This window comes from Exiguobacterium sp. s122 (genome assembly GCF_018618475.1).
GTDB lineage: Bacteria > Bacillota > Bacilli > Exiguobacteriales > Exiguobacteriaceae > Exiguobacterium > Exiguobacterium himgiriensis.
Genome location: NZ_JACSMD010000001.1, coordinates 857,334 through 1,088,019 on the forward strand (window position 1 = coordinate 857,334; position 230,686 = coordinate 1,088,019).

Sequence of the window (230,686 nt, forward strand, 5' to 3'; positions counted from 1 at the left end):
AAACGCATTGCGGCGTTGCCCGTCCTGATCGACGCGCAACCGGTCTTCTTGTCCGACGACATGGAGCTGCTCTTCGACCGCCTTGGAAACGATCGTGTCGACAACGCGTATCGTTTTAAATCGATGGTGGCAACGGGTGCGTTGTTCCTCGGCGGGAGCGATGCCCCGATTTCAGACGTCGACGTTCGAAAAGGGTTGTACGCCGCTGTGACACGTCAATCGTTCGCTGGCTCGCGTACGCTCGCTCCGAATGAGCGGCTATCGATGTACGAGGCGATGCGGAGCTTCACGTACTCGCCCCGCGTCGCGACGAATACGCACGGACGTGACGGATTGCTCATCCAAAGCTATAATGCAACGTTCACCGTTTGGGAGAATGATTTCTTCGAACTCCAAGGAACAGACATCTTGAACAACCGACTCGTCATGACCGTCGTCGAAGGGGCGCCCGTGTATGAAGCGGATGTCATCACGACGTAACGAAAAATGAGCCTCCGGCATGGAGGCTCATTTTTTTAGGTTAGAAGAACGAACGTTGCACTTTATGCCAGAACGAGTTGTTGCGGAGCTTCACTGTCTTAACAACCTTGTCCGACAGTTCGATATCGATGCGATCCGTATATTTCAGGCTGAGCGCCTCGTTGTCCATGCCGATGATCGGGTAGTCGTTGCCGTCCTCGACGATGCGAAGCGATAGTTTACGTGACTCGTGAACGATGAACGACGAACCGAGTGTCCGGTAACGGTTATTGTTCACCGAAGCAATCTCACTCACTTGCATACACGGAATGAGCGGGTCGACGACAGAGCCGTTAAGCGATTTGTTGTAGGCAGTCGAGCCGGTCGGTGTCGACACGACCATTCCATCGCCGCGGAACGTCTCGAAATGAAGGTCGTCGATGTACACCTCGATGGCGAGCGACTTGATGATACTCGACTTGATAGACGCCTCGTTCAAGCATAGAAGCGGCGTCGATTTGTTGATCGTGGCCGATAGGAGCGGATATTTACGCACTTCGAGTCCGGCTTCGATTCGAGCCGTGTTATCTGAGAAGAGCCGGTCGACTTCATCGAGTTTATGTATGTCGAAATCACAATAAAACTCGTTCAAGCCGCGGCCGAACCCAACGTAAATCGCGTCTTGGCGGAACCCGGTATACCGGACAGCTTGTAGAAACGCGCCATCTCCCCCGATGGCGACGATGATGTTAGCATCCTCAGGACGCTCGACGACGTTGAAACCGTGTTTTTCCCCGATTTCCCGTAGCTTTTTCACTTCTTTCGTGAAGTCGTTGACGTTTCGGTGATACAAATAAACATTGTTTCTCATTTGAGTCATCCCCTTTGTCGTATGTGTCTTTACCAGTATACCGTGTTTTGACGATTCGATATAGGGAAAAACAGAAACAGCATCGAAGCAGGATGCTTGTCATGACGCGTCTGCCCTCGATATGATGGGGACGTACAACTACGCTAAAGGGGATGGAACAATGCCGACATTTAAAGGGAACAACATTACGTTGCAAGGGAATCCGGTAAAAGTAGGCGATCAGGCGCCGGACTTCGCCGCTCTGACGACTTCACTCGAGGAAGTGACGCTCGCATCTTACCCGGGGAAGAAACTAATTAGTGTCATTCCGTCAATCGACACAGGCGTGTGCGATGCGCAGACGCGTGAATTTAACGAGAAGGCGTCATCGCTCGGTGGGACGGTGCTCACGGTCTCGAACGACTTGCCGTTCGCCCAACGTCGCTGGTGCTCGGCAGCTGGAATTGACAATGTCGTCACGCTTTCCGATCACCGTGATTTATCGTTCGCGAAATCGTTTGGCGTCTTGATCGAGGAACTTCGTCTTTTGGCCCGTTCTGTCTTTGTCGTCGATTCGAAAGGCACTGTGCAGTACGTGCAATACATGGACGAGATGACGGACGAAGTTGACTTCGATTCGGCGCTCGCGGCGTTTGCGGCAGCGAACTGATTCGCTTGGCGAATCCAGCAGAATCGTCTACACTAACAAATAGAAGTGAAACGACCGGCTCTCAGTTAGAGGGCCGGTTTTGTATGGAAAGGATGAACGAAGATGGAACGATTCGAACAGTTGTACCGAGATTGGAAACAAGATGTGAAAAAAGTAGTGGCGGACCTCGATCTCCTGCCGCTTGAAGCGTTGATTGAAGTGTTAGAGCGAGTAAACATCGAAGGGGAACAGAAAGATGACGTAAGGAAAGCGGTCAGTCTGCTCGTACTCGAAGAGACGACAACCCTTCCCCCGAACCATCAGCCGACACCGGACGCGGTTAGCTTGTTTATCGGGTATTTAGCGACGAAGCTCGTCAAAGAGGACGCGACGATACTCGAACTAGGCAGCGGGACGGGTACGCTCGTTCATGCCGTCTTGTCCCAATTAAAAGAAGCGACGGCGCAAGCGGTCGAAGTGGATGAGACGATGCTTCGGCTATCGTATGCCATCAGCAACTTGCTCGAGAAGCCGGTCTCTTATTTCCATCAAGACGCGCTCGAACCGCTATTCGTCGAACCGGCTAACTTGGCGCTCGTCGACTTGCCGATTGGCTATTACCCGAATGACGAAGTCGCGAAGACATACGACCTGCATCGGACCGACGGCCATTCGTACGCTCATTTCCTCATGATCGAACAGGCGATGCGGCACACGTCGCCGGGCGGTCATGGCCTCTTCGTCATCCCGAACAATTTGTTTGAACAAGATGATGAAGGGAAATTAAAACAATGGATGGACCGCGAGGCGATTGTCAAAGGCGTTTTACAATTGCCGACGACGATGTTCAAAGACGAGCGCTACGCCAAGAGTTTACTCCTGCTTCAAAAGCTAGGGGAAGGCGTCAAACGACCGAAACAAGCGCTCCTCGTAGAGTTGCCTTCCTTCACGGACGTCCGCGCTGTTGCCAATATTGTGAAACAGATTGACGATTGGTTTAAAACAACATAATTTTATTAGGCAAAAGACTTGAAAAACATATGTCATATCAAGTATCTTCATTATGATACAGTTATCGGTTTTCTAAAGAACAGATAAAGATACCCGTTTAAATCGAAAGGTAAGAGGTGTATGACATGACAAAAATTATGGCAGTCAACGCAGGGAGCTCGTCGCTCAAATTCCAACTTCTCGAGATGCCGTCTGAACACATGCTCGCGGTTGGTCTCGTCGAGCGCGTCGGAAAAGACGATGCAATCTTCACAATCAAGTACGGCGAAGGACAAAAGTTCAACGTCGTGACACCGCTCCATACGCATAAAGAAGCGGTCGAGCTCGCGCTTGAAAAATTGATTGACCTCGGAATCATCGCATCGTTCGATGAGATTTCAGGTGTCGGTCACCGTGTCCTTCACGGAAAAGAGTTGTACGCAGACTCGGTCGTCATCGACGAAGAAGTCATGAAGAACATCGAATCGTTCGTCGAACTCGGACCACTTCACATCCCACCGAACTTGACGGGGATTCGTGCGTTCCAAGCAATCTTGCCGAACGTCCCGCAAGTCGCGGTGTTCGATACGGCGTTCCACCAATCGATGCCGGAAGAGAACTTCTTGTATAGCCTCCCGTATGAGTATTACACAGAGCATGGCGTGCGGAAGTACGGTTTCCATGGAACGAGCCACAAGTACGTTACACAACGTGCTGCTGAGCTGCTCGGTCGTCCCCTTGAAGACCTTCGTTTGATCTCGTGCCACCTCGGTAGCGGAGCGTCAATCGCAGCGGTCGCCGGCGGCCGTTCAATCGACACGACGATGGGCTTCACGCCACTTGAAGGAATCACAATGGGAACGCGTTCGGGCTCACTTGACCCCGCCCTCATCCCGTTCCTCATGCAAAAGACAGGTAAGTCGGCTGAAGACGTCTTGAACGTCATGAACAAAGAGTCGGGTGTCTACGGGCTCTCGGGTATCTCGAGTGACTTGCGTGACATCGAGCAGGCGGCGGCAGAAGGCAACCACCGTGCCGAAGTATCACTTAAAATCTTCTCGAACCGCATCCATGGCTATATCGGCCAATACGCGGCAGAGATGAACGGGGTCGATGCGATCATCTTCACAGCGGGTGTCGGCGAGAACTCGGATGTCATCCGTGAGCGTATCCTTCGTGGACTCGAGTTCATGGGCGTCTACTGGGATCCTTCACTCAACAACGGAGCGCGCGGCAAAGAGTTGTTCATCAACTACCCGCACTCACCGGTTAAAGTCATCATCATCCCAACGAACGAAGAGTTGGTCATCGCTCGCGACACGGTCCGCATCGCGAACCTCGTCGAAACACACGCATAATTTGGTTAAAACCCTCTTGTTCCACGAGAACAAGAGGGTTTTTTTAGTGCCAACAGACTATTTGGCATGCAATTCGTATAGGACAATCGATTCAACAATCGAAGCGTCTTGTAACATTCGAGACGAAAAAGCGAAACTTTGTAACACCCAAGTCATAATAAACCCATTAAATGGAAGATTATATTACGAAAGACAACCCTCTTCTGTAAAATCGTCATCATTCTTTAAAATCAACCTATTTTGTAACAGAACCGTAACTTTCGTGTCACTCAAATGAAGTTTAGTTGTAAACGCACGTTGGCATGATTCGTCATATAGTTATCTGGACGAAACATACTCGTCTGGACTCATCGGATTCATGAATATGATCGAACACCTTAGAAACTGACAACATGAAACACGACAAACAAACCGACTAGGAAAGGACGAACCACATGCTAAAGAAAATTGGAACGGTCTTCTTATTAACGGTCATGACATTCGCCATGCTATTACCACAACAACAAGTCGAGGCAGCGTCTAAAACGTACGTTCAAAGCCAAGTGAACGGATTGAACGTTCGGACGGCGGCACACGTCGACGGGAAAGTACTCGGGAAAATTAATAAAGGACACCAGCTCGAGCGCACCGGTTCAAAGGGCGCTTGGATTCGGGTCAATTATAAAGGGAAGACAGGCTGGGTCGCTACGAAATACTTACGGACGGTCAAACCAGTCGCTAAGGCAAACGTGAAGTCGTATACGATGAACGCATCCGCTTACACACCGTATTGCAAAGGCTGCTCAGGCAAGACCGCACTCGGATGGAACGTTCGCACACAAAAACATAACGTCGTCGCGGTCGACCCGCGCGTCATCCCGCTCGGTTCGAAAGTACAAGTGTACGTCGGCTCGAAGTTAATGGGGACGTACACGGCGGCAGACACAGGTGGCGCAATCAAAGGACACAAAATTGATATTTTGATGTACTCACAAAGCGCAGCGCTCAAGTTTGGACGCAAAACGGTCACCGTGAAAGTATTATAAGAAAAAGACGATCGCCGAGGCGACCGTCTTTTTCTTATTGACGGACGATGAGGACGTCGCATTTCGCATAGCGAACGATGCTTTCCGAGACGCTACCGATAAAGAAGCGTTCAACGGCGTTCAAGCCGGTCGCGCCACAGATGATAAGGTCAATATCGTTATTCGGTGCAATCTTCTTGGCGATCGTCACTTTCGGTGAGCCGTACTCGATGACCGTCTCGACTTCTTTGACGCCGCGTTCGCGGGCGCGATTGACATAGTCGTCGAGCAACTCTTTCGCATACGTTTCGGCGCGCTCGGTAATCGTCCGGTCATACGCCTCAACCGTGGCAAACGTCCGCGTATCGATCACGTGGCCGATGAACAGCTTTCCTTCGTTACGAAGTGCGACATCGATGGCGGTTTCGAAGGCGCGTTCCGCCTCCTTCGAGCCGTCGACAGCAGAGAGGATATGTTTGTAGACAATTGCCATGTAAATCCCAACCTTTCGCTTGAAATGTACGTGCGGCTTACATGTATAGTATACCACTTCTATCTAAATTCACGCCCGCTTCTCATGAGAATGTGTGAAATTTTCACAACTTTCTGTTTGAACAGGTTGAAGTTTGGAAATGAAGATCGGGAACGGGTAAGATGATACAGAGGAGGGATGTTGATGAAACACGTAGTCATTACAGCCGGGGCGAAAGGAATCGGCCGGGTCGTGACAGAACGGTTGTTAGAGGAAGGGTGGCACGTCAGCGTGTTGCAACGAAGTCCGATTGAGTGGACCCATGAACGACTACATATGATTGAGGCGCCGCTGACGGACCGGGAGGCGGTACTTGACGGGTACGAACAAGCGGTCGCGAAGTTTGGTGAGCCGGATGCGCTCATCTTGAACGCAGGTCCATATATTTTCGATCGCAAATGTCTCGTCGACTTGTCCGATGAAGAATGGGACGAAGTCATCACCGGGAACTTGTCCGCGTCGTTTTGGCTCATGCGTCGGGCCATCCCTTCGATGCGGGCCAATCAGTTCGGGCGGATCGTCACGTACGGCTTCCCGGAGAGCGCGACGGCTCCGGGCTGGGTCCATCGCTCGGCTTTCGCCGCCGCGAAGAGCGGGCTCGTCAGCTTGACGAAGACGGTGGCACTCGAAGAAGCGGCCCACGGGATTACGGTGAATATGATCAACCCGGGGAATATCATTGGTGCGCAAAAAGAGATGCGCATAGACGACGCCGAGGCCGATGACCAGACGCCAGTCGGTCGACACGGGACAGGTGAAGATATCGCCCGGACGATCTTATTCCTACTCGCCAAGGAGTCGGATTTAATCACCGGCGCGGTCATCGATGTGACCGGTGGCGTGAACGTCGTCCATCAATATCGGAAGTGAGGGGATTCGGATGAAATTGGCCATCTTAACGGATATCCATGGGAACGCTCAGGCGCTCGATGCCGTCTTCAAGCAGTTGGACGTGGAACGCGTCACAGACGTGTGGAGCCTCGGCGACATGATCGCGATGGGCCCAGACTCGAACGAGGTGATGGCCCGACTGCTTGACCGTGGCGTCCGAATGATCACTGGGAATCACGATGAAGCTGTATTATCCCTTCTAGAAGGGAAGGGGCATCCGGCGAGTTATGCGCATACGCGACCCCACCATGAGTGGGTGGCCCGCACGTTACGGCCGGAATACGCGGACGTCTTATTTCAGTTACCACGTACGATGCATCAAAAGTTAGGAAAAGAGCGCGTCTATGGCATCCACTATCATATTCCCGTAACGAAGCGAGAGGCATCGATCGTCGAAGACCCGTTCCATGAGATTGTCGAGGCGACGCTTCCGAATATGCAACACCTATATGGCGACTATGAGGCGGACATCATTTGTTTCGGTCACCATCACCCTGTCCATTCGTTTGAGGACGAGACGAAGCGTTACCTCAATCCGGGTGCGCTCGGCGTCGCCAAGGATGACCTAGCCCGATACGGTATCCTTTCACTCGATGAGAGCGGGTTATCTATTGCGCTCAAAGCCGTTCCGTACGACAAACGTGCGTTTCTCGAACGGATGGAGCGGTATGATGTGCCGCAACGGGACGTTATGTATCGCCTGTTTTATTAAGTCCATAAGAAAAACCAGCCCGCGCGGGCTGGTTTTTTATTTGATCTCTTGAAGTGCTTTCGGGTAACTCGTCAATAAGATTGGACCACTCTCGGTCATGATGACATCGTCTTCGATTCGGACGCCACCAACACCTGGGAGGTAGATGCCGGGTTCAACCGTGAAGGCCATACCGGCTTGGGCGGTCATGTCATTGTTTGCTGCCATCGATGGGAACTCGTGGACTTCGATGCCAATCCCATGCCCGACTCGATGTGTGAAGTACTCGCCGTATCCGGCCGTTGTGATCACTTGGCGTGCCGCGATGTCGATCGAGCCGAGCGTCGCGCCGAGGTTCGCCGCGTCGATGGCAGCGAGTTCTGCCTGCAAGACCGTCTCGTAGATTTCCCGTTGCTTCGTGCTCGCTTCGCCGTATACGACCGTTCGCGTGATGTCCGAACAATAGCCTTGCCAGACGACGCCGAGGTCAAACAACGCGAAGTCGCCTTGTTTTAATCGGTTTTTACCCGGTACGCCGTGTGGGTCGGCACTATTCTCGCCGAACAGGACGAGCGTATCGAAGGACATCTCACGGACGCCTTGTTTCTTCATCGCGTATTCGATTTCAGCGATGACCTCGAGCTCGGTCACACCTTCGCGTAGCGCGCGAATTCCTGCCTCGACGGCCATGTCCGCAAGTTCGGCGGCACGTTTCATGACGCGAATCTCGTCTTGCGACTTAATCATGCGCAGCGCTTGCAACTCTTCAGTCAAGTCGATGATGGAAAGTCCGGCAAAACCGGCCCGGAGTTGTTCGACGCGGTTATACGTCAAATGCTCGCCTTCAATCCCGATGCGTTCCGGGATGATTTGTTGGTCGAGGAACAGTTTGACAACTTTATCCCATGGATTTTCGTGGTCCATATATGTGACGATATCGCCGTTCCATTCACTCGCCTCGACAATGCCTTTCTCGAGCGCCGGACAGACGATGGCCGTCGTCCCGTTCTTTAAGACGAGGATGGCGATGAGGCGTTCGTGAGCCTCCGCGTAGACGCCAGAGAAATAAAAGACAGACGCTTTCGATGTGATGAACGCGGCGTCTAACCCTTTAGTCGCCAGCGTTTGTGCGATTTGATTCGTTCGTTGATTCAAGTCGATTCCCTTCCTTCTCGTTCGATAATCTTCGACCTCATTATATCGTTTTCGAAATTAGAAAGGAAATGTAACCATTTCATTAGTACAGTTTGAACAAGTTTGACTGATACAGTATACTGAAAGTGACAGAAAATGTATTAAGGAAAGGGACTCGTGACATGACAACAAAACATGAACAGATCATTGCACATATCGAGTCGCTCGATGTGGGAGCCAAAATTTCTGTTCGCCAAATCGCGAAAGAGTTGGCGGTCTCAGAAGGAACGGCTTACCGGGCCATCAAAGAAGCCGAGAACTTAGGGTTCGTTTCGACAATTGAACGGGTCGGCACGATTCGCATCAAGCGAAAGCATAAAGAGAATATTGAAAAGCTGACGTTCGCCGAAGTCGTCAATATCGTCGACGGGCAAGTGCTCGGCGGGCGGGACGGTCTTCATAAGACCCTCTCGAAATTCGTCATCGGTGCGATGAAGCTCGAGGCGATGATGCGTTATATCGACGTCGATTCGCTCGTCATCATCGGGAACCGCGAGAAAGCGCACGAGCTCGTCTTACAGTCCGGCGGTGCCGTCCTCATCACAGGGGGATTCGATACGACCGATGAGGTGAAACGGATGGCTGATAAATACAGCATGCCGGTTATCTCGACGTCATATGACAGTTTCACCGTGGCGACGATGATCAACCGGGCCATCTATGACCGCTTGATCAAAAAGGAAATTTTACTCGTCTCTGACATTGTCATCCCGTTACACGACACGTTTTATTTGAAGGCCGATGACACGGTGAAACGTTGGCATGAGTTGAACGAGCGGACAAAACATAACCGTTATCCTGTCATCGACGATCAAATGAAAGTCGTCGGCGTCATTACGGCCAAGGACATCATCGACCGGTCACATGACACCGAAATCGAGAAAGTGATGACAAGAAGCCCGATCACGGTCGGCGTCCAGACGAGCGTGACGAACGCGGCCCACCAAATGGTGTGGGAAGGCATCGAGATGTTGCCGGTCGTCGATAACTATGGACGACTGCTCGGTATCATCAGCCGCCAAGACGTGTTAAAAGCGCTTCAACTCGCCAATCGACAGCCACAAGTCGGCGAGACGTTCGACAATATGATCACGAACCAACTGAAAGAAGACCCGACCTCGAACGGAACGGCGTTCACGGTCGAAGTCGCGCCACAGATGACGAGCCATATGGGGACGGCGTCGTCAGGCGTATTGACGACACTGCTCGTTGAAGGGGCGACGCGTAGCTTGCGTCACATGAAAAAAGGTGACCTCGTTGTCGAGAACATCACCGTCTATTTCATGAAGCCGATTCAAATCGAAAGTCAAATTCGCGTCTCGGCCAACGTCTTCGACCTCGGACGAAAGTTCGGAAAAGTCGACGTCGAGATGACGCAAGGGACACAACTCGTCGCCAAAGCACTCGTCACGGCACAATTGATTGACCGCTAATAAAAAATGAGCTGATGCGATTCATCAGCTCATTTTTATATCGTCATGATTGGTTGATTGGCTCTTCGGCAGCGAGCGGATAGATTTTACGGTAACGAACGAACCCGACAATCGCGTTGCCGACTCCGAGGACGAGCATGACGATACTGACAATCCAGCCGACGGTCGAATCAAGGCCGAGCCCGCCGATCATCTGGTTGATGGCGAACAAAGCAAGGAACATGCTGAGCCAAATGAGAGCCTGCGTGTTGAACAAAGCTTTCCGGTACGGCGTTTTCGTGAGGTAGGCGCGCCGCTTATAGACGAAGTAGGCGCCGAGCGCGAATAGGATGAGCCCGATAATAACGAGTTGAGCCAAGTGAAGAAACCCCTTTCAGACAAGTAATCTGTTATCATCATACCATAGAATAACGTTCAAGAAAGCGAGGAATAGCTATGGCACATTGGCCAGAAGCAGCAAGCATCAAACAAGCAATCGAAGAGGCGAAGACGATCTTGATTCATCGTCACGTCCGACCAGACCCGGATGCCCTCGGCAGTCAATTGGGCCTAAAGCGCATCATTGAACGCGCATACCCGGAGAAGAACGTGTATGTCGTCGGCGGAATCGTGCGCGACTTAGAGTTTTTAGGAAAGATGGAACACGTCGAACCGGAGATGTATGACGAAGCGCTCGTCCTCGTGCTCGACACGGCCAATCAGGAACGAATCGACGGACCCCATGCGTTGAAAGGGAAGACGGTCGTTAAAATCGATCATCACCCGGACGAAGACCCATACGCGATGCATCAAATCGTCGACACGTCAGTCAGTTCGACGTCTGAGATGATTGCTGAGCTTGCTGAGGCGTGGGGCTATTCGCTCGATCAGGAATCGGCATTCCTGTTGTTCGCTGGGATTGTCGGGGACACGGGCCGTTTCCAGTTCCGAAACGCGACGTCTCGGACGTTCGAAGTGGCGGCAAACCTGCTCTCGTACGACATCGACACGAATCGACTCTATCGTCAAATGTATAAAACCGATTTGGCGACGTTACAACTTCAAGGCTACGTGCTACAAAACGTCCAAGTGACCGATGCCGGGGTCGGCTACGTGAAAATCGATGCCGACGTGCTTCGGACGTTCCATGCGACGCCTGAGGCGGCGTCTCAACTCGTCAACAGCTTTGCAGGACTCGAAGGCTTGAAGTGTTGGGTCATGTTCGTTGAGAACAAGGAAGAGATTCGCGTCCGCATCCGCTCGAAAGGACCGGTCATCAACGAGGTGGCGAAACGGTATCGGGGCGGCGGACACCAAATGGCCGCTGGTGCGACGATTGATCGGTGGGAAGAGATGGAGGATGTCATCGCGGCGCTCGATGAAGTGGCGCGTCCCTATACGTTCGAAAATGAAGAGAGCTGACCGCGGTCAGCTCTCTTCATTCTGTCTCGTCGGCTTTTGGGATGAACCAGGTGCCGCGATCGGTCACGTCCTCGACGACATCGAGTTGGTATTCGGTAATGTACTTGCGGAGCCGTTCAATGATCTCTGGACTATCGGCAAACACGGTCTGTCCATTTTGCAAATGTGAAAGTTTGTCGCGCGCGATTTGTCCCCGATTAATAATCATACGCTTTTACCCCCTTTTACGATGACTTTTGTCTATAATTATTGTATCAGAGAAGTGATGACAGGAGTTTGACAATTATGAAAAAAGAGAGGAGGGGTCAGATGCTTCATTTAAATGTCCGATCGGCCTATAGCTTGATGCAAAGTACGATTCGTTTGGAGGCCTATGTCGCACAGATGGCTGAACGGGGCAGTCGTGCCGTTGCCCTAGCCGATGACGCGTATTATGGCGTCCCCCAGTTCTTTCGGCTATGCGCACGCTATGAGGTCAAACCGGTAGTCGGGTTACGCACGATTTTAAAAGTCGACGGGATGGACGTGACCGTTCTCGCTTATGCGGTCGAAGCGAGCCACATCGAGCAGTTGTATCGGTACGTCGGTATAGGTGCGATTACCGAGGCGACCGATCTCGCCGTGATCGTCTTACCTGACAATTGGAAGACGAGCGACCCGATGCATCGACGTCGCCTCTACCATCAACTGCTCAATTACGTAACGGAGGATCGGCTATGGCTCGGGTTACCGGCCCCACAGACGACGGAACATCTTTTAGTGTTGAAGCAGCTTCGCGCGATGCGTGAGGAACTCGGGGTCCGTCTGATCCCGGCCCCTGAGACGAGTTATATGCGTCCGGACGATTTCGAGGCGTATCGGGCCTTGCTCGCGATCGGGGAAGGGGACGTTATCTCGGAAGAAGATTTTCAACATCGGGGGAGTCACGTCCGTTTGCCGAGTGAGATGAACGATTGGTTCGATTCGCAAGAGCTCGCCGAATTGGACCGTTTCGAAACAAGCGTCGAGCCGGCCACGTTGCCTCAAGCGGCTGCTGCCATCCCTGCGTTGCCGGACGCGGATCCGCGTTTGAAGCGACTCGTCGCAGAACGGTTAAAACAGAAAGAGTTACTTCATGAACCGTATATCGAACGCGCGCGGCATGAGCTCGAGGTCATCGAGCGGACCGGTTTCGCTTCGTATTTTCTAATCGTCGAAGAGATTGTCCGATTCGCTAAAGAGGAATCGATTGAAGTCGGCCCAGGGCGCGGTTCTGCTGCCGGTTCGCTCGTCAGTTTTGCGCTCGGCATCACCGAGGTCGACCCGGTGAAGTTTGACTTGTTATTCGAGCGGTTCTTGAACCCGGAACGTGTGTCGATGCCTGATATCGATTTGGACTTTGAGGACGAGCGCCGCGAAGAAGTCGTCCGTCACGTGCTCGAGAAGTACGGGGCGCATCATGCCGCGCAGATTGGGACGCTCGCCACGTTCGGAGCGAAAGCGGCGCTACGAGACGTCGCCCGTGCACTCGGGATGACACTCGAGGAAGGGCAAGCCGCCAGCAAGCAAGTGCGCGATGACGGTCTTCAAGGCATTCAATTCAATCCGTCGAAAATGAAATGGTTTGCCGGTAGTAAAAAACGGTCTCAATTATTGAAAATTGCTGCCCAACTCGAAGGCTTGCCGCGTCAGGCGTCCATCCATGCCGCCGGGTTAGTGCTTAGCCGCGAGGCGTTGGAGAAGGTCACGCCGCTTCAACCGTCAGATGGCGAGCAAGTGACGCAGTATAATATGAAGGATCTTGAGGCGCTCGGCCTTTTGAAAATCGACTTGCTCGGATTACGAAACTTGACCCGGTTACGGCAAATGGAAACGCTCATCCGTGAGTCTGACGCCATGTTCTCCTTGAAGACGATTCCGCTCAACGATGCGAAGACGCTCCGGTTATTGGCCCGTGGCGACACCGATGGAATTTTCCAGTTCGAGTCCGAGGGGATGAAGCAGGCACTCCGTCAAGTGAAGCCGACCGAGTTTGAAGACATCGTCGTGACGATGTCACTCTATCGTCCGGGTCCGATGCAATTTATCGAGACGTACGCGAAACGTAAGCACGGGATGCCGTATCAACCGGTCCATCCGGTCGTCGGCGAGCTGATGGCGACGACGCACGGCGTCCTCGTCTATCAGGAGCAAGTGATGCGGCTGTTACGCGAATTAGCCGGTTACTCGTATGCCGAGGCGGATTTAGTCCGACGGGCCATCGCTAAAAAAGATGTGACGATGATTGAGGTCGAAAAGACGCGCTTCCTTGAACGAGCAAGTCAGTCATACGGAGCAGACTCGATGCAACAAGTGTTCTCGTGGATCGAGAAGTTTGCTGGGTACGGGTTCAACCGTTCGCACGCGGTCGCCTACAGTTTGATCAGTTATCGTCTCGCCTATGTGAAGGCTCACTTTGAACGGGTTTTTTATGTCTCGACCTACGAGAAGACGAGTCAGCTCGTGCGCATGTTACGGAAAGATAAAATCCCGGTCTATCCACCTGACGTATTACATGGACAAGCCGGACCGTTCCTTGAAGGACCAGGCGTGCGCCTTGGGTTAAGAGCAATCCTTGGACTGACGAAACGAGACGTCGAGCGGTTAATTGCGCATCATGACACGTTTAAAGATGTGGAACAGTTGCGAGAACGAATGGAGTGGGGCGCAAAAGACGAGTTAAAGTTGCGGCGCCTACTCGGGGCCGGTGCACTCGATCGACTTTACCATGGGGAACGTCGACAAGCGTTCCTCGCCGTGGAACGGTTACGCGAACAGGGCGATAGCCATCTCTTGCCGGACGAACTGTCCGCCCTCGGTTTGAAGCGGTCTGAACCGGTCGAACCGAATTGGTCTGAAGAAGAGCGAGAAGCGCTTGGGACATGGATCGTCCATTCGCCACTGTCAGCGATCGCACCGCTCAATGTGACGACCGTGACGCTAGACGATGTGTCGATTGGAGAGACGGGCTTTGTCGTTGTCTACGTCGATGCGATTCGCACATTTAAAACGAAAAAACATGAGGATATGGGTGTGATGATGGTCGATGACGGCGTCACCCAAGACGAGGTCGTCATCTTCCCTCGCGTCTTTCAAGCGTTCGTCCGATCTCTTTATAGCGGTAACGTCTTATTGCTTGAAGTGCATTCGAACGAACGGGACGGTCGTCGCCAGTTGATTGTCGAGCGGGTTCGACCATTGCACGGTCAGGCGTTGTTTGTCCGACTCCGACTTGATTCGTTCGCAGAGCTCGAGGAATTGTTGCATACATCACCGGGCGATGTGCCGGTCGTCTGTCGCTTTTCCGACTCAAAAGAAGTCAAACAGCTCGCTTCAGCATATTCGGTCAATCCAACGGAATCGTTGTTGCAAGCGTTGAAAAAGCGATTTGGTGATCCTGACGTCATCCTGAAACGAGTGGACTCAAAAATGACTGGGACGAGAACTAGTACCAAGTCATAAAAAGTGGTATAATCTGTTTAATTGGTCTGACCACTTTAGAGAAAATGCCATGTTAAATAAGGGAGTTGAACGGTCAGATGCATGGAAAACACGCATCCTCATTTCACGAAAACATTTCAAAAATACGTTCGTTAATCGTCAAGGCGTCATTGAAACCAGGCGATCGTCTCCCGTCCGAGCGAGAGCTGGCGGAGACGTTATCGATAAGCCGGCCCTCGGTCCGTGAAGCGTTGCGCGCCCTTAGTTTCTTGGGGATTGTGGAGACGCGACATGGCGGTGGCACGTTCTTGTGTGAACAAGACCGCCATCGTTATATCGAGATCTTGTCCGAATTCATTGTGACGAAGCAGACGAAAGCGACCGACATTGTCGAGATGCTCCGTTTGCTCGAGCGGTTGGCGTTCTCGGAAATCGAACCGACAAAAGAGCGCGTGCAGGCGCTCGAGGCGGTCTTGCCATCGGATCGCTTATTCCGCCAGCAACTCATCTTCAGTTTAAAGAATGAGTTGTTCATCCGCATTTGGAGCGAGGTCAACCGTTTTTATGACGGGACGGATGCTGGTGACTTATATAGTTTAGACGAACGGACGGAACTGTTTGAAATGTGGCGTAAAGTGAGGTTGCCGGAATGAACGAGGGGGAAGCGATGACTGCTTTTTTCAAAAAACCAAAACGATACATGCCGTTGCGCCAACGTGAACCAAAGATTGACGTGCCGCAAGGGCTCATGACAAAATGTCCAGCTTGTAAATATATGCATTATACAAAACAGTTAAATGAGAATCATAAAGTATGCGACTGCGGCTATCATTTCCCGCTCAGTGCTGATGAACGTATCACAATGCTCGTCGACAACGGCTCGTTTGAACGGTTCGCCGGACCGAACGTGAAGCGAAATCCACTCGATTTTCCTGAATATGAAGAAAAGTTGGCGAAAGACAAAGCGCGTACCGGGATTGAAGAAGCCATCGTCTGCGGACGGGCCACGATTTCGGGTCAACCGGTCGTCGTCTGTGTCATGGACGCACGGTTCCGGATGGGTTCAATGGGTGCTTATGTCGGTGAAGCGATTGCTTCAGCTGTCCGTCAAGCGACCGCCGAACGATTACCCGTCGTCTTGTTCACCGCCTCGGGTGGTGCGCGCATGCAAGAAGGGATGGTTAGCCTCATGCAGATGGCGAACACGTCCATCGCGCTGAAGCAACATGACGAAGCCGGTCTACTTTATATCGCTTACTTGACGCATCCGACAACAGGTGGGGTCTCAGCGAGCTTCGCGATGCTCGGAGATTTGAACGTGGCCGAACCGGGCGCATTAATCGGGTTCGCCGGTCGCCGAATCATCGAACAGACGATCCGTGAAAAGCTTCCGGAAAACTTCCAAACCGCTGAATTTTTATTAGAGGCGGGTCAGCTTGACGCCGTCGTTCATCGTGAACAGATGCGTACGTTTTTACACAATATGATCACGTTACATGGCGGAGGTGTGAACCGTGTTTGATCCAATCAAAGAAGTCAACGAACAACTTGGAAAACTTCGTGAGACGGCTGAAACGAAAGGGATTGATTTGTCCCGTGAGATTCGTCACCTTGAAGCGAAGTTGCACCGATTAGAAAAAGATATTTATGGGAATATGAAACCGTGGGACCGCGTACAATTGGCGCGGAACCCGAAACGTCCGACGACGCTCGATTATATCGATTGGTTATTCCCAGATTTCATTGAGCTACACGGCGATCGCCACGGTTATGACGATGCTGCCATCGTAGCAGGGATTGCGACACTTGACGGTGTCCCGGTCACGATTATTGGGCACCAACGCGGTCGTAATACGAAAGAAAACATGGCGCGCAATTTCGGGATGCCCCATCCTGAAGGGTATCGAAAAGCGCTCCGCTTTATGAAGCAAGCGGAAAAGTTTAACCGTCCTATCATTACATTCATTGATACGAAAGGGGCGTATCCGGGAAAAGCGGCTGAAGAACGTGGACAAAGTGAAGCGATTGCGCGGAACTTGTTCGAAATGGCCACATTGAAGACCCCGATTGTCTCCGTCGTTATCGGTGAAGGGGGTTCGGGTGGTGCACTTGGAATTGGAGTGTGCGACCGCCTTCTTATGCTTGAAAATAGTACGTACTCGGTCATTTCTCCAGAAGGGGCCGCTGCCCTACTTTGGAAAGATGCAAAACTTGCTGAACGTGCAGCCGAAACAATGAAGATTACAGCACAAGACTTGTACGGACTTGGGATTGTCGACGAGGTCGTCACAGAAGTGTTCGGAGGAGCGCATGTCGATGTGTCACTACAGTCTTCACTATTGAAGCCTGTATTAACACAACACATCACAGAGTTGATGCAACACGATCAATTTGAGCTGTTGAGTGGTCGTGCCACTAAATATCATCAAATTGGCACAATTGGTTCGTGAAAACGGTAACAACCGCATAACGAATACATCCAACCGCTCACCGATTGACCGTTTTCGAACCGACCCCATGTTTTTTTTTCACATACTTGTGTTGTAAAACAAAGGTCAGACATGGTATTTTATTTTCAGATTTCGTTAAAACACATAAGAGGTGAGTGACGTGAATTTAAAACGTATTGCGGTATTAACAAGTGGGGGAGACGCTCCCGGAATGAACGCTGCAGTCCGTGCCGTGACCCGAAAAGCGATTTTCGAAGGTCTAGAAGTGTACGGTGTGTATAACGGTTATCAAGGTTTGATTGCCGGCGATCTCGTTCAATTGAATCTCGGTTCGGTTGGTGACATCATTCAACGTGGAGGAACATTCCTACGTTCAGCTCGCTGCCCTGAGTTCAGAACAGAAGAAGGACGCGCTAAAGCGGTCGAACAATTGAAGAAATTCAACATCGATGCCCTCGTAGTCGTAGGTGGAGACGGATCATACCGTGGTGCCCAAAAGTTGACGGAACTCGGTTTCCCAACGATTGGACTCCCAGGTACGATTGACAATGACATCCCGGGTACAGATGCGACGATCGGTTTCGATACGGCGCTTAACACGGCGCTCGACGCCATTGACAAAATTCGTGACACGGCTTCTTCGCACGAACGCACATATGTCATCGAAGTCATGGGTCGTGATGCCGGTGATATCGCGCTTTACGCTGGTCTCGCTGGCGGTGCGGAATCGATTCTCGTACCGGAACGCCCAGAAGACTTGAGTGCGATCGTCGAGCGGATCAACCATGGTGTTGCTCGTGGGAAGAAACATTCGATCGTCGTCGTTGCGGAAGGTGCCGGTAGTGCTGAAGAGATCGGTAAGCTTATCGCGGAGAAGACAAACTCGGAAACACGCGTGACGATTCTCGGTCATATTCAACGCGGTGGTTCCCCGACTGCTGCTGACCGTGTCCTTGCGAGCCGCATGGGCGCATACGCCGTTGAAATCTTGCTTGAAGGCAAGGCAGGACGTGTCGTTGGCATTCGTGCCGGTCAAATGATGGACCTCGATATTGATGAAGCGCTCGATCATAACAAGCATACGATTGATATGCGATTGATTGATCTTTCGAACCAATTGTCGATTTAAGAACAGTGAAGTTCACAGAGACGGGACGCAGGCTTGGCCTCCCGTTTTCTGTGTGCCATAGCCATACATCCCCTAGGAGGTTTTTATTTATGCGTAGAACGAAAATTGTATGTACGATTGGACCAGCTTCAGAGAAGCGACTCCCAGAAATGATTGAAGCGGGTATGAACGTCGCTCGCCTTAACTTCTCACACGGTGACTATGAAGAGCACGGTGCCCGCATCCGTGACATTCGTGAAGCGTCACGTGCCGCTGGCAAAGTTGTGACAGTCCTTCTCGACACGAAAGGTCCTGAAATTCGTACACATACGTTCGAAGACGGGAAAGCACTCCTTGAAAAAGGTAAAGAAGTAACGATCGTTTCTTCAGAAGAAATCGTCGGGACGAAAGATCGTTTCTCAGTCACGTACGAAGGCCTTTACGAAGACGTTGAAGTCGGTTCACGCATCATGCTCGATGACGGATTAATCGGTCTCCTTGTCGTTGAGAAACTTGCAAACCGCGATCTCCGTTGCTTGATCGAGAACGAAGGCGTCATCAAGACGAAGAAAGGTGTTAACTTGCCGAACGTCAAGGTCAACCTTCCTGCGTTGACAGACAAAGACATCGCCGACATCGAGTTCGGAATTTCGCAAGACATCGATGTCATCGCGGCTTCATTCGTCCGCCGTGCGTCTGACGTTGTCGAGATCCGTCAATTGCTCGAGAAAAACAACGCGTCACACATTAAAATCTATCCGAAAATCGAGAACCAAGAAGGTGTCGACAACATCGACGAAATCTTGGCAATTTCGGACGGCTTGATGGTTGCACGTGGTGACCTCGGGATTGAGATTCCGACGGAAGAAGTAACACCAGTCCAAAAAGAATTGATCAAGAAGTGTAACGACCTCGGGAAGCCGGTCATCACGGCGACACAGATGCTTGACTCGATGCAACGTAACCCACGCCCGACACGTGCGGAAGCGTCTGACGTAGCCAACGCCATCCTCGACGGTACGGATGCGGTCATGCTCTCTGGTGAGACGGCTGCTGGGGACTACCCGATCGAGTCAGTTCAAATGCAAGCAGCAATCGCTGTTCGTACAGAGCGCATGCTCGATTACAAAAACTTGCTCAAAGATCGTCAGAAGCGCAGTGAGCATACGGTAACGGATGCCATCTCACAAGCGGTTGCCCATACGGCAATCAACTTGAACGCGAAAGCAATCTTGACACCGACACAATCAGGTTACACGGCTGCGCGTACAGCGAAGTATCGCCCAGAGGCGAACATCATCGCGGTAACAGAATCAGAGCGTGTGGCCCGTCAATTGAACCTCGTTTGGGGCGTCTATCCAATCGTGGCTGAGACGATGCCGAACAACACAGATGAGATGTTGGTTCAAGCGTCTGAAGCGGCACGCCACGCTGGATTCGTCACGGACGGCGACCTCGTCGTCATCTCGGCAGGAATCCCTGCTGCGACAGCGGGCACGACGAACATGATGAAAGTTCATATCGTCGGTCACGCCCTCGCGAACGGTCGCGGCATCGGTGAGCGCGGTCTCGTCGGCGAAGTCGTCGTTGCGAACAATGCAGAAGAAGCGAACGCGAAAGCGAAAGAGGGCATGATCCTCGTCGCCCCGTTCACAGACAAAGAAATGATGCCAGCTATCGAGAAAGCGGCTGGAATCATCACAGAAGATGGTGGATTGACGAGCCATGCCGGTATCGTTGGACCATCGCTTCGTAAACCAGTCATCGTCGGTGTCGAAACAGCGACATCAACGTTCCGTGACGGCCAGATGATTTCAATCGACCCACTCACTGGTAAAATCTACAACGCGTAATCGAATGCCAATCGAACCGACCTTAGCAATGAGGTCGGTTCTTTTCCATTCAGAAAGAAGGAGTCATATGAGTGCGTATTTATTCTTGTTGTTGCTCGTGGTGATCGGGATTCTCTCACATAATCAATCGGTCATCATCGCGAGTAGCGTCTTGTTGATCATTAAAGCGGTCGGGTTCGGCGATCAACTCTTCCCCACGCTCGCCTCAAAAGGCATTCATTGGGGCGTGACCATTATCACCATCGCTGTGCTCGTTCCGATTGCAACAGGAGACATTGGATTTCGAGAATTGTGGAATAGTATTAAAGGACCGGTCGGAGTCGTCGCGTTCGCGTCTGGCATTTTTGTCGCCGTCGCTGCCGGTCAAGGCGTTCAGCTTATGCGTGTCGATCCGGTCGTGACGACGGCGCTTCTCGCCGGGACGATTTTAGCGGTCGGGTTTATGAAGGGGGTACCGGTCGGTCCGCTCGTTGGTGCCGGTATTGCGGCCCTCATTTTAGGTGGTTATCAACTGCTTGAAAAATGGTTCTGACAAATATTGACGACTGGATACGCTTACATTTCTTTTTTTCAGTAAATTGTTTATACTGAATGGAGGACAGGACGGATTGAAGTCGAAACACGATCGTGGGGAGAGCGTTCGACGACCGTCCTTATTCCCTACACATAGACTGGTTTCATACGGTCGACCACTTTTAAAGACTGAGGGGGAGTTATGGATGTCAACAACAAAAGGGTTAGAAGGGATTGTGGCAGCAGCCTCGAAAGTAAGTTCGATTATCGACGGACAATTGACTTACGGAGGGTACACAATCGACGATTTGGCGGACCACGCCACGTTTGAAGAAGTCGTCTTCTTATTATGGAACGATCGTCTTCCTAAAGCGGACGAATTAAATACACTTTCAGCAGCACTCGTGAATGAAGCGAAGTTACCAGAGGACGTCATTGCGACGCTCGAGCGGGCACCGAAGTCGGCCAACGCAATGGCGACGATTCGCACGGCGCTCTCACAACTCGCTCTATATGATGACGAGTCAGAAGATATGAGTGATGAGGCGAACATGCGTAAAGCGATTCGTCTTCAAGCGCAAATCGCGTCCATCGTGACGGCATATGCGCGCATTAAAAAAGGGGAGCAACCGGTCGCGCCGAAGCAAGGGTTGTCGTATGCGGCTAACTTCCTCTATATGTTGAATGGGGAGGAGCCGAGCGACGTCGCGGAGAAGACAATCGACAAGGCGCTCATTTTGCACGCCGACCATGAATTAAACGCGTCGACGTTTACGGCCCGCGTCTGTGTTGCAACGCTCTCAGATATGTATTCGGGTGTGACGGCGGCAATGGGTGCATTGAAAGGCCCGCTCCACGGCGGAGCCAACGAAGCGGTCATGAAGATGTTACATGAGATTGGATCGGTTGATAAAGTCGAAGAGTACGTTCGCGGCAAGTTCGAACGTCGTGAAAAAATTATGGGCTTCGGACACCGCGTCTATAAGGACGGCGATCCACGGGCAAAACACTTGAAAGAGATGAGCCGTCAATTGACTGCCCAAATCGGTGAGCCAGAATGGTATGAGATGTCTGAGAAAATCGACCACCTCGTCGAGACAGAGAAAGGACTAAAGCCGAACGTCGACTTTTATTCGGCTTCAACATACTACGCACTCGGACTCGACGAAGAGCTCTTCACACCAATCTTTGCCGTCTCACGCATGTCAGGTTGGATTGCCCATATCCTGGAGCAATACGCTGACAACCGTCTGATTCGCCCGCGTGCGGAATATGTCGGTGAAGCACACCGTTCATACGTATCGGTCAACGAACGGTAAGGCATTCAAAAGATCAGGTCACAATTTCGACATAAACTTTGGTAAACTAACAAGTGACGTAGGTCGGCGCAAGCGTCGGCCTACAATAATGTACTTAGGGGGATTCATATGTTGACACAAGGTCAGAAAATTACTGTAGAAAACGGTGCGCTCAACGTACCAAACGTACCAACAATTCCATTCATCATCGGGGACGGAACAGGTCCTGATATTTGGAATGCAGCAGTTCGTGTCTTCGACGCAGCGGTCGAGAAGGCATATGGCGGCGACAAGAAAATCGAATGGATGGAAGTGTACGCTGGGGAGAAAGCGTTCAACCAAAAAGGCGAATGGCTCCCGAACGAGACGCTTGATGAAATCCGTGAATATTTGATCGCCATCAAAGGCCCGCTCACGACACCGGTCGGCGGCGGGATCCGTTCATTGAACGTCGCGCTCCGTCAAGAACTCGACTTGTATACATGCTTACGCCCGGTCCGTTACTTCACTGGCGTCCCATCACCGGTCAAACGCCCGGAAGATACAGACATGGTCATCTTCCGAGAGAACACGGAAGACATCTACGCGGGCATCGAGTACGCATCAGGTAGCGATGAAGTGAAGAAGTTGATCTCGTTCTTGAAAGAAGAGATGAACGTCAATAAGATTCGTTTCCCAGAAACGTCAGGGATCGGCATCAAACCAATCTCGTCTGAAGGGACGAAACGTCTTGTCCGTGCGGCGCTTGAGTATGCGATCGCGAACAACCGTAAATCGCTCACGCTCGTCCACAAAGGGAACATCATGAAGTTCACAGAAGGCGCCTTCAAAAACTGGGGGTATGAGCTCGCAGAAGAAGAGTACGGCGACAAAGTGTTCACATGGGCTCAGTATGACCGCATCAAAGAAGAGTCAGGCGAAGCGGCTGCAAACGATGCGCAAGCAAAAGCGGAAGCAGAAGGCAAAATCATCGTAAAAGACTCGATTGCCGATATCTTCTTGCAACAAATCTTGACACGTCCACGTGAATTCGACGTCGTCGCGACGATGAACTTGAACGGGGACTACATCTCGGATGCGCTCGCTGCCCAAGTCGGTGGGATCGGGATTGCGCCTGGCGCGAACATCAACTACGTGACAGGACACGCGATCTTCGAAGCGACACACGGGACGGCGCCGAAATACGCAGGTCTCGACAAGGTCAACCCATCGTCGGTCATCTTGTCAGGTGAGATGATGCTCCGTCACATGAACTGGAACGAAGCGGCTGACCTCATCATCAACTCGATGGAGAAGACAATCGCCTCGAAAGTTGTCACATACGATTTCGCCCGCCTCATGGACGGTGCGACAGAAGTGAAGTGTTCAGAGTTTGCGGATGAATTGATTAAAAACATGTAAGACATCAGCCAAACCAAGGGGGAGAGCACAATGATTCGTCGCAATAAGATCTCGGTTATCGGTAGCGGATTCACGGGGGCCACGACGGCACTCTATTTGGCTCAAAAAGAGCTCGGTAACGTCGTGCTGCTCGATATTAAAGAGAACGAGAGCCCGACGAAAGGCAAAGCGCTCGACATGCAAGAAGCGGCGCCGATTCAAGGGTTTGATGCGTGGATCACAGGGTCGTCAGATTATGCAGATACGGCCGGGTCAGACATCGTCGTCATCACAGCGGGAATCGCACGCAAGCCAGGCATGAGTCGAGACGACCTCGTCTCGACGAACGCCCGGGTGATACGAGCGGTCACGAAAGAAGTGGCGCGGTACTCACCGGATGCGATTTTAATCGTCTTGACGAACCCGGTCGATGCGATGACGTACGCCGCGTTCAAAGAGTCGGGTTTCCCGAAGGAACGCGTCATCGGACAATCCGGTGTCCTCGATACGGCCCGGTTCCGGACGTTTGTCGCTGAAGCACTAAACGTCTCGGTGAAAGACGTGTCCGGCTTCGTACTCGGTGGGCACGGGGACGACATGGTCCCGCTCATCCGTTACTCGTATGCAGGCGGCATCCCGCTCGAGAAACTGTTACCGCATGACCAAATCGAAGCGATTGTGAATCGGACCCGTAAAGGAGGCGGCGAGATCGTGCAACTGCTTGGCAACGGCTCGGCCTACTATGCGCCGGCTGCCGCGATTGTCGAGATGGTCGAAGCGATTTTAAAAGACCAACGTCGAATCTTGCCGGCCATCGCCTATTTAGAGGGCGAATACGGGTTCCGCGACCTCTACCTCGGTGTCCCAACGATTCTTGGGGCGAACGGGATTGAACGTGTGCTCGAACTTGAATTGACAGAAGACGAGACGGCTGCGCTCAAGCGTTCAGCCGAATCTGTTCGATCTGTCTTGGACGTCCTTACATGACAACATTGTCCTGCCCGCTCTGCGGGTAGGACTTTTTTGTTGCGATCAAACACGAGCGGCCATGCTACACTTGGGAGAGAACGTGGATTTGTTTTGTTTTTGTAAAGATTTGCTTTGAAGTTGGTGTCGAGCGCGATTGCTTTGTAAAATGGAACATGAAGATGAGATTAGAGGAGGAACACGTGTGGCCGATAAAGTAATTGTTGTCGATGACGAGGTGTCGATTGCGACATTGTTAAAATTTAATCTGGAACAAGCGGGGTTTGAGGTGGAGACTGCCCATGACGGGAAGAGCGGACTCGAACTTGCTGAGAGACAAGACGCGGTGCTCATCGTCCTCGACTTGATGTTGCCGGAGATGGACGGGCTCGAAGTGTGCAAACGACTGCGTCAACAAAAAGTGAACACGCCGATCTTAATGTTGACGGCAAAAGACGATGAATTCGATAAAGTGCTCGGGCTCGAGCTCGGAGCAGACGACTATTTGACGAAACCGTTTAGCCCGCGAGAAGTCGTCGCCCGCGTAAAGGCGATTCTTCGACGCTCGGCCCCGGCTGAGGTCACGGCAGTCGATGAGGACATCATTCAGATTGGCGACGTGAAGATTGTGACGTCGAACTATGAAGTGTTCAAAAAAGGGGAGCGCCTCGAATTGACCCCAAAAGAGTTTGAACTTCTCGCCTACTTGGCGAAAAACAAAGGGCGCGTCTTGACGCGAGATCAACTCTTGTCTGCGATTTGGAACTATGATTTCGTCGGGGACACGCGGATTGTCGACGTTCATATTAGCCATTTGCGCGAAAAGATTGAACCGGTGACGAAAAAGCCGTCCTATATCAAAACGATTCGAGGTCTCGGCTATAAAATGGAAGAGCCGATGGCCGAATGAAGACGTACCGCTCGCGCTTTTTAACGACGCTCATCTTGCTCGTCACGGGTGTATTGCTGACGCTCGGGATCGTGCTCGGTCAGCTGTTCAAAGATTTCTATTTGGACTCAGAGCGCGATCGACTGAAGGAAGACACGACACTCGCTGCCCTGTATCTTGATGGGGGCGAACTAGATGAAATTCAAGAATACGTCGGTCAAATCGATGATGAGAGCAGCTTCGACATTCTGTTGCTCAATCGAAATATGCGCGTCATTGCCGGCACGCCGTTCCGCGTCGGGTCATTCGAATATCGGATCGACCCCGATACAATCTCGGCTGACGGCGAGTTCGGCAACGCGACTCGCGATGATTTGATTCAATTTACGAAACCGATCGCCTTATCATCGGGGGAGACGGTGTACCTCAGCTTCATCCGATACGTCTCAGACTTAGAGAGTGTCTATAATCGGATTTGGCTAACGATTGCGTTCGCCTTGTTCTTCTCCTTTTTCATCATTCTATTCGTGCTCCATAATTTGACGAACCAGTTTATCCGGCCGATTGACGAGGCGACGATTGTGTTGCGCGAACTCGCGGATGGGAATTACCGTGCGCGCGTCTATGAGTTGCGAAACGACGCCGAGACGGGAAGTTTGGCCGGGTCGATTAACGTCCTCGCCCGGAATCTCGAGACGATTTCACTCGGAGAGGCGGTCCAGCGGGCACGGCTCGAATCACTGATTGAATATATGGGGGCCGGACTTCTCCTCGTCGACGAGCGTGGAATCGTCACGCTCGTGAACCGGTCGTATCGAGATATGTTCCAATACGATGAGTTGATGATTGGCCAATTTTATCACGGTATTTTGCCGAGCCCGGACGTTGAGACGTTAATTGAAGACGTCTACTTGACAGAAGAGCCCCATCGACGTCAACTGTCGATTCGGACCGGCTTCAACCAGCGCACGTATATGGTGTCGGCAGCGCCGATTTTCAGCGACACGGGGATGCTCCGCGGCACGACGTTACTGTTCAACGACATTAGTGAATTGAAGCGTCTTGAGAAGATGCGAAAAGACTTTGTCGCCAACGTCAGCCACGAGTTGAAGACGCCACTCACTTCCATTCGCGGGTTCAGTGAAACCCTTCTTGATGGGGCGAAAGAAGTGCCGGAGCTTCGAGACCAGTTCCTCGATATCATTCAAAAAGAAGCAACCCGGATGCAGATGCTCGTCGAGGACTTGTTGGAGTTGTCCCGACTCGAACGAGAAGATTTCCATTTGGAGTTCGTACCCGTGGAATTAAATCAGCTCGTCGAGGAAGTGACTCTCGTCTTGAGCCAAGAAGCTGAACAGAAGTCGATTCAGCTTGAGACGCACCATGACGGCGAAGTGATGTTACAAGCCGACTTGAACCGGATCAAGCAAGTGATTTTGAATTTGGTGGCGAACGCCATCAATTACTCGCCAGAAGGCAGCCGGGTCGAAATTACGGTTGAGCGACATGATAAGACGGGCAGGCTGATCGTCAAAGATAATGGCATCGGGATCGCTGAAAAAGAAATCAGTCGCATCTTTGAACGGTTCTACCGCGTTGATAAAGCGAGAAGTCGAAATTCTGGCGGGACGGGGCTTGGACTCGCAATTGTCAAACATATCGTCGACCTTCATCACGCCACGATTCAAGTCGATAGTACAGAAGGCGAGGGGACGACGTTCATAATCGAATTCCCGCTCCCTTAACGAGGAGTTCACGATTCATTCATATTTGCTTAACAAAGTGTTGGTATTCTATGAATGAGACCTCTTCATCATCTCGTGTCGCGTCCGGTGCTCATCTCCACATGGACGTGAAGATTGACCCTTTTCTAGTCACTAGAAAAGGGTCTTTTTTTTCGAACGCATGTGCCCGTATGATATGATGGTTGTAGAAGCGAATGGAGGTTAACATGATGAATAAACTGCTACTCCTGGATGGGAACTCTTTGACGTATCGTGCGTTTTTTGCCTTGCCTCCGATGACGGATGCCTCAGGTCGGAACACGAATGCCGTGTACGGGTTCACGATGATGCTCTTGAAACTGATGGAAGACGAACAGCCGACGCATTTCGCTGTCGCCTTTGATGCCTCAAAAAAGACGTTCCGCCACGATACATATGCGGACTACAAAGGAGGACGTCAAAAGACGCCGGGCGAATTGCGAGAGCAGTTCCCAATCGTACGTGAGATTTGTGAGGCGTTTGGGATTCAAGTGCTCGAACTCGATCAATATGAGGCCGATGACATTATCGGCACGCTCGCGAAACAAGAAGCGTTCGACGATGTGACGATTGTGACCGGGGATAAAGACTTACTACAATTGATTGACGAACGGGTCACCGTCTATTTGACGAAACGGGGGATCACGGATGTCGAGACGATGAATGAAGCCGCCTTCAAAGAACGCTATGAAGGGCTCACGCCACGCCAAATGATTGACTTAAAAGGACTCATGGGCGATAAGTCCGATAACATTCCGGGTATTCCTGGGGTCGGTGAAAAGACGGCCTTGAAGTTATTGAACGCTTACGGTTCAGTCGAAGGTGTGTATGCGCATACGGATGAATTAAAAGGGAAGCAGAAAGAGAAAATCGAGGCAAACGAACGCGAAGCCAAGTTGTCAAAACAACTTGCGACCATTCATACAGACGTGCCTATCGACATCGATTTAGAACAACTCGCGTTTCACCCGTATGATGTCGCAAAAGTGAAACCGCTTTTCATGAGCCTACAGTTCAAATCGCTCCTCGGAAAGTTGCAAGACAACACGACAGAAACTGTTTCCGACACACCGAAGCAAGCCGTGTCATCTGTCGACCTGGAAGCGCAAGATTTAACTCACGCCGTCCTGTTTATCGAACAATTACGTGACGACTATTTTGAAGAGCCGATTATCGGTGTGGCGATTGCGACTGATGCCGGTGTGACGGTCGGTGATGCTTCCCTCCTTGAAGAAGCGACCGTCCGTGACTGGCTACGCGATCCAGAACGTAAGACGATTTGTCTCGATGCGAAACAGACGATCATTCAATTGAAACGAAACGGTTTAACACTCGACGGATACGAGGACTTACTCGTCGCCGGTTACTTGCTCAACTTGTCTGGCGGCACGACGCTTGATTCAATTGCAGCGCATTTTGAACTCACCGTTCCTGAAGACGATGCGATTTACGGGAAAGGGGCAAAACGTCACGTGCCAGAACACGACGTGCTCGCGCAACATCTCGGTGAGAAAGCGATGGCGGTTTTGACGCTCTTCGGTCATGTGTCCGAAGCGCTCGTACAAAACGAGCAGACTTCGCTTTACGAAGATTTAGAACGCCCGCTCGTGTCGGTGCTAGCTGAGATGGAATGGGCCGGCATCCATGTCGATGTCGAAACGCTTCAGGCGATGGAAGAAGACCTAGGGGGGCGAATCGCGCAACTCGAACAAGAGATTCATGAACTCGCCGGAGAGGCGTTTAACATTAACTCGCCGAAGCAACTTGGCGTCATCTTATTTGAGAAATTGGCGCTTCCTCCGGTCAAGAAAACGAAGACGGGCTACTCCACTGCGGCCGATGTGCTTGAAAAGTTAGCGCCGCTTCATCCGATTGTCGAACGGATCATGCATTACCGTGAGCTCGGGAAATTGCAATCGACATATGTCGAAGGGTTGCAAAAAGTGATTAAAGAGGATGGGAAGATTCATACCCGTTACACGCAGACGTTGACGCAAACCGGACGTTTATCGTCCATCAATCCAAACTTACAAAACATCCCGATTCGCCTTGAGGAAGGACGTCGGATTCGTAAAGCGTTCACCGCGAGTGAACCGGGTTGGATGTTGTATGCGGTCGACTATTCACAAATCGAGCTGCGCATCATGTCACATATGTCGCAAGATGAGAAGATGCTTCAGGCGTTTCTTGAAGATGAGGACATTCACACCTCGACGGCCGCGAACGTCTTCCGCGTCGCCAAAGAAGATGTGACGTCACTCATGCGACGCCAAGCGAAAGCCGTGAACTTCGGCATCATCTACGGCATCAGTGATTATGGATTGTCGCAAAACCTTGGCATTAGCCGAAAAGAGGCCCAAACGTTTATCGACACGTATTTTGAACAGTTCCCGGGCGTGAAGCGGTTCATGGATGCCGCGATTGAACGAGCGCGTGAACACGGCTATGTCGAGACGATGCTGAAGCGTCGGCGGAACATCCCGGACATCCATTCGCGGAACTTCAATTTAAGAGGGTTCGCGGAGCGGACGGCGATCAATACGCCGATTCAAGGGACAGCCGCTGATATTATTAAAAAGGCGATGATCGATGTCGATGCCGCCCTTCGTGCCTCGACGTTACAATCGAAGCTGTTGCTTCAAGTACACGATGAACTCATCTTCGAAGGTCCGAAAGAGGAGATGCCGGCACTTGAGACGCTCGTCAAGCAAGCGATGGAGCATACGATTACGTTAGATGTGCCGCTTCGCGCCGACGGATCGTTCGGCGAGACGTGGTTTGATACGAAATAAGTGTTAGAAAGGAAGCCGTTATGCCTGAATTACCTGAAGTGGAGACCGTGTGTCGACGACTACGGCCATTCGTCTCCGGAAAAACAATCGAAACCGTCGACGTGCTCGACGCGAAAATCATCCGTGGCCACGAGCCGGAGCAGTTTGTGGCACATTTGCTCGGTGAGACGATCATCGATGTGGAACGGCGAGGAAAGTTTATCTTATTTAAGTTGACGCATGGGTATCTCGTCTCCCACTTGCGAATGGAAGGAAAATTCTTCCCTCATGACGAAAGAGTCAATCCGGTCAAACATTCCCATGTCATCTTCTCGTTCACGGACGGGTCGACCTTACATTATAACGACGTCCGGAAATTCGGGACGATGGAGTTAAAGACGAATGAAGAGTTATTCGTCACACCGCCGTTGTCGCTACTCGCACTCGAACCGTTCGACCCGAATGTCACGGCCGAAGCGTTGCACAAACGGCTCAGCCGGATGAACGTGCGGGCCATCAAGACGGCGCTACTCGACCAATCCATTTTTGTCGGGCTCGGAAACATTTATGTCGATGAGACACTTTTCAGAGCCGGGATCCATCCGACCCGACCGGCTGCTAGCCTATCGACGGTTGAAGTGGAAGCGGTACGCCAAGAAGCGATCGCTGTGTTGACCGAGGCGATTGAGCGGGGCGGAAGCACGATTCGAAGTTATACGAACCCGGACGGAGCGACCGGCACGTTCCAAGAGACGCTTTACGTGTATGGACAGACCGGCAACCCGTGCCGCAAGTGCGGCCGACCGATTGAGAAGATGAAACTAGGTGGACGCGGCACGCATTACTGTCCACACTGCCAACAGTAAGAGGTGGAGAAGATGCTGAAGATTGGATTGACAGGTGGGATTGCGACCGGGAAGTCGACCGTCTCACGCTTGTTTCGAGAACGTAAGATCCCGATTATCGATGCCGATTTGATTGCCCGTGTGGTAATTGAACCGAACGGAAAAGCGTTCGCCGCAGTCCGTGAGGCATTCCCGAACTGTTTCAATGGAGATCAGTTGAATCGTCCCGCGCTCGGACGAGAGATCTTTCATGATGATGCGAAGCGGCAACGGCTTAATCAACTGATGCACCCAGCCATCCGTGAAGAAATGGTCGAAGAATTGAAACGGTATGAGGAAGCGGGAGAGATGGTCGTCATCTTTGATATCCCGCTCTTGTTCGAAGGGACGATGCGTGACCTGGTCGACTACACGGTCGTCGTCTACTGTCGGGAAGAGATTCAGTTGATGCGACTTATGGAACGGAACGGCTTGACGAAAGAAGAGGCGCTCGCAAGGATTCATGCCCAAATGCCAATTGAAGAGAAGAAGCAACAGGCTGATTTTTTAATCAATAACAACGGTGCGTTAGGCGATTTGTCAGCCCAAGTGACCCGCCTCGTCAAACAATTTGAAGACATGAAAAAAGAAGGCGACTGACGCCTCCTGATTGTGAAGACGCATCCTCACTGAGGATGCGTCTTTTTAATTAAGTGGGTCCGACTCGGGTTTGCCTTTCCGCCACGTGTCGTAAATGGCGCGCCCGTCACTCGGATGCCCGTTCGAATAGTAAATCGGGTAAAGCGAGAAGAACACATAGTAAAACGAGAAGTAAGCGAACTGATACGTGTAAATACTCGGTTCGATTTCTCGAGTCAGAATGAAGCCGTTGACGAGCAGGATGCTCGACAAGTTAAAAATCGAACCTCCTGCGTAGACGAGACTTCGTGTCAGCCGATTGCTCACTTTCAAATCGGTGAATTGACACCAGGCATCATAGAAGTAGACGCGATTAAATTGCAATCGGCCGACTTTAAATAATCTTTTTCCAGTTCCGATTTCCATATCAAGCGATCCGCCGAACAATTTCGCAAAAAAGAAATGTCCGAACTGATGGATCAATGTCACGATTGGCAAGATGACGAAAAACGAGATGACAAATTTGTCTAAGTCGCCCCAACTAAACATAGAACATTGCTCCTTTCCAAGCTCTAGAACGCATTTCCCTCTTTTCTGAAACTAAAACTGTAAAAAAGTGAAAGAAATGTGACGATTGATAGTGAAAACGCTTCCAAATATCCGTTATAATGGTGTCGTAACGCAGAAAAAAGGGGGAACTAGAATGGGGACGAAAGTGGCGATCAATGGATTTGGACGAATCGGGAGAATGGTATTTCGGAAATTGATGCTCGAAGGGCGGCACGATGTCGTGGCCATTAACGCGAGCTACCCGGCTGAGACGCTGGCACACTTAATTAAACATGATACGGTTCACGGTCCGTTCGGCTTGACGGTACGCGCGCATGGGGATGCGCTCATCGTCGATGGAAAGCGAATCGAGCTCGTGTCTGAACGTGATCCAGAGAAGTTGCCGTGGGGGGACCTTGGTATCGAAATCGTCATTGAAGCGACTGGAAAATTCAATTCAGACGTCGGCGCGTCGAAGCATTTGACGGCCGGCGCGAAAAAAGTCATTTTGACGGCACCAGGGAAAGGGGACGTCCGGACGATCGTGATGGGTGTCAATGACCGGGAGTACACGCCGGAGCATGACCATATCATCTCAAACGCATCATGTACGACGAACTGTCTCGGGCCGGTCGTCAAAGTCCTCGATTCGACGTTTGGAATCGAGACGGGGCTCGTGACGACGGTACATGCGTACACGAACGACCAAAACAATATCGACAATCCACATAAAGATTTACGCCGGGCCCGTGCTTGTGGTACTTCCATTATACCGACGTCGACCGGGGCCGCGAAAGCGATTGGGCTCGTGTTACCTGAACTTCAAGGCAAACTGAACGGGATGGCGCTCCGAGTGCCGACGCCGAACGTCTCGCTCGTCGACCTTGTCGTCGAATTGCGTCGGGACGTAACGGTCGACGAAGTGAACGAAGCGTTCGGACGTGCAGCCCATGGAGAGATGACCGGGATCCTCGGTGTCTCGACTGAACCGCTTGTCTCGATTGACTTCAATGGCGATGAGCGCTCGTCCATCATCGATGCGGATTCGACGATGGTAATTGGAGGGAACCACGTCAAAGTACTCGCATGGTACGACAACGAATGGGGCTATTCATGCCGTGTCGTCGATTTATTGGACATGGTCGCGAGCTACCTTCAAATCGGTCAACAAGAAACCCACGCTTGAAAAAATATATTTAACGAAAAATATTTTTAAAGAAATGAAACAAATGTCTTGTAACGACGTCCCAAACACGATACACTCTAACTCGTGAACTTCAATTGGTCTGACAAACGCAACTTAAAGGGTTAGGACCTCTCTGGACTAACTTGCCCCCGTGGTTGTGGGCGATTCAGGCACAAAGTGAGTGAACATCAACTACTTTGAGACCATTGATGTAAAGGGGGATCCACTAATATGGATACTATGGGACGTCACATTATTACAGAACTTTGGGAGTGCAATCCCGACAAATTGAACGATATCGACTACATCGAGCGCTTGTTCGTCGATGCAGCACTTCGCTCGGGCGCTGAAGTCCGTGAAGTTGCTTTCCACAAATTCGCGCCACACGGTGTGAGTGGAGTCGTGATCATCTCAGAATCGCATTTGACGATTCACAGCTTCCCGGAACATGGCTACGCATCAGTCGATGTGTTCACATGTGGGGACCGCATTGATCCTGCTACAGCGTCACAGTACATCGCTGAAGGTTTGGACGCAAAAGTGCGTGAAGACGTCAAACTTGATCGTGGAATGGGACCGATCCGTGTTCCTGAAGCACAAGTTGCAATCAGCAAATAATTCGATTGACTCTTTGAGGCTGGCCGATTTTCGGTCAGCCCTTTTATTTGTTTTGTTAACGCCTTAATTTTGATATGCTTAACGTATATAAATGAGTTGTTGAGGTGGAAAATGGGAGTATTCGATAAGTTTCAAACACATATCCAAACAGATGATTCGCATAAACAAGAAGCGTTGCGCACCCGTTACTATGCCGCGTCTCCGAACGCCGTATTGAAGTGGCTCGATGAGAGAATTCAGTCAGAAGGGCAGACGGTCCGTCGCGTCGACTCGGAACGTGGAGAACTTGCCTTCACAGGTGACGGATGGGATGCCCTCGCGACCGTCATTCAAGTCGATGGCGGACGGACGGCGGTCGACTTTACGCTAAACCGTGACAGCCGCTTCGGTTCAGACCTTCACCAAATCGTTGTGACGTATTATGAAGCGTTGCGACAAAAGTTCCCGCTCCGAGCTATCGGAAACCAAACTGTTGAATGATAAGGAGGCTTGAGCATGCGTTGTCCTAAATGTGATCATAACGGAACGAGGGTGCTCGACTCCCGTCCTGTTCAGGATTTTTATTCGATTCGCCGCCGTCGAGAATGTGAAGCGTGTGGTTATCGATTTACGACGTTTGAGACGGTCGAGCAAACACCGCTCATCATCGTCAAGAAAGACGGCAACCGAGAAGAGTTCAGTCGCGAGAAAGTGCTTCGCGGCATCATTCGTGCCTGTGAGAAACGCCCGGTCACGCTCGAACAGCTCGAAGGCGTTGTCACGAAAGTCGAACAACAGCTACGTGCCCTCGGTCAGTCCGAGATTCCGAGTGAACAAGTCGGCGAACTCGTTATGAACGAACTGGCCCGCGTCGACGAAGTGGCGTACGTCCGTTTCGCCTCGGTGTATCGTCAATTCAAAGACATTTCCGTGTTCTTTAAAGAGCTAGAAGATTTAATGAAGCAAGAAAAATCGACCAACTAAGGGCGGCCTTCTGGTCGTCCTTTTTCAGGGGAGAATCGTTATGGAAAAAGAACGGACCATCTTTGGGACCGATGAACTGCTCATCATGAGCACAGGGCTCGTGGATCGCGAGTCCTATCAATCGCTCTATCATTTGTATCAACCGGTCATTGGGGTCAAAGCGCTCGCGCTCTATCAGACATTTTGGAGCGAATTGAAGCCTGGTAAAATGAAATCGAATTATATGTCACATAGCGCGCTGTGTGAAATGCTCGAGTATTCGATTAACGAGCTGACGGACAGCCTGTTCCGACTCGAAGCCATTGGACTCGTCCGGACGTATAAGACGAAAGACGCCCGCGTCACACAATACGTCTATCAGTTGCGGGTCCCGCTCGCACCGCACACCTTCTTAAATGACGGCCTATTGTCGAGTTTCCTCTTCTATAAAGTAGGAGAGGTCCGCTTCAAACAGTTGCAAGGCCGGTTCACGATCGACCCGCTCCCGGCGGGCATCGTCGAAGTGACGAAGGACTTTAATGAAGTGTTCGACGTCAAAGGCGTCAACCATATGGCGTTCACGCAAAAGAACTACGAGAAGCCCGATCGCGCGAAAATCGAAATCAACTATACGTTCGATATGGATATCGTCAAAAAATTGACGAACTTCCCGGTCGGCTTCTTCACGAAAAAGCTGGACGAGACGATCACGAAACTCGCCTATGTATCTCAAATCGATGAAGAGTTGATGGCCGAGATGCTTAAGGAGTATTTCGTCCATGAAGCGTACTTGCCGCTCAGTGAACAAGAGAAGCGAGACGGCTGTCGCCAAATGGTGCTACAGTTGAAGAAGAAACAGACGCGGCATCGAAAAGCGAAGGCGAACGAGTTGACGAAGACAGACATCGGGGACTTGCACGACCCAGACGTGATGGAGACGGCACATCCACATCAATACGTGTCGACCCTCCGGAAGACACCGCAGTTATCGAAGAGCGACGAACAACTCGTCATCGAGATGGTCGATACGCTCGGACTCGCCCCAGGTGTCATTAATGCACTGTTCTATTACTGTATCGAAGTGAAGAAGCAGACGCGTTTGAGCGAGAATTACGTGATGCGCATCGCCACGAGCTGGAAGACGGCCGGCTATGTCCATGCGAAAGACGCACTCGATCAGGAAGCGACACAGGACGCCTTGATCGAGAAAAAACAACAAAAGCGGGAGAGCGTGCAACGGACGACGGTCGGCTCGCGGCGAAAAACGCAACAGACCGAACTGCCGAAATGGCTTGAAGAGGATGCAAAAGAACAACGATCATACGATCAGAAACGAAAACAAGAGCTCGAGGCGTCGGTGCCAGATGATGCCGAACTCGTCAAGTTGCTCAATGAATTGAAAGAGAAAGGATGAGGGACATGGAACGTATCAATCAGACGCTCGCCCAGATGATGAATCGAAAAGAAGTCCGGGAAGCGTACGAGTCGATTCGTCGACGCACCCTCGACCATCCCGGGGTCATAGCCTTTTTGAAGGCGCACCCAGAACTAGATGAGGCGGCAATTCAGCTCGGCTTCACGAAACTGAGTGAATTTGCCGAACAGATGGACGGCAACGTGCTCATCGAAGCGAATGCCGTCATTCCCGGCCATCAGCCTGTCCTCTATGTCGATCTCGGACAAGTCGCGATCCGTTACGAAGAGACGGTCAAACATCGTCAAGCCCGCCGGCAAAAAGAGATGGACCGGAAATTCAAGAGTCTCTTCTTGCCGGAAGAAGTGCGGGAAGCGAGCTTCGAATCGTTCGATTGGTCGGATGACGCACGAAAGATCGCACTTCGTGAGGCGATGCGGTTCGTCTCCGGGATGAAGACGAGACAAAAAGTGAACGGGCTATATTTACATGGCAGCTTCGGCGTCGGGAAGACGTATTTGCTCGCGGCCATCGCCAACGAGTTGAAAGTGGCGGACATCGAGACGATTCTCGTTCATGCCCCAGGTTTCGTTTCAGAGGCGAAACGGAAAATTCGGACCGATTCCTTCGACTCGTTTTTGACTTCGTTCCAACATGTGCCCGTACTGTTGATTGATGACATCGGAGCCGAGGCGATCAGCCCGTGGGTACGAGACGAGCTATTCGGCATCATCTTGCAGTACCGAATGATGCACCGATTGCCGACGCTCTATAGCTCGAACTTTAGTGGTGAAGAGCTCGAGACCCATTTCTCGATTGATGGTTCACCACAGAACAAGATGAAAGCACAACGGCTCATGCAACGCATCTCGACGACAACGACGCAAATCGAGTTAAAAGGTGAAAATCGTCGTCGGTAAAGGATTGTATTTCTCGAACGGGTTGACTATACTAATAGCATATATTGGATGCAATGACAGAGGACATGAGACGTCGTCACGGGTTTCAAAGCGAGGGAAGGTTGGTGAGAGCTTCCTAGACACGCCGAACGCCTTACTCCCTCCGAGCACCGCACGGGTCAATCGTGCGGCGAGTCACACTCGTTATCGTGTGTTCGAGCCAAGTGAAAGCTTGGGAACGAGGGTGGTACCACGAGAATCAAAGCTCGTCCCTTTCATAGGGATGGGCTTTTTTTATTTTTTTATGAAAAGAGAGGGGAAGTTACATGATTCATTTGACATTTCCAGACGGTGCCGTCAAGGAGTTTGAAGCCGGCATCACAGCAGAAGACGTCGCAGGCTCGATTAGCCCGGGGCTCCGTAAAAAAGCAATCGCCGCAAAAATTGACGGGGAATTGATCGATTATCGTCGACCAATCGAACGGGACGGTCGCATCGAACTCGTCATGCCGGACTCAGAGGACGGCCTCGACTTGATGCGCCACTCGACGGCTCACCTGATGGCACAAGCAATCAAGCGCCTTTACGGCGAAGAAGGCTCGATTTACCTCGGGATTGGACCGACGATCGAGAACGGCTTCTATTACGACATCGAGATGGACCGTCGTATCAACGAAGAGGATCTGCCTGAAATCGAGAAGATGATGAAACGCATCGTCGATGAGAACCTCGACATCACACGTGAGGTCGTCTCGCGTGACGAGGCGCTCGCGCGTTACCAGGAACTCGGAGACCCGCTCAAAATCGAATTGCTCGAAGACATCCCGGCCGACCAGACGCTCACGATGTATCATCAAGGCGAATTTTTCGACTTGTGCCGTGGACCGCACGTCGCCTCGACATCGAAATTAAAAGTGTTCAAATTGATGAGCGTCGCCGGCGCTTACTGGCGTGGCGATTCAGATAATAAAATGCTCCAACGCATTTACGGGACAGCGTGGGCGACGAAAGAACAACTTGCGGAACACTTGCGTCTCCTCGAAGAAGCGAAAGAGCGCGACCATCGGAAACTCGGAAAAGAGCTCGACCTCTTCTTCGTGTCGCAAGAAGTCGGTCAAGGCTTACCGATGTGGCTCCCGAAAGGTGCCTCGATCCGTCGTACGGTCGAACGCTATATCGTCGATAAAGAACTCGAACTCGGCTACCAGCACGTCTATACACCGGTGCTCGGTTCGGTCGACCTGTATAAGACGTCAGGTCACTGGGATCACTATCAAGACGACATGTTCCCGAAAATGGAGATGGACAACGAAGAACTCGTCCTCCGTCCGATGAACTGTCCGCACCACATGACGATTTACAAACACGAGCCACGCTCATACCGGGAACTCCCACTCCGGATCGCCGAACTCGGTGGCATGCACCGTTACGAGATGTCGGGTGCGCTCACAGGCTTACAGCGCGTCCGCTACATGGTGCTGAATGACGGGCATACGTTCGTCACACCGGAACAGATGAAGCAAGAGTTCAAAGATATCGTCCACTTGATTCAAGAAGTGTATGCGGACTTTGGGATTAAAGACTACCGCTTCCGTCTGTCGTATCGTGACCCGGCTGATAAAGAGAAATACTTCGATAATGATGCGATTTGGGAGACAGCCCAACGTCAATTGAAAGAGACGATGGATGAGCTCGGCCTCCCATATTTTGAGGCTGAAGGCGAAGCGGCGTTTTACGGACCGAAGCTCGACGTCCAAGTCCGGACGGCACTCGGGAAAGAAGAGACGCTTTCAACAGTTCAACTCGACTTCTTGCTCCCAGAGCGGTTCGATTTGACGTACACAGGCCCAGACGGGAAAGACCATCGCCCAATCGTCCTTCACCGCGGTGTCGTCTCGACGATGGAACGTTTCGTCGCATACTTGATTGAAGAGTACAAAGGGGCGTTCCCGACATGGCTCGCACCGGTTCAAGTGAAATTGATTCCAGTCTCACACGTTCACGACGACTATGTCGCGGAAGTGAAAGCGGAGCTCGTCAAGCGTGGCGTCCGTGTCGAGACGGATCTTCGTGACGAGAAGCTCGGCTATAAGATTCGGGAAGCACAGATGAAGAAAATCCCGATGACGCTCGTGCTCGGCGATAAAGAGCGCGACGAGCGGGCCGTTAACATCCGTCGTTACGGTCAACAAGAACAAGTGTCTGCTTCACTCGACGAATTCATTTCGTCATTGACGGCAGAAATCGCCAACCGTTCACGTTAACTGAGGAGACCATCCTTCGACGAAGGGTGGTCTTCTTTTCGGTCTAAAGACGGATGCGAAATAGGTGAGAGAACACGTAAGGTAGAAGAAAGGAGTGATCATTTTGAATTATATGAAACCATTCGTAGCGCTGACGATCGGCTCGGTCGTCGCGACGAGCATGATACCTAAAGTAAACGCAGAAGCCATCGTGGACGATACGATCGTCACACTCGGGGAGTCCCTCTCTTCGAATCAACAAGAATGGGTACTCGAACGTGTCGAAGCACCGGCCGGGATTGAACCGATTATCACGACGTCCGCCGATGAAGACAAATATTTAGGGGATGCCGTGCCGCAAGCCCAACGTGGGGGCGGCATGTATTCGTCGGCCCGCATCAAATTGATGGAAGAAGGCAGCGGATTAAACATTAAGACGGAGAACGTCACGTGGGTGACCGAAGACATGTATGCGAATGCACTCGTCACGGCAGGCGTGACCGACGCGGACATTTACATTACCTCACCGATTCGTGTCACAGGGACGTCTGCCCTAACAGGCATCATGAAGGCGTATGACGTCACCGCAAGTGAGACTGGCATCGAGCTGTCAGAAGAACGCAAGGCGCTCGCCCAAGAAGAGCTCGCCGTCACTTCGGAAATCGGCAAGACGGTCGGACAAGAGGATGTCGCCGGCCTCATGAACGATATTAAGGCGGCGATCGCCAACCAAAAGCCAGAGACGAATATTGAGATTCGCGACATCGTCATTCAAGTGCTCAATCAAAACAACGTCCAACTGTCGGACACCCAGTTGAACCAATTGACGGGGCTGTTCGAAAATATGCAACAAGCGAACCTCGATTGGGCATCGATCAGTGATGGGTTAAAAGGGGCCGGACAAAACGTTCAGGCGTTCCTCGAACAAGAAGAAGTCAAAGGTTTCTTCGCCCGGTTGTTCGCCGCACTGAGCAACTTCTTCAAATCGTTGACGAACTAATCACAAAAAAAGGGCGCAAGCCCTTTTTTAATACCATCGTTTATGGATATAGTCGCGGGCACTCGTATGGTCATCGACAATCTTAAGGGTGATGCGGTTCATTTCTTCTAACAGATCGGTCAGTACGGCTTTTAGCTTTTCATCTTCGAGTCCGTGGTGACGCATCGTTTCCGTGACAATCCGTTCGACTTGGGCATGGTAATCGTGATCGTTCCCTACATCTTTTCGCCAATTCATGTCCATCCCTCCCTTTTTATTTTTATTCCCTTGCAAAAGGTATTGCGAAACGATGGAATGACTGTTATTATCATAAAAGTGTGAGCTACCAATTATTCATGCGCGAATTCTTGACATCTTTTCATGCTAGTGTTAAGATGACATAGTGATTAAAAACAACAAAGCAGAAGCGCCCGCTTCTCACCTCGTCCGAATCGGTTCGGGCAGGTCCATCATGAACGTAACCAAAGTGCGGAGTTCGTCCGTCTCTGGTTCGAAATGATGTGTGGGCGGGAAACTGCCGACGCTTTTTTTATTGCCATGTTGTCTGAACAATCTAAAACTCGTGCATCCGCACGATGGAGGTGCTAACCATTAGCAAAGAGCTCTTTATCAACGAAAACATTCGTGCCCGTGAAGTTCGCTTAATTGGAGCGGACGGTGCACAACTCGGTGTGCAATCGCGCAATGAGGCATTGCGTTTAGCAGAAGAGGCTGAACTTGACCTTGTCTTGGTCGCCGACAAAGCGAACCCACCGGTCGCCAAAATCATGGACTACGGGAAATACCGTTTCGAACTTCAGAAGAAGGAAAAAGAAGCGCGTAAAAACCAAAAAGTCATCCAGATGAAAGAAGTGCGTCTTAGCCCAACGATCGAGGAAAACGATTTCCAGACGAAGTTGCGTAACGCGCGTAAGTTCCTCGAGAACGGAAATAAAGTGAAGGCATCAATTCGTTTCCGCGGACGTGCCATCACCCACTCTGAAATCGGGAAACGCGTCATGGAGAAATTGGCGGCGGAATGTGCCGATTTGGCAACTGTTGAGCAAAAGCCGAAGATGGAAGGACGCAGCATGTTCTTAGTGCTGGCTCCGAAGAAAGAAGATTAATCATCGAGTCATAGTGGGGAGGAAATACTCATGCCGAAAATGAAATCGCACCGTGGTGCTTCAAAACGTTTCAAACGTACTGCATCAGGTAAACTCAAGCGTTCACACGCTTACACAAGTCACTTGTTTGGTAACAAATCGACAAAAGCGAAACGTAAGCTCCGTAAAGGCGCTATCGTATCAGCTGGAGACTTCAAACGCATTCGCAACATGATCGCGAAGTAATACAGAAGGAATTTAGGAGGGAAACTATATGCCACGCGTAAAAGGCGGTTATACGACTCGTCAACGTCGTAAAAAGCAAATCAAATTGGCCAAAGGTTATTATGGCGCAAAACATATTCTATTTAAAGTAGCAAAACAACAGGTCATGAAGTCACTCATGTACGCTTACCGTGACCGTCGTCAAAAGAAACGTGATTTCCGTCGTCTTTGGATCACACGTATCAATGCGGCAGCACGCACAAACGGTCTCTCATACAGCCGTATGATGCACGGCCTCAAGCTTGCAGGGATCGACATCAACCGTAAGATGCTTGCTGAGCTTGCTGTGACAGATGCACAAGCATTCGCGTCACTCGCTGACACAGCTAAATCAAAATTGAACGCTTAAGTTCAAACGAAAGCGCCGAGACCTTATCTCGGCGCTTTCTTTTTTCTCATGAATTTCTTAAGATGAAGAGAAGGAGGAGAACACATGGATCAATCGGTTTTAGCCATCGTCGCCTTGGCACTCATCGTCTTGAACGTCTTCACTTATATTCAAGCGAAACAATATACACACGGCAATGGTGATTTCAATGTGTTGTATGCTTACGCAGGCGGAGCGATTGGTGCGCTCTTTGGGCTTCATTTGACTCGCAAAAAGACCGTTCATGCCCCAAAAAGCATCCAATTACAAGTATTGATTTTAGCGGTGGGCTGGTCTTTAATGATTTTAGTACTGCTTTGAATGGAGAATAGGAGGAGCAACCGGTGAACTGGACAACATTATTTGATCAGCAACGTCGATTGGACGAACGGATCAAAGAAGAACATCAATTATCCGGGAACCAATTTGATGAGCGGTTACTCGCTTTGCTCGTCGAACTTGGGGAACTCGCCAATGAGACCCGTAGTTTTAAATTTTGGTCGACGAAAGGCCCGTCGCCTCAAGACGTGATCTTAGAGGAGTATGTCGACGGCATTCACTTTTTATTGTCGCTCGGTCTCGCCCTCGGTTACGAACGGGAGTCGTTCCCGGCCGGTAGCTCGTATCTTGATGCGACTGATGCTTTTTTAGACGTATTCCGGAAAGTGACGAACTTTGGTTTGTCGAAAACGGAAGCGATGTACGAGACGCTGATGGCGGCATATCTCGAACTCGGATATACGTTAGGTTTCAATGAAGAATTGATTATGCTGGCGTATGTCTCAAAAAACAAACAAAACCATGAGCGACAAGATCAAGGCTATTAATCGGATAAGGGAGCGATCTAGAGATGAATGAATCCTTACATATGTTGAAACGATTGACTGATGCGACAGGCGTACCAGGTAACGAAGGAGAAGTGCGGGCAATCATGCGCGAATACCTCGAACCGCACGTCGAATCGTTCGAACAAGATGGTCTCGGTAGCTTATTCGGTCGTATGACCGGCGACGCGGATGGCCCTCGTGTCATGATCGCCGGACATATGGACGAAGTCGGCTTTATGGTCACGCGGATTGAAGAAGGCGGATTCCTTCGCTTCCAAGCGCTCGGCGGTTGGTGGAACCAAGTATTGCTCGCTCAGCGGATGGATGTCGTGACACGCGCAGGCGAAAAGATTCCTGGCGTGATTGGGGCGAAACCCCCACACGTGTTGCCACTTGAAGCTCGGAAGAAACCGGTCGAGATTAAAGACATGTTCTTAGATATCGGTGCCACGTCGAAAGAACAAGTCGCAGAATGGGGCATCCGTCCGGGTGATACGGTCGTTCCGCATTGCGAGTTCACGGTCATGAAAAATGAAGATTTCTTAATGGCGAAAGCGTGGGATAACCGAATTGGCTGTGCCATCGCGATTGAGGCGGCGAAACGATTGAAAGAAGACAAAGCCCCGGGTGTCGTTTACACCGGTGCGACCGTCCAAGAAGAAGTCGGGTTGCGTGGTGCTGTCACGGCCGCCAACTTGCTCAAGCCGGACGTCGCCATCGCCGTTGACACAGGGGTTCCTGGCGATACACCAGGGATGACCCCTGCCGAAGGTCAATCGAAGCTCGGAGAAGGGGTTCAAGTCATCTTCTTTGATGCGACGACAATCACAAACCCGCGTCTCATCGATTTAATCGTAGAGGTTGCGAAAGAAAACGAGATCAAGTATCAACTCGACTTGACGCCGGGCGGCGGAACAGACGCGGGTCGTTTCCACTTATCTGGAATCGGGATGCCTGCGGTCGCGCTCACCGTACCGGTTCGTTACTTGCATACGAACGTCTCGATTATCCATAAAGCGGACTATGAGGCAGCCGTCGAGCTCGTCGTCGCGCTCACAAAACGGTTGGACCATGAGACGGTCCAATGGCTGAAAGAGGGATAATATGACGAAAATCACGTCAACGAAAAGTGAGACGATTAAACGCTTGAAGCGCTTGATGACGAAAAAGGGTAGACAAGAATCCGGACAATTCCTTGTCGAAGGAGAACACTTGGTCGATGAGGCGATTCGTGCAGGCCGGCTCGTCCAACTCATTGTCGGCGAGTCGTACACACCGAAGAGTTCATGGCGTCTTGACCAGATGCCCGTTCTCGAGCTCGCCGATCACGTGGCGGACATCTTGTCCGAGACCGAGAAGACACAAGGTGTGTTCGCGGTCGTCAACATGTCGCCCGTCGAGCGGAAGATGAAGCACGTGCTCGTCCTCGACCGGATTCAAGATCCGGGTAACCTCGGGACGATGATTCGAACGGCCGATGCCGCCGGATTTGACACGGTATTACTCGGAAAAGGGACAGTCGATCCGTATAACGCCAAGGCAGTCCGGGCGACGCAAGGCTCATTGTTCCACGTGAACGTGCGAACGGTCGATTTACTCGAGACGTTACCGGAACTGAAGAGTGAAGGGTTCCACATTTACGGGACGGCGCTCGCGAAAGCTAAGTCGTACGATCAGGTCGACTTCGGTGACAATGTCGCGCTCGTCATAGGGAACGAGGCCCAAGGGGTCCATGCGGACGTGCTCGCTTTATGTGACACTCGGGTCCATATTCCGATGCTCGGAGACGCCGAGTCGTTGAACGCGGCGGTTGCAGCAGGAATTCTCATGTACCGGATCGCATTACGTTAATCTTGTCAGCTTTTCTGTTTCATGATAGGTTATGTATATTGAACGATATACGATAGACGTTGAAAGAGCATAGTACGCGAACTACCGAACGAGTACAGGGAGCATCGGCCGTGATTGGAAGCCGACGCCTCGGACGGCGCCGAATTCACTCTGGAGTCGTGTTGGAGACAACACCGGGTTGGCATCTCGATACCGATGCTCTCAAGTGGGCCTTCGGGCCAAGTAGGGTGGTACCGCGATGATTCGTCCCTTCAGTCAATGACTGAAGGGACTTTTTTTGTAGAGGAGGAATTATTGATGAAAGAACAGTTACAAGCGTTACAACAGGAAGCTCTTCAAGAAATTGAGGTCGCCTCGACGCAAAAGGCGTTAAACGAAGTCCGCATTAAGTATTTAGGCAAGAAAGGACCAATGACCGAGGTGTTACGCGGGATGGGCAAACTTTCGCCGGAAGAACGCCCGGTCGTCGGAGATCTTGCGAACACGGTGCGCGCCACGATTCAAGAAGCGCTTGAGACACGCATCGAATCGGTGAAGGCGGCAGAGCTTGAAGCGAAACTAGCGGCCGAGACGATTGACGTCACGTTACCAGGACGAACGTCGCTCCCGGGACATACGCATCTGCTCCAACAAATCGTCGATGAGATGGAAGACTTGTTCGTCGGACTCGGCTACACGATTGCCGAAGGACCAGAAGTCGAGACGGACTTGTATAACTTCGAGATGCTCAACCTTCCAAAAGACCATCCGGCCCGTGACATGCAAGACTCGTTCTACATCACGGACGAGACGTTACTCCGGACACACACGTCTCCGGTACAGGCGCGGACGATGTTACTCGCAAACGGCGAGCCGATTCGAATTATCTGCCCGGGGAAAGTGTATCGTCGAGATGAAGACGATGCGACGCATTCGCATCAATTCTTGCAAATCGAAGGACTCGTCGTCGATGAACACATTTCGATGGCCGATTTGAAAGGGACGCTCGAGGCGTTCGTCAAGCAACTGTTCGGTGAGATGCGCGAGATTCGTCTCCGTCCAAGTTTCTTCCCGTTCACGGAACCATCGGTTGAAGTCGATATTTCTTGTTTCAAGTGTGGCGGCACAGGCTGTAACGTTTGTAAAGGAACTGGTTGGATTGAAATTTTGGGTGCCGGGATGGTACATCCGCGTGTGCTTGAGATGGCGGGATACGATTCATCAAAAATGTCCGGTTTCGCCTTCGGAATCGGTGTCGAGCGGATGGCGATGCTCAAACACGGTGTCGACGACATTCGTCACTTCTATACAAACGACTTACGCTTCATCGAGCAATTCTAAGGGGGACCACACATGTTATTATCTAAAAAATGGTTGAATCACTATATCGACGTCTCGGATTTGAGCGGACAACAACTGGCCGATTTGATTACAAAGAGCGGAATCGAAGTGGAAGGTGTGACGAATCGAGCTGAAGGATTGAGTGGACTCGTCGTCGGACACGTCTTGACGTGTGAGAAGCATCCGGAAGCGGATAAATTGAACGTGACGACGGTCGACATCGGTGGCGAGACGGCTCAAATCGTTTGCGGTGCACCGAACGTATCGGCCGGCCAACACGTGATCGTCGCGAAAGTCGGGGCGACGCTTCCTGGCTTGAAAATTAAAAAAGCGAAACTACGCGGTGTCGAGTCGCAAGGGATGATTTGTTCCCTTGAGGAACTCGGGTTCGAGAAGAAACAAATCCGCGAAGACGAACAAAACGGGATTCATACGTTCCGTGAAGCGGTCGAAGTCGGCGCAGACGTCATTCGTCTACTCGACCTCGATGATGAAGTGCTCGAACTCGGCTTGACGCCGAACCGTTCTGACTGTCTCAGCCTCTATGGCATCATTCATGAGGTGGCGGCGATTCTAGAGCGTCCGTACACGTTACCCGATACAGATGTCACAGCAACGGGTGAAAACAACGTCACGGTCACCCTCGAGACGGACAACTGTCCTTATTACGCGACACGCCGTGTGGACGGTGTCAACATCGAGGACTCGCCACAATGGTTGAAAAACGTCTTAATCGCAGAAGGCGTCCGTCCCATCAACAACGTCGTCGACGTCACGAACTACGTCATGCTCGAGCTCGGCCAACCGCTTCATGCGTTCGATGCGTCGAAGCTCGGCCAAACTATCGGTGTCCGTCAAGCACACGACGGAGAGACGATCGAGACGCTTGACGACGTAACGCGTACGCTTGATTCGTCGATGATGGTCATCACGGACGGGAACGTGCCGGTCGCGATTGCAGGTGTCATGGGTGGTGCGAGCACGGAAGTCGATGCGACGACGACGAGCATCGTGCTCGAATCCGCTTATTTCGTCCCGACATCGGTGCGTAAGACGAGCCGTACGCTCGGACTTCGCTCCGACTCGAGCGCCCGTTTTGAAAAAGGAGTTGACCCGGAGCGCGTCATGCGCGCACTCGATCGTGCAGCTCAATTGATTCAGTCCGTCGGCGGCGGAACGATTCGTGACGCGGTGACATCAGGCGCTGTCCAGTCGGCTGCACGGACGATTGACGTCTCGGTCACGTATATCAATGAGCGACTTGGAATGAAGCTCGACCGTGAGACGATCGTCTCGATTTTGAATCGCCTTGGACTCGATGTCGAGGGAGACGAACTGTTGACTGTTAACGTCCCGTCCCGTCGTCCTGACCTTGAGCTGCCGGCAGACGTGACAGAGGAAGTGGCTCGTCTGTTCGGTTACGACAGCCTCCCCTCGACGCTTCCAGCTTCGACGACGAAAGGGTATTTACCGCATGTCAACGTCTTGCGCCGTCGTGTGCGTCGTGTACTGCAAGGTTCCGGCTTGTCGCAGGCGATTACGTACTCGTTGACGAGTGAAGCGCATGCGTCACGATTCGGGGGCGAGTCCGCGACAAAAGTACAGTTGGCGATGCCGATGAGCGAAGAACGCACGGTGCTCCGGACGTCACTCGTCCCAGGACTCCTTGAGGCAGTACGACATAACACCGCTCGTCAACAAGCGAACGTTGCCTTGTATGAGACAGGACGCGTCTACGTCAATGTCGGGGAGACGTTACCGCTTGAGACCGAACGTGTGGCCGGTGTCTTGACAGGTCTTTGGTACGACCATCGTTCGCAAGGGACACGTCTACCGGTCGACTATTTCATCGCAAAAGGTCTTGTCGACACGTTGGCGCATACGCTTCGGACCGAAGTCACGTATGAAGCCGCATCGATTCCAGACATGCATCCGGGCCGCACGGCGAACGTCATGGTTGACGGCGAGGTCGTTGGCTATGTCGGGCAAGTGCATCCTGGTGTGTCGAAAGATATGTACGGCTTGAAGGAAGTGTACGTCTTCGAACTCGATCTCCAAGCGTTCGATACAGAAGCGACATTGATTTATGAAGACGTGCCGCGCTACCCGTCCATCACGCGAGACTTGGCACTCGTCTTACCACAAGACGTCCCCGCTGGTCTCGTCGAAACGACGATAAAGCAAGCGGCCGGTCCGCTCTTGATTGACCTCGCCTTGTTCGATGTCTATACAGGTGAGAACGTCGGGGAAGACGAGAAGTCGCTCGCTTTCTCACTTAAATATCAAGATCCGTCGCGCACGCTTCAAGATGAAGAAGTGGCAGCGTCGTATGAGGCGATCATCGCCGCCGTCAAAGCGACACACGGCGCCGACGTTCGCGCTTAACCTAAAAACTGCGATTCCTACGTGAAGGAATCGCAGTTTTTTTATTGGACTTCGAGTGCCAAGTCGCCAAATTTCGTCCATCCGACGAGGCAGGTCACTTTATAAAGAAGGAACGTGATGACAGCGGGAAGCACGACGCCTGTACCGACGAAGATGGCGAACGCCTCGGCACCTTGAGCCGCCAAGATATTGAGCGGGGCGATCATCGAGTTCAAGCCGAGTCCGGCAATCTCGTATGGGACTTCGAGGGAGAACCAGAGCGTCGCAATCGGGGCACTGATCATGGCCGCGATAAAGGGTGGCATGACGACCCGAGGGTTTTTGACGACGTTCGGGAACTGGACTTTCGGTGTAACGAAGAACGATGCGACCAAACCGCCTGGATCGGTTTGACGATAAGCCATGAGCGTGAACCCGACGAACTGGGCTGTACATCCAATCAAGGCGGCCGCACTCGCGACAGGGTCGAGTTGAAGCGCGATGGCGAGCGCAGCAGATGATGCCGGCGACATGAGCATGACACTAAAGACGAGCGCGATGACGAGTGATGTGGCAATCGGCGACGTGTTGACCGACGCGGTGATGCTTGCGCTGATGGTATTGATGAGCGGCGTCGTGACGGCCGCTGCACCGACCCCGACGATCCCGCCACCAAGAACGGCGGAAACCGGGACGACCATCATGTCAAACTTTGTCTTTCCAAGAACGCGTTTCCCGATCCAAACAGCCGCAGCCGCTGCAATCAAAGCGCTGATCGGTTGACCCGGGACGAGGACGAGTCCACTCTCGGTCGGTTGGAGGGCAGCCCCGCCGACGGTTGCCGCAATCATCGAACTGAATAAAATGAGCGTGTTGCCACCGAGTTGATAGGCGACACCGGCGCCGAGCGCCGGGGCGAGAAGTGACTTGGCGACTTGCCCGATCGTGACGAGCATGTCGAGCCCCGCCATTTTCCCGATCGTCTCAATCAAGAGTCCGACCCCGAGCGTGACGAGGACGGCGCTTGCCATCCCGGCTGAAATTTTAATCATTCGATCCATTGCGTACTGTTTCACTTCCATCATCTCCTCTGTCTGTTTTCCAATAAAAAAACCTATCCGAATGGGATAGGCGCAAATGGTTCACGGTGAGCGCCTCGTCCGAATCCATCGAAACAAGGGCCCAAAAATTCGTCTCGGTTACGAGTCGATTTTCAGTCCCTTCGTCGAATAATAATCAGCAGGCCGTGTTGTGTCTGTGTATGCATGGCGTTTCGCTCCTCCGTTTTGCTAAGATTTGTCTTAGAGTAACATGACATTTTTCAATAATCAATATTTTCTGAAAATTTATCTGAAAAAAATTGGAACGATAAATAAAAAGAGGTAGCAGCTCCCAATTTGAGAGCGCTACCATTCGCCATACATGGCGTTATGAGGTGCTGGCCGTAAGCAAGCCAACTTGTTCATCAATAAAATTCATCGAGACGGTGTTAAAGATATCCGGCTGATCGACGTTGACGACGTGACCAGAATCCTCGACGACATGAACGTTCGCCGTCGGTTGGTGTTTCGCCGTACGTTCGACAGCTTCGAGGAACATGTAATCCTCATCCCCCATCACATAAAGAATAGGGACGGCCGTTTGAATCGATGAGAAATGTCGGAGCAACGGATTCATGTTTTCAGTCATCTTGAACCATCGAATGAATTCACGTTGACACAGGTTAGCCGCGTCACGGACGAACATCATACGTGATTTCTTATGACGTTTTTTCGGCAATAAAATCCAGGCGAACAGTTGATAGAGCCACATATAAGGGACGAAGTTTTGCACGAGGCTACCGAGACGAATCAATAACGTCGAACGAACGTTAAATTTGACGATCGCGCCCCCGAGCACGACCGAGGCAATACGTTCCGGATGGTGTTCGAACATCGCTTGAATGACGATCGTCCCGAGCGATAGTCCGACCATATGACCTTTTTCGATGTTCAAGTGATCCATCACTTCGACCACGTCTTCAACCACGACGTCGAGCGTGTATGCGTTGAGCGGTTGCGTTAACGACTGCTCGGCATCATAAGACCCGCCGTGTCCACGTAAATCGAGCAACAGGACATTATATTTCTTTTTAAACGGTCGGATTTGACGATACCAGTGAGACAGGCTCCCCCCGGCGCCATGAATGAAGATGACCCAAGGATGGTCGTCGCTTAATGTATACGTTTTATAATGCAACATGAACGCTATCCTCCAAAAATTTTTAAGTTCATTAAACCATAAAAACAATATACCATATGTCGCTTGGAAGCACTATCGTTTCAACTCACTCAAGCGTATGGCTTTCTTCGTATTGGCGAAGTGGACTTTGGCGATGCCGTTCAATCGATCGACGCCATCGCGACGGATTAACGTGGCGGCCGCTTGATCGACTTTGGCGCCCGCACCTTTTGGCAAGGTGAGGCCGACAGTTTGACTCAATTTGTCCATTTCCTTCAAAAAGAACGCACGTGCCAAAATCGAGGCGGCTGCCACGGCGACGTGCAGCCCTTCCGCTTTCGTCGAGAAATAGACGTCGTCCTTGACGATGTGACGCTCTTGACTCAGGTGCTTATAATAGACGGCCTTTTCTGCGAACTGATCAATCAAAATCGCATCCGGTTTCTCCTCGAGTTTGTCGAGAAGGGCCGATAAGGCGGCGTTATGGGCGATGGCGGTCATCTTTCCTTGCGTCATCGTCTTTTGCATCTTATTGTACATCGGGTTATGAAGCGTCGCTTTCTGATACGAGATCGTCACGTGCAAATCACGGGCGATGCGTTTAATCTCAGGGTCAGACAATAACTTCGAATCTTTGACGCCTAATTCTTTGACGAGTTCGATTTTTTCTTTTGGGACGTAGGCGGCGACGATGACGAGCGGACCGAAGTAATCGCCTTTACCGACTTCATCACTGCCGACGACCGACCAATCCGAAAATCCTTCCGGTAGCATCGAAGTGGCGGCCACTTTTTTTGCTACTGGCGTTCCCCATTTCGCCGCCTCCGTCTCAGCCGCTTGACCTTGGAACATGACTTTACCCGAATTGTAAACGGTAATCACACACGAAGGTGTTTTCGCGCTAAATTTCGCATAAGGTGGCGGTTTGACCGCGTGAGGTGCGTAGCGCTCGATCAAGGCGTTCTGCGCCTCGGTTGATAATTGAATGACTTGATTGCCCAACAGGAGCACTTCCTTTCTATCTCGCAAATTAATTTTACATTTTTTTTGTATATTTTGAAACCAGCACACTGGCTTTTCCGTATGAAACAGTGAGACGAGTAGAAGTGAAATGAGGTGAGGCAAAAATGTGGTGGCGCGAGGACACGGAGCAAGGCGAGGCGGAATTCCTCTATAAACAAATTCTCGAGCTCGAATCGAGAATCGCTAAGCTAGTTGCCCATCAAGTACGGGTACGTCGCCTACTCATGCAAGAGTCGTCAGAAGCGACGACAGAGCAAATCATCACGCTGCAAGCAGAAGTCGATCATTATTTGACGTTGTTGCGGCAAGAGAGAGTAGAAGCTGTCGATCGTTATGATCGATTGACATTCGAGAAGACGTTAGGGCGCGTCCGGCAATCCATGGAGCAACCGACCCGTCCGCTCACAGAATGGGATACGATTGAACGGGCGCTCGCGCTTGAAGTCGAGCATCTGCGTCGCGTGCTCGCCTACGAACATGAACGCCGAAGCGAGGAGGGGTGGTAATGGAGTCACTCGATCAATTATATTGGTGGGTCCTCATCATTGCGGGACTCGGAACGTTCGTGTATATGCTATTTTCAGACGCGTTCGACATGTTTGAAGGCTGGTTCAACCCAGCCGTCATCCTTTCGTTCTTGGCACTCGGGGCGGGAATTGGTCTCATTTTAAATGCGCTTGCGCACGTCTCGCCGATGATTGGGCTCGCCGTCGCCCTTGTCGGTTCGTTCGCCTTGACGACGCTTCTTTACTTATTCGTCTTATTGCCGCTCTCGAATGCGGAGGAATCTATCGGGATGACCGATGAGTCACTCATCGGCCTCGTCGGCCGGTTGACCGTCCCTGTGCCCGAAGGTGGATATGGAGAAGTGCTCGTCGAATCGGTGACCGGCTCCGTATTAAAGACGGCGCAAAGCATTGACGGGAAAGCCATCTCGGCAGACCGTCGCGTTGTCATCATTGAAGTAGAACGAAACATTGCGGTCGTCATGGAATACGACGAACCGACAATCCGGAAGGAGAATGGATAGATGGATACAGTCATCCTTGCAAGTATTATCGTTGGGGTTATTATTCTTTCCCTGATTTTTGTATTCGTATTAAAGTACCGTACGGTCGGACCGGATGAGGCGCTAATCGTCACCGGAAGTTACTTAGGAAAGAAAAATGTCCATAGCGACGCCTCGGGCAACCGGGTCAAAATCATCCGTGGTGGCGGTACGTTCGTGTTACCTGTCTTCCAACAGGCAGAACCGCTCAGCCTTCTCTCGAGCAAGCTTGAAGTCACAACACCGGAAGTTTATACGGAACAAGGTGTCCCGGTCATGGCGGACGGAACGGCCATCATTAAAATCGGTGGCTCAATCAGTGAAATCGCCACGGCGGCCGAGCAATTCCTCGGCAAACCAAAAATCGAGCGTGAGAACGAGGCGAAAGAAGTACTCGAAGGTCACCTCCGCTCCATCCTTGGTTCGATGACGGTCGAAGAGATTTATAAGAACCGGGACAAGTTCTCACAAGAAGTCCAACGTGTCGCTTCACAAGACTTAGCGAAGATGGGTCTCGTCATCGTCTCGTTCACGATTAAAGACGTTCGTGACAAGAACGGCTATCTCGAGTCACTCGGAAAACCGCGAATCGCCCAAGTTAAACGGGATGCAGACATCGCGACAGCCGAGGCAGATAAAGAGACACGCATCAAGCAAGCCGAAGCGATGAAAGACGCGAAGAAAGCCGAGCTCGAGCGGGCCTCAGAAATCGCAGAAGCCGAGAAAGAGAACCAGCTCCGCATCGCGGCGTACCGTCGTGAGCAAGACGTCGCCAAAGCCCGTGCCGACCAAGCGTATGAGCTTGAAGAAGCGCGAGCGAAACAAGAAGTCACCGAGCAACAAATGCAAGTTCAAATCATCGAGCGTCAGAAGCAAATCGAACTCGAAGAAAAAGAAATTATGCGTCGTGAGAAACAATATGACTCGGAAGTGAAGAAGAAAGCCGACGCCGATCGCTATGCGATCGAGCAGTCAGCGGAAGCGGATAAAGCCCGTCAAATTGCCTCAGCCGATGCCGAGAAGTACCGCATCGAGGCCGAAGCGAAAGCCGACGCAGAACGCGTTCGACTCGCCGGTGTCGCCGAAGCCGACTCGGAGCGGGCGAAAGGGGAAGCGGAAGCCGAAATCATCCGCTTGACAGGTCTCGCCGAAGCGGAAGCGAAACAAAAAATCGCCGAAGCATTCGAACAATATGGCCAAGCAGCCATTCTCGATATGGTCGTCAAGATGCTCCCGGATTACGCGAAGCAGATTGCAGCGCCGCTTGGGAACATCGATCAAATCACCGTTGTTGATACTGGAAGTGGAAAAGACGGAGGCGCCGGCAAAGTGACCGGTTATGCGACCGACTTGATGGCGTCGCTCCAACAGACGCTTAAAGCCTCTTCAGGAATCGACATGAAAGATCTGCTCGACAACTTCGTCGGAAAGGGCAACGTGCCGACCGGAGAGGTGCCGGAGCGCAAACTCACTGAGACCATTGCCGCGACAGAAGAATAAGACAAAAGGTTGCAGACGAAATCGTCTGCAACCTTTTTTCATGGTTTGTAAGATTTCCCTAACTTTCAAACGGATTGACTTCAAGCCGAGTCGAATTGTGTCGATAAGGGAGATGTCAGACCAATAGAGAGAGGAAGAGTCATATGAAAAAAGGAGTCATACTCGGTTTGATGACCGCAAGCGTCTTGTGGTTGTCGGCCTGTCAATCTGTCATCGACAAACCAGAGGCCGCCATTGAGGAGCGACAGTCAATGGGTGTCGTCTTATCAGACGTCGGTCTCGGGGACCAATCGTTTAGCGACGCCGCCATGCGAGGCATGGGCCAATTGCGAGAAACAGGGGAATGGTACGTCGATTACCGTGAGCTTGAAGAAACAAAAACATATGAAGCTGGTTTTGAACAGCTTGTCGCTGCAGGGCACGATGTCATCATCGGGCTCGGCTTCGCATGCCAAGAAGATTTAGAGAAAGTGGCTGCCAATCATCCAGACCAACAGTTCGCCTTGATTGACGCCGTTTCGACGTTACCGAACGTGATGTCCGTAACGTTTGAAGAAGTAGAAGGGAGCGCGTTGGCCGGTGCGGTGGCAGGTCTTGAGACAGAGACAGGAAAAATCGGATTTGTCGGCGGCGTGGACAACGAGTTGATTCAAAAGTTCTCGACCGGCTTTTTACTCGGAGCGAAAGCGGTAAACGCCGACGTCGAACTCATTGTCGATTATGCGAATGACTTTGCCTCGCCTGAAATCGGAGAGCAGTTGGCCGAGAAACAGATCGAGGCAGGAGCCGACGTCTTATATGCGGCGGCAGGATTGACCGGTGTCGGTGTCTTACAGACCGCGCAAGCGAACGGCGTGAAGGCCATCGGGGTCGATAGCGATCAATCGATGATTGCCCCGGATGCGGTCATCACGTCGATGTTAAAACAAGTGGACTTAGCCATCGTCGCCATCGCGGATAACGTTCAAGAGGAAGCCTTCAGCGAACATCTCACGCTTGGTCTCGAGGAGGGCGGGGTCGGTCTTGCCGCACTTCGTCGCGTCCAGTGGAGCGACGAGGAACGGGAACGCTTTGACGCATTCGAGAAACGGCTACTGGAGGGCAAACAACAATGAGTTTACGAAAACGATTTATTGTGTCAACGGTGTTTACGGTCGTTTTGATCGTCTTGATGATGAGTTACGTCTTGGCGACGTTAAATCGATTGCAAACGTATAACGAACAGTACGGCTCACAAATGATTGAGTTGTCTCAACTCGAGACGTCCCTCCTTCAAGAACAGTCACTTTGGACATCACTTGGCGAGCAGATGAGCCCGGCGACGTTGAATCAGTTAACACGCATCCGCGAAAACAACGTGGCCACGTTTGAGACGCTAGAACGTACGTATTTAATTCCGGCGTTCAACGAACATTTGGAACGGGCGACAGCAAAGTACGCGCGCATCGGTGAGAACGTCGAGGCGGAGGCCGGCGGGATTGCAGCCCGGATTCAAGCAGCCAAGCTCGAAGGATTATTGAACGATGTGAACACGCTCCTCTTGAAGAATGGGGCCTTCTACGAAGCGCTTCAGCGTGAGGCGGCACAAGAGACGAAACAACTGTTTATCATTTCGATCGTGCTGACGGCTTTTGTCATCGTAGCGCTCGGGGTGTACAACTTCTTCTTCGCTCGTTCAATCACGCAACCGCTCGAGCGGACCGTCGAGGCGGCCGAAGCGATTGCTTCCGGTCAACTGATTTCGTTACCCGAGTCGTCGCGACAAGATGAGATTGGACGTCTTGAACGGGCGATGCGACACATGACGGTTTCTCTTCAAACGGTAATCGGATCAATCCGTGTCACCTCGATGCAAGTCAACACGATGACCGAGACGGCCGCGACCGAGAACGAGGCGGTCGTCAGCACGACGTCAAACATCACGAACGCAGTCGATGAGATGGCGAACGGGGCCCAATCGATTGCGAACGAGCTACAAGAGACGCTCGAGTCGGTCGGGCTCATGGCGGCTTCCTTCGAGACGAGCCTCAAGCAGACGCGTCAGACGACGGAAGAGACGACGGCGATGACGCGCGAAGTCCAAGACGGGATTGAGACGTTGACCGACCAGGAACGGATCTTGCAACGCTCGAGCGAACGAAATACGACCCTCGTCAAGCGAATGGATGCGTTCGCGCGAAATACCGACGAGATTGAACGGATGGCGAAGCTTGTCGAAGACGTGGCAGCCCAAACGAACTTACTCGCGTTGAACGCGGCGATTGAAGCGGCCCGTGCCGGCGAAGCAGGACGCGGATTCGCCGTCGTCGCGAGCGAAGTGAAGAAGTTAGCTGAAGAGAGTAACGTGGCGACACGCTCGATCTTTAGTGTCGTCCAATCGATTCATGAAGAAGTGGAGCGATTGAAACAGACGGTCGAAGAAGCGAGTCAAGAACAGACGGCCCAACTCCAAGCGTTCGGCTTGACGAAACAAGCGTTCACGCGAATTCATGATCGGACAGACCATGTCGCCGCATTCGTCCATACGATCGAGCGAGAAATGCTCGCCTCGAGTAGCGAAGTGACGAACGTGTTGAAGCGGGTCGAAGAAGTGAGCGGGGTGACTGAAGAGCTTGCCGCCGGAAATGAAGAAGTGGCCGCCTCGATGAAAGAACAACAGGCGAGCTTTGACCAAATTTTCGCTTTGATGCAAGAACTCGAAGGACAGGCAGCGGCACTTGCCGATCAAGTCCAACATTTTCAAAACGATTGAGACAAGTTTCGGCTTGTCTCTTTTTTTATATGGAAAAACGGGTCGAGTCGGACGCTACAACGGACAAGCAAGCGACTGAATCGAGGAGATAGCCCTAGATGAGCAGTAGATGATTCGGGCGCATACTATAGACCAGAAGGTGTCGATAGGAGGAAGCGAGATGGAAAAATGGAAACGTTACGTCATCGGACTGGTTGTGGCTTTATTCATGGCGGTCGGCTACATGTTCGCGTCGAGACAGCCGGAGACACCGATGGTCGAACAATTCGAACTGAAAGCGGAAGAGTCGGTTCAAGCAGAGCCGGCAACAGGAAGAGTCGTCGTCTATGTGACAGGAGCCGTCGTCTCACCGGATGTATATGAGATGCCGCCTGGGGCAAGGGTCGGTGACGTCCTGACGCTTGCCGTGTTGACTGCTGATGCCGAGCCCGAACAGTTGAACTTGGCCCAACTGCTCGTCGATGGGTCAAAGATCACGGTGCCGAAAAAAGGCGAGCTTCTCGAGGTCGCACCGGAGACGACCGAGACTGGAACGAACGGGGTCCACGTCAACAGTGCGACGAAAGAGGAATTGATGACGGTCCCGGGGATCGGACCGGCTAAAGCCGAGGCGATATTAAATTATTTGAAAGAACATGGTCCATTCAAGTCCTATGAAGAGCTTCGGAACGTGAAAGGGTTCGGTGAGAAGACGTTAGAAAACATGAAGGGCTATCTGCTGGTCCCGTAAGATGCCGATTTTTCCGCTACTTCCAATCAGCGTCCTCATCGCTTGGACCCAAGGCTTCGTCCTCGTCGGCTTCGTGCTATTCCTCTTTTTGCTTGCGACATGGCGCGGTCAGTCGGCCGGCACGTATATCGGTGCAGGTTGTCTCGCCTTGATCATTTTTTGGCACGACGAGCCACCGGTCATCACTGGAGGGGAAGACGTGTTGTTCTCAATCGAGAGCCGACGTGACAATGGCCGTTCCGTCCGATTATACGGCGAGACGTCTGGAGCGGATGGGGTATTGGTCGGGCGCGAAGTAACGCTCGGCCGTCCGGGAGAGACGTGTCTCGTCACGTTCGAGCCTGATTCGTTCGCACCGCTTCGAAATGTCGGAGGATTTGATGAAATAGCGTGGGCGAAAGGTGCAGGCCTTTCATTCAAAGGAAGCCAAGTCACCGTGACCGCCTGTCGTCCGACAGCCGGATTGGACGGGATGATGCTTCGGTTCAAAGAGCGCCAGTTGTCCCGCATCGAGGCGACGTATCGGCCTGATGTGGCGCTGTACATGGAGGCACTCTTATTTGGAGAAGGGCGATTGTTGGATGAAGAAACGTCATTTTCGTATCGGGTCACAGGGCTTTTACATCTGCTCGTCATTTCAGGTTCACATATCGCCCTGCTCGTCCTCGCGTTCAAATGGCTCCTTGTGCCATTCCCCTTTCATCGTGAAACAAAGATGATCCTCATTGTATTGATTGTGACCGCATTCGGGTGGCTGACCGGATTCTCTCCGCCTGTCGCGCGCGCCGTACTAGTCGCCGACATGGTACTCGTCTTCTCACTATTCGGTTATTCGGTCCGTGACCCGATGCGTCTTTTAAGTTGGTGCGCGGCGGCATTACTCGCACTTCAACCTTACTTGTTATTTAATCTTGGGTTTCAACTCACGGTCGGGATGACGCTCTTCTTGATTGTGACCCGTTCGCAATGGACGAACGTGCTCAGTCTGGCGATTTATGCCCAATGGATTGGTTTGATTTTGTTATGGCACGTGCAACCGGTCATCTCGATTGTGGCTCCGTTCTATAACGTAATTGTGGCCATTCTCTTCTCGTGGGTGATGATTCCTCTCGGCTTTTTGGCGTATCTCGTACCGTTATATGAACCGTTGCTTCATCCGGTACTCGACGGGCTACATGGGACGTTCACGCTACACAATCAGGTCAAACCGTGGCTCCCGCTCCATGAGCTGACCGTTTGGGGCTCGTTCCTTCTCGCCATCGGATTATGGATTGGACTTCTCTTTCTCGAGCGGCGCCAATTGATTGGTTGGGGAATCGCGTTGCTCACACTCAGTGCTGTCGCCTTGGCGTCCGAATTGAAAGAAGAAGGGCGCGTCACGTTTTTAGACGTCGGGCAAGGAGATGCGATCGTAGTCGAGACGGACGGCCTCACCGGTTTGATTGATGTCGGTGGGGTGTATCATGACCCTTCGGAGAAAAAACGCTCGACGTTTGACCCAGGCGCAGATGTCGTCGCGCCGTACTTATGGAAGCGGGGCGAACGAGAAATCGACTTTTTATTGCTCACCCATGCCGATCACGATCACATTGGCGGGTTGGACGGGTTACTTAATTTGATTCAAGTAAAAGAAGTGTGGTTAGCGGCCGAAGCGGCCGATATGGAGAAACGAGGCGAATTGTTATCTAAACTTGCGCGTAAAAATGTCCCGGTCCGTTTCGTCCGGGCCGGGGACCGTCCCTATCCATGGTTTTGGATCGTCAGTCCTTCGGAGCGGAAGGCAGATGAGAATGCCAATTCTGTCTCGGCCTACATGGCGGTCGGAGGGATGACGTACTTATTGACGGGTGATTTGCCGGAGGCGGGAGAAGGGGGACTTCCGAGTGTCGACGTCGACGTGTTCAAGCTTGGCCATCATGGGTCGGATACGTCGTCGAGTGAGGCGTTATTGAACCGGATCGATCCAGAGTGGGTGATTGCTAGCGTCGGGCGAAACAATCGTTACGGGCATCCGCATCCAGACGTATTGGCGCGACTTGTCGGCAGGCACGTGCTACGGACGGATGAGGACGGGATGGTCGTGTGTGAGCGCGGAGTTTGCCGAGGGATTGTGGAAACGAAGGTCAGTCGATGAAATGTATGATAAACTAAAAAACGATTGCTCCCCCGGGGCAATCGTTTCGTAGCTTATAGGCTTAAAAACTTGATGAGGACACCAATTGCAAATAGCGTGAAGAAAAAGCCGAACGGTACGATGAAGCCGATCGCTGAATCGATTGCATCGTTTCGTTTGCATTGGACGTCGTTCTCAAACGGGTTTTCGCTTGGTGGGCGAACAGAGTTAATATGCATAGTGAGTCCCTCCTTGAAATGGTTCCGTCCTTAGTATAGCGAATCAGCAGCGGATAATCTATGTTTTAGATAAGAATAAATTGTGAAAGTGGTGTGTGTTTTGAATGAACCTTGGCTCCATAACGGCAAAGTAGCCAACGTATACGTCTTGTTCGGGACAGAGAAGTATCTTCTCGATACGTGGGAGAAAGAAATCGTCAAAGCGGCCAACCCGACCGGTGACCAGTTCGATGTCATGCGGCTCGACCTACACGAGACGTCCCTCGACACGGCCATCGATGAAGCGGAGACGGTCCCGTTCTTTAGCGAGTATCGGACCGTTGTGGTGAAGAACGCGCAGTTTTTGACAGGTGCGAAAGAGAAGCAAAAACAAAACGTCGAACGATTGACGGACTATGTACTCCAACCGGCGCCGTATGCCGTACTCGTCTTCATCGTCGAAACCGAGAAACTCGATGAACGCAAAAAAGTCGTCAAACGTTTAAAAGAACGGGCGATCGTCCTCGAGGCGAAAAAGCCGAGCCAGACGGAGTTGATGCGATACGTCGGTGACGAATTGAATCGACGCGGCCAAAAAATGGACCGCTCGACCGTCGAACGTCTCTTGTTCTTATGCCACGACGATTGGGGGAAACTCGTGCGCGAACTCGAGAAGTTGCAGCTGTACGCAAGTGACGGGAGCGAAATCCCACTCGAAATCGTCAACGACCTCGTCCCTCGTACGCTCGAAGACAACGTGTTTCAGTTGTCTGAGTTTTTAGTCGCTCGACGTGCTGATGCGGCGTTACGGCTCGTCCGAGATTTAGAGAAACAAGGTCAAGAGTTGATCGGACTGTTGTCCCTGCTCGCGCGTCAATATCGGAATATGTACTTGACGAAGCAGCTGACGGAAAAAGGCTACGGGGAGAAACAAATCGCGTCAAAGATTGGGGCGCATCCGTACACGGTGAAACTGGCCGGGCAAGCGAGCCGGAATTTCACGGAGGCACAGCTCGCTAGTGCGTTGACGATGATTGCCGATGCAGATGAGTCGATGAAGACCGGTCGTGGAGATAAACAAATCGTCTTTGACACGCTCGTCTGTCAATTGACACTCGTATGAGGTGAGGATATGGGTTTACAACAAGTATTACTTGAAGAGGTGATTCCGCTCCGGCATAAAGTGCTCCGGCCGGGCCAAGAGCGGGAGGCATGTTATTTCGATGGGGATGCCGATCAGACGACTCGACATTTTACTTGGGTCGAGGATGGACAAGTCGTATCGATTGCGACCGTGATGGAAATGGGACGCGACTTCGATGGCAAGGCGATTCCATATCAACTCCGGGGGATGGCGACCGACCCTGCATCCGCTGGACAAGGGATTGGCTCGTCATTTTTACAGGCGTTACATAAAGCGGTCGATGACTCGTGGTGGTGCAACGCCCGGGAAGTGGCCGTCCGTTTCTATGAGCGGAACGGGCTCGTCGTCGTGGGCGAACCGTTCGAAATTCCAGGGATTGGGACGCATTATGTCATGGTATACGAAAAAACAGCCGGCTCCTGATGGAGGCGGCTGTTTCGGTTTGATCTCTAATTAGAGAGCTGCGATGCGAGCTGCGAGACGTGATTTGTCACGGCCAGCTTTGTTTTGGTGGATAAGACCTTTTGCTGCAGCTTTGTCGATTTTCTTCGTAGCGAGGACGAAAGCTTCTTGAGCAGCTTCTTTGTTTCCTTCGACGACGAGAGCGTCAACACGTTTCACTGCTGTACGCATTGCTGCTTTCTCTTGCGAGTTCGCGACGCGACGCTTTTCAGAAGTTTTTGCACGTTTGATTGCTGATTTGATGTTTGCCATTGGTTGTCACCTCCTGAAACAAGAAAGTGTATGTTCTCATTACTTCAAGTAATCATTCAACAGAACAAGCACAATTGTAGCAAACGCTTATTTGAAAAGCAACCACTTGATGATTATTCTGAAAACTATATGTGGTATTGTTGTAGTAGGTCGTACACATACACTTAAGATTTTGATATAATGACACGGTATGCATGAGAAGGATAGGTGAACCCATATATGAACAACCAAGAATTAGAGAATCGTCAGAAGAAAATTCGGAACTTTTCCATCATCGCCCATATCGACCATGGAAAGTCGACCCTCGCTGACCGGATTCTTGAGAAGACGGGTGCGCTCACGGCGCGCGAGATGAAAGAACAGACGCTTGATGCGATGGACCTTGAACGTGAACGCGGAATCACAATCAAGTTGAACGCGGTCAAGTTGAACTATACGGCTAAAGACGGGGAAGAGTATATCCTTCATTTGATCGATACACCAGGCCACGTCGATTTCACGTATGAAGTATCACGCTCGCTCGCAGCGTGTGAAGGGGCTGTCCTTGTCGTGGACGCTGCCCAAGGGATTGAGGCGCAGACGCTCGCGAACGTCTACCTCGCATTAGATAACGACCTTGAAATCATTCCGGTCATTAATAAGATTGACTTGCCGTCAGCGGACGTCGAGCGCGTTCGTCAAGAGATTGAAGACGTGATCGGTCTTGACGCCAGTGACGCGGTACCAGCTTCGGCGAAAGCGGGAATCGGGATTGAAGAGATTCTCGAGCAAATCGTCGAGCTCGTTCCGGCACCGACGGGCGATCCGTCTGGGCCGCTTCAAGCCCTCATCTTCGACTCGTATTATGACGCTTATCGCGGCGTCGTCGCCTCGATTCGAATCGTCAACGGTTCGGTCAAAGTCGGAGATAAAGTTCAGATGATGTCGACGGGTAAATCGTTCGAAGTCACTGACCTTGGTGTGTCGACACCGAAACCGGTATCGGTGAAAGAGTTGAACGTCGGGGACGTTGGGACGCTCTCGGCATCGATTAAAACGGTCGGCGATGTCCGGGTCGGTGACACGATCACGCTTGCGAAGAATCCGGCGACCGAGCAACTTCCGGGTTACCGCAAGATGAACCCGATGGTGTATTGCGGTCTGTATCCAATCGACGCGGCGAAGTATAACGATTTGCGTGAAGCACTCGAGCGCCTCCAGTTGTCGGACGCCGCGCTCGAATTCGAGCCGGAGACGTCACAAGCACTCGGTTTCGGATTCCGTAGTGGTTTCCTCGGCATGCTTCATATGGAAATCATTCAAGAGCGAATCGAGCGCGAGTTCGGAATCGACTTGATTACGACGGCACCGTCGGTTATCTATCACGTCACGACAACGGCAGGCGACGTCATCCACGTCGATAACCCGTCGAAGATGCCAGAACAGCAAAAGATTGAAACGATTGAAGAACCTTACGTCAAAGCGGCCATCATGACACCGAACGACTACGTCGGTGCCATCATGGAGCTCTGTCAGAAGAAACGCGGGACGTTCATCGATATGCAGTATATCGACACGACGCGTGTGAAAATCACGTATGAGATTCCGCTCAGTGAAATCGTTTATGATTTCTTCGATCAGTTGAAGTCGAGTACGAAAGGCTATGCGTCACTCGATTACGAGCTCATCGGTTATCGCCCGTCACGCCTCGTCAAGATGGACATCCTCTTGAACAACGAAGTCGTCGATGCCCTCAGCTTCATCGTGCACCGCGATTTCGCGTACGAGCGTGGGAAAGTCATCGTCGAGAAGTTGAAGGCGCTCATCCCGCGGATGCAATTCGAAGTACCGGTTCAAGCTGCGGTCGGGACGAAGATTGTCGCCCGTTCAACGATCAAGGCGCTCCGCAAGAACGTCCTCGCGAAATGTTACGGTGGGGATATCTCGCGGAAGCGGAAGCTTCTCGAGAAGCAAAAAGAAGGTAAAAAGCGCATGAAGATGGTTGGATCTGTCGAAGTGCCGCAAGAAGCGTTCATGTCTGTCTTGTCGATGGATGAAGAATAAGCGTTCGCCCTTATCAAACGATAAGGGCGATTTTTTTAATTTGGCAGGATATGGCGGCGGTAGTACGGAATAGTACCCACTTACAGAAAAATAGAGGAGGAGAAGCCGTGGTTTATAATTTTTCAGCCGGTCCGGGGATGTTGCCCGCTTCGGTGTTGGAAGAAGTGCAATCACAACTTCTTTCATATGAAGGGAGTGGCGTCTCGATCGTCGAGATGAGCCATCGTTCGTCGACGTTCATGGAAGTGGTACATGACCTTGAGCACAGGCTTCGCCGCTTGATGCACATACCAGACACGTACGCCGTCCTGTTCCTTCAAGGTGGGGCGACGCTTCAGTTCTCGATGGTCCCGATGAACTTGCGGAACTCGGGTCGTTTCGCTTATCTCGATAGCGGGACGTGGTCGAAAAAAGCGATGCAAGATGCCAAACCGTTTGGGGACGTCGTCGTCGTCGGTAGTTCGGCATCGACGAACTATAAGACGCTCCCGGATTGGTCACAACCGATTCATGACGTCGACTATCTTCATCTAACGCTGAACAATACAATCGAAGGCACGCGCTATACGACGCTCCCTGAAACGAACGTCCCGCTCGTCGCTGACGTCTCTTCGAATATATTAGCGGAACCGATTGACGTCGAACGATTCGGTCTCCTCTATGCCGGGGCTCAGAAAAACATCGGACCGGCCGGCTTGACCGTCGTCATCGTCCGTCGTGACTTACTCCAAGAGCAGGACGTACCGAGTTACTTGAGCTATGCGCGACACGTTGACACGCTCCTCAACACGCCGGCGACGTTCAGTCTATACGTCGCTGAACGGGTGCTCGCGTGGGTCGAGGCGGAAGGTGGCGTATCCGAGATGGAGCGTCGCAACCGCGAGAAGAGCGAGCGATTGTATGACGCGCTCGATTCGTCTACGCGGTTCCGTCCGCTCGTGACGGAACCATCATGCCGCTCGTTGACGAACATCCCGTTCACGACAGGCGATGACGTCACGGACGAGGCGTTTCGGCAGTTCGCACAAACGCGCGGGTTGATTGAGCTCGGCGGCCATCGTTCGGTCGGTGGGTTGCGGGCAAGTCTATACAATGCGATGCCGCTTGCGGGCGTCAATCGCTTGATTGAGACGATGCAAGCGTTTGAACAGGGGGGACATGATGTTTCACATTAAAACGTATAATCAAATTGCAAAAGAAGGGCTCGACCGTTTCGAACCGAGCGAGTATGCCTTGAACACGTCGGAGCAGGCGGACGCCTGGGTCATTCGAAGCCATGACGTGCACGAGGCCGAGATTCCGCCCTATTTGCTCGCCATCGCCCGCGCCGGTGCGGGTGTCAACAACTTGCCGCTCGAACGGCTGGCCCGTCAAGGCGTCGTCGTGTTTCATACCCCGGGAGCGAATGCGAATGCGGTGAAAGAACTCGTGCTCGCGAGCATGCTCCTATCGGTCCGGCCGATTTTACGAGGCGTCCGTTGGGTGAACGAGCAGACGTTCCCCAACCAGACGCTCCTTGACCGGGCGATGGAGGATGAGAAACGAAAATTTGTCGGATCCGAACTTCGTGGTAAGAAAGTTGGGATCGTCGGTCTCGGGGCGATCGGCTCGGCGCTTGCGAGCGACTTGATTCAACTCGGTGTCGACGTCGTCGGGTACGACCCGCATCTGTCGGTCGATGGGGCCTGGAACGTCTCGAAGCAAGTCAAACGTGCGCGACATGTGAGCGAACTGCTCGCGGACGTCGATTTCTTGTCGATTCATATGCCGCTCACGCCAGAGACGCGTGGAATCATCGACGCCACGTGGTTCAATCAAATGAAACGAGGGACGACCGTGTTGAACTTTGCGCGTGGCGAGCTGGTGAACGACGGTGACTTATTGAACGCACTCGACGGGAACGTCGCAACGTATATTACCGATTTCCCGAAACATGACCTCCTCGGACATCCACGCGTCGTCGCGTTCCCGCATCTCGGGGCGTCGACGAAGGAATCTGAAGTGAACTGTGCCGTCCAAGCGGTCGACACGTTGAAGACTTATTTAGAAACCGGCAACATCCGTCACTCGGCGAACTTTCCTGACACCGAGCTGCCGTATATCGGCAAACGTCGGCTCGCCGTTCTCCACTTGAACGTTCCGAACATGGTCGGACAAATCGCGAGCCGGCTGGCTGAGAACGCCATCAACATCGACAACATGGTGAACCGGAGCCGAGGGGACGTGGCGTATACGCTAATCGACATCGATAATCACCAAAACGAGAAGTTGTCGGTCCATGCACTATATGACATCGAGGGCGTCATGCGCGTCCGTGAATTTTAAGGAGGAAGAGAGATGGTCATCTTTAAACCGTTTGCCCCGTATGTGCCGCATCATGCGGAAAGCGTCGCCGCCGATCCGTATGACGTCGTCTCGGTCGAAGAGGCGAAACGAACGCTACAAACTTATCCGAATTCGTTTCTTGCGGTCGATAAGCCGGAAGTGTTTGACGAAGGCATGTCGTTACACGAGTGGGGACGTCGAGCGAGGCAAGAGCTCGAACGGCTCTACGCCACTGAACTGTCTAAACGCGAGGAAGGGTTTTACGTGTATCGGTTAACCGACCAAGGTCGGGTTCAGACCGGACTCGTCGCCACGTTTTCCGTGAACGATTACGCCGCTGGCCGCATCAAGATTCACGAGCATACGCGAAAAGCGAAAGAAGAAGAGCGCGTCGAACACGTGACGGCGACACGAGCCCACACCGGGCCGATTCTCCTGAGCCACGCCCCAGATGAAGGGGTACGGCGCATCTTAGCCGACGCGACCGCCGGGGAGCCGCTGTTCGCGTTCACGGACGATCGAGGGGTCGTCCATGAAGGGTACGCCGTCCCATCGAAGGATCGAGCGCGGCTCATCATGCTCGGGGCAAGCATACCGGCCGTCTATATCGCAGATGGACACCATCGGGCGAAAGCGGCAGCGGTCGTGGCTTCGAACGCGTCGTCAGGAGAAACGTCAAAACTTGAGCGTGATCATTTTCTCGGCGTCCTCTTCCCGAGCGATGAGTTGACGATTTTACCGTACCATCGCGTCCTATACGATGTGGCGCCGGAAGAGGTGGCGTCGCTCTTAGACGGCCTCTCCTTCAGTTACGAGATTGAAGCGACGGATAAAATCTTTGTTCCGACTACGGGTGCGACGTTCGGGTTGGCTTATCGCGGAGAGCATTACAAGCTAACGAAGCGACAAGACGTCGATGCAATAGACGTCGCGACGCTCCAGCGCGATATTCTTGAGCCGTACTTTCATGTCGAGGACGTCCGGACCGACGAACGGATTGATTTTGTCGGCGGAAAAGAGGCCATCACGCGACTCGTTGCCTTATCGGAGCGACCGGACGTCGTCGTCTTGACGTGTCCGGCGACGGCGATGAAGGAACTGATGCGCGTCGCGGACGGAGCCGGGCAAATGCCGCCGAAATCGACATGGTTCGAACCGAAACTGAAGAGCGGACTATTCATCCACCGATTCGACTGAACACGCATAGTGGCATCGCGGCGCAAAAAACGTTATAAATGGAAAGAGAAGAAAGGGGTGGCCGCTTATGGCTAAAGCCGTATATCTTCACATTCCATTTTGTGAACATATTTGCTATTACTGCGATTTCAACAAGGTGTTCTTGAAGAACCAACCGGTTGATGATTATTTAGATGCGTTAGAACGCGAAATTATCCTGTCGCTTGAGCACTATCCGACGGATGAGATTGAGACAATTTTTATCGGAGGCGGGACACCGACCGCGCTCAATGAGGCGCAGATGAAACGTCTCATGGATATGGTTGAGCGACACCTGTTGCCGCTTGCGACGTCGACGCTTGAGTATTCCGTCGAAGCGAATCCGAACTTCGTTAGTCTCGAGAAACTCGATACGATGAAGCGAGGGGGTGTCAATCGCCTCAGTTTCGGCGTGCAGACGTTTGATGACGGCGGTTTGGAACGGATTGGCCGGACGCATCGGGCCGATGATGTTTTCCACACCGTCAACGAGGCGGCGAAACGGTTCGATAACATTTCCATCGACCTCATGTTCGGTCTCCCTGAACAGACGCTCGAACAAATCGAGCGTGACTTGGACTTGGCGTTCAAGCTGCCGATTCAACACGTTTCCTCATACTCGTTGATTCTCGAGCCGCATACCGTTTTCGCGATTCAAGAGCGAAAAGGCAAGCTTCGGTTGCCGGGCGAAGACATCGAAGTCGCGATGTATTTGAAAGTGATGGAGACGCTCGAGAAGCATGGGTTGAAGCAGTATGAGATTTCGAACTACAGTCTTGATGGACGGGAGAGCCGTCACAACCAAGTGTATTGGCGCAACGAAGAGTATTATGGCTTCGGCGCCGGGGCGCACAGTTATTTGAACGGGGAGCGTCGGGCGAACATCGCACCCATCCCGCACTATATTAAAGCGGAAGGGTTACCGGTTCGCAATACGACGCCGCTCGAGATGGTCGAGAAGATGGAAGAGGAGCTTTTCCTCGGTCTTCGCATGCGTTCTGGTGTAGCCTTCGAGACGTTTGAAGCGAAGTACGGCAAGTCGATGGAAGTCGTGTTCGGTCACGTCTTGGCTGACCTTGAAGCGAAGCAGTTAATCGAACGGACAGACACACACGTCCGTCTGACCAAGTCGGGTCTTCCGCTCGCCAACGAGGCGTTTGCTGCGTTCATCGGTGAAGCCCGCGTCGATGTCGATGCGGTCCAGTAAATGGCGCATACAAAAAGGGAATCCACAATGGATTCCCTTTTTGCGTTATAAGACGAGGTCGCGATAAATCGGCGTAAGCCGGCTAAACGTGTCCTCGACGAGCGCGAGGAAGGCTGCCTCGTTTTGGAGGATGGACGCATCGGCCGGAAGTTGGCGACCGATTAAAAAGTCGGCTTTCTTCACTTCTTTGAACCGCTCTAAAATCGTGTCAATCGCCTCTTGAGAAGTATCTTCAAGTAGGAACGCTTCCTTCTTCATATGGTCACCGGCAATGTGGAAGTCCGGGAACGCCGTCTTGACGTCAATCTTCATGAGACGTTCAGCAATGGCTGCCTTGTTCGGCATCTCATAGATGAACGCGAGCCAGACGAAGACCCGATCGTCGAATAGACCGACCTGGAAGTGCGGGTGTTTCTTGTAGCCGCGTTTGTCGTGGCAAATGGCCATCCACGTATCTTTCGGCGGATTGACCGTACGGCGCGCGTGTTTGGCGACGTGCAGGTAAAGGGGGATTCCGACGTCCGCTTCAAGTTGTGGACCGACTTCCTCATAGATTTGATGGAAGAGCGGCTGAATCGTCGAACGAATGCCGTCCATGCGCGCATCGAGTCCATCTTGTGTGAATACGTCAAATTGTTGTGTTGTAAACATCTCATCACCTCATTTCGTATGATACCGAAATGAATCGAAAGATGCATCGGCGGCGACTTCAATAATGAGTAAAAAATATAGCGAATGAATTGACAAATATGGAGAACATGATAATATTTGAAGTGTGATTAGCACTCAGTAAATATGAGTGCTAATAAAGCGAGGCCAACCATTCGGAGAGGAGTGAGGACGTGCTGACAGAGAGACAGTTGCTCATTTTACGAGCCATCATTGATGACTACATTCAAACAGCGCAACCGGTCGGGTCGCGGACACTATCGAAACGAGACGACCTTTCGTTCAGTTCAGCGACGATTCGAAACGATATGGCTGATTTGGAAGATTTAGGTCTGATCGAGAAGCCGCACACTTCAGCCGGACGCATTCCTTCTGAGGTCGGTTATCGCTATTATGTTGACCATCTCGTTGAGAAGCGAGTGATTGATGAGCGGGAAACGCATCATCTCGGTGAACGGTTACGGGCGTCCGCGCAAGAGTCGGATTTGCTCATTCGCCAAGCCGCCGACCTTCTCTCTGATTTGACCAACTATACGACGGTCGCACTCGGTCCGAACAGTCAAATGAATCGTCTGGCCCGAATCGACTTGATGCCACTCGATGAACGGCGCGGCGTCGTGTTGATTTTAACGGACCAAGGTCACGTTGAGCATCGGACGGTCGTCTTTGAATCACCGATGGCACCGGACATGATTGAGGAGATGATTCGCTTCTTGAACGATCGGTTGAAAGGAACACCAATCGGACAGTTGAAATCACGTCTCAGCGAGGAAGTCTCAACGCTTCAGCTCGCGAATCGAGAACAGTATGAGCATATGCTGCAACTGATTCAATCGACTGCCGGATTGCAACATCCCACCTCGCTCTACTTAGGTGGGAAGAAGAACATCTTCAATCAACCGGAGTTTCAAACGCTCGACACGCTCCGCCCGTTCCTAGAATGGATCGATGAACAGGAGCGGTTGACCGATTGGCTCGAATCGTTGCCAAACCGTGAGATTTATGTGAGCATTGGGAGCGAGAACGGCATCCTAGCGCTTCAAAACTGTAGCGTCATCACGTCGGACTATACGCTCGACGGGAAGACGTTCGGTACGATCGCGATGATTGGACCGACACGGATGGACTATCGGCACGGTGTCCAGATGATGGGACAATTAATTGAAGCGCTCAGGCGAACGAAATTAGAAGAGTGACGGAAAGGAGCCTCAACATGACAGTTGACAACCAGAACGGTCCAGATAAGGACGAAGTGCTCGAAGAGAAAGATTTTGAGCCGAAACAAGAAGCCGCTGAAGTCGAAGGAGACGAGGTTTCAAATGCTCAGAATGTGGAAGAAAGTTCTGAGGGGACGGATTATGAAAAAGAAATCGAAACGCTAAAAGCGAGCGAGCTTCGCATTCGCGCTGATTTTGACAACTTCCGCCGTCGCACGAACGAAGAGAACGCGAAACGCATCAAGTTCGCTTCACAGTCGGTCGTCGAGAAGTTGATTCCGCTACTGGATAACTTTGAGCGGGCGCTTCAAGTCGAAGCGACGTCCGACGATGCGAAACAAATCCAAGCGGGCGTAGATATGATTCATCGCCAGCTTCTCGATGTATTGAACGGGGAACAAGTCGAGGCGATCGACGCGGTCGGTCAAACGTTTGACCCGAATTTCCATCAAGCGGTCATGCAGGAGCCGAGCGATGAGTTCGAATCTGGCGTCGTGACGATGGAACTACAAAAAGGGTACACGATGCACGGGCGCGTCATTCGTCCGAGCATGGTAAAAGTCGCAGAATAACATTACTTAACTAGATGGAGGAATCGACAATGGGTAAAATTATCGGAATTGACTTAGGGACAACAAACTCATGTGTGGCAGTAATGGAAGGTGGCGAAGCAGTCGTCATCTCGAACGCGGAAGGGAACCGTACGACACCTTCTGTCGTCGCTTTTAAAGGAGAAGAGCGTCAAGTCGGAGAAGTCGCAAAACGTCAAGCGATCACGAACCCGAACACGATCCAATCGATTAAACGTCACATGGGCACATCACATACAGTAGAAGTCGACGGCAAGAAGTTCACGCCACAAGAAATCTCTGCCATCATCTTGCAAAAGTTGAAAAAAGACGCAGAAGACTACCTCGGTGAGTCAGTCACAGAAGCGGTCATCACCGTTCCTGCCTACTTCAACGATGCAGAGCGTCAAGCGACGAAAGACGCAGGGAAAATCGCTGGTCTCGACGTTAAACGAATCATCAACGAGCCGACAGCAGCGGCACTCGCTTACGGTCTCGATAAAGGCGAAGACCACACGATCTTAATTTATGACCTCGGTGGCGGTACGTTCGACGTCTCGATTCTCGAGCTTGGCGATGGCGTCTTTGAAGTTGTCGCGACAGCCGGAGACAACCGTCTCGGTGGGGACGACTTCGACCAAAAAGTCATCGACTACCTCGTTCAAGAGTTCAAAAAAGAGAACGGCATCGACCTTGCACAAGACAAGATGGCGCTCCAGCGTTTGAAAGATGCGGCCGAGAAAGCGAAAAAAGACCTCTCGGGCGTGACAAGCGCGCACATCAGCCTCCCGTTCATCACGGCCGGAGCGGCTGGCCCACTTCACTTGGAGACGACGCTCACGCGTGCGAAATTTGACGAATTGACAGCCGACCTCGTCGAGCGCACGATGGAACCGACGCGTCGCGCCTTGAAAGACTCAGGTCTCACACCGTCTGACCTTGACAAGATTATCCTCGTCGGTGGTTCGACGCGTATTCCTGCAGTCCAAAAAGCGATTCATGATTTCACGAAGAAAGAGCCGTTCAAAGGCGTGAACCCGGATGAAGTCGTTGCCCTCGGAGCTGCGATTCAAGGCGGCGTCCTTGCCGGTGACGTGAAAGATGTTGTCCTTCTCGACGTCACACCACTTTCGCTCGGAATTGAGACGATGGGCGGCGTCATGACGAAGTTGATCGATCGCAACACGACAATCCCGACATCGAAGTCACAAGTGTTCTCGACAGCGGCGGACAACCAGCCAGCCGTCGATATCCACGTTCTTCAAGGGGAGCGTCCGATGGCGCCGGATAACAAGACGCTCGGTCGTTTCCAATTGACGGACATCCCGCCGGCACCACGTGGTGTGCCACAAGTCGAAGTCAAATTCGATATCGACGCGAACGGGATTGTACACGTTTCGGCGAAAGACCTCGGCACGAACAAAGAACAATCGATCACAATTCAATCGTCTTCAGGAATCGATGAGGCTGAAATCGAGCGCATGGTGAAGGAAGCGGAAGCGAACGCAGAAGCGGACAAGCAGCGTAAAGAGGAAGCCGAACTTCGTAACGAGACAGACCAGCTCGTCTTCGCGACAGACAAGGCGATTAAAGACCTTGGCGACAAAGTGGATGCGGCCGACAAAGAGCGCGCGGAAGCAGCGAAAGAAAAAGCGAAGTCTGCGCTCGAAGGCACAGACCTTGAAGCAATTCGTACGGCGAAAGACGAATTGTCGAACGTCGTTCAAGAGTTGACGCAAAAAGTATATGCGAGCATGGCTGAAGAGCAAGGTGCTGAAGGCGCCGAGACACAGACGGAAGCGAAAGACGACAACGTCGTCGACGCCGAGTTTGAAGATCTCGACGACCGCAAATAATAAAACTGATGGGAGGGCGCCAAAGCAGGTTTCTGCTTTGGCTCTTTCTATGTTAAGGTAGAATCGGTAAATTCGAACTTTAAAGACGAGATAGGAGAGACTGACGTGGCGAAACGAGATTATTATGAAGTGCTTGGCCTAGATAAATCGGCCTCGGCGCAAGACATTAAACGAGCGTATCGGAAGCTCGCGCGAGAATATCATCCAGACATTAACCAAGAGCCGGATGCGGCAGATAAATTCAAAGAGATCGGCGAGGCGTATGAAGTATTGTCCGATGAGCAGAAACGGGCCCAATACGACCGATTTGGTTTTGAAGGGGCGAGCCAGTTCGGTGGCGGCGACTTCCAAGGTGGATTTGGTGACATTTTCGACATGTTCTTCGGTGGCGGCGGACGCCGTCAAGATCCGAACGCGCCGCGTCGAGGGGAAGACTATCAATATGTCGTCGACCTCGACTTCATGGAAAGCGTGACGGGTAAGACGGAGACAATCGAACTCGAGATTGAAGTCGAATGTGACACGTGTATGGGCAGTGGTGCCAAACCGGGGACGAAACCAGAGACGTGCGGCCGTTGTGGTGGTAGTGGGGTCGAGACGGTTGAACAGAATACGATTCTCGGCCGGATGGTCAACCAACGGCCATGTAGTCAATGTCACGGGACAGGGAAGACGATTAAAGAAAAGTGTCCGACGTGTCACGGTTCAGGCCACGTCAAGAAGAAGCAACGTGTGGAAGTGAAAATTCCAGCTGGGATTGACAACGGCCAACAGATTCGGATGTCTGGAAAAGGCGGTCCTGGTTTTAATGGCGGACCGGCTGGAGATTTATACGTCGTCGTCCGTGTCCGCGGTCATGAGATTTTTGAGCGCGTCGACCAACATATCGCAATGGAGATGCCGGTCACGTTCGCTCAGGCAGCACTTGGCGCCGAAATCGAAGTGCCGACCGTCCACGGAAAAGTCAGCTTGAAAGTCCCGGCCGGCACACAGACCGGATCGAAATTCCGTCTTCGCGGAAAAGGGATGCCGAGCGTCCGCGGTGGTGGCCATGGGGATCAATACGTGACCATCGTCGTCATGACCCCGACGAATATGACGGACCGACAAAAAGAGCTACTTCGTGAGTTCGAAGAGATCGGTGGAGAAGCAGGTGTCGAAGAACAACATGGATTGTTCCAAAAAATGAAAAAGTTTTTTAGTCACTAAAAGGAGCGTGTTCAAGCGATGAAATGGTCTGAAATTTGTGTCCACACGACACAGCAGGCGGTTGAAGCCGTATCGAATTTACTACATGAAGTGGGGGCACAAGGGGTCGTCATCGAGGATGTCGAAGATTACGACCAGATGATGGCAGAAGACCATTTCGGAGAGATTTGGGACGTTTCGGGACGCGAGTCGTATCCGACCTCAGGTGTGTTCGTCAAAGCGTACGTCCCGGCGTCAAGCGATTTCCAGGACACGCTCGCCGCATTTAAAAAAGAAGTCGAGCGGTTGCGGGACATCTTGGACATCGGCAGCGGGGAAGTGACCGTTGCAGAGATGGACGAAGAAGATTGGGCCCACTCGTGGAAACAATATTATAAACCCGTCAAAATCTCGCAACAGCTTACGATCGTCCCGCTCTGGGAGGACTATGAGCCGCAACCAGAAGAGAACGTGATTCTCCTCGACCCGGGTATGGCGTTTGGGACGGGCACACATCCGACGACAATGCTTTGCATCCAAGCGATTGAGAACTACATCCAACCGGGTGACCGCTTGATTGACGTCGGGACAGGTTCGGGTGTGCTCGCCATCGCGGCCGCGAAACTCGGCGCGTCACACGTCGAGGCACTCGATTTGGATTCCGTTGCCGTCGAATCGGCGCGTCAAAACGTCGAGACGAACGGTGTCGAGGAACGCATCACGGTCAAGACGGGCGATTTGTTGAAAGGGATGGACGGCACGTACGACCTGATCGTCGCCAATATCCTTGCGGACGTCATCTTACTCTTTATCGAGGATGCGTATGCACGCGTCAAGTCCGGTGGCTACTTCATCACGTCCGGCATCATCGGTCAAAAGCGGGCGGAAGTCGCCGAGGCGCTCCAAGCGGCTGGTTTTGTCATCGAAGAGACGCGTGTCATGGAAGACTGGGTTGCCATCATCGCGAAGAAGGGGTGAGCGTATGCAACGATACTTTCTAAATCGCGATGCGTTCGCGAATGACCACGTCGCACTTCCAGCGGATGTCGCCCATCATATCGGAACCGTGCTCCGCGAACAACCTGGCTATCGCCTCGTCCTTCTCGACGGAGAAGGATGGGAATACGAGGCCGAGGTCGTGACGCTCGAGAAGAAGTCAGGGACAGCGCACGTAATCACGAAACGCCGAGCGACGACCGAACTGCCGATTGATGTGACGCTCGCCTACGCGCTTCCGAAAGGCGATAAAGTCGAACTCGTCGCGCAAAAAGCGACCGAGCTCGGGGTGCATCAATTGCTTCTCTTCGAGTCGAAACGGTCGGTTGCGAAGTGGGACGCGAAAAAGGCGCCGAAAAAAGTCGAGCGTCTTCAAAAGATCATGCAGGAGGCGGCCGAACAGTCGTATCGTGCCGTCGTCCCGATGTGCCATTACGTCACACCACGGGAACTGACAGACCGGCTGGGTTCGTTCGATGCCGTCGGACTCGCCTATGAGGAAGAAGCGAAGCAAGGGGAGAAAGCGGTCTTTGCGACCATGTTACAAGCACTTCGACCTGGGGACAAACTACTGCTCATCGTTGGACCAGAAGGTGGCTTTGCAGATGAAGAAGTGAACGAGTGGAAGGAACGTGGGGCACAGGCCTGTGCGTTCGGCCCTCGCATCTTGCGTTCGGAGACGGCGCCGCTCTATGCGCTCGCTGCCATCTCCTATGCGCTTGAATTGACGTGAAAATAGCTCTTGCCGCACGCGGCAAGAGCTATTTTTATTTCTTCGTCAATGTGATTGTCTCTTTCGTGACGTTCCCTGCGAGATCAACCGCCTCGAACGTGAACGTGTTCTTACCAGAGACGACAGGTAGCGTGATCGTCTCGGTCCGAGAGAACGGGCGCATCTCATATGGCGCCTTGAGCGTTTGGCTGAACTTCAAATCTCCATTGACGAGTAACTTCACTTCGTCAAAGTTGTCTTTTACCGTCACGTCCAAACGGACAGACTGCTGGTTCTTGTTAATCGCTTTCGGAAGCTTCCCGAACGAGATTGTCGCGGGTGTCGCATCGACAAAGATCGTCCGTTGGAAGTTCGCAACGTTCCCAGCCGCATCTTCAGCGACGAAACGTAACTTATGCACACCGTCGGCAAACGTCCGTGTCGTGTTGAAGTCATAGCGCTTCGTCGTCTCGTTCCATGTGAGTGGGACGTCCGTGCCATCGACTTGGAACGATTGAATCGCAGAGGCGTCTTGAATCGAACCGGCGATTGGGATGACCGAAGTCGCGTACGGTGCGAGCGCGAGCGGGGCTGTCAAGAAGACGCCTGGCTTGTCGGCGTCGTTTGAGTACGCCACCGCTTTCGTCGTCGCGTTCCCAGCATGATCCGTCACACGGACGCTAATTGAGTCGCTCTCGGCGAGCGAAGCGAACGTATGTGTCGCTGTCGTGTCAGCAGATGTCGCAACGGCTTTCCCGTTGACGAGGTACTCGACCGAACGGACGCCAGCAAAGTCGTCTTTCGCTTGGACCGTCAAGCTGTCACCTTGCCATTTCGCTGTGAAGGTCGGATCCGTGTAGTCGACCTTGACTGGGAAGCGAAGCGTCTGGGCTTGCTTCTTCATGTAATCGATACTTGCTTCGATCTCGTAGAAGTACTTACCAGCTGGTGCCGGTTTTCCGTTCAGTTGACCATCCCACTTGTAGGATGCCGAGTAGTAGTACGGGGTGTTCCGTCCGCCATCAAAGTAGTTCTTCCGCAACTCCGCATCGTGACGGAGGGTACGGACGACATTCCCGGATTCATCGACGATGCGGTACTTCACGTCTTTCGCGTTTCGGAGCAACGAGAAGACCGGTGTCGCGGCGTCTTTCACGCCGTCCCCGTCTGGCGAGAAGGCGATCGCATCGAAGTTTAATGACTTGTCTAACTTAGCACCTAAATAGTTACCGGCTTGATCGACCATGCCGGCTGACTCATAGAATGAGCCTGACTCATAAACAGAGGCATCAAAGATTGGCGCTTTGCCCCAGTCTCCTTCAAAACCGACGAACGGTACGACAAGGTCCGGGTTACCTTCAGGGCCGTTTGAATCAGACAGGCGGATGAAGCCGTCCACGAAATATCCGTTCTCGAACACGTCTTTCGCTGAGACGAGCCCGCTCAACGTTTTCGGGTTCAACACTTGTGCGTTCGAGACGTCGACAGCGACTTTGATTTCTGTCTTCTGGTTCGGTTTCAACTTCACCGAGTTGACCGCTTTCCCGTTGACGGTCACGGTCGCGTTTTGGAGCGGTTGGGCTTCCATCGCATTTTGGACAAGGCCAGCCGTACGCTCGATCGCTAGGTCGGTCTGAAGTGACGAGGAGACGTCATACGAGACGGCTTCATTTGACAAGTTTTTCACGACGAGCGTGAACGTCGCTTTGCTGCGATTCAGTTCCTTCAAGGCGACTTTTGCCTCTTTCGACGTCTTCTCGTACGCGACAGCAGGAGTCGAGACGGCCGCGTGCAACTGCATCAAGCCGGCACCGCCGCGACGTGGCGTATACGGGACGTTTAGTTTCAGTTGTTGATTATATGGACCGATATCGGTCACCGCTTTTGACGTGTTGATTAACAAGTTCTTCGCCATCGTCACCCGGTCGACCCCGTCGAGGGTGAACTGCTCATCGACACGTTGTAAGACGAGCGCAGCTCCACCAGCGACGTGTGGGGCCGCCATCGACGTTCCGCTCATGAGTCCATATTTGTCATCGTTCAAAGTCGAGAAGATTTGTCCGCCTGGTGCCGCGATTTCCGGTTTGAAATCGAGGTTCGGCGTCACGCCCCACGACGTGAAGTTCGATAGCGCCCCGGCCGCACGGTTAGCGACGCTAATCCGGTCCCCATTAAAGCCGATGCGGAATTGTTCACCAGCGACAAGGCGGTCGCGCAATTCGTTCCCGTCTTTTATGCTGAGCGAAGCCATCGGGATTTTCGGGTTCGACAAGGCCATGCTTACATAGTCGCCATGACCGACCGTCCCGCGAACAATGACACCGGCTGCACCGTTCGCTTCAGCGGTCTGCTGAATGTTGGAGTAGAAGTAACTGCCGTCCCGAACGGCAAGTACGATTTTCCCTTTGACGTCTTTGCCAGTATATTGGTCAGGTTGACCGTCACCGACGTAAACGATGTCATATTCCCCATGTTTGAAGGCGGGACCATCTTGTTTTTTCCAACCGACTTTATCCGTCCGATCGCCTGAGCGGACCGAGAACGCGTCGAGTTGGATTTGGTCGTTCTCAAGCGAGGCGACCGAGGTCGAAGCCGAGCTGACACTCGGAGAACCGACGACACCGGTGTCTGGATTATTCGCATATGGCAAATCGAATCCATTCCCGAAGTAAGCCGAGTTTCCGGCAGAGATGGACACGAACACACCGTTATCGACGGCACGTTGAACAGCTTGCTGTTCAGCAGAGTCGGCACTGACGAATCCAGCGGTCGAACCGAGGCTCATGTTGATGACGTCGGCCCCGAGCTTGATTGCATCGTCAATCGCTTTGATGTAAATGTCTCCGTATGTTGAGGCATAGTTCGGGTCGTTACTAAAGACTTTCAGTCCGAGGACTTGGGCTTCAGGCGCGACGCCTTTCAATCCACCTGTCTCTTCGTCGCCGTTCGCGGCAACCGTTCCTGAGACGTGCATACCATGCATCGATGCCCCCGGTGAATCGTCACGGATGTCATCGTTCTCGTCGTAGTAATTGTAAGCGTACGGCACTTTGTCGTTTATGTATGCTCCGGCCATCCCGAATTCGCTCACGGCCGATGTAACCTCGGATTCTGAGAGCTCGGCTTTTGACTGATCACTCAACTTGAAGTCACGGTGGTCGGCATCGATACCGGTGTCGATGACGGCGACGACCGTTCCTTCTCCGGTATAACCATAGTCGCCCCATGTCTGTTGAGACTGGACCATGCCGTTGCTCGTCACCATGTCTGGCTTCACTTCTGGACGCTCGTATTCGTTGACGAGGTGAACAGCCGCGACTTCTGGTAGCGCTTCGACTTTTTGAATGTCGCTTGTCGTCAGCAACGTACTAAACCCGTTGAACACGGTCGTGAACTCTTCGAGCGGTTCAGCCTTGACGCCTTTTTTCGAAATCGCGTCTTTCGCCTTCTTTTGTTCCGCTTTTACGAGACCGTGCGCTCGATCTTGTTCAGTTTTCGAGAGGGCGTTAAACTTTTTCCCTTTTTGTTTCGCCTGTTCGATCGCCGGAGCGCCGACGAGTTCAACGACGACACGTTGTTTCTCTTGTTTGTCACTGACAGCGAGATGCTCCGTGACCGATGGTTTTGCGAGGACCGGTTCGGCGCCAAGTCCGAGTAGACCCGGTGTCAAGGCAAGACAGGTGGCAAGCGACACGTTCACATAAAATTTAGGTTGTGGCAAAATAAATTCCTCCATTCATTTTCTAAAGATTTAATCCATTTGTGGAAAATCATAGCGAAATAGAGATTTGATTTCCTTTTATTTTTTGAAATTCAGGGTAATGAATTTGAACAAATTAAAAAATTCTGACAATTACTTTTGTCCTAATCATTCATGACAAGGTGGGTCTTTTTTCGTTTTACCGACTCGTATTATCTTTATTAAAAAGATGTTTGACGAAACCGATTCAATACACTTGAGATTTCCCTAAAAAGTTGATAAAGTCTGATTATAGAAATCATATAAAACATATCAACATAGTCGGAATAAAAAGGATGAGGTGAATCGATGGGACTTCAGTTCATGGATATTTTTAAAGAGTGGGCGTCGCAATACGATGAGACGGTAAACGGTCACGATGAGCAATACAAAGAAGTGTTCGCCGGATACGACGCGATGCTAGATGCGGTTGTGGAGCAATTAGACGGACGCGTCATGGAATTTGGTGTCGGGACGGGTAACTTAAGTGCTCGTATTTTAAAGCGTCACGACATGATCGCAATCGAGCCTTCTACCGAAATGCGGGAAGTTGCGGTGCAAAAGCTCGGGATTGACGTGAAGACGGGTGACTTTTTAAACTATCCGACCGATCAACCGGTCGATTCAATCGTATCGTCTTATGCGTTCCACCACTTGACAGATGAGGAGAAGCGTCAAGCGATTGAGAGCTATGTGAATGATTTAAATTCGCCACGCTTCGTCTTACTCGATACGATGTTTGAGTCGGTTGAAACACGGGCAGAAATTATTAATTGGGCAACTGAAAATGGGTTTTCGGACCTCGTTGAGGATTTGAATCGCGAATTCTATCCGTACACAGAAACGATTCGGTCGATTTTAGAAGACAACGGATATTCCGTACAGATGGAACAGAAAAACAAATTTGTTTGGCTCGTAGTGGCCACGAAACACACAGGAGGAACTCAATCATGAAGAGTTATAAAGTCGAAAGCTTTAACTTAGACCATACAAAAGTACAAGCGCCTTACGTCCGTTTAGCCGGAGTGAAGAAGGGAACGGCCGATACGATTTATAAATATGATATTCGCTTCATTCAACCGAACGAAGGACTCATGCCGATGCGTGCCGTCCACTCGCTCGAGCACTTGATTGCTGAGAACAGCCGCAGTCATTCGAATCAAATCATCGATGTATCGCCGATGGGTTGCCAGACAGGCTTCTATTGGACGATGCTCAATGATGGGGATTACGACGCGATGCTCGACCTCGTCGAAGCGACACTCCGCGACGCGGCGAATGCGACAGAATTACCGGCGCAAAACCCGATTCAATGCGGAAGCGCGAACCATCACGATTTCGAGGGCGCGAAGAAGCTCGCGGCTGACATGCTCGCGAAACGTGACGAGTGGCATATCATCTTCAAGGACGAGGCGTAAATGATCGTCCGTGATGTGTATGAGCTCGTTGGACGGACTCCGCTCATCGAGTTGACGACGTTACCTGTCCCGGAAGGCGTGAAAGTGTTTGGAAAGATGGAGATGCGAAATCCAGGTGGAAGCGTCAAAGATCGTCTTGGTCTTCAATTGATTGAACGCGCGATTGAGCGAGGTCAACTCACACAGGGCGGGACGGTCGTCGAACCGACCGCCGGCAATACTGGCATCGGCCTCGCGCTCGCTTGTCAAAAGTTCGGGATTCGACTCATGACGGTCACGCCTGAGAAATTCAGTCAAGAGAAACAAGCACTCATGCGCTTGCTTGGTGCGACAGTAGTTAACACCCCGACGTCGCTTGGGATGAAAGGGGCGATTGAGCGGGCGAAAGAACTGGCAGTCGAACATGACGCGTATTTGCCTGAACAGTTCTCGAATCCTGATAATCCGGATACGTACGTCGAAACGCTCGCTTTAGAATTACTCCACGATCTTCCGCAGATTGATGTCTTTATTGCGGGCGCAGGTTCTGGCGGGACGTTCACGGGCGTCGCGAAAACGCTCAGACCGAACGGGACGAAAACGATCGTTGTCGAGCCAGAAGGGTCGATTTTAAATGGCGGGGCACCGGGTCCTCATAAGACAGAGGGTATCGGGGTTGAGTCGTGGCCGGTTTTTCTAGACGAGGCTTACGTCGATGGCATCTTTACAATCACAGATGAGGACGCGTTCTATTACGTGGCGCACATGGCGAAACGTGAAGGACTTCTCATCGGAAGTTCGTCTGGGGCGGCAATTGCGGCTTGTGTCGAAGAAGCCAATCAAATGACCGAAGGCGTGATTGTTACAATCTTGCCGGACAGTGTGGAACGTTATTTAAGTCAAGGGATAGTCGAGGAGGCAGAACATGCGTACAAAAACAGCGCTCATTCACGGCGGTAAAACGACGGACCCCCTTACAGGGGCCGTCACGCCGGCGATTTATCAGACGAGCACATACAAACAAGACGGAATCGGTAACTTGCGAGAAGGGTACGAGTATTCACGTACCGCTAACCCGACGCGCACGGCACTCGAGACGTTGATTGCAGACATCGAGGGCGGCGCACGTGGTTTTGCGTTCGCATCGGGGATGGCAGCCGTGTCGACGATTTTAATGCTCTTAAAATCTGGGGACCACGTCATCGTCGGTTCTGATGTATATGGAGGAACGTACCGTGTATTCAATCGAGTATTTCAATCACTTGGCTTGGAGGCATCTTTTGTCGATACGGCCGATGAGACGGCGGTCCGCGCCGCGCTTCAGCCGAACACAAAAATGATTTACGTTGAGACACCGACGAACCCGCTCTTAAACGTCACGGATTTGAAGCAGATGCGTCAAATCTCGGACGAGGCGGGGACGTTGTTCGTCGTCGACAATACGTTCATGACGCCATACTTCCAAAATCCGATCGAGTTCGGAGCGGATTACGTGCTTCATAGTGCGACGAAGTATTTAGGAGGCCATAGCGACGTCGTTGCCGGTCTCGTCGTCTCGCGCACCGAAGAACTCGGTGAAGACTTGGCGTTCTTACAAAACTCGGTCGGTGCCGTTCTCGGGCCACAGGACAGCTTCCTCGTTGTCCGTGGCATCAAGACGCTTGCCGTCCGTATGGAAGAAATCGAATCGAACGCGCTCGCGCTCGTCGACTTCTTGACGAAACATGAAGCAGTCGGACGCGTCTTGCATCCGAGTATCGCTAGTGAGGAAGCGAAGCGTGTTCATACGTCACAAGCACGCGGGTTCGGCGGCATGATCGCCTTTGATGTCGGATCAGCCGAAGCGGCCGAATTGATTGTCGCGAAGACGCACTATTTCACGCTTGCGGAAAGTCTCGGTGCGGTCGAGAGTCTCATCAGTGTACCGGCACGAATGACGCATGCATCAATTCCGCCTGAACGACGCCTCGAGCTCGGGATTACAGACGGGCTTGTTCGAATCTCTGTCGGCCTTGAAGACGTAGCTGACTTGATCGAAGATTTGGAACAAGCGCTCGCTGCCGTCGAGACGATTTCAAACTAAATGATTTAGGAAGAGAGGCAGTGCTTCGAGCACGCCTCTTTTTGTTCTGTATATAAGAAAGAAATATGTTGAATGTAGATAACGCATCGACTAAACTGACGTTAATTGTAGGAGAGGGCAGGTGAATACGTTGAATAAAGGAGTCTTGACCACGGTTGGCGCATACGTCATGTGGGGGATCCTCCCGATTTATTGGAAGTTTCTACAGGAAATCCCGAGCAGTCAAATTCTCGCTCATCGAATCGTTTGGTCGTTTTTATTCATCTTGCTCGTCTTGAAGTGGACGAAACAGTGGACGGAATTCAATTATGCGTTACGTCACCGAGCGACTCGAAACGCTTTCATGTTGAACGGGTTCATCGTCAGTGCGAACTGGTTTGTTTACATATGGGCCGTGAACCATGGTTACATCATTGAAGCTTCACTCGGCTATTACATCAATCCGCTCGTCAGTATGGTGTTAGGAGTGCTCGTGTTTCGGGAATCATTAAATCGGGTCCAGTGGCTCGCTGTCGGGGTGGCCACGATTGGGGTGCTCGTCTTGACGTTTGGTTACGGTTCATTCCCTTGGATTGCGTTCATCTTGGCAAGTACGTTCGGATTTTACGGGATGGTAAAAAAGCGACGGCCGCTCGCCTCGACGGTCAGTCTCGGCATCGAGACGCTCGCGGTTGTACCGGTCGCGGTTTTGTTTCTCGCGTTCGAGACGTCGCGGGAGACGCTCACCCTCACTCCGTCTCCGATTATTTGGCTCGCCCTACTCGGGACCGGCGTCATGACGGCGTTACCGCTCTTGTTGTTCGGCTACGGAGCGCAGCACATCCCGTTCACACTTGTTGGGTTTTTGCAGTTCATCGCACCGACAATCAGTCTGGCGATTGGCGTCATCCTGTACCATGAGCCGTTCACGGCATATCACGTGTTCGCGTTCACGTGTATTTGGCTCGCCATCTTCTTCTTTAGCTGGAACAGCTGGGTCCAAACGAGAAAACGACGCCAGCTTGCTTAAATGAAAGCTGTTACAAGCGCGTAAAACATGATAATATGTTAGAGGTCAGACCTATATGTCAGACTCAACGTTTAAAGGAGGAACTACACGATGGAATTAGCACGTTATATCGATCACACGGCACTAAAGGCAGAAACGACGAAAGATCAAATCACGAAGCTTTGCGAAGAAGCACTTGAATACAAGTTCGCGAGCGTTTGTGTCAACCCGACATGGGTGAAGTACGCTGCAGCACAACTCAAGTCAGATGACGACGTCAAAGTATGTACGGTCATCGGTTTCCCGCTTGGCGCGAACACGCCGGAAGTAAAAGCGTTCGAGACGAAAGATGCGATTGCGAACGGGGCAGACGAAGTCGATATGGTCATTAATATCGCGGCGTTAAAAGATGGTGACTTGGAGCTTGTCGAGCGTGACATCCGTGCAGTCGTAGAAGCGGCGAACGGCACACTTGTCAAAGTCATCTTCGAAACATGCTTACTCACAAAAGAAGAAATCAAGACGGCAGCCGAGTTGTCTGTGAAAGCTGGTGCCGATTTCGTGAAGACATCGACTGGCTTCTCGACGGGCGGCGCGACGGTGGAGGATATTCGCCTCATGCGTGAGACAGTCGGACCAGATGTCGGCGTAAAAGCGTCGGGTGGCGTACGTGACTTCGAGGGCGCGAAAGCGATGATTGATGCTGGTGCGACGCGCATCGGGGCATCGGCTGGAATCGCCATCGTCACGGGCGGTCGTTCAGACAGCGACTATTAAGAACTAGTGGTTGACCTCACGACTTAATTTCACTATAATATGATATGACGTGTGAAACACGTTTCCTTAGTCGTGTAATTCGGAGGGAGGGAAAACTAGTGGAAACTCGTGTCCGTAAAAACGAATCGCTTGAAGACGCTCTTCGTCGTTTCAAACGCGGTGTTTCGAAGGATGGCACACTTGCCGAAGTTCGTAAACGTCGTCACTACGAAAAGCCAAGCGTAAAACGCAAATTGAAATCAGAAGCTGCGCGTAAGCGTAAGAAATTCTGATTCCAGTTTCATTTGTAGAGAGGGTGTTAGCTCATGAGTCTTCAAGAACGCTTGACGGACGACATGAAGCAAGCCATGCGCGCCAAACAAAAAGATCGTCTCACGACGATCCGGATGGTCAAAGCGTCGCTCCAAAATGAGGCTATCAAATTTGGCCGACAAGATCTAACTGAGGAAGAGGAACTCACGGTGCTCAACCGAGAGATGAAACAGCGCAGAGACTCCCTCCGAGAATTCGAAAGCGCTGGTCGTGAAGACCTTGCTTCTAAAGTTGCTGACGAGATTGTCGTGCTAGAAGCCTATATGCCTGAACAACTCTCTGAGGAAGAGGTCACCGCAATCGTCAACGCAGCGATTGCTCAGACGAATGCGTCGGCCCCGTCCGATATGGGTAAGGTGATGGGCGTCGTCATGCCTCAAGTTAAAGGCAAGGCAGACGGTGGTCTTGTGAACCGAATTGTCAAACAACAATTGACGAATTAACTAAATTGGCAGGGTCTTTTGGAAATTCCAAAAGATTCTGCCTTTTTTTGCGTATTCTGAAACCACATTCATTCTCGTTTCGTATACACTAGAGATAAGAGGTAGCTTTGTATTTGGAAGGGGGTAGCAGTACGATGACATTTGGTCTCGGAGTGATTCTGACAGTTTTTTTCGTCGGGGTCGTCCTTCTTGGAATTGAAGTGTTCGTTGCCGGTTTTGGATTGTTTGGAGTGCTCGGTATAGGTGCCGTCGTCGCTAGTCTGATTATGGCGGGCGCCACGATCGGTCAGCTATGGTTATCACTCGGTTTGGCCACGGCCATTGTGGCCGGACTTGGATTTTGGGCGTATCGACGTTTACAATCGAATCGATCGCTCATGTACAAGGGCCTCATCTTGACGGACTCGACGTCGTCGGAAAAAGGTTACTTGTCACATGCCGACAAACAAAGTTTGCTCGGCAAAGTCGGCGTCACATTGACACCACTTCGTCCAGCGGGTACCGCTGAGATTGAAGGAGAACGAATCGATGTCGTGACAGAGGGTGGCTATCTCGATCAACAAACTAAAATTCAGGTATATAAAGTCGATTCAGGACGCGTCGTCGTCCGGAACTTTATAGAGCCGAAGGAGGATGTAACAGAATGACACCAGAATTATTGACCACGTTACTCATCTCAGGTGGAGGTTTGATTGCCCTAGCGGTATTCTTCACGTTTGTACCGGTAGGATTATGGATTAGCTCGTTCGCAGCAGGCGTTCACGTGTCGATTTTTACGCTCGTTGGGATGCGACTCCGTCGCGTCGTCCCGTCGAAAATCGTCAACCCGCTCATTAAAGCGGTCAAAGCCGGTCTCGGTTTGAACACGAACCAGCTCGAGAGTCACTTCCTTGCCGGCGGGAACGTCGACCGTGTCGTCAACGCATTGATTGCTGCTCACCGCGCGAACATCGAATTGTCGTTCGAGCGTGCAGCGGCCATCGATCTTGCTGGTCGAAACGTGCTTGAAGCGGTTCAGATGTCCGTTAACCCGAAAGTGATTGAAACACCGTTCATCGCTGGTGTGGCGATGGATGGGATTGAAGTGAAAGCGAAAGCTCGAATCACGGTCCGTGCCAACATCGACCGACTCGTCGGGGGTGCCGGTGAAGAGACGATTATTGCACGTGTTGGTGAAGGGGTCGTTTCAACAATCGGTTCGCAAAACAATCATAAACACGTCCTCGAGAATCCAGACTTGATTTCACGCACGGTCTTGACGAAAGGTCTTGATTCAGGAACGGCGTTTGAGATTCTGTCGATTGACATTGCCGACATTGATATCGGGAAAAACATCGGTGCGGTGCTTCAGACGGACCAAGCTGAAGCAGACAAGAAGATTGCACAAGCGAAAGCGGAAGAGCGCCGCGCGATGGCGATTGCCCGCGAACAAGAGATGAAATCTTCTGTCGAAGAGATGCGCGCGAAAGTTGTTGCTGCCGAAGCCGAAGTACCACTCGCGATGGCCGAGGCGCTCCGCCACGGCAAACTCGGTGTTATGGACTACGTCAACTACTTGAACGTCCAAGCCGATACAGACATGCGTAAAGCGATCGGTCACCCAGTCGAATCTGACAATAGAGAGTAATCGATATGGATGGACTGTGGGTACTCCTACTCGCCGCGTTCGGGATCGCCTCGGCGGTCATGAAACGGCTAGAGAAATCCTCGTCGACGACGGGAGAGCGTCCCCCAAGTTCGGACTTGAAACGCTATCTCGATACGGTCGGCGACATGATGAAAGAAGTCGAAGGTTCGCTTGACGAACCGAAACAAGCACAAGGACAAGGACAGAAGTTGCGTCGTCGTGTCGCGGCTCCGGCGGCTCCGGAACAAACGTTAGGTCGACCATACGACCCGGACCGTCACGCGCCGAAACGGCGAGAACAACAACCGGCAGTCAGCCGGGAGTTCGAACAGACGGTGAAGATTCCGCCCCTTACGGAAGCGGAATCGACACGTCCGCAACCACGTATGTCGATGAAACAAGTGAGACAAGCGGTCGTGTGGAGTGAAATCATTCAGCCGCCCGTCTCAAAACGAAAGCGTTGAATGAGGCAGTGACTGGAACCGCCTTGATGTGTTGGTTTAATCCAACAATCAAGTGCGGTTCTTCTCGTTACTGCTTTTTTGCTCGTGCAAGGGGCGGTCTTTCTTTCACGAACGGCTTGATAGTGCTAAAGTAGAGAGGGAACATTCTATTCAAGAGGGGGAGTATCAACCATTGATTATGACTGATAAAATTCCGTTCGTCATGGAGCATGCGAACGAAGCACAAGCACTCCTTGGACCGAAAGACGAAGTGTTCGAGGCGATCGAATCTGAGCTTTCCGTCGCATTGACACCTCGAGGAGAAGAACTCATCATTCAAGCAGACTCCGCCGATACGTTAGAGCTCACGAAACAAGTCGTTAAGACGTTGCAGCAGCTCGTCAAAAAAGGTGCGCGCTTGAACGAAAGTGATGCGATTAGCGTCATCCAACACATTCAAGTCGGAAAAGGGGACGAGTTGCTCGAACATTATGAGCGTGTCGTGTTCACGACGAGTAAAGGCAAGCCGATTCGCGCGAAGACGGTCGGTCAGAGCCGATACGTCCGTGCTATCGAGCGACGTGATCTCGTCTTTGGAATCGGTCCGGCCGGGACAGGGAAGACGTATTTAGCGGTCGTCCTCGCAGTGCGTGCTTTGAAAGAAGGTCAAGTGAAGCGAATCATCTTGACGCGTCCGGCCGTGGAGGCGGGTGAAAGCCTCGGCTTTTTACCGGGTGACTTGAAAGAGAAAGTCGACCCATACTTGCGCCCACTTTATGACGCTTTGTTTGATGTATATGGCATGGAACAGACGAATCGTTTGCTCGAGCGCGGGACGATTGAAGTCGCCCCACTCGCTTACATGCGGGGACGGACGCTCGAAGATGCGTTCGTCATCTTAGATGAAGCGCAGAACACGACGAAAGAACAGATGAAGATGTTCCTGACGCGTCTCGGATTCGGGTCGAAAATGGTTGTGACGGGGGATTTGACACAAGTCGATTTACCGAAAGGAAAGGCGTCCGGGTTACAAGAGGCGCTTCGTTTATTAGAAGGGGTAGATGGGATTCATTTCGAGCACTTTACCGCCTCGGACGTCGTCCGCCATCCACTCGTCAAGAAAATCATCAACGCCTATAGCACGGATCTTACATGACGAAAGGGGGGGGCACTGATGCAACGAGCACGTCAATGGACGGTAGCGGCGATTTCGATCGCTTTCTTCCTCATCCTTGGGGCGATTCTTTACTTTACAGTGCGCCCGACCATCATAAGTGTCGAACCGCTCGGAATCGCCGAACAAGATATCCGTTCACCGATCACGATTGAAGATCGCGTCGCAACCGAACGGTTAAGACAAGAAGCGACGAACGCTGTCGGTAGCCAGTTCTCGCTCCGCCGTGAGTTCGCCGATCAACAAATCGCGAAAGTTGAGCAATTGTTCGCGGCATATGAGAATACGGACGACGACACGGAACTCGCTGACATTAAAAGCCGTCTCAATTCAACCGATGCGAACGGCTTCCTCGGAGATGATGAGTTGAACGCCTTGCTCCAAGCGAGCGAGAATACGCGTAGGACAGTCGAAGACGTCACTGTGACGGCACTTCAAGAAGTCATGGGCAACCGCATCGAAACGAGCTCCGACTCGATTGCTGACGCCCGTGACCGCGCCGGGACGCTCATCGATCAATCGCCGCTCTCGCTTGAGTTTCGGACGATCGCCAAAAGCTTGAGCGACCAGCTCATCGTGCCGAACTACGTCTTCGATTCTGAAGCGACGCGGCAAAAAGAACAAGAAGCGGTCGACGCCGTCGATCCGGTCATCATTCAAGAAGGCCAACTCCTCGTCAATCAAGGGGAAGTCGTGACGCGCGAGATTTATCGGAAACTCGAACTGAGTGGTGCCATCGATCCGAACCGATCGTTCGCACCGTTGTTCGGAGCTTACTTACTGAGTGGTCTATTGACGGCAGGATTTTTGTTTATGCTTATCCGCTCGAAAATTAATGAACTACTGCTCCGCCCGAAAATCTTGATCACGGTATACGGTCTGCTCTTATTCCAACTCGGGCTCTTTTTCGGGGTCGGCTATATCGGGGTTGAATTCACGACATACGCATACGTCCTCGCACCGACCGCATTTGTCGTCTTGCTCCTCCGGATTTTGGTCGATGAACGGGTTGCGCTCGCATCGGCATTGATTACGATGGTCGCCGGGGCCATCGTCGTCAGTTACGGACAGAATACGAGCTTCATGACAGTCGTCTACTTTGCGACGGGTAGTTTCCTCGCCGTATTCTTAGTCGAACCGAAGATTCAACGAAAACGATTATTCTTGTCTGGCATCTTACTGGGGATTATCAATATCATTATGGTGCTCGCACTCTTATTTTTACGCAATACGCAAGTGTCGTGGGAGATGGCCGCGTACTTGTCCGGCTTCGCCGTTGTCGGGGCGCTTTTATCGATCGTGCTCACGTTTGGCTTCTTGCCGTTTCTCGAGCCATGGTTCGGTGTCTTATCGTCGGGACGTCTCGTCGAACTCATGAGTCCGACCCATCCACTCCTTCGCAAGCTGTTGATGGAAGCGCCGGGCACGTATCATCACAGTATGATGGTCGCCAACTTGGCCGAGTCGGCATGTGAGGCCATTGGGGCTGACGGATTGCTCGCTCGCGTGGCGAGTTATTATCACGACCTCGGGAAGACCGAGCGCCCCCTTCACTTTATCGAGAATCAACAGAACGGGATCAATCCACATGACCGGCTCACGCCGGAAGAGTCGGCCGATATCATTATGGCCCATCCGTATGACGGCGCTGATTTGTTGCGACGCTATAAGTTGCCGCAGGAGATTATCGATATCGCCGAGCAACATCACGGGACGTCACTGTTAAAATTCTTTTTTGTCAAAGCAAAAGAGACGCGCGACGTATCTGAATCACGCTTCCGCTATCCGGGGCCAAAACCGCAGACGCGCGAGGCGGCCGTCGTGATGATTGTCGATTCGATCGAGGCTGCGGTCCGGTCACAAAAACAACCGACTCCTGATCGCATTCGTCAGCTCGTCAATGCCATCATTCGCGACAAGTTGCAAGACGGTCAGTTTGAGGATTGTGACTTGACGACGAGAGAAGTATGGCGTGTCGGCGAGAGTGCCTGTGAGACGTTGACTGGCCTGTTCCATGAACGCATCGAATATCCAGAATTAAAGAAAGAAGGCGACATGCATGCAAATCATCTCGAACGATGAACATGGATTATTGACGAGCGCGCAACGCGAACTCGTTGAAGCCATTTTAGTCCACGCCGCGAAAGAAGAAGAAATCGAGGAACCGAGTGAGCTCTCCGTCACATTTTTGACGAACGAGCTAATTCAAGAAATCAATCGCGATTGGCGTGGCAAAGACGCCCCGACAGATGTCATCAGTTTCGCATTCGACGAGATGGGGGAAGAAGAGATGGACTTTATGCTCGACGAAGACGAGCCGCGCCTTCTCGGCGACCTCATCATTTCGGTCGAACGTTGCCGCGAACAAGCGGCCGACTATGGTCACTCGTTTGAACGTGAACTTGGCTTCTTGGCGATTCACGGTTTCTTGCACCTTCTCGGGTACGATCATATGACGCCTGAAGAAGAGGAAGAGATGACGACGCGACAAGAAGAAGTGCTCGCCCACTTTGAACTGAAGCGAGGCAAGGTGTGAGACCGTTTTGGTTCGCCGTGCAAGGGATTGTGCACGCGGCGCGGACCGAGCGGAATATGCGGATTCACCTGATTGCGAGCGTCCTCGTCGGTGTCTTCGCCGTATGGCTTGGCACGACGGTGATGGAGAACTTGCTGTTATTTGGTTGGATCATTCTCGTTATTTCGCTAGAATTACTCAATACGGCCGTCGAACGAACCGTCGATTTAGTGACGCGCGACGTGAAACCACTCGCTAAGCAGGCGAAAGATGTAGCCGCCGGGGCCGTTCTGATCGCCTCGTTTGGTGCGGCCGTAACGGCTCTCGTTATTTTCATACCGTATCTTCTCGCGCTCGTGTGAACGGGCGCGTCCTTATTCAAGACAATTAGAAAGCAGGTGCACTATGTATCAAGAAGATTTTAAATCAGGATTCGTCTCGATTATCGGTCGCCCGAACGTCGGGAAATCGACATTTTTAAACCGTGTCATTGGCCAAAAGATAGCCATCATGTCGGACAAACCACAGACGACGCGCAACAAAGTCCAAGGGGTATATACGACCGATGATGCCCAAATCATCTTCATCGACACACCCGGGATTCATAAACCAAAACATCGCCTCGGCGATTTCATGATGAAAGTCGCGACGAACGCCTTGCGTGAAGTCGATGCGATTCTATTCATGGTCAACGTGACAGAACCGCGTGGCGCGGGCGACGACTTCATCATTGAAAAGTTGAAGGGACTTGACACGCCGATCATCCTCGTCATGAACAAAATTGATATGATTCATCCAGATGAGATTCCAGCCGTCATTGAACAATATAAAAACCAGCTCGATTTCGCGGCGTACGTCCCGATTTCGGCACTTCAAGGCAACAACGTCGAACCGCTAATCGGTGAAATTAAGAAGCTATTGCCGGAAGGCCCGATGTATTACCCGGCGGATCAAGTGACCGACCATCCGGAACGGTTCATCATCTCTGAATTGATTCGTGAAAAAGTGCTCCATAAAACACGCGATGAAGTTCCGCACTCGATCGCCGTCGCCATCGAGTCGATCAAAAAACGGGAGAACTCGGAAATGGTTGATGTCGAAGCCGTGATTATGGTCGAACGCGATTCGCAAAAAGGAATCGTCATCGGTAAAAAAGGCGCGATGCTTCGTGAAATCGGAACGGAAGCAAGACAAGATATTGAGATGCTTCTTGGGACGAAAGTGTATTTGAACCTTTGGGTGAAAGTGCAGAAGGACTGGCGTAACAAGATGGGGCAATTGCGCGACCTCGGTTTCCGCGACGACGAGTATTGATCGATGTTGCAAAAGGTCACGGGAATCGTCATCCGCACGGTCAATTACGGGGAATCGAACAAAGTCGTGACGCTGTTCACCGAAGAACTCGGTAAAGTCGCCGTCATGGCAAGAGGGGCCAAAAAGCCGGGGAGCAGGCTACACGCTTCGAGTCAACCGTTCGTCGAAGCCGTCTATATCTTTCCGGCGAGCCGCGGGCTTGGCCAATTGAAATCATCAGATGTGATTACGTCTTATCCGGAAATCCGGAAAGACGTCGAGCGGATGGCGTACGCGATGTATTGGCTCGAACTCGTCGATAAGACCGTCGAGGACCGGGTCCCGAACCGTCCGCTCTTTCGCATCTTGAACGAGGCGCTTCAAGCGCTCAACGCCGGGATGGACCCGGATGTGATCACGCACCACTTTGAGTTGCGCATTCTACACTTGCTCGGCGTCACCCCGGTGTTGACCGGATGCATCCGCTGTAACGACGTGACCGACCCGATGTATTTTTCCGTGACGGCCGGCGGGTTCTTATGTGCGCGTCATAACGAAGAAGGCTCGATTCGCTTGAGCGAGCGCTTGGCGAAATTGCTGTTTTGGATGAGCCGCCACGAGCTCTCCGAATTTAGCAACGTCCCGCTCACGAAAGAGACGCGGCTACTTCTCAGGCAACTATTCGACGCCTATATGGATTCATACAGCGGGCTTCGTCTCAAGACAAAGCGCGTGCTCGATCAAATGCAACGACTTCATTTGAACGATGATTGACTTTTTCGACAAGATTCGATACCATAACTTACGATTAGACAAATGAATGTAGCGTGCGCAATGAAGGAAATGAGTAACTTTTTAACGATGGCAACAGCGAGTTCGGGCAGGTGGGAGCCGAGCGTCATGTGAAAAGTGAATGGCGATTCTGGAGCGCCCACAATCCAAAGAGTGGCCTCGTCTCGAGGCAAGTAGGGTGGAACCGCGGGTAATCCCGTCCCTATGTGCATGGCACATAGGGGCGTTTTTTGTCGTTTCAATACTTTTGGAGGTGTCACAACATGAAACATAAGACTGTACAAGAAATCATTTTGACGTTGCAAAACTTCTGGGCGTCAAAAGGTTGCCTGACGATGCAGGCATACGATGTGGAAAAAGGAGCCGGGACGATGAACCCGATGACGTTTTTGCGTAGTCTCGGGCCAGAGCCGTGGAACGTCTGTTATACGGAACCATCACGCCGTCCGGCAGATGGCCGATACGGGGAGAACCCGAACCGCTTGTATCAACACCATCAGTTCCAAGTCATCATGAAACCGTCACCGGATAACATTCAAGAACTGTACTTGGAGAGCCTTGAACTCATCGGGATCAACCCGCTCGAGCACGATATCCGTTTCGTCGAAGATAACTGGGAAAATCCGACGTTCGGTGCAGCAGGACTCGGTTGGGAAGTATGGCTCAACGGGATGGAAATCACGCAGTTCACGTACTTCCAACAAGTCGGCGGAATCGAATGTGACCCAATCGCCGTCGAAATCACGTACGGTCTCGAGCGCCTCGCCTCGTACATTCAAGAAGTCGAGAGCGTATTTGACCTCGTCTGGACAGATGGATTTAAGTACGGAGATATCTTCTATCAACCGGAGTTCGAGCATTCGAAATATACGTTCGAGCTGTCAGATGTCGACATGTTGTTCACATTGTTCGACACGTATGAAAAAGAAGCGAAACGTGCCCTTGACGAGAACCTCGTCTTCCCGGCTTACGACTATATCCTCAAATGTTCGCACACGTTCAACTTACTCGATGCGAAAGGTGCCATCTCGGTGACCGAGCGTACCGGATTCATCCAACGTGTACGGAACATGTCGCGTGCGTGCGCGGCGAAATTTATCGAAGAACGGGAACGTCTCGGTTTCCCGCTTCTGAATCAAGAGAAAGCAGGTGCCCTTGATGCGTGACCTTTTACTAGAAATCGGACTTGAAGAATTACCAGCCCAATACGTCCTCCGTTCAGAACAACAGTTAGCGGAGCGCGTCACGACTTTCTTAACTGACGCCCGCGTCAACTTCGGGACGGTTGAAGTCTACTCGACGCCACGCCGTCTCGCCGTCCTCGTCAAAGACGTCGAAGAGACACAACAAGATTTGACGGAGACGTTACGTGGACCGGCGAAAAAGATTGCCCAAGATGCTGAAGGCAATTGGTCGAAAGCCGCAGCCGGATTCGCGCGCGGTCGCGGCCTTTCGGTCGAAGACCTCTATTTCGCAGAAGAGAAAGGCGTCGAGTATGTCTTTGCGGACCGTCACGAGGCGGGCCAAGCGACGATGTCGCTCTTGTCTGGTCTTGAACACGTCGTGCGTGGCATGACATTCCCGAAAAACATGAAATGGGGAACGAGCAACCTCCGTTACATGCGTCCGATTCGTTGGATGATCGCCTTATTCGGAACAGACCGCATCGATTTCGAGATTGAAGGTGTCAAAACTGGCAATGTGACGCGCGGTCACCGCTTCTTAAGCACGGGTGACGTCACGATCGCTTCGCCAGACGCGTACGTATCGACGCTCGAGCAAGCATTCGTCGTTGCCTCATATGAAACGCGTAAAGCCCGAATCACGGCCCAAATCGAAGCGCTCGCGTCTGAACAAGGTTGGACGGTTCCGCTTGACGCGTCATTGCTTGAGGAAGTGACAAACCTCGTCGAGTGGCCGACAGCGCTATTCGGTGAGTATGATGCGAGTTATCTCGAATTGCCAGAAGAAGTGTTGATCACGACGATGAAAGAACATCAACGTTACTTCCCAGTCTACGTCGGCGACACGCTCAAGCAGTATTTCGTCACCGTTCGGAACGGAAACGCCGAGCACCTCGAGAACGTCGCCCGCGGAAACGAAAAAGTCATCCGTGCTCGTCTCGCCGATGCCGTCTTCTTCTACGAGGAAGACAAAAAGACAAAGCTTGACGATCAATTGCCACGTCTCGACCGAATCGTGTTCCACGAAAAACTCGGCACGACCGGTGACAAGGTTCGTCGTGTAGAACGGCTAGCCGAAACGCTCGCGCCGCTCTTTAAAGCAGACGAAACGAAAGTCGCACGTGCGGCCCACATCCATAAGTTCGACCTCGTCAGTCAAATGGTGTATGAGTTCACGGAACTGCAAGGCATCATGGGCGAGAAGTACGCCCTCATGCAAGGCGAAGACCGCGAAGTCGCTGCGGCTATCCGTGAGCATTACATGCCGCGGTTTGCTGGCGATGCGTCACCGGCGACTGCGACCGGAGCGACGCTCGCGCTCGCTGACAAGCTCGATTCGATTGCCGCCTTCTTTGGAATCGGCATGATCCCGAGCGGTTCACAAGACCCGTTCGCCCTTCGCCGACAAGCGCAAGGTGTCGTTCAAATCCTTGGAGATTGGAACGTCGATTTAACGATTGACGAGATTTTGTCAAAAGTTGTCGATTCACAGCTAGAAGCAGGACTTTATGATGCCGATAAAGAACAAGTCAAAGCGCAATTGAAAGACTTCTTCATGCTACGCTTGAAGTATCGTCTGCAAGAGCGCCAAGTCCGTTACGATGTCATCGACGCCGTCCTCACGACAGCGCTTTCTGTCTCGCGTTTAGACGCCCGAGCTGACGCGGTACAACAGTTCGTGTCGCGCGACGAAGCGAAGCCGTTGATTGAACAATTGACACGGGTCGGCAATATCGCCAAAAAAGGCACAGACGGAACGGTCGATGTTTCCTTGTTTGAAAACGCAGAAGAACGTGCGCTCCATGATATCGCCGAAGAGACGATTCGCCATTCGAATGAGGCAGTGGATCACGGGGACTATGAGCGTGCGCTTGGGGCACTTCGTAATCTTGAACAGCCGATTAGCGCATACTTTGAAAATACGATGGTCATGAGTGACGTGGACGCTGTCCGCTTGAACCGTCTTCATGAGATGAAGCGCCTTGCGACGGCGATCGAACGTGTCGCCGACTTCAACGCACTCGTACTTTGACCAAATTAGAGGGGGTTGGCCATGCAACTGAATGAACGCCAACAGAAGATTGTTGAAATCGTGAAGGAGAACGGCCCGATCACGGGTGAGCAGATTGCGCAAGAATTGTCGCTCACTCGGGCGACGCTCCGTCCGGACCTCGCGATTTTGACGATGACGGGCATACTAGAGGCGAGACCGCGTGTCGGTTACACGTTCGTCGGCAAGCGCAACTCGTCGATGCTTCGAGAAAAGCTCGACTCGTTGACTGTCGGGGACTTCATGTCATCGGCAAAAGTCGTCAGTGACGAGATGACCGTCTATGATGCGGTCGTGACGCTCTTTCTAGAAGACGTCGGCTCGTTGTTCGTCGTCGGGAAAGATAGCGAACTCGTCGGGGTGTTGTCGCGAAAAGACTTGCTCCGGGCCGCGATCGGGAATCAAGATCTTGACCAACTACCGGTCAATGTCATCATGACACGGATGCCAAACATTACTGTCTGTGAAAAAAGCGAGACGTTGATTCGAGCCGGGATGAAGTTGATTGAAAAACAAATTGATGCGATGCCGGTCGTCGAAGAAAAAGACGGCAAGCTGATCGTGCTCGGTCGTATGACAAAGACGAACATGACAAAAGTGTTGATTGCGCTCGCTAACGATGAGTCGTTCTGAGGAGGAACCTGATTTGACAAAGAAACAACTCGTGTTTGTCGTAAGTGACTCGGTCGGCGAGACGTGTGAACTCGTCGTACGGGCCGCTAGCATTCAGTTCCATGAAAATGCAATTGAGACGCTACGCATCCCGTTTGTCGAGGATGAACAGACGATTCAAGACGTCGTGACGCAAGCCCGAGCGCAAGCGGCCATTATTGCGTTCACTCTCGTCAACGAGGAGCATCGGGCCTTGCTCGTCTCTCTCGGGGAGGCGCATGGTGTGAAGACGGTCGATTTGCTCGGCGACTTGCTCGATGTCTTATCGGGTGAACTTCAAGAGAGCCCGCGCGAAAAACCGGGACTCATCTATCGCCTCGACGATGACTATTTCCGTAAGATCGAAGCGATGGAGTTCGCCGTGAAATATGACGATGGTCGCGATCCGCGTGGCTTGAAAAAGGCCGATATCGTGCTCGTCGGCGTCTCGAGGACTTCAAAAACACCGCTTTCCCAGTACTTGGCGTTAAAACGGTTCAAAGTCGCGAACGTGCCGCTCGTTCCGGAATCTCGCCCGCCCGAAGAGTTGTTTGATTTACCGCCGGAGCGGTGTGTCGGATTGATTATCTCACCGGATAAGCTCATCTCGATTCGGATGGAGCGATTGAAATCGCTTGGTTTAAAACCGGAGGCAGACTACGCCCAACTCGAGCGGATCAATCGTGAACTCGAGTATGCGAGAGGAATCTACGAACGAATCGGTTGTGAGGTCATCGACGTGACGAATAAGGCGGTCGAAGAGACGGCTGGTATCATTTTGCGCCATCTTGGTCATTCATAACGTGTCGTGAGCACTCGTGTTAGTAATCAGTGTTCCGAACGGGTATAATAGAGTACTGACATTACATTGAAACGGAACGTGAAGCGCGTTCCGTTTCGTTGCGAGTTTGGATGTAGGGAGTGGTGGAGTTGCCACGGATACCGGATGAAGTCATTGAGGAAGTGAAACAGGCAACAGATATCGTCGATTTGATTAGCGAACGGGTCGAATTGAAGAAACAAGGACATCGCCTCGTCGGGCTTTGTCCGTTTCATTCCGAAAATAGTCCCTCTTTTTCGGTATCTCCGGAAAAAGGGATGTATCATTGTTTTGGTTGCGGTGCAGGCGGTAACGTCTTCACGTTCGTCATGGAGACGGAAGGTCTTTCGTTCCCGGAAACGGTGGAACGATTGGCTACGCGAGCCAACATTACTGTCGAAGGCGGGGTGCCTGGCGACGAGGAGCTCTCACGGGACCAACAGATTCGTAAACAGATGCGTGATGCCCACCGCGTCGTCGCAGAACTGTATCATGAAGTCCTCATGAAGACGGAAGCTGGGGACGTCGGCTTATCATATTTGATCAATCGCGGGCTCCAGGAAGAGACGATCGCCGCATACAAAATCGGCTATGCGCCGGATCAGCGGCGGTTTACCGTAGACTCACTCGAACGGCGAGGCTTTGACTTGGAAGTGATGGTTGAGGCCGGCTTGATTTCAAAGTCTAGAGCCGGTGAATATTTTGATCGGTTCGAAGGTCGGGTCGTCTTTCCGATTGCGGATCGAGACGGCACCATCGTCGGCTTCAGCGGGCGGGCAATTGACGAACGAAAGCCGAAGTACGTCAACACGTCCGACACCCCATTATTCAATAAAAGTGAATTGTTATTCGGCTTCCCACAAGCACGTGCGACGATGCGGAAACAGAAACGAGTCTTCTTAGTAGAAGGAAACGTCGATGTGCTTCAAGTCGCTCAAGCCGGGACGAAAGAAGTGGTGGCCTCGCTTGGCACCGCCTTCTCGGCCGGACATGCACGTGCGCTCGCGCGCATGGTGGACGAAGTCATTGTCTGTTACGACGGTGACAACGCCGGGCAAGAGGCGACACTCAAAGTCGTTCGCTTGCTCGAAGCGTATCCCCTCGATGTTCAAGTGCTCCCGTTACCTGAAAAAACGGATCCGGACGATTATATTCGGACGAATGGGATTGAACAATGGCAACGGTTCATCGAGTCAGAACGGTTGTCTGTCCTCGATTTCATGAACCGGACGCTCCGTCGCGGGAAAAACTTGAATCGAGAAGGAGAACGGATTCGCTTTATTGAATCTATGCTTGAGGAAATTAGTAAAAGCGATAACTCGATTCGACGCGACTTATACGTGAAGAAGCTGGCTGATGAATTCGAGATTCCGGTGAACACGTTATTGTCCCGGATGCCAGCGGCGGGAAAGAAAGAACACGTTCCCGAGCGCGCCCCAGCGCCTGAACCTGCACGGAGACGGGCATCGAAGGCGTCGGAACCGCGTTACTTGAAAGCGGAGAAGCTGTTGTTGCGCGCGTTGCTCAGCGGGCCGGATCGTGTCCGTTACGTACGAGACCGGCTTGGGTTAGCCTATCAAGACGAGGTTCACCGGATGCTAGCTACCGCCCTTTATGAGGTCGTGTCTGAAGAGATGACGCTCGAGGAGTTCGAACAAGTCGTGCCTGCGTTTATGGAGCGACGGTGCAACGAACGTCCGGACTATGCGACACGTTATGCGGAAGTGCGACTCATGGCTGCGCCTGATGAGCTCAGTGAAGAGGTTTTAGATGAATACATTAAGGTCATAAACAGTTATGAGGAACAGCGTCAAATCGAACGTGCGAAGAGGGAAATCGCGCAAGATGCCGAAAGTATTGTAGACCAGGCATCGAAATTGCAAGAACTCATTAATCGTAGTCGCCGTCTACGCGAACGATGAACGCGAAGGAAGTTTGGAAGGAGTTGAACTGCTAGATGGCAGAGAAGAAAAAAGAGGACTTATTTAACGCCATAGAGGAACTCGAGAAATTAGGGAAGAAAAAAGGCGTCGTCTCGATGCAGGAGATTCAAGATCGTCTCAGCCACTTTGAAGTGGACTCGGACTTCGTCGACAACTTCATCGAAGACTTAGAAGGCAAAGATATCCGTGTCACAGAAGATGCGGCCGATGCGGAAGAGACACCCGCGAAAAAAGAAGATGACGAAGTCGATTTGAACGACTTGTCGGTCCCGCCCGGCATTAAAATCAATGACCCGGTCCGCATGTACTTGAAAGAGATTGGCCGCGTGGACCTTCTCAGCGCGAAAGATGAGACGGAGCTTGCGAAGCGGATCGAGCAAGGGGATGAAGAAGCGAAGAAGCGGCTTGCTGAAGCCAACCTTCGTCTCGTCGTCTCCATCGCGAAACGGTACGTCGGTCGTGGAATGCTCTTCCTCGATTTGATTCAAGAAGGGAACATGGGTCTCATTAAAGCCGTCGAAAAATTCGACTACATGAAAGGGTTCAAGTTCTCGACGTACGCGACGTGGTGGATTCGTCAAGCCATCACACGTGCCATCGCGGACCAAGCCCGGACGATCCGGATTCCGGTCCATATGGTCGAAACAATCAACAAATTGATTCGTGTCCAGCGACAATTGTTGCAAGACCTCGGACGTGAGCCTTCTCCTGAAGAAATCGCCAAAGAGATGGAACTCACACCTGAGAAGGTGCGTGAAATCTTGAAAATCGCCCAAGAACCGGTGTCGCTCGAGACACCGATCGGCGAAGAGGATGACTCGCATCTCGGGGACTTCATTGAAGACCAAGATGCGATGGCCCCGCAAGATGCGGCCGCCTATGAACTCCTCAAAGAACAGCTCGAAGACGTGCTCGACACGCTCACAGACCGTGAAGAGAACGTCTTGCGCCTCCGTTTCGGACTCGATGACGGTCGGACGCGGACGCTCGAAGAAGTCGGAAAAGTGTTTGGCGTCACGCGTGAGCGGATTCGTCAAATCGAAGCGAAGGCGTTACGCAAATTGCGTCACCCGAGCCGCTCGAAGCGCTTAAAAGATTTCCTCGATTAATGAGACATTTGAATAAAGTGTGAAGTTTTAGAAGAAAGGGAGGAAAATGAGTGATTTTCCTTCCTTCTTTATTGTTTTTTGAGTAAAATAGTGATGGGTAGAAATTTGGAATGAACACGAGGGGGAAATACAATGCGTAATCCATTGTTACCATTTGCCGCGATTGCAATCGTTGCCATCATCGCCATGGTCTCATTATCGTATTTTGGCGTGAACCAAGCGCAACAAGCAGCAGAAGGTCCAGCGATGACTGAAATGAATCCAGAAGATTTGTATGCTGCAAAAGGTTGCACAGGTTGCCACGGTGGAAATCTTGAAGGTGGTGTCGGTCCGGCTCTTACAGGTGTAGGGGATCGCTTGACGCCAGATGAGATCACGAACATCATCATCAACGGTAAAGGTTCGATGCCAGGTGGCCTAGCGTCGGCAGAAGAGGCAGAAGTTCTCGCGACGTGGTTGCTCGAGCAATAAGACAGTAACGTACTCTCACGCATGAGGGTACGTTTTTTTGTTGTCCGCATCACAAAATTTCGTTAACCTAAGATAGAAGTAGTCAAAAAGGAGTTGTCTTCATGCAAGAACAAGTAACGTTAGACCGTCGACTCAAACAAGTCGTCGACTTCATCCCTCAAGGTAGCGTGCTCGCCGATATCGGCTCAGATCATGCCTACGTCCCGTGTTATCTCGTCCAAAATGGTATCGTCGACCGCGCGATTGCCGGTGAAGTGAACCGAGGACCGATGGAAGCGGCAGAGGCTCAAGTCGCCTTGATTGGGGCGACGGACAAAATTGACGTCCGGCTCGGAAATGGACTCGCTGTCCTTGAAGAGAATGAAGCGACATGCATCTCGATTTGTGGAATGGGTGGCAGTTTGATTCGTTCAATTTTAGAAGCCGGAAAGAATAAGCTCGGAGCGGTCGAGCGACTCGTCTTGCAACCGAACGTTGACGGGGAGCATGTTCGGGAATGGCTGCTCGCTTCAGGCTATGTGTTGATTGATGAGCAAATCGTCGAGGAGAACGATAAAGTATATGAAATTCTCGTCGGCGAGCGCGGCAGCGAAACCCGGTATAGCCAAAACGAAGACGTACGAAAATGGCAACTGCTCTTCGGACCTTATTTGCTCGAACGTCGCCCGGAGGCGTTTAAACTCAAATGGCGCCGGGAAGCCGACAAGTTGGACTATGTGCTCGGACAGATGCGCTCGGGTGAACAGACGGAAGCACTCCTTGAAAAACAACGGACGTTTACGACGCTCCGGGACAAGATGAGAGAGGTGAGTGAATAATGGCAAACGGCAACCACATCATTCAACTATTCGAGGCGTTCGCTCCAAAGCACCTTGCCGTCGAAGGGGATAAGATTGGCCTTCAAATCGGTTCGCTCGATAAGGACGTTCAAAAAGTCATGGTCACGCTCGATGTGCTCGAGCCGGTCGTCGATGAAGCGATTGCGAATGGCGTTGATTTGATTATTGCCCACCACCCGCCTATCTTTAGCCCGCTCGGCCAGGTAAACGACCGAAGCGCGGCCGGACGCATTGTCATGAAATGTGTGAAGCATGACATCGCCGTCTATGTGGCCCATACGAACCTCGATGTATGTGCTGGTGGGGTCAATGACTGGATGAGCGGGGCGCTCGGCCTTACGGATACGAGCGTACTCATCCCGACATATAAAGAACCGGTGTACAAGCTCGCCGTCTTCGTCCCGAAAACACATGAAACGATCGTGTCTGAGGCGTTGGCAAAAGCAGGGGCCGGTCATATCGGAGAGTATGGCGATTGCCAGTTCAAGGTGGAAGGTGTCGGGCAGTTCAAACCGCTCGACAAGGCGAATCCATATCTCGGTCAAGTCGGAAAGACCGAGACGGTCGAAGAAGTGAAGATTGAGACCGTCATGACGGAAAGTCAAAAGAAGCACGTATTGCGTGCGATGAAACAAGCGCATCCGTACGAAGAAGTAGCGCACGACGTGATTCGTGATGAAATCGACGGTCCCGTGCATGGACTTGGTCGAATCGGTCGCCTAAAGAGCCCGCTTACGCTCGAACAGTTCGCGCTCCACGTCAAAACGAGTTTCGGTGTCGAAGGCGTACGTGTCGTCGGTGACCCGGACCGGATGATTGAGAAGGTTGCCGTCCTTGGTGGGGACGGGAACAAATATGTATCGGCCGCACATTTCAATGGCGCGGACGCTTACGTGACGGGCGATCTTTATTTCCATGTCGCCCACGACGCGATGGCGCTCGGGCTCGCTGTCGTCGATCCGGGCCACCACGTCGAGAGTGTCATGAAGCAAGGTGTCGTCGATGTGTTGCGTCGAAAATTCGATCAAGCGAAGCTCGACGTCGAATTGCTCGTATCGACGACGAACACAAACCCGTTTCGTTTCCAGTAAATCATAATCCCCGACCTGTCCTCAGGCCGGGGATTTGTCGTCACTTGCGGAGCGCCTTCACTTTAGGGAGGATGCTTCGAAGTTCTAGGAATGGCGTTTTATCGTGCGTGCTCAAGTCAGTCGGGTCGTATTGGCTCAAGAAGTCGATGACTTTTTTCGTAATCGGTGTCGGTGTCGAGGCGCCAGACGTGACCGCGACCGTCTCGACTCCTTCGAGCCAAGCGAGGTCGAGCTCGCTCAAGTCACCGATACGATACGCGTTCGTGCCGGCAATCTCTTTTGAGACTTGGGCGAGGCGGTTCGAGTTGTTCGATTTCGGATCGCCGACGACGATGAGTAAATCACAATCTCCGGCCTGCTCAGCGACAGCTTCTTGACGAACTTGCGTCGCGTTGCAAATCTCGTTATGCACTTCGACGTGCGGGTAACGTTCTTGAATCTGTTCAATCAACGCCGAGACGTCCCATTGGCTCATCGTCGTCTGGTTCGTGACGAGGATGTTTGTGTCGAACAAGTGCGCTGGCAATGCCTCGAGGTCTTCCTCGAACTGGACGAGGTGGACTTTCCCCGGAGCGACACCCATTGCCCCTTCTGGTTCGGGATGGCCATGTTTGCCGATATAGATGACTTCATAGCCGACAGCCGTCTTTTCCCGAATGAGATCATGTGTGACGAGTACGTCCGGACAAGACGCATCGACAATCGTTAGCCCTTTTTCGATGGCCCGCTTTCGAACGAGCGGAGAGATGCCGTGGGCAGTGAAGACGACCGTTCCTTTGTCAATCGTTTCGAGTGCCTGCATGCGGTCGTCGCCGTCGACGGTTTTGACGCCGAGGTCTTCGAACGCCTGGGTGACGTGCCGGTTGTGAACGATCATACCGAGTATATGGATTGGCCGTGGTAAATCTGGGTTGGCCACAGCCTCGTTGGCGAGCTTCATGGCGTCGACGACACCATAGCAGTAACCGCGCGGGCTGATTTTTTTAATTTTCATTATGCGATGAACGCTCCTTTCGCGATGCTTTCATACGTCTTAGTCTAACATTGTTTCGAAAATACGAAAAGAATTGCGTGTATTCATGCTATAATTTGAAGGTTAGAAAGGAGGGACACCGTGGAACGTTTGAAATCATTGCTAGAAGTCCGTAAATCGTACTTCTTTCAAATCACGTTTATCATCTTCATCATTTTAGGACTCGTCATCTCCTCTTTAGCGTTTTCGGCCGATCGCGTGACGGTGTCCCGTGCCGAAGAGTTGGCGAAAGACCAGTTCGATTATGCGATTGACGGCAGTATCGAGAATATGGAAACGCGGCTCGGGAAGCTGTATGAGGACCTCGTCTACCTTGGTGCGTACCTCGGGAATGAGCCATGGATTGAAGAACGGATTCGCACCGGCTATTTGAACCAGCGCACGGGATTCACGTCCATCTTCTATTATGATTTAAGAGAAGATGCGTTCACGTGGTATTCGCAGCGGCAAGTTCCGGCGATGACGTTGAAGGCCGATCCAAAATTCACGAACGTCATCACGTCTGGCGGCAACGAAATTTATATGAGTGACCCGATTTCCATCTCTGGAGATGTCGGGACGTATTTGTATGTCCCGGTGCTAGAAGACAACCGGCCGATTGGTCTGTTCGGGGGGAGTATCAGTGTCCTCAACTCGGATTTATATCGACGGGTATTGGAATCGGCGAATGACAATATGATTCTGTATTTATTGAACGAACGTGGAGAAGTGTTATCGACGTCGTTCAACCTTGTCACCGATGCCGAGCGGCGTCTGTCCCGGTCGGTCATTGAAGAGACGAGAAATAAGGACTTGCGTTCAATCATGAGCACGGACACAGACGTCTATATGTATGAACCGGACGCCCGAGTCAACGGCTGGAGCGTGCTCGCCAAACATAGCACCGATTCCGTGTATGAAGCGGTCTATGCGACGCGTTGGCAATATTTAATGATCACGCTCGTCACGTTCTTTCTCAGTATCCTCGTCGGACTGCTTCTATCCAAGACGTTGACGAGCCCGCTCACGGAGCTCGTACAAAACATTAAACGACAACAATCGCTCGAACCGATTCAGCTTGAACGGACCGGTTCAAAAGAAGTCCAGACGCTACTCGACACGTATAACGACTATTCGAGACGAATGGAAACGTCGCGGCGCGAGCAGTTGAGTCAGCAACAGCTGTTGCTCCAGCAAGAAAAACTGGCCTCGCTCGGTCAACTCGCTGCCGGGATTGCCCATGAGATTCGGAATCCGCTCACACCGGTCCAAATCACGCTTCAAATGGTGAAAGAGGGGCATAGCAGTCAAGAGATGCTCGATTTGGCCCTCTCTGAGCTCGACCGGGCCAATCACTTGATTTCGACGATGCTCACACTCGCGAAGCCGGACCAATCGAAACGCGACGAAGAGTGGCTCGACATGGCTGAATTTGCGAGCCGGCTCGAATTTCTGCTCGACGCTGAATGTTATAAGCGTGTGACGAAATGGGAACTGATTGTCCCGAACGAGATGCCGCCGTTTTATTGCTCGAACGATATGCTCGTGCAAATCATCTATAACTTGTTTAAAAACGCGGTCGAGGCCGTCGATTCAAAAGGAGCGGACGGAAGCGTCACCGTGACGATCCTCTTCACAGAGCGAGATTATCGATTCTTGATTGAGGATAACGGGGTCGGCATGACGAAAGCGCAAGTAAAGGCTGTCGGTTCGGCGTTCTATACGACGAAAGAAAACGGGAACGGACTTGGACTGTATATGATTCGAGAATATTTGAAGGCCGTGAACGGCCAAATGGAAATCGAAAGTGTTGAAGGAGAAGGAACGGCCATGATGATTAAAATCCCAAGGCGGTCAGACGTATGAAGGGGTTCCGTCACTATTGGCTATGGCTTCCCATCGTATGGGCGATGACGATTCTGCTCATCACTTCGATTCAACTACCGGAGCAAAAGACGAAAGATAATGAAGTCGGTTTCGTCTTCGTCAGTGACAAACATGAGCATGCGAATAAACTGCTCGCCGCTTTCGTTCGAACGGCCAATCAAAAAGGGTTCATTCCCATCCCGACGACGAGTGAAGACTCCCGCGTGCTAGAAAAAGAGAAACTCGATTCGTTGATTGACCGTGGCGTCGAAGCGATTTTTGTGACAACGCTCGATGAGACGTTCATCCGTCCTTCATTAGAGCGAGCGGAGCGGGAAGGCATCCCGATTATCGCGATTGACCGCATGATTGACCATGATAGCGTGCTCACATCGGTCGTCTCGGACAACATCGAAATCGGGCGGATGGCAGCGAACCATATTGCCGCCAAACACGCCAATCTCAATCGCCCGATTCGTGTCGTCGAAGTGAGAGGGACGGCAAAAGTCCGCTCCACGATCGACCGGAGCCTCGGGTTGACAGAGTATGATCAGGCACACGATGAGCTTGAAGTCGTCGCTTCCTTAACCGGGAACTTCGACACGTTCCAAGCCGAGATTGAAATGTCGCGCTGGTTAAAAGAAGAGATCCCGTTCGATGCAATCTTCTCGCATAACGATGACAATACGTTCGGCGTCGTCCGTGCCCTTGAGAGCAGGGGATTGCTCGATAAAACCATCATCTCGGTCGACGGGGTCACCGAGATGTATCCTTTAATTCATAAAGGAGAAGTCGACGCCACCATCGTGCAGTCGCCAAACGAGATGATTGAAGTCGGGTTCAAGGCGCTCGAACAGTATTTGAGCGGGAAAAAGATTTCCCGTCATTACTATTCATCGAGCTATTTATACGAAGGACTCATAAAAGATTAATTGACAAATGATTAGATTCCGCTATGCTAGGAAAAGTGGAAAGAAACAGGAGGTGTATCGATTGAACAGCTTCCAACAGTTCAAATTGTTACCGTTTATCGTCGATGCCTTGACAGAAAAGCGCATCACCAAGCCGACCGACATTCAGGCCCGGATCATTCCGGCTGCCATGAACGGTCGTGACATCATCGGAAAATCACAGACCGGTACAGGGAAGACGCTTGCGTTTCTCTTACCGATTTTAGAAGCCATCAACCCGGAAGACCAATCGGTTCAAGCGATTGTCGTCGCGCCGACGCGTGAACTCGCATGGCAAATTCACGAGGAGTTAAAATCGCTCCTCATCAAACAACCGGAATTCATCAAAACGAGTTTGATTGTCGGGGGAACGGACCGCGAGCGTCAAATCGATCGCATGAAAAACCCGCCGCAACTCATCATCGGGACACCGGGACGGATTCTCGATTTGATGAAAGTCCAGGCACTCTTCCCGCACAAAGTTACACACTTTGTCGTCGATGAGGCCGATCAAATGCTCGACATGGGCTTCTTGCCTGAAGTCGACCGCATCGCGCAAGCGTTGCCGGAAAAACTTCAAACGATGGTCTTCTCGGCTACGATTCCAGAGAAGCTCGAGCCGTTCTTGAAGAAATATTTGCACGACCCGCGTTACGCGGAAGCGAGTGCAGAACACCGTGTCGTGCCGAAAATCAAGCACCACACGATTCCCGTCCGTCACCGTGACCGTAAAGCGTTGACGGTCGAAGTCGCCAAAGCCATCAATCCGTTCGTCTGTCTCGTGTTCACGAACACGAAGCAAGAAGCGGATGAGCTCGAGACGACGTTCCGCGAGGCGGGACTCAACGTCGGGACGCTTCATGGTGACATGCAGGCACGCCGTCGTAAGCAAGCGATTAAAGATATTAACGACGCGAAGTATCAATACGTCATCGCGACCGACTTGGCTGCGCGTGGTATTGATATTAAAGGCGTTTCGCACGTCATCAACTTCGGCATCCCGAAAGATCTCGACTTCTACACGCACCGTGTCGGTCGGACAGGTCGTGCCGGAGCGACGGGTGAGGCGTACACGCTTTACGAAGACCACGAGAACGGTCCAATCAACCGTCTTGAAGAGCGCGGATTCTCGTTCACGCACGTCGATGTGCGCCACGATGGATCGCTTCAGCCAATCAAGACACGTAAACGTCGTACGACAGACCGGAAGATGAAAGTCTCGCAAACGGCCCACAGCCGCATGGCCGGGGAAATCAAGAAAGCGAAGAAGAAAGTCAAACCGGGCTACAAGAAGAAGTTCAAGTATAAGTTGAAAGAAACGGCTTCACGTGAGCATATGCAAAGTCAACGCAAAGAGCGTCGTGAAATCCGTAAGAAAAATAAACGTTGACCGTTTAGCAGAATCGACTTCTTGGAGTCGGTTCTGCTTTTTGTGTACACTGAGAAGAGAAGATAGGAAGGGAAGATGATGACATTGAAAATTGGTTCACACGTTTCAGTTTCTGGAAAGAAGATGCTCCTCGCAGGAAGTGAGGAGGCCGTATCTTATGGCGCGACGACGATGATGGTCTACACAGGTGCGCCTCAAAATACGCGCCGAAAGCCAATCGAAGACTTGAATATTGAGGCGGCCCTCGCGCATATGGCCGCGCATGACATCGAAGAGATTGTCGTCCATGCCCCGTACATCATCAACTTAGGGAATACGACAAAACCGGAAACGTTCGAACTCGCTGTCTCGTTTCTTGCCGAAGAGATTAAACGGGCAGAGGCGCTCCAAATCGCGCGTCATGTCGTGTTACATCCCGGGGCGCATGTTGGTGCTGGGGAAGAAATCGGACTCGCCCGCATCATCGAAGGCTTAAATGAAGTGCTCACGGGGAACGAAACGGTGAAAATCGCCCTTGAGACGATGGCCGGAAAAGGAAGTGAGCTCGGAAAAACGTTCGAAGAGCTCGCCACGATCATCAATGGGGTGACGCATAACGATCGTCTCTCGGTCTGTCTCGACACGTGCCACGTCCATGACGCCGGGTATGACTTGGTGAACGACCTCGATGGCGTCATCGATCAGTTTGACCGGATCGTCGGTCTCGACCGCCTCGGTGTCATTCATGTGAATGATTCGAAGAACGTACGCGGGGCGAAGAAAGACCGGCACGAAAACATCGGCTATGGGGAGATCGGATTTGATGCATTGAACCGCATCATCCACCATGAGGCGTTCGCCCATCTTCCGAAAATCTTGGAGACGCCTTATATCCCAATCAGCGACAAGACGAAAGTTGCGCCGTACAAGCAAGAAATCGCCATGCTCCGAGCGGCTGAATTCGATGCGGAGTGGCGGGAGCGTTTCACGCTCGCGTATCAATAACGAATGAATCGGCTTCGAATCGATCCGGCTACTTATGATGCCTGGTCCGCGCTGCCGGTCTATTTTCAAGAACAGAGCCCGTTCTATGTCGAAGGTGACGTCTCGACGCCGACCGCGTTCATCGAACTAATCGGTCATGGGATTGTCGCTGAGGCGGACGTATTGCTCGTCGAGACGACGTCACGGCCGGATGACCGCTACTGGTTAGAACCGTCCGCTCCGAATGGGGTGTATAGCCTCGTCGATTTGCTTGCCCTCGATTTCCATCATCCGTTGTTATACGTGGGCGCGTATGACGAGACAACAGATTATGTCACGTTGAAACGTCTATGGGATGAAGGATACCGTGTCCCATCTAAACGGTGGAGCCGGGAGACGTATGAAGCGCATCTCGCTCGTGAGCGACAAGTTGAACATCGTCTCTCCCCGACGACCGTATGCGCCATCTGCACGTCTGATTTATCGAATCGCTATGGACCATTGGCTGTTCGATTGATGGAATGCCATATGGAGGCCGAAGCGGAGATGTGGGTCTGTCCGACATGCCATAAAGCGTTACACTGCAAATAAAAAGGAACGATGTCCGTGCGGACATCGTTCCTTGTTTGTTAAAACGGCCAGTTGGCGACCGCGAACTGATAGACTTTCATGCCTAGAAAGACACCGAAGATCCCGATGACCCCTGGGAGAACCGGTGGGGCCGGGAGCGGTAACTTCAAGGCGGTAAAGATCATGCCACAAATGAGACCAGCGAGTAACGATAATAGGATTTCTTGCATCGTGATTCCTCCGTATAATGAAATGAAAACGTTTTACAAATTATGACCGAATTCATTATACAACGTTCTTTTCGCTTTGAGAAGTCTAACATCAGTCATCTGTCATTTTTTCATTTTCGGCTTTCAAACGTAACACTTCACGTTCCGCCCAATTCGATGGTTCTCGCTCGAACACACTCGGGATGTTGTTCCAACGCCCGCCTGTATATTGATGGATGATGATTTGGGACTGAATCCGTTCTTGGCCCGACTCTTGCTTGATGTACACATAGCTTCCATCGGCACGTTGGCTCCGTGCTTTGACGTTATCGACGAGCTGGAGCGCCAGCATGTCTTTAATGTATGATTTATGGCCCGCATCAAGAATCGGGAACAAAATTTCGATGCGTTTCTTCATATTACGTGTCATCCAATCGGCGGAGGAGCAGTACAAATCTTCTTTCCCATTCTGATAAAAATAAAAGATTCGAGAGTGTTCCAAATAACGATCGATGATGGAGATGACGCGAATGTTCTCGGAAACGCCTTTTATGCCTGGACGTAGACAGCAAATCCCCCGGACGATCAAATCAATCTTCACACCGGCTTGAGAGGCATCGTACAGCTTCATGATAATCGATTTGTCCGTGATCGAGTTCATTTTGGCGACGATGCGCCCGTTCCCGTACTTCTCATGTAACTTAATCTCGTCCTCAATTTTTTGTAAAAAGAAATCGAGCATATCGTCAGGCGACGTCTCAAACTTATGCCACGACGGACGTTCCCCATAACCAGACAACCAGTTGAAGAAGTTCGTCGCATCCTCTGCGAGCTCCTCGTTCGTCGTCAACAACCCGATGTCGGTGTAGAGTTTCGCCGTCGAGTCGTTGTAATTACCAGTGCCGAGGTGGACGAAACGTTGCAAGACACCACCCTCTAAAATCCGAACGACAAGGGTGATTTTTGAGTGCGTCTTCAACTCTTTATAGCCATAGATGACGTGGGCCCCGGCTTTCTCAAGCTGTTTCGCCCATTGAATATTCTTCTCTTCATCGAAACGGGCCTTGAGTTCGACGAGGACGGTCACTTGCTTTCCGCTCTCGGCCGCATCGGTCAACGCCTTGATAATCGGGGAGTCGCCGGAGACGCGATAAAGCGTCTGCTTGATGGCCAAGACGTTCGGGTCTTTCGCGGCTTGGGCAATGAAACGGACGACCGGGTCGAACGAGTGGAACGGATGGTGGAGCAAATAGTCTTGCTTCAACAAGCTTTTAAATAAGTCTTTCCCGGACTCGAGTCCTTCTGGGATGAATGGGATTAATGTCTCGTTGATCATACCGTCATATTCGGTGCCAATCTTACTGTAGACGCCAAATAAGAACGTCAGGTCAATCGGACCGTCCACGATGAAGATATCGCGGTCATGTAGGTCGAGGACATCTTGCAACATGAATAACAGTTCTTTACTAAGTGAGCGTTGCTGCACTTCAAGCCGAATCGCGACCCCGTACCGGCGTTTCTTTAGTTCTTTCTCGATTTGCTTGAGCACGTCCCGGCTGCCTTCCTCGTGGAACGGCATGTCGGCGTTTCGGGTAATCCGAAACGGCATCGTCGATTCGACCTCGTAACCCTTGAAGAGTGAATCGACGAATTGGATAATGATATCCTCGAGCAAGATGAGGTCGGTATGATCTTCTTCTTCCGTCGGCAATTCAAGATAGCGCGGCAAGACGGCTGGCACTTGAACGAGCGCGAGCCGCTTCTTGCCTTCCTCTTTTGACGCAATCTCGACGGCGATGTTCAATGATTTCGACAACAACATCGGAAACGGACGATACGCATCGACGGCGATCGGCGTAAGGACAGGGAAGACGTGTGTCCGAAAATACTGTTTGATGAAATCGAGTTGAGCTTTGTTCAAATGTTTCGGCCGCAAAAAGCGGACGTTCTCACTCGCAAGTTGCTTTGTCACTTTTTTATACGTCGCGTATTGCAACTCAACAAGTTCTTGCGCTTTAATCGAGATCGCCTTAATCTGCTGTTTCGGTGTCAGTCCGGCTTTGTCTTCCGGGCGGTTAAAGCCAGCGAGCACCTCGTCTTTCAATCCGCCGAACCGTACCATATAAAACTCATCGAGGTTCGACGAGAAGATGCCGAGAAACTTGAGCCGTTCCATGAGCGGGTTGCGGTCATCGATTGCCTCTTGAAGGACGCGTTCGTTAAAGCTGAGCCAACTGAGTTCGCGGTTGTTAAAATGATTAGTCGTATAGATGGTCATGATGTCCCTCTCTCTTCTACACGGAGTTCGATCGGCTGGTCGACGGCGCGTTCGAGGTGCTTCTTATGCCGGATTCCACGTTGTAGTTCAAAGCGTACGGTTGCAGTTGTTTTTAAGTGAAAGACGAGTCCGTCCTCCATCGTGACATCGATGCGTTCGATGATTTGTCGTTCCGTCAAATCGAGGGCATCGACGAGTTTGACAATCGAGCCGAGTAGTTCCAGACTCTTCAACATTTTCGAGTCAAACCATTCCGGAAAGCCTTCAATGTGTTGGTCGAGTAGACGACGTGATTTATAGGATGAAACGAGGGCGAGGGCAAGTCGGTCCTCATTGTTTAATCCTTTGAAGTCATTCGTCGTGATTAAATGGAACGTGTGGTCACTCTTATTGTTGTGGTCGATATACTCTCCGACATATGCGAGACGACAAGCCCCTTCTAGTAGTCCCGGTTCATACGGTTTTGGTTTGATCGCTTTCGTCTCAATCAATCCGGTATAGATTTGGCGTGCCATGTGGATGAGGTGGCGGTGCCGTTCTGGGTTGACGTTATATTGTTGTTCGAAGTGACGAAAGCTTTCCTCTTTCACATCGGCAAACCGGACCTCATCGTTCGCCTCCAAATAATATTCATAAAAGAGTCCTTCCCGGAGCCCGTTATTGCTCATCGTGAACTCGGGCACTTTCAAATGGCGGGCTAGCTCCCCAATCGCCGTCACGGCCGGGGCGATAATGTCGACCCGGTCTTTTGACAGCCCGTCGAGCCGGCTGAGTTGTTTACTCGATTGGCCGACGAGTTCATCGACGACTTCTTCCAGTCGATCGGCATCAATCGTATATTGATGGATGCCTTCAAGTGGAAAGTGTGACATCGATTGTTCGACGCGAACTAAGTTTCGTGCCGTCCCTCCGACACCGACGAGCGGCACGCCGTGCGGCTCGAGCCAATCGAGCTGTTTGAACGATTTTTTTAGAAATGAGACGAGTTGTTTTCGTTCCTCTTTCGTCATCACTTCTCCTTTCATGAAGTCGTTCGTGAGCGTGACAGCACCGAACGGAAAACTGTGATAGAAGACGAGCTCTCGGTCTTTGAAGTACGTCACTTCCATCGAACCCCCACCGATGTCGACCGAGTAGCCATCCTCGATATACGTTGAGTTGACGATGGCCGAATACCCGTAATACGCTTCCTCGTAATCACTCAATAATCGAATCTCCATTCCGGTCGCCTGGCGCACTTCCTCTAAAATCGCGTCCGAGTTGCTTGCGTTTCGAATCGCGGCGGTCGCGACCGGAAGTGTCTCTTTGACATCGTGATGGTCGTTCAAGCTAATAAAATGGTCTAGCGTCTCAATCAATGAGGCGATCCCTTCAGCGGAGAGCTCATTGTCTTTTGTAATATGGCTCGACAGACGGGCGACTTCTTTTACGTTCAAGCGCTCGAAATACTGACCGTGCCCATTTACTTCAAAGATGACGTTTCGAATCGAGTTCGATCCGATATCGATGACTGCTAATTTTTTTTCCACGACACATCCCCCTCTTCACGTTAGTTTTAGTTTACACCGAAACGGAAGTAAACTCATCTTGATTTCATTGGACAGACGAGTGCCGCTCTATAGACACAGCCTCAAACTTGAAGCAATTTAAAATGTTCTGTATAATACAGACGCTAAGAGAGTAGAAATGATTACGATTTAATTGATGAGAGAAGGTTAACGATTATGACGACACCTGTCGTGAAACTACATCACGTGTCCTATTATTATGATGGCACAGCCGCGCTCCAGGACGTGTCCATCGAGATCGGGCAAGGAGATTTCGTGGCCATCGTCGGCGAGAACGGGTCGGGAAAATCGACGCTCATTCGGTCGATTTTAGGTTTGTTGACACCCCAGAGCGGTTCGGTCGAACTGTTTGGCCGGCCCCAAGCCCAATTTAAAGAGAAGTCCCGTATCAGTTACGTTTCCCAAAAAGCCGCCTCATTTAACTCAGGTTTCCCGGTCACGGTCGAAGAAGTGGTCGCCATGGGTCGATACGGAAGAATCGGTCTATTTAAACGATTGAACATGGAAGATCAAGCCGCCATCCAGAACGCCCTCGAGACGGTCAACATGTGGCAATATCGCGACCGTAAAATCGGAAGTCTGTCGGGCGGTCAGCAACAACGGGTGTTCATTGCCCGTGCGATTGTTAACCAGCCGGATTTGCTCATTCTCGACGAACCGACGGTCGGCGTCGATCAAAAACATTTGCGTGATTTTTATGAAGTCCTGCACCTGTTGCGCGAGCACACGTCATGCACGTTCATTCTCGTCACCCATGATTTGAACGTCGTGACCGACCTTGTCACGAAAGTTGTCCATCTCGACAGAGGACGGCTGGCATGTAACTGCGGTTTGAAAGAATATAGCGAACTGAGTGAATTGACGGCCATCAAGCCGTATCCCGTCAAATTGCTCGTTCATGAAGGTTCATCATGATTTCGGATTTACTGACGTATAGTTTTTTACGCTACGCGTTCGTCGCCGCAGTCGTCATCGGGTTTACGGCCCCGCTGATCGGCTCGTTTGTCGTCGTTCGGCGCATGAGCCTAATCGCTGACGCCTTGTCGCACGTGACGCTCGCTGGAATCTCCTTCAGCCTGTTCCTCGGCCAATACGTCTTACTATTCTCGGACTTGAACCCGCTCTATCTCGGGACGCTCGTCTCGGTGCTCGCGGCACTCGGACTTGATTGGCTCCGCAACAAATACGTTCACTTTCAAGAGCTATCGATTCCAATCATGATGTCAGCAGGCATGGGGCTAAGCGCAATTTTCATTTCGCTCTCCCGAGGATTCTCGGTCGATTTATCGACGCTCTTGTTCGGTTCGATTTCAGCGGTCAGTCCGTCCGATATCGTGTTGATTGTCAGCGTGGCTATCGTCACCGTCGTCGTTATCACCGTGTTTTATAAACAATTGTTATTCCTGTCGTTCGATGAAGAACAAGCGAAAGTGTCGGGATTGCCGAGCACACTGTTGCATCTCGTGTTCATGTTCGTCGTCGCGCTCGTCATTGCCGTTAGTATGCGCATCGTCGGAACGCTACTCGTCTCGAGTTTAATCACGCTACCCGTAGCGGCAGCGCTCCGGTTTACGAAAAGTTTCAAACAGACCATTCTGTGGGCGATCCTCTTCGGTGAAGTCGCCACAATCGGCGGGCTCGTTCTCGCTTATGAGCTCGATGTGGCGCCGGGGGGCGTGATTGTCCTTTTGGCCGTTGGCATTTTAGCTGTCGTCATGGGAGTCGAGAAGTTTGCGTCATTGCGGAAGAAGGAGGCTACGTATGAATGAGACAGAACAACTCAATCGGTTGCAGTCCTCGTCGTTGAAAGTGACACCGAAGCGGGTGGAAATGTATGCATACTTGGCGCAGGAAGAACGTTATGTCAGTGCCAAAGACGTGCTCGACTATATGCGAGCGAAGCATCCGACGATGAGCTTCGATACGGTTTATCGAAACTTGAAGTCGTTCGCTGAGGAAGGACTGCTCGAGGCGACCGAGTTAGGTGGGGAGAAGTCGTTTCGTGTCACATGTAGCGCGGGCCATCATCATCACCATTTGATTTGCCGCGGATGCGGCAAGACGAAATTGCTCGACCTTTGTCCGATGCGGTACGTCGAGACGCTCGATCCAGACTTTGAAGTGATTGATCATAAGTTTGAGATTTATGGGTATTGTAAACAATGTAAGGCTGAGAGGGATTGACGTCGTCAATCCTTTTTTTGCTACATCGGGGAGGGGGAAGGAACGATGATTTACACGGCAAGCGAGATTAAACAGGCGGACGAACAGGCGAAAGCGCAAGGCATGCCAGAAGCCGTCTTGATGGAACGGGCAGCTTCGGCTATCGCATCTCGACTTCAGTTTTCGTCCGATGCGTCCGTGCTCGTCGTTTGTGGCACTGGGAACAATGGTGGGGACGGTTGGGTGGTGGCGCGCGAATTGGCGCAGCGTGGGCATGACGTGTTCGTCTGGTCACCGCACGGGTCACCAAAAACAGAAGCTACCGCCATGCATGCGGCGTACGCCGAGCCGTTCGTCACCATCGTGGACGATCCACCGGCGACAGATTGGATTGTAGATGCCTTATTCGGGAGTGGATTGAGTGGGAGGGTAACCGGTAATGGACGAGACGTCATCGCTTGGCTTACACGTCAGCCTGCACCGATCGTCTCCATCGATGTACCGTCTGGTGTCCCGAGTGACACCGCACACGATTTTGACGGACACGCCGTTCAGGCGACGTTGACGTATACGCTACATGGATTCAAGCGCTCGGCTTTTTTGCCGAAAACGGCACCGTATTATGGGAAAGTGGAACGAATCGATATCGGGTTGCCGCATACGTCAAGTTGGCGTGTCCTAACGGAAGCCGATTTCGATGACAGTCTGTTGACGCGAGAGCGGTTCAGTCATAAGACGACGTATGGACGTGGTCTTTTAATTGGGGGGAGCGAGTATTTAATTGGTGCGCCGTTTTTAGCAGGAAGGGCGGCGTTACGTACCGGTATCGGCTTACTCGAATTGATTGTGCCAGAGCAGGCAGCTCCCTTAAAGGCAAATCTTCCAGAAGCGATGTATACGACGGCCGACACTATTGCCGAAAAGGCGATGGATGCGGTCGCGATCGGTCCCGGTCTCGTCGAAGGCGAGACGCTCGACCGGCTATGGAACGAAGTTCGTCAAACATCCATGCCGGTCGTCGTAGACGCCGGTGCATTATCACCAGAACGAATCGAGGCGACGGGTCCATTAATTTTGACGCCACATCCTGGAGAGTTCGCGCGGTTGACCGGAAAGACGGTCGAAGAAATCGAGGCGGACCGTTTCGGTGTGGCGCAGGCGTTTGCGAGGCAACACGGTGTCCACTTGATTTTGAAGGGGACGCATACGCTCATCGTCACGCCAGAAGGTACCGGCGCCGTCAATGCGGTCGAAGCATCGGCTCTTGCGAAAGGGGGGAGCGGGGACGTGCTGACCGGCATGCTACTCGCGCTGTGGGCGAGGACCAATCGAATCGAGACGTCCCATAACCCGAATGAACAAGCCGTGCTCTGGCATGCCCTTGCGGCAAAGAAAGTGACTGAATCGATTCATCCGGCGAGCGTGCTTGCGAGTGATATCATCGAGGCGATTGGGCGTATACGAAAAGAGGAATCCTGAGATTCCTCTTTTTTAGCGGCTGGAGATGGAGCGATTGACTTCAAAATGATTGACATGGTGAAGTGCCTCTTTCCATGAGACGATGCGTTTTACGCCATCGGGTAACGGTTTTCGATTGTACGGTGCATCAAACAACAGCACCGGAATCTCCGTCTGCTCATGAATCGAGATCGCATTCTCATAGCGGTCTTCCATAAAGAGGTCGAGCGACAAGTCTTTGACGACCCCGACCTTATCATGACTCCCCGTCATGATAAGTGAGTCGAGCGGCAGCGCCTGTTGCTTAATCCAATCTTCGGTCACCGCGCGGACGGCCTCGCTTCGCGCCGTCACGTAGTGAAGATGGTGCATCTTTCGCATATGCCATAAAACGTCACTCACTTCCGTATGTGGGAGCGAGCGACGATAAATTTCTTCTTCATGTCCGTGTTCAATCATGAACTTCCAAAAATCTTGTTGCGTCATCGTCGTATACGTATGCAACTCGTATTCGGTCGCGCGCTGATAGTCGATTGCATAGCCTAGCGCGTCGTTCATGTAATGAAAACAACTTTGCGGATCCGTGACGGTCCCGTCGAGGTCGATTCCGATATGCATGTTGGTCCCTCCTTGTTCACAGAGTCTATTGTAACAAAAACCCGCTCGGTTGCAACCGAGCGGGTGACAGGTTATTTTGATTGATTGGCGAGTTCTTGTTCTTCGAGTTCACGTGCGGCAAGTTTTTCGGCAACGATGGCATCGATTTCTTTCTTCAACTCTTCAACCATTGTCGCTTCCGGTACCTTCCGAATAATCTTCCCGTGACGGAAGAGGAGTCCTTCGTTCCGGGCGCCGGCGATACCGATGTCGGCTTCACGTGCTTCCCCTGGACCATTGACCGCACAACCGAGGACAGCGACTTTAATGTTGACGTTAATGTTTTGAATGTATTCTTCGACTTCTTTCGCGATTGAAATCAAATCGATTTCAATTCGTCCACACGTCGGACACGAGATGAGCGTCGCCGCGTTCGCAGCGAGTCCGAACGACTTGAGCACTTCTTTCGCGACTTTTACTTCTTCGACGGGGTCGTCTGAAAGCGAGACGCGCACCGTCGAACCGATTCCGAGTGAGAGAATCGCGCCGAGACCGGCCGCTGATTTGAGTGAGCCGGAGAAGAGCGGGCCCGACTCGGTGATTCCGACGTGGAGCGGATAATCGAACGTCTTCGCGGCGAGCGTGTACGCCTCGAGCGCGAGGTTCACGTCTGACGCTTTGAGCGAGATAATCGTGTTATAAAAACCGAGGTCTTCTAGGATTTTCACGTGGTGCATCGCACTTTCGACCATCCCTTGTGCCGTCGGATACCCGTATTTCTCGAGGAATTGTTTTTCGAGCGAGCCAGCGTTAACGCCGATTCGAATCGGAATTCCTTTCGCTTTCGCCGCATTGACGACCGCCTCGACTTTTTCACGGCGTCCGATGTTACCCGGGTTAATCCGGATCTTATCGACGCCACTTTCAATCGCTTTTAGTGCCAATTTATAGTCGAAGTGAATATCGACGACGAGCGGGATGTTGATACGGCTCTTGATTTCAGCCAACGCGTCTGCGGCCCGTTCATCCGGACAAGCGACACGAACGACTTGGCATCCGGCTTCTTCGAGACGTAAAATCTCAGCAACGGTCGCCTCGACGTCATGTGTTTTTGTCGTCGTCATCGATTGAATGACGACTTCATCTGATCCCCCGATGATGAGGTTGCCGACACGAATCGGGCGAGTTAATGAACGATGTAGTATTTCTGACATATACATGATCTCCTTCTTTTGGAAAGGTTCCAATCGATATAAGATGATAGGTTTCCTATTTATCATAACGAAATGTTTATGAAAAAGCATCCGGCAAGCGTTCACTAGATGTGCTCTTTACAAAAGCTAACGTTATCTTAACAGATGCTTCATAATTTTCCACCGTCTTAAGACCGATATAGTGACCGAATAAAGAGTATCGAAAGGTGAGGATCGGATTGAAGTGGAAAAGAAGTTGGAGAAAACCGATATGGAAAATTGAGCGAAGGCTGCAATGGATGCTTATGCCGAGCGTCATTCTTTTCTTTTTGGCGACGTTCGGATGGTTTGCTTTTCAAGCGGAGAGACAGGTAGCAACGGAAATCGAGAAACGATTGGACCGAGAAGCGACAGTCGTCCGCGAAGCGGTGAAAGCGACGTATGGCGCTTATGTGGCCAATGAAAAGTTGCTCGAGCGTTCGTTGAAGTCGACGTATATGCAACAAGCTTCACTTTTATCTGCGGACGGACTCGAAGCGAGTCAATATATCGTGAGCGAAGGTCAGCTCGAACACTTGACGGGGAAATCGATTCGAACACTTGACGCCGTCGCTTTGCCCGACGGTGACACGAGTTCTCGCGTCATTGAAGGACCGGATACATTCATCTCCGTCATCGCCATCCCTGAACTTCGAGCGGATTACGTTCTCGTCGTTTCGAAAGAGTCCGTGCTCGGTTCGATGTGGGCGTTACGAAAACAAGTCATCGTAATGATCATTGGATCTGTCATGTTGATTATGTTGCTGTTCAGCCGTCTGATTCAAAGCGAGTTGCGGCCCGTTACCCTCTTCTCTGAACGGCTGCGACGTGCCGTCGAACTGAGAACGTTCAAGCCGGTGAATTTGTCCGCTACATCATTTGAAATGCGGCAACTCGAGCGAGAATACAATACGCTGATTGAACTATGGAACACATCGATCAACACGTTGAGCAAGACGGCGATGGCGCTTGAATCCAGTTTGCCTACGTTCACGCATCAACTCCAACGGAATGCGCATCAGCTGACAACGTTTCGAGAAGTCGCGACCTCATTAGAAGAAACGAGCGCATCGTATCAGTTTTATACGAGTGAGACGACGCATCGCTTTACGGACGTCACACAACAGATTGACAAGCTCAATGACGATATTCGACACGTCGAGGAGCAAGCAGAAGCGTTAAAGGGAATGATTATGAACGAGCGGACTTCCTTTCACTCGCTACACGGTGAAAGTCAGCAATTCAAGTCGAAAGCGGATGCGATTCAAGAACGGCTATTGAACAGCGAGTCCGTCTCCAACCAAGCGGAGCACGCGCTACGGACGATTGTATCCGTCGCCTCGGCTACGAAAATGCTCGCACTCAATGCGTCGATTGAAGCGGCTCGAGCGGGCGAACATGGGAAAGGGTTCGCGGTCGTCGCGAATGAAGTCGGTCAACTTGCAAAAGTGACGAATGACGCTTCGGTTTCAGCAGTAACGGCGATTGAAGCGATGCGGTTCGAGCGCGAAGAGACGCTAGAAGACTTAGAACGATTTAATCTAGACATCGCGCAGCTTGGAAACCAGTTGACCCGTTTAGAAGCGGGGATTGAAAAAATCGATGCAGGTGTACGTCGTCAAGTTGCGTCCTATCAAGCGATTGGTGAAACGACGCGCGCCACGGGGGAAGAGCTGACACAGATGGCACGGGCGGTCGAGCCGCTTGAAGAGATCGGGCAGGCGTTCGAAGGAAAACTCAAACAATTTTATACCGGGGTTGACGTGTTTTCGGACGCACAAACGACGTTACACGTCTCAGGGGTGGAACTTAGCGCGCAAAGTCAGCACGTGCATCACGTCCTTCAAGCATTGCAACCCGTTCAAAAAGACAACCAAGACCGTTAACGTGGTCTCGGTTGTCTTTTGTTTTTGACGGGTGCATGAAAGAGCGGATAGGTGACATAGAAGACGATTAGCCCGAACCCGACGACGCTCCATTGTGGGGATGCATGATAAAGGACGATGACGAGAAACATCGGAACGATCGTCATCGCGACCGCGTACGGCCAGGCTTGCCGATACGGCCAAGCTTTTCCTTGTCGCACTTTTGTTACGAGTTGGACGTAAATGGCGGTAAAGGCAACCGTAATCATATAGAAGAAAAAAATCGCAAAGCCGTGTAAAAATAGCCACATCGGTGCAAAGAATTCGGGCTGTAAAAGGATGTAGTCAACAAGCGTGACGAGTAGGGTCAAGATGAGACTTGCAAGCATATACGCATGGAGCGGGGCGAGCCGAAGCCTGAGCGCTTGTTTCGTGGGAACAAGACTTTGGCGTAAAAAAGTGACAGTCGATGTAAGCATAAGACGAAACTCCAATCTGTTATAATACAATTCTTTAAATAAGCAATGAATAAGTACAGTGGTTTAATAAAACCTTAACATTAAACGTGTTTACATTCGCCCGGGGTAGAAGGCATAATGAGTAGGGCATTAACAACCAAGCAAACACAACCAATTCACAATCAAAAGGAGTACAAAAATCGTGGAATTACAAGAAATGTTATTCATGTTTTTTGGAGGTTTAGGAATCTTCCTCTTCGGGATCAAATCGATGGGAGACGGCCTTCAAAAGTCAGCAGGAAATCGTCTGCGCGACATCCTTGATAAGTATACAACGAATCCATTTCTCGGGGTACTCGCCGGGATTATCGTAACCGTTTTGATTCAATCGTCGTCAGGTACGACCGTCATCACGGTCGGACTCGTTAGCGCCGGCTTCATGACGCTTCGTCAAGCCATCGGTGTCATCATGGGGGCGAACATCGGGACGACGGTCACGGCGTTCATCATCGGTTTCGATGTCGGGGCGTACGCGCTTCCGATGATCGCACTCGGTGCCGTCTTGTTGTTCTTCTTTAAGAAAGAAAAGTTCCAACATCTCGGACAAGTCGTATTTGGACTTGGTGCACTCTTCTACGGACTTGAACTCATGGGTGACGGGATGCGCCCGCTTCGTTCAAGTGAATACTTCATTGATTTGACACAATCGATGAGTGACAACCCGTTCCTCGGTGTCATCGTCGGTACGGTGTTCACTGTTATCGTCCAGTCGTCTTCTGCGACAATCGGGATTCTGCAAGAGCTTTACGCGGGTGGTTCAATCGAACTCGATGCGGCCCTTCCGGTTTTGTTCGGTGACAACATCGGGACAACGATTACCGCAATCCTTGCGTCGATTGGTGCCTCAGTGGCAGCACGTCGTACAGCAGCAGCACACGTTATCTTTAACTTGATTGGTACGGTCATCTTCTTGATCATCTTGCCACTCTTTACGCAGTATATTTTCTGGATCACAGATTTATTGGCGATTGAGTCGAAAATGCAAATTGCCTTCGCTCACGGGACGTTCAACGTTGCGAACACGCTCATCCAGTTCTGGTTCATCGGAGCGATTGCTTGGATGGTCACAAAACTCGTACCTGGCGAAGACTCAATCGTCGATACGAAAGCGCAACATTTAGACCCAATCTTCATTCAACAATCACCGTCGATCGCTGTTGAACAAGCGAAATACGAAGTAATTCGCATGGGTGATTTCGCGAAGCTTGGTTTGGACGAGGCGCGCAACTACATGGCGACTGGTGATAAGAAACACTCTGAAAAATCAGCACATATCGAAGAAGCGTTAAACTCGCTCAATGCGAAAATCACAGATTACCTCGTGAAATTGGCCGCGGTCGATTTGACTGAGCAGGAATCAAAAGAGCACAAAACGTTAATGCATGCCATCAATGACATCGAGCGAATCGGTGACCATGTGGAGAATATCATCGAGTTGATTGACTATAAGACAGCGACTCGTGTGACGCTCTCGGCAGATGCGCAAAAAGAATTAACGGAAATGTACGACTTGACGCGGGCGACACTCGAGAAGTCGCTTCAAACACTCGCAAGCGGGGATATGAACGAAGCCCGTCAAGTGATTGAAATGGAAGCGAAGCTCGATATGCTCGAGCGTCAGTTCCGTAAAAACCACGTCGTTCGTCTCAACACGGGCGAATGTGACGGTCAAGCTGGTATGTTCTTCGTCGATATGCTCTCGAACTTGGAGCGGATCGGTGACCATGCGATGAACATTACAGAAATCACGCTTGAAGATGCCAATAACGAAATGACCGTGTAATGTTAAGCCTTCGTCCACGCTCCCGTGGACGAAGGTTTTTTTTAGACATCTCCTGATTTCATTGACAGTATGGCAATCATTCATATATTATTACTGTATAACAACATGGCGGTGTAGCTCAGCTGGCTAGAGCGTACGGTTCATACCCGTGAGGTCGTGGGTTCGACTCCCTCCGCCGCTATTGATAAGGACCCTTAGCTCAGCTGGTTAGAGCAGACGGCTCATAACCGTCCGGTCGTAGGTTCAAGTCCTACAGGGTCCATTGTAGACAGCTTTCAAAATGAAAGCTGTCTTTTTGTTTTCAAAGTGGAAGACGTGGGTAAATATTCGTTAGCATTTTGTTTTTTGAAAAATATGAAATGAGGCGAATGAGATGGAACGAAATCATACGATGATGCAATTCTTTGAGTGGCATGTCCCAGCTGACCAAAAGCATTGGAAACGATTGAAAGAACGTGCCGAGGAATTAAAGGAAGCGGGCATCACCGGTTTCTGGTTACCTCCGGTCACGAAAGGTCAGAGTAAAGAGGACACAGGGTATGGCATTTATGATTTGTATGATTTGGGCGAGTTTGAACAAAAAGGTACGGTCGCCACAAAATACGGAACGAAACAAGAGCTGCTCGAAGCGACGGAATACGTCCAGTCGCTCGGGATGCAAGTGTATATGGACGTCGTGTTGAACCATAAAGCCGGAGCGGACGCGACCGAAAAATTTAATGTGCTTGAAGTCGACCCGGAAGACCGGACAAAGGTGTTGTCCGAAGAACCGTTCGAAATCGAAGGATGGACGAAGTTTGACTACGAGGCGCGTAACAATAAGTACTCGTCATTCAAATGGAACTTCCATCACTTTAACGGTACGGACTATGATGCGGCGACGGAACACAGTGGCATTTTCTTCATTCTCGGGGAAAACAAGAAATGGAACGATAACGTCGACAGCGAGTTTGGTGTCTACGATTACTTGATGTTTGCGAATATTGATTATCATCACCCGGAAGTGAAGGAAGAAGTACTCAATTGGGGTAAATGGTTCATCGAAGAGACGAAATGTGACGGCTTCCGTCTCGATGCGATTAAACATATTAACTACGATTTCGTCAAAGAGTTCAGTCAAACGATGAAGGAAGAGAAAGGGGAAAACTTCTACCTCGTCGGCGAGTTCTGGAAGTCGGAGCTCGAAGATTGCCGAGCTTTTCTCGATAACATCGATTATCAAGTCGATCTCTTTGATGTCCCACTCCATTACAATTTGCAACGGGCGTCGGTCGAAGGGGAGTCGTTCGACATGCGGACGATTTTTGATGACACGCTCGTTCAGTCCCATCCGCTCCATTCGGTCACGTTCGTGGACAATCACGACTCTCAACCAGACGAGGCGCTCGAGTCATGGGTCGAAGATTGGTTCAAACAAATCGCCTACGGTTTGATTTTGCTTCGTAAAGACGGCTATCCATGCGTATTTTATGGAGACTATTACGGCATTAACGGGCCGCATCCGTCAGAAGGGAAGAAGGATGCGATCAATCCGCTCCTTTACGCCCGTCGCGAGAAAGCATACGGCCAACAAGACGACTACTTTGATGATGAACACGTAATCGGCTGGGTCCGTTGTGGTGTCGAGGAGATCGAACGCTCAGGCTGTGCCGTCCTCATCTCGAACTCGGAAGAAGCCGAGAAACAGATGTTCGTCGGGGAACATCGCGCCGGGGAGAAGTGGGTCGATTTGACGAACACGGTTGATGCCATCGTCGAGATTGACGAAGACGGAAATGGGGTATTTAAAGTGGCGGCGGGGTCAATTTCAGTTTGGGCGTTACCAGAAGCTGACGTCGAGTAAAGCATTACAATTGAGAATGCCGTCACAAATCTGTTACATTTAAAACGAACGTTGTTCACACCAAATTTAAGGGGGATTTTAGTTATGGCTAAATTTGAATTACCACAACTTGATTACGCATACGATGCACTTGAACCACACATTGACGCACGCACGATGGAAATCCACCACTCGAAACACCACAACACATACGTCACGAACGTAAACAATGCACTCGAAGGAAAAGATGTGGAGTATTCTTCACTCGAAGAATTGCTTCAAAACCTCGATTCTCTTCCTGCTGACATTCAAACGGCAGTACGCAACAACGGTGGCGGACATTGGAATCACTCGTTCTTCTGGAAGCAATTGAAGAAAAACGAGAACGGTGCGCCAACAGGTGAACTCGCTTCAGCGATCGACGAAGCGTTCGGTAGCTTTGATGCCTTCAAAGACGAGTTCGCAAAAGCGGCAGCAAGCCGATTCGGTTCTGGATGGGCTTGGCTCGTCGTGAAGAACGGCAAACTTGAAGTCACATCGACACCGAACCAAGACTCCCCAATCATGGAAGGCGTTACGCCGATTCTTGGACTTGACGTCTGGGAGCACGCGTACTATTTGAACTATCAAAACCGCCGCCCGGATTACATCCAAGCGTTCTTCCACGTCATCGACTGGGATCACGTTGCAAAGCTTTACGCGAACGCAAAATAAGTATTTTTCCCGGGATTCTATTGAATCTCGGGATTTTTTATACATTTAATTATTTTGTAAACAAATTATGATATAGTGAAAAACGAGTCAAAATTAGAAGTTAACACCTAACATATATGTATAGAAGAAATGGATTGAGGAAGGAGACAACAGCATTGGCGAGAAACCGCGTGAACGTACCAAAAAAACGGCGCAACCACCTTCCGCTACGTTTAAATTTATTGTTCTTTATCGTGTTCATCTTATTTGCGACATTGATCTTCCGCTTAGGGGTCGTTCAAATCGTGAACGGGGAATTGATTGCACGTGAAGTCCAGAAGACGGAATCGAGTAAAATCAAATATGAGGTGCCGCGCGGTAAGATCTATGATCGGAACGGTCAAGTCCTCGCGGATACGATTTCGAACTATTCGGTCATGTATCGACGTTCGCAAGTGACAAGAGCGGATGAACGGCTCGACGTCGCCCTCAAACTTTCGGAGATTTTAGACGTACCGGAAAAGGATCGCAAAGTGACAGAGCGTGACCGCAAGGATTATTGGATTGCCATCGATCCAGAACGGTCGCAAGAACGAGTTCAGACGTTACTCGCTGACTTGTCAGAAGAAGAGCGGGCAGCCTTATCGAATCAGGAAGTCGATCAATTGTTGCTCGATTCAATCACAGATGAAGAAATCAACTTCGACGACGCGACTGAAGAGATTATCGCCATCAAACATAACATGGAGAGTGGTTACGCCCTCGACCCGCAATTGATCAAAGTCGGCGCCACACCGAAAGAGATGGCGCTCATCGAAGAGAACTTAGAACTCTTACCGGGTGTCAGCATTGAACCGTACTATGAGCGGGAATATCCGTTCGGTCAGACGTTCCAAAGCTTCCTCGGCAGTTATCGTCAAATCCCGGCTGAACAGCGTGCCTCCTATCAGGCACGCGGATACGGCTTGAACGACCGTGTGGGTACGTCTTACCTTGAGCAACAATATGAAGACGTATTGCGCGGGACACCGGCTTATGACGTCTTTACGACGTATAAAGGACAACCGGTCGGGGAGCCGACACGGGTGAGCGGGAATCCAGGGAAAGACATCGTCTTGTCGACCGATATTGAGTTTCAAAAAGAAGTCGATGAAATTTTGAAAAAGGCGATTCGGGCCGGTCGTTCTGGGAGTCCAAACTTCGACCGTGCTTTCGTCGTCGTGATGAATCCACAGACGGGCGAACTGCTCGCCTTGTCTGGGCAAGAGCTCGATTTAGAGACGAATGAATTCAAAGACGTCTCGACAGGTACCGTGCTCCGGGCGAGTCAAATCGGTTCAACAATTAAAGGGGCGACCGTCGCGTTTGGTCTTGAAGAAGGTGTCATTCGGCCAGGCGAATACATTTACGACACGCCGATTCGAATCGGTTCTTCATTGAAATCTTCGTACCGGAACATGGGGAACATTAACGACCTCGATGCGCTTGCCTTATCGTCGAACATTTACATGTTCCAAATCGCACTTCGTCTCGCGGACTACTATTCGACGGGCCAAATCGTCGGTGAAAACGTCACGCAGGCGTTCAACACGATGGAACACTACTATAAACAGTTTGGTCTCGGCATTGAGACCGGAATTGACTTGCCGTTCGAGTCGACCGGTTTCAGAAGTGTACCGGACCGTGTCACGCTTCTCATGGATATGTCCATCGGGCAGTACATCTCGTACACGCCGATTCAACTGGCGCAATACACGTCGGCGCTTGCGAACGGTGGCTACCGTGTGCAACCACACTTGCTGAAAGAAATCATCGAACCGGGATCGCTCGATGAGGATAATAAGCAAGTCGTCAGCACGTTCCAACCGAATGCACTTAATAAAGTCAACGTTCGTGACGAATATATCGAACGTGTCCGCCAAGGGTACCGCCAAGGGGTCGAGAGCGGCACATCGCGCATCTTGCAACAGACAGGGATGACGGCGGCCGGGAAGACCGGTACGGCACAAGCGATCGCCGAAGGTCCGGACGGACAAGCAAAACGGAACGCGAACGGAGAGCCGATCAAAACGTTCAACTCGAACCACGTTGGTTGGGCCCCGTACGATAGTCCTGAAATCGCTTGGGCGATCATCATGCCTGGCCTCGAAGGGGAAGGTGTCAATACGCGTGTCGCCCACGATATTATGAAAGCCTATTTCAACCTTGAAGATGTACAAGCGCAACTCCAGTAAAGAAGTCACTTCGGTGGCTTCTTTTTTTGTCTTTACAATTCTTTTACGTTCCGTTCATTTCTCGTTAATAGTAGTTTATTAGGATGTTAATTGTAGGACAGAACAACAGAGCTACAACCAAACTCAAAGGAAACTCAAGGAGGACGTCAGAAATGTCTTGGATGAAAAAATCGGCACTACTCGCTTCAATCACTTCAGTAGCACTTGTAGGTGCAGCATGTGGGAACAATGAAGAAGGAAGTGGCGCAGCCGAAGGTGACGCACTTTCAGGAAAAGTCGTCATGGACGGATCGTCAACTGTATTCCCGATCATGGAAGCTGTCGCTGAAGAATTCTCAGCAGAACAACCAGACGTTGAAGTGACGGTCGGTGTTTCTGGGACAGGTGGTGGATTCAAACGCTTCGTAACAGGCGAGACAGACTTCTCAAACGCATCACGTGAAATTAAAGAAGAAGAAGCGGCAGAAGCGGAAGCGAACGGTGTGGAGTACACACAACTCTCAGTCGCACTTGATGGCTTATCAATCGTCGTAAACCCAGAGAACGATTGGGCACAAGACATCACGATTGAAGAACTAAACAAGATGTGGCTCGATACGAACGTGAAGACGTGGAAAGACGTCCGCGACGAGTGGCCAGATGAAGAAATCACATTCTTCGCACCAGGTAAAGACTCAGGCACATTCGACTTCTTTAGCGAAGCTGTTATGGATAAAGAGGACATTCGACAAGACGCGCAGTTGTCTGAAGATGACAACGTCCTCGTTACAGGGGTAGCCGGTACGAAAGGCGCAATCGGATTCTTCGGATTCGCATACTATGTAGAAAACCAAGACACAATCCGCGCGGTGCAAGTAGACGGTGTTGAACCAAACCATGACACAATCAACGACTTGTCATACCCGCTTTCACGTGAGATTTACACGTACGTCAACAACGCATCGTTACAAGATAAGCCACAAGTTGCAGCGTTCGCACGCTTCATGAACGAAAATGCAGCTGAGCTTTCTGAAGAAGTCGGCTATGTAAAAATGGAAGACAGCCGCTACGACGATAACGCCGCACTGATTGATGAGCAAGCTGGAGAATAAATTGTTTCGGTGTCAGAAGGCGAGAGTCTCTCTCGCCTTCTCGCCGTGCTTTCTAGTATGAAGAGGTAGGGAGCGATACACGAGATGAATCAACCACATAAGGATTTTTCGATTCGAGAGATGATTGAATCCAATAAACAAAAAAAATTTAGCACGACGAACGTCTTTGATAAAATCATGCCGTTCTTACTATTCTTGAGCGCATTCGTGTCGGTCGTCACGACCATCGGCATCGCGTTGACGCTCGGATTTGAACTGTTCAAATTTTTCGAACGGGTCCCAGTGAGCGAGTTTTTAGGATCAACCGAATGGTACCCGCTCAGTGCCGATCCACGTTTTGGCGTCTGGGCACTCGTCGCAGGTACGTTAAAAATCACGGTCATCGCCATGATTGTCGCCGTACCGCTCGGCCTCGCTTCTGCGGTTTATTTAAGTGAATACGCCTCAGAACGAGCACGGACGATCTTGAAGCCGATTCTTGAAGTACTCGCCGGTGTCCCGACGATCGTCTTCGGATTTTTCGCCTTGTCATTCGTGACGCCAATCTTGCAGGCACTTATCCCGGGGTTGAAGATTTATAACGCCCTTAGCCCAGGGATTGTCGTCGGAATCATGATTATCCCGATGATCGCCTCGATTTCGGAAGACGCAATGAGCGCTGTACCGAAAAAGATTCGCGATGGCGCCCTCGGTCTCGGTGCCACGCGCCTTGAAGTGGCCGTGAAAATTGTCATGCCAGCCGCCCTCTCAGGTATCATCGCTTCGATCGTGCTCGGGATGAGCCGTGCCATCGGAGAGACGATGATTGTGACGATTGCCGGTGGTTCGCAACCGAACTTCGAGTTCAATCCGCTGAACGCGATTCAGACGATGACGGCCTATATCGTTCAAATCGCCAAAGGGGATGCGGGCTATGGGACGATCGAATACTACAGTATCTATGCGGTCGGTGCGTTATTGTTCATCTTCACACTCGTGATGAACTTGTTCGCCAACTGGGTGACGCGCCGCTTCAGAGAGGAGTACTAATATGGCTTTACCGAACAGTGAGTTCAAGAATGGAAAGAACTATATGGACCAAGATACGGTCTCTCGTCGCATCAAGAGCCGTCTACGGTTAAATGAAATCTTTAAATATGTGTTTTTGGCGGGTCTCGTCTTCGCCTTGCTCGTCTTGTCGACGCTCATCTATGACGTCGTCTCAAAAGGTGGCGGGTGGGTCAACCTCGATTTCTTACAGAACTTCCCGTCACGCCGTGCGGGTCAGGCCGGTCTTTATCCTGCCTTAATCGGGACGCTTTGGCTCATGATGCTCATCGTTCCGATGGTGTTTATCGTCGGTGTCGGGGCAGCGATTTACTTGGAAGAGTATGCGCCAAGAAACCGAGTGACTTCATTCATTGAAGTCAACATCTCGAACTTGGCGGGTGTCCCGTCAATCGTTTTCGGTTTACTCGGACTCACGTTCTTTGTCCGGACAGCAGGTTTCGGTAACTCCGTGTTGACCGGTGCATTGACGCTTGGGTTGATGAGTTTACCGATCGTCATCGTGGCGTCGCAAGAAGCGCTCCGTTCGGTCAAGATGGAACTTCGTCACGCCTCGCTCGCTCTCGGTGCCTCAAAATGGCAGACGACGTTCAATGTCGTGTTGCCGTCGGCGCTCCCAGGGATTATCACAGGTATCATCTTAGCGGTGTCTCGTGCGATTGGTGAAACGGCGCCGCTCATCATGATTGGGGCTGCGACGTTCATTTCGACGACACCGAACAACATTTTCTCTGATTTCACGGCATTGCCGATTCAAATCTACAACTGGACGAGCCGTCCGCAAGCTGAATTCCAAAACTTGGCCGCAGCCGGCATCATCGTCTTAATGACCGTGCTCATCACGATGAACTCGGCCGCAATCTATATCCGTAACAAGTATACGAACCGACATTAAGGTCGGATGCAGTAACGAGGAGGACTCTCGAGATGATGAAACAAAAAGAGCTTAAAGGAGATCACAACGTGAACACTACGACGATCCAACCGACTGATGCCGTGATGCAAAAAGACAGCGCCTACGTCGTGAACAACCTCAACTTATGGTATGGGGACGACCAAGCGTTAATCGACGTCAATTTAGACATTAAAAAGAATGAAGTGACGGCAATTATCGGTCCGTCGGGTTGTGGGAAGTCGACGTTCATTAAAACGTTGAACCGGATGGTCGAGTTGATTCCGTCAGTTCGGACGAACGGAGAAATCTTGTATCATGGCCGCAACATTTTCAATCGTGATTACCGGGTCGAAGACCTCCGTACGTCGGTCGGGATGGTATTCCAGCAACCGAACCCGTTCCCGAAGTCGGTCTATGACAACGTTGCATACGGGCCACGGACGCACGGCATTAAAAATAAGAAAGTGCTCGATGAAATCGTGGAGCGTTCGCTTCGCGGTGCCGCGATCTGGGATGAAGTGAAAGATCGTTTGAACGAGAACGCATATGGCCTTTCAGGTGGTCAACAGCAGCGTCTTTGTATCGCACGTACGCTCGCGATCGAACCGGATGTCATTCTTATGGATGAACCGACGTCAGCGCTTGACCCAATTTCAACGCTTAAAGTCGAAGAACTCGTTCAAGAGTTAAAAGAAAAGTATTCAATCATCATCGTCACACATAACATGCAACAAGCAGCGCGCGTGTCAGACAAGACGGCGTTCTTCTTGAACGGAGAAGTCGTCGAATTCGATGAGACGGACAAAATCTTCTCAAATCCAATGGACAAGCGGACTGAAGATTACATTTCAGGCCGGTTCGGTTAAGAAGGGGAGCGCAACATGGCACAAAATCGCACATTTTTTGATACGAAGTTAATCGATTTAGAAGATAAAGTAGTAAAGCTCGCCAATCTGACGATGCGTCAGACGGCGACGGCAATCGAGGTGCTTGAAAAACATGACCTCGCGCTCGCGCAAACGGTAATCGACAATGACAATGAACTCGATGACCTTGAGCTTGAAATCAACGACGAGGCCATCCTCCTCATTGCGAAACAGCAACCGGTCGCGACCGATCTTCGTCGTCTAATCGTCACGATGAAATCGGCGACTGACCTCGAGCGGATCGCGGATTACGCGACGAACATCGCCAAAGCAGTCACGCGTATCGAACACGTCCCGTACGTCCTCGATATTCGACCGCTCAAACAGATGGCCGAGCAGCTGATTGATATGCTCGAACTCGCGACACGCGCCTATCGTAAAGGTGAAGTCAGCCGTGTGCGTGACTTAAACGAGATGGACAAAGTGATTGACGACTTGAACTTGCAGGTCATCAAACAGTACATCGGCAATTTACCGAACATGACGATCGGTACGAACGATGTATACGAGTTTTCAAACATTGCCCGTTATCTCGAACGAATGGGCGATCACGTCACCAATTTCGGAGAACATTTGATTTTCCTCGAAAAAGGGAAGCATTATGATTTAAATCAGTAACAAAAGTGGTAAAGGACAACAGACATGTTGTTCTTTACTTTTTTTGTGCAGGAAATCACGGAGAAAAGACGAATAGTAAACTACATGCATTTTTTTTAGGAAGGGAGCCATATCTAGATGGAAGAGAAAATCGTATCCTTGAAGCAACAAGGGCTTACGTTAAAACAGATTGCAGAACAATTAGACATGCCAATCGGAAAAGTCCAATATGCTTGGCGAAAATGGCGAACTCAGCATGGGGACGTTACGGCGACTGCTGCCGCACCAAAGCAACAGGCCGAAGGGAAGAAACGAATGAAAACAAGCACGAAAGCTACAAAATCAACATCAACGAAGCAAGTCGCGTCATCGCTTCAGTCCAATGCATCACATCACTCACCGCTCCTTGAACAGGCACCAGAAGGGTATTGGAAGCTTCCTGACCGTTATGATGCCGATTTGATGCATGCTGTGGTCCAATCACCAAATTCGGTGTACGTCTTTTGGGAAGTATCGGACGCCGTGAAAGAGACGCTTGCGATGCAATTTATGCGCCCGTGGGAAGATTTGCCGAAAGCGTTCCGTATTTTAGACGTCACGCTCCTCGATTATACGAGCGGGCATGCGAACCGTTCGTACACGTTCGAATTGCCTGAGATGACGAACAGCTGGTTCGTCCGTCCGCTTGATCCGAACACGACGTATGTATTCGAATTTGGCATCCGGACGATGGAAGGCGAGTTCTTACCGCTCGTCGCCTCCGATCCGCTCGATACACCACGAGCAGAAGCGGCTGGAGTCGGTCGATTCGCAGAACCGGTTCGCCGTTGGCAATACGGTGAAGTCGAATCACCAGAACTACTCGACACGTTACCTAAATACGCTGCATACCGATACGTGCGCTAAGGAGGACCTAATAGATGAAACCAGGTTATTTTTCACTCGTCCTTCATGCCCACCTTCCGTACGTCCGGCATGAAGAAGAACACCGTTTAGAAGAACGATGGGTGTACGAAGCCATCTCCGAGACATATATTCCGATATTGTGGCAAGTCGATCGCCTACAACGGCCGCTCCACTGGACGGTCAGTATCTCACCGCCGGTCGTTGAGATGCTTGCCGACCCGCTCGTCCAAGACCGCTATGTCGCCCATTTGGATGAGATGCTTGAACTGATCGCACTCGAGTTATCCGAAGAGCGGAGTGAGGCGGAAGTGAACGCCCTCCATTTTTATGAGCGTCGCTACCAAGATTTGAAAAACACGTTTTTGCATTGGGATAAAAACTTGAATCAGGCGTTCCGTACATATCGTGAGCATGGTTTTATCGACATGGTGACGTGTACGGCGACCCACGGGTTCAACCCGCATCTGTTCACCGACCAGGCCGCACGTGCTGAGATTCGGAGTGGACTCAACTGCTTCGAACGTCATTACGGATTCCGACCAACCGGTATCTGGTTGCCAGAGTGTGCGTATACGCCTGGAGTGGACCGGATTTTGTACGAGGAAGGGGTCCGGTACACGTTCGTCGATGAACACGCGCTCCTTGACGCCGATCCGACACCGGAAAAAGGGATTGGAGCCCCGGTCTATTCGCCGCACGGTGTGGCGCTCTTCCCGCGTGATCAAATCATCTCCGGAAAAATTTGGAGCTCGATGATTGGCTACCCGGGTCACCCGGACTATCGTGAGTTCTATCGTGACCTCGCTTATGACCGGGATTGGGATTATATCCAATCGTTCATGCACCCAGAAGGGATTCGGTTCGACACCGGCCTGAAGATGCACCGGATCACGGGTGATACGGACGCGAAAGATTATTACGTCCGCGAATGGGCCGAGCATCAAATCGGCAATCACGCGACGGACTTTGTTCAAACGCTTGAAGCCCACCTTGAGGCGCACGGCGGTCAAACGTTCCCGCCGTTTCTCGTCACGGCTCCTTTTGACGCCGAGCTGTTTGGTCACTGGTGGTTCGAAGGACCTGAATTTTTAGGTCAAGTTGCAGAGCGACTCGAACAATTCGGAATTGAGACGATTACACCAGCCTTGTTCCTCGAACGTCATTTCCAAGACCTCGACACTGTCCACGTGTCAATGAATACATGGGGACGGAAAGGCTATGGCGACGTCTGGATTAACGAGCGAAACGAATGGATGTTACGACACCTTCATATGATGGAGACGCAACTCGTCAAAGACGTAGCCGATTATCGAGGAACGTCACCGCTCGTCGACCGGGCATTAAAACAATTGATTCGACACTATGTTCTTGCCGTCTCAAGCGACTGGGCGTTCATCTTGGACGGTCAGACGACCGCGCAATATGCAGCGGAGCGGTTCCGTGAGCATGCCCGCCTCTTCGCAGAACTCGAGACCGCGCTCTATGAGAACAAACTGACAAACGAGCTGCTTGATGGGCACTTCCGAGCCTATCCGTTCTTACAGGACGGGGACATTGAAATCGACACGTTCCTTTCGCCGCATGACTACTACGTGACGAAAGAACGCGGCACGGAACCCGATGCGATTCTCATCCTGACACCCGAATATACCGGCAATCTCGTCGGCGGTCTCGGACAGCGTGTCGTCGAAGAAGTCGAGGCACGAGCGAACCAAGGCGAGACGTTGTACGTTCTCACCCCTTACAAGGAAGGGTTATTGGAGTACGAACGTCAGGGCAACGTCCATGTCTATCGTGTTCGCTTGACGAGCCCGTTCTTAGAGCATGTAATGAATCAAGTCGCCGCGCAGAATGTCAGTTATGTGAAGCTCGTACATGAACTCGTGAATGCGGTTCGATTTAAAGCGGTCCATCATTTTGACTGGATGACCATTCCAGCAGCACGTTCACTTGCGAAGTCGCTTGCTGTTCCGTTATACTCAACTATGTTGTCATTTGAAACGACGCGCAATCCCCATGGGCATGGTGGTTTGTTCGATGCGATTCATCGGATTGAGAACAGTGTCTTTGCCGAGGCGGACACCGTCTATGTCGGTTCCGACGTCTCAATCGAGAAGCTTCAATCGCGGTATGCGGTCAAAGATAACGTCACATCTTGCTTGTCGCTCGATGCCTCGCCGTACAAGCAGAACGTTTGAAAAAGAACGTGAAAACACCTTGCTTTTTCTATAAAAAATTGGTAGGATAATTGAGTATGCTTAGACTGTAAAGCAAAAGCACTTGATACAACATCAGTAAGATTGGAGTGAACACAATGCGCGTTAAAATCACACTAGCTTGCACAGAAACAGGCGATCGCACGTACATCACGAAGAAAAACAAACGTAACAACCCTGAGCGCCTCGAATTGCGCAAATACAACCCACGTCTCCGCCGTCACACGCTTTACCGCGAAGTGAAATAATGAGACGGGCCGTCACTCATGTGGCGGCCTTTTTTTTCGAGAGGAGGAAGTTGCTATGGACGCGAAACAAGCGCTCAGACGAGCGGTACATTTGAAAATTGCCGAATTGGCCCACCGTGACGAAGCGGATGCCGCGATTGTACATAACGTGATGACACTACCCGAGTGGATTGAAGCGGACACCGTCGCCCTCACGCTCTCGTTCGGACTCGAGGTCGATACGCGACCGTTGATTGAGGCAGCTTGGCAGGCAGGAAAAGTGGTACACGTGCCGAAAGTAACGACAGAGGGGCTCACGTTTCATCGCCTCACGTCTTATGAGGACCTCGAACCCGGGGTGATGGGTATTTTGGAGCCGACGACACCTTCGGTCGAGGCCGACGTCGACCTATGCATCGTCCCGGGACGCGTGTTCAACCGTTCTGGTTATCGGATCGGGTGGGGTGGCGGGTATTACGACCGTTTTTTGGCGACGTATGCAGGAAAGACATTGTCGATTGCCTACAGTGTCCAAATTCTAGACGACATACCAATTGAAGCGCATGACATTCCGGTTGGAATGATTGTGACGGAAAGGGAATGGATTCGATGTTTGCCATTTTTCTCGTAACTTGTTTGGTCGCTTATGCCGGTTATCGGTTAAAGTCGCTCACGCGATCGGGAGTTGTCTTGACAGTCGTGACCGGCACGGTCATCGGCTATGGATTCGGTTGGTTCGGTCTCTACTTATTAGGCGTTTTCTTCTCGACGTCTTCGCTCGCTTCAAAATATCGTGCGTCTGAGAAGGCGCCGGTCGATGAAATTGTCGAAAAATCGGGTCCTCGGGATCATATCCAAGTGCTGGCGAACGGAGGAATCGGAATGGTGACCGCGCTCGGCATGGCAGTCACAGCGAATGAGGCGTGGCTCTTCGCCTATATCGTCTCAATCGCCGCGGCGACGAGTGATACGTGGGGTTCAGAGTTTGGTGTCCTCGCAAAGAAAAAGCCACGTTCCATCCTGACCCTTCGCCCTGTCGAACCGGGGACGAGCGGTGGCGTCTCGCTTTACGGAACATTGATGTCGATTGTCGGAGCCGCGACCATCGTCCTTGCAGTCTATCCGTTCATGACGCTCGGTTTCGAAGTGACGCTCGCATTGATCGTACTTGGTTTGGTCGGCAGTGTGGTGGATACGTTACTCGGTGCGACCGTTCAGCGGAAATATCGATGTCAGGTGTGTGGCAAATTGACGGAGAAGCAACAGCATCATGGACGAGCGACGCAGTATGTGTCAGGATGGCGTTGGCTCGGGAACGATGCAGTCAATTTTACGTCTATCGCGACCGCCGCCTTGCTTTGTTTTTTCGTCTTCAGTTGAGGGTAGTACAGAGAATGAGGATGTTTCAAACAAATGTGAATCTTGTCACAATATCGCCAAACTGAAAACGGTTTCTGCTGTATTGAGTGTTTGTGAATGATGTTACAATCTTTATGTAACAGATATTACTAAAACATGAAACAGATTGTTCGAAGGGTGGAGAATCAACATGGAAACATTAAATCATGCTAAAGTAACACGCGTCGCGCTCGTCGGTGCCGGTGCAGTCGGTGCGAGCTTCGCGTATCAATTGACGACTGCGAGCCTTTGTGAAGAACTCGTCATCATCGATATCAACAAAGCTAAAGCGGAAGGGGAAGCGATGGACTTGAACCACGGTGTCTCGTTCGCCTCTTCACCGATGCGCGTATGGGCTGGCGATTACACGGACTGCGGTGCGGCAGATATCGTCGTCATCACGGCAGGTGCCCCACAAAAACCAGGGGAGACTCGTCTTGACCTCGTTGAAAAGAATGCGAAAATCATGAAGTCGATGATTGGGGAAATCATGGCTTCAGGATTTGACGGCATGATCATCATCGCCTCGAACCCGGTCGATATTATGACGCACTTGGCATGGAAGTATTCGGGCCTTCCGAAACACCGTGTGTTCGGCTCGGGGACGGTGCTCGACACGTCACGGCTCCGCTATATGCTTGGCGATTACTTCAACGTCGACCCGCGCAACTGTCACGCGTACATCATGGGTGAACATGGGGACACGGAGTTCGCGGCATGGAGCAACGCTCGAATTTATGGAAAGTCCATCGAACAGTTGCTTGAGGAAAATGACGCATACACGTGGGAGGACCTCGAAGACATCTATGTCAATGTCCGTGATGCGGCTTATCACATCATCGAGCGTAAAGGGGCGACTTATTATGCCATCGGTCTCGGATTGCTCCGCCTCGTAAAAGCGGTGCTCCGGAACGAGAACACCTTACTCACGGTCGGTGCGTATCTAGACGGGGAATACGGATTGAACGATATCCATATCGGTGTCCCGGCCATCATCAACCGACAAGGCGTGCGCCAAGTCGTTGAGATTGAATTGTCTGAAGAAGAAAAGCAGAAGATGCACCATTCAGCAGACGTGTTGATGAAGACGATGCAGCCGGTGCTATAAAGGAACAAGTTCGCAGTCGGCTATGTGCCGGCTGTTTTTTTATGGAGGGCATATACGGAACGTCTCCTTTTTGTCGGCGCTTCCGAATTGGATTACAATTATGGGGAAGGGAGGGGATTCAGATGGCAAGCTCGTTTTGGGAAGATATATATGGAAACGTGAAGGCGGGGGGACGCGTCGAAGGAATCCTCGAGCCGTCACGGGCACTTCTTTTGTTCGATACGAAAGCGGGAGACGTCTATCACCTATACATAAGGACCGATAAGGCGTGGGCCAACCATGTTGGAATGGATATCGAGGCAATTATGAATTCATTTCGCCTTGCTCGCCTCGGCAAGAGCAAATTACGGATCCATCTATACGGAGAACAACTCGTCGATGAAGAACGCATCTCGTCGCTCACGTTTCACATTCCGGCGAAAGTGACGATTGAACGGCATATCTCGTCAGAAGACAGTGGAGAGGCGGACTATCGGCCGCTCGCACTTGCGCTTGATCGCGAGCGAAAAGCCGAATTGAAGCGACGGTTCGCATTCGGAAAACCGCAGGCAGTTTATGTGTTCATGATTGTGACGTTTTTCATCATGTGGCTCGCGGAATCGGTCGGCTCGACGCTTGATCCGAACACGCTCGTTCGATTTGGAGCGAAAGTGAATCCGCTCATCGATGAAGGCGAATGGTGGCGACTCGTGACACCGATGTTTCTTCATATTGGTTGGTTCCACTTTAGTATTAACATGTTCGCGCTCTGGTCGCTCGGCCCGCTCGTGGAACGGATGTATGGTTCGCCACGATTCATCGTCATTTATGTGTTGGCAGGGATGATTGCATCGACGGCATCGTATGCGTTTAGTGACGCCATTTCGGCAGGAGCATCGGGTGCGCTTTTCGGTCTCGTTGGCGCCTTGCTCTACTTTGGGATTCGAGATCGCTCTCTTTTTATGAAGACACTCGGTCCACCATTGTTCATTATGTTAGGATTAAACATAGGACTTGCGTTCGTCCTCGGGGCGAGCCTCGACCATTCCGCCCACGCTGGCGGACTCGTCGGTGGCTTTTTAATGGCAGGAGTCGTCGGGCTCCCGGACGAAACGCGGCAGATGCGGCGGATTCTTTTTCTAATTAGCACAATCATCCTCACGGCCGCATGTTTCCTGTATGGCTACTATCGATGACAAAGGGGTAATCAAATGATTGAGACGTTGAAGCAACTTGTAGAAATACCGAGTCCATCCGGCATGACGGATGAAGCGATTGAATTCGTGGAACGTGAACTTTCAAAACGTAATGTAAAGACGAAGCGTCTAAATAAAGGAGCGCTCCTCGCCACGTTCGAAGGGCAAGCAGGACCGGCCCGATTGTTGACGGCTCACGTCGATACGCTCGGTGCGATGGTAAAAGAAATTTTACCGAGCGGCCGACTTCGCCTTACGCAAGTCGGGGGATACGCGTGGACGGCGATTGAAGGTGAGAACTGTCTCGTCCATAAAGAAGAAGGTGCAGCGGTAGAAGGCACGATTTTGGTGCATCAATCGAGTGTGCACGTCTATCGTGATACGAACAGCGCAGAACGGACAGCCTCGAACATTGAGGTCCGGTTAGACGCGGACGTCCATAGTGAGGAAGATGTGCGGGCGCTTGGCATCGAAGTCGGGGACTTTGTCTCGTTTGACCCTCGGTTTAAACTGACGGACTCAGGTTACATTAAATCACGACATCTTGACGATAAAGCTTCGGTCGCGATTTTACTCGACTTGGCGCGTGACCTCGTGGATATGGAGTTACCGCATCCGGTGCATTATTTGATTTCGAACTACGAGGAAGTCGGTTTTGGAGGCAACGCCGGCATTCCAAAAGATGTGATCGAATATATCGCTGTCGACATGGGTGCGCTCGGAGACGGCCAACATTCAGACGAGTACACGGTATCAATTTGTGCCAAAGACTCGTCTGGTCCATATGATTTGAAATTACGCCGTCAGTTCACGTCGATTTGCCGGGATGAAGGCATCGCGTTCAAAATTGATGTGTATCCGTATTATGGATCGGACGCTTCGGCTGCAGTGAGTGCGGGGCACGATATCCGTCACGCGCTCGTCGGTCCCGGAATCGAATCAAGCCATAGCTATGAACGCACCCATATCTCGTCGCTCGAAGCGACACGCAAGTTGTTATACCATTATGTCCTCTCGAAAATGGAGGAAGCACGATGAAGAACTTCTACGATGTTCAACAGTTCTTGAAAGGGTTTGGGACCATCATTTATATCGGGGAGCGAGATGCGGAAATCAGTCTGATGATGATGGAACTCGATGAACTGCATGCGGGTGGGATCATCGAGCAACGAGATTACGATACGGCGAAGATTATTTTGACACATGAATTAAAAAATTCGACAGATTGACAGAAAAACCCCTTGTGCAAATGTTTGCACAAGGGGTTTGATAGTGTACACTATTGAATGAAAGCGATTTATTCGAAATGAGGAGTGATTGATGTGAAATGGTTATTAGGAATCGACATCGGTGGTACGACGGTGAAAATGGCCGTCCTCGATATGAATGGCATCATTTCTGATAAGTGGGAAATTACGACAGATATTCGTGAGAACGGAGTACATATTCCAAAAGATATCGCGACTTCTTTTAACGCCTACCTTGTCGAGTCAGGAAAGTCAAAAGAAGACTTTGCCGGGGCCGGAATTGGGGCGCCAGGCTTCATCAACTTCTCAGAAGGAATTGTGGAGTACTCACCAAATATCGGGTGGAAAAACTTCGCGCTCGTGAGCGAGTTTGAAAAAGCAGTCGGGTTACCAGCCGTGCTCGAAAACGATGCGAATGCGGCTGCCCTTGGAGAAATGTGGAAAGGGGCCGGTGAAGGGGCCGCGGAGTTGCTTGCTGTCACGCTTGGGACAGGTGTCGGAGGCGGCGTCATCACGAACGGCAATATCGTACATGGCGCGGCGGGAATGGCTGGCGAAATCGGGCATATTACGGTCGAGCGTGACGAGACAAAAGCAGTTAAATGTGGCTGTGGTCGGACCGGCTGTATCGAGACAATCGCTTCTGCGACGGGCGTCTCACGCTTGGCGCTCCAAAAACGCAAACACCGCACGACGTCCCTCAACGAATTAACAGAAGTGACGGCTCGCGATGTGTTTGAAGCTTACAAGGCGAACGATGAAGTGGCGACGGAAGTCGTCGAAGAAATGACCGAGTATCTCGGCCTTACGATCTCGAACATCGCCAATACGCTGAACCCAAAAATCATTGTCATCGGTGGCGGTGTCTCGAAAGCACGTGAAGCGTTACTGGAACCGCTCGATGCCCAGTTCAAACGGTTCGCGCTCGAACGCGTCTATGAATCGACGACGTTCAAGATTGCGGAGCTCGAAAACGATGCTGGTGTCATCGGTTGTGCTTGGCTCGCACGGAAACATTTCCTGCCGACACGTGTATAATAAAATGGAACTGCTTCGCCTATGTGACATGCATAGGCGTTTTTTTTGTGACGAAGGGGTATTAACTAATGTAAAATTTGTAACCGTGGAGTTGATTTTTTGTTAAAAAAGGGGTAAGATTTGAACTTGATACTAGACTGAATTCGTTCGTGAAAAAGAGAACAAGCTGTACACGAACATAACACGACCGAGGTCGTTAAAAACTGAAAAGAGGAGGAGACCGTCAGATGAAGTCATCTCAACGCTTCTCGAAGCTAACTATGCGACTGAATGAAACGGTCCGCGCTTCGTTTCAAGAATATCGTTTATTCTGGATTTTTACTTTATTGCTTTGGACGAAGACGTATATCGTATATCAATTTTTCTTTAATATTCCGATTGAAAACACGGCGCAAGCCTTTATTTTGTTAATCAGCCCAATCAGCTCAACGTTATTTTTATTTGCGTTTAGTTTCTTCTTTAAAGGCAGCAAACAAAAATGGGTGCTCTTTACACTCTATGCGTTCGCCTCGTTTATCTTATTCGCTGACGCCGTATACTATCGCGAATTCACCGATTATTTGACGATGCCGGTCATTTTACAACCGTCAAACATGGAGACGATATCCACGTCGTTCACGTCACTGCTTGAATGGAAAGACCTCATCATTCTCGGCGATGTGCTCGTGTTACCATTCATCCTCTGGAAAGTGAACACGCGTGAAAATGCGGCATCGCACCGACGCGCGCTCGTCACGTTCGTGGCGGCTGTCGCCGTGTTCCTTTTCAATTTGTCGCTCGCAGAGACAGAACGCCCAGAACTCTTGACGCGCTCGTTCGACCGCGAATTGCTCGTCAAAAACATCGGGACGTTCAACTTCCATGTGTATGACGCGATGCTTCAAACGAAGACGTCGGCGCAAAAAGCGATGGCGGACGGCTCGGAACTTGCTGAAATCGAGCAGTTCACACGCCAAAACTATGCGGCACCAGATCCTGAACTGTTCGGCAAGTATAAAGGTAAAAACGTGATCGTCGTCTCGTTCGAGTCGGCCCAAAACTTCACGCACAATATGAAAGCCTCAAACGGCGAGTACATCACGCCGAACTTGAACAAACTGATCGAGGAGTCGCACTTCTGGCCGAACTATTATCATACTGTCGGACAAGGGAAGACGTCCGATGCCGAGTTCGCCCTCGATAACTCGCTCTATGGTCTTCCGCGCGGAGCCGTCTACTTTACGAACGCCGATAACGAATACCAGGCACTACCTGAAGTAATTAAAGAAGATAACTACTATTCGGCTGTATTCCATGCGAACAACAAATCGTTCTGGAACCGTGACCATATGTATAAAAACGTAGGGGTTGACGAGTTCTTCGATGAGAAGAGCTATGATCTTGGAAATCCAGAAGATATGACCGAATGGGGACTTCTTGATGATAGTTTCTTCGAACAATCGATTCCGATGCTTGAGGAGCTCCCGGAACCGTTCTATGCGAAGTTCATCACGCTTACGAACCACTTCCCGTACACGATGCCGAGCGAAGATTATGAGCTCGTGCCAAAATTCGAAACAAGCTCGACAACGCTTAACAATTTCCCGCAGGCGCTCGCCTATCAGGATTATGCGCTCGGCTTGTTCATCGATGAATTGAAGGCGAACGGCATGTGGGAAGATACGATTTTTGTCGTCTACGGGGACCATTACGGAATCTCGACAAACCATAATGCCGCCATGGCTGACTTGCTCGGAAAAGAAGAGCTGACGCCATACGATGTAGCAAAATTGCAACAAGTACCGTTCGTCGTCCATTTACCTGACCAAACAAAAGGTGAAGTGCATGAGACGATTGGTAGTCATGTCGATATGAAACCGACGATCCTCCACTTGTTAGGGATGGATACGTCTGACTTGGTCGGATTCGGAAATGACTTGTTCTCGAAAGAACGGAACAGTCGCGCCATCTTCCGAGATGGAACGGTGTTGACCGATGACTATGTGTGGACCCAGTCGACGTGTTATGATGCCGAAACTGGAGAGGTCGTTGAAGATGCATCACTTTGTGGACCGATCAATGAAGAAGCAGAAGCGATTCTTCAGATGAACGATGATTTGATTTATTCTGACTTGTTACGTTTTAAAGAACAGTCGGACAACCGATAAACAAAGCGTCGCCTAGACAGGCGACGCTTTTTCTGTACAAAAAAAACGACCGAAGTCGTTTTTTCGTTTCATTAACTTGGGATTCCACCATAGATCAATGTTGCGACTCCGAAGAAACCGAAGACGAGAACAGTGACGGCCGCAAAGGCCAGTGGGAAGAATTGACGTTTCTTAAATGAACGGGCCATTCCCCAAATCGCGACAAAAGCCACGATAAGTGAAATCCATCCAAACGGCTCATACAAATGCATGACGAGTCCCCCTTTTATTATACGTCATGAAATTCATAAAAATTTCACTGAAATATCACTATTATTTTATCCGAAATATGTGACGGTGTCGAGCAAAGAAAGGCGTCGCTACAATTTTGCCACAATATCGATTAGAATGAATGATGGAGGTGTTTAGATGAACGTAGTAAAAATCACATCAGGCTTGGCGCAAGAGAACGGTTATGTGGTCGAACAGGACGGTACAGTCGTGATTGTTGACCCCGGGACGGATGATCCGCGCTTCTTTGAGACGGTCGAGCGCTTCGGTCGTTTGGACGCAATTTTATTGACCCATGCCCATTTTGACCATATTGGGGGCATCGATGCGTTACGCGATCGTTACGGGGCTCCGGTTTACGTACATGAAGCCGAGCGGACGTGGTTAAGCGATGACGAAAAAAATGGAGCGGCTAAATTCCATTTGCCGTCCGCTTCCATGCGTCCGGCTGAGCGGACGTATCAAGGTAAGACGCTGACGATTGGAGCGTTATCGTTTGAACTCCATCATACGCCAGGTCATTCGCCAGGGAGCGTCACACTCTATCTACCAAATGAGCAAATCGCATTTTGTGGCGATTTGATTTTCAAACAGTCGGTTGGGCGTACCGATTTATTAGGGGGCGACCAAGCGACGTTGCTTGGCTCAATCGACCGGCTACGTCAACTGTTGCCAAAAGAGACGGTCCTTTATTCAGGGCACGGACCGAAAACGACGCTCGGCGCAGAAATCGAATCCAATCCATTTTTCAGTCGCTAAACAAAAAAAGATTGTCTCGTGATGAGACAATCTTTTTTACATTTGGAAGTTACTCCAATACGTGAAGACGATGAAGAAGACCGTCAAATAAGCGCCGAACACGTATACATACGTTTTTTCAGTCAATTTTAAGTAACCGAGTGCGACGAAGAAAATAGTTTGAGCTAAGAAAACTAGACCCATTACGACGAAGTCACCAGTATGTTCGCTGCTGCTTTGATCTCCACCGAGCGCGCCTACGAATGCAAGCGCTGCGATCAACCCAGTCCAAAATCCAAGGACACGGTACATTCTCGCCATGTTAATCCCCCCATACGTACATTATTCCATTCTCATTCACTATTTTACCAACACATTAAAAAAAATGCTATGGAAACGTGTGAATTGAACAAAATAATCGTGAAAAAAATGTGAAATCTTATCCTGAAACAATCTTGTACAAAAAATAAAAAAAGTTGTACAAATACTGTACAATCTTGTCCAAGCATTGTATAATCATCTTACACAACATGTACGAGCGAGAACTGAACCTATAAGGAGGCAATTACAATGGCAAATGAATTGATGTTTTATACGTACCCAAGTTGTACATCGTGTCGAAAAACGAAGGCGTTTCTACAAGAGCAACAACTCAACGTGAGTGAACGTCATATTTTCCGTGACGCGCCTTCGGTCGATGAGTTGATGGCGTTACTCACATTATGTGACAACGGAGTCGAATCACTTCTTGCGACGAGAAGCCAAGCGTTCAAACAGTTGAACGTCGATGTTGACGATTTGAAATTGAGCGAACTGCTCCATTTGATGAGTGAAAATCCAAAGTTATTGAAACGCCCGATTTTGACGGACGGTAAAGAAGTCATTGTCGGATACGATAAAGTTTCAATCGAGACGTATGCGCGTCGTCATGATTTAACTTCAGCCCACGTTTCATAAAACAAGTCCACTTTCATAAAGGTGGGCTTTTTTTTATGCTTATCGCGAGGTGGAGACGATGAGAGCGGTGACGAAACGATTGATTGGGCTAGCGCGGCAACATCGGGCGAGCGATGTCCATTTTATGCCGGGGCCAGATGATGTGGCAATCCATATTCGGTCCGGGACGAGACTCGATGTGATGGAAACGATCAGTAGGTCAGAGTATGAGCGTTTGACGTTACATATGAAATATTGGTGTTCGTTGACAGAGACGGATCAGCGAGTCCCTCAGTCCGGAGTGTACGACGCAGAGACGGCGATGATTCGTGTCACGTTCTTGCCGTCATTTGAGCATACGTTAATGTCGTGGCGCATGCCGAACATGTCATTTGAATTAGGTGAATTGGTTGCGGAAAAAGATCAAATGGTATTTGAACAGTTAGGGAAGATGGGGCATGGATTGTTTTTAATCGGTGGAGCGACCGGGGCAGGGAAGACGACGGTGTTGTATGCGTTACTTGAGCAGATCAATCACCGTCGAATTGTTACGATTGAGAATCCGCCGGAACAGGCCATTGCCGGTGTCATTCAGTTAGAGGTGAACGTAAAGGCTGGTCTCGATCATCGCAGTCTTTTGAAAGAGACGCTTCGCGCCGACCCCGACGTGATTGTCATCGGTGAGGTGCGCACAAGTGAGGAGTTTAAAGTCGCCCATGATGCCGCGCTTAGCGGTCATTTAACGATTGCGACGTTTCACACATCGACGATTGAGGATGGGGAGCGCCGTCTTAAAGAGCTCGCGGGTGTGATGGAAATGAAACGGTACTGGTGCGTCCTTCAACGTGGAGAGGAGATGACATGTTCATGGTCCCTACCCGAGTCATGTATGAATTGAATACGATTCGCCGCTTTTTAAGGTTGCAAGCTCGCGGCGTCGGATTGAAGAAAACGTTCGAGACACTCGAGCTACACGAACGTGGGAAGAGACGGGACAAGGTGACGAATATGCGCATCGCGCTTGAGGACGGAGCGTCACTCGCAGAAGTATTTAAGACGCTCGTCTCAAACCGACGGATGCGTGAGTTGCTCGAGACGGCAGAACGCGGACACCACTTCATCGAAGGGCTCGAACAAGTGCTTGCCTTGTCGATGATGCGTTCCTCGCTTGAGCAGGAGTTAAAGCAACTGGCCCGATACCCGCTCATTATTTTGACGATGCTGTTTGGCCTAGGTACGATATACGCCCTATACATTTTTCCTAAACTGTTGTCGATGGTGGAAATTGAGCGATTGAGCGGCATGAACGCCCTGTTATTAACGAAGTGGTTCTTCCCCGGGCTCTTTTTTCTCTTTCTCTTGACTGCAAGCGGATTGTATCGTCTCGGTAAATCAGGCGTCATCCGAATCCCTGTCATCGAGCGAGGTCAACGGCTATACGTCACGTACTTGTTCGTCAGTGAATTGTCACTCCTTCAAGACGGTGAGGCGTCGGTACGTCACATCGTCGAACGGTTGGCTTTAGGAGACGGCGAAGTGGCGTTGATTGCAAGGCGAATCCATGATCGGATGTCGGCTGGTTTCGAGCTCGAGGTCGCCGCGCGGAACGAACCGCTTTTAGACCACGAAGTTGTGAGCCTGTTTGGCGTCGGTTCTGTCAGTGGGGAACTTGGGACGATGATGGCCATGCATCGAGAACTTGTCTTTGAAGAGATGGAAAGCTATTGGAAAGAACTCATCGCTAAAGTGGAACCCGCGCTATATGGGGTGTTGACCGTCATGGTCACGATGATGTTTTATACGATCTATTTGCCGGTGCAATTGATTATGGGTCAACTATAAGGAGGAATTGAGATGATGAACCAGAATTCGGAACGGGGCTTCACGCTTGTCGAGATGGCCGCGGTCTTGTTAATTATTTCGGTCTTGTTGTTACTGCTCGTTCCGTCGATGACGGACGGGAAAAGTCGGGCCGATAGCGTCAGTTGCGAAGGGAGCGTGCGCATCGTCGAGTCGGAGATTAACCTATATTATGCGGAGCATAAGTCGTACCCGGAAACACTCGCCGTTATCAAACGAGGGGGGTCGTCCGACCCGCTCACGTACAGCTGTCAGTCGACGACGTACACGTACGCACCGGCGACGGGCACGCTCACGAAAAAATGAGGCAAGACGGGTATACGTTCGTGGAAATGGCGGCGGTGCTCCTCGTTTTGTCGTCCATCTTGCTGTTGGCCATGCCGTCCGTCCGTTCCATTGACCGGCTTGCCTTGATTGATTTCACGGAAGGGCTACTGGCCGATATCGCGGAAGTCGGGCAGTATCCGTACGTCGCTGCCGACGAGAAGTGCGTACCACGCCTGCGCTGGTACGTGAAAGAGCGGCGTTATCACATTACGTGCGGACTCACGTCGATTAAGACGGTCCAAGTGCCAGATGGAATCGTCCTTAGTCTGCCGACGTCGAGCGAAATCGTCTTCTCGAAGACGGCAGCGAGTTATGCCGGGCAATGGAAATTTTCTTCAGGCACTCGATCGATTACGCTCAAGTTTCGACTGGGCACGTACGAACCGGAGGTGATTCGAAGTGAGGGGTTCTGAACGAGGCGTCACGTTATGGGAGATTTGTTTGAGTCTGGCGCTCCTAATTGGGTGGATTGGTGTGCTCGTCCCGTTTGTCGTGAACGCCAATGAGCGAATCGAACGGTTAGAAGTGACGGTCCGACACTATGAATCAATTCAGCGGGAGGTGTTGATCGATGCGGCTGAGCCAAGTGGAAAAGAGCGTGTCTGTATCGAAGAACTTTGCCTCCCGACACTGTGAAGACGGCTATACGATGTTAGAGCTCACGCTTGTCCTGTTGCTCATCCCGTTATTTATCGGACTACTCGTACAACTCCTCTCGCTCGGTGAAACGCTTTATGAACAGCCGAGGGGAAACGTGACGACGACGTCGCAACTCTTCGTCCGAAAAGTGATTGATAGTCGAGATTGTGCCGTGAAAGATGGACGGCTCACCGGCGTGTACGTGCGCCCGGATAAGACGACATGGGCTTGGACGTTAAAGCAGATTAACGGGAACTTGGTCATGGTCGGAGATGGAGGGGGGAATCTATTATTCCTAAGAGGAATCGAACAGTATCGTGTCGAATCGGTAGGGCAAGGCTATCACATCCAATTCGTCGATCGAAACGGGGCTCGGGAAAAGTACGTGATGTGCATGAGAACGGCTTCTTCCTCGTTACTTCGTTAATTGTCATGATGTGGATTCTTGGCGCATCGTTGTTTTGGTATACTGATATTGAACGAAGTACCGAACGATTGGCACGAGACATCCTCGCCATCCGTTTCGAGGGACACTTGCTCGTGGCAAAGGCGAATTGCAAAACGAAAGCCATCACTGTCACAAAACCGACCGGTACGATCTCTTGCCGTCCGCTTGGGAGCGGGACGATTGAAGTGGATATCCGGCTCGTGAGCGGAGAACGACATAAAGAGGTGATTTATTTCGATGAGTAGGCCGTTTTATATTATTGGGTTTATGGGTACAGGTAAAACAAGCGTCAAACGATATCTTGAAACAACAAATCATGTCGTGGACTTAGACGAACAGCTCGTACACGTTGCCGGCATGGGCATCCCGACGTACTTTCAACGATTCGGGGAGGCCGCGTTTCGTGAACTCGAAAGCGTAATATTAAAGTCGACAAAGGCGGAGTATGTCGTGACGGGCGGGGGCATCGTGGAGCGTGCCGAAAACGTGGAGTGGATGAAGGCGAATGGGACCGTCGTTGCGCTCGATGCGCCGTTTGAATTATGTTGGGCACGGATTCGTCATTCCAATCGACCGCTCGTCAAAGGGGGGGAGGCGCGCGTTCGCGCCTTGTATGATCGGCGACTTCCGCTGTACCGGGAAGCCGATGTCGTCCTTGATGCCTCACGAGGTACCGAGGATGTCGTTCGACAACTAAAGCAATTGAAGGAGGAGAAGGAATGATTTGGATTAACTTAGGCATCGTCGTGCTCGCGCTCGCCGGGCTCGGCTTGTACGGTTTTCTTCTATACAAAAAGAAGATGTCAGGTGACGTGCGTCGCGTCAAGCGTCTGACGGAACGGTTTCAAATTCGCATCAATGTGATTCAACAGTTGATTGATGAGATTAAACGTCACGTCGATACAGTGAACGCATCGATTGGCGAAATGAAACGTCTGTCGGTGAAAGTGAAGACAGAATCGGTCGAATTAAAGGATGCGTCGGTCAGTTTAACAAAAGAAATCAAACGGACCGCAGGAATTGAAAGCACGCCCGTTTCCACTGAGAGCAAAATATGAAATAATGAGGATGAAAACGTTTTCGTTTTCATCCTCTTTCTTTTTTGCTCGTTTAAGACTAGGCAGCACGAATAAAAATTGATAGAGTGATAGTGAAAACGAAATATTTCATTTGAAATTTATTTTTATGTTCGGGATTGGGGGATAATATGGAGAAAGTTACGCTTAAACGTACGCCTTTGTATGACTTAATCGCACCGAAGGCGAAAATGGTGGAGTTTGCGGGGTTTGATATGCCGATTATGTTCTCGTCGTTTAAAGAGGAACATATGGCTGTCCGAGAAAAAGTCGGGATGTTCGACGTCTCGCACATGGGGGAAATTCGGATTGAAGGGCCGGATGCGTTACAAAACGTTCAGCGGCTCGTGACGAATGATGTGTCAAAACTTCAAATCGGTCAGGCTCAATACAATTTGTTTTGTTTGCCTGACGGGGGAGTCGTCGATGACTTGCTCGTCTATCGTCTTGACGAAGATGCGTTTTGGCTCGTCGTCAATGCATCGAATATCGAGAAGGACGTCGCGCACGTCAACACGTACGTCGAAGGGGACGTGACCGTGACGAATGAGTCGGATGCTTACGGGCAGATTGCCATTCAAGGACCGAAAGCAGAGGAAGTGCTAGCAAAATTAACCGACTTGCCGCTCGGCGAGATTAAATTCTTCCGCTTCCTCACCGGGAACGTCGCGGGTGTGACGACAATCGTCTCTCGAAGTGGATATACAGGGGAAGATGGTTTCGAGCTCTATGCGCGTGCAGAACAGATCGGCCAAATTTGGTCGGCACTCGAAACGGAACAAGTGACACCGTGTGGGCTCGGTTCACGCGACACGTTGCGATTTGAGGCGTGTCTCCCGCTATATGGTCATGAACTCGATGAGACGGTCTCACCGTTTGAGGCGAACGTGAACTTTGCGGTCAAACTTGATACAGACTTCATCGGAAAAGACGCCCTCGTGAAACAAAAAGAAGACATTCCACGCCGTTTGATTGGCTTGAGACTACTTGGCCGGGGGATTGCCCGTCAAGGCGCGACAGTTGAGTTTGACGGAGAGACGATTGGCGTCGTCACAACGGGGACGATGCCACCGACCGTGAATGAGTCGATTGCCTGGGCCCGGATCGATCGTCGCTTCGTGGAAGAGACGAATTTCGTCGTCGATGTCCGAGGGAAGAAAATAGAAGCCGAACGCATTCCGACACCATTTTATAAACGTAAATGATACAGGGGGATTCAGAATGAACAGAATGGAATTTCGCTATTTACCGATGACAGAACAAGATGAGCGGGACATGTTGCAGACGATTGGCGTCGATTCGATTGACGACTTGCTCGAAGACATTCCGGCTTCGCTCCGCGAATCCGCGTCACTATCCGCCATCGGGGCACCGTTACCTGAAGTGGACCTCGTTCGTCATATGACGAAACTTGCTGAGAAGAATATGCATACGAAATCGCACCCAAGCTTCCTTGGCGCGGGGATGTACGATCATTTGTCACCGAGTGTCATGAACCATATGCTGCTTCGCTCTGAGTTTTACACGGCATACACGCCGTATCAACCTGAAATCTCACAAGGAGAACTTCAGGCCATGTTCGAGTTTCAGACGATGATCTGTGAACTAACGGGCATGGACGTTGCCAATTCGTCGATGTATGACGGCATCACATCGCTCGCTGAGGCGACGTACCTCGCGAGCGCGCACACGAAGAAGAAACGTGTTGTCGTATCAGGTGCGGTTCACCCTGAAGCGAAAGATGTCATTCGAACGTATGCAGGTGGACCAGGACTTGACGTCGAGGTAACCGAAGTCGTCGATGGATTGACTTCGACCGAACTCGACTTGACGGACGCATCCTGCCTCGTCGTCCAATATCCAAACTTTTACGGACGTGTCGAAGATTTGGCCGCACTCGCGAAAGTCGCGCATGATGCCGGTGCCCTTCTCGTCGTTTCGAGCAACCCGCTCGCTTTAGGTGTGCTCGAATCGCCAGGAGCGCTCGGTGCCGACATCACAGTCGGTGACGCGCAACCGTTCGGGATTCCACAGAGCTTCGGTGGTCCGTCATGCGGTTACTTCGCCGTCAAAAAAGCGCTCATGCGTAAATTACCAGGACGTCTTGTCGGTCAGACGGTCGACGAGGACGGAAAACGAGGATTCGTTTTGACGCTTCAAGCACGTGAACAGCATATCCGCCGCGACAAAGCGACGTCTAACATCTGTTCGAACCAAGCACTAAACGCACTCGCTGCATCGATCACGATGTCGGCACTCGGGAAATATGGGATTCGTGATATGGCAATCCGCAACATGCAGACGGCGCACTATATGAAAGAGTCTCTCAAGGCAGCCGGGTATGCCGTGATTGATGAAGGCCCGATGTTCAACGAGTTCGTCGTCGACTTCGGTGTCGATGCCGACGACGTGTCGCGTCACTTGCTTGACCATGGCATCATCGGCGGGCTACCGCTTGGGACGTATGAATCGGAACGACGCACTCAGATGCTCATCTGTGCGACGGAGCTCCGGACGAAAGAAGAGATTGATGGGTTTATCGAAGTGGTTGGGGGGATGAACTGATGCAACACGAACAAACGCTCATTTTTGAAGTATCACGCGCCGGCCGGACAGGTTACAACCTACCGACACCGACTGTGCCAGAAGTCGATTTAGAATCACTTTTGCCAGCCTCGATGATTCGGACGCAAGTAGCCGAATTACCAGAAGTATCAGAACTTGACGTCGTTCGACACTATACGTCGCTCTCGACGCGGAACCATGGTGTGGATTCCGGTTTTTATCCGCTCGGGTCTTGTACGATGAAATACAACCCGAAAGTGAATGAAGATATGGCGCGTCTTCCTGGGTTCGCTCATATCCATCCGCTCCAACCGATCGAGTCGGTACAAGGCGCGCTTGAGATGATGGTCGACCTTCAAGAGAAACTGGCCGAGATCACGGGAATGGATGAAGTGACGCTCCAACCTGCAGCCGGTGCCCATGGGGAATGGACAGGCCTCATGTTGATTAAAGCGTTCCATCATCATAACGGGGACGTGCAACGGACGAAAGTACTCGTCCCGGACTCTGCGCACGGCACGAACCCGGCTTCGGCTGTCGTCGCCGGATTTGAGACGGTGACGGTCAAGTCGGATGAGCGTGGCCTCGTCGACTTGGATGATTTGAAAGCAAAAGTCGGGGAGGATACGGCTGCTTTAATGCTGACGAACCCGAACACGCTCGGCTTGTTCGAAGCGGACATTCTTGAAATTAGTAAAGTTGTGCACGAGGCAGGCGGTAAATTGTATTATGACGGCGCCAACTCGAACGCGATTCTCGGCATCGCCCGTCCTGGGGACATGGGTTTTGACGTCGTCCACTTGAACTTGCACAAGACGTTCACGGGCCCGCACGGTGGCGGTGGACCAGGATCTGGCCCAGTCGGCGTCAAACGCGACTTGATTCCGTATTTGCCGACACCGATCGTTCGTAAAGCCGATTCTGGTTATACGCTCGACTACGATCGTCCGCAGTCGATCGGCCGGATCAAACCGTTCTACGGAAACTTCGGGATTAACGTCCGGGCGTATAGCTACATCAAAACGATGGGCGCCGAAGGGTTGACGCGCGTATCGCGTGAAGCCGTCTTGAACGCCAACTATATGTTCGCGCGACTAAAAGATGCGTTCGACGTGCCGTACGACACGTATTGCAAGCACGAGTTCGTCTTGTCCGGAAAACGTCAAAAAGCGCTCGGCGTCCGTACGCTCGATATCGCCAAACGCCTGCTCGACTTCGGGTACCATCCGCCGACGATCTACTTCCCGCTCAACGTCGAGGAGTGTATCATGGTCGAGCCGACGGAGACCGAGTCGAAAGAGACGCTTGACGCGTTCTGTGATGCGATGCTTCAAATTGTGAAAGAAGCTGAAGAGAACCCGGAAATCGTCCAGACGGCGCCGCATACGACCGTCGTCAAACGACTTGACGAGACGCTCGCTGCACGGAAACCGGTGTTGAAATATGAGCACCGCCAACCTTCCTCAATCAATTGAACGAAGACAAGGCCCATTCACGTCACGTGAGTGGGCCTTGTGGCATAAAAAGACCGATTCTCTAAGTTGAGAATCGGTACAGTCGGTTAATCTTTTTTAATTTTGCCCTTCCAGTTCTTGAAGCCGCCTTCGAGCATATAGACGTCCGTGAACCCGTTCTTCAACAAGAGCTTCGCCGCTTGATTTGAGCGCGATTTCCCTTGGCAGTACATGAGGACGGGTTGGTCTTTGCGAAGCTCTTTCATCCGTAGCTTCATCTGACCGACCGGGATGTTTCGCGCGCCGATAATATGACCGCCTTTATATTCGTTCGGTTCGCGGACGTCAATCAATTGCCCTTTTCGGAGCGAGGCCCGGAATTCTTCTTGCTTCATCTTTTTCAAACCGCGCGCTGGCATGAAGCGCCAGACGATGTATGCGATGAGTGCACCCCATAGGATGATGACGAGGATTGTTTCGATTCCCATTGCTGTTCTTCCTTTCTCAACTTAAGTTACCACCATTCATTATAAAGAAGATAAGGTCATGAGACAATGATGGACTGACCGATTTCCGCCTCAAGCTTCCGGTTTGCTAGTTGTTACGCTAAAATAGAGATTGGAGAATGGAACTGAAGGGGAGGCTACGCCCATGCCGACACCGAGTATGGAAGATTATTTAGAACGAATCTATTTATTGATGGAGGAGAAAGGGTATGCCCGAGTATCCGACATCGCGGAACATTTAGGGGTACACCCTTCCTCAGTCACAAAGATGGTCCAAAAGCTTGATCGGGAAGGCTATTTGGTATACGAAAAGTATCGTGGCCTCATGTTGACGAACAAAGGTCAAAAGATTGGGAAGCGGCTAGTCGAGCGTCATACGATGTTGGAGTCGTTTCTCCGGCTTATCGGAGCGGACGAAGCGCACGTCTACGAAGACGTGGAAGGCATCGAGCATCATTTGAGCTCGGATACACTTGACTGCATGACAGGATTTGTCGAGTTTTTCGAGGATAAACCTGAACTGATGGAGCAGTTTCATGAGTTCCAACAACAGCGTCGCACACAAGATGAATCGTGAAAGTCAGGCATCGGTCGTCGCACCGGTGCCTTCTTTTAAGATGAAATTCTATTAAAACCGAACATTAAAAACATTGGAAAGAATAATGTATAGTTTTTCGATGATTCTATGTTAGAATGAGGGCTGGATCGAATGAATAGGGGGTGACGGCGTGTCATGCGCCGACGGGATGGATATTCAAATTAAAGGAAAACTGTTTGACGAAAACCAAATTAAGCATCGTGTGAGAGAGCTCGCGGAGCAGATTGAGCGGGATGCCGCGGGGACGCCAATCGTCCTCGTCGCCGTCTTGAAAGGGTCGATGGTGTTTGCGGCCGATTTGATGCGGGAGATGAACGGGAGCGTCCAACTCGACACGGTCGCGGCCTCTTCCTACGGCAAAAAAACGGTATCAAGCGGCAACGTCCAATTACGAAAAGATCTTGACTTGGATGTGGAAGGCAAATATGTCGTCATCATCGAAGATATTATCGATACGGGGCAGACGCTCAAATTTTTGTGCCAGCATATGACGCTGCATCAACCGGGCGAGTTGAAAATTTGTACGCTTCTCGATAAACCGGCCCGTCGACTCGTCAAACTTGACGCGGACTATGTCGGGTTTGAGATTCCGGACGAGTTTGTGATTGGCTACGGGATTGACTACGCCGAACAATATCGCAACTTACCGTATATCGGTTTTGTGGAGACAGAATAAAAAACAGGAGGTGACACGGTGATGTGTCCCTCCTGTTTTACATATTCGCTTTTTTCTTCTTCTTGCCTTTTTTTCCTTCGATGACGGTAAGCGTCGGTCGATCCGTCCGATTCAAGGCAGTCCGTTTCGACAGTTTCGTCACGTTCGAACCGGGCTTTTGTTTCGCTTTTTTCTTCGCGGCCGCGGATGGTTTAACTTGTGGGCTGTTCGGACGTTGCATCCGTTTTTTCGAGGCTTGCGCCGTCTTCCGGTAACGCATGTCTTCAGCAGAGATTTTAGGCGCCATGAACACTCGGTAAATCACATAAAAGATTAACCCGAAAATCCCAATGAAAAGCAACTGTCTGAACAAACGACCGGGATCGGTCGCGAGCATATGCCCGACACCGATGAAACCCAAAATAAATACGATGGTCGCCGCGGTCGAGCCGATTCTTTGTCTGATCATGGCGTTTCCTCCTCTTTAACCCTCTCTCTTAACGGACGGTTGAATGGTTTCGGCGCGTTCCCACGTTTCGAACGCCTCAATGGCGACTTGAATCTGTTCATCGTTCGGCTCCCGTGTCGTCAATAACTGAAGCGACAGCCCAGGCTTGCCGAGAACAGATAAATAGCGATGTTCGCGAAAACGGTTCGTGAATTGAAGAACTTCAAATGAGATGCCGATGACGACCGGCAACAGTGCGATGCGACTGACGAGTCGGACCCAGAGCGGATCGATTGGGACGATCATATAAACACCGATACCGACGAATACGGTGAACAAGATGAAACTTGAACCGCAACGATAGTGTAATCGTGAGCTCGTGCGGACGTTTTCCACCGTAATTGGTCGGCCAGACTCGTAACAATTAATGACTTTATGCTCGGCGCCGTGATATTGGAACACACGCTTGATGAGCGGGGTCAACGAAATCAAATACAAATAGCTGAGCAGTAATATTAATTTTATTCCCCCTTCGAGGAGGTTTTGAATCACATGACCGGACAATGCCGGCACGCTTTGGAACATGGCGGCTAAAAGTGCCGGGGTGACGTTGAAGATGAGCTTCCCGAAAATGTACGAAATGACGCCGACGATGGCGATCATGAGCACCATAAAGATGTTTTGTTTTTTTTCAGGTTTTTCGACTGCATCTTCGCTCGGGTCGACATCGTACCGATCACTCGCGAACGTCATATGGGCGGAGCCGTTCTTTAACGATTCATATAACGCCACGATGCCGCGCAAAAAGGGTACTTTCTTCAGAGATTGGACCCAAGGCACGAGGATACGAGGTTGACTGAACGTCTCGACCGACCCGTCTTTCCGTCGAATCGCCGAAGCGCTCTCGCTCCGTCCTTGAAACATCACGCCTTCAACGAGTGCTTGCCCGCCGACAGGGATGGATGGTTTAGTTGTCATACAGTTTCCTCGATTCTAGCAGTAGTATAGTTGAATTATACCGTGATTCGGTAGAAAAACGAAACCTTAGGTGACTCGATTCACGCACACTGTGTAAATTTGATACAATAGAAGCGACTTGACGAAGGGGGAATGAGGGGTGCGTATTCTTGTGTTGAACGGGCCGAACTTGAATTTGCTAGGGAGACGAGAGCCGGACGTGTACGGTGACGTGTCGTTGAAAGGACTTGCGAGTGAACTGATGCTCGCTGCACCGGACGATGTGGAGCTGACATTCGTCCAATCGAACCATGAAGGCGCATTGCTCGATGCGTTGCATGAAGCGTTCGATTATGAGGGAATCATTTTTAATGCCGGAGCCTATACGCATACGTCCATCGCACTCCGTGATGCCATCGCGGCCATTTCTGCCCCTGTCGTCGAAGTACATATCTCGAACGTGCATGCGCGTGAGTCGTTCCGGCATGAATCGAAACTTGCCGCTGTTTGTCTCGGTGTCATCAGCGGATTCGGCTTGACGAGTTATACGCTCGCGTTGCACGCATTAATCGAACATTGGAGGAATCGACATGATTGAACGCGTCAATAAGTTACAACAGACATTAGCTACAAACGGAATCGACGGACTCCTCGTGACGAAACGCGAGAATATTCGTTACTTGTCTGGATTTACCGGTTCAAGTGGTGTCATCTTGATTACGCCGGCATCGGCAAGTTTTATTACCGATTTCCGGTATACAGAGCAAGCGGCGAGCCAAGTGAAAGGCTATTCGATTGTCGAACTCAAAACGTCGCTCGTTAAATCGGTCGCGGAAATTGTTAGTGGCGAATCTCTGCAACGCCTTGGGATTGAGCAGGACGACATGACGGTCGGTACGTATCGTACGTATGAAAAGGAAGTGACGGCAACGCTCGTCGAGACGTCAGGAATCGTGGAAAAGCTACGCTTGATTAAGGATGAGTCAGAGCTTAAGATAATGAAGGAAGCTGCGGCGATTGCGGATTCGGCTTTCGAGCATATCCAAACGTTCATTCGTCCGGGTCGCACAGAAAAAGAAGTCGCGAACGAACTTGAGATGTTTATGCGCGGTCAAGGCGCCGACTCCTCGTCGTTTGATATGATTGTCGCTTCAGGCTGGCGGTCGGCACTCCCGCACGGTGTGGCGAGTGATAAGGTGATCGAGTCGGGAGAACTCGTCACACTCGATTTCGGTGCCTATTATAAAGGGTACTGCTCGGACATCACTCGGACACTCGCAGTTGGCGCCATCTCAGACGAACTGCGTAACATATACGATACGGTGCTCGAGGCACAGCTCGCAGGCGTAGCCGGGACGAAAGCGGGGATTTCGGGAATCGAGGCGGACGCGTTGACGCGTGACGTCATCAAAGATGCTGGATACGGTGAATATTTCGGCCACTCGACTGGGCATGGACTCGGGATGGAAGTACACGAGGCGCCAGGACTGTCGTTCCGTTCTGAGACGATTCTCGAACCGGGTATGGTCGTCACGATTGAGCCGGGCATTTATATCGCCGGTGTCGGCGGTTGTCGCATCGAGGACGATGTCGTGATCACCGAGGACGGATGTGTTCGCCTCACGCAATCGCCAAAAGAATTAATCACCATCGAAGCGTAAGCTTCATTTGACATTAGGAGGAACTTAACATGGTATCAGTAAACGATTTAAAAACAGGCTTAACGGTCAAAACGTCAGACGGTTCGATTTGGCAAGTCATCGAATTCCAACACGTCAAACCAGGTAAAGGCGCTGCTTTCGTCCGCACGAAGATGCGTAACTTGCGCACAGGCGCAATTCAAGAGACGACATTCCGTGGCGGCGAGCGGATTGAACGCGCGCACATCGAACGGAAACGCATGCAATACCTCTATCCGATGGGCGACACGTATGTCTTCATGGATAACGAGTCTTACGAGCAACTTGAACTCACGAGCGAGCAAGTGAAAGCAGCGCTCCCATATATGCTTGAGAATATGGAAGTGAGCATCGCGGACTACAACGGCGAGATTCTTGGAATCGAACTTCCGACGACGGTCGTCTTGACGATTGTAGAGGCTGACCCAGGCGTCAAAGGGGACACGGCGTCGAACGTGAAGAAAAACGCGACGGTCGAGACGGGCCACATCATCCAAGTGCCACTCTTCATCGAGCCAGGTGAAAAAGTCACGGTCGATACACGAACAGGCGAGTTCACAGGCCGTTATAACGGGTAAAATGAAGTGGGTCTATTCTTCGGAATGGACCCGCTTTTTTGTCATTGCATTCACTGGTCTGACCAGTTATAGTAGAGTAGAGTTTAGTACCAGGTATAAATAGGGGGTATATTCATGCAAATCGATCATATTAAAGAGCTGATGGAATTGCTCGATCAAACGTCAATCCACGAGATGGAACTCGAGACGTCTGACTTTAAATTGTCATTAAAAAAAGAGGCGGCCCCGCAAGTCGTCACACAGGCTGTACAGGCTGCGCCCGTTGCTCCAGTAGCGGCACCGGTCGCATCGAGTGAACCGAATAAAGAGGTGGCGGTCGAAGCCGCACCGACATATAAAACGATCACATCCCCGATGGTCGGTACGTTCTATTCACGTCCGGCACCTGATAAAGACGCGTTTGTGAATGTAGGCGAACGTGTCGAGACGGGACAAGTCGTCTGTATTCTCGAAGCGATGAAGTTGTTCAATGACGTCGAAGCGGAAATCAGTGGCGAAATCGTCGAAGTGCTCGTGGCCGATGGTGATTTGGTCGAATACGGTCAAGCGCTCTTCAGCGTGAAGTGAGGTCGTTATGAAATTACTCATTGCAAACCGTGGTGAAATCGCCGTCCGAATTATTCGGGCAGCGAAAGAGCTGAATATCCCGACCGTCGCCGTCTTTTCTGAGGCCGACCGGGAAGCGCTCCATGTCAAACTCGCGGATGAGGCGTATTGTATCGGACCGAACGCATCAAAAGATTCGTATTTAAACATCCCGAATATTCTTTCGGTCGCTTGTGCAGTCGACGCGACGATGATTCATCCAGGATACGGCTTCTTGGCCGAAAATGCTGAGTTTGCGGAGATGAGCGAGGCGTGTGGCATCCAGTTCGTCGGACCGAGTAGCTATGCGATTCGAAAGATGGGAATCAAGGATGAGGCGAAGCGCACGATGATTGAGTCGGGCGTTCCGGTCGTCCCAGGTTCAAGTGGCGTCGTCACCGACGAGGAAGCCATCGAGCTCGCCCGCGAAATCGGCTATCCGGTCATCATCAAAGCGACGGCCGGTGGTGGCGGACGCGGCATTCGTGTTGCCTTCGATGAGCCGGAACTCATTAAAGGACTTAGCGCGACGCGTAAAGAAGCGAAGCAGGCGTTCGGGAACGGGGACGTCTATTTAGAGAAGTATATCGAGTCGTTCCGCCACGTCGAAGTCCAGGTGCTCGCCGACCAGTATGGCAACGTCATCCATCTCGGGGAACGCGATTGCACGATTCAACGTCGGATGCAAAAATTAGTCGAGGAAGCACCGTCTCCAGCGATTGACGAAGCGACAAGACGTGCGATGGGCGATGCGGCCGTTAAAGCGGCGAAGGCAATCCGCTATTCGGGTGCCGGGACGATCGAGTTCATTTACGTCCCGGAAGTGAACGAGTTTTACTTCATGGAAATGAATACGCGGATTCAAGTCGAGCATCCGGTGACCGAGATGATCACCGGTTTTGACCTCGTCCAAGCTCAACTCGAAGTGGCTCTCGGCCATCCGCTCGCGATCACTCAAGAAGACATCGTCTTCTCTGGCCACTCGATTGAGTGTCGAATCAACGCCGAGGACCCGTTCTCAGACTTCCGTCCGATGGCTGGGAAGATTGATCAGTACATCATCCCGGGAGGCATGGGCGTTCGAGTGGACAGTGGACTCTATGCCGGAGCGGTCATCCCGCCATTTTACGATTCGATGGTGGCGAAGCTCATCGTCCACGCGCCGACGCGCGATGAGGCGATTGCAAAAATGCTTCGTGCCCTCGATGAATTTACGGTAGCGGGCATCCATACGACGATTCCGTTCCATCAGCAGGTGATGGCGCACGAACGATTCAAAAATGGTTCATTCGATACAAAATTCGTCGAAAAAGAAATGACGCTATCGAAATGACGATCTTCAGGAAGCCCGAACATTATTTCGGGCTTCCTTGTTTTTTGTACTGAATTTATGAGTGCTTTATGCTAAACTAACTCAATGAAAGCAAGCAAAAGGAGAGTATCTGAATGAAACGTCACGAAGCACGCGAAAAAGCGATTCAAACGCTTTTTCAAATTGAAGTATCGAAACTTGAGGTAGAAGATGCGATTGAGTTCGCACTCGACGGGACAGAGTCTGACCCGTTTTATGAGCAACTTGTCACAGAGACGCTCGAGAAACAAGAAGAAATCGACGCATTACTCGTTGAGAACTTGAAGAATTGGCGACTTGATCGACTCGGAAACGTTGAGCGGACGATTCTCCGCATGGCTGCGTACGAGTTGCTATACGTCGAGACGATTCCGGAAAGTGTCACAATCAATGAGGCGGTCGAACTCGCCAAATCGTTTTCGGACGAGGAAGCATCGAAGCTCGTGAACGGCGTGCTCGGCAACATCATTAAAGCGTAACGTAAATAAAGAGAAGACACCACACCAACTACAGAGAAACCTAACATAACGGGGGATGAGAGAGATGGCAGTAGTGATCGACGGGAAACAAATCGCAACATCATATCGGGAGACGTTAACAGAACGCGTTTCGGCGCTTCGCGAACGAGGCATCGTGCCGAAACTGAAAGTCATACTCATCGGGGACGACCCGGCGAGTCATAGTTATGTACGTGGAAAAGAGCGCGCAGCGGCCGAGATTGGGATTGACTCGCAAGTACTTCGATTCGATGCATCCATTTCAGAGCGAGAATTGCTCGAACTGATTGATTCGATGAATGCCGATGCGGATTTGCACGGGATTCTCGTGCAACTGCCCCTTCCGGCACATATTGATGAAAATCGTGTCATCATGCGCATCTCACCAGACAAAGATGTCGACGGCTTCCATCCGGAAAACGTGGGCAAGATGATGCTCGGGCTCGAGACGTTGCTTCCGTGCACGCCGCACGGGATTCTCCATCTCGCGAAAATGCAGACGGACCTCGTCGGCAAACACGTCGTCGTCATCGGCCGGAGTCAAATCGTTGGCAAGCCGGTCGGGATGTTGTTCTTGAACGAGTCGGCGACGGTGACATACTGTCATTCGAAGACGAAAGACCTCCCTGCGATGACGCGTCAAGCGGACATATTGATTGTTGCCGTCGGTCGAGCCGGGCTCGTCACGAAAGAGATGGTGAAACCGGGAGCTGTCGTCATCGATGTCGGGGTCAACCGTGTCGAGAACCGTCTCGTCGGGGACGTGGACTATGAACACGTCAAAGACGTCGCTAGTGCCATCACACCTGTACCTGGTGGTGTCGGCCCGATGACGATTACGATGCTCATGCACAACACCGTCGAGGTCGCGTCTCGTGGCTAATCCACTCCCCGTATCCGAAGTCGTCCGTTATGTGAAACGTCAACTCGACGGGGACCCGGTATTGCAACACGTCGCCGTCATCGGTGAAATCTCGAACTTTAAACGCTACGCCTCAGGTCATTGCTATTTCACGTTAAAAGACGAGTCGTCGCGTATGAAGGCGGTCATGTTCGCCCGGGATGCGAACATGCTCACGTTCGACCCGACGGACGGGATGAACGTCATCGTCGTCGCACGTGTGACGATGTACGAGTCGACCGGCGACGTCCAGTTATACGTCGAATTGATGCGCCAAGACGGAGTGGGCCAACTGTATGAACGCTTTGAGGCGAGAAAACGCGAACTCGAGGCAAAAGGCTGGTTCAATGACGACCGGAAGCGTCCCCTCCCTCTTTTCCCAGAGCGAATCGGCATCGTGACGTCGCCAAAAGGGGCGGCGCTACATGATATCGCGACGACGCTCAGACGTCGGGCACCACACGTGGCGATCACGTTCGCTCCGGTCGCTGTCCAAGGTGCGACGTCGGCCCCACAAGTGGCGAACGCGATTCGGTGGATGAATGAGCGGACGGATTGCGACGTCTTGATTGTCGGTCGCGGCGGTGGCTCGATTGAGGAGTTGTGGGCGTTCAATGAAGATGAGGTCGTTGAGGCAATCGTTGCATCCGACATCCCGATCATCTCCGCGGTTGGCCATGAGACGGACTTCACGTTAGCTGATTTCGTAGCGGACGTCCGAGCAGCGACGCCTACGGCCGCAGCAGAGCTCGCGACGGCGACAATTGAGGCACAGCGAAAAGATGTGGAACGACTCAGTGTTCAGCTCCATCGTGTCGTCACGATGCAAGTAGCATCGTTCCGTGAACGCGTGGAACGCATGCAACAAAGTTATGGGCTGAAGTCTCCGCGATATACGATTCTTCAAAAACGGGAACGTTTTTCGCAAGCGGAGATCCGTCTCGAGCAAGGGGTCGTGAAACACGTGACGTCGGCTCGGCATCAACTCGTCCGTTCGAGTCAACGTTTAGATGTCCGCAACTTGCAACACGTGTTTCGGACGCAACAAGACCGCTTCGGTCAATTTGATGAGCGGCTCGCGCGACTCCAGCCTCTCGAGCGTCCGACTGACCAGTTCGTGCGCTTAGCAGGAAGACTCGCATCCGTCAGCCCGCTCGCTGTCTTGGCACGAGGTTATACGCTCGTCGAACAAGGCGGTTCTTACGTAAAAGATGTCAAACAACTACATGACGGTCTTGTGACGATCCAATTTCGAGATGGTCACGCCGTCGCGGAAGTGAAGGAGAGACATGATGGCGAAGAAACAAGAAGATCAGACGTTTGAGACGGCGTTAGCCCGTCTAGAAGAGATTGTGGCGAAGCTTGAAGCAGGAGAGGTCGCGCTTGAAGAGGCGATGACGCTCTACGAGGAAGGCGTGCGCCTGTCTGCCTTCTGCCAGGCGAAACTTGCCGCTGCCGAGAAGAAGATGGACGAGATTCTCGAACTCGACGGGACGCTCCGTGAGAAAGGCGGCCCGGCATGAATTCGTTACAATCCTGGAAGCATGAAGTCGAGCGGTCGCTCGAGGTGTTCAATGAACGCGACGCAATACCGAACCGACTTCACGATGCGATGATGTATTCGCTCGAGGCGGGCGGGAAGCGGATTCGCCCAGCCCTTGTCTATGCGGTTTTGGAGACGTATGACTGTCCGCTTGCGCGTGGCGCGGAAGTGGCCGCCGCACTCGAAATGGTTCATACATACTCCCTCATCCATGACGATTTGCCGGCAATGGACGATGACGACGTCCGTCGGGGGCGTCCGACGAACCATCGACAGTTCGATGAGGCGACGGCGATTTTAGCCGGTGATGCCTTATTGACCGACGCATTTCGAATCCTCGCCGAAACGAAACTTGAAGCGCATAAAGTGGTCGAATTGATCGCCTTGTTCAGTAGTGCGGCCGGTAGCCGCGGGATGGTCGGCGGACAGCTTGATGACATGCTCGCTGAGAAGCGCGCCGATGTTTCGCTTGAGACGTTACAATCGATTCATGAACGGAAGACGGGCGCGCTACTCGTCTATGCGCTCGAGGCGGGTGCCATCTTAGCCGACGTCACACCAGCTGACCGCGCGGCATTGAAGGCGTTCGGTCGACATCTCGGAATTGCGTTCCAAATCCAAGATGATATTTTAGACGTCGAAGGCGATGAGGCTGTCATCGGAAAACGAGTCGGGTCGGATGAACAGAACGACAAGACGACGTATCCAAAGCTGCTCGGTCTTGAAGGGGCGAAACACGCACTCTCGAGAGAGGTCGAATGGGCCGAGTCGGAACTGAGTTCGCTCTCGGTTGAGGCGCCGCTCTTACAGGCGATGCTCGACTTTATCGTTAAACGGAATCATTGACAGTGGTGACACGATAGCACATCGTGTCACCTTTGTTTTTGTGAATGTATGGCATCCTTGGACACATTCTTGTAAAATGTAAGGTACGAATCAGTAATAAGAGGAGAAAGGATGGTCATCATGGACTTGACATCCATTCAAGACCCGTCATTCCTAAAACGAATGTCGGTACCGGAAATGGAAGCGCTCGGCGCCGACATTCGACGGTTCTTGATTGAAAAATTGGCAGAAACGGGAGGGCATTTGGCGCCGAACTTGGGTGTTGTTGAATTGACGCTTGCCCTACACCGTGTATTCGACAGTCCGAAAGACCAGCTCGTTTGGGACGTAGGGCACCAAGCCTACGTGCATAAAATCTTGACAGGACGGACGAAACAGTTCGATACGCTTCGTCAATACAACGGTTTATGCGGCTTCCCGAAACGGTGTGAAAGTGACCATGACGTCTGGGAAACCGGGCATAGTTCGACTTCGCTTTCGGCGGCCATGGGGATTGCTATCGCCAACGAGTTGAAAGGACGATCTGAAGACCGGGCGATTGCGATCATCGGAGACGGGGCACTCACTGGGGGGATGGCGCTAGAGGCGCTCAACCATATCGGTGCGGAGAAACAAAATGTGATTGTTATTTTGAACGACAATGAAATGTCGATCGCACCAAACGTCGGGGCGATGCACAATATGCTCGGTCGGATGCGGTCGTCGCGTAAGCTCAAACATGCACGCGAAGAAGTGGAGTCGCTCATCAAGCAAATCCCAATCGTTGGGGGACCGTTAGAACGGAGCGGGGAACGTGTCAAAGACATGTTGAAATCGGCGCTTATTCCAGGAACGTTCTTTGAAGAGCTCGGATTCACTTACTTTGGACCGGCCGACGGACACGACTTGAAAGATTTACTCGAAACGCTCGAATATGCGAAGAAAATTGACGGGCCCGTCATCGTCCACGTCATCACGAAAAAAGGCAAAGGCTACCGTCCAGCCGAACTTGACGGCGTCGGGACATGGCACGGACTCGGACCCTACAAGATTGAGTCCGGTGAAGTGATTAAAGGCAAAGTGAAAGGTCCGAGCTATTCGAAAGTCGTCGCGGAGACGGTGACTAAAGTCGCTGAGACCGACGATCGCGTGACATTGATCACGCCGGCGATGAGTGTCGGATCGAAGCTCGATTGTTTCTCGAAGAAGTTTCCAGAGCGCATGTTTGACGTCGGGATTGCTGAACAGCATGCCGTCACACTCGCTGGCGGTCAGGCCACCCAAGGGTTGAAACCGGTCGTCTCGATTTATTCGACGTTTTTCCAGCGCGCCTACGATCAACTCGTCCACGACATCTGTCGTCAAAACTTGAACGTCGTGTTCACGATTGACCGCTCAGGGCTTGTTGGTGCCGATGGGGAAACGCACCAAGGTGTGTTTGACATCGCCTTTATGCGCCACGTACCGAACATTCGGATTCTCATGGCGAAAGATGAAGAAGAGTTGCAACAACTTGTTTATTCGGCCCTTCGTTATGACGACGGTCCAATCGCGATTCGCTTCCCGCGTGGAGAAGGAATCGGTGTACCGATGAGTGAGTCGTTGAACGAAATTCCGCTCGACGTATGGGAAGTTGAGGCGGAAGGAACGGATGTTGCACTGTTGACGTTCGGTCCGCAAGTACAAGATGCCCTAGAAGTTCGTGAACGACTGGCCGGCACGTTGAGCGTTCGTGTTATCAACTGTCGAACGATCAAGCCGCTCGACGACGTGATGCTCACATCGCTTTATGAGGAAGGCATCCCGCTCGTCACACTTGAAGAAGCGGCGCTCGCCGGTGGTTTCGGTAGCAGCGTGCTTGAGCATGCGAGCGATGCGAGACAGTTCCCACGTGTGTTGCGGCTCGGCATCCCGGACCGTTACATCGAGCACGGCGGCGTAAACCAACTACTTGAAGAAATCGGTCTCCGGCCGGCTCAAATCGCGGAATCGATTCAACAATTCGTTCAAGTGACAAATCGACAGAATGTGTGAGGAACTATGGAAAAGAGAAAGAAAACAAGATTAGATGTATTACTCGTGGACCGCGGTTTAGCGGAGACGCGTGAAAAGGCGAAGCGCGCCGTGATGGCGGGCCTCGTCTATAGCGGCACGGAACGGCTCGACAAGGCGGGAGACAAAGTATTTGATGACATCCCGCTTGACGTGAAGGGACAAGTGCTTCCTTACGTCGGTCGTGGCGGACTAAAGCTCGAAAAAGCGCTCGACGTCTTTCCGCTTGACGTGACTGCAAAGATTGGACTCGACATCGGTTCGTCGACAGGCGGCTTCACAGACTGTGCCCTTCAGAACGGGGCGCGACAAATGTATGCCGTCGATGTCGGCTACAATCAATTGGCGTGGAAGCTCCGGAGTGATGAGCGCGTCGTCGTTATGGAACGAATGAATTTTCGTCATGCGACGGCTGACCAGTTCAAGGATGCCCCGGACTTTGCGACGATCGACGTCTCATTCATCTCGCTACGATTGATGTTACCGCCGCTCAAACAAATCTTGAAGCCGAACGGGGTCGTCATGGCCCTCGTCAAACCACAGTTTGAAGCTGGGAAAGCCGACGTCGGGAAGAAAGGAATCGTCCGCGATCGCGCCGTTCATGAACGGGTCGTCGAGGATATGGTTCGTTTCTTCGCCTCAGAAGGTTTTCACGTCGAAGGGTTAGACTACTCCCCAATCACCGGAGGAGACGGGAATATTGAATTCTTATTATTCGCCCGACTCACCGGCGTCGGTGGAATCGAGCCTGCCATTGACGTATCCGCAGTCATCGATGCGGCGCACGCGCAATTGAAGAAAAATGGGTAACCTGTAGCCTTGCTGCAGGTTTTTTCAATGGTTGGCGAGCCGCTTGAATTCATTCGCCGAAAGCTAGACCTTTTTTCGACAATACTTTAGAATGAACATGAGTATGTGAAACGAAAAATGAGGTGTCAGCGAGTATGAACAAAGGACAGCGCTTGATTAAAATCCGTGAGATCGTCACGAATCGCGAAGTCGAAACGCAAGACGAGCTGGTGGATGAATTACATCGTGCCGGCTATCCGGTGACGCAGGCGACGGTATCACGAGACATTAAAGAACTTCATCTCGTCAAAGTACCGCTCAATGATGGTCGGTACAAATATAGTCTTCCGGCCGATCAACGCTTCAATCCGTACGGCAAAATGAAACGGATCCTCGGGGACAGTTTCGTCTCTGTCGATTCGGCCCAAAACCTGGTTGTCATGAAAGTATTGCCGGGGAATGCGGATGCGATTGGCGTGTTGATTGACCATTTATCATGGGATGAATTGATTGGGACGGTTTGCGGGGACGACACGATTTTAATGATCGCCCGCGACGAACGACAAGCGAAACAAATCATCGAACGATTACTCGGAATGTTATGAGGTGAATGAACGTATGTTAGCAGAACTATCGATCAAACAATTTGCGATCATCGACGAGTTGAATATCGACTTCAATCGCGGGATGACGGTCCTGACCGGTGAAACCGGGGCAGGGAAATCAATCTTGCTCGACGCGATAGGGCTGCTTGTTGGGGGACGTGGCTCGAGCGAGTTCGTCCGCTACGGTCAAGACAAGGCAGAAATCGAAGGGCTATTCATCGTGGAAGCCGGCCACCCGATTCTTGAGGCGGCGTCACAATACGGGATTGAAATTGAAGACGGTACGGTCATCTTGCGTCGTGATTTACATAGTAGCGGCAAGAGCGTCTGTCGTGTTAATGGGAAGATGATGCCGCTCTCGACACTACGTGAGTTCGGCCGACAGCTCGTCGACATCCATGGGCAACACGAACATCAACATTTGATGGATGCGGAATACCATCTCGGCATTTTGGATAGCTTTGCGGAAGGGGACGTGACACCGCTTCTTGAACAGTATCGTGAAGCGTATAAAGCTTGGAACGACGTCGCGAACGAACTGAAACGGCTCAGCCAGAGCGAACAGGAACTGGCGCAACGGATGGATTTACTCGCGTTTCAGACGAATGAAATCGAGGCCGCGGCTCTACAAATCGGGGAAGAACAGGCACTCACAGAAGAACGGGATGAGCTCGCCAACTTCGAACGCATTCATCAGCACGTCCGGCTTTCGTATGAGGCGGTGGCCGATGAGTCACGCGGGCTCGACCAAATCGGTGTCGCGATGCGGGAAATGGAAGAGGCGTCGGCACTTTCGACCTCGCTTTCGCCGATGGCCGAGACCATCTCGAACGCGTATTATTTGCTCGAGGACGCGAAGTTCCAACTTCGGGACCAGCTTGACTCCCTTGAGTTCGATCCAATCCGCCTCGATGAGATTGAGACGCGGCTCGCATTGTTCCAACAGCTGAAACGAAAATATGGCGCCACAATCGATGAAGTGATCGCCTACGGAGAAAAAGTCGCCGATGAGTTAAAATCGATGACGAATCGGGAAGAACATTTGCAAGAACTGACGGAAAAGCTCAAGCGCCTCGAAGTCGATGTGCGTGAAAAAGGGATGACGTTGTCCAAAGCCCGTAAAGATGCGGCCATCGAACTCGAACAAGCGATTCATCGAGAACTGCAAGAACTGTACATGGAGAAGACCCGATTCGAGGTTCGGTTCAATGAAGGGACATTTAAACAGGACGGTCTTGACCAAGTCGAATTTTACATGATGACGAATGTCGGGGAACCGTTCAAACCGCTCGCGAAAGTCGCCTCGGGGGGTGAATTGTCGCGTGTCATGCTCGCGCTGAAATCTATTTTTTCTCGGACCGTCGGTGTCGCCTCCATTATCTTTGATGAAGTGGATACAGGTGTCTCAGGACGAGTTGCGCAAGCGATGGGCGAGAAGATTTTCCGCCTCTCGGTCGGTTCGCAAGTATTGTGTATCACGCATTTGGCACAAGTTGCTGCCATGGCCGACCAACATCTCTATATTACGAAGTCAGAGACAGACGAGCGCACGAAAACGAACGTGAGCGTGCTCGACCGTCAAGAACGGATTGACGAGCTTGGACGAATGATTGCCGGGCCGCAGATGACGGAGCTGACGAAACAACATGTAGAGGAACTGCTCGACATGTCTTTGCAATTAAAACGGAAGTTCATTGAAGGGGTGTCTTAATTGATTACATTATGCATCGCGGACGACAACCGAGAAATCGTTGATTTGTTGACCCGCCAACTGGAGACCGAGACCGACTTGAAGGTCGTCGGGACCGCCTTTGACGGCGAGGCGTGCTTAGACGTCGTCAAGACACACCAGCCGGACGTATTGTTACTCGATATCATCATGCCGCATTTGGACGGGATTGGCGTATTAGAACGCCTGCAAGATGAATTGGCCGAAGCGAAACCAGAAGTGATCATGCTGAGCGCCTTCGGGAAAGACGAAGTGACAAAGCAAGCCGTTCAACTCGGCGCTTCTTACTTTTTAGTCAAGCCGTTCAACATCCAGCAGTTGATTGCCAAGATTCGAGAGTTGGCCGCGGGCTCGAATCGGGAGTTCGAGGCAATGTCGCCTGAAGAACTCGACATTTCTCTGTTGTTACAACAACTCGGGATCTCCCCACGAATCAAAGGATTTAAATACCTTCGTCAGGCGGTCATTTACGTGCGCGAACGCCAAGAGTTGCTCGGCCTGATTACGAAAGAGCTTTATCCGATGGTCGCCAAAGAGCATGAGACGACGTCATCGCGCGTCGAACGCGCCATGCGCCACGCCATCAAGACGGCATGGGATAACGGCATGCGCGACCATGAGATGTTCAATGGACGACCGGAGCGGGAACGGAGTCCTAAAAACTCAGAATTCATTTCGTATTTCGTGACGTATCAGACGTTGAAGCAACAATGAGAAGCCAGAGACACTCTGGTTTTTCTTTTAGTTTGTGAAAGAAAGCGCTTGCAATTTCGTCTCGGCTTGTTATAATAAGGGTGTACCAAGTTACTTGGACGAGCGTCAGATGAACGCTTTCTATTCGGTGCCGGAACCGGTTAGAGCAAGAAATCATCTCGGACCGCTATCCGTTAATAGCTCAGAGGTGGGAACGACATCTCAAACCGTTTACACGTCCCGACGAGAGGTCGCGACGTTCGCTCATTCGCGAGATGGTTCTGAATACGATTCGAAGCTAGGGATCGTGTCAGGTAAAACAAATCGTTCAGTTGACCAAAAGGAGTGTTGTCAACCGTTGAACAGTTTATGGCAAGCGTTCGACTTCACGATGGATGGTTCGACATGACCCGATGAAAAACCGTTAGTAACTCGAATGGGTACGTTTCCGTTCACGCAAGACGGCAGTTACTAGTTTCTTTCAAACTTCTTCATTAAGAAGACCATTGGTGTATCATGTCACATGTAATGCAGTATGAAATGAGAGGAGATCATCCGTAGTGATCACAATTCAATATGAATAAAAAGGTTCCGCACTTGAAATGAAGTCAAGTTAGGGAACCTTTTTTTGTGTGTCCGGATGATTAAGAATCAATCGGCACTTTTCCAGTTTTTTTATCACGGTTGAAGATATAGCCTGCGACGAACCCAATTCCGCCTATGGCGATCAACAATCCGAACGTCCCTTGTAGCATCGAAGCGGCCGCGACCGAATCAATCCAAGAGAATGGGGCGCTCGTCATCAAGAAGAAACTGTCACGTAACAGCTTGATCCCATACACACCGAGCAGACCGGGGACGATTAGGATTAGAAGCGCGATGACTCGCATAAAATCTCCTCCTTTTCCACTCATTATTTTAACAGAAAAGCCGTAGTCCGACACGGTCTTTTTATGGCAGTTGCGAAACGGGTCGGGTTTCAGTAGCATGAATGCAGGTAGAGAAATGGGGGAATGGTTCAATGAAGAAACGACTACTCATTGTCGGAGCCGGAAAAGGCGGTACGGAAGTGTTAAAGATGTTGCTCGATTCGCCGCTCGTCCGCATCATCGCGGTCGTCGATTCGGATGAGGCAGCCGAGGGATTGAAGCTTGCGCGAAGCCGAGGGATTCAAATCGGGCGTGACTGGCGTGACTGCGCTGAGGAAAAAGTAGATTTCGTCATCGAGACGACGGGGAAAAGCGAGACGTTCCATGAATTGAAGGCGCACTTTACAGAGGCGGTCGTCTTACCGGGAGAGTTCATTCGGGTCGTCGTCGAACGGTTGCAACAACATCAACAGATGCTCGAGGCGATTATCGATTGCACGAGTGAAGCGATTTCCGTGGCGGACCATCATGGCAACACGATTTTAATCAACCCGTCCTATACCCGTCTGACCGGGTTCAAGAAAGAGGATGTCGTCGATAAACCCGCGACCGCTGACATCGGGATGCAGGAGAGCGTGCATTTGAAAGTGTTGTCGACCGGAAAAGGCGTCCGTGATATTCGGATGCAAATCGGGGCAACGCGACGGGACATCCTCGTCAACGCCGAACCGATTATCGTAGAAGGAAAGCTGCGAGGCTCAGTCGGGGTCATTCGAGACGTTTCCCAACTGCGTGCGCTTCGGGACGAACTGCAAGAAGCGAAGACACGAATCCGAAACCTTGAGGCGAAATACCAGTTCACCGATATTATCGCTACGAGCGAGGCGATGCGCTTCGTCATCGAGCAGGCGCGGCTCGCCGCACTCACACCGGTGACCGTCCTGATTCGCGGAGAGTCAGGTACCGGGAAAGAGCTGTTCGCCCACGCCATCCATGGGGAGTCGCCGAGGAAGTATAAGAAGTTTGTCCGGGTCAACTGTGCCGCCATCTCCCCGACGTTGCTCGAGAGTGAGCTGTTCGGCTATGAGGATGGCGCGTTCAGCGGTGCGAAGCGCGGCGGGAAGGTCGGTTACTTTGAAGAAGCGGACGGGGGCTCGCTCTTTTTAGATGAGATTGGCGAGTTGCCGTTAGACGTGCAAGTGAAGTTGCTACGTGTCCTTCAAGAACATGAAATCGTGCGTGTCGGGGGGACAAACGCGATTCCGATTGACGTCCGCATCATCGCGGCGACGAATGCTGACCTCGAACACAAAGTGGCCGATGGCTCCTTCCGCGAAGACTTGTATTATCGGATTAACCGGATGCCGATTTATATTCCGCCGCTCCGTGACCGGTTGGAAGAAATCGAACCACTCGCTGAGCGAATCATCCGGAAGTTGAATCAAGAATATGGACGTAGCGTGCACGGGATTGAGATCGAGGCAATCGAGCAGTTGAAAAGTCAATATTGGAAAGGGAATGTCAGGGAACTTGAAAATGTGCTCGGCCGGGCGATGATTTACATGTCGAACAACGACCAATACATTGCCCCACACCATCTTCAACTCGCCCCGCGCCTCACCGTGACGAAAGCGACGGATACGTCGACGCTTCAACAATCGGTCGCGCGCTATGAACGTGATTTGATTGAGCGGGCGATTGAAGAAGCAGACGGGAATAAGTCCGAAGCCGCGCGCCGTTTACACATTTCGATTCGAACATTATATAATAAGCTTGAACGCACGCAATAATTTACCTGCAATTTTATGCGTGGTATGTCATAATATGCAGGGTGGACGACCGTTTAAAGCGCTTTCAACATTGGAAACTAAATTGCATGTATGTTGGTGAAGCATCGTTAGGGGGGACATGTATGAATTTTGAACGGATGCTCGCAAAGGCGAAACAATTGGACGGCTGTACCGTCTCGATTGCCGGCGCAGCTGACGTAGAAGTGATTCGGGCGGTCAAACTTGCCACCGATCACGGGTTGTCACGGTTCATTTTATTTGGTGATGCGCGTGAGATTAAACGCTTATGTGACGACGAAGGCATCGCCGAGAATGCGGTTGACATCCTGCATGTGAAAGGAGAAGCGGACATCGCCAAACGGGCGACGCTCGCTGTCAGAAACGGTGAGGCCGACGTGCTCATGAAAGGCATGGTCGCGACGTCGACGTTCATGAAAGCGGTACTCAGTCGGGAGGCGGGTCTCCGGACGAATCGGACGCTCAGTCACGTCGCACTATTTCAAATACCAAATAGAGAACAGTTGATTGGTGTGACCGATGCGGCGATTCATATCGCACCAACGCTTGAAGAGAAAGTCGAGATTATCCATAATGCGGTCGGAGCGATGCGAGATATCGGCTATGACTTACCGCGCGTGGCTGCAATCGGTGCTGTCGAGGTCGTCAACACGCAGATGGCGGCGACGATGGACGCCGCCTTGCTTACGCAAATGAATCGACGTGGTCAAATTAAAGGGTGTGTCGTCGACGGGCCACTCGCCCTCGATAATGCCGTCGATATGGTCGCGGCCAAACAAAAAGGAATTGACAGCGATGTTGCCGGCCAAGCCGATTTGCTACTCGTACCTTACATAGAGGTCGGCAACGTCCTTTATAAGTCAATCATGTATTTCGCCGGTGCGAGCGTCGCGGCAATCGTCGTCGGCGCAGCAGCACCTGTCGTCTTAACAAGCCGGGCCGATACGGCCGAGGCGAAGCTATACTCGCTCGCTTTCGCATTGTTGCACGCAAAAAACTAATCACTTCCTAGGAGGAATTACTTATGATGGAGACTAACATGGAACCACGTTTTCGTATCTTTGACGTTTTGCAGGCTGAAGACTATGAACAAATCGTCTTCTGCCAAGACCAAGCGTCAGGCTTAAAAGCGATTATTGCGATTCATGACACAACGTTAGGACCTGCGCTAGGCGGACTTCGGATGTGGAACTATGAGTCGGAAGAAGCGGCGCTTACGGACGTGCTCCGACTTGCAAAAGGGATGACGTATAAAAACGCGGCGGCAGGGTTGAACCTCGGCGGCGGAAAAGCCGTCATCATCGGAAATGCGAAGACAGACAAATCCGAGGCGCTCTTCCGTGCGTTCGGTCGCTACGTCCAGTCGCTCAGCGGTCGCTACATCACGGCCGAGGACGTCAATACGTCAGTCGCCGATATGGATTACATTCATATGGAGACAGATTATGTGACGGGTGTCAGCCCAGCGTTCGGATCGAGTGGCAACCCATCACCGGTGACGGCGTACGGCGTTTATCGCGGAATGAAGGCTGCGGCCAACTGGAAGTTCGGATCGGATTCGCTCGCCGGGAAGACGATTGCCGTTCAAGGTGTCGGAAATGTCGCCTACAACTTGTGCCGCCATCTTCATGAAGAAGGCGCTCACCTGGTCGTCACAGACATCAATGAAGAGGCGCTCAAACGGGCCGAGACCGATTTTGGAGCTACGGTCGTGAAGCCAGAAGAGATTTACGCAGTCGAATGCGACATCTTTGCACCTTGTGCCCTCGGAGCGGTCATCAATGACACGACGATTCCACAATTGAAAGCGAAGATTGTCGCGGGCGCAGCGAACAACCAACTCGCTGAGGACCGTCATGGGGATGTGTTAGAAGAGCATGGCATCCTCTATGCCCCTGACTTCGTCATTAACGCAGGTGGCGTCATCAACGTCGCCGACGAACTCGAAGGCTACAACCGTGAACGGGCTATGAAGAAAGTCGAGCTCATTTACGACAACATGATGCGTGTGTTCGAAATCGCGGAACGCGATGGTGTACCGACGCACGTCGCCGCCGAGAAAATGGCAGAAGAACGAATCGCGATGATGTCACGATCACGTAGCCAGTTCTTGAAAGTCGAGAAGAGCTTGCTTGGAGGACGCTAATATGGCCCGTCAACTCATTCTCGCCATCAATCCCGGGTCGACATCGACGAAAGTCGGTTTGTTTGACGGCCAAGAGGAGATTTTGACGAAAACGGTTCGGCACGGTGAAGACGTCACAAGATTGTCACTTCCGGACCAGCTCACGCATCGGGAACAAGAAGTCCAGGCCGTTTTGAACGAGGCCGACATCGCAGTCAAAGACTTGTCTGCGATTGTCGGTCGCGGCGGTCTCCTCGCTCCGATGCCTTCTGGAACGTATGAAGTCAACGCGCTCATGCGGGAAGACCTCGCTAGCGGACGTTTTGGCATGCATGCGTCGAACCTTGGCGGCTTAATCGCACATAAACTTGGCAGTGCGTTTCAAGTACCAAGCTTTATCGTCGACCCGGTCGTGGTCGATGAGCTACAACCAATCGCGCGCCCGACCGGGATGCCGGAGATCGATCGCCGGAGCATCTTCCACGCGTTGAACCAAAAAGCAGTCGGCAAACGCTTCGCTGCTGAAAATGGAAGCGATTACACATCGCTCAATTTAATTATCGCGCACCTTGGCGGAGGCATCACAGTCGGTGCCCATGCAAAAGGACAAGTGATTGATGTGAATAACGGTCTCGACGGGGACGGCCCGCTCGCACCCGAACGGGCAGGCTCGATTCCTGTTGGACAGGTAGTAGAACTATGTTATAGTACCAGGTATAAAGAATCGGAGATGAAACAGAAAATTGTCGGCCGTGGCGGGCTTTATGCTCACCTTGGCACGTACGACGCCATCGAGATCGAAGAGCGTATGGCAGCCGGAGACGAACAAGCATCCCGTCTTTATGAAACGATGGCTTATCGGGTCGCCCAAGAGATCGCCAAACATGGCGCCACGCTCTTCGGGCAAGTCGATGCCATCATTCTCACAGGAGGGATTGCGTATTCGGATTGGTTGACCGAGTCGATTAAGCGACGGGTCGGTTATCTCGCGCCCGTTCACGTCTATCCAGGTGAGGATGAGTTGAAGGCGCTCGCTGAAGGGGCGCTTCGAGCCATCCGACAAGAAGAAGCAGTTCGACAATATGAGGGGGATACACATGGCACGAGAATTTGAAGTCGTCGTCATCGGCGGAGGTCCCGGCGGCTATGTGGCTGCAATTAAAGCAGCCCAAGCCGGGAAACGAGTCGCAATCGTAGAAGCATCTAAACTCGGGGGGACATGCCTACATAGAGGATGCATCCCGACAAAAGCGCTACTAAAGGCAGCCCACGTCTATCAAACGGCCAAACATGGCGAGACATACGGCGTTGAGACAGGTCCGGTCACGTTCAACCTCGAACGGGCCCAGGTGTTCAAACGCGATTTGGTCGCGGGACTCGAAAAGGGAATCGAGCACTTGATGAAGCAAGGGAAGATTGAAGTCTTTCACGGGAAGGCGTCGATTCTTGGACCGAGTATCTTCTCCCCGCAACCGGGGACGGTCGCGATTGAAGACGAGACGGGTGAGTCCGAACTCATCTTACCGAATCAATTGATTATCGCGACAGGATCGATTCCACGAGAACTCCCTGGTTTACCGTTCGACCACGAACGCATTTTGAATTCGGATGACTTGCTCCAGTTCGAAGCGCTTCCGAGCTCAATCGCCATCGTCGGCGGCGGTGTCATCGGTGTCGAGTGGGCGTCGATGCTCATCGATTTAGACGTCGACGTGACGTTGATTGAAGTCGGCGATCGTTTGTTGCCGCTTGAAGACAAGGCGGTGTCACGCGAAGTCGAACGTTTGTTGAAAAAGCGTGGTGTACGCGTCAAGAAGAATGTGACGGTCGACCCGGAACAGACAACAGTCAAAGAAGACGGCGTCGACTTGAAGGTCGGGGATACGTCCCTTACTGTCGACTGTGTCCTCGTCTCCGTCGGTCGCGTCGCGAACATCGAGGACCTCGGATTACAAAACACGTCCATCGTCGTGGAGAAGGGTGTCATTCAAGTCGATGCCCAATATCGCACGAAAGAACGTCACATTTTCGCGATTGGGGATTGTATCGGGAAATTGCAACTCGCCCACGTTGCTTCGGCAGAAGGCGTCAAGGCGGTCGAGACGATTCTCGGGCATGAACCGATGCCGCTCGATTACGATTTGATTCCACGTTGTGTATATGGCGTGCCGGAAGTCGCATCGGTCGGGTTAACAGAAGAAGCGGCGAAAGCGTCTGGGCGGAACGTCAAGACGGGTACGTATCGTTTCAATGGACTCGGGAAAGCGCGCATTGAAGGTCAAGCAGACGGGTTCGTCAAACTCGTATCCGACCAAGAGACGGATGATTTGCTCGGGGTCCATATCGTCGGACCGAAAGCGACCGAATTGATCACAGAAGGCGGTCTCGCCCTCGTCTTGAACGCGACGGCATGGGAGATGGGTCAACTCGTCCATCCGCACCCGGCACTGAGCGAGGCGTTCCAGGAAGCGGCACTCGCTGTTGACGGCTTACCGATTCATGCCTAAGGAGGAAACGGAAATGGAACAAATGACTGTAAATTCATATGAAGAGCTCGGTCTTTCGAAACAAGACTTGATTGCCATGTTTGAGACGATGGTCCGAGCTCGAAAGATTGATGAGCGGATGTGGAAATTGAACCGCGCTGGAAAAATCCCGTTTGTCGTCTCGTGTCAAGGACAAGAGGCGGCCCAAGTGGGTGCAGCGTTCGCTCTCGAAAAAGGAATCGACTATATTTTACCGTACTACCGGGATGTCGCGGTCGTGCTCCATTTTGGCCAAACGGCTCGTGACTTGATGTTGTCCGCGTTCGCCAAAGCGGAAGACCCGAACTCGGGCGGGCGTCAAATGCCAGGACATTTCGGTTCAAAACAACATCGAATCGTGACAGGGTCGTCACCGGTGACGACGCAAGTGCCGCATGCGGTCGGTGTCGCGCTTGCTGCGAAACTGAAAAAAGAAGAGCTCGTCACATTCGTCTCGTTCGGTGAAGGCTCATCGAACCAAGGAGATTTCCATGAAGGAGCGAACTTCGCCGGCGTCCATAAACTTCCGGTCATCTTGTTCTGTGAGAACAACAAGTACGCCATTTCGGTCCCGTTATCGAAGCAGCTCGCTTGTGAGCGTGTCTCAGATCGGGCCAAAGGATATGGGATGCCAGGCGTGACGGTAGACGGGACAGACCCGATCGCCGTGTATGTCGCTGTGAAAGAAGCGCGGGAACGTGCCCTCCGTGGGGAAGGACCAACCCTCATCGAAGCGGAAGTCGAGCGTCTCGTCCCGCATTCGTCCGATGATGATGATAAAGCGTATCGTTCAGCAGAAGAGTTGGCCGAATTGAAACATCGAGACGGCAACCAATTGTTCCGTGCCCGTTTAATTGAAGACGGGATCGCGACAGCTGAAGAGTTGGCATCCATCGAGTCAGCCGTCGATGCGGAAGTGAACGAAGCGACGACGTACGCCGACAAAGCACCGTACGCGTCACCTGAATCGACATTGGATCACGTGTACGAGGGGGAAATGTGATGAAAACGTTTATTGAAGCAATCAATGAAGCGATTCATGAAGAGATGGAACGAGATGAGAACGTCTTTGTCCTCGGTGAAGACGTCGGCGTCCGTGGGGGCGTGTTCCGCGCCACGCAAGGATTGATTGAAAAGTATGGGGAAGATCGTGTCATCGATGCTCCGCTCGCAGAAAGTGCGATTGCAGGCGTTGGAATCGGTGCGGCGATGTACGGAATGCGTCCGATTGCGGAAATGCAGTTCGCTGACTTCATCATGCCGGCCGTCAACCAAATCGTTTCGGAAGCAGCCAAGATTCGGTATCGTTCAAACAATGATTGGACGTGCCCGATGGTCATCCGCGCGCCGTTCGGTGGTGGAATCCATGGTGCCCTTTACCATTCCCAATCCGTCGAAGGCATGTTCAATTCGACACCGGGACTGAAGGTCGTCATCCCGTCTGATCCCGTCGATGCGAAAGGACTGCTAAAATCTGCGATTCGCTCAAATGACCCCGTTCTTTTCTTTGAACATAAGCGTGCCTATCGTTTGCTCAAGTCTGAATTGCCGACGGACGACTACACGGTCGAAATCGGCAAAGCGGCCGTCAAACGCGAAGGGGACGATATTACGATCATCACCTACGGCCTTTGCGTCCACATGGCGCAAGAAGCGGCGAAGACACTCGAGTCAGAAGGGATCAGTACCCACATTCTTGACTTGCGTACCGTCTATCCGCTTGACCAAGACGGAATCGTCGAAGCGGTGAAGAAGACGGGCAAAGTCCTTCTTGTCACGGAAGACAATAAAGAAGGAAGCATCATCGGGGAAGTGGCGGCCATCATCGCCGAGAAGGCGCTATTTGAACTCGATGCACCGATTGAACGCTTGGCGGGTCCTGACGTCCCGTCGATGCCGTATGCCCCACCGATGGAGAAATTCTTCATCGTCTCGCCTGAAAAAATCGCGGAGCGGGCACGCCAGCTCGCTGCGTTTTAAGGAGGGCCATGATGGAACAGACAATTAAAATGCCTCAGCTCGGTGAAAGCGTAACTGAAGGAACAATCACGACGTTTCTCGTCAAACCAGGTGACCGAGTTGATGAATATGAACCACTCGCTGAAGTTATGACGGATAAAGTGACGGCCGAAATCCCAGCGACAAGCGCGGGTGTCGTCAAAGAAATCTTGATTGGGGAAGGCGACACGGTCGCCGTCGGCACACCGGTCCTCGTCATGGAAGTCGAAGGAGCCGGAGCGGAGAAAGCGGTCGACGCAGCACCTTCAAACGAGCCGGTAGCGGAAGAGCGTCCGGTAGAAGCCGCGGCGGCCACAGCTTCGGCGCCGAGAAAACAGAGCGGCAACGGACGATTTTCACCGGCCGTCATTCGCTTAGCAAACGAGAACGACATCGACTTGAATCAACTTGACGGTTCGGGCCTTGGGGGACGAATCACACGGAAAGACGTGCTCCGTTACTTATCAGAAGGACGTCCCGTCAAGTCGGAGGCGACCCAAGCCCCACTTCAAGAGACGATGATTCAAGAAAAACTTGATGTGCCGAAAGAAGCGGAAACCGTCAACGTGGCGCCGCCGGCTTCTCCTTCACAAGAAGCATCTGACCGCATCGAACGTATCCCGACAGCGGGTGTGCGTCAAGCAATTGCGACAAACATGGTCCGCTCGAAACACGAGGCACCGCATGCATGGCTCATGATTGAAGTCGATGTGACGAATCTCGTGGAGACACGAGCCAAGTTGAAGGATGACTTCTTGAAACAAGAAGGCGTCAAACTGACGTTCATGCCGTTCTTTATGAAAGCGGCGGTCGAAGCGTTGAAGAAATATCCGATGATGAACTCAGAATGGGCGGGTGACCACATCAAAGTGCATCAAGACATTCACTTGTCTGTCGCTGTGGCGGCGAATGACGCGCTTTACGTCCCGGTGATCAAACATGCGGATGAGAAAAACATTAAAGGACTCGCGGTCGCGCTTCAAGACGTCGCGTCTCGTGCACGCGCGAACCGGTTGAGCGCGAACGAGATGCGTGGCGGAACGTTCACGATCAACAATACGGGTGCGTTCGGTTCAATCCAATCAGCGCCGATTTTGAACTACCCGCAAGCCGCGATTCTCTCGGTCGAGTCGATCGTGAAACGTCCGGTGTGGGTGAACGGCATGTTCGCAGCCCGGGATATCGTCAACTTATGTATGTCGGTTGACCATCGTGTGCTCGACGGACTCGTCGCCGGTCAATTCTTGCAAGCGATGAAACAATCGCTCGAATCGATTGACCCGAATACGTATACCGTCTATTAATGAAAAAGAGATGGTCCTTTGTCATCGTGACATCGGACACATCTCTTTTTTTTCTTAAAGCGAACGTTCAATCAACCGTTCGACATCTTGTTGAATCCGTTCGGTCGTCACATCGGCGACGTCATAACTGAGTCGATGGGTCGATTCATCCGTGCCGGTCAAATCGGCGAACAGACTCCCAAGGTTGTGTACACTCTTGTCGACTTGAATCAACAGATCGAGCGACGTCTCGTCTTGCAAGAGGACGACCTCGAGTTCGTCGAGTTTACGCCCGTAACGGGTACCGTTCGGTGAATACTCGAGTTCCTGCGCGATCGGCAGTCGGCCTGAGCGGTGACGGGCCGGTAACATCTCGGTATCCGCTTTTTTTAGACGGAAGCCGATGGCATCGATGGCGTCGAGGACGACTTATTGCGCCTCGTTCGGCTTCACGACGATGGCATCCTCGTCTTTCGGGTCGACGGCTTGCGCGATATCTAGTCCCGTCTCAATCCACGATTTCGATTGGCTGACCGATAACGGGGTGTTGTACGGGACGTTAATTGTGAACGGAATATCTTTCACTTCATCCGGACCGATTAGGAAAGGAGCCTCGTTCAGTGAAATTTTCTCAATCGTGAACGTCGAATAGGTCGTCTTGTCATTCACTTCGTGTTTATACAAGGTGTTGAAGAAGATGTAAATGCGGTCAACCGACTGTTCCACATTTCCGCCCTTCACATGGACGACCCCTTCGAGTCGTCCACCCGGCTCGCAATGACTATCGGCGAGACGCGTATCCACGGTCGCGGCGCCGACCCCGATCGATGATAATAGTTTTTTGAACATGGTGTTTCCTCCTTTGACGTTTGCACGGCTTCGTGTAATAGTATGTACGGATGAACGATTTGAAAAGTTCCGAAACTAATCAAAAAGGATGATGGAAGTGGACTATACACAATTACTTGACCGCCTGAACGACGTCGTCACAAACGAAGAGCTCGTCACGGCGACAATCAGTCAACCGCGCTTGAAGTCGAGTGACTTGCGCCGCGTCAAGCTAAAGCCAGTCTTATTAAAAGAGACGTACCATATACAGTTTGAGTACCAATATGAGCGCGTGATGAAACATAAAAATCTACAAATAGATGAAGCGGCCCGTGAAATCGAGACACTCCTCGAGACGTTCCGCCAAGGACAGTTCCAGTTAAAATCGTCAGACCTTCAATTTCAATTGTCGAAGAAATTCAAAGTGATGTATAAAGAGCAGCAAACGACGGCGAAACAAGTCCAGCTGACCCACAATCGGGAGAAGCAATACGTGCTCCCACTCGATGAGCCGGTCCCGTTTTTAATTCGGCTCGGCGTCCAGTCGGAAGATGGGAAAGTGAAACGGCAAAAATATGATAAATTCAAGCAGATTAACCGGTTCCTTGAGTTCATTGAAGACTCGATTAAACATTTGCCGACGGACCGGACGATTCGAATTTTAGACTTCGGGTCTGGGAAGTCTTACTTGACGTTCGCCCTGTATCATTTTCTCCATGAGATGAAAGGTTACGACGTGCATATTACGGGACTCGACTTAAAAAAGGAAGTCATCGAAGAATGTGCCGGGATCGCCCGCGACCTCGGTTATGAACGACTGGAGTTTCTTGTCGGCGATATAAACGAGTACGAAGGTGAATCGGCTGTCGACATGGTCGTCACGTTGCACGCTTGCGACGTAGCGACAGATATGGCGCTCGCCCGCGCCGTCCGTTGGGGAGCGAAAGTCATCTTGAGCGTGCCGTGTTGTCAAAAAGAATTGAATCGTCAACTAGACGCCACGCCGCTGGACGTAATGCTAAAGCATGGCCTCATGAAAGAACGCTTCGCCTCGCTCGCAACCGATTCGATTCGGGCAGAGCTACTCGGGTTCGTTGGTTACGAGGCCCAGTTGCTCGAATTCATCGATATGGAGCATACAGCAAAGAATGTTTTAATTCGGGCGTTCCTGACGAACCGGAAAGCATCGAATGAAGAGCGGGCCCGTTACACGGCGTTCAAAGCATTGCTTGGGGCCGACCCGTTCCTTGAACGTGAATTGAGCGATAGACTTGTTTTCACAGTCGGAGAAGACGTAAAATAAGAAAGAACAGACGCAAGTTGAAAGGGGAAACGACATGGATTTTCAATTATATTTTCAAGATGTAGTCGAACAGGCACGAAATGAGGTTCGAACTGCAGGTTATACGGAATTGACGACACCGGAAGAAGTCGACGCCGCCCTCAAAAAAGAAGGCAAAACGCTCGTCCTCGTGAACTCGGTATGTGGATGTGCCGGGGGGATTGCCCGTCCGGCGGCAGCGTACGTGAACAAGATGGAGGGGACGAAGCCCGATCACTTCGTGACGGTATTCGCCGGGCAAGATCGTGAAGCCACCGATCGTGCGCGTGAGTATTTCGAAGGGTACGCCCCATCATCACCGTCCATCGCCTTGCTTGAAGACGGCAACATCGTGACGATGGTCGAACGGAGCACCATCGAATCTTCGACAGCCGAGGAACTTGTCGATCAACTTCAAACGTTGTTTGACATCTATTACGCGTAAGCTATGAAGCGCAGAGGCACCGCCTTTGCGCTTTTCGCTAAGAAAGGATCGAATTATGGAACCAGTCGTCAAAATCATGAGCGAGGCCGAATATACGATCGCGTTATCTCGCGGTGAGATCAATGAACCGACGCTCCAGACAGAAGGGTATGTCCGGTGTTGCACCCCGCAACAGATTGGTCAATTTGTGCGCCGCTATTATCCAAACGAGCGGGTCGTGCTCGTGTCGTTTCACGTCGGGCGATTGGGCAACTTGTTGCATTATGAGATCGACGAGGACGGGGAACGCTACCCGCACGTATATAGCGCAATTCCCATCACAACTGTCAAACGGGTTCAAGAATACGGTTCACGCGATAACGGAACGGTCACTTATTTTGCTTACGAGCGAATGTGACCGGTTTTTTTTTAGGTTTATGCATGAATATACTTTACAAGTTATAATTATGTGTATATAGTGGTTGAAGGACAAGTCAGACATATGAAGAGTCGAAGAATGATTGAGTCATGTTCACATATATGTCATAATTTTGTTAATGTTCTGATATTTTATTCTCTTGGAGAAAGGAACGATTCGGATGAAAAAAGGTTTTCTAGCATTATGTATTGCAAGTCTAGCAGCATTTTCGGTCGCTTGTGGCGCCGACGTCAATGAAGGAGGCTCTTCGTCATCAAACAACGATGACGATAAAGTCATCGTCATGGGCACAAGTGCCGATTACTTCCCATATGAGTTCGTTGATACGGCGAACGGGGATGAGATTGTTGGATTTGATATCGATATTGCCAAACAAGTCGCTGAAAACATGGGTTATGAGTTAAAGATTGAAGATATGGACTTCGGTAGCCTCCTCGGAGCGCTCAACGCGGGGCGTGTCGACTTCGTCATGGCGGGTATGACACCGACCGAAGAGCGTAAAGAAAATGCGGATTTTTCTGACATCTATTTCACGGCAAAAAACTTAATCCTCTCAAAAGGGGATGCCATCCAGTCGCTTGAAGACTTAAACGGCAAACAAGTCGGTGTTCAGCTCGGCTCAATCCAAGAAGGGATTGCCAAGGACAACATCGAAGGGGCAGAGATTGTCGCCTTGAACAAAATCCCGGAAATCATTCAAGAAATCAAGACGGGCCGAATCGATGCGATGGTCATCGAGGACACGGTCGCGAAGAAATATCTCGACCAAGACAGCGAACTGTCGACATTTGAAATCGTTGACGAAGAGGAGGCCGGTTCGGCGGCAGCGTTCCGAAAAGGCGACGAGCTTCGTGATCAGTTCAATGAAGAGTTGAATAAGTTGATTGAAAGCGGAGAAATCGAGAAGTTGGCTCAAAAATGGTTCGAAGAGGAAGCCGCGCCAGCGGAATAATTCATGTACGAGGCTGACTGAAGTATCGGTCAGCCTTTTTTAGGAGGAACTCACAATGGATTTTAGTCGGATTTATGATTCAATCCCTTATATTTTAGAAGGTATTCCGGTCATGTTCCAAGTCGTGCTCGTCTCGGCATTGTTCGGGATCACGCTCGGAATCGTCGTAGCCACATTCAAAATCGTCCCAAATCGATTCGTTAACTTCATCGGTCACGCGTATACGGCTGTGTTTCGGGGGACACCGCTCATCTTACAACTCGCCATCATCCACTTCGGCTTGCCGCAGTTGACCGGCTATATCACGACGCCTTATCAATCAGCCGTCATCGCCTTCTCGCTCAACTCAGCGGCATATATCTCGGAGATTATCCGGGCCGGGATTCAAGCTGTCGATAAAGGACAGTGGGAGGCGTCCGACGCACTCGGCGTCCCGTATGTGAAACAGTTGCGTTCCATCATCTTACCGCAAGCGTTTAAAAATATCTTACCAGCGCTCGTCAACGAGATGATCACGTTGACAAAAGAATCGGCACTCGTCTCAACGGTCGGTGTTCTCGACATTATGCGCCGGGCACAAATCGTCGGTGGGCAAAAGGCAATCTACTTCGAACCGCTTCTATTCGCGGGTGTGATATACTTTACGATAGTGATGGTGTTGACGTATCTTGGTCAACGTCTTGAAAAACGGCTAAGAAAGAGTGATGGCAGATGATTCAAGTAAATGATTTATACAAACAATTCGGAGATTTAGAAGTATTGAAAGGCATCACGACGACGATTGAGCGGGGCGAGGTCGTCGCCGTCATCGGACCGTCTGGTTCAGGGAAGTCGACGTTCCTTCGTTGTCTCAATATGCTCGAGGTTCCGACGGCTGGTACCGTCTCAGTCGACGGGTTTGAATTAACGAAAAAAGGGGCGAACGTCGCCAAGGCACGCCAAAACATCGGCATGGTGTTTCAACAGTTCAACTTGTTCCCACACATGAGCGTACTCGACAACTTGACGTATGCGCCGATTAACGTGTTGAAAGTAAGCAAGGCCGAAGCGATCGAACGGGCGAAAAAACTGCTCGAGCGTGTCGGCTTGTCTGAGAAAATCAACGCCTATCCGAGCCAATTATCGGGTGGACAAAAACAACGTGTCGCCATCGCGCGGGCACTTGCGATGGAACCGAACGTCATGTTGTTCGACGAACCGACGTCGGCGCTTGACCCGGAAATGGTCAACGAGGTACTCGACGTGATGAAAGGGCTCGCACAAACGGGGATGACGATGGTCGTCGTCACACACGAGATGGGCTTCGCACGCGAAGTCGCGGACCGTGTCCTTTTCCTAGATGAAGGAATCTTGATGGAAGAAGGCAAACCGGCGGACCTGCTCCTTAACCCGCAGACCGACCGGGCGAAGCGCTTCCTAGAGAAAGTCTTGTAAGTGAACCGTTCTAGCTGACACCAGTTAAGGGAGGAATCAGGATGAAGATCACGTATTATGGCCATGCGACCGTGTTATTGAATATCGATGGGGTGAACGTCCTCATCGACCCGTTCTTGACGAGCAATCCGCATACGGAAGTCGATCCGGCGACCGTCCCAGCCGATTATATTTTGCTCACCCATGCGCACTTCGACCACATCGAGGACGTGGAGTTGATTGCGCACGAGACCGGCGCGACAATCGTCGCCACCCATGAGCTCGCCACGTATTACGAGAAGAAAGGTTTCTCTGTCCACGGGATGAATATCGGCGGTGGTAACGCCTTTCCGTTCGGCCGCGTCACGATGACGCAAGCGTTCCACAGCTCGAGCCTCGACATGGGGGATACGCCAGTTTATATGGGCATGCCTGGAGGCTTTATCATCGAAACGAACAGCTTGACCGTCTATCATGCCGGCGACACAGGCTTGTTCTCTGATATGAAGTTATACGGGGAACGGTTTGAAATCGACGTGGCATTCCTTCCGATTGGTGACAACTTTACGATGGGGCCGACGGATGCGCTCGACGCGGCGCATTGGCTCCAAGCCAAACGAGTCGTTCCGATTCATTTCGACACGTTCCCACCTATCAAACAAGATGCGCAAGCGTTCTGTGACCAACTGCATCAACGTGGTCTCCTCATTGAACCGAACGCGAAGATCGAAATTTGACGTACGGAAAAGATGTCATTGCCGAGACGGAGCGTTTCGTCACGAACGTGCATGCGTTCGATCATACGGGCCATGACGTCGCCCATCTCGACCGGGTACGGCGACTCGCAGAATCGCTTTGTGACGGATTGACGGTCAATCGTCTTGTCGTGACACTATCCGCACTGTTGCATGACGTCGAAGACCACAAGCTCGGCCGCGAGGCAGGACTTGTAAAACGGCACCTGGATTCGCTCGACATCTCGGACGAGGTGAGTCGACACGTCTTAGACGTCATCGCGGAAACGTCGTACTCGAAAGGGAAGACGCCATCTTCGCTAGAATCGGCAATTATCCAAGACGCCGATCGACTCGATGCGATGGGGGCGATTGGTATCGCTCGAACGTTTCAGTACGCCGGTGCGAGTGGCACCGCCTTATATGGCGATACGAGCGCGATCTCCCATTTTCATGAGAAATTACTTCGACTCGGCGACGGTATGCACACGGATGCAGCGAAACGAATCGCGCGTGAGCGTCACGCGTATCTCCTCTCGTTTTTGGAGCGATTCGAGGCCGAATGGAACGGAAACGACATATGAAATGGCCGAGGAGCTCCTCGGCCATTTTTTTAGAATGGATGCTTATTGAGCCAATGACCACCATCGAGCGAGATGCATTCCCCGTTTAAATAGCGCATCTCGTCGGATAGCATCCAAAACGCCAAGTCGGCGATCTCTTCCGGTGTGCCAAATCGACCGAGCGGAACGTTTCGTCGAATGCGCTCCACTTCTTTCACGTGTACCGCAAGCTTGTCGGCTCCACCGGTCCGTTCAATCGGACCTGGGCTGATCGCGTTGACACGCGCCCCGAACTGATAGCCCCATTCAACGGCGAGCGTCCGCGTCAAATTGAGGACACCTGCTTTCGCGGCGGCACTTGGTGCGACACCGGCACCGGCCTGCCATGCGTAAGAGGCGACCATATTGAGAATCGAGCCATCACGCAACTGTTCGGCTTCCCAATGTTTTCCGAGTGCATGTGTGCAGTTGAACGTGCCGTTTAAGACGATGTCAATCACGCTCGTCCAGCCGTTCGGCGTCAAGTCGAGCGTCGGACAGACGAAGTTACCTGCTGCGTTGTTCACGAGCGCATGTACAGGTCCATACGTAGTGATGATGGTATCGAGCGCTTCTATGCACCCGTCATAGTCCCGTACGTCGTGTTGTACCGCAAGCGCCTGTCCAAAATCGATTGCGTTCAGTTCTGTCATCGCCTCGTCGAGCCGCTCGGCATTTCGACCGCTGATGGCCACGTTCCAGCCCTCCTGCTTGAACTTGAGCGCCATCGCTTTTCCCATGCCGGACGACCCACCTGTAATCCAAATCGTTTTCACTTATACTCCCCCTTTAAAATGAATGGTCGTTCATTCATGTATTCTGGACGCGGTTGAAGAATTCCTGCCAAAAAAAAAGCGATGGCGACCGCCATCACTTGATTCGTTCATAAAATGCATTTCCAAGTGCCTGGTCGATACGATACATCGTGCCGGCAACTTTTTCACCCCAGTACGGGTCTGAAGCATAAAACATGTTGATTCCTTCTTGTTTGTTTCCAGGGAAGGGTCCCCGTGCATAGGAGCCCGTCACATATTTCTCAGCGAACAGCGTTGCCGCTGCATCGATACTCGCTTCGACCGTCTCGAACGCCGCCGCGTTGCCGCTCGGGTCGTCATCGGTCGCCTTGAATCCGAACAAGTTGTTCTTATCGCGGGCGATGGCGGACGTGCCATAACTCGACTCGTGCCCGGCGACGGCGAGAAGAAACAAGGCGTTGATGCCATGTTTCGCTTCTGCGTCCTTGAAGGCGGCGCCTTTTCCTTTTAAGGGTGAGTCCGTGAGCGTCTCGAGATAGCGGTCGAGTTCAGCCGCCGAGTAGGGGGAAGTCGTGTCGATTGAAGCAAACTGATACGGTGAGTCGAACACGTCGCGTACGTTTTCGGTCTCATAACGGTCAGGTGCCGCCCCGCCGGCTGGTCCGACGAGAAACGTCCCGGCCAAAAAGTCCGTCGCTTCGACGGTATGATACACGTCCCCGTCGCGAACTTCATAGAACCCGCGCCGCTCGACGAGCGCGTCCGGATAGAGTGTCATGTTCGCGAGCGGTACATAGACGTCGGCACCTGAGATGCGCACTTTCAAGTGGTCATCTCCACGCTCGAGCAGGCGTAATCGGGTACCGCCGGCCACGTAGGACTGTCGCTCGGTCAATGCGGCGTCTTTAAAAAGATAAGTGACGTTGTCAGTCGGCGTGACGGCGATGCCGGACCCGGTAAAGTCGATGACGTCACCTTCAGGTCCGATGAGGGCGCGATGTTCGCCTTGTTCCATATAGGATGTCGCTTCGTCGAGCGATTCGAATTGTCGCGTCTCCGTCGTGCCATCGACGTACGTCTTGACCGTGTAGGTGCCGCCGGAGCGGCCCTCGAGCCAAAGAAATCCGAGTACGGCGATGCCAAGGATGACAAGGGAAGGCAGTATTTTTTTCTGTTTTTTCTTCACGTTCCATCACTTCCAAACATAAGGATTGCCAAACACGCGAAACTAGTGAACAATTTTGAAAGAGAAAGGGGGGATTCGATGAAAATCGGGTCACGTACGTTAAAAACGGCGGTCGCCGCAGGGATTGCGATGCTCATCGCCGAGACGATCCATTTGGACTACTATGTGTTCGCCGCCATTATCGCCATTCTTAGTATTCAAGAGACGAGGAAGAAGTCCTTCCGTGCCTCGTACGAACGGGTCATGGCGAGTTTAATCGCCATCGGAATGGGTGCACTCATGTTCACCCTCCTCGGTTATTCACCGGCCACACTCACTTTATATTTTGTCATGTTTATCCCACTCGTACAACAACTCAAACTGCAGGACGGCATGATCACAAGCGTCGTCATCTTGACACATCTATACACAGAGGGCCAATTTACGCTCGAGTTGTTCGTTAACGAGTTACTGTTGATTGCGATCGGGGTTGGGGTCGGGCTTGTCGTCAACATGTACATGCCGGCACTCGACCGAGAGATTGAGCGTATCAAGGACAACATCGACCGTGCGCTCGCCGTCTATTTCTATGATATCGCCGCTTGTGTCGAGACGGGAGTGTACAACGACCACGCGATGATGCTCTTGAAGACGCGCGATTATTTGAAGCAAGGAAAAGACCTCGCGCTTCGTCGGATGGGCAACTCAATCGGAAAGCGGAACGAAGATATGGATTACCTCTACTTTCGGATGCGTGAGCGTCAATATGACATCTTGAAACGAATCGTCGACAACGCCCGCGAGATCACGCTCGTCGTCGAGGAGGCGAAACCGGTCGCGACGTTCCTCCGGCTCGTCGGGGATAATGTGAATGAACGGGCCGACGCCTCGGCCTTCCTTCGTGAACTCGATGCGACGATTGAGCACTATCGAAAAAACGTACCCCTCCCCACGTCACGTGAGGAATTTGAGGTACGTTCATCCCTACTTAACATTTTATCGGATGTGAAGAGTTACTTGATTTTAAAGGAGCGTTACATTCTCCTGTTAAAAGAACATGGCCATGCTCGAGAGCACCGTGCTAAGCAAAAAGATTGATACGATGACGACAACGCCGATTTGAATGATGCGTTGTCGTTTTTTTTGTTTATTTCTCATGTCGTTCCTCCATTACACGTTTGCCCCCATTGTACAGAATGGAAAACGTTCGTGCAAACGTCATGAGTTTGGTATAATGACCAAGAAATGTTTGGATGGAGGGATGGTTTTTATGGTAAACGAGACACGCGTGCTCGACACGTTTTTAGGGCTTGTCGGCATCGATTCAGAAACGAAAGAAGAAGCGGTCATCTGTGAGCATTTGAAAGCGGTGTTCACTGAACTTGGCTGTGACGTCTATGAGGATGATGCATCGACGAAGACGGATCATGCGGGGAACAACTTGATCATCACCGTTCCGGCAACGAAAGAGGGTGTCGACCCGATCTATTTCACGGCGCATATGGACACAGTGACGCCAGGGAAAGACATCAAAACGAACATTAAAGACGGGTATGTCGTCACGGATGGGACGACAATCCTCGGAGCGGACGATAAGACGGGCCTTACAGCGATGATTGAACTCGTCCGGGTATTGAAAGAAGAAGCGATCCCGCACGGTCAAATTCAATTCGTCATCACGGTCGGCGAAGAGTCAGGTCTTGTCGGAGCGAAAGTGCTCGACTTATCTAAAATCGAGGCGAAATTCGGCTTCGCCCTCGACTCGGACGGACCGGTCGGAGATATCATCGTCGCCGCCCCAACGCAGGCAAAAGTCAATGCACGCATTTACGGGAAGACGGCGCACGCCGGTGTCGCCCCTGAAAAAGGGGTATCCGCAATCCAAATTGCCGCGAAGGCGATTGCGAAAATGCCGCTCGGCCGGATTGACGAAGAAACGACCGCCAATATCGGCCGATTCGAAGGCGGGCGGGCGACGAACATCGTCTGTGATTATGTTGAGGTGTTCGCGGAAGCACGTTCGCTGATCCATGAAAAGATGGAGGCGCAAGCAGAGACGATGAAACAGGCATATGAAGAGACAGCCGCGGCGCTCGGTGGGCGCGCAGAAGTCGATATCGATATCATGTACCCTGGCTTCAAGTTCGAAGAAGGCGATGAGGTCGTTGAAATCGCGAAAGCAGCTGCCGCTTCAATCGGTCGTCCGACCCGCATCCTTCACTCGGGCGGGGGATCAGATGCGAACGTTATCGCGGGTGGAGGTATCCCAACGGTCAACCTTGGGGTCGGCTATGAAGAAATTCATACGACGAACGAACGGATGCCACTTTCAGAACTGTATAAAATCGTCGAGTACGTCGTCGAGATCGTCAAACACGTCGCAACAACGAACAAGTAAGTAAAAAGAGCCGACATGACGTCGGCTCTTCGTATGTGTGCTCGTGATTATGCGGCAAACTCCAGCGACTCGAGAACGAGTTCATCGGTACAGTGAAGCTCCTGCGCTATGTCGTGAATACGGATTGAGGTGCCTTCTTCTTGTTGGTGTTTGCGATTTAACAGAGTCGCACGTTCTCGAATCACTTGATAGATAGTGTCGGAATGGTCAACTGTTTTCATCACGAATCACATCCTTTTTCAACGATTACGTTTAGTATAGCATGGAACGGTGAACAAGAAAGGACAAAATTATTTATGAAGTTACATTTTTTAGGAACTGGTTCAGGCATGCCCACGAAGCAGCGGAACGTGTCCGGGCTCGCCCTTACCTTACCGAAACAGACGTGGTTGTTCGATTGTGGGGAAGCGACACAGCATCAAATGCTCTATACGTCAGTAAAGCCAAGGAAAGTGTCGGCTGTCTTTATCACCCATTTACACGGAGACCATGTTTTCGGGTTACCGGGATTCTTGTCGACACGGTCAGCACTTGCGGGGACGGAACCGCTCACCCTTTACGGGCCGAAAGGGATCAAGAAATGGCTTGAGTTGACGTTACACGTGACCGGATCTCATTTAGGTTATCCGTTGAACATCATCGAATATCAAGATGGCGATTCGTTCACGCAGGACGGGCATCGGGTGCATATTCACAAGTTGGCCCACCGCTTCCCGAGCTATGGTTTCCGAGTCGAGTCTCCGACAAAACCAGGGACGCTCCTCGTCGAGAAACTGAAAGCAGAAGGGATCCCGAGTGGACCGCTCTATGGGCAAATCAAGCAGGTTGAGACGTTCGAATATGAAGGGAAAACGTACGCATCTAAAGAATACGTCACAGAGCCGGTCGCTGGACCGGTCATCGCGATTCTCGGAGACACCATACCGTGCGCGAATGCGAAGCGACTCGCCGAAAACGCGGACGTGCTCGTCCATGAGGCGACGTTCATGGCGGCTGAGGCACAACTCGCGAGACAATACGGGCACTCGACGACGATGGAAGCGGCGGCACTCGCGGAGACGTCAGGCGTCGGGCGATTGATTGTCACGCATATCTCGGCACGCTATCAGGGGCGGGAGTCGGAATTTGAGGCGGAAGTCGCCATGGCGTTTCACAACAGCCACGTCGCGGCCGACTTTGATGAAATCATAGTGGGGGATTGATGTGACTATTCAACTATACGTGTGGCTAGGGTTTCTCATCATCAGTGTGTTGCTCGGCCTACGCTTGAACCAGCTGAAAGAACCGGAACCGCGATTTTTCTTAAAGTTCTTGTTCTACTCATTGCTCGGGATTGTCTCGTTCCCAATCGGCGGATTCCATATTCCGATCGGCTTTTTGTTATCATTCTTGTTTTTCCCGAAACGGAACAGCCGTTACAAATGGTACGGGGCACTCGTCGGTTTCTTTTTCTTTATCGTGCTGTTGTTCGTCCCGCTGTTCGACCAATCCGAGTTTCGGGCCGAGTCGCAACAGATTGGAGCGGTTTCCATACAAGATGAATCGTTTGACCAGATGACGAACCACATTTTACGTCGGGTCAACGCAGAGGCGATTAAACTTGACCGCAGTAAACTGGTGCTCACGCGGGACGGCCAACTTCAGTCACTCGAATACTTGCTCCTCGTCGAGCGCAGCAATTCGTTCCAACAGATTCGCATCACATACGAGGCGTCAGGTGAACTATCTTATCGGCAAGTCGATGAGTTGAACAAAGATTCCGGACGCGCCTTTTTCGAGAAGCTTGTGGACTTTGACCGGATGTTAAGCACGGTTCGTGACACCCCGTGGCAAGACTTTGTGGACCAAGTGAACGCGCCCCTCATCCAGTTGTCTTTCGACGGACTGTACGATATGTACACGTTTGAGAACGAGGCGATGTTCATGATTAACCGCGAAGGACGCATCGTGAAGTTTTGGCTTCAGCGTGACCCGGTGCTCGCCAACAGCATTCAACTATCAGGACTTACCCGAGAAGGCAGGAGTTCGGGCGAACGTTATATTATTCTATACAACTATTCGATTCATCAACGAGAGGATTTGACAGATCAATGAAACGACTTCTAATGTTAAGTTTACTAATCCCGATGCTTACGGCTTGTGCGCAGACCCCAGTCGAGGAGGCGGGTGACCAGTGCGCGGTAGAACCGACGATTTCGGTGTACAATGCGGCGACCGAGGAGACGCTTTTTAATGAACAGAGTGTCTGCCTTGATGAGGGGGCGACCGTGCTAGACGCGTTGAAGGCGACAGACTTGTCGATTGAATCGGTGGGAGATGGGGAAATGACTTACGTCACAGCCATCGATGGAATCGAGGAAAAGTCTGCTGGCCAGTCATCTGGATGGGTCTATGCGTTCAACGGAAGCCCTGGCGATGAAGGGGCCGGAGCGAAGGAAGTAGAGTCGACCGATATCATTCAATGGCGCTTTGAAGAAGATGCGATTTCTTTCTTCGAATGAGGCGGATTGGGAGCGCAGACATCCAGTCACGCTCCTTTTCTTTCTATTAGGCCATTTGTACGTCATCGTCCATCTGAACGGGTCGCTTTGGCTATTGATCGGCCTCATTGGCCTTCTCCTCCTTGAACGACGCTTGCCGCTCGCGATGAGCGGAATCCTTTTCGCGTTCGTCCTCATCTCGATGGCGCCCGTATTGATTGGTTGGGAGATCTCGTTCCAACGAATCATTCGTCAACTCGTTCAGCTGGCGACCTTCCTTTTCGGGATGATTTGGATTAGTCGCTTTCTGAAGCTGGATCGACTGCTTCCGCTCCTAGAGCGGTGGCCTCGCTCGATGAAGCTCTTGTACGGGGGATGGGCGCTCATTCCGACGATGGAACGGGCGGTGCGCTTGTCACTGAAGAGTCATGCACGTCACGATTGGCAAGAAGCCGTCGTCGTAGGGATTGAGAGCCAACGGGAAGAACCGGTCTATGCCCGTGCCCGACTGCGTATCATGCAACGATCGGACCTCGTGCATCTCATTGGCTTGATTGGTAGTTTTTTAGCCATTTATTTCGGATGGCCACTCATGTGGTTACTATATCCGTATTTGACGAAAGGAGGGATTCGAGATGCATTGGTTAGCTTCCGAAACCGGGCAAGTGAATGAATGGGCGAAGGCACATGATGCACTCATCCTGAACCTCGATTCGCCACTTGCGGGAAAAGTCGCCACGTTACTCATGGAAGACGACCCGTTATATGGTGCCGAAGTGGTCGCGTTACTTCAAGTCGACCACTTGCTGTATAAACGTTTCGACGAATGCTCGAGCGGCGAACGTCAACTCGTTCGCATTGCCTATGCCTTGCTCAAGCGACCGGAAGCGATCGTCTTACATGAGCCGTTTCGTTACCTTGACCGGTATCGGCGTGAACATTTAACGATGTTACTCGAGCGTCTTGGACGACTCGGCGTGACCATCGGCTATACAGAACGCGCCAACGAACGTGGTGTGCACCCGACGTTTACGGTGACACCTTCTGAAGGAAAGCTCTCGCTTGATGTACGGAACGTATCGTATCGCCACCCGCTCCAGCCCGTCTATGCTGTCGAAGATGTCACGTTCGTTGCGGACATGCCAGGACTGACGGTATTCATTGGTACGAACGGGAGCGGCAAGTCGACGCTCATCGAATTGATGGCGAAAAGCATGAGACCGTTACAAGGGAAAATCAGACGGTCGGTCCGTCCGCTTTATTTGCCACCTGAAGAGGAATACGGTCCGTTTCCACACGCACGGAATCGCCGGGTCGAACAGTTGCGGGCTGTTCTCGCTTCATCCGTCCCAATCGTGCTACTCGACGAACCGACAGTCGGACTTACGCGAGAAGAGCGGGAAGCGTTTTATGAAGCGTTACTTGAGAAGCGACGAACGGCCCAAGTCGTCTGTGCGACCCATGATACAACGCTCTTGAACATTGCGGATCGCATCGTCTCGCTATCGAACGGGCGCATCGTCTTTGATGGTACACGAAATCAGTTTATGGAACGGAGTCTCGTATGGTCACATTCCTCGTCGGCGCAGTGATGGCGTACGGATTGATGTCAAGATTTGAACGGACGACAACGCCGATTTCGGTGTTGACGCAATTGCTCGCGGTGGCGGTCATCGGTCGTTGGTTATTCGTGGCCATCCCGAACGTTCAACCGACGACGGCGGTCATCATGCTGACGGCCCTATATTTCGGTTGGACGAGCGCCGCCATGCTCGCCCTGTTCGTTCCCATCTTGTCGGGCTTACTGCTTGGAATCGGTCCGTTCGTGTTGTATCAGTTTTTAGGATGGGTCGTCGTCGTCTCGCTCGTCACCTTGTGTAAGCCGATGCTGTTGAGGTCGTCACTGTTGCTCGGCTTGATGGGTCTCGTTTCTGGGTTTTTATTCGGATGGACGACAAACATCGCCTATGCCGAGGTCATCGGGAACGACTTCATTAATCTGCTCGTTTTGAGCTTGCCGTTTGACCTCGCCCATGGCGTCAGTAACCTCTTTTTCCTGCTCGTCTTACGCGAGGTGTTCGTTCGCATATTTGTACGTACCGAAGGGTAAAGAGAGGAAAAGAGCGGAGGGGGTGTACCGTGAGCGACTACATCAACGTCTTCGAGTTTGGCATGTTCCTCTCGATTGGACTGTTTTTCATCGCACTTCATATTTTTTTCATCCTTCGCCGTTACATTCGAACGCGCTATGCGATGGTCGGCGTGCTCGCTTCGAGCGTCTGGCCAGCGCTAATGATTGTCTTATCGATTCAAGCTATCGACTTCGTGCCCGAGCTAACCGCACGCACGTTGTCACTCGCATCCGTCCTCGCCTGGGCGAGCGTGATGGCGACTTTGATCATGTTGCTTATTCCCGCAATGGTTCTGATTGGACGTCTATTCCGTGTCGTCGATTGGCCTACACGAAAAAAACCGTAACGCATCAACGTGCGTTACGGTTTTTTTATGCGTTCGGTACTTGTTCGACTGACGCGTCGGTCGGTTTTTGGAAGCGGCGCAAAATCTCGAGACTGACAGCACGCGGCATCAGTTTGGAAGCAACGACGAGTAGTTGGTTCGACAGTCCAGGGACGATGACGCGTTTGTTATTCATTACACCCTTATACCCGAAGAAAGCGACGAGATGGGACGGCATCTTCGTGAGCATCATTTCATTGCCGGCTCGATTGAAGAAACCGGTGTCGGTCGGGCCAGGGCAGAGCACGCTGACATGGACGCCTGTATCTTTCACTTCGGCATGGAGCGCCTCGGTGAAAGAGAGGACGTATGCTTTCGTCGCATAATAGACGGCCATGTATGGGCCAGGTTGAAACGCTGCGACAGAGGCGACGTTCAGCACATGTCCATGATTGCGACGGACCATGTCCGGTAAATAAGCTTTCGTTAATTCTGTTAGAGCGTTCACGTTTAAGCGAACCTCTTCAGCTTCGGTCTCCGGGTCCAAGTCGATGAATTCCCCAGCCGTTCCAAACCCGGCATTGTTGATGAGGAAGTCGACCGTCAATCCAGATTCTTCGATTGCATGCGTCAGTCGCTTCGCGGCCTGATGTTCGGATAAATCGAGGGCGAAAACGTGGACGTTGACGCGATAGCGCTTCTCAAGTACTTTTTTCAGTTCATGCAGGCGAGGTTCACTCCGAGATACGAGGATACAGTCGTATCCATCGCGCGCGGCCAAGACAGCAAGGTCAAGTCCGATGCCAGTTGAGGCGCCAGTAATCAAAGCAGTTTTAGACAAATGGGTTCACTCCTTTAGAAAAGTCATACATTGTTACTCATTTCTTCACGAGATGTTAAATTCCTGCTTCGTCCGCTGATCGAAACGTATGCTAGAGTATAGCAAGAATATGTGATTAGACTCACAAAGTCAGGAGAAGAGAATGAGATGATGATTCAGACAATTGCGACGGCGCAAAGCATCGCACAAGCAGAAGCACTTATTTTAGCAGGGGCTGACCGTCTCGTCGTCGGCGAGGCGACGTATGGATTGCGCCAGCGCGGGGGTTGGTCACTCGACGAAGTGAGAGAAGTCACAGCTCTCGCGCACCACTATGGAAAAGAAGTCACGGTTGCCGTTAACAACTTGATGCATAACGATCAGATTGCGTCATTGCCGGACTATTTAAGTGCGTTGAAAACGATGGGGGTCGACAGTGTGACCGCCGGTGACCCCGGTGCAATTTCCTTAATCCGTAAAGCCAATATCCCCTATTGGTACGATGCTCAAACGCTCGTCACGTCGGCACGGCAAATCCAATTTTGGGCAAAACGAGAAGCAATCGGTGCTGTCGTTGCCCGCGAACTGACGTTGATTGAACTGAAACAAATTCAGCGTCAGCTTGGTCTGCCAATCGAGGTACACGTATACGGTCCGACATGTATCCACCATTCTAAACGCCCACTCGTTACGAACTACTTCAACGAGTTAGGGCGAAACGAGTCGGGGGAGATGCGTGAATATTATATAAGCGAACCGAATGATGAAACGAGCCGTTATCCGATTTACGAAGATGCGAACGGCACCCACGTCTTTTCAGAAGATTTGACGTTAATGGCCCAACTGCCCGAACTGTTCCGAAACGAGCTTCATACGTGGAAACTCGACGGGTGGCATGCCGGGGAGCGGTTCGTAGAAATCGTCGCTTTGTTTAGTCAGGCCCGCTCGCATTTGTTGAACGCCAAGTTTGACCGAATCGAGATGGAGCGGCGGTTAGCCGAACTCCAACCTGAACCGTTCCGGCTCGGGACCGGACTACTGTTACGAAATCCAGAAGAGATCAAGTGAGGGAACGATGATGAGAAAACGACCAGAGTTATTGGCACCGGCAGGGAACTTGGAGAAATTGAAGATGGCGATTCGATACGGGGCGGATGCGGTCTATATCGGCGGGCAACAGTTCGGTTTACGCTCTCGCGCCGGCAACTTCAGCTATGAGGAAATGCAAGAAGGCATTGCGTTCGCCCATGCGCATGCGGCGAAAGTGTACGTGGCCGCCAACATGGTTACGCACGAAGGCGATATCGAAGGGGCGGGCACGTTCTTCACGACGTTACGTGACATCGGGATTGATGCCGTCATCGTCTCCGATCCAGCGATGATTGAGGTCTGTCTCTCGGAAGCACCTGGGCTTCCGGTCCACTTGTCGACACAAGCCTCGGCGACGAACTATGAGACGCTTCGATTCTGGAAAGAGGAAGGGTTGGAACGGATTGTGCTCGCACGTGAAGTGTCGATGGAAGAAATCAGGGAAATGAAGCGACACGTGGACGTCGAGATTGAGACGTTCGTTCACGGGGCGATGTGCATCTCGTATTCCGGTCGATGTACGCTCTCGAACCATATGGCGCTCCGAGACGCGAACCGGGGTGGCTGTGCGCAGTCTTGTCGGTGGAAATATGGATTTTTTGAAGCCGATGAACTTTTGACTCCGGCCATGGAAGCCCGAGACGAGGAACCGTTCTCGATGAGCTCGGTTGATTTATCGATGGTTCGTCACATTCCGGACTTGGTCGAGGCGGGCGTTGATAGTTTAAAAGTGGAAGGACGGATGAAGTCGATTCATTACGTGGCAACCGTCTGTAACGTGTATCGACAAGTGATTGACGCGTACTGTGACAATCCGGATACGTTCGTGTTCGACCCGGCGTGGGAAGAAGAGATTTGGAAGGCGGCGCAACGTGAACTTGCGACCGGGTTTTACTATGGAATACCGACGGAGAAAGAGCAACTGTTCGGACAGCGACGGGCCATTCCGCAGTATGCGTTCGCGGCGCGCGTCATCGCGTACGACGAAGCATCAAAGACGGCCACGCTCGAACAACGGAATCACTTCCGATGTGGCGAAGAGGTCGAGTTCTTCGGACCTGGTTTTACGCGCTTCACGCAGCGGATTGAAGACATGTGGGACGTAGAAGGTAACCGAATCGAGACGGCACATCAAGCGATGATGACCGTCCGTATCGTCGTCGATCATCCGGTCGATGTTGACTTTATCATGCGGAAGCGAAAAGTCATGGCGAAGGAAGCCGTCCCTCTCAAAACGTGACACATCGCACAAGACAACATAGTCGACCGTTCCGTTCAATCTTGCTACCCTATTACCATAAGAGATGGAGGGGATGGAAGGATGAATCAAAATACGGAGCAACTCCGGACAGAGCCGATTGCGCGACTATTGTTCAAACTGTCGCTCCCAGCGATGATTGGGATGCTCGTCACGGCGCTCTATAATATCATCGATACGATCTTTGTCGCGCGTGGCATCGGGGCGTCAGCGGTTGCGGCGATTGGGATTGCTTTTCCGATTCAAATGATTCTCATGGCCGTCTCGAGTGCGGTCGGATTAGGGGGCGCATCCATCAGTTCACGGAAACTCGGAGAAGGAGATGACGCCGGTGCGGCCGTGACGTTTTTGAACGTGCTCGTCCTCGTTGGGGTGTTCGCCGCCTTTGCCGTTAGTTCGGCCTTCTTTATGCTCGATTCGATTCTGACCGTCTTCGGGGCGACGACGGCCATTATGGAACTGAGTCAACAATACTTATCGGTCGTACTCATCAGTTCGCCGTTCTTTATGTTCACCCTCGCCGCAAGTGCGATGGTTCGAGCTGAAGGGCAAGCCCCGTACCAGATGAAAGTAATGCTCACGACGGTCGTCGTGAATTTGGTGACGACCCCGCTCTTCATCTTCACGTTCGGTTGGGGCATTTACGGGGCGGCCTGGTCGACCGCGCTTGCGCAAGTCGTCGGTTCGATTCTCATGCTACGCTTTTTCTTCTCAAAAAAACGCCGAACGGCGCTCGACTTCCAATGGCGGAAGTTTCGGCTTCGTTTCGGCGAGTTGAAAGAAATTATGGCGATTGGATCCTCGTCGTTCATCATGATGGTGTCCCAATCGATTTTATTCGTTTGTGTGAACGTCATGCTCGGGACGTACGGCGGGACAGAAGAGTTGGCCATTTTCGCCATCATCAACAAATTCATGGCGCTCGTTGGGATGCCGATCATGGGCATCGTGCAAGGGATGCAACCGATTGTCGGTTATAATTTTGGAGCCCGTCAATTCGAACGGATGCGTGAGACGATTTGGACAGCGCTTCGGGCCGGGCTCGCGATTGCAATCCTCATCTGGTTGACACTTCAGCTATTCCCGAACCCGCTCATGCGGCTGTTCACGAACGACACCGCGCTCATCGCTGGTGGGGTCACGGCAATCCATGTTCTGTTCGCCGCATCGTTCTTGCCGAGTGTGCAGATGCTGATTAACGGCATCTATCAATCGCTTGGGAAGGCGCGCGTCGCGATGTTTTTATCGCTCTCGCGTCAAACGCTCTATACGATTCCGCTCGTGTTTATCTTGCCGTCTTACCTTGGCGTCTTCGGCGTTTGGCTCGCATTCCCGATTGCAGATGCGATGACCTTCCTCACTGCCATCGCCATGGCGTTTTGGGATCGGAAATTATTGTTCCGGCCGGCCGATGAAGAAGTCAAACAAGCGACGAACTTATGAACTGACGTCTGCTCTCACGGAGCGGGCGTCTTCTTTTAGGAACAGATAGATGCCACCGAGCAGGACCGCTGCGCCGATCAGTTGGAGCGGGCCAAGCCGTTCTTCGAAAAAGATGAACCCGAACAACATGCCCCAGAGCGCTTCGCCGAGGATGGTGATACTGACGACGGTAGCGCTCACGCGAGCGAGCGCGAAATTGAATAGGTTATGACCGAGTAACGTCGGGAAGAAGGCGAGGGCGATGAAGTACCACCAGTTGATCGCCTCGAAAGCGACGAACGTCGTGTCGCGAAGAAGTAACATGAAACCGAGAACGATCGTGGCGACGATATAGACGCTGAACGAGTAATCGTTCGTCTTCATCTCCGCTCGGACGTGTTGCCCGACGAGCCAATAACCGGCAATCAAGACGGCGGCCACGAGCGCGAGCGCATCCCCGATCAGCGCGTCCCGACCGAGTTGGAAGTCACCGGCCGCGACAAGCATGCCGCCCAAAACGGCGACGAGGGCGAACGTGAGCCCTTTCGGGGTTGGGCGTTTTTTGAAGAACACCGCATTCCCGATCAACACGAAGATCGGGCTCGACGTGACGAATAGCGTCGAGCTCGCGACGGTCGTGTAATCGAGCGATAAGAACCATAACCAAAAATGGAACGCGAGTAAGACGCCGCTTAGCCCGATGGCGTAGCGGGTGTTCGTGCGTAGCTTGAAGAGTGACCGATAATCGAGAAACGGCAGGAGCATGAGACTCGAGAACAGCATCCGATAAAACGCGGCCGTCTCAGCGGGCGCCGAGGTCCATTTGACGAAGAGGACACTCGTCGACAGGAAAAAGACGGCAGCAAAAAGAATCAGATAAGACAAACGATGGCCCTCCTTTTGTATGTATGTAATCCTCCTAATGATATAGTAAAATGACAGAGCGACCAACATAAACTCGAATCGTGACGCAAACAATTGTAGTCGCGTCACAGAGGAAAGGAACGATATGAGACTAATCATTGCCGAGAAACCATCACAAGCCCAAAAGCTTGCGGCCCCATATCCGTCAAAAAAACGGAAAGAAGAAATCGAAATCTCACCGTGTGCTCGTTTCCCGGAAGGGGCGATCGTCGTCTGGGCGGTCGGGCACCTATGTGAGTTGCAAGAGCCGGCTTATTATCGTCCCGAGTGGAAATCTTGGAAATACGAGGCGTTGCCAATCGTACCGGACCGGTTCGACTATCGCATCTCGAAAGGAAAGTCAAAGCCGTTTCAGACAATCAAACGTTGGCTTCATGACAAGACGATCACGGACATCATCATCGCTTCGGACGCGGAACGTGAAGGGGAGGCGATCGTCCGGCTCATTTTGCGTTTGGCCGGGAATAAAAAGCCGCTCACACGCCTTTGGATCTCCAGTTTGACGGAGCAAGCGGTCGACCGTGGCTTCGCGAACTTGTTGCCAGGTGAAGAGACGGTCCCGTACTATTACGAGGCGATGAGCCGCGCGTGTGCCGATTGGCTCGTCGGAATGAACGCTTCACGAGCGTATACCACGTTGCTGAAGACGATCGGAATCGAAGACGTCTTTTCACTTGGACGTGTTCAAACACCGACGCTTGCCCTGATCGTCGAGCGGGAGCGTGAAATTAAACAGTTTGTACCGGAACCGTATTTCGAGGTCGAGGCGACACTTCAAAAATCGCGTTCTACTTTCAAAGCAAAATATACCGTTGGAAAGACGACCAAGTTAAAGACGCGTCAAGAAGCGGACGAGGTGGTCAAGCGTGCCTCGGGTCAAGCGGTCGTTCAATCGATTGACACCGAAGAAAAAATCGAGCAGCCGCCGTTTTGGTTCAGCTTATCCGGCTTGCAAGCCGAAGCGGGAAAGCGATTCGGATTCGGTGCGAAAAAAACACTCGATGTCGCCCAAAAGTTGTACACGAAAGGGTGGATCAGCTATCCGCGGACGGACTCCGGATTTGTGACGCCAGATGAGGCGTCACTTTTTCCGGTGACGAAAGCTCGTCTTTTAAAATCTTCAGCGTACGCGGAACTCGCCCCGTTCTTGACCGAGAATCCGGCATCGAACAAACGTTACGTCAACGCGAAAAAAGTAAGTGACCACTACGCGATCATTCCAACGGAGGCATGTGGAGACGTGATGCGGTTGAGCGGAGACGAGGCAAAACTGTATGATTTAATCAACCGCCGTTTCCTCGCTGCCTTTGCCAAACCGGCAAGGCTCGAGAAGACAACGGTCGATTTGATAGACGGAAACGATTTGTACCGGGCGAAAGGCACGGTCGTCGTGAGTCCCGGTTATCGTCAAGTCGTCGAGATGAAATCAAAAGACGTCGAGTTGCCTGCCCTTCAGAAAGGAGAGGCGCTCACGGAACGAAAGGTCGAAGTCTTGTCGAAACAGACCGAGCCACCGAAACGGTATACCGAAGGCGCGCTCATCTTGGCGATGAAAGTCGCCGGTCGCCAGCTCGATGATGACGAGTTGATTCATATCATGAAAGAAGTCGAGGGACTCGGGACGGAAGCAACTCGAGCGAACATCATCGACGGGTTGAAAAAGCGTGGGTACGTCATGCTCCAAAAGAAAGAGCTCGTTCCGACGGATAAAGGACGACTGCTCGTTGACGTCCTCGGCGACAGCATCCTTGCATCCCCAGCGATGACAGCGAAGTGGGAAAAACGACTTCATGAAATCGGTCAAGGCTCGGCTTCTGCCGCAGAGTTCATCGATCAGGCGAAAAAGATGGCCGTTCACCTCGTCGATGAGGCGAAGAATCGAGTCGGATCCGCGAATCCGGAAGGCTATACGATTGAACCGAGACACGGATCACGTAAAGGGACGAGGAAAGGGGCGAGCCGCCCGAAGCCCTCATTCGGGGTCTGCCCGAGTTGTGGAAAAGGCCTCGTCGAACATCCGAAGTTTATCGGGTGTAGCGGCTATCGCGAAGGTTGCCGCTTTACCGTCTCAAAACAAGTGCTCGGGGTCGGGTTATCCAAAGACGAGTTGAAACAAATGATTGGCGGGGGCCAGTCGAACATTCATACGTTCACAAAAGGGGAAAAGACGTTCAATGCCGCCCTCTATCTCGAGGAAGGGGCGCTCCGCTTCGAGTTCAAATAAAAAACAAGACCGTCCTTATGGGCGGTCTTGTTTTTCATCTTGCTCGTTTTCTAAAATGCGGCGATTGATCTCATCATAATCGAGGACGATGTCATCTTTGTTATCTTTATAGGCATAGCCTTTTTGGATGACAACGACAGAGGCGATTAAGACGAGCAAAATAATCAATCCGCTCACGGCGAATATCCATCCCATCCGGCATCCCTCGCTTTCATAGTTCTAGTATGCCAAAGAATCCGTTTTTTCTCCACGTCCGCGTATGCGCACTGTCATAAGATTGAAATAAACGAATGAATGAAAAAATATGATACAATAACTCTTAGAAGAACATTGACTGAGAAGGTAGGGATGATGATGGCGATTATGATTGTGGATGATGAACCGGTCAATACGATGGTTCTCGAACAATTATTGCATCAACACAATTACGAGACAATCGCTGTCTCAAGCGGAGAAGATGCGCTCGAGCTCCTCATGGACCCGCAGGCACCGTCACGGTATGACCTCGTCTTGCTCGATGTCGAGATGCCAGGAATTTCAGGAATCGAGACGTGTAAGCGAATTCGACAGATGGCAGGCTACGAAGAACTGCCGGTGATCATGGTGTCAGGTCGAACGGAGGAAAAGCAAATCGCCGAAGGGCTCGATGCCGAGGCGTCGGACTACACGACCAAACCGATTAAAATCACCGAATTGCTTGCCCGGATTCGTTCAGCACTACGCTATAAAGCCGCCGTCGATGAACGGAAAAAATATGAGGCGCGACTCCAATACGATCTCGATTTAGCGCAAAAAATTCAACAAAGTGCGTTGACGCCACCAATCAGCAACGAGGAGATCGATGTGCGTGCTCTCTATTTGCCGTCGAAAAAACTGGCAGGCGATATGTACGCCTGGTTCCAAGTCGCCCCAGACCGTTATGGCGTCATCATCTTTGACGTCATGGGACATGGTGTTTCCTCAGCGCTCATTACGATGGGCATTCGATCGATATTGCCGGGACTCGTCGGAAATGTCCAGTATCCGGCCGACGTCATGAGTGAACTGAACCGACAGATGACTTTCTTGTTCTCCGGTGAAGATATGCAAAGCTATTTCACGGCTGTCTATTGTTATATCGATACGACACGTCGTCGCATCGAATATGTCAACGCGGGCCACCCGCCGGTCATCGTCACGTCAGACGAAGGCGTCTGTCATCTCGAGACGACCGGGGTACCGGTCGGCATGTTCGAAGAGCCGAATTATGAAGCGAAAGAGATTGCGTTGAAGCCGGGAATGGTCTTGCATATGTACACGGATGGGTTGATGGAATGTTACAGCAAAGATATCGATGACGGAATCCGTTGGCTAGAGAAAGACATTGCCACGTATGGTGCCGGCTATGCCGACCACGTCGCCGAACGTCTCGTGCCGAAAATTGAGATTGACGATGACCTTTGTCTCGTCACGGTTAAACTGGTTTAACGGCACGTATGAAAGGAGCGTCATCCCGGAAGGGGTGACGCTCCTTTTTATTTGTCATGTCGTGTAAATAAAACGCTTCACCGCTTTCATCAACTCGTGCATGACCAGAATCGACTGTAACGAATCATCGGCATATTCGAGACTATGGTTGAGGGATGGTTTAAGAATCGTCTCGATTTTTGGGTTTGATTGGATTTCGTTTAATCGGTCGGCCACATAAAAACGGTCGTCTGTCCCCATCAACACTAGCGCATCATGATGTGAGGTGAGTAATGTCTCGTACACGTCGTCGAGGTGAACCAACGGCGTCAGCCAAATCGATTTTGCCTGTTTGAATATATCTCGCTTTACTTGATCGGCAAGGGCGATCGTCCCGAGTGACTTCGCGACAAAAAGATAGGACGTATGTTTGTGTGTCGAGCGGATGGAATCGATGACGCGTCCCACATCGACGCGCACCGCTTCTTCAATGTCGCTACAGGCATACTTCTTGTCTTGATAACGGTAGTGGACCTCTACGACACCATAGCCTGCTTCTAACAAGAGCCCAATCGTATAACGAAATAACGGTGCTTCTGTCGTATAGCCCATTCCTGGCAGTAGGATAGCCAATTGATTGGTGGTGCTCGATTCGGGTTGAATGAGCGTATAAGCGATGTCACTGTTTAAATACCCGGTGACGTGGTTCGTCTGAACGGTAGGCATGCTATTCTCCTTCTGACACGAACCGAGACTGTCCATGGTGGACGTGCGTGCCGATTTGGTGTCCGTTACAGATTCGGGTCATGGCGTCTTCTTCCTCGAAGTCGAAGATATGGATCGGGAGTTGATGGTCACGGGCCAGGAGTAAGGCGGATTGGTCCATAACTTGTAAATCGTATGTAAGCACGTCGGTGTAGTTCAACGTTTCATATTGTCTCGCATCGAGTGAGCGGTTCGGGTCACGATCAAAGACACCGGAGATGCCGTTTTTGGCGACGAGTATGGCATCACAGCTCACTTCGATCGCACGTTGCACGGCCGGATAGTCGGTCGAGACGAACGGTTGACCGTTTCCACCGGCAAAGATGACAATTGCGCCTTTTTCAAGGTGGTTGATGGCTTTCAGCCGAATGTACGGTTCGCCTACGCTCGGCATCGGGATGGAGGTCATCACGCGAACGTCGCGATTCGTCTTACTTTTCAGAACACCTCGAAGCATCAGGCTATTCATGACCGTCCCGAGCGTACCGATACTGTCTGCTTCGACCCGGTCGATGCCCCAATGCGCGGCCTCGTTCCCACGAAACAAGTTCCCGCCGCCGATGACGAGTGCGACATGGATCCCTGAATCGAGAAGAGACAGAATGTTATTCGCAATCCGGTCGAGCTTGTTCGCGTCAAAGTTTTGCCCGTCGTCTCCAGCGATCGCTGCTCCACTCAATTTGATACAGACACGCTTATAATTCAGGAGAATCACGTCCTTCATCTGGTATTTTTTGTCTGATTCAGTATAGCGAAATGGGTGACGCCTGGCAATAAAAAACGCAACCATACGAAGTGGTTGCGTTTGCCTAGAAATATCGTTTCCGCCATAAAATGTAGAAGGCGAGGCTCGAGAAGCCGAGCATGAGCGTGATGGCGAAGACGAAGCCGATCTCTTGTCCTTCGAACGGCACTTCGACGTTCATCCCGAAAATCCCGGAAATCATCGTCGGGATACTCAATACAATCGTGATTGACGCCAAGAACTTCATGACGAAGTTGACGTTGTTTGAAATGATGGAGCCGAACGCTTCCATCTTGATGCTGATGATGTCGTTATAGATCGACGCCATCTCCATCGCTTGACGGTGTTCGACGAACACATCGTCGAGCAGTTCCTCGTCCTCTTCGTGCTTCTCAAGACTCGGCGTCTTGACGATTCGGTCGAGGACGCTGTCATTCGCCTTCAAGGACGTCATGAAGTAGACGAGGGATTTCTGTAAGTTCATCAATTGAAAAATTTCTTGGTTTCGCATCGATCGTTGCAACTCTTGCTCGAGTTCATCCATTCGACGATCGATTTGACGCAAGAAACGTAAATACGTCATGCTGACGCGATGTAAGATTTGAAAGACAAATCGACTGCGATAGTTCGTGCGGAATAAGCGGGCTTTTCCAGTTGAAAATAAGTTCAATACATCAAGGTCTCGTGAACAGACGGTAATGAAATGTCTCCCGGTCACGATGATACCGAGCGGGATCGTGTTATAGGCTCTTCCCGTATCATCTTCTTCAACATACGGAACGTCGATGATCATGAGGAGGCCTTCATCGTCTTTCTCAAACCGTGGTTTTTCTTCGATATCGAGCGGGTCATAGACGAAGTCTTCCGGGATGCCGGAGGCGGCGATGACTTGGTCGGCCTCATCTTTCGTCGGATTGACGAGTTGAATCCAGCTGCCTTTGTCAAAGTCTTCGATCTCGTCGACATGTCCTGACGCGTCGGTCCGGTAAATCGTTAGCATAGTTCTCCTCCTACCTTAGCTCAACCTTATTATAGGTAGGCATCGGAATGAGTGCAATCGGAAAGACGGAGATTTTTTCTTTTCTATCGAAAACGTGTTACAGTGAAGTTGAATGATTACACATTCAGACAAAGGAGGGATGGAGTTGTCACAAACGCCCAAGCATGCTCTGTTTAACGAAGAAAAGTTGGCGGAGCTCCATCAAATCGCTGGCGGGAACAAAGATTTTCTAACGAAAATCGCTCAAACGTATGTGTTGCAGTTTGAAGATAAGTTTCCCGAGTTAAAACAAGCGGTCCAACGTAAGGACCACGAACAAGTCGAACAGCTCGCCCACCTGTTAAAAGGCGCATCGTATTCGGTCGGTCTCGAACAGACTGCTGAACAGTTCCACCTGCTTGAACGAGCCGGTGAGGATGAAGTGTCGGACGATTTAGAACCGGTGCTCGAGGCAATTGCCTTACAAATGGAACGATTTTCGGTAGAGTGGGATGACCACTTCAATCGATTAAACTAAATCATAAGGGTCCCGCCATTCCTGACGGGACCCTTTGTCTTAGGCGAGAAACTCGTCGAGCGTGGCAATCAAGATCCCGATTTCAGGTTTCGTGATTTGAGCGTTCGCCCCGACGGCCTCTCCTTTATGTTTTAAATCGTCTGAGATGAGCGATGAGAAGATGATAATTGGAAGGTCGCTATATTGATTCATCTCCCGGAGGCGTTTCGTCAAATGCAACCCGTCCATCTGTGGCATCTCGATATCGGTGATGAGCAAATCACACGTTGCACCTTCCGCCTCGAAGGCGTCGAGTGCTTCCTTCCCGTTATTGAAGATTGTCGTGTTGAAATACCCTGCATCATCGAGCGTATCGATGATGAGCGTACGGAGCATCTCCGAGTCTTCCGCCAGCCAAATCTGTTTATTAGAGCGTTCGCGGGCACCAAGCCGTTTCACCGACTCACGGGCCATGATGTCTTTACGCGACAATTCGAGTGCAATCCGTTCGTAGTCAAGTAAGATAATCATCTGATCGCCCGTCTTGACGACTCCGTTCGTAATGCCTTGCATGCCGCGCGCCAAGTCAGACGGCGTATCAATCTGTTCCCATGAAATCCGTTTAATCTCGGTCACTTGGTCGACTCGAAGCACAGACTTCTCGCCGTTGAACTCACAGACGATTAGACGGTCGCCTTCTCCGACTTCACGTGGATGACCGATGACCATCGGTAAGTCGATGACGGTCATCACTTCACCGCGTAGTTCGATCAGCCCCATAATCGCCTCCGGCGTCCCCGGTAGTGGAGTGAGCGGGAGCATCGTAATGATTTCCCGGACTTTCATGACGTTAATCCCAAAGATAAACGGTCCTGACTGGAAAATGACAATCTCTAACTCGTTCGTGCCTGCCTCAAGTAAAATATTATGGTCCATGCTCATTCGTAGTCCCTCCTAGTTCACGTACTCTCTTCTTCTCTATCGGTCGAACGGGCCGGACTCTTCAGTTGAAAAGTGTCAATCTGGAGACGGATTTCACAAAAAGTTGTTACGTAACCGTTTACATTACATAAACTGAATCTTTATAGTTGTTCATCCGAATTAATTTTGCATACAATGGGGGTGGCAACGAGATATCAAAGCTTACTCAGGAGGCAGATAGAGATTATGAGTATGAACACGTATCCATATTTAATCAATGGACAATGGCAGGAATCAACAACTAACGAGACGATTGAACTCGTTTCCCCTTATACAGAAGAAGTCGTCGGCAGCGTACAGGCAATGTCACGTGATGAAGTCGACGAAGCCATTCATGGCGCCAAACGTGCACAACAAGAGTGGGCAGCGCTTCCGGTCAACAAGCGTGCCGAACTCCTATACGCATGGGCAGAGAAGTTAGAAGAGCGTGTCGATGAGATTGGTCAAATCATCATGCGCGAAGTCGGGAAGAACTTGAGCGACGCGAAGAAGGAAGTCGTCCGGACAGCGGAAATCATCCGCTACACGGCGGAAGAAGGTCTTCGCTTCACAGGCGGGTTCATGCAAGGTGATTCGTTCCCAGGTGGTTCGAAAAATAAGATGGCAATCATCAAAAAAGAGGCACTCGGTGTCGTCCTCGCCATCTCACCGTTCAACTATCCGGTCAACTTAGCGGCAGCCAAGATTGCACCGGCCTTGATCACAGGGAACGCCGTCGTCTTCAAACCGGCGACACAAGGCGCGATCAGTGGTGTGAAAATGGTCGAGGCGCTTCAAGACGCGGGTCTTCCGAGCGGCTTGTTGAACCTCGTCACCGGACGCGGTTCGGTCATCGGTGACTATTTGACGTCGCATCCGGGCATCGACATGATCACGTTCACGGGCGGCACGGGGACAGGGCAACATTTGTCTCAACAAGCTTCGATGGTACCGGTCGTCTTAGAGCTCGGAGGAAAAGATCCGGCGCTCGTCTTAGAAGACGCCGACCTCACACTTGCTGCGGATCAAATCGTCAGCGGTGCGTTCTCGTATTCAGGACAACGTTGTACGGCAATCAAGCGCGTCTTCGTCCTCGAACACCAAGCGGACGAGCTCGTCGGCTTGGTGAAAGCACGCGTCGAGAAGCTCTCGGTCGGTTCACCAGTCGACGATAGCTTCATCGTGCCGCTCATCGACAAGAAGTCGGCGGATTATGTCCAAGGATTGATTGACGATGCTGTCAACAAGAAGGCAACGGTCGTACACGGAAACGAACGCGACGGCAACCTTCTTCATCCGACGCTTCTTGACCACGTCACACGAGAGATGCGTGTCGCTTGGGAAGAACCGTTCGGTCCGGTCTTGCCGATCATCCGTGTTTCATCGCTTGATGAGATGATCGAGCTTACGAATGAATCAGAATTCGGTCTTCAAGCGAGCGTGTTCACACAAAACGTGAACAATGCCTTCACTGTCGCCGACAAGCTTGAAGTCGGGACAGTTCAAGTGAACGGGCGCACAGAACGTGGCCCTGACCACTTCCCGTTCATCGGCGTGAAGCAATCTGGTCTCGGCGTTCAAGGGATTGGGCGTAGCCTTGAGACGATGACACGCGATAAAGTGACGGTCATCAATCTATAAGTTGTTCGGAGAGGAGACTTCCTCTCCTTTTTTTGTGTCATTGAAATCCAATCTTTCACACGGGTATAATGGGTGGAGATAGGTGGAAGGGGTTGTGGGCACGTGGCGAACTGGATTTCGAGCCAATTGGCTAGATTGGACATACCGACGCCGTTTGAAGTCGGGAACGTGAACGTATATATCGTCGAACATATGAACCGATTTTTTATGGTCGATTGCGGACCGGATACGGAAGAGGCATGGACATCGTTGAACACGCAACTCGCGGAGCTGGAACTGTCGCTTGAATCGATCGACTTTTTGTTTTTGACGCACCACCATGCCGACCACGCCGGGCAAGCGTGGCGCCTTCGAGATGCTTTAATCCCAGTGTATGGCCATGAAAAACTGGTCCGTTACTTAGAACAGACACCGAACTTCATCAAACGAGGCAATCAATTTTTACACGATTTGGCCCACTCGTTCGGTACACCTGAGTCGATTGTCGCCAAATTGCCCGACTATCGCGAGGCGCTACGTTGGATTGGCCCGACGACTGTGACGATGACGTTTGAGGACGGACAGGCCGTTACGCCGGATGGGGCATGGCGGACGATTCATTTGCCGGGCCATGCGAGCGATCAACTCGGACTCATCGGACCGGGCGGTGTTTTGATTGCCGGCGATCACCTGATTGATGCGGTCGAACCAAACCCCCTCATCGAACAGCCGTATGAAGGCGAGGGGTTCGCGTCCCCGGTGCTCTTGTATCTCGATTCGCTCCGTAAACTCCAGACGTATGAGTTAAAGCTCGTCGTGAGCGGACACGGGGATCCGATTATGCATCCGATGCCGTTAATTGAGAATCGAATTACACAGCGGTACGACCGGAGCGAGCAACTGCTCGGGGACTGGGTCGAAGGGTTGAGCGTCTTCGATTGGTCGATGCGCCTTTACGGGCGCAAGATGCGCCACGCGATGCCGCTCGTCTTCAGCGAAGTGTTCGCGCGTCTCACGTTGCTCGAAGAACGGGGTCACGTCGAACGGAAGATTGTCGACCGAAAATGGACGTACGAACGAACAAAGGAAGTGGAATGATGAAACATATCGTAATCACAGGTGCGTCTAGCGGCTTTGGTGCCGCATTGGCGCACTCTTTTTATGAACGAGGGTACACACTGACGCTCGTCGCGCGGAACGAGGAGCGGCTGAAAGGCTTGGCCCAACAACTGAACGCAAACTGGCACGTCGCTGACGTCATTACAACTTACGCCACACTCGTCCATGAGATTGAACAGGCGTACGGACCAATCGACGGATGGGTGAACAATGCCGGGATTGGTGAGTTCGATGCGGTCGTCGATCAATCGGCGGATGTCATCGAAGAGACGATGGTCTTGAACGCGACAGCGCCGATGGTGTTGTCACGCGACTGTGCGCAGCGGATGCGAGCCGGTGGGACGATTGTTAACGTCTGCTCACAAGCGGCAAAAGTGCCGACGCCGAAATCGGCCGTCTATGCCGGTTCGAAAGCGGCCCTTCTTCAGTTTTCGAATGCGCTTCGACTTGAACTAAGACCGAACGGCATTCATGTCCTGACCGTCAATCCAGGACCGATCGCGACACCGTTCTTTAAACGGGCCGACAAGAGTGGACGGTATGAACAGAGCGTCAAAGCGATTCTGTTGTCACCGGAACGATTGGCACGTCGCGTCGTCAAGGCGTATGAACGGTCTGAACGGGAAGTGAATGCGCCGTGGTGGATGGAGCTGGGTGCAAAAATGTATGCGATGTGCCCGGTCTGGTTCGAACGACTCGCAAAACGGGGATTTGACAAAAAGTGAGTACATAGGGGGGAAAGACAATGAAACGATTTTTAATCGTCGGGCTCATGCTCGTTTTCATCGTAAGTGCGTGTGGCCAAGAGCAAGCAGAAGTCGCCGAGACGTTCGATGAGGCGGCCAAAGCCTCTGAAGGAACGACCGTCAACTTTTACTTATGGGGCGGGGACGAGGGCATCAACCGATATTTAGATGACTATGTCGCCCCTCGCCTCGAGTCTTCATACGGTATCGAATTGAACCGTGTGCCGATGGATACGGCTGAGTTTGTCCGTCAACTGTCACTCGACAAACGGGCTGACCGAGAACGCGGGACGATTGATTTGATGTGGATCAACGGGGACAACTTCCGTAACGCTGCCGAAGCAGACTTGTTGACGGGTGGTCTCCTCGAGCGGATTCCGAACGCGACCTTGTTGAACGAAGCGGCGCAAGCGACAGACGCCGGTACGCCGACGAATGGTCTTGAGGTCGCTTGGGGGAACGTACAATTCGTACTTCATTACGATGCGGCGAACGTTCAAAATCCGCCTGAGACGTTTGAAGAACTCCGTCGGTGGACCGAGGAAAATCCCGGCCGATTCACGTATCCTGAAGTGACGGACTTTACAGGTAACGCGTTCGTTCGTCATCTGTTATATGCCAAGTATGGGGACGCGTCACGTGATATGGAGACGATTCCAGACGCGTTTTGGGACGAGCTCGCCTCATGGTCACCGAACTTGTGGAAGCAGGGACAGACTTACCCGAAATCGCTCGCACAACTCGATCAACTGTATGCGTCAGGTGAGGTGTGGATGACGATGGGGTTTAATGAGCGCCGGGCCGAGGCGGAAGTGAACGCGGGTGTTTTTCCGGAGGGCACGCGCGCACTCGTCTTGGATCACTCCATCTCCTCGACGCACTTTTTGGCGGTACCGTTCAACGCCTCGAATCCGAACGGGGCGCTCGTCGTCATCAATGAGCTGTTAGCACCCGAAGTGCAGCTTATGAAGCAACGGGACACGTATTGGGGCGATGGGACGTCACTCGATCTCGATAAGCTCGACGAGCGCGACCGGGAAGCCTTCTTGTCGCTTGATGACGGCAGCACGTATCCGGACCCGGAGCTCCTGAGCGACCGTCAACTGCCCGATTATGGACCGGACGTGATTGACCAGATTCGAGAGGGGTGGACGCGTGTCGCGCGTTAACGTCTTACTTAGCATGGCAGTGTCCCTGCTTCCACTCACGGCGCTCGTGTTTTTATTCCGTGAGTCGGTCGGTGCGGACGTATGGGGGCTCATGCAAGAGGAGACGTGGCGTGCAAGCCTCGGTGTCACACTCTACGTGACACTCGTTTCGACGTTGTGCTCCCTCGTGCTCGGGACGCTCGCGGCCCGGGCCGTCTATGTAAACGGTCAAAACTGGCTATTGCGTTGGTTAAAGTGGCCATTGTTTGTCCCACATATCGCGAGTGCATACTTGTTTTACTTACTGTTCGCCGACGGATTCCCGTTCGGCCTAATTGAAGCGAACGAACGGCATCATCTCGTCGTCATTGTGACGTATATATGGAAAGAAGTCCCGTTCGTCTTCCTCATGGTGCTTGGCACGTACGCGCAACTGAACACCGGTTACCGTGACATGGCGAAGACGCTTCAACTGAATCCGTGGCGACAGTTCTCCGTTGCGGAATGGCCGTTTCTCGTCAAACCGCTCCTCGATTCGTTTTGGATCTTGGTCGCGTTCATCTCGTTCGCTTACGAAGTGCCGGCGCTACTCGGTGTCACGTTTCCGAAACTGCTCGGCGTTCTCGCTTACGACAGGTTGACGACTGGATTGTTTTTAAATGAGAGTGAAGCGTATGCCGTTGCCTTGATTTGGACGCTCTTTCTGTTCGGCGGAGTCTTGTTGACGTACGTGTTGACAGCAAAACATAGGCGTCGAATCGAGAAAGGGGTGAGACGATGAGACGTCTCGTCATACTCGTCTTGATCTTATTGCCGTTTAGCGGCTTGTTCACTTCCGTTCCGACTTTCTTTTTTGATGACGCCATCATCAACACGGTTATTCAAGTCCTCGTCATCGTGAGTCTGAACGTATGGCTTTCGATTGGGACGGCATGGTGGTTGTTGTTCACAGAAACGAAATGGCGCACGTTCATCGAATGGTTCCTGTTTTTGCCGTTGTTCATCCCGGCGCTCGCCGGTACGTTCGGCATGTACATCGCACTTGCCCGATTCGGTCTCGTCGGCACGACTATTGGCGTGCTCATCGTGTTGCTCGTCGTCACGCTCCCTTATTCCATTCGACTCGCCTATAACGCGATGTCTGTCATTGGTCGCCCGATGTTCGAACAGGCGCTATTTATGCCGCCGCTCCGACGATATCGTGATGTCTTGTTTCCGCTCTTAAGCGGGACGATTCAGACGATTGCGCTCATGTCGACGGTGATTGTGCTCGGTCAATTCGTCCTCATCCAATTAATCGGAGCAGGACTGATCTCGACCGTGACGACGAGGCTTTATCAAGTATATGCGGGAAATGATGTCGCGCTCGCGTTACAGCACACGTGGCTCTTGATTCTCATTCCGGCAGTTTTGTACATCGCCATTGGCTGGGGTATACGTCTGGGCGTTAAAATTGTGAAAGGACGGTTATGATGGGGTTACAATTGACGAACATTCAAAAGCGCTTTACTAAACGTGACGTGTTGACAGGCGTCGACTTGTTTGTGAAGCAAGGCGAGATTCATGCATTGGTCGGAACGAGCGGTTCCGGAAAATCGACACTGTTACGCATCATCGCGGGACTCGAGTCACCGGATACCGGTACGGTCACTTGGGATGAAAGGTCGTTACTCGGTGTACCAGCGCACGAACGAAAAATCACGATGCTGTCGCAGACACCACTGTTGTTCCCGCATTTGACGGTCGGGGAGAACGTAGTGCTCGCAACCCCTGACCGGTCGCGTGAGCAGGCGGAGAAATGGCTCACGCGCGTCCGACTCGCCGGCCGTTATGATGACGAGGTTCACACGTTGTCAGGTGGGGAGGGGCAACGGGCGAGCTTTGCCCGGGCGCTTGCCGCCGACCCGCGTCTGATTTTACTCGATGAGCCGTTCACGAACCTCGATCCTGATTTGAAGTATGAGTTGCAACAGTTGACTCGCGATATCGTAAGCGAGCTTGATTTGACGACGCTACTCGTGACACATGACCGGGAAGAGGCGATGCTTGTGGCGGACCGGGTCACGTTACTCGAGAACGGGACGATTCATACGACCGGGACACCGCGCGAGCTGAGTGAAACGGAGCCGACGTTCGGTGACTTTATTCGCCTCGAAGGGGAACTCTATCCGCTGACTCGAATCGGTGTGTTTAGCGAAGGGGCAGGCGAACGGGTGGAGCTCGTTCGTCACCTCGTCAAGTTCGGGGTACGACTCGGTGAGTACCGACGACCGAACGGGGAGTATGTCATCCTCCCTTCGGACGTTTCCCAACAGATTGGACAATCGTACCCGTTACGGAAAAAATAAGGAGTGGTTACATGTTAGATACGTATGGAAGCCGATTCGTCCGTCCCGTCATCGAGCGCGGCGCCGATCGGTTGTTAAAGTGGAAGTTTACACCGAACGAAGTGACGCTACTCGGCGGCATCGTCGGCGTGTCCGTCGGCTTCTTCATCTATAACGATATGCACTGGACGGCCGTCATCTTGTTATGGCTGTCGGGACTGTTTGATGTATTGGACGGGACGATGGCGCGACGTTCCTCGAAAACAGGATTTGGGACGGTGTTAGACCTCGTCGTGGACCGTCTCGTCGAGATTTCGGTCGTCATCGCGCTCGCGTTGCGTTACCCCGAGCATATGACCATCTTTCTGTTGCTCCTCGCTTCGTTCATCGTGGCGATGACCGTGTTTTTGGCCGTGGGTGCGAGCAGTTCTCGCCGATCGGAAAAAACGTTTTACTATCAGCCGGGTGTGCTCGAACGCACCGAGTGCTTTATCTTATTCAGCCTCATGATTCTATTCCCAAGCTTTGTCGGGGTCATTGCCACAGTGTTCTTCATTCTCGAAGTGGTGACGATTTCCCAGCGCATGGTTGAGGCCCGGCGGATTCTCCGATGAAGCCGCGCCTCGTCCTCGTCGGGCTCGGCCATGGACAGCTCGAGATTTTAGACCGAATCGACGAGCTGCGGACGTCATATGACGTCGTGTATATCGGCGGGAAAGACGCCATTTATACCGGTGCCTTCCCACAAGTCATCGCCAAAGAACTGGATTATGCGACCGTTCATTTGAGAGAAGGCATCGAGCCGGTCGCGTCTCGCCTCGTGTCGCTCGACCCAAACCGACGTGTCGTCATCACGGAAGCAGGCGAGGTGTCGTATGATGTACTCGTCCTCGCGACGGGCGCGGTGAGCCGCGGGCTCGGGATGGCCGTGAAACCGATGACGAAAGAAGGGGTACATCGAATCGAGGCAAGCGATGCCGTCACGATTGTCGGGGGTGGGAAGGCGGGTGTCGAGCTCGCTTTCGCATGTATCCGGACAAAACGTCATGTCACACTCTACGCCCCAGACGTCTTGCCGGACTTGCCGGCACGTGTGCGACGGACGATGAAGCGGCGCCTCGTAAAGAGCGGTGTCACCCTCGTGTTACGTAAATACGAGAAGGATGCGTGTCACGACGGACTTGTTCTCGATACGTCCGGCGTCGTCCCCGATGTTTGGTGGGAGGCTGCCGGACTCGCGAACGCGGACGCGTTTATCGAGACCGACCGGTATTTGAGGCATATCGATTATGAAAACATCTTCATCACAGGCGATATGGCGTCGAGATTGAATGGGGGCGTTGATGCGGTCCGGTCCGGACGTCACGTCGTCCGCTATCTGCTCGGAGACCGTCGCCCGTTTCGGGAGCGCGCGTCGCTCAATATTATGCTTACGTTACCGGGCCACGCGTTGTTGACGTATCGGAAGTGGACGTGGCACGGGCGTCTCCCGTACGATTTGAAGCGTTTCATTGATCAACGCTATTTGAAGCGTTTCGGGCAATAAAAAAGACGGCCTCGGCCGTCTTGTCGTTTATGCGTTCAACGTATCGAGGAACGAACGGATTTGCATCTCCGTTTTGGCGTGTGCCGAGTGGAGGTGTTCTTGTTTCGTCCCGTTTTGGTAAAAGAGCAACGACGGGATGCCGCGCACTTCTTGATCGTCAGAGAGTTCCGGTAACTCGTCGCGGTCGACGACGTACCAATTGAACTGTGGATAGTCTTTGACAAGTTCGTCGACGTACATATCGAGGCGACGGCAATCCGGACACCAAGACGTCGTGAAAATGACCATGCCGTTGTCTTTCGTCGCTTCTTGGAATTGCTCGGCTGATTGAATCGGTTTCATCGTAAAATCTCCCCTTTCCACTTTATTGTCTGTGTCTTTTAGCCGTCCGTCAACCGATTGGCGTTCTCGGTCTGTTCGCTAGATGTGATACACTGAAAAAAATAGAACCGCAAGGGATAGGTGATGGTTATGGCGTTACGTCATGCACTACTCGGGTTGTTGACCCATCAGCCTGCGACCGGCTATGCCTTGAACGCGACGTTCAAAGCACAAATGATTCATTTTTGGCACGCACATCATACACAAATTTATCGCGAGTTACTGAAGATGGAAGATGAGTCGCTCGTCTCTTCTGAACACGTCGCACAACACGATTTGCCGGATAAGAAAATCTATTCGATCACCGATCGCGGCCGAGAAGAATTGATTGATTGGTTACGGCAACCGACGTCGTTTCAACCGAAGTTGAAAGACGAGAACCTGCTTCGGATGAGCCTGCTTCAACTCCTCCCGCTCGACGAGGCGATTCGTTACGTCGAGGAGACGAAATCGCATCACGAGCAGGTCGCCCAACAAATCCGTGCCTTTCAGGCAGCCCATCAATCCGAAGACGATACACTCGGCTATTTATTAACGAGCGAGTACGCAATTCGGATGATGGAAAACTACGCAGGGTGGGCCGATTGGGCCATCGAACAAATGAAACAACGAGACCAACATGCGACCTGACGCTCAGGTCGCATGTTTCGTGTACGGATGAACCGGGAGACGAGACAAGACGTCTTCGAGCTTTGATTCATCGATCGGCTGATGAAACGCGTCAATCGTCTCATGCAACTGCTTCACTGACGAAGCGCCCGGCAAGACGACAGCACACACGCGTTTCGCCGCAGCGAAGGCATATGCTTGAATCGGCTCAGGGACCGTCGGGAGCACGTCGTGTAACGCGTCCGTCGTCCATGCCTCGAACCCGTTCTCGCCGAGCCGTGACGTCCATTCGTTCGTCAACAACCCTTTCGCGAGCGGGCCACGGCCAACGATGGGGATATCGAGCTTGAGCGTTTCGATGCGTCGGTCGAGTAATGAATAAGGCGTCATCAACACGTCGAGCTCGCCATGCTCGAGCCAGTACCGGATGACGTTCGGACGGATGGACGACAAGCCGATTTGACGGATGACGCCGCGCTGTTTTTGCTGGTTCATGAACGCAATCGTCTCATCGAGGTCGTCTTCCATCGTTCCGCCGTGAACGTAATATACATCTAAATAGTCGGTCTGTAATCGCTCGAGTGAGCCGGCGAGCGCCGTCTCTAAATAACTGGCTCGCGGATTCCAACGCATCCCGTCTGCCGTCAGCTCATTGCCGCCTTTACTCGTTAAAAACAGTTCTTCGCGACGAGATGCAAACGTCGACCCGACGATTTCCTCGACTTTGAACCGATCGTATACGTCTGCCGTGTCGAAATGTCGAATTCCGGCAGTATAGGCTGCTTCTAAAATCGCTTTCCCTTCCGTTTCCCCATGCTTCAAAATGGACATCGTGCCAAGACCGAGTTCTGCCATCTATAATTCCTCCTTGTTCCGTCTACTTGTTTCACTCATAATCAAAGTATAAAGCAAAAAGTGAGGCGTATATACATATGGTCGAGAAAACGGTACAACGAGAAGTCATCTATGAAGGAAAAATCTTTAACGTCGAGAAACATGTCGTCGAGCTCCCGAACGGCGGGACGTCGGTCCGAGAGCTTGTCTATCATAACGGAGCTGTCGCGGTACTCGTTATCGATGAAGACGACCGCATCGTGCTTGTCGAGCAGTATCGGAAGGCGTTCGAGTCGATGTCACTCGAGATTCCAGCCGGGAAACTCGAAAAAGGAGAAGAAGTGCTCGCGAGCGCTCGACGTGAACTCGAGGAGGAAACGGGCTATACAGCCGAGACGCTTGAAAAGATTTTCTCTTTCTACGGGGCCCCGGGCTTTTGTAGCGAGCGGGTGGACGTGTTCGTCGCGCATGGCTTGACTGCCGGTGCCATGAATTTAGACGAAGACGAATTTTTGAACGTGGAGCGTTTCACGTTCGAAGAGGCGAGTGAACTGTTGGCGAGTGGACGAATCACAGATGCCAAGACGATCATGGCGATTCAATGGTGGCAATTGTCTAAATTAAAATAATTCTAATCTAAATTGTCATATGATACACTTACTTAGTAATGATTTTAATTTGAAAATGATGCCGTTTTTCGGTATGCTTTGAATAGTGAACTATTGTAAAGAGGGGGCGCCTTATGGAAACGCGAATCGACCGAATTAAACAGCAGTTGAGCGCCAAAGGATATAAATTGACTCCACAACGAGAATCAACAGTCCGCATCTTACTTGAGAATGAGGCGGACCATCTCAGTGCGGAGAACGTCTTCATGCTCGTCAAAGCAATCGCACCTGAGATTGGGCTCGCGACGGTTTATCGAACGCTTGAATTATTAACTGAACTCGGTGTCGTCGATAAGGTCAACTTCGGAGACGGCGTAGCCCGCTTCGACTTGAGACCAGAAGGAGCGAACCATTCCCACCACCATCTCGTCTGTGTCGAATGTGGATCAGTCGAAGAAATCATGGAAGATTTGCTCGTCGAAGTCGAGAAAAAAGTGGAACGCAAATACGAATTTTTAATTAAAGACCATCGCCTGACGTTTCATGGAATCTGTAAAGTGTGCCAAGCGAAAGGTGTCACGCTTGAAGGTCATAAGGCCGTCATTAACGGATGAATCGAAAACCCGTACGCTCCGAGTTGAAGCGTACGGGTTTTGTTGTTAAGACAGATATCGGGCTAGGTGAAGCGCGATGCCTTCTTCATTGTTCGAGCGGGTCACGTCGGTCGCGATCGCTTTGATCGCATCGACCGCATTGTCCATCGCTACACTGATCCCTGCATATTCGAGCATGGAACGGTCGTTATGACCGTCTCCGAAGGCAATCGTCTGGTCACGTGCGATGCCGAGACGTCGGAGCACATGGTCGAGGGCACGTGCTTTATCGATCCCGTAATCTGTGAACTCATAATACATCGTCGCCGTGAACATTCCGGTCACTTGTTCATTGAACGGACGCGACATCTCGTCCGCGTTCGCCTGCAAGTAGTCCGGTTGGCCGGCGACGAGGATTTTATAGACGGGGAAGGTAATTGCATCTGCGAGACGCGGTTCTTCTCGGAGTTGGAACCGTCCGCCGCGCGATTCATATTCGATGATGTTGAACGGTTTCCCGTTCAGTTCAAGCATGCCGGTAAACACATCGTTTACGTACATGTACGTCTCATCGTTAATCATCGGGATGACGTCAAAGTCGCTCAAATGGTCGAGGATGGTGCGCGCAACTTCTCGGTCGATTGCTTGTTCAAACAACGTCTCGCCGGTCGTCGCATCCGTCACGCACGCCCCGTTCGACGACACGATCAATCCACCATATTGTCCGAGCTTCAATTCCTTCGCAAACGGTTCGATGCCTCGCTTCGGTCGACCGGAGGCGAGCACGACTTTTACACCGTTCGCTTGGAGAGACAGGAGCGTCTCTTTCGTCTTTGGGGAGATCATTTTTTGGTCGTTCAATAACGTGCCATCAAGGTCTAAAAGAATCGCTTGAATCATTTGTCCATCTCCTTTTATATGGTGAGCTCGATGCGGTTGGATTCAGGATCGAGGATGACGCTTTCGTAATAGCCGTCCCCAGTCGTACGCGGACCGTCAAGTCGCTCATAACCGTCGTCGACGAGACGTCTCGTCATCACATCGACTGCTTCTTTGCTGTCAAGACGGATGGCGAGGTGGGCATAACCGAGCGTCTCTTGCCCCGGGTCTTGAATATCCGCCCGGCGCATAAGTTCAAGTCGACAGTCCGACTTCGGAAACGTCAAGAAATAAGAAGCAAACTGTTTTTGTTCATTCTTATAAAGGTCATTCGCCTTCGCCTCAAAATACGTTTCATAAAAACGACGCATGACGTCGAGGTCGTTCACCCAAATGGCGACATGGGCAATGTTCATACGCTCTCCTCCTGTCGGTTAGTTAAGATGTGGTTCAACCGCTCCGTGTTCAACAGCATGAATAGCATGATGAACAGGATAACGATCGGGAAGATGCCGAGTGACAACTTCGTGGCGAACAGACCGAACAAAGGCGGCAAGAACGTGCTCCCGATATAGGCGAACGCCATTTGATAGCCCATCAAGTGTTTCGCGCGCTGTTTGCCGAATCGAACGGGCGTCTCATGCAACATACTCGGATAAATCGGCGCCAGGCCGAGACCAACGAGAATGAGACCGACAATCATCGCGCCGTTGAGCGGAAGTATGAATACAAGACTTCCTAATAAGGCCAGTCCTTGTCCGAGACGAATCATCTGACGATTCGAAATTCGGAACGACAAGAATCCGCTCAACAATCGACCGACTGTGATGCTGCCATAGTAAATCGACACCCACGTCGCGGCCGTTGCAATCGAGAACGCCTTCATTTGGACGAGGTAACTGCTAGCCCACAATCCGACGAGCGCCTCGACGCCGCAATATAAAAGAAACGTGATGAGCGCATATGGCAATCCGCGCGGGAGCTTCCGGTCGAGTTCGGTCACGGCCGTCTCTTCTTGTTCGTACGTCGTATCGCGTTTTGGCTCCTGTTTCCATAACGGGAAGGAGAGGAGCAGTAAGACGGCAAGACCGAATTGAATGTAAGCGACGACGAGATAGCCGTCGCGCCAACCATTCTCATTCAATATGGAAGCCATAATGAGCGGGCCACCGGTCGCCCCGACTCCCCAAAAACAGTGGAGCCAATTCATATGATGTGCCGCGTAATGCTCGGCCACGTAATGATTCAACGCGGCGTCGACGGCACCGGCACCGAGTCCGAGCGGAATCGAGAGCACGAATAACCAGGGGAGCGACGGGGCGGCATAGAAACCGAAAAGGCATAGGGCCGTCACGAGACCCGAAGCGAACGTCACTTGTTTCGTATCAAACCGCTCGAGCAATTTTCCGCTAAATAAACTCGATACAATCGTTCCTGCCGCGATGGTCATAAAAATCCATCCGGCCATCGCCAAAGGCGCATCAAATTCTAACCGCATCGAAGGCCAACCGACTCCAAGTAACGCATCAGGAAGGCCCAAACTAATAAAGGCGATATAAATCACCGTCAATAATAAAAAACCGCTCATGTTTCACCTCATTCAAATCGTTTCAAGTAACGTCTCGACACAAAAGCGGATGAGACCTTGAAAGTAATGTTCTTCCCATAAACCGCGTGTCAAGTCGGGTAAATGTGCCGCCGCGATATAGCGTTCGCTTCGACTACGAATCCAGCGAATCTCTTCTTCAGTCACATCGACATCCGAAAAGACGATCGTATGCGGATTGAGCGTCGCCGTGAACGTCGTGACGAGCCGGGCAAGCGCATCGTGTGCTTTCTCCGTCAGTGGCGTCCCTCGGTCGTGGTGACGAATACAATCAAAAAACGTCTGATGCTCATAAAACGGTAAAAATGAAATCTCCCCCGTGAAATGGGTCTTTCCACGAAGTAAACGACCGTTAATGAGAATACCCGACCCTGGCCCGTTCTTCCCTAAATAAACGTAAACGATCGTTTCATCCGCATATGTCGGGACAGACTGACTGTAGCCGTATACAGCGGCATTCATATCGTTCTCGACAACGACGGGCACACGGAACGTCGACTCAAGCAAAGGAGCGAGCGCGACGTCAGAAAGGGTCGGATAATCCGGTGCATAAATGATTTCACCGTCTGCGACGGCGGCAGCAACCCCAATTGTGATAGCTTGAAACGAATGAACCGCGAACTGACTGGTCAACAGGTCGAACAGTGTCTGTAAATGATCTCCGCTTTGAATCGCGACACGGCCTTCATTTAGCGTTGTACCGATTGCGTCAATGTGGCGATAGACAATGACGTCTTGCTCGATATAGGCACATAGCCCGTTCGCAACAGACGGATTGAAGACGTAGCGCGTGGCGGGTCTCCCTCCTGTTGACGGGGTAAGCCCTTGTTCGTTGACTTCTCCAGCCGTGCACATCCGTTCCAAATGTTTTTTTACCGTCGGAAAACTATGGCCGGTCACTTCGCTAATATCCGCGACTGTCTGGCGGTCATGAAAGACGAGTTGGCGTCGAATCGCAATCGACAACGACGTCGCATTTGGTTTCATCTTTGTCGTCCCTCCTAACTTTTTAAACATTTTTAATAAGTCATCGTCAGTGTAGCAAATTATTTTATTTCCAGCAAATTAAGTTTCAAAACGATCGCAAGATTCTGTACAAAAAACGGTCACAAAAAAGCTATAAAAAAATGAGGTCAGACGTCTTCACAACGGTTTACATAAGTGATATGATGTAAGCGTATTCAGGTGTAAACGAGAAAGGAGGGGGATGTCATGCGTTCGCAAGTCGAGTCTTTTCTGCAGTATATGACCGTTGAGAAACGGATGTCTTCGAACACGAGGCAAGCCTATGCGAGCGATTTGACGCAATACTTATCGACATTGACACAGCTCGATGTCACCAATTGGAACGACGTGTCACGCGCCCATATTGTCAAACATATGGAAGAGTTATCTCAAGCGGGACGGGCGGCTTCGTCGCTTCGGCGCGCCGTCAGCTCGATTCGCACGTTCCATCACTACTTGAAGATGACGAATGAAACGTCGACAGACCCGTCACTCTACCTTGAGTCGCCGAAAGCAGAGCGGCAATTGCCGGACACGTGGTCGCAAGAGGAAGTCGAGCGGCTGCTCGATAGCGTCCCGACGTCCGATCCGCTCGCGCTTCGTGACCGGGCCATGCTCGAACTGTTGTATGGGACCGGGATGCGGGTCAGCGAACTTCTTGGTCTTGATTTGGATGATTTACAGTTCGAATTGGGGTATTTACAGTGTGAAGGCAAAGGGGAGAGCGCTCGAATCATCCCGGTTTCTTCTGTCGCCCAAGGATTCGTCGAACGGTATATCCAACAAGCCCGTAACGGGATTGGCGGTCGGGAGACAGAAGCGCTGTTTTTAAATGGACGGGGCGGTCGTCTCAGCCGTCAAGGATTTTGGAAGATGATTAAGCGACGCGCGAAAGAGGCCGGCATTCAAAAAGAAATTACGCCGCACGTGCTAAGACATTCGTTCGCCACGCACCTTCTTGAGAACGGTGCCGATTTGCGCGCCATTCAACAGATGCTCGGTCATGCAGACCTCTCCACGACCCAAGTTTACACCCATGTCAATAAGTCCCGGCTCCACGATGTGTATCGGAAACATCATCCCCGGGCGTAACACCTTTTAAAGGAGGAACTTTTTGTGAAGAAATTTAAACGTATTTTCCTAGTCGTCATGGACTCGGTCGGGATCGGCGAAGCGCCGGATGCCGAACAGTTCGGGGACGCAGGCTCAGACACGCTCGGTCATATCGCCCGTGAGCAAGGTGGATTGGCGATGCCGCACATGGGCCGTCTCGGTCTAGCGAACATCAAACCGATTGAAGGAATCGAGGCGTCAGACGCACCGAGCGCTTACGGACGGATGCAAGAAATCTCGGCTGGGAAAGATACGATGACCGGACACTGGGAAATCATGGGACTTCATATCGAGACACCGTTCCGTGTATTCGAGGAGTTCCCTGACGACTTGATCAATCGATTGAAAGAGTTCAGCGGGCGTGACATCATCGGCAACAAACCGGCTTCAGGGACCGAGATTTTGGATGAGCTCGGTGAAGAACACGTCAACACTGGCGCGCTCATCGTTTATACATCAGCCGATTCGGTACTCCAAATCGCAGCACATGAAGAAGTCGTTCCGCTCGACGAGTTGTATCGCATCTGTGAGTACGCGCGTGAAATCACACGCGAAGATCCGTATATGCTTGGCCGTATCATCGCGCGTCCGTTCCTCGGCACGCCGGGGGCATGGGTCCGCACTTCGAACCGTCACGACTATGCGCTCAAGCCGTTCGGAAAGACAGTCATGAACACGCTTCAAGCAGCCGGGAAAGATGTGATCGCACTTGGGAAGATAAGTGATATCTATGATGGCGAAGGGGTGACGAAAGCCGTTCGCACGAAGTCGAACATGGACGGCATGGATAAGCTCGTCGAATCGCTCGATGAAACGTTCGAAGGACTTTGCTTCTTGAATCTCGTCGACTTTGACGCGCTCTTCGGTCATCGCCGTGACCCGGCAGGTTATGCGCAAGCGCTCGAAGAATACGATGCGCGTCTACCGGAAGTGTTTGCCAAGTTACGTGAAGACGACCTTTTAATCATCACGGCAGACCACGGGAACGACCCGACGCATCCGGGGACGGATCATACACGTGAATACGTCCCGCTCATCGTGCATCACCACGGAGCGACAGCAATCGACCTCGGCATTCGAGGCACGTTCGCGGATATCGGCGCAACGGTCGCGGATAACTTTGACGTCGACGCACCAGCAATCGGAAAAAGTTTCTTAAACGAAATTTGAGGAGGCCACTTACATGGTAAATTGGAACGAGACAAAAGCATTTTTACAGGAACGCATGAACGGCACACCGGAAATCGGATTAATTTTAGGGTCAGGACTCGGCGTTCTCGCCGACGAGATTGAAAACCCTGTCGCGATCCCTTACGAAGACATCCCACACTTCCCGGTATCGACGGTCGAAGGCCATGCTGGCCAACTCGTATTCGGAGACCTTGAAGGTAAACGCGTCGTCGCGATGCAAGGCCGTTTCCATTTCTACGAAGGGTATTCGATGGAGCAAGTGACGTTCCCGGTACGTGTCCTCAAATTGATTGGTGTCGAGACGCTCATCGTCACGAATGCTGCCGGTGCATGTAACGAGAACTTCAACCCGGGCGACTTGATGATCATCACGGATCATATCAACTTCTTCGGGACGAGCCCACTCATCGGGAAAAACGCGAGCGAATTCGGTACACGTTTCCCTGACATGTCAGAAGCGTACGACAAACAGCTCGTGAAATTGACAGAACAAGTCGCTTCAGACCTCGGTCTTAACGTCCAAAAAGGTGTGTACTTCGGGAACACTGGCCCGACGTACGAGACTCCTGCGGAAGTGAAGATGGCCCGTCTTCTCGGTGGAGATGTTGTTGGGATGTCGACTGTGCCAGAAGTCATCGTCGCTCGCCACTCGGACATGCGTGTCCTCGGCATCTCTTGCGTCTCCAACATGGCGGCCGGCATCTTGGATCAGCCGCTCAATCACGAGGAAGTCATCGAGACGACAGAACGCGTGCGTCAAGACTTCTTGTCACTCGTGCGCGGCACGATTAAAAGCATCTAATTCAATCCAACTTACATCCAACTAGGAGGAAGAAACTTATGCGTATGGTCGACTTGATTTTGAAAAAACGGAACGGTGGAGAATTGAACGAAGAAGAGATTCGTTTTGTCGTCGAAGGATTCACGAACGAATCGATCCCGGACTATCAAATGTCTGCCCTCTCAATGGCGATTTACTTCAACGGGATGACAGAGAAAGAGACAGCTGCCCTCACGATGGAGATGGTGAAGTCAGGTGACGTCATCGACCTGTCGAACATCGAAGGTAAAAAAGTGGATAAACACTCAACAGGTGGCGTCGGCGATAAGATCAGCCTCATCGTCGCTCCACTCGTCGCGTCAATCGGAATTCCGGTCGCGAAGATGAGCGGCCGCGGCCTTGGCCACACGGGCGGCACGATCGACAAGTTGGAGTCGTTCCCAGGCTTTAACGTCGAGTTGACAGAAGAACAGTTCACGAAACAAGTGAACGACATCAAAATGTCGATTATCGGTCAGACGGGGAACTTGACGCCGGCAGACAAGCGCCTTTATGCGCTCCGTGACGTCACGGCGACAGTCGAATCGATTCCGCTCATCGCGAGCTCGATCATGTCGAAGAAGATTGCGGCGGGTGCTGACAGTATCGTTCTCGACGTGAAGACGGGTTCAGGTGCGTTCATGAAGTCGTTTGACGACGCAAAAGCGCTCGCAGAAGAGATGGTCGCCATCGGGAAGAACGTCGGCCGGAAGACGGTCGCTGTCATCACCGATATGGACCAACCACTCGGTTTTGAGGTCGGGAACGCGAACGAAGTGAAGGAAGCGATTGAAGTGTTGTCCGGTAA

General features: G+C 51.6%; 239 protein-coding genes, 2 tRNA genes and 1 pseudogene (2 of these 242 only partly in view). 198 read left to right on the plus strand and 44 right to left on the minus strand.

Features of this window, described 5'->3' with window-relative positions:
- A protein-coding gene (locus tag KNP92_RS04350; protein ID WP_214837744.1) for an amidohydrolase crosses the window boundary here: on the plus strand, positions 1–480 show its end. The gene continues 1,092 nt to the left of window position 1, outside the view; the window shows 480 of its 1,572 coding nt (coding positions 1,093–1,572); the start codon falls outside the window, past its left edge; it ends in the stop codon at positions 478–480.
- 40 nt (positions 481–520) lie between these two features.
- Here the strand turns inward: KNP92_RS04350 and KNP92_RS04355 are convergent, their stop codons facing one another.
- Positions 521–1,339, minus strand: a complete 819-nt coding sequence (locus KNP92_RS04355; RefSeq protein ID WP_214837747.1) for an NAD kinase — start codon at positions 1,337–1,339, stop codon at positions 521–523.
- 151 nt (positions 1,340–1,490) lie between these two features.
- On the opposite strand from KNP92_RS04355, the gene tpx reads away from it, so the two are divergent.
- The 4 genes from tpx (at position 1,491) to KNP92_RS04375 (ending at position 5,331) form a co-directional block, all read left to right on the plus strand.
- Positions 1,491–1,979: a thiol peroxidase gene (gene tpx / locus KNP92_RS04360; RefSeq protein WP_214837750.1), complete on the plus strand. Its 489-nt coding sequence runs from the start codon at positions 1,491–1,493 to the stop codon at positions 1,977–1,979.
- A gap of 102 nt (positions 1,980–2,081) precedes the next feature.
- Positions 2,082–2,969 carry a class I SAM-dependent methyltransferase gene (locus KNP92_RS04365; protein ID WP_214837754.1) on the plus strand — a complete coding sequence of 296 codons (888 nt, stop codon included), beginning with the start codon at positions 2,082–2,084 and terminating at the stop codon, positions 2,967–2,969.
- 125 nt (positions 2,970–3,094) lie between these two features.
- Complete coding sequence (locus KNP92_RS04370) at positions 3,095–4,306, plus strand: acetate kinase (protein WP_214837757.1); 1,212 nt, start codon at positions 3,095–3,097, stop codon at positions 4,304–4,306.
- 434 nt (positions 4,307–4,740) lie between these two features.
- On the plus strand, positions 4,741–5,331 hold the full coding sequence (locus tag KNP92_RS04375; protein ID WP_214837761.1) for a 3D domain-containing protein: 591 nt from the start codon (positions 4,741–4,743) through the stop codon (positions 5,329–5,331).
- 34 nt (positions 5,332–5,365) lie between these two features.
- On the opposite strand, the gene KNP92_RS04380 is transcribed toward KNP92_RS04375, so the two are convergent.
- Positions 5,366–5,803 carry a universal stress protein gene (locus tag KNP92_RS04380; RefSeq protein ID WP_214837764.1) on the minus strand — a complete coding sequence of 146 codons (438 nt, stop codon included), beginning with the start codon at positions 5,801–5,803 and terminating at the stop codon, positions 5,366–5,368.
- A gap of 183 nt (positions 5,804–5,986) precedes the next feature.
- Here KNP92_RS04380 and KNP92_RS04385 point away from each other — a divergent pair, with 183 nt between their 5' ends.
- Both KNP92_RS04385 and KNP92_RS04390 read left to right on the plus strand, forming a co-directional pair.
- Positions 5,987–6,712 carry an SDR family oxidoreductase gene (locus KNP92_RS04385; protein ID WP_214837767.1) on the plus strand — a complete coding sequence of 242 codons (726 nt, stop codon included), beginning with the start codon at positions 5,987–5,989 and terminating at the stop codon, positions 6,710–6,712.
- Between the two features lie 10 nt (positions 6,713–6,722).
- Complete coding sequence (locus KNP92_RS04390) at positions 6,723–7,445, plus strand: metallophosphoesterase family protein (RefSeq protein WP_214837769.1); 723 nt, start codon at positions 6,723–6,725, stop codon at positions 7,443–7,445.
- Positions 7,446–7,481: 36 nt separating this feature from the next.
- Here the strand turns inward: KNP92_RS04390 and KNP92_RS04395 are convergent, their stop codons facing one another.
- Positions 7,482–8,579 carry a M24 family metallopeptidase gene (locus KNP92_RS04395; RefSeq protein ID WP_214837772.1) on the minus strand — a complete coding sequence of 366 codons (1,098 nt, stop codon included), beginning with the start codon at positions 8,577–8,579 and terminating at the stop codon, positions 7,482–7,484.
- 161 nt (positions 8,580–8,740) lie between these two features.
- Between KNP92_RS04395 and KNP92_RS04400 the strand changes: the two genes are divergently transcribed.
- Complete coding sequence (locus KNP92_RS04400) at positions 8,741–10,051, plus strand: DRTGG domain-containing protein (RefSeq protein ID WP_034809290.1); 1,311 nt, start codon at positions 8,741–8,743, stop codon at positions 10,049–10,051.
- 43 nt (positions 10,052–10,094) lie between these two features.
- Here KNP92_RS04400 and KNP92_RS04405 read toward each other — a convergent pair whose 3' ends face one another.
- The gene (locus KNP92_RS04405; RefSeq protein WP_251136389.1) at positions 10,095–10,409 is read right to left on the minus strand and encodes a YtpI family protein; all 315 of its coding nucleotides are present in this window, start codon (positions 10,407–10,409) and stop codon (positions 10,095–10,097) included.
- Positions 10,410–10,486: 77 nt separating this feature from the next.
- On the opposite strand from KNP92_RS04405, the gene KNP92_RS04410 reads away from it, so the two are divergent.
- A complete protein-coding gene (locus tag KNP92_RS04410; protein WP_214837775.1) occupies positions 10,487–11,452 on the plus strand; it encodes a DHH family phosphoesterase in 966 nt (321 codons plus the stop codon).
- 16 nt (positions 11,453–11,468) lie between these two features.
- On the opposite strand, the gene KNP92_RS04415 is transcribed toward KNP92_RS04410, so the two are convergent.
- A complete protein-coding gene (locus KNP92_RS04415; protein ID WP_214837778.1) occupies positions 11,469–11,660 on the minus strand; it encodes a YtzJ family protein in 192 nt (63 codons plus the stop codon).
- Between the two features lie 101 nt (positions 11,661–11,761).
- Here KNP92_RS04415 and dnaE point away from each other — a divergent pair, with 101 nt between their 5' ends.
- From dnaE to coaE, 15 genes are all read left to right on the plus strand, one after another.
- Positions 11,762–14,932 (plus strand): DNA polymerase III subunit alpha, encoded by a 3,171-nt coding sequence (gene dnaE, locus KNP92_RS04420; RefSeq protein WP_214837781.1) that lies wholly within the window; start codon positions 11,762–11,764, stop codon positions 14,930–14,932.
- 77 nt (positions 14,933–15,009) lie between these two features.
- Positions 15,010–15,564 (plus strand): FadR/GntR family transcriptional regulator, encoded by a 555-nt coding sequence (locus KNP92_RS04425; RefSeq protein WP_214837783.1) that lies wholly within the window; start codon positions 15,010–15,012, stop codon positions 15,562–15,564.
- 14 nt (positions 15,565–15,578) lie between these two features.
- Complete coding sequence (accD, locus tag KNP92_RS04430) at positions 15,579–16,433, plus strand: acetyl-CoA carboxylase, carboxyltransferase subunit beta (RefSeq protein ID WP_214837786.1); 855 nt, start codon at positions 15,579–15,581, stop codon at positions 16,431–16,433.
- Positions 16,434–16,437: 4 nt separating this feature from the next.
- Positions 16,438–17,361, plus strand: a complete 924-nt coding sequence (locus KNP92_RS04435; protein ID WP_376778111.1) for an acetyl-CoA carboxylase carboxyltransferase subunit alpha — start codon at positions 16,438–16,440, stop codon at positions 17,359–17,361.
- 160 nt (positions 17,362–17,521) lie between these two features.
- Positions 17,522–18,490 carry a 6-phosphofructokinase gene (pfkA, locus tag KNP92_RS04440; protein ID WP_214837792.1) on the plus strand — a complete coding sequence of 323 codons (969 nt, stop codon included), beginning with the start codon at positions 17,522–17,524 and terminating at the stop codon, positions 18,488–18,490.
- Positions 18,491–18,579: 89 nt separating this feature from the next.
- Positions 18,580–20,322 (plus strand): pyruvate kinase, encoded by a 1,743-nt coding sequence (gene pyk / locus KNP92_RS04445; RefSeq protein ID WP_214837795.1) that lies wholly within the window; start codon positions 18,580–18,582, stop codon positions 20,320–20,322.
- Between the two features lie 67 nt (positions 20,323–20,389).
- Positions 20,390–20,854: a DUF441 domain-containing protein gene (locus KNP92_RS04450; protein WP_214837797.1), complete on the plus strand. Its 465-nt coding sequence runs from the start codon at positions 20,390–20,392 to the stop codon at positions 20,852–20,854.
- Positions 20,855–21,041: 187 nt separating this feature from the next.
- Positions 21,042–22,154, plus strand: a complete 1,113-nt coding sequence (citZ, locus tag KNP92_RS04455; RefSeq protein WP_214837801.1) for a citrate synthase — start codon at positions 21,042–21,044, stop codon at positions 22,152–22,154.
- Positions 22,155–22,265: 111 nt separating this feature from the next.
- Positions 22,266–23,534 (plus strand): NADP-dependent isocitrate dehydrogenase, encoded by a 1,269-nt coding sequence (icd, locus tag KNP92_RS04460; RefSeq protein ID WP_152545913.1) that lies wholly within the window; start codon positions 22,266–22,268, stop codon positions 23,532–23,534.
- 30 nt (positions 23,535–23,564) lie between these two features.
- Positions 23,565–24,500, plus strand: a complete 936-nt coding sequence (gene mdh, locus KNP92_RS04465) for a malate dehydrogenase (protein WP_214837804.1) — start codon at positions 23,565–23,567, stop codon at positions 24,498–24,500.
- 184 nt (positions 24,501–24,684) lie between these two features.
- Entirely contained in the window at positions 24,685–25,389 is a 705-nt protein-coding gene (locus KNP92_RS04470; RefSeq protein WP_214837807.1) for a response regulator transcription factor, read from the plus strand.
- Positions 25,386–27,113, plus strand: coding sequence for a two-component system histidine kinase PnpS (gene pnpS / locus KNP92_RS04475; protein WP_214837810.1), 1,728 nt, complete (start codon positions 25,386–25,388; stop codon positions 27,111–27,113). The genes KNP92_RS04470 and pnpS overlap by 4 nt, the downstream gene beginning before the upstream one ends.
- Before the next feature lie 209 nt (positions 27,114–27,322).
- Complete coding sequence (polA, locus tag KNP92_RS04480; protein WP_214837814.1) at positions 27,323–29,923, plus strand: DNA polymerase I; 2,601 nt, start codon at positions 27,323–27,325, stop codon at positions 29,921–29,923.
- A 20-nt stretch (positions 29,924–29,943) separates the two neighbouring features.
- Positions 29,944–30,768, plus strand: a complete 825-nt coding sequence (mutM, locus tag KNP92_RS04485; protein ID WP_214837818.1) for a DNA-formamidopyrimidine glycosylase — start codon at positions 29,944–29,946, stop codon at positions 30,766–30,768.
- Between the two features lie 12 nt (positions 30,769–30,780).
- On the plus strand, positions 30,781–31,386 hold the full coding sequence (gene coaE / locus KNP92_RS04490) for a dephospho-CoA kinase (RefSeq protein WP_214837821.1): 606 nt from the start codon (positions 30,781–30,783) through the stop codon (positions 31,384–31,386).
- A gap of 45 nt (positions 31,387–31,431) precedes the next feature.
- Here coaE and KNP92_RS04495 read toward each other — a convergent pair whose 3' ends face one another.
- Positions 31,432–31,914: a hypothetical protein gene (locus KNP92_RS04495; protein WP_214837824.1), complete on the minus strand. Its 483-nt coding sequence runs from the start codon at positions 31,912–31,914 to the stop codon at positions 31,432–31,434.
- 154 nt (positions 31,915–32,068) lie between these two features.
- Between KNP92_RS04495 and KNP92_RS04500 the strand changes: the two genes are divergently transcribed.
- From KNP92_RS04500 to KNP92_RS04535, 8 genes are all read left to right on the plus strand, one after another.
- Positions 32,069–33,100: a glyceraldehyde-3-phosphate dehydrogenase gene (locus tag KNP92_RS04500; RefSeq protein ID WP_214837827.1), complete on the plus strand. Its 1,032-nt coding sequence runs from the start codon at positions 32,069–32,071 to the stop codon at positions 33,098–33,100.
- A gap of 231 nt (positions 33,101–33,331) precedes the next feature.
- Complete coding sequence (gene speD / locus KNP92_RS04505) at positions 33,332–33,718, plus strand: adenosylmethionine decarboxylase (protein ID WP_024371390.1); 387 nt, start codon at positions 33,332–33,334, stop codon at positions 33,716–33,718.
- 111 nt (positions 33,719–33,829) lie between these two features.
- The gene (locus tag KNP92_RS04510; RefSeq protein WP_214837830.1) at positions 33,830–34,198 is read left to right on the plus strand and encodes a hypothetical protein; all 369 of its coding nucleotides are present in this window, start codon (positions 33,830–33,832) and stop codon (positions 34,196–34,198) included.
- 15 nt (positions 34,199–34,213) lie between these two features.
- Positions 34,214–34,681, plus strand: coding sequence for a transcriptional regulator NrdR (gene nrdR / locus KNP92_RS04515; protein WP_214837833.1), 468 nt, complete (start codon positions 34,214–34,216; stop codon positions 34,679–34,681).
- A gap of 40 nt (positions 34,682–34,721) precedes the next feature.
- Positions 34,722–36,074 (plus strand): DnaD domain protein, encoded by a 1,353-nt coding sequence (locus KNP92_RS04520; RefSeq protein WP_214837836.1) that lies wholly within the window; start codon positions 34,722–34,724, stop codon positions 36,072–36,074.
- Between the two features lie 5 nt (positions 36,075–36,079).
- A complete protein-coding gene (gene dnaI, locus KNP92_RS04525) occupies positions 36,080–36,994 on the plus strand; it encodes a primosomal protein DnaI (RefSeq protein WP_214837839.1) in 915 nt (304 codons plus the stop codon).
- 305 nt (positions 36,995–37,299) lie between these two features.
- Positions 37,300–39,237 (plus strand): threonine--tRNA ligase, encoded by a 1,938-nt coding sequence (thrS, locus tag KNP92_RS04530; RefSeq protein WP_214837842.1) that lies wholly within the window; start codon positions 37,300–37,302, stop codon positions 39,235–39,237.
- Between the two features lie 112 nt (positions 39,238–39,349).
- Complete coding sequence (locus tag KNP92_RS04535) at positions 39,350–40,216, plus strand: DUF1002 domain-containing protein (RefSeq protein WP_214837845.1); 867 nt, start codon at positions 39,350–39,352, stop codon at positions 40,214–40,216.
- Between the two features lie 27 nt (positions 40,217–40,243).
- Here the strand turns inward: KNP92_RS04535 and KNP92_RS04540 are convergent, their stop codons facing one another.
- Positions 40,244–40,453, minus strand: coding sequence for a hypothetical protein (locus KNP92_RS04540; RefSeq protein ID WP_214837848.1), 210 nt, complete (start codon positions 40,451–40,453; stop codon positions 40,244–40,246).
- A gap of 338 nt (positions 40,454–40,791) precedes the next feature.
- Between KNP92_RS04540 and infC the strand changes: the two genes are divergently transcribed.
- From infC to pheT, 9 genes are all read left to right on the plus strand, one after another.
- Complete coding sequence (infC, locus tag KNP92_RS04545) at positions 40,792–41,322, plus strand: translation initiation factor IF-3 (RefSeq protein WP_034809354.1); 531 nt, start codon at positions 40,792–40,794, stop codon at positions 41,320–41,322.
- A gap of 30 nt (positions 41,323–41,352) precedes the next feature.
- Positions 41,353–41,547 (plus strand): 50S ribosomal protein L35, encoded by a 195-nt coding sequence (rpmI, locus tag KNP92_RS04550; RefSeq protein ID WP_021065641.1) that lies wholly within the window; start codon positions 41,353–41,355, stop codon positions 41,545–41,547.
- Between the two features lie 28 nt (positions 41,548–41,575).
- Entirely contained in the window at positions 41,576–41,935 is a 360-nt protein-coding gene (gene rplT / locus KNP92_RS04555) for a 50S ribosomal protein L20 (RefSeq protein WP_024371399.1), read from the plus strand.
- Between the two features lie 84 nt (positions 41,936–42,019).
- Entirely contained in the window at positions 42,020–42,274 is a 255-nt protein-coding gene (locus KNP92_RS04560) for a hypothetical protein (RefSeq protein ID WP_214837851.1), read from the plus strand.
- A gap of 23 nt (positions 42,275–42,297) precedes the next feature.
- On the plus strand, positions 42,298–42,780 hold the full coding sequence (locus tag KNP92_RS04565; RefSeq protein ID WP_034809356.1) for a dUTP diphosphatase: 483 nt from the start codon (positions 42,298–42,300) through the stop codon (positions 42,778–42,780).
- 23 nt (positions 42,781–42,803) lie between these two features.
- A complete protein-coding gene (locus KNP92_RS04570) occupies positions 42,804–43,883 on the plus strand; it encodes a M42 family metallopeptidase (protein WP_214837854.1) in 1,080 nt (359 codons plus the stop codon).
- Between the two features lies 1 nt (position 43,884).
- Positions 43,885–44,631, plus strand: coding sequence for a TrmH family RNA methyltransferase (locus KNP92_RS04575; protein ID WP_214837857.1), 747 nt, complete (start codon positions 43,885–43,887; stop codon positions 44,629–44,631).
- 297 nt (positions 44,632–44,928) lie between these two features.
- The gene (gene pheS, locus KNP92_RS04580) at positions 44,929–45,951 is read left to right on the plus strand and encodes a phenylalanine--tRNA ligase subunit alpha (protein WP_214837860.1); all 1,023 of its coding nucleotides are present in this window, start codon (positions 44,929–44,931) and stop codon (positions 45,949–45,951) included.
- Positions 45,952–45,963: 12 nt separating this feature from the next.
- Positions 45,964–48,336: a phenylalanine--tRNA ligase subunit beta gene (gene pheT, locus KNP92_RS04585; protein ID WP_214837863.1), complete on the plus strand. Its 2,373-nt coding sequence runs from the start codon at positions 45,964–45,966 to the stop codon at positions 48,334–48,336.
- 41 nt (positions 48,337–48,377) lie between these two features.
- Here the strand turns inward: pheT and KNP92_RS04590 are convergent, their stop codons facing one another.
- The 3 genes from KNP92_RS04590 to rnhC all read right to left on the minus strand — a co-directional run bounded on the left by KNP92_RS04590 (position 48,378) and on the right by rnhC (position 51,537).
- A complete protein-coding gene (locus KNP92_RS04590) occupies positions 48,378–49,400 on the minus strand; it encodes a PTS sugar transporter subunit IIC (protein WP_214837865.1) in 1,023 nt (340 codons plus the stop codon).
- A gap of 343 nt (positions 49,401–49,743) precedes the next feature.
- On the minus strand, positions 49,744–50,556 hold the full coding sequence (locus tag KNP92_RS04595; protein WP_034809367.1) for an alpha/beta fold hydrolase: 813 nt from the start codon (positions 50,554–50,556) through the stop codon (positions 49,744–49,746).
- Positions 50,557–50,628: 72 nt separating this feature from the next.
- Complete coding sequence (gene rnhC / locus KNP92_RS04600) at positions 50,629–51,537, minus strand: ribonuclease HIII (RefSeq protein ID WP_214837868.1); 909 nt, start codon at positions 51,535–51,537, stop codon at positions 50,629–50,631.
- Positions 51,538–51,662: 125 nt separating this feature from the next.
- On the opposite strand from rnhC, the gene KNP92_RS04605 reads away from it, so the two are divergent.
- The 7 genes from KNP92_RS04605 to KNP92_RS04635 all read left to right on the plus strand — a co-directional run bounded on the left by KNP92_RS04605 (position 51,663) and on the right by KNP92_RS04635 (position 59,722).
- Positions 51,663–52,064 carry a hypothetical protein gene (locus tag KNP92_RS04605; RefSeq protein WP_211780858.1) on the plus strand — a complete coding sequence of 134 codons (402 nt, stop codon included), beginning with the start codon at positions 51,663–51,665 and terminating at the stop codon, positions 52,062–52,064.
- Positions 52,064–52,588, plus strand: coding sequence for an NfeD family protein (locus tag KNP92_RS04610; RefSeq protein WP_211780859.1), 525 nt, complete (start codon positions 52,064–52,066; stop codon positions 52,586–52,588). The genes KNP92_RS04605 and KNP92_RS04610 overlap by 1 nt, the downstream gene beginning before the upstream one ends.
- Positions 52,589–54,106, plus strand: a complete 1,518-nt coding sequence (locus KNP92_RS04615) for a flotillin lipid rafts scaffold protein FloT (RefSeq protein ID WP_214837871.1) — start codon at positions 52,589–52,591, stop codon at positions 54,104–54,106.
- 143 nt (positions 54,107–54,249) lie between these two features.
- On the plus strand, positions 54,250–55,221 hold the full coding sequence (locus KNP92_RS04620) for a BMP family lipoprotein (RefSeq protein WP_034809373.1): 972 nt from the start codon (positions 54,250–54,252) through the stop codon (positions 55,219–55,221).
- Positions 55,218–56,858: a methyl-accepting chemotaxis protein gene (locus KNP92_RS04625; protein WP_214837873.1), complete on the plus strand. Its 1,641-nt coding sequence runs from the start codon at positions 55,218–55,220 to the stop codon at positions 56,856–56,858. The genes KNP92_RS04620 and KNP92_RS04625 overlap by 4 nt, the downstream gene beginning before the upstream one ends.
- 160 nt (positions 56,859–57,018) lie before the next feature.
- A complete protein-coding gene (locus KNP92_RS04630; protein ID WP_214837876.1) occupies positions 57,019–57,588 on the plus strand; it encodes a helix-hairpin-helix domain-containing protein in 570 nt (189 codons plus the stop codon).
- A 1-nt stretch (position 57,589) separates the two neighbouring features.
- Positions 57,590–59,722 (plus strand): DNA internalization-related competence protein ComEC/Rec2, encoded by a 2,133-nt coding sequence (locus tag KNP92_RS04635; RefSeq protein WP_214837879.1) that lies wholly within the window; start codon positions 57,590–57,592, stop codon positions 59,720–59,722.
- A 53-nt stretch (positions 59,723–59,775) separates the two neighbouring features.
- Here KNP92_RS04635 and KNP92_RS04640 read toward each other — a convergent pair whose 3' ends face one another.
- A complete protein-coding gene (locus KNP92_RS04640; RefSeq protein WP_024371416.1) occupies positions 59,776–59,940 on the minus strand; it encodes a YqzM family protein in 165 nt (54 codons plus the stop codon).
- Between the two features lie 91 nt (positions 59,941–60,031).
- Here KNP92_RS04640 and holA point away from each other — a divergent pair, with 91 nt between their 5' ends.
- Together holA and KNP92_RS04650 are read left to right on the plus strand one after the other, a co-directional pair.
- On the plus strand, positions 60,032–61,042 hold the full coding sequence (holA, locus tag KNP92_RS04645) for a DNA polymerase III subunit delta (RefSeq protein ID WP_260564068.1): 1,011 nt from the start codon (positions 60,032–60,034) through the stop codon (positions 61,040–61,042).
- A gap of 9 nt (positions 61,043–61,051) precedes the next feature.
- Entirely contained in the window at positions 61,052–61,486 is a 435-nt protein-coding gene (locus tag KNP92_RS04650) for a GNAT family N-acetyltransferase (RefSeq protein ID WP_214837885.1), read from the plus strand.
- A gap of 30 nt (positions 61,487–61,516) precedes the next feature.
- On the opposite strand, the gene rpsT is transcribed toward KNP92_RS04650, so the two are convergent.
- On the minus strand, positions 61,517–61,777 hold the full coding sequence (gene rpsT / locus KNP92_RS04655; protein WP_214837888.1) for a 30S ribosomal protein S20: 261 nt from the start codon (positions 61,775–61,777) through the stop codon (positions 61,517–61,519).
- A 219-nt stretch (positions 61,778–61,996) separates the two neighbouring features.
- Here rpsT and lepA point away from each other — a divergent pair, with 219 nt between their 5' ends.
- From lepA to hemW, 5 genes are all read left to right on the plus strand, one after another.
- Positions 61,997–63,820 (plus strand): translation elongation factor 4, encoded by a 1,824-nt coding sequence (gene lepA, locus KNP92_RS04660; protein WP_214837901.1) that lies wholly within the window; start codon positions 61,997–61,999, stop codon positions 63,818–63,820.
- Positions 63,821–63,870: 50 nt separating this feature from the next.
- The gene (gene serC, locus KNP92_RS04665) at positions 63,871–64,995 is read left to right on the plus strand and encodes a 3-phosphoserine/phosphohydroxythreonine transaminase (RefSeq protein ID WP_214837905.1); all 1,125 of its coding nucleotides are present in this window, start codon (positions 63,871–63,873) and stop codon (positions 64,993–64,995) included.
- Positions 64,982–66,145, plus strand: a complete 1,164-nt coding sequence (locus tag KNP92_RS04670) for a phosphoglycerate dehydrogenase (protein ID WP_214837908.1) — start codon at positions 64,982–64,984, stop codon at positions 66,143–66,145. Before serC ends, KNP92_RS04670 begins: the two co-directional genes overlap by 14 nt.
- Positions 66,146–66,157: 12 nt before the next feature.
- Positions 66,158–67,342: a DUF1015 domain-containing protein gene (locus tag KNP92_RS04675; protein WP_214837911.1), complete on the plus strand. Its 1,185-nt coding sequence runs from the start codon at positions 66,158–66,160 to the stop codon at positions 67,340–67,342.
- Positions 67,343–67,409: 67 nt separating this feature from the next.
- Positions 67,410–68,567: a radical SAM family heme chaperone HemW gene (gene hemW, locus KNP92_RS04680; protein ID WP_214837914.1), complete on the plus strand. Its 1,158-nt coding sequence runs from the start codon at positions 67,410–67,412 to the stop codon at positions 68,565–68,567.
- 45 nt (positions 68,568–68,612) lie between these two features.
- On the opposite strand, the gene KNP92_RS04685 is transcribed toward hemW, so the two are convergent.
- The gene (locus KNP92_RS04685; RefSeq protein ID WP_214837917.1) at positions 68,613–69,218 is read right to left on the minus strand and encodes a DUF1054 domain-containing protein; all 606 of its coding nucleotides are present in this window, start codon (positions 69,216–69,218) and stop codon (positions 68,613–68,615) included.
- Between the two features lie 191 nt (positions 69,219–69,409).
- On the opposite strand from KNP92_RS04685, the gene hrcA reads away from it, so the two are divergent.
- The 6 genes from hrcA (at position 69,410) to KNP92_RS04715 (ending at position 75,795) form a co-directional block, all read left to right on the plus strand.
- Positions 69,410–70,432 (plus strand): heat-inducible transcriptional repressor HrcA, encoded by a 1,023-nt coding sequence (hrcA, locus tag KNP92_RS04690; protein WP_214837921.1) that lies wholly within the window; start codon positions 69,410–69,412, stop codon positions 70,430–70,432.
- A 17-nt stretch (positions 70,433–70,449) separates the two neighbouring features.
- Complete coding sequence (gene grpE / locus KNP92_RS04695; RefSeq protein ID WP_214837924.1) at positions 70,450–71,025, plus strand: nucleotide exchange factor GrpE; 576 nt, start codon at positions 70,450–70,452, stop codon at positions 71,023–71,025.
- 29 nt (positions 71,026–71,054) lie between these two features.
- Complete coding sequence (gene dnaK, locus KNP92_RS04700) at positions 71,055–72,878, plus strand: molecular chaperone DnaK (protein ID WP_214837927.1); 1,824 nt, start codon at positions 71,055–71,057, stop codon at positions 72,876–72,878.
- 105 nt (positions 72,879–72,983) lie between these two features.
- Positions 72,984–74,087 (plus strand): molecular chaperone DnaJ, encoded by a 1,104-nt coding sequence (gene dnaJ, locus KNP92_RS04705; protein ID WP_214837931.1) that lies wholly within the window; start codon positions 72,984–72,986, stop codon positions 74,085–74,087.
- Between the two features lie 18 nt (positions 74,088–74,105).
- Entirely contained in the window at positions 74,106–75,044 is a 939-nt protein-coding gene (gene prmA, locus KNP92_RS04710; RefSeq protein ID WP_214837934.1) for a 50S ribosomal protein L11 methyltransferase, read from the plus strand.
- A gap of 4 nt (positions 75,045–75,048) precedes the next feature.
- Positions 75,049–75,795 carry a 16S rRNA (uracil(1498)-N(3))-methyltransferase gene (locus KNP92_RS04715; protein ID WP_214837937.1) on the plus strand — a complete coding sequence of 249 codons (747 nt, stop codon included), beginning with the start codon at positions 75,049–75,051 and terminating at the stop codon, positions 75,793–75,795.
- Between the two features lie 34 nt (positions 75,796–75,829).
- Here the strand turns inward: KNP92_RS04715 and KNP92_RS04720 are convergent, their stop codons facing one another.
- Complete coding sequence (locus tag KNP92_RS04720) at positions 75,830–79,495, minus strand: S8 family serine peptidase (protein ID WP_214837940.1); 3,666 nt, start codon at positions 79,493–79,495, stop codon at positions 75,830–75,832.
- Between the two features lie 327 nt (positions 79,496–79,822).
- On the opposite strand from KNP92_RS04720, the gene KNP92_RS04725 reads away from it, so the two are divergent.
- The 26 genes from KNP92_RS04725 (at position 79,823) to KNP92_RS04850 (ending at position 103,515) form a co-directional block, all read left to right on the plus strand.
- Positions 79,823–80,467 carry a class I SAM-dependent methyltransferase gene (locus KNP92_RS04725; RefSeq protein ID WP_214837943.1) on the plus strand — a complete coding sequence of 215 codons (645 nt, stop codon included), beginning with the start codon at positions 79,823–79,825 and terminating at the stop codon, positions 80,465–80,467.
- Positions 80,464–80,931, plus strand: a complete 468-nt coding sequence (locus tag KNP92_RS04730; protein ID WP_214837946.1) for an S-ribosylhomocysteine lyase — start codon at positions 80,464–80,466, stop codon at positions 80,929–80,931. The genes KNP92_RS04725 and KNP92_RS04730 overlap by 4 nt, the downstream gene beginning before the upstream one ends.
- A complete protein-coding gene (locus KNP92_RS04735; protein WP_214837949.1) occupies positions 80,932–81,870 on the plus strand; it encodes a PLP-dependent cysteine synthase family protein in 939 nt (312 codons plus the stop codon).
- On the plus strand, positions 81,836–82,993 hold the full coding sequence (locus KNP92_RS04740; RefSeq protein ID WP_214837952.1) for a bifunctional cystathionine gamma-lyase/homocysteine desulfhydrase: 1,158 nt from the start codon (positions 81,836–81,838) through the stop codon (positions 82,991–82,993). The genes KNP92_RS04735 and KNP92_RS04740 overlap by 35 nt, the downstream gene beginning before the upstream one ends.
- A 121-nt stretch (positions 82,994–83,114) precedes the next feature.
- Positions 83,115–84,002 (plus strand): EamA family transporter RarD, encoded by an 888-nt coding sequence (rarD, locus tag KNP92_RS04745; RefSeq protein ID WP_260564072.1) that lies wholly within the window; start codon positions 83,115–83,117, stop codon positions 84,000–84,002.
- 90 nt (positions 84,003–84,092) lie between these two features.
- Positions 84,093–84,758: a deoxyribose-phosphate aldolase gene (gene deoC, locus KNP92_RS04750; protein ID WP_214837955.1), complete on the plus strand. Its 666-nt coding sequence runs from the start codon at positions 84,093–84,095 to the stop codon at positions 84,756–84,758.
- A 77-nt stretch (positions 84,759–84,835) separates the two neighbouring features.
- Positions 84,836–85,030, plus strand: a complete 195-nt coding sequence (gene rpsU / locus KNP92_RS04755) for a 30S ribosomal protein S21 (protein ID WP_029334745.1) — start codon at positions 84,836–84,838, stop codon at positions 85,028–85,030.
- Between the two features lie 33 nt (positions 85,031–85,063).
- The gene (locus KNP92_RS04760) at positions 85,064–85,513 is read left to right on the plus strand and encodes a GatB/YqeY domain-containing protein (RefSeq protein WP_214837958.1); all 450 of its coding nucleotides are present in this window, start codon (positions 85,064–85,066) and stop codon (positions 85,511–85,513) included.
- 152 nt (positions 85,514–85,665) lie between these two features.
- Positions 85,666–86,160 (plus strand): NfeD family protein, encoded by a 495-nt coding sequence (locus tag KNP92_RS04765; protein WP_353047932.1) that lies wholly within the window; start codon positions 85,666–85,668, stop codon positions 86,158–86,160.
- The gene (gene floA / locus KNP92_RS04770; RefSeq protein ID WP_034809426.1) at positions 86,157–87,140 is read left to right on the plus strand and encodes a flotillin-like protein FloA; all 984 of its coding nucleotides are present in this window, start codon (positions 86,157–86,159) and stop codon (positions 87,138–87,140) included. Before KNP92_RS04765 ends, floA begins: the two co-directional genes overlap by 4 nt.
- Positions 87,141–87,145: 5 nt before the next feature.
- Positions 87,146–87,604 carry a hypothetical protein gene (locus KNP92_RS04775; RefSeq protein ID WP_214837974.1) on the plus strand — a complete coding sequence of 153 codons (459 nt, stop codon included), beginning with the start codon at positions 87,146–87,148 and terminating at the stop codon, positions 87,602–87,604.
- 178 nt (positions 87,605–87,782) lie between these two features.
- Complete coding sequence (locus KNP92_RS04780) at positions 87,783–88,739, plus strand: PhoH family protein (protein ID WP_214837977.1); 957 nt, start codon at positions 87,783–87,785, stop codon at positions 88,737–88,739.
- 18 nt (positions 88,740–88,757) lie between these two features.
- A complete protein-coding gene (locus tag KNP92_RS04785; RefSeq protein ID WP_214837980.1) occupies positions 88,758–90,839 on the plus strand; it encodes an HD family phosphohydrolase in 2,082 nt (693 codons plus the stop codon).
- Entirely contained in the window at positions 90,817–91,293 is a 477-nt protein-coding gene (gene ybeY, locus KNP92_RS04790; protein WP_214837992.1) for an rRNA maturation RNase YbeY, read from the plus strand. The genes KNP92_RS04785 and ybeY overlap by 23 nt, the downstream gene beginning before the upstream one ends.
- Positions 91,290–91,634 (plus strand): diacylglycerol kinase family protein, encoded by a 345-nt coding sequence (locus KNP92_RS04795; protein WP_214837996.1) that lies wholly within the window; start codon positions 91,290–91,292, stop codon positions 91,632–91,634. The genes ybeY and KNP92_RS04795 overlap by 4 nt, the downstream gene beginning before the upstream one ends.
- Positions 91,635–91,677: 43 nt before the next feature.
- Positions 91,678–92,586, plus strand: coding sequence for a GTPase Era (era, locus tag KNP92_RS04800; RefSeq protein WP_214838000.1), 909 nt, complete (start codon positions 91,678–91,680; stop codon positions 92,584–92,586).
- 3 nt (positions 92,587–92,589) lie between these two features.
- The gene (gene recO / locus KNP92_RS04805) at positions 92,590–93,339 is read left to right on the plus strand and encodes a DNA repair protein RecO (RefSeq protein ID WP_214838003.1); all 750 of its coding nucleotides are present in this window, start codon (positions 92,590–92,592) and stop codon (positions 93,337–93,339) included.
- A gap of 281 nt (positions 93,340–93,620) precedes the next feature.
- A complete protein-coding gene (gene glyQ, locus KNP92_RS04810; protein WP_034809440.1) occupies positions 93,621–94,523 on the plus strand; it encodes a glycine--tRNA ligase subunit alpha in 903 nt (300 codons plus the stop codon).
- A complete protein-coding gene (gene glyS, locus KNP92_RS04815; protein ID WP_214838015.1) occupies positions 94,516–96,573 on the plus strand; it encodes a glycine--tRNA ligase subunit beta in 2,058 nt (685 codons plus the stop codon). Before glyQ ends, glyS begins: the two co-directional genes overlap by 8 nt.
- Positions 96,574–96,594: 21 nt before the next feature.
- Complete coding sequence (gene ccpN / locus KNP92_RS04820) at positions 96,595–97,224, plus strand: transcriptional regulator CcpN (RefSeq protein WP_214838017.1); 630 nt, start codon at positions 96,595–96,597, stop codon at positions 97,222–97,224.
- A complete protein-coding gene (locus KNP92_RS04825; protein WP_214838019.1) occupies positions 97,211–98,044 on the plus strand; it encodes a pyruvate, water dikinase regulatory protein in 834 nt (277 codons plus the stop codon). The genes ccpN and KNP92_RS04825 overlap by 14 nt, the downstream gene beginning before the upstream one ends.
- 122 nt (positions 98,045–98,166) lie before the next feature.
- Positions 98,167–99,984, plus strand: a complete 1,818-nt coding sequence (gene dnaG / locus KNP92_RS04830) for a DNA primase (RefSeq protein WP_260564074.1) — start codon at positions 98,167–98,169, stop codon at positions 99,982–99,984.
- A 35-nt stretch (positions 99,985–100,019) separates the two neighbouring features.
- Positions 100,020–101,114, plus strand: coding sequence for an RNA polymerase sigma factor RpoD (gene rpoD, locus KNP92_RS04835; protein WP_034809447.1), 1,095 nt, complete (start codon positions 100,020–100,022; stop codon positions 101,112–101,114).
- 132 nt (positions 101,115–101,246) lie between these two features.
- Positions 101,247–101,585, plus strand: coding sequence for a cytochrome c550 (cccA, locus tag KNP92_RS04840; RefSeq protein WP_214838024.1), 339 nt, complete (start codon positions 101,247–101,249; stop codon positions 101,583–101,585).
- Positions 101,586–101,686: 101 nt separating this feature from the next.
- Positions 101,687–102,403, plus strand: coding sequence for a tRNA (adenine(22)-N(1))-methyltransferase (locus KNP92_RS04845; RefSeq protein WP_214838026.1), 717 nt, complete (start codon positions 101,687–101,689; stop codon positions 102,401–102,403).
- A complete protein-coding gene (locus tag KNP92_RS04850; protein ID WP_214838035.1) occupies positions 102,403–103,515 on the plus strand; it encodes a Nif3-like dinuclear metal center hexameric protein in 1,113 nt (370 codons plus the stop codon). The genes KNP92_RS04845 and KNP92_RS04850 overlap by 1 nt, the downstream gene beginning before the upstream one ends.
- A 40-nt stretch (positions 103,516–103,555) precedes the next feature.
- Here the strand turns inward: KNP92_RS04850 and KNP92_RS04855 are convergent, their stop codons facing one another.
- Complete coding sequence (locus KNP92_RS04855; RefSeq protein WP_214838038.1) at positions 103,556–104,509, minus strand: 4-hydroxy-3-methylbut-2-enyl diphosphate reductase; 954 nt, start codon at positions 104,507–104,509, stop codon at positions 103,556–103,558.
- Positions 104,510–104,629: 120 nt separating this feature from the next.
- On the opposite strand from KNP92_RS04855, the gene KNP92_RS04860 reads away from it, so the two are divergent.
- The 5 genes from KNP92_RS04860 (at position 104,630) to KNP92_RS04880 (ending at position 110,287) form a co-directional block, all read left to right on the plus strand.
- Complete coding sequence (locus tag KNP92_RS04860) at positions 104,630–106,393, plus strand: sensor histidine kinase (RefSeq protein ID WP_214838041.1); 1,764 nt, start codon at positions 104,630–104,632, stop codon at positions 106,391–106,393.
- Positions 106,390–107,325, plus strand: coding sequence for a sugar ABC transporter substrate-binding protein (locus KNP92_RS04865; RefSeq protein ID WP_214838044.1), 936 nt, complete (start codon positions 106,390–106,392; stop codon positions 107,323–107,325). Before KNP92_RS04860 ends, KNP92_RS04865 begins: the two co-directional genes overlap by 4 nt.
- Before the next feature lie 52 nt (positions 107,326–107,377).
- A complete protein-coding gene (locus KNP92_RS04870) occupies positions 107,378–108,733 on the plus strand; it encodes a DEAD/DEAH box helicase (protein ID WP_353047933.1) in 1,356 nt (451 codons plus the stop codon).
- A gap of 75 nt (positions 108,734–108,808) precedes the next feature.
- Positions 108,809–109,717: a deoxyribonuclease IV gene (locus KNP92_RS04875; protein ID WP_251136392.1), complete on the plus strand. Its 909-nt coding sequence runs from the start codon at positions 108,809–108,811 to the stop codon at positions 109,715–109,717.
- Between the two features lie 3 nt (positions 109,718–109,720).
- A complete protein-coding gene (locus tag KNP92_RS04880) occupies positions 109,721–110,287 on the plus strand; it encodes a hypothetical protein (RefSeq protein WP_214838051.1) in 567 nt (188 codons plus the stop codon).
- A gap of 38 nt (positions 110,288–110,325) precedes the next feature.
- Here the strand turns inward: KNP92_RS04880 and KNP92_RS04885 are convergent, their stop codons facing one another.
- The 3 genes from KNP92_RS04885 to KNP92_RS04895 form a co-directional block, all read right to left on the minus strand.
- Positions 110,326–110,496: a DUF1427 family protein gene (locus KNP92_RS04885; RefSeq protein ID WP_034809473.1), complete on the minus strand. Its 171-nt coding sequence runs from the start codon at positions 110,494–110,496 to the stop codon at positions 110,326–110,328.
- Positions 110,497–110,587: 91 nt separating this feature from the next.
- The gene (locus KNP92_RS04890; RefSeq protein WP_214838053.1) at positions 110,588–112,753 is read right to left on the minus strand and encodes an RNA degradosome polyphosphate kinase; all 2,166 of its coding nucleotides are present in this window, start codon (positions 112,751–112,753) and stop codon (positions 110,588–110,590) included.
- Positions 112,750–114,282 carry a Ppx/GppA family phosphatase gene (locus tag KNP92_RS04895; RefSeq protein ID WP_214838056.1) on the minus strand — a complete coding sequence of 511 codons (1,533 nt, stop codon included), beginning with the start codon at positions 114,280–114,282 and terminating at the stop codon, positions 112,750–112,752. The genes KNP92_RS04890 and KNP92_RS04895 overlap by 4 nt, the downstream gene beginning before the upstream one ends.
- A 195-nt stretch (positions 114,283–114,477) precedes the next feature.
- Between KNP92_RS04895 and KNP92_RS04900 the strand changes: the two genes are divergently transcribed.
- Genes KNP92_RS04900 through KNP92_RS04915 form a run of 4 tightly spaced genes read left to right on the plus strand, consistent with a single transcriptional unit; the run spans position 114,478 to position 117,963 of the window.
- Complete coding sequence (locus KNP92_RS04900) at positions 114,478–115,236, plus strand: metal ABC transporter ATP-binding protein (RefSeq protein ID WP_214838059.1); 759 nt, start codon at positions 114,478–114,480, stop codon at positions 115,234–115,236.
- Positions 115,233–116,090, plus strand: coding sequence for a metal ABC transporter permease (locus KNP92_RS04905; protein WP_214838062.1), 858 nt, complete (start codon positions 115,233–115,235; stop codon positions 116,088–116,090). Before KNP92_RS04900 ends, KNP92_RS04905 begins: the two co-directional genes overlap by 4 nt.
- Positions 116,083–116,505 carry a Fur family transcriptional regulator gene (locus KNP92_RS04910; RefSeq protein ID WP_214838077.1) on the plus strand — a complete coding sequence of 141 codons (423 nt, stop codon included), beginning with the start codon at positions 116,083–116,085 and terminating at the stop codon, positions 116,503–116,505. Before KNP92_RS04905 ends, KNP92_RS04910 begins: the two co-directional genes overlap by 8 nt.
- A gap of 45 nt (positions 116,506–116,550) precedes the next feature.
- A complete protein-coding gene (locus tag KNP92_RS04915) occupies positions 116,551–117,963 on the plus strand; it encodes an NAD(P)H-hydrate dehydratase (protein ID WP_214838080.1) in 1,413 nt (470 codons plus the stop codon).
- Between the two features lie 12 nt (positions 117,964–117,975).
- On the opposite strand, the gene KNP92_RS04920 is transcribed toward KNP92_RS04915, so the two are convergent.
- Complete coding sequence (locus KNP92_RS04920; RefSeq protein ID WP_251136393.1) at positions 117,976–118,560, minus strand: hypothetical protein; 585 nt, start codon at positions 118,558–118,560, stop codon at positions 117,976–117,978.
- Positions 118,561–118,631: 71 nt separating this feature from the next.
- Entirely contained in the window at positions 118,632–119,753 is a 1,122-nt protein-coding gene (ispG, locus tag KNP92_RS04925; RefSeq protein WP_024371469.1) for a flavodoxin-dependent (E)-4-hydroxy-3-methylbut-2-enyl-diphosphate synthase, read from the minus strand.
- Between the two features lie 284 nt (positions 119,754–120,037).
- Between ispG and KNP92_RS04930 the strand changes: the two genes are divergently transcribed.
- Positions 120,038–121,657: a methyl-accepting chemotaxis protein gene (locus KNP92_RS04930; RefSeq protein ID WP_251136394.1), complete on the plus strand. Its 1,620-nt coding sequence runs from the start codon at positions 120,038–120,040 to the stop codon at positions 121,655–121,657.
- Here KNP92_RS04930 and KNP92_RS04935 read toward each other — a convergent pair.
- Complete coding sequence (locus tag KNP92_RS04935) at positions 121,654–122,115, minus strand: hypothetical protein (protein WP_251136395.1); 462 nt, start codon at positions 122,113–122,115, stop codon at positions 121,654–121,656. The genes KNP92_RS04930 and KNP92_RS04935 overlap by 4 nt on opposite strands.
- 196 nt (positions 122,116–122,311) lie before the next feature.
- Between KNP92_RS04935 and KNP92_RS04940 the strand changes: the two genes are divergently transcribed.
- The 22 genes from KNP92_RS04940 (at position 122,312) to KNP92_RS05045 (ending at position 144,704) form a co-directional block, all read left to right on the plus strand.
- A complete protein-coding gene (locus KNP92_RS04940) occupies positions 122,312–123,937 on the plus strand; it encodes a Na/Pi cotransporter family protein (protein WP_214840209.1) in 1,626 nt (541 codons plus the stop codon).
- Positions 123,938–124,044: 107 nt separating this feature from the next.
- Positions 124,045–124,118, plus strand: a tRNA-Met gene (locus KNP92_RS04945).
- A 7-nt stretch (positions 124,119–124,125) separates the two neighbouring features.
- A tRNA-Ile gene (locus tag KNP92_RS04950) sits at positions 124,126–124,199 on the plus strand.
- Positions 124,200–124,310: 111 nt separating this feature from the next.
- Entirely contained in the window at positions 124,311–125,780 is a 1,470-nt protein-coding gene (locus tag KNP92_RS04955) for an alpha-amylase (RefSeq protein WP_214838086.1), read from the plus strand.
- Between the two features lie 84 nt (positions 125,781–125,864).
- On the plus strand, positions 125,865–126,473 hold the full coding sequence (locus KNP92_RS04960) for a superoxide dismutase (RefSeq protein WP_214838091.1): 609 nt from the start codon (positions 125,865–125,867) through the stop codon (positions 126,471–126,473).
- A gap of 170 nt (positions 126,474–126,643) precedes the next feature.
- Positions 126,644–128,686: a peptidoglycan D,D-transpeptidase FtsI family protein gene (locus KNP92_RS04965; protein WP_353047934.1), complete on the plus strand. Its 2,043-nt coding sequence runs from the start codon at positions 126,644–126,646 to the stop codon at positions 128,684–128,686.
- A gap of 152 nt (positions 128,687–128,838) precedes the next feature.
- Positions 128,839–129,777 carry a PstS family phosphate ABC transporter substrate-binding protein gene (locus tag KNP92_RS04970; protein ID WP_214838097.1) on the plus strand — a complete coding sequence of 313 codons (939 nt, stop codon included), beginning with the start codon at positions 128,839–128,841 and terminating at the stop codon, positions 129,775–129,777.
- 84 nt (positions 129,778–129,861) lie between these two features.
- Positions 129,862–130,806: a phosphate ABC transporter permease subunit PstC gene (gene pstC, locus KNP92_RS04975; protein WP_214838100.1), complete on the plus strand. Its 945-nt coding sequence runs from the start codon at positions 129,862–129,864 to the stop codon at positions 130,804–130,806.
- Between the two features lies 1 nt (position 130,807).
- A complete protein-coding gene (gene pstA / locus KNP92_RS04980) occupies positions 130,808–131,719 on the plus strand; it encodes a phosphate ABC transporter permease PstA (protein WP_214838103.1) in 912 nt (303 codons plus the stop codon).
- A 104-nt stretch (positions 131,720–131,823) separates the two neighbouring features.
- Positions 131,824–132,585: a phosphate ABC transporter ATP-binding protein PstB gene (gene pstB / locus KNP92_RS04985; RefSeq protein WP_251136497.1), complete on the plus strand. Its 762-nt coding sequence runs from the start codon at positions 131,824–131,826 to the stop codon at positions 132,583–132,585.
- A 15-nt stretch (positions 132,586–132,600) separates the two neighbouring features.
- The gene (gene phoU, locus KNP92_RS04990) at positions 132,601–133,263 is read left to right on the plus strand and encodes a phosphate signaling complex protein PhoU (protein ID WP_214838109.1); all 663 of its coding nucleotides are present in this window, start codon (positions 132,601–132,603) and stop codon (positions 133,261–133,263) included.
- 117 nt (positions 133,264–133,380) lie between these two features.
- Positions 133,381–134,148 (plus strand): DUF4912 domain-containing protein, encoded by a 768-nt coding sequence (locus tag KNP92_RS04995; protein ID WP_214838112.1) that lies wholly within the window; start codon positions 133,381–133,383, stop codon positions 134,146–134,148.
- A 14-nt stretch (positions 134,149–134,162) separates the two neighbouring features.
- Entirely contained in the window at positions 134,163–136,346 is a 2,184-nt protein-coding gene (locus KNP92_RS05000) for a 1,4-alpha-glucan branching protein domain-containing protein (RefSeq protein WP_214838115.1), read from the plus strand.
- Between the two features lie 116 nt (positions 136,347–136,462).
- Complete coding sequence (rpmG, locus tag KNP92_RS05005; protein WP_012726608.1) at positions 136,463–136,612, plus strand: 50S ribosomal protein L33; 150 nt, start codon at positions 136,463–136,465, stop codon at positions 136,610–136,612.
- Positions 136,613–136,667: 55 nt separating this feature from the next.
- Positions 136,668–137,222 carry a 5-formyltetrahydrofolate cyclo-ligase gene (locus KNP92_RS05010; protein WP_214838118.1) on the plus strand — a complete coding sequence of 185 codons (555 nt, stop codon included), beginning with the start codon at positions 136,668–136,670 and terminating at the stop codon, positions 137,220–137,222.
- Positions 137,201–137,971 (plus strand): DUF92 domain-containing protein, encoded by a 771-nt coding sequence (locus tag KNP92_RS05015; RefSeq protein ID WP_214838122.1) that lies wholly within the window; start codon positions 137,201–137,203, stop codon positions 137,969–137,971. The genes KNP92_RS05010 and KNP92_RS05015 overlap by 22 nt, the downstream gene beginning before the upstream one ends.
- A gap of 169 nt (positions 137,972–138,140) precedes the next feature.
- Complete coding sequence (locus KNP92_RS05020; RefSeq protein ID WP_214838126.1) at positions 138,141–139,097, plus strand: L-lactate dehydrogenase; 957 nt, start codon at positions 138,141–138,143, stop codon at positions 139,095–139,097.
- Between the two features lie 122 nt (positions 139,098–139,219).
- Entirely contained in the window at positions 139,220–140,272 is a 1,053-nt protein-coding gene (locus KNP92_RS05025) for a rhomboid family intramembrane serine protease (protein WP_214838129.1), read from the plus strand.
- 15 nt (positions 140,273–140,287) lie between these two features.
- Positions 140,288–141,310: a M42 family metallopeptidase gene (locus tag KNP92_RS05030; RefSeq protein ID WP_214838132.1), complete on the plus strand. Its 1,023-nt coding sequence runs from the start codon at positions 140,288–140,290 to the stop codon at positions 141,308–141,310.
- Positions 141,307–141,501, plus strand: a complete 195-nt coding sequence (locus KNP92_RS05035) for a YqgQ family protein (RefSeq protein ID WP_214838135.1) — start codon at positions 141,307–141,309, stop codon at positions 141,499–141,501. Before KNP92_RS05030 ends, KNP92_RS05035 begins: the two co-directional genes overlap by 4 nt.
- Before the next feature lie 87 nt (positions 141,502–141,588).
- A complete protein-coding gene (locus KNP92_RS05040; RefSeq protein ID WP_214840211.1) occupies positions 141,589–142,557 on the plus strand; it encodes an ROK family glucokinase in 969 nt (322 codons plus the stop codon).
- A 227-nt stretch (positions 142,558–142,784) separates the two neighbouring features.
- A complete protein-coding gene (locus tag KNP92_RS05045; protein WP_214838138.1) occupies positions 142,785–144,704 on the plus strand; it encodes an LTA synthase family protein in 1,920 nt (639 codons plus the stop codon).
- A 71-nt stretch (positions 144,705–144,775) separates the two neighbouring features.
- Here the strand turns inward: KNP92_RS05045 and KNP92_RS05050 are convergent, their stop codons facing one another.
- A complete protein-coding gene (locus tag KNP92_RS05050; RefSeq protein WP_214838141.1) occupies positions 144,776–144,955 on the minus strand; it encodes a DUF2759 domain-containing protein in 180 nt (59 codons plus the stop codon).
- A gap of 157 nt (positions 144,956–145,112) precedes the next feature.
- Here KNP92_RS05050 and KNP92_RS05055 point away from each other — a divergent pair, with 157 nt between their 5' ends.
- Positions 145,113–145,733 (plus strand): MBL fold metallo-hydrolase, encoded by a 621-nt coding sequence (locus KNP92_RS05055; protein WP_214838144.1) that lies wholly within the window; start codon positions 145,113–145,115, stop codon positions 145,731–145,733.
- A 36-nt stretch (positions 145,734–145,769) separates the two neighbouring features.
- Here the strand turns inward: KNP92_RS05055 and KNP92_RS05060 are convergent, their stop codons facing one another.
- The gene (locus KNP92_RS05060) at positions 145,770–146,033 is read right to left on the minus strand and encodes a DUF2626 domain-containing protein (RefSeq protein ID WP_024371493.1); all 264 of its coding nucleotides are present in this window, start codon (positions 146,031–146,033) and stop codon (positions 145,770–145,772) included.
- 249 nt (positions 146,034–146,282) lie between these two features.
- Here KNP92_RS05060 and KNP92_RS05065 point away from each other — a divergent pair, with 249 nt between their 5' ends.
- The 13 genes from KNP92_RS05065 to gcvPB all read left to right on the plus strand — a co-directional run bounded on the left by KNP92_RS05065 (position 146,283) and on the right by gcvPB (position 155,038).
- Complete coding sequence (locus KNP92_RS05065) at positions 146,283–146,669, plus strand: Spx/MgsR family RNA polymerase-binding regulatory protein (protein ID WP_214838147.1); 387 nt, start codon at positions 146,283–146,285, stop codon at positions 146,667–146,669.
- A gap of 58 nt (positions 146,670–146,727) precedes the next feature.
- Positions 146,728–147,546: an ATPase, T2SS/T4P/T4SS family gene (locus KNP92_RS05070; protein ID WP_214840212.1), complete on the plus strand. Its 819-nt coding sequence runs from the start codon at positions 146,728–146,730 to the stop codon at positions 147,544–147,546.
- Positions 147,516–148,490, plus strand: a complete 975-nt coding sequence (locus KNP92_RS05075) for a type II secretion system F family protein (protein ID WP_214838150.1) — start codon at positions 147,516–147,518, stop codon at positions 148,488–148,490. Before KNP92_RS05070 ends, KNP92_RS05075 begins: the two co-directional genes overlap by 31 nt.
- A 12-nt stretch (positions 148,491–148,502) precedes the next feature.
- Positions 148,503–148,814, plus strand: a complete 312-nt coding sequence (locus tag KNP92_RS05080) for a prepilin-type N-terminal cleavage/methylation domain-containing protein (RefSeq protein ID WP_214838153.1) — start codon at positions 148,503–148,505, stop codon at positions 148,812–148,814.
- Between the two features lie 26 nt (positions 148,815–148,840).
- Entirely contained in the window at positions 148,841–149,248 is a 408-nt protein-coding gene (locus KNP92_RS05085) for a prepilin-type cleavage/methylation domain-containing protein (protein WP_251136499.1), read from the plus strand.
- A complete protein-coding gene (locus KNP92_RS05090) occupies positions 149,235–149,471 on the plus strand; it encodes a hypothetical protein (protein WP_214838159.1) in 237 nt (78 codons plus the stop codon). The genes KNP92_RS05085 and KNP92_RS05090 overlap by 14 nt, the downstream gene beginning before the upstream one ends.
- Entirely contained in the window at positions 149,407–149,901 is a 495-nt protein-coding gene (locus tag KNP92_RS05095; RefSeq protein ID WP_214838162.1) for a hypothetical protein, read from the plus strand. The genes KNP92_RS05090 and KNP92_RS05095 overlap by 65 nt, the downstream gene beginning before the upstream one ends.
- Before the next feature lie 5 nt (positions 149,902–149,906).
- A complete protein-coding gene (locus KNP92_RS05100; protein ID WP_214838165.1) occupies positions 149,907–150,167 on the plus strand; it encodes a hypothetical protein in 261 nt (86 codons plus the stop codon).
- 22 nt (positions 150,168–150,189) lie between these two features.
- Positions 150,190–150,645 carry a shikimate kinase gene (locus KNP92_RS05105; protein ID WP_214838168.1) on the plus strand — a complete coding sequence of 152 codons (456 nt, stop codon included), beginning with the start codon at positions 150,190–150,192 and terminating at the stop codon, positions 150,643–150,645.
- Positions 150,642–150,980, plus strand: a complete 339-nt coding sequence (locus KNP92_RS05110; RefSeq protein WP_214838171.1) for a hypothetical protein — start codon at positions 150,642–150,644, stop codon at positions 150,978–150,980. Before KNP92_RS05105 ends, KNP92_RS05110 begins: the two co-directional genes overlap by 4 nt.
- A 149-nt stretch (positions 150,981–151,129) precedes the next feature.
- Positions 151,130–152,203, plus strand: a complete 1,074-nt coding sequence (gene gcvT / locus KNP92_RS05115; protein WP_214838174.1) for a glycine cleavage system aminomethyltransferase GcvT — start codon at positions 151,130–151,132, stop codon at positions 152,201–152,203.
- A gap of 25 nt (positions 152,204–152,228) precedes the next feature.
- Positions 152,229–153,563 (plus strand): aminomethyl-transferring glycine dehydrogenase subunit GcvPA, encoded by a 1,335-nt coding sequence (gcvPA, locus tag KNP92_RS05120; RefSeq protein ID WP_214840213.1) that lies wholly within the window; start codon positions 152,229–152,231, stop codon positions 153,561–153,563.
- On the plus strand, positions 153,563–155,038 hold the full coding sequence (gcvPB, locus tag KNP92_RS05125) for an aminomethyl-transferring glycine dehydrogenase subunit GcvPB (protein ID WP_214838177.1): 1,476 nt from the start codon (positions 153,563–153,565) through the stop codon (positions 155,036–155,038). The genes gcvPA and gcvPB overlap by 1 nt, the downstream gene beginning before the upstream one ends.
- An 86-nt stretch (positions 155,039–155,124) precedes the next feature.
- Here gcvPB and KNP92_RS05130 read toward each other — a convergent pair whose 3' ends face one another.
- Positions 155,125–155,505 carry a rhodanese-like domain-containing protein gene (locus tag KNP92_RS05130; RefSeq protein ID WP_214838180.1) on the minus strand — a complete coding sequence of 127 codons (381 nt, stop codon included), beginning with the start codon at positions 155,503–155,505 and terminating at the stop codon, positions 155,125–155,127.
- Positions 155,506–155,668: 163 nt separating this feature from the next.
- Here KNP92_RS05130 and mntR point away from each other — a divergent pair, with 163 nt between their 5' ends.
- Positions 155,669–156,100: a transcriptional regulator MntR gene (gene mntR, locus KNP92_RS05135; protein ID WP_214838184.1), complete on the plus strand. Its 432-nt coding sequence runs from the start codon at positions 155,669–155,671 to the stop codon at positions 156,098–156,100.
- A gap of 169 nt (positions 156,101–156,269) precedes the next feature.
- On the plus strand, positions 156,270–156,797 hold the full coding sequence (hpt, locus tag KNP92_RS05140) for a hypoxanthine phosphoribosyltransferase (RefSeq protein ID WP_214840215.1): 528 nt from the start codon (positions 156,270–156,272) through the stop codon (positions 156,795–156,797).
- A 37-nt stretch (positions 156,798–156,834) separates the two neighbouring features.
- Here hpt and KNP92_RS05145 read toward each other — a convergent pair whose 3' ends face one another.
- Positions 156,835–157,245: an SA1362 family protein gene (locus KNP92_RS05145; RefSeq protein ID WP_214838186.1), complete on the minus strand. Its 411-nt coding sequence runs from the start codon at positions 157,243–157,245 to the stop codon at positions 156,835–156,837.
- Between the two features lie 15 nt (positions 157,246–157,260).
- Positions 157,261–158,202, minus strand: coding sequence for a DUF1385 domain-containing protein (locus KNP92_RS05150; protein ID WP_214838189.1), 942 nt, complete (start codon positions 158,200–158,202; stop codon positions 157,261–157,263).
- 139 nt (positions 158,203–158,341) lie between these two features.
- On the opposite strand from KNP92_RS05150, the gene aroQ reads away from it, so the two are divergent.
- The 16 genes from aroQ (at position 158,342) to KNP92_RS05230 (ending at position 172,417) form a co-directional block, all read left to right on the plus strand.
- Positions 158,342–158,779, plus strand: coding sequence for a type II 3-dehydroquinate dehydratase (gene aroQ / locus KNP92_RS05155; protein ID WP_214838192.1), 438 nt, complete (start codon positions 158,342–158,344; stop codon positions 158,777–158,779).
- Positions 158,775–159,842 carry a M24 family metallopeptidase gene (locus KNP92_RS05160; RefSeq protein WP_312846229.1) on the plus strand — a complete coding sequence of 356 codons (1,068 nt, stop codon included), beginning with the start codon at positions 158,775–158,777 and terminating at the stop codon, positions 159,840–159,842. Before aroQ ends, KNP92_RS05160 begins: the two co-directional genes overlap by 5 nt.
- Positions 159,843–159,871: 29 nt before the next feature.
- On the plus strand, positions 159,872–160,438 hold the full coding sequence (gene efp, locus KNP92_RS05165) for an elongation factor P (RefSeq protein WP_024371514.1): 567 nt from the start codon (positions 159,872–159,874) through the stop codon (positions 160,436–160,438).
- A gap of 114 nt (positions 160,439–160,552) precedes the next feature.
- Positions 160,553–161,005 (plus strand): acetyl-CoA carboxylase biotin carboxyl carrier protein, encoded by a 453-nt coding sequence (gene accB, locus KNP92_RS05170; RefSeq protein ID WP_214838198.1) that lies wholly within the window; start codon positions 160,553–160,555, stop codon positions 161,003–161,005.
- Positions 161,006–161,012: 7 nt separating this feature from the next.
- Positions 161,013–162,356 carry an acetyl-CoA carboxylase biotin carboxylase subunit gene (accC, locus tag KNP92_RS05175; RefSeq protein WP_214838201.1) on the plus strand — a complete coding sequence of 448 codons (1,344 nt, stop codon included), beginning with the start codon at positions 161,013–161,015 and terminating at the stop codon, positions 162,354–162,356.
- A gap of 113 nt (positions 162,357–162,469) precedes the next feature.
- On the plus strand, positions 162,470–162,853 hold the full coding sequence (gene nusB / locus KNP92_RS05180; RefSeq protein WP_214838204.1) for a transcription antitermination factor NusB: 384 nt from the start codon (positions 162,470–162,472) through the stop codon (positions 162,851–162,853).
- Between the two features lie 64 nt (positions 162,854–162,917).
- Positions 162,918–163,754 carry a bifunctional methylenetetrahydrofolate dehydrogenase/methenyltetrahydrofolate cyclohydrolase FolD gene (gene folD, locus KNP92_RS05185; RefSeq protein ID WP_214838207.1) on the plus strand — a complete coding sequence of 279 codons (837 nt, stop codon included), beginning with the start codon at positions 162,918–162,920 and terminating at the stop codon, positions 163,752–163,754.
- Positions 163,747–165,096 (plus strand): exodeoxyribonuclease VII large subunit, encoded by a 1,350-nt coding sequence (xseA, locus tag KNP92_RS05190; RefSeq protein WP_214838223.1) that lies wholly within the window; start codon positions 163,747–163,749, stop codon positions 165,094–165,096. The genes folD and xseA overlap by 8 nt, the downstream gene beginning before the upstream one ends.
- A complete protein-coding gene (gene xseB / locus KNP92_RS05195) occupies positions 165,065–165,295 on the plus strand; it encodes an exodeoxyribonuclease VII small subunit (protein ID WP_214838226.1) in 231 nt (76 codons plus the stop codon). The genes xseA and xseB overlap by 32 nt, the downstream gene beginning before the upstream one ends.
- On the plus strand, positions 165,292–166,161 hold the full coding sequence (locus tag KNP92_RS05200; RefSeq protein WP_214838229.1) for a polyprenyl synthetase family protein: 870 nt from the start codon (positions 165,292–165,294) through the stop codon (positions 166,159–166,161). Before xseB ends, KNP92_RS05200 begins: the two co-directional genes overlap by 4 nt.
- Positions 166,162–166,281: 120 nt before the next feature.
- The gene (gene dxs / locus KNP92_RS05205) at positions 166,282–168,174 is read left to right on the plus strand and encodes a 1-deoxy-D-xylulose-5-phosphate synthase (protein WP_214840217.1); all 1,893 of its coding nucleotides are present in this window, start codon (positions 166,282–166,284) and stop codon (positions 168,172–168,174) included.
- A 6-nt stretch (positions 168,175–168,180) separates the two neighbouring features.
- Positions 168,181–169,002, plus strand: coding sequence for a TlyA family RNA methyltransferase (locus KNP92_RS05210; RefSeq protein ID WP_214838232.1), 822 nt, complete (start codon positions 168,181–168,183; stop codon positions 169,000–169,002).
- 134 nt (positions 169,003–169,136) lie between these two features.
- A complete protein-coding gene (gene ahrC, locus KNP92_RS05215) occupies positions 169,137–169,586 on the plus strand; it encodes a transcriptional regulator AhrC/ArgR (RefSeq protein WP_024371524.1) in 450 nt (149 codons plus the stop codon).
- A 13-nt stretch (positions 169,587–169,599) separates the two neighbouring features.
- Positions 169,600–171,297, plus strand: coding sequence for a DNA repair protein RecN (recN, locus tag KNP92_RS05220; RefSeq protein WP_214838235.1), 1,698 nt, complete (start codon positions 169,600–169,602; stop codon positions 171,295–171,297).
- Positions 171,298–172,029, plus strand: coding sequence for a sporulation transcription factor Spo0A (spo0A, locus tag KNP92_RS05225; protein ID WP_214838237.1), 732 nt, complete (start codon positions 171,298–171,300; stop codon positions 172,027–172,029).
- Positions 172,030–172,216: 187 nt separating this feature from the next.
- Positions 172,217–172,417 (plus strand): hypothetical protein, encoded by a 201-nt coding sequence (locus tag KNP92_RS05230; protein WP_214838239.1) that lies wholly within the window; start codon positions 172,217–172,219, stop codon positions 172,415–172,417.
- A 235-nt stretch (positions 172,418–172,652) separates the two neighbouring features.
- Here KNP92_RS05230 and KNP92_RS05235 read toward each other — a convergent pair whose 3' ends face one another.
- The gene (locus tag KNP92_RS05235) at positions 172,653–172,898 is read right to left on the minus strand and encodes a DUF2627 family protein (RefSeq protein ID WP_214838243.1); all 246 of its coding nucleotides are present in this window, start codon (positions 172,896–172,898) and stop codon (positions 172,653–172,655) included.
- Positions 172,899–173,029: 131 nt separating this feature from the next.
- Between KNP92_RS05235 and KNP92_RS05240 the strand changes: the two genes are divergently transcribed.
- From KNP92_RS05240 to KNP92_RS05275, 8 genes are all read left to right on the plus strand, one after another.
- Positions 173,030–174,667 carry a sigma 54-interacting transcriptional regulator gene (locus KNP92_RS05240; RefSeq protein ID WP_214838258.1) on the plus strand — a complete coding sequence of 546 codons (1,638 nt, stop codon included), beginning with the start codon at positions 173,030–173,032 and terminating at the stop codon, positions 174,665–174,667.
- Positions 174,668–174,753: 86 nt separating this feature from the next.
- Positions 174,754–175,686 carry a phosphate butyryltransferase gene (gene yqiS, locus KNP92_RS05245; protein ID WP_214838261.1) on the plus strand — a complete coding sequence of 311 codons (933 nt, stop codon included), beginning with the start codon at positions 174,754–174,756 and terminating at the stop codon, positions 175,684–175,686.
- Between the two features lie 23 nt (positions 175,687–175,709).
- Positions 175,710–176,831 (plus strand): Glu/Leu/Phe/Val family dehydrogenase, encoded by a 1,122-nt coding sequence (locus KNP92_RS05250; RefSeq protein WP_251136398.1) that lies wholly within the window; start codon positions 175,710–175,712, stop codon positions 176,829–176,831.
- A 1-nt stretch (position 176,832) separates the two neighbouring features.
- A complete protein-coding gene (buk, locus tag KNP92_RS05255; protein WP_214838264.1) occupies positions 176,833–177,924 on the plus strand; it encodes a butyrate kinase in 1,092 nt (363 codons plus the stop codon).
- The gene (lpdA, locus tag KNP92_RS05260) at positions 177,908–179,317 is read left to right on the plus strand and encodes a dihydrolipoyl dehydrogenase (RefSeq protein WP_214838267.1); all 1,410 of its coding nucleotides are present in this window, start codon (positions 177,908–177,910) and stop codon (positions 179,315–179,317) included. Before buk ends, lpdA begins: the two co-directional genes overlap by 17 nt.
- A gap of 22 nt (positions 179,318–179,339) precedes the next feature.
- A complete protein-coding gene (locus KNP92_RS05265) occupies positions 179,340–180,338 on the plus strand; it encodes a thiamine pyrophosphate-dependent dehydrogenase E1 component subunit alpha (protein ID WP_214840219.1) in 999 nt (332 codons plus the stop codon).
- Positions 180,338–181,315, plus strand: coding sequence for an alpha-ketoacid dehydrogenase subunit beta (locus KNP92_RS05270; RefSeq protein ID WP_214838270.1), 978 nt, complete (start codon positions 180,338–180,340; stop codon positions 181,313–181,315). The genes KNP92_RS05265 and KNP92_RS05270 overlap by 1 nt, the downstream gene beginning before the upstream one ends.
- 8 nt (positions 181,316–181,323) lie before the next feature.
- Complete coding sequence (locus KNP92_RS05275) at positions 181,324–182,637, plus strand: dihydrolipoamide acetyltransferase family protein (RefSeq protein ID WP_214838274.1); 1,314 nt, start codon at positions 181,324–181,326, stop codon at positions 182,635–182,637.
- 54 nt (positions 182,638–182,691) lie between these two features.
- On the opposite strand, the pseudogene KNP92_RS05280 reads toward KNP92_RS05275, so the two are convergent.
- A pseudogene (locus KNP92_RS05280) lies at positions 182,692–183,465 on the minus strand (sporulation protein).
- Positions 183,466–183,562: 97 nt separating this feature from the next.
- Here KNP92_RS05280 and KNP92_RS05285 point away from each other — a divergent pair.
- From KNP92_RS05285 to KNP92_RS05320, 8 genes are all read left to right on the plus strand, one after another.
- Complete coding sequence (locus KNP92_RS05285; RefSeq protein WP_376778131.1) at positions 183,563–184,747, plus strand: class I SAM-dependent methyltransferase; 1,185 nt, start codon at positions 183,563–183,565, stop codon at positions 184,745–184,747.
- 34 nt (positions 184,748–184,781) lie between these two features.
- A complete protein-coding gene (locus KNP92_RS05290) occupies positions 184,782–185,210 on the plus strand; it encodes a BrxA/BrxB family bacilliredoxin (RefSeq protein ID WP_034818132.1) in 429 nt (142 codons plus the stop codon).
- 55 nt (positions 185,211–185,265) lie between these two features.
- On the plus strand, positions 185,266–185,607 hold the full coding sequence (locus tag KNP92_RS05295) for a DUF952 domain-containing protein (RefSeq protein WP_214838280.1): 342 nt from the start codon (positions 185,266–185,268) through the stop codon (positions 185,605–185,607).
- Positions 185,608–185,788: 181 nt separating this feature from the next.
- Entirely contained in the window at positions 185,789–186,580 is a 792-nt protein-coding gene (locus KNP92_RS05300) for a transporter substrate-binding domain-containing protein (protein WP_214838282.1), read from the plus strand.
- Between the two features lie 55 nt (positions 186,581–186,635).
- The gene (locus KNP92_RS05305) at positions 186,636–187,295 is read left to right on the plus strand and encodes an amino acid ABC transporter permease (protein ID WP_214838285.1); all 660 of its coding nucleotides are present in this window, start codon (positions 186,636–186,638) and stop codon (positions 187,293–187,295) included.
- Positions 187,292–188,014 (plus strand): amino acid ABC transporter ATP-binding protein, encoded by a 723-nt coding sequence (locus tag KNP92_RS05310; RefSeq protein ID WP_214838287.1) that lies wholly within the window; start codon positions 187,292–187,294, stop codon positions 188,012–188,014. Before KNP92_RS05305 ends, KNP92_RS05310 begins: the two co-directional genes overlap by 4 nt.
- 41 nt (positions 188,015–188,055) lie before the next feature.
- Positions 188,056–188,730: a metal-dependent hydrolase gene (locus KNP92_RS05315; protein WP_214838290.1), complete on the plus strand. Its 675-nt coding sequence runs from the start codon at positions 188,056–188,058 to the stop codon at positions 188,728–188,730.
- Complete coding sequence (locus KNP92_RS05320) at positions 188,727–189,311, plus strand: HD domain-containing protein (protein WP_214838293.1); 585 nt, start codon at positions 188,727–188,729, stop codon at positions 189,309–189,311. The genes KNP92_RS05315 and KNP92_RS05320 overlap by 4 nt, the downstream gene beginning before the upstream one ends.
- 29 nt (positions 189,312–189,340) lie before the next feature.
- On the opposite strand, the gene fadH is transcribed toward KNP92_RS05320, so the two are convergent.
- On the minus strand, positions 189,341–190,105 hold the full coding sequence (gene fadH / locus KNP92_RS05325) for a 2,4-dienoyl-CoA reductase (protein WP_214838296.1): 765 nt from the start codon (positions 190,103–190,105) through the stop codon (positions 189,341–189,343).
- Positions 190,106–190,199: 94 nt separating this feature from the next.
- On the minus strand, positions 190,200–191,270 hold the full coding sequence (locus tag KNP92_RS05330; protein WP_214838299.1) for an N-acetylglucosaminidase: 1,071 nt from the start codon (positions 191,268–191,270) through the stop codon (positions 190,200–190,202).
- 78 nt (positions 191,271–191,348) lie between these two features.
- Here KNP92_RS05330 and KNP92_RS05335 point away from each other — a divergent pair, with 78 nt between their 5' ends.
- Both KNP92_RS05335 and KNP92_RS05340 read left to right on the plus strand, forming a co-directional pair.
- Positions 191,349–192,347, plus strand: a complete 999-nt coding sequence (locus KNP92_RS05335) for an aromatic acid exporter family protein (protein ID WP_214838302.1) — start codon at positions 191,349–191,351, stop codon at positions 192,345–192,347.
- Between the two features lie 172 nt (positions 192,348–192,519).
- Positions 192,520–193,647 (plus strand): M20/M25/M40 family metallo-hydrolase, encoded by a 1,128-nt coding sequence (locus tag KNP92_RS05340; RefSeq protein WP_214838303.1) that lies wholly within the window; start codon positions 192,520–192,522, stop codon positions 193,645–193,647.
- A gap of 47 nt (positions 193,648–193,694) precedes the next feature.
- Here the strand turns inward: KNP92_RS05340 and KNP92_RS05345 are convergent, their stop codons facing one another.
- A complete protein-coding gene (locus KNP92_RS05345) occupies positions 193,695–193,868 on the minus strand; it encodes a hypothetical protein (protein WP_214838306.1) in 174 nt (57 codons plus the stop codon).
- A gap of 75 nt (positions 193,869–193,943) precedes the next feature.
- Between KNP92_RS05345 and rnz the strand changes: the two genes are divergently transcribed.
- Genes rnz through KNP92_RS05380 form a run of 7 tightly spaced genes read left to right on the plus strand, consistent with a single transcriptional unit; the run spans position 193,944 to position 198,605 of the window.
- The gene (gene rnz / locus KNP92_RS05350; protein ID WP_214838309.1) at positions 193,944–194,849 is read left to right on the plus strand and encodes a ribonuclease Z; all 906 of its coding nucleotides are present in this window, start codon (positions 193,944–193,946) and stop codon (positions 194,847–194,849) included.
- A 1-nt stretch (position 194,850) separates the two neighbouring features.
- Positions 194,851–195,741, plus strand: a complete 891-nt coding sequence (locus tag KNP92_RS05355; protein ID WP_214838312.1) for a hypothetical protein — start codon at positions 194,851–194,853, stop codon at positions 195,739–195,741.
- An 11-nt stretch (positions 195,742–195,752) separates the two neighbouring features.
- Positions 195,753–196,148 (plus strand): DUF4430 domain-containing protein, encoded by a 396-nt coding sequence (locus KNP92_RS05360; RefSeq protein WP_251136399.1) that lies wholly within the window; start codon positions 195,753–195,755, stop codon positions 196,146–196,148.
- Positions 196,126–196,800 carry a hypothetical protein gene (locus tag KNP92_RS05365; protein ID WP_214838318.1) on the plus strand — a complete coding sequence of 225 codons (675 nt, stop codon included), beginning with the start codon at positions 196,126–196,128 and terminating at the stop codon, positions 196,798–196,800. Before KNP92_RS05360 ends, KNP92_RS05365 begins: the two co-directional genes overlap by 23 nt.
- Entirely contained in the window at positions 196,763–197,719 is a 957-nt protein-coding gene (locus KNP92_RS05370; protein ID WP_214838321.1) for an ATP-binding cassette domain-containing protein, read from the plus strand. Before KNP92_RS05365 ends, KNP92_RS05370 begins: the two co-directional genes overlap by 38 nt.
- Entirely contained in the window at positions 197,692–198,237 is a 546-nt protein-coding gene (locus KNP92_RS05375) for a hypothetical protein (protein ID WP_214838324.1), read from the plus strand. The genes KNP92_RS05370 and KNP92_RS05375 overlap by 28 nt, the downstream gene beginning before the upstream one ends.
- Before the next feature lie 29 nt (positions 198,238–198,266).
- A complete protein-coding gene (locus KNP92_RS05380) occupies positions 198,267–198,605 on the plus strand; it encodes a hypothetical protein (RefSeq protein WP_214838327.1) in 339 nt (112 codons plus the stop codon).
- Positions 198,606–198,630: 25 nt separating this feature from the next.
- Here KNP92_RS05380 and KNP92_RS05385 read toward each other — a convergent pair whose 3' ends face one another.
- Positions 198,631–199,425 (minus strand): SDR family NAD(P)-dependent oxidoreductase, encoded by a 795-nt coding sequence (locus KNP92_RS05385; protein WP_214838330.1) that lies wholly within the window; start codon positions 199,423–199,425, stop codon positions 198,631–198,633.
- 153 nt (positions 199,426–199,578) lie between these two features.
- Here KNP92_RS05385 and KNP92_RS05390 point away from each other — a divergent pair, with 153 nt between their 5' ends.
- From KNP92_RS05390 to KNP92_RS05400, 3 genes are all read left to right on the plus strand, one after another.
- Positions 199,579–200,472 carry a peptidase U32 family protein gene (locus KNP92_RS05390; RefSeq protein ID WP_260564047.1) on the plus strand — a complete coding sequence of 298 codons (894 nt, stop codon included), beginning with the start codon at positions 199,579–199,581 and terminating at the stop codon, positions 200,470–200,472.
- 10 nt (positions 200,473–200,482) lie between these two features.
- Positions 200,483–201,733: a peptidase U32 family protein gene (locus KNP92_RS05395; RefSeq protein WP_214838335.1), complete on the plus strand. Its 1,251-nt coding sequence runs from the start codon at positions 200,483–200,485 to the stop codon at positions 201,731–201,733.
- An 81-nt stretch (positions 201,734–201,814) separates the two neighbouring features.
- The gene (locus KNP92_RS05400; protein ID WP_214838338.1) at positions 201,815–203,194 is read left to right on the plus strand and encodes an MATE family efflux transporter; all 1,380 of its coding nucleotides are present in this window, start codon (positions 201,815–201,817) and stop codon (positions 203,192–203,194) included.
- Here KNP92_RS05400 and KNP92_RS05405 read toward each other — a convergent pair.
- Positions 203,189–204,058 carry a DMT family transporter gene (locus KNP92_RS05405; RefSeq protein ID WP_214838340.1) on the minus strand — a complete coding sequence of 290 codons (870 nt, stop codon included), beginning with the start codon at positions 204,056–204,058 and terminating at the stop codon, positions 203,189–203,191. The genes KNP92_RS05400 and KNP92_RS05405 overlap by 6 nt on opposite strands.
- Before the next feature lie 124 nt (positions 204,059–204,182).
- Between KNP92_RS05405 and KNP92_RS05410 the strand changes: the two genes are divergently transcribed.
- Positions 204,183–206,321: a DNA topoisomerase III gene (locus tag KNP92_RS05410; RefSeq protein ID WP_214838343.1), complete on the plus strand. Its 2,139-nt coding sequence runs from the start codon at positions 204,183–204,185 to the stop codon at positions 206,319–206,321.
- A gap of 15 nt (positions 206,322–206,336) precedes the next feature.
- Here KNP92_RS05410 and ytzI read toward each other — a convergent pair whose 3' ends face one another.
- Positions 206,337–206,516: a YtzI protein gene (gene ytzI, locus KNP92_RS05415; protein WP_214838346.1), complete on the minus strand. Its 180-nt coding sequence runs from the start codon at positions 206,514–206,516 to the stop codon at positions 206,337–206,339.
- Positions 206,517–206,651: 135 nt separating this feature from the next.
- Here ytzI and KNP92_RS05420 point away from each other — a divergent pair, with 135 nt between their 5' ends.
- Positions 206,652–207,788, plus strand: a complete 1,137-nt coding sequence (locus KNP92_RS05420) for a PP2C family protein-serine/threonine phosphatase (protein WP_251136400.1) — start codon at positions 206,652–206,654, stop codon at positions 207,786–207,788.
- Positions 207,789–207,842: 54 nt separating this feature from the next.
- On the opposite strand, the gene KNP92_RS05425 is transcribed toward KNP92_RS05420, so the two are convergent.
- The 3 genes from KNP92_RS05425 to KNP92_RS05435 form a co-directional block, all read right to left on the minus strand.
- Positions 207,843–208,493, minus strand: a complete 651-nt coding sequence (locus tag KNP92_RS05425) for an alpha/beta hydrolase (RefSeq protein ID WP_214838348.1) — start codon at positions 208,491–208,493, stop codon at positions 207,843–207,845.
- Between the two features lies 1 nt (position 208,494).
- A complete protein-coding gene (pyrH, locus tag KNP92_RS05430) occupies positions 208,495–209,256 on the minus strand; it encodes a UMP kinase (protein ID WP_214838351.1) in 762 nt (253 codons plus the stop codon).
- An 85-nt stretch (positions 209,257–209,341) separates the two neighbouring features.
- Positions 209,342–210,277, minus strand: coding sequence for a magnesium transporter CorA family protein (locus KNP92_RS05435; RefSeq protein ID WP_214838354.1), 936 nt, complete (start codon positions 210,275–210,277; stop codon positions 209,342–209,344).
- 139 nt (positions 210,278–210,416) lie between these two features.
- Between KNP92_RS05435 and KNP92_RS05440 the strand changes: the two genes are divergently transcribed.
- The gene (locus KNP92_RS05440; protein ID WP_214840225.1) at positions 210,417–210,794 is read left to right on the plus strand and encodes an Hpt domain-containing protein; all 378 of its coding nucleotides are present in this window, start codon (positions 210,417–210,419) and stop codon (positions 210,792–210,794) included.
- A gap of 39 nt (positions 210,795–210,833) precedes the next feature.
- On the opposite strand, the gene KNP92_RS05445 is transcribed toward KNP92_RS05440, so the two are convergent.
- The gene (locus KNP92_RS05445) at positions 210,834–211,715 is read right to left on the minus strand and encodes a chemotaxis protein CheV (RefSeq protein ID WP_214838357.1); all 882 of its coding nucleotides are present in this window, start codon (positions 211,713–211,715) and stop codon (positions 210,834–210,836) included.
- Between the two features lie 222 nt (positions 211,716–211,937).
- Between KNP92_RS05445 and KNP92_RS05450 the strand changes: the two genes are divergently transcribed.
- The 9 genes from KNP92_RS05450 (at position 211,938) to KNP92_RS05490 (ending at position 220,239) form a co-directional block, all read left to right on the plus strand.
- The gene (locus tag KNP92_RS05450) at positions 211,938–213,374 is read left to right on the plus strand and encodes an NADP-dependent glyceraldehyde-3-phosphate dehydrogenase (protein ID WP_214840227.1); all 1,437 of its coding nucleotides are present in this window, start codon (positions 211,938–211,940) and stop codon (positions 213,372–213,374) included.
- Between the two features lie 102 nt (positions 213,375–213,476).
- The gene (locus KNP92_RS05455) at positions 213,477–214,451 is read left to right on the plus strand and encodes an MBL fold metallo-hydrolase (protein ID WP_214838360.1); all 975 of its coding nucleotides are present in this window, start codon (positions 213,477–213,479) and stop codon (positions 214,449–214,451) included.
- A complete protein-coding gene (locus KNP92_RS05460; RefSeq protein ID WP_214838364.1) occupies positions 214,451–215,197 on the plus strand; it encodes an SDR family NAD(P)-dependent oxidoreductase in 747 nt (248 codons plus the stop codon). The genes KNP92_RS05455 and KNP92_RS05460 overlap by 1 nt, the downstream gene beginning before the upstream one ends.
- A 20-nt stretch (positions 215,198–215,217) precedes the next feature.
- Positions 215,218–216,387: an ABC transporter substrate-binding protein gene (locus KNP92_RS05465; protein ID WP_214838367.1), complete on the plus strand. Its 1,170-nt coding sequence runs from the start codon at positions 215,218–215,220 to the stop codon at positions 216,385–216,387.
- A 13-nt stretch (positions 216,388–216,400) separates the two neighbouring features.
- Positions 216,401–217,147: an ABC transporter permease subunit gene (locus KNP92_RS05470; RefSeq protein WP_251136402.1), complete on the plus strand. Its 747-nt coding sequence runs from the start codon at positions 216,401–216,403 to the stop codon at positions 217,145–217,147.
- Positions 217,144–217,839, plus strand: a complete 696-nt coding sequence (locus KNP92_RS05475; protein WP_034805137.1) for an ABC transporter permease subunit — start codon at positions 217,144–217,146, stop codon at positions 217,837–217,839. Before KNP92_RS05470 ends, KNP92_RS05475 begins: the two co-directional genes overlap by 4 nt.
- Positions 217,839–218,714 carry an ABC transporter ATP-binding protein gene (locus KNP92_RS05480; RefSeq protein WP_051622519.1) on the plus strand — a complete coding sequence of 292 codons (876 nt, stop codon included), beginning with the start codon at positions 217,839–217,841 and terminating at the stop codon, positions 218,712–218,714. Before KNP92_RS05475 ends, KNP92_RS05480 begins: the two co-directional genes overlap by 1 nt.
- An 11-nt stretch (positions 218,715–218,725) precedes the next feature.
- Positions 218,726–219,307, plus strand: coding sequence for a CDP-alcohol phosphatidyltransferase family protein (locus tag KNP92_RS05485; protein ID WP_034805134.1), 582 nt, complete (start codon positions 218,726–218,728; stop codon positions 219,305–219,307).
- Entirely contained in the window at positions 219,304–220,239 is a 936-nt protein-coding gene (locus KNP92_RS05490) for an NAD(P)/FAD-dependent oxidoreductase (protein ID WP_214838371.1), read from the plus strand. Before KNP92_RS05485 ends, KNP92_RS05490 begins: the two co-directional genes overlap by 4 nt.
- A gap of 27 nt (positions 220,240–220,266) precedes the next feature.
- On the opposite strand, the gene KNP92_RS05495 is transcribed toward KNP92_RS05490, so the two are convergent.
- Positions 220,267–220,581 carry a thioredoxin family protein gene (locus tag KNP92_RS05495; protein ID WP_214838374.1) on the minus strand — a complete coding sequence of 105 codons (315 nt, stop codon included), beginning with the start codon at positions 220,579–220,581 and terminating at the stop codon, positions 220,267–220,269.
- Between the two features lie 129 nt (positions 220,582–220,710).
- On the opposite strand from KNP92_RS05495, the gene KNP92_RS05500 reads away from it, so the two are divergent.
- Entirely contained in the window at positions 220,711–221,250 is a 540-nt protein-coding gene (locus tag KNP92_RS05500) for a PadR family transcriptional regulator (protein ID WP_034805125.1), read from the plus strand.
- 3 nt (positions 221,251–221,253) lie between these two features.
- On the opposite strand, the gene KNP92_RS05505 is transcribed toward KNP92_RS05500, so the two are convergent.
- A complete protein-coding gene (locus KNP92_RS05505) occupies positions 221,254–222,084 on the minus strand; it encodes an aldo/keto reductase (protein ID WP_214838376.1) in 831 nt (276 codons plus the stop codon).
- A gap of 77 nt (positions 222,085–222,161) precedes the next feature.
- Here KNP92_RS05505 and KNP92_RS05510 point away from each other — a divergent pair, with 77 nt between their 5' ends.
- Both KNP92_RS05510 and fur read left to right on the plus strand, forming a co-directional pair.
- Complete coding sequence (locus KNP92_RS05510) at positions 222,162–222,692, plus strand: NUDIX domain-containing protein (protein WP_081825807.1); 531 nt, start codon at positions 222,162–222,164, stop codon at positions 222,690–222,692.
- 113 nt (positions 222,693–222,805) lie between these two features.
- A complete protein-coding gene (fur, locus tag KNP92_RS05515; protein ID WP_034805116.1) occupies positions 222,806–223,285 on the plus strand; it encodes a ferric iron uptake transcriptional regulator in 480 nt (159 codons plus the stop codon).
- Between the two features lie 45 nt (positions 223,286–223,330).
- Here the strand turns inward: fur and KNP92_RS05520 are convergent, their stop codons facing one another.
- Genes KNP92_RS05520 through KNP92_RS05535 form a run of 4 tightly spaced genes read right to left on the minus strand, consistent with a single transcriptional unit; the run spans position 223,331 to position 226,736 of the window.
- The gene (locus KNP92_RS05520) at positions 223,331–224,164 is read right to left on the minus strand and encodes a Cof-type HAD-IIB family hydrolase (RefSeq protein ID WP_214838378.1); all 834 of its coding nucleotides are present in this window, start codon (positions 224,162–224,164) and stop codon (positions 223,331–223,333) included.
- Between the two features lie 14 nt (positions 224,165–224,178).
- On the minus strand, positions 224,179–224,559 hold the full coding sequence (locus tag KNP92_RS05525; protein ID WP_214838380.1) for a VOC family protein: 381 nt from the start codon (positions 224,557–224,559) through the stop codon (positions 224,179–224,181).
- A complete protein-coding gene (locus tag KNP92_RS05530; protein WP_214838383.1) occupies positions 224,556–225,731 on the minus strand; it encodes an MFS transporter in 1,176 nt (391 codons plus the stop codon). The genes KNP92_RS05525 and KNP92_RS05530 overlap by 4 nt, the downstream gene beginning before the upstream one ends.
- Positions 225,732–225,743: 12 nt before the next feature.
- Positions 225,744–226,736, minus strand: a complete 993-nt coding sequence (locus tag KNP92_RS05535; protein ID WP_214838385.1) for an ROK family transcriptional regulator — start codon at positions 226,734–226,736, stop codon at positions 225,744–225,746.
- Between the two features lie 225 nt (positions 226,737–226,961).
- Here KNP92_RS05535 and xerD point away from each other — a divergent pair, with 225 nt between their 5' ends.
- The 4 genes in view from xerD to KNP92_RS05555 are tightly spaced (at most 38 nt apart) and all read left to right on the plus strand, a layout consistent with a single transcriptional unit that may run on beyond the window.
- Positions 226,962–227,846, plus strand: coding sequence for a site-specific tyrosine recombinase XerD (gene xerD / locus KNP92_RS05540; RefSeq protein WP_034805103.1), 885 nt, complete (start codon positions 226,962–226,964; stop codon positions 227,844–227,846).
- Positions 227,847–227,870: 24 nt separating this feature from the next.
- Entirely contained in the window at positions 227,871–229,037 is a 1,167-nt protein-coding gene (gene deoB, locus KNP92_RS05545; protein ID WP_034805100.1) for a phosphopentomutase, read from the plus strand.
- 13 nt (positions 229,038–229,050) lie between these two features.
- Positions 229,051–229,860 (plus strand): purine-nucleoside phosphorylase, encoded by an 810-nt coding sequence (locus tag KNP92_RS05550; protein WP_214838387.1) that lies wholly within the window; start codon positions 229,051–229,053, stop codon positions 229,858–229,860.
- Between the two features lie 38 nt (positions 229,861–229,898).
- On the plus strand, positions 229,899–230,686 hold the 5' portion of the coding sequence (locus tag KNP92_RS05555) for a pyrimidine-nucleoside phosphorylase (RefSeq protein ID WP_214838389.1). The gene runs 514 nt beyond the window's last position; the window shows 788 of its 1,302 coding nt (coding positions 1–788); its start codon is at positions 229,899–229,901; its stop codon lies off the right edge, out of view.

Bases quoted from the DNA above. Each gene is read 5' to 3' on its own strand.
- KNP92_RS04355 (WP_214837747.1), bottom strand. From the start codon at position 1,339: ATGACTCAAATGAGAAACAATGTTTATTTGTATCACCGAAACGTCAAC.
- tpx (WP_214837750.1), top strand. From the start codon at position 1,491: ATGCCGACATTTAAAGGGAACAACATTACGTTGCAAGGGAATCCGGTA.
- KNP92_RS04365 (WP_214837754.1), top strand. From the start codon at position 2,082: ATGGAACGATTCGAACAGTTGTACCGAGATTGGAAACAAGATGTGAAA.
- KNP92_RS04370 (WP_214837757.1), top strand. From the start codon at position 3,095: ATGACAAAAATTATGGCAGTCAACGCAGGGAGCTCGTCGCTCAAATTC.
- KNP92_RS04375 (WP_214837761.1), top strand. From the start codon at position 4,741: ATGCTAAAGAAAATTGGAACGGTCTTCTTATTAACGGTCATGACATTC.
- KNP92_RS04380 (WP_214837764.1), bottom strand. From the start codon at position 5,803: ATGGCAATTGTCTACAAACATATCCTCTCTGCTGTCGACGGCTCGAAG.
- KNP92_RS04385 (WP_214837767.1), top strand. From the start codon at position 5,987: ATGAAACACGTAGTCATTACAGCCGGGGCGAAAGGAATCGGCCGGGTC.
- KNP92_RS04390 (WP_214837769.1), top strand. From the start codon at position 6,723: ATGAAATTGGCCATCTTAACGGATATCCATGGGAACGCTCAGGCGCTC.
- KNP92_RS04400 (WP_034809290.1), top strand. From the start codon at position 8,741: ATGACAACAAAACATGAACAGATCATTGCACATATCGAGTCGCTCGAT.
- KNP92_RS04410 (WP_214837775.1), top strand. From the start codon at position 10,487: ATGGCACATTGGCCAGAAGCAGCAAGCATCAAACAAGCAATCGAAGAG.
- KNP92_RS04415 (WP_214837778.1), bottom strand. From the start codon at position 11,660: ATGATTATTAATCGGGGACAAATCGCGCGCGACAAACTTTCACATTTG.
- dnaE (WP_214837781.1), top strand. From the start codon at position 11,762: ATGCTTCATTTAAATGTCCGATCGGCCTATAGCTTGATGCAAAGTACG.
- KNP92_RS04425 (WP_214837783.1), top strand. From the start codon at position 15,010: ATGCATGGAAAACACGCATCCTCATTTCACGAAAACATTTCAAAAATA.
- accD (WP_214837786.1), top strand. From the start codon at position 15,579: ATGACTGCTTTTTTCAAAAAACCAAAACGATACATGCCGTTGCGCCAA.
- pyk (WP_214837795.1), top strand. From the start codon at position 18,580: ATGCGTAGAACGAAAATTGTATGTACGATTGGACCAGCTTCAGAGAAG.
- KNP92_RS04450 (WP_214837797.1), top strand. From the start codon at position 20,390: ATGAGTGCGTATTTATTCTTGTTGTTGCTCGTGGTGATCGGGATTCTC.
- citZ (WP_214837801.1), top strand. From the start codon at position 21,042: ATGTCAACAACAAAAGGGTTAGAAGGGATTGTGGCAGCAGCCTCGAAA.
- mdh (WP_214837804.1), top strand. From the start codon at position 23,565: ATGATTCGTCGCAATAAGATCTCGGTTATCGGTAGCGGATTCACGGGG.
- pnpS (WP_214837810.1), top strand. From the start codon at position 25,386: ATGAAGACGTACCGCTCGCGCTTTTTAACGACGCTCATCTTGCTCGTC.
- polA (WP_214837814.1), top strand. From the start codon at position 27,323: ATGAATAAACTGCTACTCCTGGATGGGAACTCTTTGACGTATCGTGCG.
- mutM (WP_214837818.1), top strand. From the start codon at position 29,944: ATGCCTGAATTACCTGAAGTGGAGACCGTGTGTCGACGACTACGGCCA.
- coaE (WP_214837821.1), top strand. From the start codon at position 30,781: ATGCTGAAGATTGGATTGACAGGTGGGATTGCGACCGGGAAGTCGACC.
- KNP92_RS04495 (WP_214837824.1), bottom strand. From the start codon at position 31,914: ATGTTTAGTTGGGGCGACTTAGACAAATTTGTCATCTCGTTTTTCGTC.
- KNP92_RS04500 (WP_214837827.1), top strand. From the start codon at position 32,069: ATGGGGACGAAAGTGGCGATCAATGGATTTGGACGAATCGGGAGAATG.
- speD (WP_024371390.1), top strand. From the start codon at position 33,332: ATGGATACTATGGGACGTCACATTATTACAGAACTTTGGGAGTGCAAT.
- KNP92_RS04510 (WP_214837830.1), top strand. From the start codon at position 33,830: ATGGGAGTATTCGATAAGTTTCAAACACATATCCAAACAGATGATTCG.
- nrdR (WP_214837833.1), top strand. From the start codon at position 34,214: ATGCGTTGTCCTAAATGTGATCATAACGGAACGAGGGTGCTCGACTCC.
- KNP92_RS04520 (WP_214837836.1), top strand. From the start codon at position 34,722: ATGGAAAAAGAACGGACCATCTTTGGGACCGATGAACTGCTCATCATG.
- dnaI (WP_214837839.1), top strand. From the start codon at position 36,080: ATGGAACGTATCAATCAGACGCTCGCCCAGATGATGAATCGAAAAGAA.
- thrS (WP_214837842.1), top strand. From the start codon at position 37,300: ATGATTCATTTGACATTTCCAGACGGTGCCGTCAAGGAGTTTGAAGCC.
- KNP92_RS04535 (WP_214837845.1), top strand. From the start codon at position 39,350: ATGAAACCATTCGTAGCGCTGACGATCGGCTCGGTCGTCGCGACGAGC.
- KNP92_RS04540 (WP_214837848.1), bottom strand. From the start codon at position 40,453: ATGAATTGGCGAAAAGATGTAGGGAACGATCACGATTACCATGCCCAA.
- infC (WP_034809354.1), top strand. From the start codon at position 40,792: ATGGAGGTGCTAACCATTAGCAAAGAGCTCTTTATCAACGAAAACATT.
- rpmI (WP_021065641.1), top strand. From the start codon at position 41,353: ATGCCGAAAATGAAATCGCACCGTGGTGCTTCAAAACGTTTCAAACGT.
- rplT (WP_024371399.1), top strand. From the start codon at position 41,576: ATGCCACGCGTAAAAGGCGGTTATACGACTCGTCAACGTCGTAAAAAG.
- KNP92_RS04560 (WP_214837851.1), top strand. From the start codon at position 42,020: ATGGATCAATCGGTTTTAGCCATCGTCGCCTTGGCACTCATCGTCTTG.
- KNP92_RS04570 (WP_214837854.1), top strand. From the start codon at position 42,804: ATGAATGAATCCTTACATATGTTGAAACGATTGACTGATGCGACAGGC.
- KNP92_RS04575 (WP_214837857.1), top strand. From the start codon at position 43,885: ATGACGAAAATCACGTCAACGAAAAGTGAGACGATTAAACGCTTGAAG.
- pheS (WP_214837860.1), top strand. From the start codon at position 44,929: ATGAAAGAACAGTTACAAGCGTTACAACAGGAAGCTCTTCAAGAAATT.
- pheT (WP_214837863.1), top strand. From the start codon at position 45,964: ATGTTATTATCTAAAAAATGGTTGAATCACTATATCGACGTCTCGGAT.
- KNP92_RS04590 (WP_214837865.1), bottom strand. From the start codon at position 49,400: ATGATGGAAGTGAAACAGTACGCAATGGATCGAATGATTAAAATTTCA.
- KNP92_RS04595 (WP_034809367.1), bottom strand. From the start codon at position 50,556: ATGTTGCATTATAAAACGTATACATTAAGCGACGACCATCCTTGGGTC.
- KNP92_RS04605 (WP_211780858.1), top strand. From the start codon at position 51,663: ATGTGGTGGCGCGAGGACACGGAGCAAGGCGAGGCGGAATTCCTCTAT.
- KNP92_RS04610 (WP_211780859.1), top strand. From the start codon at position 52,064: ATGGAGTCACTCGATCAATTATATTGGTGGGTCCTCATCATTGCGGGA.
- KNP92_RS04615 (WP_214837871.1), top strand. From the start codon at position 52,589: ATGGATACAGTCATCCTTGCAAGTATTATCGTTGGGGTTATTATTCTT.
- KNP92_RS04620 (WP_034809373.1), top strand. From the start codon at position 54,250: ATGAAAAAAGGAGTCATACTCGGTTTGATGACCGCAAGCGTCTTGTGG.
- KNP92_RS04625 (WP_214837873.1), top strand. From the start codon at position 55,218: ATGAGTTTACGAAAACGATTTATTGTGTCAACGGTGTTTACGGTCGTT.
- KNP92_RS04630 (WP_214837876.1), top strand. From the start codon at position 57,019: ATGGAAAAATGGAAACGTTACGTCATCGGACTGGTTGTGGCTTTATTC.
- KNP92_RS04635 (WP_214837879.1), top strand. From the start codon at position 57,590: ATGCCGATTTTTCCGCTACTTCCAATCAGCGTCCTCATCGCTTGGACC.
- KNP92_RS04640 (WP_024371416.1), bottom strand. From the start codon at position 59,940: ATGCATATTAACTCTGTTCGCCCACCAAGCGAAAACCCGTTTGAGAAC.
- KNP92_RS04650 (WP_214837885.1), top strand. From the start codon at position 61,052: ATGGGTTTACAACAAGTATTACTTGAAGAGGTGATTCCGCTCCGGCAT.
- rpsT (WP_214837888.1), bottom strand. From the start codon at position 61,777: ATGGCAAACATCAAATCAGCAATCAAACGTGCAAAAACTTCTGAAAAG.
- lepA (WP_214837901.1), top strand. From the start codon at position 61,997: ATGAACAACCAAGAATTAGAGAATCGTCAGAAGAAAATTCGGAACTTT.
- serC (WP_214837905.1), top strand. From the start codon at position 63,871: ATGGCGGCGGTAGTACGGAATAGTACCCACTTACAGAAAAATAGAGGA.
- KNP92_RS04670 (WP_214837908.1), top strand. From the start codon at position 64,982: ATGTTTCACATTAAAACGTATAATCAAATTGCAAAAGAAGGGCTCGAC.
- KNP92_RS04675 (WP_214837911.1), top strand. From the start codon at position 66,158: ATGGTCATCTTTAAACCGTTTGCCCCGTATGTGCCGCATCATGCGGAA.
- hemW (WP_214837914.1), top strand. From the start codon at position 67,410: ATGGCTAAAGCCGTATATCTTCACATTCCATTTTGTGAACATATTTGC.
- KNP92_RS04685 (WP_214837917.1), bottom strand. From the start codon at position 69,218: ATGTTTACAACACAACAATTTGACGTATTCACACAAGATGGACTCGAT.
- grpE (WP_214837924.1), top strand. From the start codon at position 70,450: ATGACAGTTGACAACCAGAACGGTCCAGATAAGGACGAAGTGCTCGAA.
- dnaK (WP_214837927.1), top strand. From the start codon at position 71,055: ATGGGTAAAATTATCGGAATTGACTTAGGGACAACAAACTCATGTGTG.
- prmA (WP_214837934.1), top strand. From the start codon at position 74,106: ATGAAATGGTCTGAAATTTGTGTCCACACGACACAGCAGGCGGTTGAA.
- KNP92_RS04715 (WP_214837937.1), top strand. From the start codon at position 75,049: ATGCAACGATACTTTCTAAATCGCGATGCGTTCGCGAATGACCACGTC.
- KNP92_RS04725 (WP_214837943.1), top strand. From the start codon at position 79,823: ATGGGACTTCAGTTCATGGATATTTTTAAAGAGTGGGCGTCGCAATAC.
- KNP92_RS04730 (WP_214837946.1), top strand. From the start codon at position 80,464: ATGAAGAGTTATAAAGTCGAAAGCTTTAACTTAGACCATACAAAAGTA.
- KNP92_RS04735 (WP_214837949.1), top strand. From the start codon at position 80,932: ATGATCGTCCGTGATGTGTATGAGCTCGTTGGACGGACTCCGCTCATC.
- KNP92_RS04740 (WP_214837952.1), top strand. From the start codon at position 81,836: ATGCGTACAAAAACAGCGCTCATTCACGGCGGTAAAACGACGGACCCC.
- deoC (WP_214837955.1), top strand. From the start codon at position 84,093: ATGGAATTAGCACGTTATATCGATCACACGGCACTAAAGGCAGAAACG.
- KNP92_RS04760 (WP_214837958.1), top strand. From the start codon at position 85,064: ATGAGTCTTCAAGAACGCTTGACGGACGACATGAAGCAAGCCATGCGC.
- floA (WP_034809426.1), top strand. From the start codon at position 86,157: ATGACACCAGAATTATTGACCACGTTACTCATCTCAGGTGGAGGTTTG.
- KNP92_RS04775 (WP_214837974.1), top strand. From the start codon at position 87,146: ATGGATGGACTGTGGGTACTCCTACTCGCCGCGTTCGGGATCGCCTCG.
- KNP92_RS04780 (WP_214837977.1), top strand. From the start codon at position 87,783: ATGACTGATAAAATTCCGTTCGTCATGGAGCATGCGAACGAAGCACAA.
- KNP92_RS04785 (WP_214837980.1), top strand. From the start codon at position 88,758: ATGCAACGAGCACGTCAATGGACGGTAGCGGCGATTTCGATCGCTTTC.
- ybeY (WP_214837992.1), top strand. From the start codon at position 90,817: ATGCAAATCATCTCGAACGATGAACATGGATTATTGACGAGCGCGCAA.
- era (WP_214838000.1), top strand. From the start codon at position 91,678: ATGTATCAAGAAGATTTTAAATCAGGATTCGTCTCGATTATCGGTCGC.
- recO (WP_214838003.1), top strand. From the start codon at position 92,590: ATGTTGCAAAAGGTCACGGGAATCGTCATCCGCACGGTCAATTACGGG.
- glyQ (WP_034809440.1), top strand. From the start codon at position 93,621: ATGAAACATAAGACTGTACAAGAAATCATTTTGACGTTGCAAAACTTC.
- glyS (WP_214838015.1), top strand. From the start codon at position 94,516: ATGCGTGACCTTTTACTAGAAATCGGACTTGAAGAATTACCAGCCCAA.
- ccpN (WP_214838017.1), top strand. From the start codon at position 96,595: ATGCAACTGAATGAACGCCAACAGAAGATTGTTGAAATCGTGAAGGAG.
- KNP92_RS04825 (WP_214838019.1), top strand. From the start codon at position 97,211: ATGAGTCGTTCTGAGGAGGAACCTGATTTGACAAAGAAACAACTCGTG.
- rpoD (WP_034809447.1), top strand. From the start codon at position 100,020: ATGGCAGAGAAGAAAAAAGAGGACTTATTTAACGCCATAGAGGAACTC.
- cccA (WP_214838024.1), top strand. From the start codon at position 101,247: ATGCGTAATCCATTGTTACCATTTGCCGCGATTGCAATCGTTGCCATC.
- KNP92_RS04845 (WP_214838026.1), top strand. From the start codon at position 101,687: ATGCAAGAACAAGTAACGTTAGACCGTCGACTCAAACAAGTCGTCGAC.
- KNP92_RS04850 (WP_214838035.1), top strand. From the start codon at position 102,403: ATGGCAAACGGCAACCACATCATTCAACTATTCGAGGCGTTCGCTCCA.
- KNP92_RS04855 (WP_214838038.1), bottom strand. From the start codon at position 104,509: ATGAAAATTAAAAAAATCAGCCCGCGCGGTTACTGCTATGGTGTCGTC.
- KNP92_RS04865 (WP_214838044.1), top strand. From the start codon at position 106,390: ATGAAGGGGTTCCGTCACTATTGGCTATGGCTTCCCATCGTATGGGCG.
- KNP92_RS04875 (WP_251136392.1), top strand. From the start codon at position 108,809: ATGATGACATTGAAAATTGGTTCACACGTTTCAGTTTCTGGAAAGAAG.
- KNP92_RS04880 (WP_214838051.1), top strand. From the start codon at position 109,721: ATGAATCGGCTTCGAATCGATCCGGCTACTTATGATGCCTGGTCCGCG.
- KNP92_RS04885 (WP_034809473.1), bottom strand. From the start codon at position 110,496: ATGCAAGAAATCCTATTATCGTTACTCGCTGGTCTCATTTGTGGCATG.
- KNP92_RS04890 (WP_214838053.1), bottom strand. From the start codon at position 112,753: ATGACCATCTATACGACTAATCATTTTAACAACCGCGAACTCAGTTGG.
- KNP92_RS04900 (WP_214838059.1), top strand. From the start codon at position 114,478: ATGACGACACCTGTCGTGAAACTACATCACGTGTCCTATTATTATGAT.
- KNP92_RS04905 (WP_214838062.1), top strand. From the start codon at position 115,233: ATGATTTCGGATTTACTGACGTATAGTTTTTTACGCTACGCGTTCGTC.
- KNP92_RS04910 (WP_214838077.1), top strand. From the start codon at position 116,083: ATGAATGAGACAGAACAACTCAATCGGTTGCAGTCCTCGTCGTTGAAA.
- KNP92_RS04915 (WP_214838080.1), top strand. From the start codon at position 116,551: ATGATTTACACGGCAAGCGAGATTAAACAGGCGGACGAACAGGCGAAA.
- KNP92_RS04920 (WP_251136393.1), bottom strand. From the start codon at position 118,560: ATGCATATCGGAATCGACCTCGACGGGACCGTCACGGATCCGCAAAGT.
- ispG (WP_024371469.1), bottom strand. From the start codon at position 119,753: ATGTCAGAAATACTACATCGTTCATTAACTCGCCCGATTCGTGTCGGC.
- KNP92_RS04930 (WP_251136394.1), top strand. From the start codon at position 120,038: ATGCCGAGCGTCATTCTTTTCTTTTTGGCGACGTTCGGATGGTTTGCT.
- KNP92_RS04935 (WP_251136395.1), bottom strand. From the start codon at position 122,115: ATGCTTACATCGACTGTCACTTTTTTACGCCAAAGTCTTGTTCCCACG.
- KNP92_RS04940 (WP_214840209.1), top strand. From the start codon at position 122,312: ATGTTATTCATGTTTTTTGGAGGTTTAGGAATCTTCCTCTTCGGGATC.
- KNP92_RS04955 (WP_214838086.1), top strand. From the start codon at position 124,311: ATGGAACGAAATCATACGATGATGCAATTCTTTGAGTGGCATGTCCCA.
- KNP92_RS04960 (WP_214838091.1), top strand. From the start codon at position 125,865: ATGGCTAAATTTGAATTACCACAACTTGATTACGCATACGATGCACTT.
- KNP92_RS04970 (WP_214838097.1), top strand. From the start codon at position 128,839: ATGTCTTGGATGAAAAAATCGGCACTACTCGCTTCAATCACTTCAGTA.
- pstC (WP_214838100.1), top strand. From the start codon at position 129,862: ATGAATCAACCACATAAGGATTTTTCGATTCGAGAGATGATTGAATCC.
- pstA (WP_214838103.1), top strand. From the start codon at position 130,808: ATGGCTTTACCGAACAGTGAGTTCAAGAATGGAAAGAACTATATGGAC.
- pstB (WP_251136497.1), top strand. From the start codon at position 131,824: ATGCAAAAAGACAGCGCCTACGTCGTGAACAACCTCAACTTATGGTAT.
- phoU (WP_214838109.1), top strand. From the start codon at position 132,601: ATGGCACAAAATCGCACATTTTTTGATACGAAGTTAATCGATTTAGAA.
- KNP92_RS04995 (WP_214838112.1), top strand. From the start codon at position 133,381: ATGGAAGAGAAAATCGTATCCTTGAAGCAACAAGGGCTTACGTTAAAA.
- KNP92_RS05000 (WP_214838115.1), top strand. From the start codon at position 134,163: ATGAAACCAGGTTATTTTTCACTCGTCCTTCATGCCCACCTTCCGTAC.
- rpmG (WP_012726608.1), top strand. From the start codon at position 136,463: ATGCGCGTTAAAATCACACTAGCTTGCACAGAAACAGGCGATCGCACG.
- KNP92_RS05010 (WP_214838118.1), top strand. From the start codon at position 136,668: ATGGACGCGAAACAAGCGCTCAGACGAGCGGTACATTTGAAAATTGCC.
- KNP92_RS05015 (WP_214838122.1), top strand. From the start codon at position 137,201: ATGTTTGCCATTTTTCTCGTAACTTGTTTGGTCGCTTATGCCGGTTAT.
- KNP92_RS05020 (WP_214838126.1), top strand. From the start codon at position 138,141: ATGGAAACATTAAATCATGCTAAAGTAACACGCGTCGCGCTCGTCGGT.
- KNP92_RS05025 (WP_214838129.1), top strand. From the start codon at position 139,220: ATGGCAAGCTCGTTTTGGGAAGATATATATGGAAACGTGAAGGCGGGG.
- KNP92_RS05030 (WP_214838132.1), top strand. From the start codon at position 140,288: ATGATTGAGACGTTGAAGCAACTTGTAGAAATACCGAGTCCATCCGGC.
- KNP92_RS05035 (WP_214838135.1), top strand. From the start codon at position 141,307: ATGAAGAACTTCTACGATGTTCAACAGTTCTTGAAAGGGTTTGGGACC.
- KNP92_RS05045 (WP_214838138.1), top strand. From the start codon at position 142,785: ATGAAGTCATCTCAACGCTTCTCGAAGCTAACTATGCGACTGAATGAA.
- KNP92_RS05050 (WP_214838141.1), bottom strand. From the start codon at position 144,955: ATGCATTTGTATGAGCCGTTTGGATGGATTTCACTTATCGTGGCTTTT.
- KNP92_RS05055 (WP_214838144.1), top strand. From the start codon at position 145,113: ATGAACGTAGTAAAAATCACATCAGGCTTGGCGCAAGAGAACGGTTAT.
- KNP92_RS05060 (WP_024371493.1), bottom strand. From the start codon at position 146,033: ATGGCGAGAATGTACCGTGTCCTTGGATTTTGGACTGGGTTGATCGCA.
- KNP92_RS05065 (WP_214838147.1), top strand. From the start codon at position 146,283: ATGGCAAATGAATTGATGTTTTATACGTACCCAAGTTGTACATCGTGT.
- KNP92_RS05070 (WP_214840212.1), top strand. From the start codon at position 146,728: ATGAGAGCGGTGACGAAACGATTGATTGGGCTAGCGCGGCAACATCGG.
- KNP92_RS05075 (WP_214838150.1), top strand. From the start codon at position 147,516: ATGGTCCCTACCCGAGTCATGTATGAATTGAATACGATTCGCCGCTTT.
- KNP92_RS05080 (WP_214838153.1), top strand. From the start codon at position 148,503: ATGATGAACCAGAATTCGGAACGGGGCTTCACGCTTGTCGAGATGGCC.
- KNP92_RS05085 (WP_251136499.1), top strand. From the start codon at position 148,841: ATGGCGGCGGTGCTCCTCGTTTTGTCGTCCATCTTGCTGTTGGCCATG.
- KNP92_RS05095 (WP_214838162.1), top strand. From the start codon at position 149,407: ATGCGGCTGAGCCAAGTGGAAAAGAGCGTGTCTGTATCGAAGAACTTT.
- KNP92_RS05100 (WP_214838165.1), top strand. From the start codon at position 149,907: ATGATGTGGATTCTTGGCGCATCGTTGTTTTGGTATACTGATATTGAA.
- KNP92_RS05105 (WP_214838168.1), top strand. From the start codon at position 150,190: ATGGGTACAGGTAAAACAAGCGTCAAACGATATCTTGAAACAACAAAT.
- KNP92_RS05110 (WP_214838171.1), top strand. From the start codon at position 150,642: ATGATTTGGATTAACTTAGGCATCGTCGTGCTCGCGCTCGCCGGGCTC.
- gcvT (WP_214838174.1), top strand. From the start codon at position 151,130: ATGGAGAAAGTTACGCTTAAACGTACGCCTTTGTATGACTTAATCGCA.
- gcvPA (WP_214840213.1), top strand. From the start codon at position 152,229: ATGGAATTTCGCTATTTACCGATGACAGAACAAGATGAGCGGGACATG.
- gcvPB (WP_214838177.1), top strand. From the start codon at position 153,563: ATGCAACACGAACAAACGCTCATTTTTGAAGTATCACGCGCCGGCCGG.
- KNP92_RS05130 (WP_214838180.1), bottom strand. From the start codon at position 155,505: ATGGGAATCGAAACAATCCTCGTCATCATCCTATGGGGTGCACTCATC.
- mntR (WP_214838184.1), top strand. From the start codon at position 155,669: ATGCCGACACCGAGTATGGAAGATTATTTAGAACGAATCTATTTATTG.
- hpt (WP_214840215.1), top strand. From the start codon at position 156,270: ATGGATATTCAAATTAAAGGAAAACTGTTTGACGAAAACCAAATTAAG.
- KNP92_RS05145 (WP_214838186.1), bottom strand. From the start codon at position 157,245: ATGATCAGACAAAGAATCGGCTCGACCGCGGCGACCATCGTATTTATT.
- KNP92_RS05150 (WP_214838189.1), bottom strand. From the start codon at position 158,202: ATGACAACTAAACCATCCATCCCTGTCGGCGGGCAAGCACTCGTTGAA.
- efp (WP_024371514.1), top strand. From the start codon at position 159,872: ATGGTATCAGTAAACGATTTAAAAACAGGCTTAACGGTCAAAACGTCA.
- accB (WP_214838198.1), top strand. From the start codon at position 160,553: ATGCAAATCGATCATATTAAAGAGCTGATGGAATTGCTCGATCAAACG.
- accC (WP_214838201.1), top strand. From the start codon at position 161,013: ATGAAATTACTCATTGCAAACCGTGGTGAAATCGCCGTCCGAATTATT.
- nusB (WP_214838204.1), top strand. From the start codon at position 162,470: ATGAAACGTCACGAAGCACGCGAAAAAGCGATTCAAACGCTTTTTCAA.
- folD (WP_214838207.1), top strand. From the start codon at position 162,918: ATGGCAGTAGTGATCGACGGGAAACAAATCGCAACATCATATCGGGAG.
- xseB (WP_214838226.1), top strand. From the start codon at position 165,065: ATGGCGAAGAAACAAGAAGATCAGACGTTTGAGACGGCGTTAGCCCGT.
- KNP92_RS05200 (WP_214838229.1), top strand. From the start codon at position 165,292: ATGAATTCGTTACAATCCTGGAAGCATGAAGTCGAGCGGTCGCTCGAG.
- dxs (WP_214840217.1), top strand. From the start codon at position 166,282: ATGGACTTGACATCCATTCAAGACCCGTCATTCCTAAAACGAATGTCG.
- KNP92_RS05210 (WP_214838232.1), top strand. From the start codon at position 168,181: ATGGAAAAGAGAAAGAAAACAAGATTAGATGTATTACTCGTGGACCGC.
- ahrC (WP_024371524.1), top strand. From the start codon at position 169,137: ATGAACAAAGGACAGCGCTTGATTAAAATCCGTGAGATCGTCACGAAT.
- recN (WP_214838235.1), top strand. From the start codon at position 169,600: ATGTTAGCAGAACTATCGATCAAACAATTTGCGATCATCGACGAGTTG.
- KNP92_RS05235 (WP_214838243.1), bottom strand. From the start codon at position 172,898: ATGCGAGTCATCGCGCTTCTAATCCTAATCGTCCCCGGTCTGCTCGGT.
- KNP92_RS05240 (WP_214838258.1), top strand. From the start codon at position 173,030: ATGAAGAAACGACTACTCATTGTCGGAGCCGGAAAAGGCGGTACGGAA.
- yqiS (WP_214838261.1), top strand. From the start codon at position 174,754: ATGTATGTTGGTGAAGCATCGTTAGGGGGGACATGTATGAATTTTGAA.
- KNP92_RS05250 (WP_251136398.1), top strand. From the start codon at position 175,710: ATGATGGAGACTAACATGGAACCACGTTTTCGTATCTTTGACGTTTTG.
- buk (WP_214838264.1), top strand. From the start codon at position 176,833: ATGGCCCGTCAACTCATTCTCGCCATCAATCCCGGGTCGACATCGACG.
- lpdA (WP_214838267.1), top strand. From the start codon at position 177,908: ATGGCACGAGAATTTGAAGTCGTCGTCATCGGCGGAGGTCCCGGCGGC.
- KNP92_RS05265 (WP_214840219.1), top strand. From the start codon at position 179,340: ATGACTGTAAATTCATATGAAGAGCTCGGTCTTTCGAAACAAGACTTG.
- KNP92_RS05270 (WP_214838270.1), top strand. From the start codon at position 180,338: ATGAAAACGTTTATTGAAGCAATCAATGAAGCGATTCATGAAGAGATG.
- KNP92_RS05275 (WP_214838274.1), top strand. From the start codon at position 181,324: ATGATGGAACAGACAATTAAAATGCCTCAGCTCGGTGAAAGCGTAACT.
- KNP92_RS05290 (WP_034818132.1), top strand. From the start codon at position 184,782: ATGGATTTTCAATTATATTTTCAAGATGTAGTCGAACAGGCACGAAAT.
- KNP92_RS05295 (WP_214838280.1), top strand. From the start codon at position 185,266: ATGGAACCAGTCGTCAAAATCATGAGCGAGGCCGAATATACGATCGCG.
- KNP92_RS05300 (WP_214838282.1), top strand. From the start codon at position 185,789: ATGAAAAAAGGTTTTCTAGCATTATGTATTGCAAGTCTAGCAGCATTT.
- KNP92_RS05305 (WP_214838285.1), top strand. From the start codon at position 186,636: ATGGATTTTAGTCGGATTTATGATTCAATCCCTTATATTTTAGAAGGT.
- KNP92_RS05310 (WP_214838287.1), top strand. From the start codon at position 187,292: ATGATTCAAGTAAATGATTTATACAAACAATTCGGAGATTTAGAAGTA.
- KNP92_RS05315 (WP_214838290.1), top strand. From the start codon at position 188,056: ATGAAGATCACGTATTATGGCCATGCGACCGTGTTATTGAATATCGAT.
- KNP92_RS05335 (WP_214838302.1), top strand. From the start codon at position 191,349: ATGAAAATCGGGTCACGTACGTTAAAAACGGCGGTCGCCGCAGGGATT.
- KNP92_RS05340 (WP_214838303.1), top strand. From the start codon at position 192,520: ATGGTAAACGAGACACGCGTGCTCGACACGTTTTTAGGGCTTGTCGGC.
- KNP92_RS05345 (WP_214838306.1), bottom strand. From the start codon at position 193,868: ATGAAAACAGTTGACCATTCCGACACTATCTATCAAGTGATTCGAGAA.
- rnz (WP_214838309.1), top strand. From the start codon at position 193,944: ATGAAGTTACATTTTTTAGGAACTGGTTCAGGCATGCCCACGAAGCAG.
- KNP92_RS05360 (WP_251136399.1), top strand. From the start codon at position 195,753: ATGTTAAGTTTACTAATCCCGATGCTTACGGCTTGTGCGCAGACCCCA.
- KNP92_RS05365 (WP_214838318.1), top strand. From the start codon at position 196,126: ATGCGATTTCTTTCTTCGAATGAGGCGGATTGGGAGCGCAGACATCCA.
- KNP92_RS05370 (WP_214838321.1), top strand. From the start codon at position 196,763: ATGCATTGGTTAGCTTCCGAAACCGGGCAAGTGAATGAATGGGCGAAG.
- KNP92_RS05375 (WP_214838324.1), top strand. From the start codon at position 197,692: ATGGTCACATTCCTCGTCGGCGCAGTGATGGCGTACGGATTGATGTCA.
- KNP92_RS05395 (WP_214838335.1), top strand. From the start codon at position 200,483: ATGAGAAAACGACCAGAGTTATTGGCACCGGCAGGGAACTTGGAGAAA.
- KNP92_RS05400 (WP_214838338.1), top strand. From the start codon at position 201,815: ATGAATCAAAATACGGAGCAACTCCGGACAGAGCCGATTGCGCGACTA.
- KNP92_RS05410 (WP_214838343.1), top strand. From the start codon at position 204,183: ATGAGACTAATCATTGCCGAGAAACCATCACAAGCCCAAAAGCTTGCG.
- ytzI (WP_214838346.1), bottom strand. From the start codon at position 206,516: ATGGGATGGATATTCGCCGTGAGCGGATTGATTATTTTGCTCGTCTTA.
- KNP92_RS05425 (WP_214838348.1), bottom strand. From the start codon at position 208,493: ATGCCTACCGTTCAGACGAACCACGTCACCGGGTATTTAAACAGTGAC.
- pyrH (WP_214838351.1), bottom strand. From the start codon at position 209,256: ATGAAGGACGTGATTCTCCTGAATTATAAGCGTGTCTGTATCAAATTG.
- KNP92_RS05435 (WP_214838354.1), bottom strand. From the start codon at position 210,277: ATGCTAACGATTTACCGGACCGACGCGTCAGGACATGTCGACGAGATC.
- KNP92_RS05440 (WP_214840225.1), top strand. From the start codon at position 210,417: ATGGAGTTGTCACAAACGCCCAAGCATGCTCTGTTTAACGAAGAAAAG.
- KNP92_RS05445 (WP_214838357.1), bottom strand. From the start codon at position 211,715: ATGAGCATGGACCATAATATTTTACTTGAGGCAGGCACGAACGAGTTA.
- KNP92_RS05460 (WP_214838364.1), top strand. From the start codon at position 214,451: ATGAAACATATCGTAATCACAGGTGCGTCTAGCGGCTTTGGTGCCGCA.
- KNP92_RS05465 (WP_214838367.1), top strand. From the start codon at position 215,218: ATGAAACGATTTTTAATCGTCGGGCTCATGCTCGTTTTCATCGTAAGT.
- KNP92_RS05470 (WP_251136402.1), top strand. From the start codon at position 216,401: ATGGCAGTGTCCCTGCTTCCACTCACGGCGCTCGTGTTTTTATTCCGT.
- KNP92_RS05475 (WP_034805137.1), top strand. From the start codon at position 217,144: ATGAGACGTCTCGTCATACTCGTCTTGATCTTATTGCCGTTTAGCGGC.
- KNP92_RS05480 (WP_051622519.1), top strand. From the start codon at position 217,839: ATGGGGTTACAATTGACGAACATTCAAAAGCGCTTTACTAAACGTGAC.
- KNP92_RS05485 (WP_034805134.1), top strand. From the start codon at position 218,726: ATGTTAGATACGTATGGAAGCCGATTCGTCCGTCCCGTCATCGAGCGC.
- KNP92_RS05490 (WP_214838371.1), top strand. From the start codon at position 219,304: ATGAAGCCGCGCCTCGTCCTCGTCGGGCTCGGCCATGGACAGCTCGAG.
- KNP92_RS05495 (WP_214838374.1), bottom strand. From the start codon at position 220,581: ATGAAACCGATTCAATCAGCCGAGCAATTCCAAGAAGCGACGAAAGAC.
- KNP92_RS05500 (WP_034805125.1), top strand. From the start codon at position 220,711: ATGGCGTTACGTCATGCACTACTCGGGTTGTTGACCCATCAGCCTGCG.
- KNP92_RS05505 (WP_214838376.1), bottom strand. From the start codon at position 222,084: ATGGCAGAACTCGGTCTTGGCACGATGTCCATTTTGAAGCATGGGGAA.
- KNP92_RS05510 (WP_081825807.1), top strand. From the start codon at position 222,162: ATGGTCGAGAAAACGGTACAACGAGAAGTCATCTATGAAGGAAAAATC.
- fur (WP_034805116.1), top strand. From the start codon at position 222,806: ATGGAAACGCGAATCGACCGAATTAAACAGCAGTTGAGCGCCAAAGGA.
- KNP92_RS05520 (WP_214838378.1), bottom strand. From the start codon at position 224,164: ATGATTCAAGCGATTCTTTTAGACCTTGATGGCACGTTATTGAACGAC.
- KNP92_RS05525 (WP_214838380.1), bottom strand. From the start codon at position 224,559: ATGAACATTGCCCATGTCGCCATTTGGGTGAACGACCTCGACGTCATG.
- KNP92_RS05530 (WP_214838383.1), bottom strand. From the start codon at position 225,731: ATGAGCGGTTTTTTATTATTGACGGTGATTTATATCGCCTTTATTAGT.
- KNP92_RS05535 (WP_214838385.1), bottom strand. From the start codon at position 226,736: ATGAAACCAAATGCGACGTCGTTGTCGATTGCGATTCGACGCCAACTC.
- xerD (WP_034805103.1), top strand. From the start codon at position 226,962: ATGCGTTCGCAAGTCGAGTCTTTTCTGCAGTATATGACCGTTGAGAAA.
- KNP92_RS05550 (WP_214838387.1), top strand. From the start codon at position 229,051: ATGGTAAATTGGAACGAGACAAAAGCATTTTTACAGGAACGCATGAAC.